Annotated in this window: 189 protein-coding genes, 2 tRNA genes, 3 rRNA genes, 12 pseudogenes and 3 riboswitches (2 of these 209 cut by a window edge); of the genes and pseudogenes, 131 read left to right on the forward strand and 75 right to left on the reverse strand. The window is 65.3% G+C overall.

Going from position 1 to position 230,686, the window contains the following annotated elements; translation table 11 throughout:
* The 5 genes and pseudogenes from ispD to rlmB all read left to right on the forward strand — a co-directional run.
* Positions 1–624: the 3' portion of a 2-C-methyl-D-erythritol 4-phosphate cytidylyltransferase gene (gene ispD, locus FCN77_RS04085; RefSeq protein ID WP_137321231.1), read on the forward strand. The gene continues 198 nt to the left of window position 1, outside the view; 624 of the gene's 822 nt are visible here — the last part of the coding sequence; its start codon lies beyond the left edge, outside the window; the stop codon is at positions 622–624.
* Positions 609–1,120: pseudogene (ispF, locus tag FCN77_RS04090) on the forward strand (2-C-methyl-D-erythritol 2,4-cyclodiphosphate synthase). Before ispD ends, ispF begins: the two are co-directional and overlap by 16 nt.
* Positions 1,121–1,188: 68 nt before the next feature.
* Positions 1,189–1,515 carry a hypothetical protein gene (locus tag FCN77_RS04095; RefSeq protein WP_137321232.1) on the forward strand — a complete coding sequence of 109 codons (327 nt, stop codon included), beginning with the start codon at positions 1,189–1,191 and terminating at the stop codon, positions 1,513–1,515.
* Between the two features lie 91 nt (positions 1,516–1,606).
* Positions 1,607–3,076, forward strand: a complete 1,470-nt coding sequence (gene cysS / locus FCN77_RS04100; RefSeq protein ID WP_137321233.1) for a cysteine--tRNA ligase — start codon at positions 1,607–1,609, stop codon at positions 3,074–3,076.
* A gap of 89 nt (positions 3,077–3,165) precedes the next feature.
* Positions 3,166–4,151 (forward strand): annotated as a pseudogene (gene rlmB, locus FCN77_RS04105) (23S rRNA (guanosine(2251)-2'-O)-methyltransferase RlmB).
* Between the two features lie 145 nt (positions 4,152–4,296).
* On the opposite strand, the gene FCN77_RS04110 reads toward rlmB, so the two are convergent.
* A complete protein-coding gene (locus tag FCN77_RS04110) occupies positions 4,297–5,145 on the reverse strand; it encodes a carbon-nitrogen hydrolase family protein (RefSeq protein WP_137321234.1) in 849 nt (282 codons plus the stop codon).
* 115 nt (positions 5,146–5,260) lie between these two features.
* Between FCN77_RS04110 and glgX the strand changes: the two genes are divergently transcribed.
* The gene (gene glgX / locus FCN77_RS04115; RefSeq protein ID WP_137321235.1) at positions 5,261–7,375 is read left to right on the forward strand and encodes a glycogen debranching protein GlgX; all 2,115 of its coding nucleotides are present in this window, start codon (positions 5,261–5,263) and stop codon (positions 7,373–7,375) included.
* 189 nt (positions 7,376–7,564) lie between these two features.
* Positions 7,565–7,921 carry a barstar family protein gene (locus tag FCN77_RS04120; protein WP_137321236.1) on the forward strand — a complete coding sequence of 119 codons (357 nt, stop codon included), beginning with the start codon at positions 7,565–7,567 and terminating at the stop codon, positions 7,919–7,921.
* 119 nt (positions 7,922–8,040) lie between these two features.
* On the opposite strand, the gene glgP is transcribed toward FCN77_RS04120, so the two are convergent.
* Positions 8,041–10,659, reverse strand: coding sequence for an alpha-glucan family phosphorylase (gene glgP, locus FCN77_RS04125; protein ID WP_175417127.1), 2,619 nt, complete (start codon positions 10,657–10,659; stop codon positions 8,041–8,043).
* Positions 10,660–10,790: 131 nt separating this feature from the next.
* Here glgP and FCN77_RS04130 point away from each other — a divergent pair, with 131 nt between their 5' ends.
* From FCN77_RS04130 to FCN77_RS04165, 8 genes and pseudogenes are all read left to right on the forward strand, one after another.
* On the forward strand, positions 10,791–12,872 hold the full coding sequence (locus FCN77_RS04130) for an alpha-1,4-glucan--maltose-1-phosphate maltosyltransferase (protein WP_175417128.1): 2,082 nt from the start codon (positions 10,791–10,793) through the stop codon (positions 12,870–12,872).
* Positions 12,869–14,665: a maltose alpha-D-glucosyltransferase gene (treS, locus tag FCN77_RS04135; protein WP_137321238.1), complete on the forward strand. Its 1,797-nt coding sequence runs from the start codon at positions 12,869–12,871 to the stop codon at positions 14,663–14,665. Before FCN77_RS04130 ends, treS begins: the two co-directional genes overlap by 4 nt.
* Position 14,666: 1 nt before the next feature.
* Positions 14,667–18,341, forward strand: a complete 3,675-nt coding sequence (locus FCN77_RS04140) for a 1,4-alpha-glucan branching enzyme (RefSeq protein ID WP_137321239.1) — start codon at positions 14,667–14,669, stop codon at positions 18,339–18,341.
* 478 nt (positions 18,342–18,819) lie between these two features.
* Positions 18,820–20,344: ribosomal RNA gene (locus tag FCN77_RS04145) — 16S ribosomal RNA — on the forward strand.
* A gap of 538 nt (positions 20,345–20,882) precedes the next feature.
* Positions 20,883–24,020 (forward strand): 23S ribosomal RNA (locus FCN77_RS04150).
* 232 nt (positions 24,021–24,252) lie between these two features.
* Positions 24,253–24,369: ribosomal RNA gene (rrf, locus tag FCN77_RS04155) — 5S ribosomal RNA — on the forward strand.
* Together the 16S, 23S and 5S rRNA genes form the textbook arrangement of a ribosomal RNA operon.
* A 105-nt stretch (positions 24,370–24,474) precedes the next feature.
* Positions 24,475–24,965: pseudogene (locus tag FCN77_RS04160) on the forward strand (SRPBCC domain-containing protein).
* A gap of 10 nt (positions 24,966–24,975) precedes the next feature.
* Positions 24,976–25,536: an N-acetyltransferase gene (locus FCN77_RS04165; protein WP_254678840.1), complete on the forward strand. Its 561-nt coding sequence runs from the start codon at positions 24,976–24,978 to the stop codon at positions 25,534–25,536.
* Here the strand turns inward: FCN77_RS04165 and FCN77_RS04170 are convergent.
* Together FCN77_RS04170 and FCN77_RS04175 are read right to left on the reverse strand one after the other, a co-directional pair.
* On the reverse strand, positions 25,533–26,561 hold the full coding sequence (locus tag FCN77_RS04170) for a LacI family DNA-binding transcriptional regulator (RefSeq protein WP_137321240.1): 1,029 nt from the start codon (positions 26,559–26,561) through the stop codon (positions 25,533–25,535). The two genes, FCN77_RS04165 and FCN77_RS04170, sit on opposite strands and share 4 nt — an antisense overlap.
* A gap of 46 nt (positions 26,562–26,607) precedes the next feature.
* Positions 26,608–28,361 (reverse strand): annotated as a pseudogene (locus tag FCN77_RS04175) (glycoside hydrolase family 13 protein).
* Between the two features lie 325 nt (positions 28,362–28,686).
* On the opposite strand from FCN77_RS04175, the gene FCN77_RS04180 reads away from it, so the two are divergent.
* A complete protein-coding gene (locus FCN77_RS04180) occupies positions 28,687–30,057 on the forward strand; it encodes an FAD-binding oxidoreductase (RefSeq protein WP_137321241.1) in 1,371 nt (456 codons plus the stop codon).
* Positions 30,058–30,125: 68 nt separating this feature from the next.
* On the opposite strand, the gene FCN77_RS04185 is transcribed toward FCN77_RS04180, so the two are convergent.
* The 4 genes from FCN77_RS04185 to FCN77_RS04200 all read right to left on the reverse strand — a co-directional run bounded on the left by FCN77_RS04185 (position 30,126) and on the right by FCN77_RS04200 (position 35,345).
* Positions 30,126–31,541 (reverse strand): DUF4032 domain-containing protein, encoded by a 1,416-nt coding sequence (locus tag FCN77_RS04185; RefSeq protein ID WP_137321242.1) that lies wholly within the window; start codon positions 31,539–31,541, stop codon positions 30,126–30,128.
* A gap of 172 nt (positions 31,542–31,713) precedes the next feature.
* A complete protein-coding gene (locus FCN77_RS04190; protein WP_137321243.1) occupies positions 31,714–32,796 on the reverse strand; it encodes an ABC transporter ATP-binding protein in 1,083 nt (360 codons plus the stop codon).
* A 247-nt stretch (positions 32,797–33,043) separates the two neighbouring features.
* A complete protein-coding gene (gene otsB / locus FCN77_RS04195) occupies positions 33,044–33,853 on the reverse strand; it encodes a trehalose-phosphatase (protein ID WP_137324634.1) in 810 nt (269 codons plus the stop codon).
* Positions 33,843–35,345 carry a trehalose-6-phosphate synthase gene (locus tag FCN77_RS04200; protein WP_137321244.1) on the reverse strand — a complete coding sequence of 501 codons (1,503 nt, stop codon included), beginning with the start codon at positions 35,343–35,345 and terminating at the stop codon, positions 33,843–33,845. The genes otsB and FCN77_RS04200 overlap by 11 nt, the downstream gene beginning before the upstream one ends.
* A gap of 180 nt (positions 35,346–35,525) precedes the next feature.
* Between FCN77_RS04200 and FCN77_RS04205 the strand changes: the two genes are divergently transcribed.
* Both FCN77_RS04205 and FCN77_RS04210 read left to right on the forward strand, forming a co-directional pair.
* On the forward strand, positions 35,526–36,416 hold the full coding sequence (locus FCN77_RS04205; RefSeq protein WP_137321245.1) for a DsbA family protein: 891 nt from the start codon (positions 35,526–35,528) through the stop codon (positions 36,414–36,416).
* A 162-nt stretch (positions 36,417–36,578) separates the two neighbouring features.
* A tRNA-Thr gene (locus tag FCN77_RS04210) sits at positions 36,579–36,652 on the forward strand.
* 55 nt (positions 36,653–36,707) lie between these two features.
* On the opposite strand, the gene FCN77_RS04215 is transcribed toward FCN77_RS04210, so the two are convergent.
* Together FCN77_RS04215 and FCN77_RS04220 are read right to left on the reverse strand one after the other, a co-directional pair.
* A complete protein-coding gene (locus tag FCN77_RS04215; protein ID WP_137321246.1) occupies positions 36,708–37,943 on the reverse strand; it encodes an IS110 family transposase in 1,236 nt (411 codons plus the stop codon).
* 498 nt (positions 37,944–38,441) lie between these two features.
* On the reverse strand, positions 38,442–38,927 hold the full coding sequence (locus FCN77_RS04220) for a hypothetical protein (protein WP_137321247.1): 486 nt from the start codon (positions 38,925–38,927) through the stop codon (positions 38,442–38,444).
* Between the two features lie 618 nt (positions 38,928–39,545).
* Here FCN77_RS04220 and FCN77_RS04225 point away from each other — a divergent pair.
* Positions 39,546–40,049, forward strand: a complete 504-nt coding sequence (locus tag FCN77_RS04225) for a GNAT family N-acetyltransferase (protein WP_137321248.1) — start codon at positions 39,546–39,548, stop codon at positions 40,047–40,049.
* A gap of 1,013 nt (positions 40,050–41,062) precedes the next feature.
* Here FCN77_RS04225 and FCN77_RS04230 read toward each other — a convergent pair.
* The 4 genes from FCN77_RS04230 to FCN77_RS04245 form a co-directional block, all read right to left on the reverse strand.
* The gene (locus FCN77_RS04230) at positions 41,063–41,656 is read right to left on the reverse strand and encodes a dihydrofolate reductase family protein (RefSeq protein ID WP_368074312.1); all 594 of its coding nucleotides are present in this window, start codon (positions 41,654–41,656) and stop codon (positions 41,063–41,065) included.
* Positions 41,657–42,094: 438 nt separating this feature from the next.
* Complete coding sequence (locus tag FCN77_RS04235) at positions 42,095–42,661, reverse strand: HdeD family acid-resistance protein (RefSeq protein WP_137321250.1); 567 nt, start codon at positions 42,659–42,661, stop codon at positions 42,095–42,097.
* A 315-nt stretch (positions 42,662–42,976) separates the two neighbouring features.
* Positions 42,977–43,315, reverse strand: coding sequence for a hypothetical protein (locus FCN77_RS04240; protein WP_137321251.1), 339 nt, complete (start codon positions 43,313–43,315; stop codon positions 42,977–42,979).
* A 219-nt stretch (positions 43,316–43,534) separates the two neighbouring features.
* Positions 43,535–43,885, reverse strand: a complete 351-nt coding sequence (locus FCN77_RS04245) for a hypothetical protein (RefSeq protein ID WP_137321252.1) — start codon at positions 43,883–43,885, stop codon at positions 43,535–43,537.
* Positions 43,886–44,083: 198 nt separating this feature from the next.
* Here FCN77_RS04245 and FCN77_RS25795 point away from each other — a divergent pair, with 198 nt between their 5' ends.
* The 3 genes from FCN77_RS25795 (at position 44,084) to FCN77_RS04255 (ending at position 45,581) form a co-directional block, all read left to right on the forward strand.
* A complete protein-coding gene (locus tag FCN77_RS25795; protein ID WP_175417129.1) occupies positions 44,084–44,254 on the forward strand; it encodes a hypothetical protein in 171 nt (56 codons plus the stop codon).
* Positions 44,255–44,409: 155 nt separating this feature from the next.
* Positions 44,410–44,712 carry a DUF4193 domain-containing protein gene (locus FCN77_RS04250; RefSeq protein WP_056741192.1) on the forward strand — a complete coding sequence of 101 codons (303 nt, stop codon included), beginning with the start codon at positions 44,410–44,412 and terminating at the stop codon, positions 44,710–44,712.
* 326 nt (positions 44,713–45,038) lie between these two features.
* On the forward strand, positions 45,039–45,581 hold the full coding sequence (locus tag FCN77_RS04255; RefSeq protein ID WP_137321253.1) for a hypothetical protein: 543 nt from the start codon (positions 45,039–45,041) through the stop codon (positions 45,579–45,581).
* A gap of 134 nt (positions 45,582–45,715) precedes the next feature.
* Here the strand turns inward: FCN77_RS04255 and FCN77_RS04260 are convergent, their stop codons facing one another.
* The 3 genes from FCN77_RS04260 to FCN77_RS04270 are packed head-to-tail and all read right to left on the reverse strand — an operon-like array spanning position 45,716 to position 49,370.
* The gene (locus FCN77_RS04260) at positions 45,716–47,284 is read right to left on the reverse strand and encodes an APC family permease (protein ID WP_137321254.1); all 1,569 of its coding nucleotides are present in this window, start codon (positions 47,282–47,284) and stop codon (positions 45,716–45,718) included.
* A gap of 29 nt (positions 47,285–47,313) precedes the next feature.
* The gene (locus FCN77_RS04265; RefSeq protein ID WP_137321255.1) at positions 47,314–48,339 is read right to left on the reverse strand and encodes an agmatine/peptidylarginine deiminase; all 1,026 of its coding nucleotides are present in this window, start codon (positions 48,337–48,339) and stop codon (positions 47,314–47,316) included.
* The gene (locus FCN77_RS04270) at positions 48,336–49,370 is read right to left on the reverse strand and encodes a nitrilase-related carbon-nitrogen hydrolase (RefSeq protein WP_137321256.1); all 1,035 of its coding nucleotides are present in this window, start codon (positions 49,368–49,370) and stop codon (positions 48,336–48,338) included. Before FCN77_RS04270 ends, FCN77_RS04265 begins: the two co-directional genes overlap by 4 nt.
* Before the next feature lie 191 nt (positions 49,371–49,561).
* Between FCN77_RS04270 and FCN77_RS04275 the strand changes: the two genes are divergently transcribed.
* From FCN77_RS04275 to FCN77_RS04285, 3 genes are all read left to right on the forward strand, one after another.
* The gene (locus tag FCN77_RS04275) at positions 49,562–50,041 is read left to right on the forward strand and encodes a Dps family protein (RefSeq protein WP_137321257.1); all 480 of its coding nucleotides are present in this window, start codon (positions 49,562–49,564) and stop codon (positions 50,039–50,041) included.
* A 291-nt stretch (positions 50,042–50,332) separates the two neighbouring features.
* A complete protein-coding gene (locus tag FCN77_RS04280) occupies positions 50,333–50,710 on the forward strand; it encodes a helix-turn-helix transcriptional regulator (protein WP_254678841.1) in 378 nt (125 codons plus the stop codon).
* 41 nt (positions 50,711–50,751) lie between these two features.
* Positions 50,752–51,210: an SRPBCC family protein gene (locus FCN77_RS04285; protein ID WP_137321258.1), complete on the forward strand. Its 459-nt coding sequence runs from the start codon at positions 50,752–50,754 to the stop codon at positions 51,208–51,210.
* A gap of 5 nt (positions 51,211–51,215) precedes the next feature.
* On the opposite strand, the gene FCN77_RS04290 is transcribed toward FCN77_RS04285, so the two are convergent.
* Complete coding sequence (locus tag FCN77_RS04290; protein WP_217496299.1) at positions 51,216–52,706, reverse strand: MFS transporter; 1,491 nt, start codon at positions 52,704–52,706, stop codon at positions 51,216–51,218.
* A gap of 188 nt (positions 52,707–52,894) precedes the next feature.
* On the opposite strand from FCN77_RS04290, the gene FCN77_RS04295 reads away from it, so the two are divergent.
* The 6 genes from FCN77_RS04295 to FCN77_RS04320 all read left to right on the forward strand — a co-directional run bounded on the left by FCN77_RS04295 (position 52,895) and on the right by FCN77_RS04320 (position 61,727).
* The gene (locus FCN77_RS04295; RefSeq protein WP_137321260.1) at positions 52,895–53,488 is read left to right on the forward strand and encodes a TetR/AcrR family transcriptional regulator; all 594 of its coding nucleotides are present in this window, start codon (positions 52,895–52,897) and stop codon (positions 53,486–53,488) included.
* Positions 53,489–53,582: 94 nt separating this feature from the next.
* Positions 53,583–53,681: riboswitch (glycine riboswitch) on the forward strand.
* 204 nt (positions 53,682–53,885) lie between these two features.
* Complete coding sequence (gene gcvP / locus FCN77_RS04300; RefSeq protein ID WP_137321261.1) at positions 53,886–56,759, forward strand: aminomethyl-transferring glycine dehydrogenase; 2,874 nt, start codon at positions 53,886–53,888, stop codon at positions 56,757–56,759.
* A gap of 9 nt (positions 56,760–56,768) precedes the next feature.
* Positions 56,769–57,932 (forward strand): glycine cleavage system aminomethyltransferase GcvT, encoded by a 1,164-nt coding sequence (gcvT, locus tag FCN77_RS04305; protein ID WP_137321262.1) that lies wholly within the window; start codon positions 56,769–56,771, stop codon positions 57,930–57,932.
* 519 nt (positions 57,933–58,451) lie between these two features.
* Entirely contained in the window at positions 58,452–58,835 is a 384-nt protein-coding gene (gene gcvH / locus FCN77_RS04310; RefSeq protein ID WP_137321263.1) for a glycine cleavage system protein GcvH, read from the forward strand.
* Positions 58,836–58,896: 61 nt separating this feature from the next.
* Positions 58,897–60,156, forward strand: a complete 1,260-nt coding sequence (gene glyA / locus FCN77_RS04315; protein WP_302647480.1) for a serine hydroxymethyltransferase — start codon at positions 58,897–58,899, stop codon at positions 60,154–60,156.
* Positions 60,157–60,314: 158 nt separating this feature from the next.
* Entirely contained in the window at positions 60,315–61,727 is a 1,413-nt protein-coding gene (locus FCN77_RS04320) for an L-serine ammonia-lyase (RefSeq protein ID WP_137321264.1), read from the forward strand.
* Between the two features lies 1 nt (position 61,728).
* Here the strand turns inward: FCN77_RS04320 and FCN77_RS04325 are convergent, their stop codons facing one another.
* On the reverse strand, positions 61,729–62,304 hold the full coding sequence (locus FCN77_RS04325) for a TspO/MBR family protein (RefSeq protein ID WP_137321265.1): 576 nt from the start codon (positions 62,302–62,304) through the stop codon (positions 61,729–61,731).
* A gap of 128 nt (positions 62,305–62,432) precedes the next feature.
* Here FCN77_RS04325 and FCN77_RS04330 point away from each other — a divergent pair, with 128 nt between their 5' ends.
* From FCN77_RS04330 to FCN77_RS04340, 3 genes are all read left to right on the forward strand, one after another.
* On the forward strand, positions 62,433–63,254 hold the full coding sequence (locus FCN77_RS04330) for a DNA/RNA non-specific endonuclease (protein WP_137321266.1): 822 nt from the start codon (positions 62,433–62,435) through the stop codon (positions 63,252–63,254).
* Between the two features lie 118 nt (positions 63,255–63,372).
* The gene (locus tag FCN77_RS04335) at positions 63,373–64,446 is read left to right on the forward strand and encodes a peptidoglycan bridge formation glycyltransferase FemA/FemB family protein (RefSeq protein WP_137321267.1); all 1,074 of its coding nucleotides are present in this window, start codon (positions 63,373–63,375) and stop codon (positions 64,444–64,446) included.
* A 31-nt stretch (positions 64,447–64,477) separates the two neighbouring features.
* Positions 64,478–65,974: a threonine/serine exporter ThrE family protein gene (locus FCN77_RS04340; RefSeq protein WP_137321268.1), complete on the forward strand. Its 1,497-nt coding sequence runs from the start codon at positions 64,478–64,480 to the stop codon at positions 65,972–65,974.
* Positions 65,975–66,045: 71 nt separating this feature from the next.
* Here the strand turns inward: FCN77_RS04340 and FCN77_RS04345 are convergent, their stop codons facing one another.
* A complete protein-coding gene (locus FCN77_RS04345; RefSeq protein ID WP_137321269.1) occupies positions 66,046–66,885 on the reverse strand; it encodes a siderophore-interacting protein in 840 nt (279 codons plus the stop codon).
* A 15-nt stretch (positions 66,886–66,900) separates the two neighbouring features.
* Positions 66,901–67,668, reverse strand: a complete 768-nt coding sequence (locus tag FCN77_RS04350; RefSeq protein ID WP_254678842.1) for a uracil-DNA glycosylase — start codon at positions 67,666–67,668, stop codon at positions 66,901–66,903.
* 310 nt (positions 67,669–67,978) lie between these two features.
* Here FCN77_RS04350 and FCN77_RS04355 point away from each other — a divergent pair, with 310 nt between their 5' ends.
* The 6 genes from FCN77_RS04355 (at position 67,979) to FCN77_RS04380 (ending at position 73,793) form a co-directional block, all read left to right on the forward strand.
* A complete protein-coding gene (locus FCN77_RS04355) occupies positions 67,979–68,260 on the forward strand; it encodes a DUF3263 domain-containing protein (RefSeq protein ID WP_254678991.1) in 282 nt (93 codons plus the stop codon).
* A gap of 49 nt (positions 68,261–68,309) precedes the next feature.
* Positions 68,310–68,948, forward strand: a complete 639-nt coding sequence (locus FCN77_RS04360) for a LytR C-terminal domain-containing protein (RefSeq protein ID WP_137321270.1) — start codon at positions 68,310–68,312, stop codon at positions 68,946–68,948.
* Between the two features lie 168 nt (positions 68,949–69,116).
* Positions 69,117–69,320 (forward strand): cold-shock protein, encoded by a 204-nt coding sequence (locus FCN77_RS04365; protein WP_137321271.1) that lies wholly within the window; start codon positions 69,117–69,119, stop codon positions 69,318–69,320.
* A 32-nt stretch (positions 69,321–69,352) separates the two neighbouring features.
* A complete protein-coding gene (locus tag FCN77_RS04370) occupies positions 69,353–70,618 on the forward strand; it encodes an ABC transporter substrate-binding protein (protein WP_137321272.1) in 1,266 nt (421 codons plus the stop codon).
* A gap of 295 nt (positions 70,619–70,913) precedes the next feature.
* Positions 70,914–72,551, forward strand: a complete 1,638-nt coding sequence (gene groL / locus FCN77_RS04375; RefSeq protein WP_137321273.1) for a chaperonin GroEL — start codon at positions 70,914–70,916, stop codon at positions 72,549–72,551.
* A gap of 171 nt (positions 72,552–72,722) precedes the next feature.
* Positions 72,723–73,793 carry a ribonuclease HI family protein gene (locus FCN77_RS04380; protein ID WP_137321274.1) on the forward strand — a complete coding sequence of 357 codons (1,071 nt, stop codon included), beginning with the start codon at positions 72,723–72,725 and terminating at the stop codon, positions 73,791–73,793.
* 78 nt (positions 73,794–73,871) lie between these two features.
* On the opposite strand, the gene FCN77_RS04385 is transcribed toward FCN77_RS04380, so the two are convergent.
* The 6 genes from FCN77_RS04385 to FCN77_RS04410 form a co-directional block, all read right to left on the reverse strand.
* A complete protein-coding gene (locus FCN77_RS04385) occupies positions 73,872–74,159 on the reverse strand; it encodes a WXG100 family type VII secretion target (protein WP_137321275.1) in 288 nt (95 codons plus the stop codon).
* 113 nt (positions 74,160–74,272) lie between these two features.
* Positions 74,273–75,745 carry a cell wall metabolism sensor histidine kinase WalK gene (locus FCN77_RS04390; protein ID WP_175417131.1) on the reverse strand — a complete coding sequence of 491 codons (1,473 nt, stop codon included), beginning with the start codon at positions 75,743–75,745 and terminating at the stop codon, positions 74,273–74,275.
* 2 nt (positions 75,746–75,747) lie between these two features.
* Positions 75,748–76,458 (reverse strand): response regulator transcription factor, encoded by a 711-nt coding sequence (locus FCN77_RS04395; RefSeq protein WP_137321276.1) that lies wholly within the window; start codon positions 76,456–76,458, stop codon positions 75,748–75,750.
* 85 nt (positions 76,459–76,543) lie between these two features.
* Positions 76,544–78,199: a DNA repair helicase XPB gene (locus tag FCN77_RS04400; RefSeq protein WP_137321277.1), complete on the reverse strand. Its 1,656-nt coding sequence runs from the start codon at positions 78,197–78,199 to the stop codon at positions 76,544–76,546.
* A gap of 40 nt (positions 78,200–78,239) precedes the next feature.
* Positions 78,240–80,735 (reverse strand): helicase-associated domain-containing protein, encoded by a 2,496-nt coding sequence (locus FCN77_RS04405; protein WP_137321278.1) that lies wholly within the window; start codon positions 80,733–80,735, stop codon positions 78,240–78,242.
* 10 nt (positions 80,736–80,745) lie between these two features.
* Entirely contained in the window at positions 80,746–80,979 is a 234-nt protein-coding gene (locus FCN77_RS04410; protein ID WP_137321279.1) for a hypothetical protein, read from the reverse strand.
* Between the two features lie 183 nt (positions 80,980–81,162).
* Between FCN77_RS04410 and FCN77_RS04415 the strand changes: the two genes are divergently transcribed.
* From FCN77_RS04415 to FCN77_RS04425, 3 genes are read left to right on the forward strand one after another with little or no spacing between them, the layout of a single operon-like run.
* The gene (locus FCN77_RS04415; protein ID WP_137321280.1) at positions 81,163–81,546 is read left to right on the forward strand and encodes a cold-shock protein; all 384 of its coding nucleotides are present in this window, start codon (positions 81,163–81,165) and stop codon (positions 81,544–81,546) included.
* 7 nt (positions 81,547–81,553) lie between these two features.
* On the forward strand, positions 81,554–82,141 hold the full coding sequence (locus FCN77_RS04420; protein ID WP_137321281.1) for a DUF3027 domain-containing protein: 588 nt from the start codon (positions 81,554–81,556) through the stop codon (positions 82,139–82,141).
* A 42-nt stretch (positions 82,142–82,183) separates the two neighbouring features.
* Entirely contained in the window at positions 82,184–83,542 is a 1,359-nt protein-coding gene (locus FCN77_RS04425; RefSeq protein ID WP_137321282.1) for an MFS transporter, read from the forward strand.
* A gap of 22 nt (positions 83,543–83,564) precedes the next feature.
* On the opposite strand, the gene serC is transcribed toward FCN77_RS04425, so the two are convergent.
* The gene (serC, locus tag FCN77_RS04430) at positions 83,565–84,695 is read right to left on the reverse strand and encodes a phosphoserine transaminase (protein ID WP_137321283.1); all 1,131 of its coding nucleotides are present in this window, start codon (positions 84,693–84,695) and stop codon (positions 83,565–83,567) included.
* Between the two features lie 357 nt (positions 84,696–85,052).
* On the opposite strand from serC, the gene FCN77_RS04435 reads away from it, so the two are divergent.
* From FCN77_RS04435 to FCN77_RS04480, 10 genes and pseudogenes are all read left to right on the forward strand, one after another.
* Positions 85,053–85,748, forward strand: coding sequence for a metal-dependent transcriptional regulator (locus FCN77_RS04435; RefSeq protein WP_137321284.1), 696 nt, complete (start codon positions 85,053–85,055; stop codon positions 85,746–85,748).
* 109 nt (positions 85,749–85,857) lie between these two features.
* Positions 85,858–86,100, forward strand: a riboswitch (cyclic di-AMP (ydaO/yuaA leader).
* A 3-nt stretch (positions 86,101–86,103) separates the two neighbouring features.
* Positions 86,104–86,928, forward strand: coding sequence for a M23 family metallopeptidase (locus FCN77_RS04440; RefSeq protein ID WP_137321285.1), 825 nt, complete (start codon positions 86,104–86,106; stop codon positions 86,926–86,928).
* Positions 86,929–87,042: 114 nt separating this feature from the next.
* Positions 87,043–87,236, forward strand: a riboswitch (cyclic di-AMP (ydaO/yuaA leader).
* Positions 87,237–87,357: 121 nt separating this feature from the next.
* The gene (locus FCN77_RS04445; RefSeq protein ID WP_254678843.1) at positions 87,358–87,978 is read left to right on the forward strand and encodes a C40 family peptidase; all 621 of its coding nucleotides are present in this window, start codon (positions 87,358–87,360) and stop codon (positions 87,976–87,978) included.
* Between the two features lie 156 nt (positions 87,979–88,134).
* The gene (locus FCN77_RS04450; RefSeq protein ID WP_137321286.1) at positions 88,135–88,884 is read left to right on the forward strand and encodes an NlpC/P60 family protein; all 750 of its coding nucleotides are present in this window, start codon (positions 88,135–88,137) and stop codon (positions 88,882–88,884) included.
* A gap of 223 nt (positions 88,885–89,107) precedes the next feature.
* Positions 89,108–89,608 (forward strand): HNH endonuclease, encoded by a 501-nt coding sequence (locus FCN77_RS04455; protein WP_137321287.1) that lies wholly within the window; start codon positions 89,108–89,110, stop codon positions 89,606–89,608.
* 44 nt (positions 89,609–89,652) lie between these two features.
* Positions 89,653–90,267, forward strand: coding sequence for a molybdenum cofactor guanylyltransferase (locus FCN77_RS04460; RefSeq protein WP_137321288.1), 615 nt, complete (start codon positions 89,653–89,655; stop codon positions 90,265–90,267).
* Between the two features lie 60 nt (positions 90,268–90,327).
* On the forward strand, positions 90,328–90,699 hold the full coding sequence (locus tag FCN77_RS04465) for a DUF6457 domain-containing protein (protein ID WP_137321289.1): 372 nt from the start codon (positions 90,328–90,330) through the stop codon (positions 90,697–90,699).
* A complete protein-coding gene (locus FCN77_RS04470) occupies positions 90,696–92,195 on the forward strand; it encodes a molybdopterin molybdotransferase MoeA (RefSeq protein ID WP_137321290.1) in 1,500 nt (499 codons plus the stop codon). The genes FCN77_RS04465 and FCN77_RS04470 overlap by 4 nt, the downstream gene beginning before the upstream one ends.
* A 70-nt stretch (positions 92,196–92,265) precedes the next feature.
* Positions 92,266–93,138 (forward strand): formate dehydrogenase accessory sulfurtransferase FdhD, encoded by an 873-nt coding sequence (gene fdhD, locus FCN77_RS04475; RefSeq protein WP_137321291.1) that lies wholly within the window; start codon positions 92,266–92,268, stop codon positions 93,136–93,138.
* Between the two features lie 174 nt (positions 93,139–93,312).
* Positions 93,313–96,338 (forward strand): annotated as a pseudogene (locus FCN77_RS04480) (alpha-mannosidase).
* 207 nt (positions 96,339–96,545) lie between these two features.
* On the opposite strand, the gene FCN77_RS04485 reads toward FCN77_RS04480, so the two are convergent.
* Positions 96,546–97,280 carry a hypothetical protein gene (locus FCN77_RS04485; RefSeq protein WP_137321292.1) on the reverse strand — a complete coding sequence of 245 codons (735 nt, stop codon included), beginning with the start codon at positions 97,278–97,280 and terminating at the stop codon, positions 96,546–96,548.
* Positions 97,277–98,026 carry a hypothetical protein gene (locus tag FCN77_RS04490; RefSeq protein ID WP_137321293.1) on the reverse strand — a complete coding sequence of 250 codons (750 nt, stop codon included), beginning with the start codon at positions 98,024–98,026 and terminating at the stop codon, positions 97,277–97,279. Before FCN77_RS04490 ends, FCN77_RS04485 begins: the two co-directional genes overlap by 4 nt.
* 198 nt (positions 98,027–98,224) lie before the next feature.
* On the opposite strand from FCN77_RS04490, the gene FCN77_RS04495 reads away from it, so the two are divergent.
* Entirely contained in the window at positions 98,225–99,934 is a 1,710-nt protein-coding gene (locus FCN77_RS04495) for an ABC-F family ATP-binding cassette domain-containing protein (RefSeq protein WP_254678844.1), read from the forward strand.
* A complete protein-coding gene (locus tag FCN77_RS04500) occupies positions 99,931–101,844 on the forward strand; it encodes an ABC transporter ATP-binding protein (protein WP_137321294.1) in 1,914 nt (637 codons plus the stop codon). The genes FCN77_RS04495 and FCN77_RS04500 overlap by 4 nt, the downstream gene beginning before the upstream one ends.
* On the opposite strand, the gene FCN77_RS04505 is transcribed toward FCN77_RS04500, so the two are convergent.
* The 3 genes from FCN77_RS04505 to FCN77_RS04515 form a co-directional block, all read right to left on the reverse strand.
* A complete protein-coding gene (locus tag FCN77_RS04505) occupies positions 101,841–102,245 on the reverse strand; it encodes an NUDIX domain-containing protein (RefSeq protein WP_137321295.1) in 405 nt (134 codons plus the stop codon). The genes FCN77_RS04500 and FCN77_RS04505 overlap by 4 nt on opposite strands.
* Positions 102,242–102,697, reverse strand: coding sequence for a DUF6314 family protein (locus FCN77_RS04510; RefSeq protein ID WP_254678992.1), 456 nt, complete (start codon positions 102,695–102,697; stop codon positions 102,242–102,244). Before FCN77_RS04510 ends, FCN77_RS04505 begins: the two co-directional genes overlap by 4 nt.
* 64 nt (positions 102,698–102,761) lie before the next feature.
* Positions 102,762–102,834, reverse strand: a tRNA-Arg gene (locus FCN77_RS04515).
* An 86-nt stretch (positions 102,835–102,920) separates the two neighbouring features.
* On the opposite strand from FCN77_RS04515, the gene FCN77_RS04520 reads away from it, so the two are divergent.
* Positions 102,921–103,706 (forward strand): hypothetical protein, encoded by a 786-nt coding sequence (locus tag FCN77_RS04520; RefSeq protein WP_137321297.1) that lies wholly within the window; start codon positions 102,921–102,923, stop codon positions 103,704–103,706.
* A gap of 8 nt (positions 103,707–103,714) precedes the next feature.
* On the opposite strand, the gene FCN77_RS04525 is transcribed toward FCN77_RS04520, so the two are convergent.
* Positions 103,715–104,338, reverse strand: coding sequence for a hypothetical protein (locus tag FCN77_RS04525; protein WP_137321298.1), 624 nt, complete (start codon positions 104,336–104,338; stop codon positions 103,715–103,717).
* 79 nt (positions 104,339–104,417) lie between these two features.
* Here FCN77_RS04525 and FCN77_RS04530 point away from each other — a divergent pair, with 79 nt between their 5' ends.
* From FCN77_RS04530 to sucD, 6 genes and pseudogenes are all read left to right on the forward strand, one after another.
* Positions 104,418–105,266 (forward strand): inositol monophosphatase family protein, encoded by an 849-nt coding sequence (locus FCN77_RS04530; protein ID WP_137321299.1) that lies wholly within the window; start codon positions 104,418–104,420, stop codon positions 105,264–105,266.
* 44 nt (positions 105,267–105,310) lie between these two features.
* A pseudogene (pcrA, locus tag FCN77_RS04535) lies at positions 105,311–107,802 on the forward strand (DNA helicase PcrA).
* Positions 107,803–107,903: 101 nt separating this feature from the next.
* Entirely contained in the window at positions 107,904–109,265 is a 1,362-nt protein-coding gene (locus FCN77_RS04540; RefSeq protein WP_137321300.1) for a glycosyltransferase, read from the forward strand.
* Between the two features lie 9 nt (positions 109,266–109,274).
* Positions 109,275–109,982 carry a hypothetical protein gene (locus tag FCN77_RS04545; RefSeq protein WP_137321301.1) on the forward strand — a complete coding sequence of 236 codons (708 nt, stop codon included), beginning with the start codon at positions 109,275–109,277 and terminating at the stop codon, positions 109,980–109,982.
* Positions 109,983–110,206: 224 nt separating this feature from the next.
* Positions 110,207–111,376, forward strand: coding sequence for an ADP-forming succinate--CoA ligase subunit beta (gene sucC, locus FCN77_RS04550; RefSeq protein WP_137321302.1), 1,170 nt, complete (start codon positions 110,207–110,209; stop codon positions 111,374–111,376).
* Between the two features lie 12 nt (positions 111,377–111,388).
* Positions 111,389–112,291, forward strand: coding sequence for a succinate--CoA ligase subunit alpha (gene sucD, locus FCN77_RS04555; RefSeq protein ID WP_137321303.1), 903 nt, complete (start codon positions 111,389–111,391; stop codon positions 112,289–112,291).
* A 127-nt stretch (positions 112,292–112,418) separates the two neighbouring features.
* Here sucD and FCN77_RS04560 read toward each other — a convergent pair whose 3' ends face one another.
* Entirely contained in the window at positions 112,419–112,910 is a 492-nt protein-coding gene (locus tag FCN77_RS04560) for an SRPBCC family protein (protein WP_137321304.1), read from the reverse strand.
* Positions 112,907–113,269, reverse strand: coding sequence for a helix-turn-helix transcriptional regulator (locus FCN77_RS04565; RefSeq protein ID WP_137321305.1), 363 nt, complete (start codon positions 113,267–113,269; stop codon positions 112,907–112,909). Before FCN77_RS04565 ends, FCN77_RS04560 begins: the two co-directional genes overlap by 4 nt.
* Positions 113,270–113,458: 189 nt before the next feature.
* Between FCN77_RS04565 and FCN77_RS04570 the strand changes: the two genes are divergently transcribed.
* From FCN77_RS04570 to FCN77_RS04610, 9 genes and pseudogenes are all read left to right on the forward strand, one after another.
* Positions 113,459–113,863 carry a tautomerase family protein gene (locus FCN77_RS04570; RefSeq protein WP_137321306.1) on the forward strand — a complete coding sequence of 135 codons (405 nt, stop codon included), beginning with the start codon at positions 113,459–113,461 and terminating at the stop codon, positions 113,861–113,863.
* A gap of 207 nt (positions 113,864–114,070) precedes the next feature.
* Positions 114,071–115,087, forward strand: coding sequence for a 5-dehydro-2-deoxygluconokinase (gene iolC, locus FCN77_RS04575; protein WP_137321307.1), 1,017 nt, complete (start codon positions 114,071–114,073; stop codon positions 115,085–115,087).
* Positions 115,084–116,019 (forward strand): deoxyribose-phosphate aldolase, encoded by a 936-nt coding sequence (locus FCN77_RS04580; RefSeq protein ID WP_137321308.1) that lies wholly within the window; start codon positions 115,084–115,086, stop codon positions 116,017–116,019. The genes iolC and FCN77_RS04580 overlap by 4 nt, the downstream gene beginning before the upstream one ends.
* 26 nt (positions 116,020–116,045) lie before the next feature.
* Entirely contained in the window at positions 116,046–117,974 is a 1,929-nt protein-coding gene (gene iolD / locus FCN77_RS04585; RefSeq protein WP_137321309.1) for a 3D-(3,5/4)-trihydroxycyclohexane-1,2-dione acylhydrolase (decyclizing), read from the forward strand.
* A gap of 35 nt (positions 117,975–118,009) precedes the next feature.
* Positions 118,010–119,518: pseudogene (locus FCN77_RS04590) on the forward strand (CoA-acylating methylmalonate-semialdehyde dehydrogenase); the annotation flags it as partial.
* Positions 119,519–119,710: 192 nt separating this feature from the next.
* Entirely contained in the window at positions 119,711–120,628 is a 918-nt protein-coding gene (locus tag FCN77_RS04595) for a sugar phosphate isomerase/epimerase (protein ID WP_137321310.1), read from the forward strand.
* A gap of 35 nt (positions 120,629–120,663) precedes the next feature.
* Entirely contained in the window at positions 120,664–121,677 is a 1,014-nt protein-coding gene (locus FCN77_RS04600; protein ID WP_137321311.1) for a Gfo/Idh/MocA family protein, read from the forward strand.
* 87 nt (positions 121,678–121,764) lie between these two features.
* Entirely contained in the window at positions 121,765–122,637 is an 873-nt protein-coding gene (locus FCN77_RS04605) for a sugar phosphate isomerase/epimerase family protein (protein WP_137321312.1), read from the forward strand.
* A 10-nt stretch (positions 122,638–122,647) separates the two neighbouring features.
* Positions 122,648–124,093: a sugar porter family MFS transporter gene (locus FCN77_RS04610; RefSeq protein ID WP_137321313.1), complete on the forward strand. Its 1,446-nt coding sequence runs from the start codon at positions 122,648–122,650 to the stop codon at positions 124,091–124,093.
* Between the two features lie 82 nt (positions 124,094–124,175).
* Here the strand turns inward: FCN77_RS04610 and FCN77_RS04615 are convergent, their stop codons facing one another.
* Positions 124,176–124,625 carry a MarR family winged helix-turn-helix transcriptional regulator gene (locus FCN77_RS04615; protein WP_137321314.1) on the reverse strand — a complete coding sequence of 150 codons (450 nt, stop codon included), beginning with the start codon at positions 124,623–124,625 and terminating at the stop codon, positions 124,176–124,178.
* 164 nt (positions 124,626–124,789) lie between these two features.
* Here FCN77_RS04615 and FCN77_RS04620 point away from each other — a divergent pair, with 164 nt between their 5' ends.
* From FCN77_RS04620 to FCN77_RS04660, 9 genes are all read left to right on the forward strand, one after another.
* Positions 124,790–126,007 carry an MFS transporter gene (locus tag FCN77_RS04620; RefSeq protein WP_137321315.1) on the forward strand — a complete coding sequence of 406 codons (1,218 nt, stop codon included), beginning with the start codon at positions 124,790–124,792 and terminating at the stop codon, positions 126,005–126,007.
* A gap of 21 nt (positions 126,008–126,028) precedes the next feature.
* Positions 126,029–126,193: a hypothetical protein gene (locus FCN77_RS27540; protein ID WP_217496324.1), complete on the forward strand. Its 165-nt coding sequence runs from the start codon at positions 126,029–126,031 to the stop codon at positions 126,191–126,193.
* Positions 126,194–126,551: 358 nt separating this feature from the next.
* Positions 126,552–127,547 carry a substrate-binding domain-containing protein gene (locus tag FCN77_RS04630; RefSeq protein WP_175417133.1) on the forward strand — a complete coding sequence of 332 codons (996 nt, stop codon included), beginning with the start codon at positions 126,552–126,554 and terminating at the stop codon, positions 127,545–127,547.
* 72 nt (positions 127,548–127,619) lie between these two features.
* Positions 127,620–128,669: an ABC transporter permease gene (locus FCN77_RS04635; protein ID WP_137321317.1), complete on the forward strand. Its 1,050-nt coding sequence runs from the start codon at positions 127,620–127,622 to the stop codon at positions 128,667–128,669.
* A 13-nt stretch (positions 128,670–128,682) separates the two neighbouring features.
* Positions 128,683–129,600: an ATP-binding cassette domain-containing protein gene (locus FCN77_RS04640; protein WP_137321318.1), complete on the forward strand. Its 918-nt coding sequence runs from the start codon at positions 128,683–128,685 to the stop codon at positions 129,598–129,600.
* A 112-nt stretch (positions 129,601–129,712) separates the two neighbouring features.
* Positions 129,713–130,828 carry a Gfo/Idh/MocA family oxidoreductase gene (locus tag FCN77_RS04645; RefSeq protein ID WP_137321319.1) on the forward strand — a complete coding sequence of 372 codons (1,116 nt, stop codon included), beginning with the start codon at positions 129,713–129,715 and terminating at the stop codon, positions 130,826–130,828.
* Positions 130,828–131,613, forward strand: coding sequence for a TIM barrel protein (locus FCN77_RS04650; protein WP_137321320.1), 786 nt, complete (start codon positions 130,828–130,830; stop codon positions 131,611–131,613). The genes FCN77_RS04645 and FCN77_RS04650 overlap by 1 nt, the downstream gene beginning before the upstream one ends.
* Positions 131,610–132,644, forward strand: coding sequence for a Gfo/Idh/MocA family oxidoreductase (locus FCN77_RS04655; protein WP_137321321.1), 1,035 nt, complete (start codon positions 131,610–131,612; stop codon positions 132,642–132,644). The genes FCN77_RS04650 and FCN77_RS04655 overlap by 4 nt, the downstream gene beginning before the upstream one ends.
* 107 nt (positions 132,645–132,751) lie before the next feature.
* Complete coding sequence (locus tag FCN77_RS04660; RefSeq protein WP_137321322.1) at positions 132,752–134,212, forward strand: HNH endonuclease signature motif containing protein; 1,461 nt, start codon at positions 132,752–132,754, stop codon at positions 134,210–134,212.
* A gap of 98 nt (positions 134,213–134,310) precedes the next feature.
* Here FCN77_RS04660 and iolB read toward each other — a convergent pair whose 3' ends face one another.
* The 3 genes from iolB to FCN77_RS04675 form a co-directional block, all read right to left on the reverse strand.
* Complete coding sequence (gene iolB, locus FCN77_RS04665; RefSeq protein ID WP_137321323.1) at positions 134,311–135,204, reverse strand: 5-deoxy-glucuronate isomerase; 894 nt, start codon at positions 135,202–135,204, stop codon at positions 134,311–134,313.
* Between the two features lie 48 nt (positions 135,205–135,252).
* The gene (locus tag FCN77_RS04670) at positions 135,253–135,993 is read right to left on the reverse strand and encodes a GntR family transcriptional regulator (RefSeq protein ID WP_137321324.1); all 741 of its coding nucleotides are present in this window, start codon (positions 135,991–135,993) and stop codon (positions 135,253–135,255) included.
* Positions 135,994–136,185: 192 nt separating this feature from the next.
* The gene (locus FCN77_RS04675; RefSeq protein ID WP_137321325.1) at positions 136,186–136,977 is read right to left on the reverse strand and encodes a gamma-glutamyl-gamma-aminobutyrate hydrolase family protein; all 792 of its coding nucleotides are present in this window, start codon (positions 136,975–136,977) and stop codon (positions 136,186–136,188) included.
* A 40-nt stretch (positions 136,978–137,017) separates the two neighbouring features.
* Here FCN77_RS04675 and FCN77_RS04680 point away from each other — a divergent pair, with 40 nt between their 5' ends.
* The 5 genes from FCN77_RS04680 to FCN77_RS04700 all read left to right on the forward strand — a co-directional run bounded on the left by FCN77_RS04680 (position 137,018) and on the right by FCN77_RS04700 (position 141,935).
* Complete coding sequence (locus FCN77_RS04680; protein WP_137321326.1) at positions 137,018–137,506, forward strand: polyketide cyclase / dehydrase and lipid transport; 489 nt, start codon at positions 137,018–137,020, stop codon at positions 137,504–137,506.
* 48 nt (positions 137,507–137,554) lie between these two features.
* Positions 137,555–138,262, forward strand: a complete 708-nt coding sequence (locus tag FCN77_RS04685) for a FadR/GntR family transcriptional regulator (protein WP_137321327.1) — start codon at positions 137,555–137,557, stop codon at positions 138,260–138,262.
* Positions 138,263–138,502: 240 nt separating this feature from the next.
* Positions 138,503–139,873, forward strand: coding sequence for an MFS transporter (locus FCN77_RS04690; protein ID WP_137324641.1), 1,371 nt, complete (start codon positions 138,503–138,505; stop codon positions 139,871–139,873).
* Between the two features lie 27 nt (positions 139,874–139,900).
* Complete coding sequence (locus FCN77_RS04695; protein ID WP_137321328.1) at positions 139,901–140,674, forward strand: SDR family NAD(P)-dependent oxidoreductase; 774 nt, start codon at positions 139,901–139,903, stop codon at positions 140,672–140,674.
* 127 nt (positions 140,675–140,801) lie between these two features.
* Positions 140,802–141,935: an LOG family protein gene (locus FCN77_RS04700; RefSeq protein ID WP_137321329.1), complete on the forward strand. Its 1,134-nt coding sequence runs from the start codon at positions 140,802–140,804 to the stop codon at positions 141,933–141,935.
* Positions 141,936–141,981: 46 nt separating this feature from the next.
* On the opposite strand, the gene FCN77_RS04705 is transcribed toward FCN77_RS04700, so the two are convergent.
* Complete coding sequence (locus tag FCN77_RS04705) at positions 141,982–142,890, reverse strand: matrixin family metalloprotease (protein ID WP_137321330.1); 909 nt, start codon at positions 142,888–142,890, stop codon at positions 141,982–141,984.
* Positions 142,890–144,101, reverse strand: coding sequence for a VIT1/CCC1 family protein (locus tag FCN77_RS04710; RefSeq protein ID WP_137321331.1), 1,212 nt, complete (start codon positions 144,099–144,101; stop codon positions 142,890–142,892). Before FCN77_RS04710 ends, FCN77_RS04705 begins: the two co-directional genes overlap by 1 nt.
* 257 nt (positions 144,102–144,358) lie before the next feature.
* Between FCN77_RS04710 and FCN77_RS04715 the strand changes: the two genes are divergently transcribed.
* The gene (locus FCN77_RS04715; protein ID WP_137321332.1) at positions 144,359–144,595 is read left to right on the forward strand and encodes a hypothetical protein; all 237 of its coding nucleotides are present in this window, start codon (positions 144,359–144,361) and stop codon (positions 144,593–144,595) included.
* Between the two features lie 95 nt (positions 144,596–144,690).
* Here the strand turns inward: FCN77_RS04715 and FCN77_RS04720 are convergent, their stop codons facing one another.
* Positions 144,691–146,232 carry a sodium:solute symporter gene (locus FCN77_RS04720; protein ID WP_137321333.1) on the reverse strand — a complete coding sequence of 514 codons (1,542 nt, stop codon included), beginning with the start codon at positions 146,230–146,232 and terminating at the stop codon, positions 144,691–144,693.
* A gap of 298 nt (positions 146,233–146,530) precedes the next feature.
* Between FCN77_RS04720 and FCN77_RS04725 the strand changes: the two genes are divergently transcribed.
* Complete coding sequence (locus tag FCN77_RS04725) at positions 146,531–147,106, forward strand: helix-turn-helix domain-containing protein (protein ID WP_137321334.1); 576 nt, start codon at positions 146,531–146,533, stop codon at positions 147,104–147,106.
* A gap of 94 nt (positions 147,107–147,200) precedes the next feature.
* Here FCN77_RS04725 and FCN77_RS04730 read toward each other — a convergent pair whose 3' ends face one another.
* Positions 147,201–149,177, reverse strand: a complete 1,977-nt coding sequence (locus FCN77_RS04730) for an APC family permease (protein WP_137321335.1) — start codon at positions 149,175–149,177, stop codon at positions 147,201–147,203.
* A 428-nt stretch (positions 149,178–149,605) separates the two neighbouring features.
* On the opposite strand from FCN77_RS04730, the gene FCN77_RS04735 reads away from it, so the two are divergent.
* From FCN77_RS04735 to FCN77_RS04760, 6 genes are all read left to right on the forward strand, one after another.
* Entirely contained in the window at positions 149,606–151,048 is a 1,443-nt protein-coding gene (locus FCN77_RS04735) for an ammonium transporter (RefSeq protein ID WP_137321336.1), read from the forward strand.
* Positions 151,045–151,386, forward strand: a complete 342-nt coding sequence (locus tag FCN77_RS04740) for a P-II family nitrogen regulator (RefSeq protein WP_137321337.1) — start codon at positions 151,045–151,047, stop codon at positions 151,384–151,386. The genes FCN77_RS04735 and FCN77_RS04740 overlap by 4 nt, the downstream gene beginning before the upstream one ends.
* A 104-nt stretch (positions 151,387–151,490) precedes the next feature.
* A complete protein-coding gene (speB, locus tag FCN77_RS04745; RefSeq protein ID WP_137321338.1) occupies positions 151,491–152,594 on the forward strand; it encodes an agmatinase in 1,104 nt (367 codons plus the stop codon).
* Positions 152,591–154,297, forward strand: a complete 1,707-nt coding sequence (locus tag FCN77_RS04750) for a thiamine pyrophosphate-binding protein (RefSeq protein ID WP_137321339.1) — start codon at positions 152,591–152,593, stop codon at positions 154,295–154,297. The genes speB and FCN77_RS04750 overlap by 4 nt, the downstream gene beginning before the upstream one ends.
* A 213-nt stretch (positions 154,298–154,510) precedes the next feature.
* Positions 154,511–154,990, forward strand: coding sequence for a MarR family winged helix-turn-helix transcriptional regulator (locus FCN77_RS04755; protein ID WP_137321340.1), 480 nt, complete (start codon positions 154,511–154,513; stop codon positions 154,988–154,990).
* 96 nt (positions 154,991–155,086) lie between these two features.
* Complete coding sequence (locus tag FCN77_RS04760; protein WP_254678993.1) at positions 155,087–157,099, forward strand: MFS transporter; 2,013 nt, start codon at positions 155,087–155,089, stop codon at positions 157,097–157,099.
* Between the two features lie 70 nt (positions 157,100–157,169).
* On the opposite strand, the gene FCN77_RS04765 is transcribed toward FCN77_RS04760, so the two are convergent.
* Positions 157,170–158,015 (reverse strand): class F sortase, encoded by an 846-nt coding sequence (locus tag FCN77_RS04765; RefSeq protein ID WP_254678845.1) that lies wholly within the window; start codon positions 158,013–158,015, stop codon positions 157,170–157,172.
* Positions 158,016–158,180: 165 nt separating this feature from the next.
* Between FCN77_RS04765 and FCN77_RS25800 the strand changes: the two genes are divergently transcribed.
* Entirely contained in the window at positions 158,181–158,459 is a 279-nt protein-coding gene (locus FCN77_RS25800; protein WP_175417135.1) for a hypothetical protein, read from the forward strand.
* Here FCN77_RS25800 and FCN77_RS04770 read toward each other — a convergent pair.
* Positions 158,456–159,238 carry a hypothetical protein gene (locus FCN77_RS04770; RefSeq protein ID WP_137321342.1) on the reverse strand — a complete coding sequence of 261 codons (783 nt, stop codon included), beginning with the start codon at positions 159,236–159,238 and terminating at the stop codon, positions 158,456–158,458. The genes FCN77_RS25800 and FCN77_RS04770 overlap by 4 nt on opposite strands.
* A 422-nt stretch (positions 159,239–159,660) precedes the next feature.
* On the opposite strand from FCN77_RS04770, the gene FCN77_RS04775 reads away from it, so the two are divergent.
* From FCN77_RS04775 to FCN77_RS04790, 4 genes are all read left to right on the forward strand, one after another.
* A complete protein-coding gene (locus tag FCN77_RS04775; RefSeq protein ID WP_137321343.1) occupies positions 159,661–161,394 on the forward strand; it encodes an ABC transporter ATP-binding protein in 1,734 nt (577 codons plus the stop codon).
* A complete protein-coding gene (locus FCN77_RS04780; RefSeq protein ID WP_137321344.1) occupies positions 161,391–163,424 on the forward strand; it encodes an ABC transporter ATP-binding protein in 2,034 nt (677 codons plus the stop codon). The genes FCN77_RS04775 and FCN77_RS04780 overlap by 4 nt, the downstream gene beginning before the upstream one ends.
* A gap of 53 nt (positions 163,425–163,477) precedes the next feature.
* Positions 163,478–163,894: a thioesterase family protein gene (locus tag FCN77_RS04785; RefSeq protein WP_137321345.1), complete on the forward strand. Its 417-nt coding sequence runs from the start codon at positions 163,478–163,480 to the stop codon at positions 163,892–163,894.
* A 174-nt stretch (positions 163,895–164,068) separates the two neighbouring features.
* On the forward strand, positions 164,069–164,311 hold the full coding sequence (locus tag FCN77_RS04790; protein WP_137321346.1) for a PLDc N-terminal domain-containing protein: 243 nt from the start codon (positions 164,069–164,071) through the stop codon (positions 164,309–164,311).
* Positions 164,312–164,388: 77 nt separating this feature from the next.
* Here FCN77_RS04790 and FCN77_RS04795 read toward each other — a convergent pair whose 3' ends face one another.
* Positions 164,389–164,649 (reverse strand): PspC domain-containing protein, encoded by a 261-nt coding sequence (locus FCN77_RS04795; protein ID WP_137321347.1) that lies wholly within the window; start codon positions 164,647–164,649, stop codon positions 164,389–164,391.
* A 225-nt stretch (positions 164,650–164,874) separates the two neighbouring features.
* Here FCN77_RS04795 and FCN77_RS04800 point away from each other — a divergent pair, with 225 nt between their 5' ends.
* From FCN77_RS04800 to FCN77_RS04810, 3 genes and pseudogenes are all read left to right on the forward strand, one after another.
* A complete protein-coding gene (locus tag FCN77_RS04800) occupies positions 164,875–167,106 on the forward strand; it encodes an McrB family protein (RefSeq protein ID WP_137321348.1) in 2,232 nt (743 codons plus the stop codon).
* A gap of 61 nt (positions 167,107–167,167) precedes the next feature.
* On the forward strand, positions 167,168–168,379 hold the full coding sequence (locus FCN77_RS04805; RefSeq protein WP_254678846.1) for an McrC family protein: 1,212 nt from the start codon (positions 167,168–167,170) through the stop codon (positions 168,377–168,379).
* 404 nt (positions 168,380–168,783) lie between these two features.
* Positions 168,784–169,215, forward strand: a pseudogene (locus FCN77_RS04810) (TetR/AcrR family transcriptional regulator); the annotation flags it as partial.
* Positions 169,216–169,262: 47 nt separating this feature from the next.
* On the opposite strand, the gene FCN77_RS04815 reads toward FCN77_RS04810, so the two are convergent.
* The gene (locus FCN77_RS04815) at positions 169,263–170,930 is read right to left on the reverse strand and encodes a cell wall metabolism sensor histidine kinase WalK (RefSeq protein ID WP_137321349.1); all 1,668 of its coding nucleotides are present in this window, start codon (positions 170,928–170,930) and stop codon (positions 169,263–169,265) included.
* A gap of 100 nt (positions 170,931–171,030) precedes the next feature.
* On the opposite strand from FCN77_RS04815, the gene FCN77_RS04820 reads away from it, so the two are divergent.
* Positions 171,031–171,786: a response regulator transcription factor gene (locus FCN77_RS04820; protein ID WP_175417136.1), complete on the forward strand. Its 756-nt coding sequence runs from the start codon at positions 171,031–171,033 to the stop codon at positions 171,784–171,786.
* Positions 171,787–171,842: 56 nt separating this feature from the next.
* Here the strand turns inward: FCN77_RS04820 and FCN77_RS04825 are convergent, their stop codons facing one another.
* The gene (locus FCN77_RS04825) at positions 171,843–172,244 is read right to left on the reverse strand and encodes an Hpt domain-containing protein (protein ID WP_175417137.1); all 402 of its coding nucleotides are present in this window, start codon (positions 172,242–172,244) and stop codon (positions 171,843–171,845) included.
* A gap of 237 nt (positions 172,245–172,481) precedes the next feature.
* Between FCN77_RS04825 and FCN77_RS04830 the strand changes: the two genes are divergently transcribed.
* Positions 172,482–173,696 (forward strand): glycosyl hydrolase, encoded by a 1,215-nt coding sequence (locus tag FCN77_RS04830; RefSeq protein WP_254678847.1) that lies wholly within the window; start codon positions 172,482–172,484, stop codon positions 173,694–173,696.
* 25 nt (positions 173,697–173,721) lie between these two features.
* Here FCN77_RS04830 and FCN77_RS25805 read toward each other — a convergent pair whose 3' ends face one another.
* The 4 genes from FCN77_RS25805 to FCN77_RS04845 form a co-directional block, all read right to left on the reverse strand.
* The gene (locus FCN77_RS25805) at positions 173,722–173,883 is read right to left on the reverse strand and encodes a hypothetical protein (RefSeq protein ID WP_175417138.1); all 162 of its coding nucleotides are present in this window, start codon (positions 173,881–173,883) and stop codon (positions 173,722–173,724) included.
* A gap of 2 nt (positions 173,884–173,885) precedes the next feature.
* A complete protein-coding gene (locus tag FCN77_RS04835) occupies positions 173,886–174,983 on the reverse strand; it encodes a glycosyltransferase family 2 protein (RefSeq protein WP_175417139.1) in 1,098 nt (365 codons plus the stop codon).
* Between the two features lie 191 nt (positions 174,984–175,174).
* Positions 175,175–175,594: a very short patch repair endonuclease gene (locus FCN77_RS04840; protein WP_137321353.1), complete on the reverse strand. Its 420-nt coding sequence runs from the start codon at positions 175,592–175,594 to the stop codon at positions 175,175–175,177.
* 60 nt (positions 175,595–175,654) lie between these two features.
* A complete protein-coding gene (locus tag FCN77_RS04845) occupies positions 175,655–176,089 on the reverse strand; it encodes a pyridoxamine 5'-phosphate oxidase family protein (RefSeq protein WP_137321354.1) in 435 nt (144 codons plus the stop codon).
* A 268-nt stretch (positions 176,090–176,357) separates the two neighbouring features.
* On the opposite strand from FCN77_RS04845, the gene FCN77_RS04850 reads away from it, so the two are divergent.
* Both FCN77_RS04850 and FCN77_RS04855 read left to right on the forward strand, forming a co-directional pair.
* Complete coding sequence (locus FCN77_RS04850) at positions 176,358–177,020, forward strand: DUF6318 family protein (protein ID WP_137321355.1); 663 nt, start codon at positions 176,358–176,360, stop codon at positions 177,018–177,020.
* A 285-nt stretch (positions 177,021–177,305) separates the two neighbouring features.
* Positions 177,306–177,959, forward strand: coding sequence for a PKD domain-containing protein (locus tag FCN77_RS04855; protein ID WP_254678848.1), 654 nt, complete (start codon positions 177,306–177,308; stop codon positions 177,957–177,959).
* Between the two features lie 38 nt (positions 177,960–177,997).
* Here FCN77_RS04855 and FCN77_RS04860 read toward each other — a convergent pair whose 3' ends face one another.
* Positions 177,998–179,308: a GAF domain-containing protein gene (locus tag FCN77_RS04860; RefSeq protein ID WP_137321357.1), complete on the reverse strand. Its 1,311-nt coding sequence runs from the start codon at positions 179,306–179,308 to the stop codon at positions 177,998–178,000.
* A gap of 212 nt (positions 179,309–179,520) precedes the next feature.
* Here FCN77_RS04860 and FCN77_RS04865 point away from each other — a divergent pair, with 212 nt between their 5' ends.
* The 3 genes from FCN77_RS04865 to FCN77_RS04875 all read left to right on the forward strand — a co-directional run bounded on the left by FCN77_RS04865 (position 179,521) and on the right by FCN77_RS04875 (position 183,663).
* Positions 179,521–181,311: an NAD(P)/FAD-dependent oxidoreductase gene (locus FCN77_RS04865; RefSeq protein WP_137321358.1), complete on the forward strand. Its 1,791-nt coding sequence runs from the start codon at positions 179,521–179,523 to the stop codon at positions 181,309–181,311.
* Positions 181,312–181,445: 134 nt separating this feature from the next.
* Positions 181,446–182,501 carry a 2,3-butanediol dehydrogenase gene (locus FCN77_RS04870; RefSeq protein WP_137321359.1) on the forward strand — a complete coding sequence of 352 codons (1,056 nt, stop codon included), beginning with the start codon at positions 181,446–181,448 and terminating at the stop codon, positions 182,499–182,501.
* Between the two features lie 82 nt (positions 182,502–182,583).
* On the forward strand, positions 182,584–183,663 hold the full coding sequence (locus FCN77_RS04875) for an alkene reductase (protein WP_137321360.1): 1,080 nt from the start codon (positions 182,584–182,586) through the stop codon (positions 183,661–183,663).
* A gap of 82 nt (positions 183,664–183,745) precedes the next feature.
* Here the strand turns inward: FCN77_RS04875 and FCN77_RS04880 are convergent, their stop codons facing one another.
* Positions 183,746–184,981: an IS110 family transposase gene (locus FCN77_RS04880; protein WP_137321361.1), complete on the reverse strand. Its 1,236-nt coding sequence runs from the start codon at positions 184,979–184,981 to the stop codon at positions 183,746–183,748.
* A gap of 375 nt (positions 184,982–185,356) precedes the next feature.
* Between FCN77_RS04880 and FCN77_RS04885 the strand changes: the two genes are divergently transcribed.
* From FCN77_RS04885 to FCN77_RS04920, 9 genes are all read left to right on the forward strand, one after another.
* Positions 185,357–186,064: a GntR family transcriptional regulator gene (locus FCN77_RS04885; RefSeq protein WP_137321362.1), complete on the forward strand. Its 708-nt coding sequence runs from the start codon at positions 185,357–185,359 to the stop codon at positions 186,062–186,064.
* Positions 186,065–186,225: 161 nt separating this feature from the next.
* Positions 186,226–187,230, forward strand: coding sequence for a sugar phosphate isomerase/epimerase (locus FCN77_RS04890; protein WP_137321363.1), 1,005 nt, complete (start codon positions 186,226–186,228; stop codon positions 187,228–187,230).
* A gap of 74 nt (positions 187,231–187,304) precedes the next feature.
* Positions 187,305–189,095, forward strand: a complete 1,791-nt coding sequence (gene dhaL / locus FCN77_RS04895) for a dihydroxyacetone kinase subunit DhaL (protein WP_137321364.1) — start codon at positions 187,305–187,307, stop codon at positions 189,093–189,095.
* Positions 189,092–189,586, forward strand: a complete 495-nt coding sequence (locus tag FCN77_RS04900) for a ribose-5-phosphate isomerase (RefSeq protein ID WP_137321365.1) — start codon at positions 189,092–189,094, stop codon at positions 189,584–189,586. The genes dhaL and FCN77_RS04900 overlap by 4 nt, the downstream gene beginning before the upstream one ends.
* Positions 189,587–189,588: 2 nt before the next feature.
* Positions 189,589–190,599 (forward strand): 3-hydroxyacyl-CoA dehydrogenase family protein, encoded by a 1,011-nt coding sequence (locus FCN77_RS04905; protein ID WP_137321366.1) that lies wholly within the window; start codon positions 189,589–189,591, stop codon positions 190,597–190,599.
* Positions 190,600–190,622: 23 nt separating this feature from the next.
* Positions 190,623–191,390, forward strand: a complete 768-nt coding sequence (locus tag FCN77_RS04910) for an SDR family NAD(P)-dependent oxidoreductase (protein WP_137321367.1) — start codon at positions 190,623–190,625, stop codon at positions 191,388–191,390.
* Between the two features lie 12 nt (positions 191,391–191,402).
* A complete protein-coding gene (locus tag FCN77_RS25810) occupies positions 191,403–191,543 on the forward strand; it encodes a hypothetical protein (RefSeq protein WP_175417140.1) in 141 nt (46 codons plus the stop codon).
* Between the two features lie 52 nt (positions 191,544–191,595).
* Positions 191,596–192,945, forward strand: a complete 1,350-nt coding sequence (locus tag FCN77_RS04915) for an MFS transporter (RefSeq protein WP_137321368.1) — start codon at positions 191,596–191,598, stop codon at positions 192,943–192,945.
* Positions 192,946–193,130: 185 nt separating this feature from the next.
* The gene (locus FCN77_RS04920) at positions 193,131–193,931 is read left to right on the forward strand and encodes a triose-phosphate isomerase family protein (protein WP_254678994.1); all 801 of its coding nucleotides are present in this window, start codon (positions 193,131–193,133) and stop codon (positions 193,929–193,931) included.
* Here the strand turns inward: FCN77_RS04920 and FCN77_RS04925 are convergent.
* Entirely contained in the window at positions 193,928–196,894 is a 2,967-nt protein-coding gene (locus FCN77_RS04925) for a TM0106 family RecB-like putative nuclease (protein ID WP_368074313.1), read from the reverse strand. The genes FCN77_RS04920 and FCN77_RS04925 overlap by 4 nt on opposite strands.
* Before the next feature lie 53 nt (positions 196,895–196,947).
* On the reverse strand, positions 196,948–197,613 hold the full coding sequence (locus tag FCN77_RS27545) for a hypothetical protein (RefSeq protein ID WP_368074314.1): 666 nt from the start codon (positions 197,611–197,613) through the stop codon (positions 196,948–196,950).
* A 195-nt stretch (positions 197,614–197,808) separates the two neighbouring features.
* Here FCN77_RS27545 and FCN77_RS04930 point away from each other — a divergent pair.
* Positions 197,809–198,269 (forward strand): annotated as a pseudogene (locus FCN77_RS04930) (nucleoside deaminase).
* Between the two features lie 221 nt (positions 198,270–198,490).
* Positions 198,491–198,928, forward strand: coding sequence for a CBS domain-containing protein (locus FCN77_RS04935; protein WP_137321370.1), 438 nt, complete (start codon positions 198,491–198,493; stop codon positions 198,926–198,928).
* Positions 198,929–199,043: 115 nt separating this feature from the next.
* Here FCN77_RS04935 and FCN77_RS04940 read toward each other — a convergent pair whose 3' ends face one another.
* Positions 199,044–199,340: a hypothetical protein gene (locus tag FCN77_RS04940; RefSeq protein ID WP_137324645.1), complete on the reverse strand. Its 297-nt coding sequence runs from the start codon at positions 199,338–199,340 to the stop codon at positions 199,044–199,046.
* A gap of 177 nt (positions 199,341–199,517) precedes the next feature.
* On the opposite strand from FCN77_RS04940, the gene FCN77_RS04945 reads away from it, so the two are divergent.
* Positions 199,518–202,097, forward strand: coding sequence for a Tex family protein (locus FCN77_RS04945; protein ID WP_137321371.1), 2,580 nt, complete (start codon positions 199,518–199,520; stop codon positions 202,095–202,097).
* A gap of 188 nt (positions 202,098–202,285) precedes the next feature.
* The gene (locus tag FCN77_RS04950; protein ID WP_137321372.1) at positions 202,286–204,121 is read left to right on the forward strand and encodes a gamma-glutamyltransferase family protein; all 1,836 of its coding nucleotides are present in this window, start codon (positions 202,286–202,288) and stop codon (positions 204,119–204,121) included.
* A 30-nt stretch (positions 204,122–204,151) separates the two neighbouring features.
* Here the strand turns inward: FCN77_RS04950 and FCN77_RS04955 are convergent, their stop codons facing one another.
* The 5 genes from FCN77_RS04955 to FCN77_RS04975 all read right to left on the reverse strand — a co-directional run bounded on the left by FCN77_RS04955 (position 204,152) and on the right by FCN77_RS04975 (position 207,707).
* Positions 204,152–204,496 carry a cupin domain-containing protein gene (locus tag FCN77_RS04955; protein ID WP_137321373.1) on the reverse strand — a complete coding sequence of 115 codons (345 nt, stop codon included), beginning with the start codon at positions 204,494–204,496 and terminating at the stop codon, positions 204,152–204,154.
* Between the two features lie 160 nt (positions 204,497–204,656).
* A complete protein-coding gene (locus FCN77_RS04960) occupies positions 204,657–205,334 on the reverse strand; it encodes a DUF2071 domain-containing protein (protein ID WP_137324646.1) in 678 nt (225 codons plus the stop codon).
* 55 nt (positions 205,335–205,389) lie between these two features.
* Positions 205,390–205,797, reverse strand: coding sequence for a DUF1622 domain-containing protein (locus FCN77_RS04965; protein WP_137321374.1), 408 nt, complete (start codon positions 205,795–205,797; stop codon positions 205,390–205,392).
* A 50-nt stretch (positions 205,798–205,847) separates the two neighbouring features.
* Complete coding sequence (locus tag FCN77_RS04970; protein WP_137321375.1) at positions 205,848–206,765, reverse strand: NAD-dependent epimerase/dehydratase family protein; 918 nt, start codon at positions 206,763–206,765, stop codon at positions 205,848–205,850.
* 36 nt (positions 206,766–206,801) lie between these two features.
* The gene (locus tag FCN77_RS04975) at positions 206,802–207,707 is read right to left on the reverse strand and encodes an MSMEG_6728 family protein (RefSeq protein ID WP_137321376.1); all 906 of its coding nucleotides are present in this window, start codon (positions 207,705–207,707) and stop codon (positions 206,802–206,804) included.
* 206 nt (positions 207,708–207,913) lie between these two features.
* Here FCN77_RS04975 and FCN77_RS04980 point away from each other — a divergent pair, with 206 nt between their 5' ends.
* Positions 207,914–208,486 (forward strand): hypothetical protein, encoded by a 573-nt coding sequence (locus tag FCN77_RS04980; protein WP_137321377.1) that lies wholly within the window; start codon positions 207,914–207,916, stop codon positions 208,484–208,486.
* 93 nt (positions 208,487–208,579) lie between these two features.
* Here the strand turns inward: FCN77_RS04980 and FCN77_RS27330 are convergent.
* Together FCN77_RS27330 and FCN77_RS04990 are read right to left on the reverse strand one after the other, a co-directional pair.
* Positions 208,580–209,256 (reverse strand): annotated as a pseudogene (locus tag FCN77_RS27330) (transglycosylase family protein).
* A 258-nt stretch (positions 209,257–209,514) separates the two neighbouring features.
* Positions 209,515–212,123 (reverse strand): annotated as a pseudogene (locus FCN77_RS04990) (ABC transporter).
* 48 nt (positions 212,124–212,171) lie between these two features.
* On the opposite strand from FCN77_RS04990, the gene FCN77_RS04995 reads away from it, so the two are divergent.
* Positions 212,172–213,320 carry an adenosine deaminase gene (locus FCN77_RS04995; RefSeq protein ID WP_254678849.1) on the forward strand — a complete coding sequence of 383 codons (1,149 nt, stop codon included), beginning with the start codon at positions 212,172–212,174 and terminating at the stop codon, positions 213,318–213,320.
* On the opposite strand, the gene FCN77_RS05000 is transcribed toward FCN77_RS04995, so the two are convergent.
* The 3 genes from FCN77_RS05000 to FCN77_RS27550 form a co-directional block, all read right to left on the reverse strand.
* Positions 213,317–213,931: a hypothetical protein gene (locus FCN77_RS05000; RefSeq protein ID WP_137321378.1), complete on the reverse strand. Its 615-nt coding sequence runs from the start codon at positions 213,929–213,931 to the stop codon at positions 213,317–213,319. The genes FCN77_RS04995 and FCN77_RS05000 overlap by 4 nt on opposite strands.
* An 8-nt stretch (positions 213,932–213,939) precedes the next feature.
* Positions 213,940–214,767, reverse strand: coding sequence for a CPBP family intramembrane glutamic endopeptidase (locus FCN77_RS05005; protein ID WP_137321379.1), 828 nt, complete (start codon positions 214,765–214,767; stop codon positions 213,940–213,942).
* Between the two features lie 121 nt (positions 214,768–214,888).
* Positions 214,889–215,134 (reverse strand): pentapeptide repeat-containing protein, encoded by a 246-nt coding sequence (locus FCN77_RS27550; protein ID WP_137321380.1) that lies wholly within the window; start codon positions 215,132–215,134, stop codon positions 214,889–214,891.
* Between FCN77_RS27550 and FCN77_RS05015 the strand changes: the two genes are divergently transcribed.
* Positions 215,036–217,336, forward strand: coding sequence for an FdhF/YdeP family oxidoreductase (locus FCN77_RS05015; RefSeq protein ID WP_137321381.1), 2,301 nt, complete (start codon positions 215,036–215,038; stop codon positions 217,334–217,336). The genes FCN77_RS27550 and FCN77_RS05015 overlap by 99 nt on opposite strands.
* Here the strand turns inward: FCN77_RS05015 and FCN77_RS05020 are convergent, their stop codons facing one another.
* Both FCN77_RS05020 and FCN77_RS05025 read right to left on the reverse strand, forming a co-directional pair.
* Positions 217,337–217,654: a DUF6457 domain-containing protein gene (locus FCN77_RS05020; protein WP_137321382.1), complete on the reverse strand. Its 318-nt coding sequence runs from the start codon at positions 217,652–217,654 to the stop codon at positions 217,337–217,339.
* A 26-nt stretch (positions 217,655–217,680) separates the two neighbouring features.
* Positions 217,681–218,655, reverse strand: a complete 975-nt coding sequence (locus FCN77_RS05025; protein ID WP_137321383.1) for an aldo/keto reductase — start codon at positions 218,653–218,655, stop codon at positions 217,681–217,683.
* A gap of 320 nt (positions 218,656–218,975) precedes the next feature.
* Here FCN77_RS05025 and FCN77_RS05030 point away from each other — a divergent pair, with 320 nt between their 5' ends.
* Both FCN77_RS05030 and FCN77_RS05035 read left to right on the forward strand, forming a co-directional pair.
* A complete protein-coding gene (locus tag FCN77_RS05030; protein WP_137321384.1) occupies positions 218,976–219,881 on the forward strand; it encodes a glycosidase in 906 nt (301 codons plus the stop codon).
* A gap of 110 nt (positions 219,882–219,991) precedes the next feature.
* On the forward strand, positions 219,992–220,786 hold the full coding sequence (locus FCN77_RS05035; protein ID WP_137321385.1) for an alpha/beta fold hydrolase: 795 nt from the start codon (positions 219,992–219,994) through the stop codon (positions 220,784–220,786).
* Between the two features lie 338 nt (positions 220,787–221,124).
* Here FCN77_RS05035 and FCN77_RS05040 read toward each other — a convergent pair whose 3' ends face one another.
* Complete coding sequence (locus FCN77_RS05040) at positions 221,125–222,987, reverse strand: alpha-glucosidase (RefSeq protein ID WP_254678850.1); 1,863 nt, start codon at positions 222,985–222,987, stop codon at positions 221,125–221,127.
* 209 nt (positions 222,988–223,196) lie between these two features.
* Between FCN77_RS05040 and FCN77_RS05045 the strand changes: the two genes are divergently transcribed.
* The 4 genes from FCN77_RS05045 to FCN77_RS05060 all read left to right on the forward strand — a co-directional run bounded on the left by FCN77_RS05045 (position 223,197) and on the right by FCN77_RS05060 (position 226,120).
* A complete protein-coding gene (locus FCN77_RS05045; protein ID WP_137321386.1) occupies positions 223,197–223,934 on the forward strand; it encodes a hypothetical protein in 738 nt (245 codons plus the stop codon).
* Between the two features lie 934 nt (positions 223,935–224,868).
* Positions 224,869–225,018, forward strand: coding sequence for a hypothetical protein (locus FCN77_RS25825; RefSeq protein ID WP_175417144.1), 150 nt, complete (start codon positions 224,869–224,871; stop codon positions 225,016–225,018).
* 40 nt (positions 225,019–225,058) lie between these two features.
* The gene (locus FCN77_RS05055; RefSeq protein WP_137321387.1) at positions 225,059–225,733 is read left to right on the forward strand and encodes a hypothetical protein; all 675 of its coding nucleotides are present in this window, start codon (positions 225,059–225,061) and stop codon (positions 225,731–225,733) included.
* An 81-nt stretch (positions 225,734–225,814) separates the two neighbouring features.
* Positions 225,815–226,120, forward strand: coding sequence for an acylphosphatase (locus FCN77_RS05060; protein ID WP_137321388.1), 306 nt, complete (start codon positions 225,815–225,817; stop codon positions 226,118–226,120).
* Positions 226,121–226,129: 9 nt separating this feature from the next.
* Here FCN77_RS05060 and FCN77_RS05065 read toward each other — a convergent pair whose 3' ends face one another.
* The gene (locus FCN77_RS05065) at positions 226,130–227,326 is read right to left on the reverse strand and encodes a TerC family protein (RefSeq protein ID WP_137321389.1); all 1,197 of its coding nucleotides are present in this window, start codon (positions 227,324–227,326) and stop codon (positions 226,130–226,132) included.
* A gap of 48 nt (positions 227,327–227,374) precedes the next feature.
* Complete coding sequence (locus FCN77_RS05070; protein ID WP_137321390.1) at positions 227,375–227,704, reverse strand: DUF6457 domain-containing protein; 330 nt, start codon at positions 227,702–227,704, stop codon at positions 227,375–227,377.
* 130 nt (positions 227,705–227,834) lie between these two features.
* On the opposite strand from FCN77_RS05070, the gene FCN77_RS05075 reads away from it, so the two are divergent.
* Positions 227,835–228,188 (forward strand): GNAT family N-acetyltransferase, encoded by a 354-nt coding sequence (locus tag FCN77_RS05075; protein ID WP_137321391.1) that lies wholly within the window; start codon positions 227,835–227,837, stop codon positions 228,186–228,188.
* 80 nt (positions 228,189–228,268) lie between these two features.
* Here FCN77_RS05075 and FCN77_RS05080 read toward each other — a convergent pair.
* Together FCN77_RS05080 and FCN77_RS05085 are read right to left on the reverse strand one after the other, a co-directional pair.
* Positions 228,269–229,794, reverse strand: a pseudogene (locus tag FCN77_RS05080) (DUF222 domain-containing protein).
* Positions 229,795–229,928: 134 nt separating this feature from the next.
* Positions 229,929–230,686: the 3' portion of a glycerophosphodiester phosphodiesterase family protein gene (locus FCN77_RS05085; RefSeq protein WP_137321392.1), read on the reverse strand. The gene runs 346 nt beyond the window's last position; the window shows 758 of its 1,104 coding nt (coding positions 347–1,104); the start codon falls outside the window, past its right edge; the stop codon is at positions 229,929–229,931.

The raw sequence follows: 230,686 nt of genomic DNA on the forward strand, positions 1-230,686 counted from the left end.
CAGCAGGTCTGCATCGCCCTGCCCGCAGGTGACGGCGCGCTCCGCCGCATGTGCGATGACTTCCGGAATGAACTTGTCGACGGCGGCCCGCTGCTGACGGTGGTGGATGGGGGCGCAACCCGGTCCGAGTCCGTGCGTTCCGCGCTGGCGGTATTGGAGGAAGGCACCCAGGCCGTGCTGGTCCACGACGCCGCTCGTGCACTGACACCCGAATCAGTCTTTCACCGGGTGGTTGATTCACTCGCTGCCGGCGCGCTGGCCGTAATTCCGGTCATGCCGGTGGTGGACACCGTGAAGACCGTGAAGGCCACGAGCGGAAACGATGCGCGGATCGCTCCGGAACTCGTGGTCGGTACTGCTCCGAGGGAACAGCTCCGCGCTGTGCAGACTCCGCAGGGGTTTGACCTGGACACCCTGTTGAGGGCCCACGGGGCGGTGTCCGGATTCGATGAAGAGCAGGGCGCCGCCATCACGGACGATGCCATGCTCGTGGAGCGCCTGGGCGTCCCCGTCCATGCCGTCCGGGGAGCCAGTCAGTCCCTGAAGATCACTACGCCCTTGGACCTGATCATTGCTGAGGGCCTGCTGGAAGGCCCCCTGGGCGCGCGATGGGTGGAGGGCTGACCATGATCGATCCCGTTATTCCCAGAACCGGAATCGGCATCGACATCCATGCCTTTGCTTCCGGGGACAACCCCGGGCGCTGTGGCTCGGCGGACTGCTGTGGGAGGGCGAACAGGGCCTGGCCGGGCATTCCGATGCGGACCCTGTGGCCCACGCCGCGGCGGACGCCCTCTTTTCGGCCTCGGGGATGGGTGACCTAGGGAGGCATTTCGGCACGGACCGGCCGGAATTCGCCGGCGCCTCGGGCGTTACCCTCCTGGCTGAGGCCGCCCGGATCGTCAGGGCCGAGGGATACGAGATCGGCAATATCGCGGTGCAGTTTGTGGGGAACAGACCCAAATTCGGCCCACGCCGAGAGGAATCGCAGGAGGTTCTCAGCGCTGCGGCGGGCGCCCCTGTCAGCGTCAGCGCCACCACCAGCGACGGCCTCGGCTTCACTGGCCGGGGCGAGGGCATCTCGGCCGTCGCCACCGCACTGGTCTACAGGGCAAACTGAGGCGGCGGCGGTCCTTCGCCTAGGCTTAAGGGAGCAGGACCTTTGCCAACCACACCAGGAGACCCTTCGTGAAAAAGCCGCTTGCCGCCGTCGTACTCGTTGCAGGGATGCTGCTGAGTGGCTGTGGAACTCCGAAGATGAGCGTGGAGGAAAGCTGCAAATTCCTCAACGGCGACACGTTCGTGCCCAGCGGAAACCAGCAGCAGCAGGCAGACCAGATCGCCAAGCACTACCAGGAAGTGGCGGACAAGGTAGCCCCCGAAGTGGCAGAGCCCATCCAGAAGATGGCGGACATCATGAAGAAGGTCGCCGGCACGTCGCTGGGGACCAAAACCGCCGAGCAGACCAGGCAGCTCAGCGAGCAGAACAACAAGATCGGCGAAGTCTGCAAATAGCGGGATCGGCGCCGCCCGGGGCGGCCGGCCCGCCGACTGCCGCTGGGCCGCAGGGACGTGCGCTGCAAAGGCCATCAGCTAATCTGGAGCGGTGACCCTGCGCTTTTACGACACAGCATCCGCCGAAGTCCGCGACTTCGTCCCTCTGACACCGGGCAAAGTGAGCCTGTACTACTGCGGCGCCACGGTGCAGGGCCTGCCGCACGTCGGGCACATCAGGTCCGCCATTGCCTTTGACCAGCTCACCCGCTGGCTGGAATACCGGAAATTCCGCGTGACCGTGGTCCGGAACGTCACTGACATCGACGACAAGATCCTCGCCAAGTCCGCCGCCTCGTTCGAGCCGGACTTCGAGGAAGGCCCGGACGACATCCGCGAAGAGGAATGGTGGGCGCTGGCCTACCGCTACGAACAGGCCTTCCTGAACGCCTACGACACCCTTGGCGTTTCCCGTCCCACCTACGAGCCGCGCGCCACCGGCCACATCCCGGAGATGCACGCGCTCATCCAGCGGCTGATCGACCGCGGCCATGCCTACCCTGCCCTCGATGATTCCGGCGACGTCTATTTCGATGTCCGGTCATGGAACCGGTACGGGTCCCTGACCCGGCAGAAGATCGATGACATGCAGGGAGCCGCCGACGCCGATCCGCGCGGGAAGAAGGACCCCAGGGACTTTGCGCTGTGGAAGGGCCACAAAGAAGGCGAGCCGACGACCGCCAGCTGGGTATCGCCGTGGGGAACGGGCCGACCGGGCTGGCACCTGGAGTGCTCCGCGATGGTCACCAAATACCTGGGCACGGAGTTCGACATCCACGGCGGCGGGCTGGACCTCCGCTTCCCGCACCACGAAAACGAGATGGCCCAGTCCCAGGCGGCAGGCCACGCCTTCGCCAACTTCTGGATGCACAACGGCATGGTGACGTACCAGGGCGACAAGATGTCCAAGTCCATCGGCAACACCGTCAGCCCGACAGAAATGCTGGAGCTCGCCCCGCCCCGCGTGGTGCGCTACTACCTCGGACAGGCACAGTACCGCTCCGTGCTTGACTACCAGCCCACGTCGCTGCAGGAGGCTGCCGCCGCGATGGAACGGATTGACGGGTTCGTCGCACGGGCCGTCCGGACACTGTCCGGTGATGTCTTGTCCGACGGCGGTTCCCTGCCATTCGGAACCCATGGCGAAGTGCCGGATGCCTTCGCCGCGGCCATGGACGATGACCTCAATGTTCCGCAGGCGCTGGCCGTGCTGCACGACACGGTGCGGGCCGGCAACACGGCCCTCACAGCCGGTGACAACGCCGCCGCCCGCGCTGCGCTTCACACCGTCACCGATATGTTGCGCGTCCTCGGGCTGAACGACGTCGCGGCTCCCGCCCGGGACCAGCAGGCGGACGACGCGCTCGGCGTCCTCATCGAGGCCCAGCTCGGGGCCAGGGCGGCGGCACGGGCCACCAAGGACTGGGCGGCCTCCGATGCCATCCGCGACACCCTGGCCGCTGCGGGCGTGGTCGTGGAGGACGGTCCGGACGGCGCCAGCTGGAGTCTCAAGCGCGGCTGAGCCGACTGACCTTGGGCGTTGGCAGGTCGATTTAACTCGAGTCAGTAGACTGGAGGTCAGACTTACACAACAAAGCAAGGGTGAAACTTATGGCCAACAACGGTCGCCGGTCGGTCAAAGCGAAGAAGGGCCCCACCATCGGAACGGGTGGTCACGGCCGCAAGGCCCTCGAGGGCAAGGGACCCACGCCCAAGGCGGAGGACCGCCCGTACCACAAGGCCCACAAGAACAAGCAGCTTGCCGAGCGCTCAGCCGCCAAGCGTCCGGGCGCAGCCCGCGGCGCCGGTGCCCGCTCCGGTCCGAAGGGCCGTGCCACGGAGGAAGTCGTCACCGGACGCAACTCGGTTGTCGAAGCGCTGCGCGCCGGTATCCCGGCAAAGGCACTGCACGTCGCCATCCGCATTGAAATGGATGACCGCGTCAAGGAGTCCCTCAAGCTGGCCGCCGAGCGCGGCATCCCGCTGATGGAAACCGGCAAGCCCGAGCTTGACCGCATGACCGACGACGCCATCCACCAGGGCGTAGTGCTGCAGATCCCCCGTACGAGTACGAGGACGCCTTTGATTTGGCAGAGCAGACCGTGGACAAGTGGAAGAAGGGCCACGTCGCCAACGCGCCGCTCTTCGTCGCCTTGGACGGCATCACGGACCCCCGCAACCTCGGCGCGATCATCCGTTCGGTGTCCGCCTTCAGCGGCCACGGCGTGATCGTCCCCGAGCGCCGCTCAGTGGGCGTCACCGCTTCGGCCTGGAAGACCAGCGCCGGCGCGGCAGTCCGGGTCCCGGTGGCACGCGCCGCGAACCTGAACAACACGCTCAAGGCCTACAAGAACATGGGTATCTACGTGCTGGGACTGGACGGCGACGGCGACGTTTCGCTGCCGGACCTCTCGCTGGCCACCGAACCGGTATGCATCGTGGTGGGTTCCGAAGGCAAGGGCCTGAGCCGCCTGGTCCGCGAAAACTGCGACCAGATCGTCTCCATCCCGATCGACTCCGCCATGGAATCGCTGAACGCCTCCATGGCCGTCGGCATCTCGCTGTACGAAGTCTCCAGGCAGCGCGCCGCGAAGTAGGCTTCCAGCCGGCTTGCGACGCTCTCTCACTTCCTGCGGGTTAAACAGCAAACGCTCTCTCACTTCCTGCGGCTTAAACGGCAACGCTCTCTCATCATGTGAGGGAGCGTTGCCGTTTAGGCTGCGAAAAGTGAGAGAGCGTCGGTTAGTGGAACCTGTGGCGGTTGGCCAGGACCGGGAGCTTTGTGCGGGCTTCCTTGACCACGGCGGGGTCGATGTCCGCAAACAGCAGTCCGATCCCGTCGTCGAGCTCTTCCAGGACCTCACCCAGCGGGGAAACGACGGCGGAGTGCCCCACCCCGGTGGGCGCCGATCCCTTGGCCTCGATGCCTTGGGTGGCGGGATCGCCCTGGCCGCAGGCCAGTACGTAGGTGGTGGTGTCCACGGCGCGGGCACGGGCCAGCAGGCGCCACTGGTCCACTTTCCCCGGCCCTGATCCCCAGGACGCACACACAATGTTGACCTCCGCACCCAGGTCCGCGTTGGCCGTGAAAAGCGCCGGGAACCTTATGTCGTAGCACGTGGCCAGGCCAAAGCTGATGCCGCCGAGCTCAAAGGTGACCGGTCCGCTCCCGGGATCCACGGTGTCCGACTCGGCGAAGCCAAAAGCATCGAAGAGATGGATTTTGTCGTAGCTGGCATCCACCCCGGGACCTGTCACCAGGAGGGTGTTGCGGATCTTCCTGACAGCTTCACGGCGCCCCCCTTCGTCGCCGTCGCGAACACCGTCGCCGCCGGTGTGCCCCGGCGTGAACATGCCTGCCACGATAACGATGCCGAGTTTGTCCGCTATTTGCCGTACCCGCCTTGCCCAGGGACCGTGGAGCGGCTCGGCAATGTCCAGCAGTGAATTGCCGAATGCGCGCATAGTGGCTTCCGGGAAGACCACTAATTCTGCGCCACCGTTTTTCGCCTGGCGGGCGAAGTTTTCCACCAGGTCCAAATTCCCCGAAATATCGCGGCCTGTGACGACCTGAGCAAGTGCAACTCGCACAATTACCTCCAACGTGGCTGTTCCTTCAGTATGCAACGCTGAACAATGCCCGCCCATTTCCCGACACATTGAGGAAAATATCGGCCATTTGTGTGGCCCCGCTAATATTGAAGCAATGGTCATGCCACTCCTAGACACAGCCTCCACCGTGGACGCCTCCCGGCCGTTTCCACTTGGTATCAGCGTTCCGCGCACGGGCTCTCCGGCAACGGACGATCCTCAGAGTGCCTGCGCGAATGTGGCGGTGTACGCTCCCGGGGTCTCCACGCTGGAAATCGCCTTCCGGGCCCCCGGAGGCTCGTGGCAGCTGAAGACCCTCCCGAACATCACCAACGGCGTCCACCATGGCATCGTGGACGGCTTCCCCATCGGATCACGGTACGGTTTGCGCTCCTCGCCGGAGGATGATGCCCTGCCGGTGTCAGTGCCCACCGTGGATTTCGATGATGACGGCGAGCAGCCGCTGCTGCTGGACCCGTACGGCCGGGCCGTGGACGAGCGTGAAGGGTTCCTCACCAACGTGCGGATGGCCAGTGCCTTCGACTGGGGCGACGACCGGAATCCCCATGTGCCGTGGCGCAACACCATCATTTACGAGGCGCACGTGCGCGGCCAGAGCATGCTGCATCCGGATGTACCCGAGGAGCTCCGGGGGACCTACGCCGGGATGGCACATCCGGCAATGATCGAGCACCTCACGGGCCTGGGCATCACTTCGGTCCAGCTCCTGCCGGTCCATTTCCATCTGGACGAACCGCATCTCCAGAATCTGGGAATGACCAATTATTGGGGCTACAACACGGCTGCATTCTTCGCGCCCCATCCCGCCTACGCCACCCGTGCCGCCCAGGAAGCCGGACCGCAGGCCGTCCAGGACGAGTTCAAGGGCATGGTCAAGCTCCTGCACGCTGCGGGCCTCGAAGTCATCCTGGATGTGGTCTACAATCACACAGCCGAGGGCGGACGCGACGGGCAGACGCTGAGCTTCCGCGGGCTGGGGGAGATGCAGTACTACCGCAACGACGGCAACGGCCGGTACGTGGACACCACCGGATGCGGCAACAGCCTCAACTTCGGCCACCCCCGCGTGGTCCAGCTGGTCCTCGACTCACTTAGGTACTGGGTGCACGAGTTCCACATCGACGGCTTCCGGTTCGACCTCGCGGTTACTCTGTGCCGCAACGCCGCGAACGACTTCGACCCGCACCACCCGTTCCTCGTTGCCATCGCCGCTGATCCCGCGTTGTCCTCCGTGAAGCTCATCGCCGAACCATGGGACATCGGCTATGGCGGCTGGCAGACCGGGCGCTTCCCTCCCGGCTGGGTGGACTGGAACGATCATTACCGCGACGCGCTGCGTTCCTTCTGGCTCGCGGACCGCGCCGCGATCGACGCCGGCGGTCGGGGCGGTTCCGTGGGCCGTCTCGCGGACTCCATCTCGGGTTCGGCAAGCCTGTTCGCGGACTCCGGGCGCACACGGATGGCCTCCGTCAACCTCGTCACCGCGCACGACGGCTTCACCCTGGCCGACCTCGTGTCCTACGACCGCAAGCACAACGAAGCCAACGGCGAGCAGAACCGGGACGGGCACGGGGACAACCGCAGCTACAACCACGGTTTCGAAGGCCGCACCGAGGACGAGGAAATCCTGGCGCTTCGGGCGCAGACCAGCCGCAACCTGATGGCCACGCTCATGGTGTCCATGGGCATCCCCATGATTACCGCCGGTGACGAGCTCGGCCGCACGCAGCAAGGCAACAACAACGCCTACTGCCAGGACAACGGCATCACATGGCTGGACTGGACCAACACTGCGGAGTCCCATGCCATGCTCCGGAGCACCAAGCGGGTCATCAGGCTCCGCAAGGAGTTCCTGGCAAGCCAGCCTCACGACTATCCGGCCAAGGACCAGCAGGCCTATCTGCACTGGTTCGACCAGAACGGCAAGCCCATGTCCATGGACCGCTGGAATGATCCCCAGCACCGGGTGGTGCAGCTCCTTCTGGGCTCGGACGACGGCCAGGTCGACGGCCTCGTTGTGGTGAACGGCAGCGCCGATGACATCAAGATCACGTTGCCTGATGTACCCAACGAGGAAGGGACGGGCAAGAGGCTCTTCGAACTCCGCCTGACAACGTCCGAACTCCATGACAGCCGCCAAGGAGTCAGGGTCGCCGCGGGGGAACGGGACATGGTGCAGTCCAACACGATTAACATCTACCGCACCTAGGACCCGGCGAATGGGGAACCCGTGAGGGGGATCGCGAGGCTCCTGGCCGTGGCGGCAGGAACCGACGGCGGCAGGAACCGACGCCGTCGGTCCGGCACCGCTGGCCCCGCCGGCGAGGCCGGAGAGAAACTACACACCGGACCACTACGAATCGTTTCTGTTCATCGTCGAAGGCAAATAAGGGCACGTATGAAGATCTACTCCGCTGACACCTGGACCATCGATGAGCTGCGGGAGCAGGCATCCGACGCCGGCCGCCGCGTCCTGGTGATCCCCGCCGCTGACACGAAGAAAGCGGTGCTGCAGACGTTCGGCGAAGTGCTGGACTTCCCCGAGCACTACGGCGTGAACCTGGATGCGCTCAATGACTCCCTGCACGACTTCGCGGATACTGTCACCGACGACGGCAAGGCACCGCTCACATTCATCTGGCAGGTGCCTGCCGTCTTCCGAGGGGGCCGGTCGTTTGGCATCATCTGTGAGACCCTCCAGGACGCGGAAAGCTACGCAGGTAAGGACCTGGCCGTGGTCGCCGTGTTCCTCTAGCCGGACGCTCTCTCACCTTTCGCAACAAAACGGCGGACGCTCTCCCATCCGGTGAGAGAGCGTCCGCCGTTCATGCGTTGAAAGTGAGAGAGCGTCCGTCGCCGGATCGGCAGGAGCGGTCAGGCGTTGACGATCAGGCCAAGCTCCGCCCTGGAGGCCAGGGCTGAATGCGTGGGGAGCACCCGCACGGTGTAGCCGAAGGACCCGGAACGGTCGATCAGCAGCGAACCGCTAAAGAGGAAACGCCCCTTGCCGAGGTCCTCCTTGGGCACCAGGTCCGCCACCGTGACGTCGGCCAGTTCGTCGCTTTCCTCGGCGCGGCCGAATGCAACTTCCACGGCGACATCGTCCGGATCGAGATCGTGCAGCGCGATGTAGGCGTTCACCTGGAGCGTGTCACCGATCTGCGGGTCCTCGGAAACGCCAACCGAATCAACATGCTCCACCTGGATCTGGGGCCATGCGGCGCGGATGCGTGCCGTCCAGGCCGCCAGTGACTTGGACTGGGTGTAGTTGTCCGCGACGGCCCTGCGCCCCGCGACGGCGGCCGGTCGGTAGAGGACGTTCACATAGTCCTGGAGCATCCGCTCAGCGGACACCGCTGGGCCGAGATGCGCCATAGTGTGTTTGATCATTGACACCCAGTGCGTGGGCACCTTCTGCGGTCCGGGCTCTGACGGGCCGGCAGCTCCGGCCGCGTCGGAAACGGTGAGGCCATAGAAGCGGGGCGCCACCTGGGTTTCCAGCAGTTCGTACAGCGCGGCGGCTTCAATGTCGTCCCGTTCCTCGGGCGAAGCATTGTTGTTGGCCGTGGGAATGGCCCAGCCGTTTTCGCCGTCGTACATTTCGTCCCACCAGCCGTCCAGGACGGAGAGGTTGAGCGAACCGTTGATGGCGGCCTTCATTCCGGACGTGCCGCAGGCCTCCAGCGGGCGCAGCGGGTTGTTCAGCCACACATCGCAGCCGGGGAAGAGTGTGCGGGCCATGGCGATGTCGTAGTTGGGCAGGAAAGCGATCCGGTGCCGCACCTCGGGATCGTCTGTGAACCGGACCAGGTCCTGGATCATTTTCTTGCCCGCGTCATCGGCCGGGTGCGACTTGCCCGCGATGACCAGCTGGATGGGATGGGTCTCGTGAAGCAACAGGGCCTTGAGCCGTGCAGGCTCGCGGAGCATCAGGGTGAGCCGCTTGTAGGTGGGCACGCGCCGGGCAAAACCGATGGTGAGGACGTCAGGGTCCAGAACCGAATCGGTCCAGCCCAGCTCGGCGTCAGCGGCGCCGCGCTTCTTCCAGGCCGCGCGGAGGCGCTTACGGACGTCCTCCACGAGCGACACACGCATCTCGCGGCGCAGGGCCCAGACGTCCTCGTCGCTCACGTTATAGGCGAGGTCCCAGCGGCCCATCGCTGCGGCTTCGGCGCCGAACCTGTCCCGGGCAAGCTTGGAGACGCGGCCGTCCACCCACGTGGGCACATGCACGCCGTTGGTTACGGACGTGATGGGCACTTCCGAATGGTCGAAGCCTGGCCAGAGGGCGGAGAACATTCCGCGGGACACCACGCCGTGGAGCTTGGCCACACCGTTGGCGCGCTGCGCGAGCCGCAGGCCCATCACGGCCATGTTGAAGACCGAGGGATTGCCGTCCGCGAAGCTCTCGCGCCCGAGGTCCAGGATCTTGGCCACCGGGACGTCGGGAGCCAGCCCGCCCTCGAAGAAGTGCTGGATCTGCGAGACTTCGAACCGGTCAATGCCGGCCGGCACCGGCGTGTGCGTTGTGAAGACGGTGGAGGCGCGTCCGGCCGCGAGGGCCTCGTCCCAGCTCAGCGGGTGCTCCGACGACATGAGTTCCTGGATGCGTTCAATCCCCAGGAAACCGGCATGACCCTCGTTGGTGTGGAACACTTCCGGCGCCGCGCAGCCGGTGAGGCGCTGGTAGACGCGCAGTGCCTTCACCCCGCCCATGCCCAGCAGCAGTTCCTGCTGCAGGCGGTGGTCTCCGCCGCCGCCGTACAGCCGGTCAGTGATGCCGCGGGCGGCGTCGTCGTTGCCGGGAACGTTTGAGTCAAGCAGCAGCAACGGGACACGCCCGACGTCGGCACGCCAGATATGGGCCAGCAGCCGGCGCCCTTGGGGGAGCGGCAGCGAGATCTGGATCGGCTTGCCGTTGCCGTCGGGGGACTCCTCCCGGAGAAGTGTGAGCGGGAGGCCGTCCGGGTCAAGGACCGGGTAGGTTTCCTGCTGCCAGGCGTCCCTGGAGAGGGACTGCTTGAAATAGCCGGCCTGATAAAGCAGTCCGACGCCGATGAGCGGCACGCCGAGGTCCGATGCTGCCTTGAGGTGGTCGCCGGCCAGAATTCCCAGGCCGCCGGAATACTGCGGCAAGACTTCCGTGATTCCGAATTCCGGTGAGAAATAGGCGATGCAGGACGGAGCGTCGTCGCCCAGGCCCTGGTACCACCGCGGCTGGTCCAGATAACGGTCCAGGTCTTCGGCGGCTGCGTGGACGCGGCGGACAACGTCCTGGTCGGCGGCGAGCCGCTGCAGCTCCTCCCGGCTCACCAAGCCCAGGAACGTGACTGGGTCGTGTGAGCTTTCGTCCCAAATTGCGGGGTTGAGCCCCTCAAAAAGCTCCCTCGTGGGACGGTGCCATGACCATCGCAAGTTCGTGGCCAACCGGGCCAGCGGCCGGATGGATTCCGGGAGTACGGTTCGGACAGTAAATCTGCGGATAGCCTTCACCTGCGTCACACTAACTGACAAGATGGGCTGCCGGAACATGTTTTGGTTTCTTTTAGGTAAATGACGGATTGCTCTAGGAAGAACGCAAGTCCCCTTAGCAAAACGGGTGATTTCTCGATAACGTCGAGTCCGTGACGACTAATACGCGAACCAGTGCCGGATCCAGCAAGAAGCCCAAGGCTCTGATTACGGAAGGCCTGCGTTTTGGCCGGTTCCCGATCACTGCCGTGCAGCCAGTGGTGGACGGAGGCAAGTTTCCCGCGAAAGCACTCTCAGGGGAAGGGCTGGTTGTCGGCGCGACCGCGTTCCGCGAAGGACACGACCGGCTCGGCGTCAGTGCAGTCCTGTTTGATCCCAAGGGCAAGGAACGCCAGCGCGTCAGGCTGGCCCCGCCCCGCGGCGACCGCGGGAAGGGCACCGACCGTTGGGAAGGCATCATCACCCCCACCGGCACCGGTAACTGGTCGTTCGCGATTGAAGCCTGGCATGACCGCTACGGAACATGGCACCACAACGCCGAGGTCAAGATCGAGGCGGGCATCGACGTCGAACTGATGCTGGCCGAGGGCGCAGCGTTGCTGTCCCAGGCCGCCGAAGACCCGGCCCGCCCCTCCTCCGACCGCCGTACCCTCCGCACGGCGGTGGTTGTGCTGTCCGACACGTCCCGCACCGCCGAAGAGCGCCTCGCCGCCGGCTTCGGACCCGACGTGACCGACGTCGTGGGTCGCCAGCCCATCCGCGAACTCGTTGCCGTCTCAGAGTCCTTCCCCCTGCTGGTGGAGCGTGACCTCGCCGGCCGCGGTGCCTGGTACGAGTTCTTCCCGCGCTCCGAAGGTGCCGTCCGGGACCACCACACGGGCGAATGGCAGTCCGGCACGTTCCAGACCGCCGCCAAGAGGCTCGACGCCGTCGCCGAAATGGGCTTCGACGTCATCTACATGCCGCCCATCCACCCGATCGGCATCCAGCACCGCAAGGGACCGAACAACACGCTGATTGCCGGAGCGCACGATCCCGGTTCGCCGTGGGCCATCGGCGCCAAGGAAGGCGGACACGACGCCATCCACCCTGACCTTGGCACCTTCGAGGACTTCGACGCGTTCGTGGCCCGTGCCCGGGAACTCGGCCTTGAGGTGGCCCTGGACCTGGCGTTGCAGGCGGCACCGGACCATCCCTGGGTCGAATCCCATCCGGAATGGTTCACCACACGCGTGGACGGCAGCATTGCATACGCCGAAAACCCGCCGAAGAAGTACCAGGACATCTTCCCGCTGAACTTCGACAACGATCCGGAGGGACTGTCCAAGGAGATCTTCCGGATCGTGCTGCTCTGGGTGAGCCACGGGGTCAAGATCTTCCGCGTAGACAACCCGCACACCAAGCCCGTCTGGTTCTGGGAATGGCTGATCGCCAAGGTCAACAAGAAGCACCCCGAGGTTGTCTTCCTGGCGGAGGCGTTCACGCGCCCGGCAATGATGCACGCGCTGGGCCGGGCCGGTTTCCAGCAGTCCTACACATACTTCACCTGGCGGAACACCAAGACCGAACTCGAGGAATACTTCACTGAGGTCAGCCACAAGTCGCCGGCGTATTTCCGGCCGAACTTCTTTGTGAACACCCCGGATATCCTCACGGAGTACCTGCAGTTCGGCGGACCGGCCGCATTCAAGATCCGGGCCGCCCTCGCAGCGACTGCCAGTCCGTTGTGGGGTGTCTACGCGGGTTACGAACTCTATGAGCACGTAGCCCGGCCGGGCGCCGAAGAGTACATCGACAACGAGAAGTTCGAATACAAGGCCCGGGACTGGGACGCAGCGGCGGAGTCAGGGCGGACACTAGCCCCTTACCTGACCAAGCTGAACGAAATCCGTCATGCGCACCCCGCGCTCGGGGACCTGCAGAACCTGACCCTGCACCACAGCACGGACGACGCCACCATCGTCTTCTCGAAGCACAAGACGCTTCCGGACGGGACCAAGGACACGCTGATCATCGTGGTAAACGTTGATCCGCACGGCACCCGGGAGAGCACTGTTTCCCTGGACCTGGCGGCACTTGAACTTGACCCTGAAGATCTCACGCACAGCGGCGGCTTTGGAGTGGATGACCTGCTGACCGGCGAGAGCTGGGAGTGGGGAGAATACAACTACGTGAGGCTCGACGCGCATGTTGAACCGGCCCACATTCTGAACATCCGGAGGTCGCATTCGTGAGTTTTAGTCCGCAGAACCCGAGCCAGCACTTTACGCCGAAGGGCACGTTCGAGCTCAACGCCCCCGGCCTCCAGCACGATCCCCTGTGGTACCGCAAGGCGGTGTTCTACGAAGTCCTGGTCCGCGGTTTTGCTGACGGAAACGGTGACGGCTCCGGTGACTTCCATGGGCTGATCGACAAACTGGACTACCTGCAGTGGCTGGGTGTCGACTGCCTCTGGCTGCCGCCGTTCTTCCAGTCCCCGCTCCGTGACGGCGGCTACGATATCTCCGACTACAACTCCGTCCTGGATGAGTTCGGCACCATCAGCGACTTCAAGCGGCTCGTGGCCGAGGCCCATGCCCGGGGCGTCCGTGTGATCATCGACCTGCCGCTGAACCACACCTCGGACCAGCACCCGTGGTTCCAGGAGTCCCGCAAGGACCCCGACGGGCCCTTCGGCGACTTCTACGTCTGGAGCGATACGGACGAGAAGTACCAGGATGCGCGCATCATCTTCGTCGACACCGAGGAATCCAACTGGACGTTCGACCCCATCCGGCGCCAGTTCTTCTGGCACCGGTTCTTCGGCCACCAGCCGGACCTGAACTTCGAGAACCCGAAAGTCATCGAAGCCCTGTTCGACGTTGTCCGTTTCTGGCTGGACCAGGGCATCGACGGGTTCCGCGCCGATGCCATCCCGTACCTCTTCGAGGAGGAGGGCACCAACTGCGAGAACCTGCCCGCAACCCACGATTTCCTGCGCAGACTGCGCAAGATGGTGGACGAAAACTACCCGGGCAGGGTCATCATCGCCGAGGCCAACCAGCCGCCGGTGGAAGTGGTGGAGTACTTCGGTACGGAGGAGGAGCCGGAATGCCACATGGCTTTCCACTTCCCCATCATGCCGCGCCTGTACTACGCGCTGCGTGATCAGAAGGCCGCCCCGATCATCGAGACCATGCACGACACTCCGGAGATCCCCGAGGGCGCCCAATGGGGAACGTTCCTTCGGAACCACGACGAACTAACGCTGGAAATGGTCACCGCGGATGAACGGGCGGCCATGCTCGGCTGGTACGCCCCTGACCCGCGCATGCGGGCCAACATCGGAATCAGGCGCAGGCTGGCGCCGCTGTTGGATAACTCCAGGGCAGAGATCGAGCTCATCAATGCCCTGTTGCTGTCCCTGCCAGGCAGTCCCTTTCTGTATTACGGGGACGAAATCGGCATGGGCGACAACATCTGGCTCGAAGACCGCGACGCCGTCCGCACACCCATGCAGTGGAACCCGGACCGCAACGCGGGATTCTCCAACGCCGACCCCGGCAAGCTGTACCTGCCGGTGATCCAGTCGCTGGTTTACAACTACAGCATGGCGAATGTGGAGGCTGAGGCCGCGCACTCCGGATCCCTGTTGCGCTGGACCCGCCAGATCCTGAGCGTCCGCAAGAACCATCCGGCCTTCGGCCTCGGCGGGTTCAAGCACGTTGAAGCCGACCACGACGTCGTCCTGGCCTACCTCCGCGAATTGCCGGAGGGCAACTCGGCAGGTGAACCGGCCGAGTCCATCCTGTGCGCCTTCAACCTCTCGCAGCATCCCGTGGCTACAACGTTGCGGTTGCCGCAGTTCGCCGGCCGCGGACTCCGGGACGTTTTCGGCGGCCAGCCCTTTCCGGCAATTGGCGACGACGGCCTGCTCACGCTGACGCTCGGCAGCCACGATTTCTTCTGGCTGCGAATCCGGTCCGCCTCCTCCAACCCGGCCTCACCGTTCACCCAGGCCCTCCCGATCCTGTCTATCGAAGGCTGAAATGACCCAATCCACGCTCAACCCCTCCCTGGCCGAACTACTTCGCGCCTGGCTACCGCGCCAGCGCTGGTTCCCCGTCAAGAGCGGCGAATTCACGCTGTCGCCGGTTGGCGGGGTGCGCCTGGACGATGGCAGCGGCGAAGTGGGCCTTGAGGTGTACCTTGCGGCCGTCACCTACGCCACGGCCGACGGCGGCAGCCGGACCGATGTGGTGCAGGTCCCGCTGAGCTACCGGGTTGAGGCCCTGCCCGGCAGAGACTTGGCACTGGTCGGCGAGGGAGGCGACTCTCACCAGGGGCGGCGCTGGATCTACGACGCCGTCCACGACCCTGTGTTTGTTTCAGCCTGGCTGGAACTGATGCGAAGCGGCGGCACTTCACCGGACGGCCAGGCCGTGGGCCACCTTGTACCTTCCGACTACCGGCTTCCCACCGCGACCGGCACAGTGAAGGTGCTCTCAGGTGAGCAGTCAAACAGTTCGGTGATTGTGGACGACGGCGGCTCTGCAGCGATCGTCAAGTTCTTCCGGGTGCTTTCCGAAGGACGGAACCCGGAGGTCGAGATTGGTGCCGCCCTCACCCAGGCCGGGACGTCCGAAGCTCCCGCGACGCTCGGCTGGGTCACGGGGGAGTGGGAAGCACCCGGGGGCGGCGAAGCGGACAAGCCCCGCACGGCACACGGCGAGCTCGCCGTGGCCCATGAGTTCCTGGCTGGCGGCCGCGACGCGTGGCGGCTGGCCGTTGATGCAGCAGCTACCGGAACGGACTTCACAGCCGAGGCCCATGCCCTGGGTGTGGCAACCGCGACGGTGCACCGGCGGCTGGCCGAGGCCTTGGGACTGGGCGCTGAATCCGCGCCGGGGAAGGACATTGCCCCCGGAGTAGCCCAGCGCGTGCGGCAGTCCTGGGCGGAAGCCGGGGCCGCCGTCGGACAGTACGACGACGCACTGGACGGCTTGCTCCGCCAGCTTGAAGGCAGCAACGCGGGTGCGCTGCAGCGCATCCACGGGGATCTCCACCTCGGGCAGATCCTGCAGGTTCCGGGGCAGCCGGGCGAGCCGGAACGGTGGGCCATCCTGGACTTCGAAGGGGAACCCCTGCGGCCCATCGCAGAACGCAACTTCCCGGACGTCCCGCTCCGCGATGTTGTCGGCATGTTGCGCTCATTTGACTACGCCGCCGGTGCCGCCCAGCGCGAGCAGGCCGGCGTCCAGGTGCCCGATTCGTGGGCGGACGACTGCGCCGACGCGTTCCTGGCGGGCTACGGCGAAATAACGCCGGGGACCGTTGACCGCCGCTCGCCCCTGTTTGTGGCATTGTGGCTTGACAAGGCTTTGTATGAAGTTGTCTATGAGTTGCGGAACAGGCCCGGATGGCTCGACATTCCGGTGAATGCCTCACGACGTCTCCTCAGCAGTACAGGTTCCGGCGCTTCAGCCGTAGCCGCAGTGGAAGGTAACAATATGACAGGCTCAGCACGTACAGACCGGCCCGGGGCGCCGCTTCAAGTGGACGCGGGAACGCTCTCGAAGGTGGCGTCAGGCGAATACCACGCCCCGCACTCCGTCCTGGGAGCCCACCTAGACGACCATGGCCATGTCACGGTCCGCACGGTCAAGCACCTGGCTTCGGCTGTGTCAGTGGTAACCGCAGCCGGCTCTGTTCCCATGACGCACGAATCCGACGGCGTGTGGGCAGCCGTTCTCGAGCCCCTGCAGCCCGGGCACGTCCCCGACTACCGCCTGGAAGTCACTTACGAGGGCATGCCCCCGCAGACCAAGGACGATCCTTACCACTATCTCCCGACTGTCGGGGAAGTGGACCTGCACCTGATCGGCGAAGGCCGCCACGAGAAGCTGTGGGAAGTGCTCGGTGCGCGCGTTCAGCACTACAAGTCATCCCTGGGCGACGTGGACGGTGTCTCGTTTGCGGTGTGGGCCCCCAACGCACAGGCCGTCCGCGTCAAGGGCGACTTCAACGCTTGGGACGGCAGGGAGAACTCGATGCGTTCGCTGGGCTCCTCCGGCGTCTGGGAACTCTTCGTCCCGGGTGTTTTAGCAGGGGCGTGCTACAAGTTCGAAATCAAGACCAAGGCCGGTCACTGGGTGGAAAAGGCCGATCCCTTGGCGTTCGGAACCGAAGTCCCGCCGCTGACGGCTTCGCGCGTTGTCGAATCGGCGTATGCCTTCAAGGACGACGAGTGGATGGCTGCGCGGGCGGAACGGGATCCGCACAATTCACCGATGAGTGTCTACGAGGTCCACCTCGGCTCCTGGCGCCTCGGTCTCGGCTACCGCGAGCTGGCCAAGGAACTGGTGGAGTACGTCAAGTGGCTCGGCTTCACCCATGTGGAGTTCATGCCGGTGGCGGAGCACCCCTTCGGCGGTTCCTGGGGCTACCAGGTGACGTCCTACTTCGCACCGACCTCCCGTTTCGGCCACCCGGACGAGTTCAGGTTCCTCGTCGACGCGCTGCACCAGGAAGGCATCGGCGTCCTGCTTGACTGGGTGCCGGCGCACTTCCCCAAGGATGCCTGGGCCCTGGCCCAGTTTGACGGCGAAGCCCTGTACGAGCACGCCGACCCGAACCTCGGCGAGCACCCGGACTGGGGAACGCTGATCTTTGACTTCGGCCGGACCGAAGTCCGCAACTTCCTGGTTTCGAACGCGCTGTACTGGCTCGACGAGTTCCACATCGACGGCCTCCGTGTGGATGCTGTGGCTTCGATGCTCTACCTCGACTACTCACGCGAGGACGGACAATGGCAGCCCAACAGGTATGGCGGCCGCGAGAACCTGGAGGCCATCTCCTTCCTGCAGGAGACCAACGCCACGGTCTACAAGACCCACCCCGGTGCGGTGATGATCGCGGAGGAATCCACTGCGTTCCCCGGAGTCACCGCCCCGACCAGCGTTGGAGGCCTCGGTTTCGGCCTCAAATGGAACATGGGCTGGATGCATGACTCGCTCAAGTACGCCTCCGAGAACCCGGTAAACCGCAAGTGGCACCACGGAACGGTCACCTTCTCGCTGGTATACGCCTTTACCGAGAATTTCCTCCTGCCCATCAGCCACGACGAAGTCGTGCACGGCAAGGGCTCAATGCTGCGGAAGATGCCGGGGGACCGCTGGCAGCAGCTGGCCAACCTCCGCGCGTTCCTCGCCTACCAGTGGGCGCACCCCGGCAAGCAGCTGATCTTCATGGGCACCGAGTTCGGCCAGGAGGCCGAATGGTCCGAGCAGCACGGCCTGGACTGGTACCTGGCTGATATCCCGGCCCACCGTGGAATCCAGCTGCTCACCAAGGACCTGAATGAGCTCTATGCCGCGACGCCCTCACTCTACGAGCGGGACAACGAACCCGGCGGGTTCCAGTGGATCAACGGGGGAGACGCGGACCGCAACGTCCTGTCGTTCATCCGCTGGGACAAAGACGGCAACCCCCTGGTTTGTGCCATCAACTTCTCCGGTGGACCGCACCGGGACTACACCATGGGTGTGCCCACTGTTGGCGCCTGGCAGGAAGTCCTCAACACGGACGATGACGGCTATGGCGGTTCGGGAGTCCTGAATGGGGGCACGCTCACCGCCACCGCAGAGGGACAGGATGGCCAGCCGGCAACGCTGAGCGTCACCTTGCCGCCGCTGGGGGCCGCGTTCTTCAAACCAGCCAGCTGATCTGCTGGCGCATCACCGTCTAACGGGAAGTGCGCCTGAAGGCCCGGGATCCTTGTAATCCCGGGCCTTTTGGCACCCCCGCGGGGGCGCCTTTGTGTCCTCGCCAAAGTGGTGGTAGAGTTTATTTCCGCGCTGCTCCCCGGAGTTGGCCAGCCAAGATATCACGGATCGCCAAAATGCAAAGTGAGTCGGGATGGCCGATTTGACTCGGGTGAAGATAGCGGGTAAGTTTGGGAAGTTGCTCCGGAGCGATCCGCGACCGAATTGTTGGTTGTGGTGGTGCCGGGTGTGTCTGTTGTTTGAGAACTCAATAGTGTGCCAAGTTTGTTGATACCAATTTGTTTATATGGATTGGTTGAATTGACTGGATTATGCCACCCCGTGGTGTGGTCTGGTTTTTACAGCTGGTTTCAAATTTTGTGCATTGTGTGCATCCCGTTTTCCCGGGGGCGCATGGTGTGTCTGTTTTTGTTTTACTTCAACGGAGAGTTTGATCCTGGCTCAGGATGAACGCTGGCGGCGTGCTTAACACATGCAAGTCGAACGATGATGCCCACTTGTGGGTGGATTAGTGGCGAACGGGTGAGTAACACGTGAGTAACCTGCCCTTAACTCTGGGATAAGCCTGGGAAACTGGGTCTAATACCGGATATGACTCCTCATCGCATGGTGGGGGGTGGAAAGCTTTTTTGTGGTTTTGGATGGACTCGCGGCCTATCAGCTTGTTGGTGAGGTAATGGCTCACCAAGGCGACGACGGGTAGCCGGCCTGAGAGGGTGACCGGCCACACTGGGACTGAGACACGGCCCAGACTCCTACGGGAGGCAGCAGTGGGGAATATTGCACAATGGGCGCAAGCCTGATGCAGCGACGCCGCGTGAGGGATGACGGCCTTCGGGTTGTAAACCTCTTTCAGTAGGGAAGAAGCGAAAGTGACGGTACCTGCAGAAGAAGCGCCGGCTAACTACGTGCCAGCAGCCGCGGTAATACGTAGGGCGCAAGCGTTATCCGGAATTATTGGGCGTAAAGAGCTCGTAGGCGGTTTGTCGCGTCTGCCGTGAAAGTCCGGGGCTCAACTCCGGATCTGCGGTGGGTACGGGCAGACTAGAGTGATGTAGGGGAGACTGGAATTCCTGGTGTAGCGGTGAAATGCGCAGATATCAGGAGGAACACCGATGGCGAAGGCAGGTCTCTGGGCATTAACTGACGCTGAGGAGCGAAAGCATGGGGAGCGAACAGGATTAGATACCCTGGTAGTCCATGCCGTAAACGTTGGGCACTAGGTGTGGGGGACATTCCACGTTTTCCGCGCCGTAGCTAACGCATTAAGTGCCCCGCCTGGGGAGTACGGCCGCAAGGCTAAAACTCAAAGGAATTGACGGGGGCCCGCACAAGCGGCGGAGCATGCGGATTAATTCGATGCAACGCGAAGAACCTTACCAAGGCTTGACATGGGCCGGACCGGGCTGGAAACAGTCCTTCCCCTTTGGGGCCGGTTCACAGGTGGTGCATGGTTGTCGTCAGCTCGTGTCGTGAGATGTTGGGTTAAGTCCCGCAACGAGCGCAACCCTCGTTCCATGTTGCCAGCGCGTAATGGCGGGGACTCATGGGAGACTGCCGGGGTCAACTCGGAGGAAGGTGGGGACGACGTCAAATCATCATGCCCCTTATGTCTTGGGCTTCACGCATGCTACAATGGCCGGTACAAAGGGTTGCGATACTGTGAGGTGGAGCTAATCCCAAAAAGCCGGTCTCAGTTCGGATTGGGGTCTGCAACTCGACCCCATGAAGTCGGAGTCGCTAGTAATCGCAGATCAGCAACGCTGCGGTGAATACGTTCCCGGGCCTTGTACACACCGCCCGTCAAGTCACGAAAGTTGGTAACACCCGAAGCCGGTGGCCTAACCCCTTGTGGGAGGGAGCTGTCGAAGGTGGGACTGGCGATTGGGACTAAGTCGTAACAAGGTAGCCGTACCGGAAGGTGCGGCTGGATCACCTCCTTTCTAAGGAGCACCTACAACCACCCTGCCGGGCGTATGCCCGTGTGGTGGGGTTGTCAGGAGTAACGCCCGTTGCGCAGACGTTTGTTCTGCGGCGGGTGCTCACGGGTGGAATATCAGCAGATAGCGGCCGCGGGTTTTGTTCATCCTGCCTAGTACGGATGCCGGTTCTTTGGAGCCTGGTGTCCTGGAACGGTGCGGGTGGGGGGACCGCGGTTTAGTGTTTGGCACACTGTTGGGTCCTGAGGCAACAGGACCGGGGTTAGCCCCGGGATTTGTTTGTTTCTGGTTTCCTGGCTGCAGCGATCATGCGCGGATGGTTTTTCCTTTGGGAGATGCCGGTGTGTGGGGTGTGTGGTTTGGGGTTGTTGTTTGAGAACTACATAGTGGACGCGAGCATCTTTTATAAGAAGCAATTTCCAAGAATATGAACCTGGATCTGGCTGCGCGTGATGATGGCTGGCCCTTTTGGGGGTTGGTGGTTGTTGGGTGTGGTTGGTTTCTGTGGTTCTCTCGAAAATTAGCGTTTTTGATCTTTTGTGGTCAAGTTTTTAAGAGCACACGGTGGATGCCTTGGCATTAGGAGCCGAAGAAGGACGTAGGAATCTGCGATAAGCCTGGGGGAGTCGATAACCGGACTGTGATCCCAGGGTGTCCGAATGGGGAAACCCCGCCAGGGGCGCGAGCTGCCTGGTGACCCGCATCTGAACACATAGGGTGCGTGGAGGGAACGCGGGGAAGTGAAACATCTCAGTACCCGCAGGAAGAGAAAACAATAGTGATTCCGTTAGTAGTGGCGAGCGAACGCGGATCAGGCTAAACCGTTCCATGTGTGATAGCCGGCGGGCGTTGCATGGGCGGGGTTGTGGGACTTTCCGTACTGTCTCTGCCGGGACAGTGGGGTGTGATGTGCAGGCATAGGTGAACGGTCTTGAAAGGCCGGCCAGAGAGGGTGTGAGCCCCGTAACCGTAATGTTGTGTACCGCCTGTGAGAGTATCCCAAGTAGCACGGGGCCCGAGAAATCCCGTGTGAATCTGTCAGGACCACCTGATAAGCCTAAATACTCCCTAATGACCGATAGCGGACCAGTACCGTGAGGGAAAGGTGAAAAGTACCCCGGGAGGGGAGTGAAACAGTACCTGAAACCGTGTGCTTACAATCCGTCGGAGCCAGTCTGATTCTGGTGACGGCGTGCCTTTTGAAGAATGAGCCTGCGAGTTAGTGTTACGTCGCGAGGTTAACCCGTGTGGGGCAGCCGTAGCGAAAGCGAGTCTGAATAGGGCGTTGCAGTGGCGTGATCTAGACCCGAAGCGAAGTGATCTACCCATGGCCAGGTTGAAGCGACGGTAAGACGTCGTGGAGGACCGAACCCACTTCAGTTGAAAATGGAGGGGATGAGCTGTGGGTAGGGGTGAAAGGCCAATCAAACTTCGTGATAGCTGGTTCTCCCCGAAATGCATTTAGGTGCAGCGTTGCGTGTTTCTTACCGGAGGTAGAGCTACTGGATGGCTAATGGGCCCTACAAGGTTACTGACGTCAGCCAAACTCCGAATGCCGGTAAGTGAGAGCGCAGCAGTGAGACTGTGGGGGATAAGCTTCATAGTCGAGAGGGAAACAGCCCAGACCACCAACTAAGGCCCCTAAGCGTGTGCTAAGTGGGAAAGGATGTGGAGTTGCGAAGACAACCAGGAGGTTGGCTTAGAAGCAGCCATCCTTAAAAGAGTGCGTAATAGCTCACTGGTCAAGTGATTCCGCGCCGACAATGTAGCGGGGCTCAAGTACACCGCCGAAGTTGTGGATTTCAGATAGTAGCCAAGCCGCTCCCTTGTGGGGTTGGTTCAGGCGTCTGGAGTGGTAGGGGAGCGTCGTGTGGGCAGTGAAGTCGCGGTGTAAACCAGCGGTGGAGCCTACACGAGTGAGAATGCAGGCATGAGTAGCGAAAGACGGGTGAGAAACCCGTCCGCCGAATGATCAAGGGTTCCAGGGTCAAGCTAATCTGCCCTGGGTAAGTCGGGACCTAAGGCGAGGCCGACAGGCGTAGTCGATGGACAACGGGTTGATATTCCCGTACCGGCGAAAAACCGCCCATGCTGAACAGGGGATACTAACCGCCCGAGACCTGCCCTAGCACCCTTCGGGGTGTGTGGGTTTTGGTGGAGCGCGGGACCTGATCCTGGGAGGTAAGCGTATTAACAGGTGTGACGCAGGAAGGTAGCCGAGCCGGGCGATGGTTGTCCCGGTCTAAGGATGTAGGGCGAACGGTAGGCAAATCCGCCGTTCATGATGCCTGAGATCTGATGGGACCCCCTCACGGGGGATTTGGTGATCCTATGCTGCCGAGAAAAGCATCGACGCGAGGTTTTAGCCGCCCGTACCCCAAACCGACACAGGTGATCAGGTAGAGAATACTAAGGCGATCGAGAGAATTATGGTTAAGGAACTCGGCAAAATGCCCCCGTAACTTCGGGAGAAGGGGGGCCCCAACCTTGAACCACACTTGCTGTGGGGAGGGGATCGGGGCCGCAGAGACCAGGGGGAAGCGACTGTTTACTAAAAACACAGGTCCGTGCGAAGTCGCAAGACGATGTATACGGACTGACTCCTGCCCGGTGCTGGAAGGTTAAGAGGACCGGTTAGCCGCAAGGCGAAGCTGAGAATTTAAGCCCCAGTAAACGGCGGTGGTAACTATAACCATCCTAAGGTAGCGAAATTCCTTGTCGGGTAAGTTCCGACCTGCACGAATGGAGTAACGACTTCCCCGCTGTCTCAACCATAAACTCGGCGAAATTGCAGTACGAGTAAAGATGCTCGTTACGCGCAGCAGGACGGAAAGACCCCGAGACCTTTACTATAGTTTGGTATTGGTGTTCGGAGTGGCTTGTGTAGGATAGGTGGGAGACGTTGAAGCCCGGACGCCAGTTCGGGTGGAGTCATCGTTGAAATACCACTCTGGTCACTTTGGACATCTAACTTCGGCCCGTAATCCGGGTCAGGGACAGTGCCTGATGGGTAGTTTAACTGGGGCGGTTGCCTCCTAAAAAGTAACGGAGGCGCCCAAAGGTTCCCTCAGCCTGGTTGGCAATCAGGTGTCGAGTGTAAGTGCACAAGGGAGCTTGACTGTGAGAGAGACATCTCGAGCAGGGACGAAAGTCGGGACTAGTGATCCGGCGGTACATTGTGGAATGGCCGTCGCTCAACGGATAAAAGGTACCTCGGGGATAACAGGCTGATCTTGCCCAAGAGTCCATATCGACGGCATGGTTTGGCACCTCGATGTCGGCTCGTCGCATCCTGGGGCTGGAGTAGGTCCCAAGGGTTGGGCTGTTCGCCCATTAAAGCGGTACGCGAGCTGGGTTTAGAACGTCGTGAGACAGTTCGGTCCCTATCCGCTGCGCGCGCAGGAAATTTGAGAAGGGCTGTCCTTAGTACGAGAGGACCGGGACGGACGAACCTCTGGTGTGTCAGTTGTACTGCCAAGTGCACCGCTGATTAGCTACGTTCGGATGGGATAACCGCTGAAAGCATCTAAGCGGGAAGCTCGCTTCGAGATGAGATTTCCATACACCTTGTGTGTGAGAGGCCCCCAGCCAGACCACTGGGTTGATAGGCCGGATGTGGAAGCGAGGACTAACGACTCGTGAAGCTGACCGGTACTAATAGGCCGATAACTTACACCACACACCATTGGTGAACCCGTTCAAAAGGGGTTCACACCAACAATGGTAAAAAGAAACAAGACTGCTTGCGTCCACTATGTGGTTCCCAACCAACAAACCCGCACCACGGGCACGTTGCACGGAAACCGATAACTGAATAACAACACCACACCTGCCTTAACCGGCAGGAACATGTTGTAACCACAGATTTCCCACCACCCCGGTCAAAGCCAGGGCGGAACGGGTACAAGGGTTACGGCGGTCATAGCGTGGGGGAAACGCCCGGTCCCATTCCGAACCCGGAAGCTAAGACCCACAGCGCCGATGGTACTGCACCCGGGAGGGTGTGGGAGAGTAGGTCACCGCCGGACATAAATTAGAGCTCAGGCCCCGACAAGAATGTCGGGGCCTGAGTCATTTAAGAGCCGATATTCGCGCCGATGTGCACCCGCAGGCTGGCGGTAAAGTTGTTGATCATGGACAACCTCTTTAGCCACGCATCTCCGGCAGACGAAGCATCCGATCCCGTAGATGCCCTGGGCGCCGTGGTCCACACTGTGGTGGTACCCGGCCCCGTCTCAAAAGCATTTATCGGATTCACTGAACACACCCATCTTTGGTGGCCCTCGAGGACCACAGCGTCTTCGGAGCCGGCTCCTACGTCGAATTCGAAGAGAACCTGGTCCTTGAAACAGCCGACGATGGCCGGACCGCCGTTTGGGGCACAATAGATGACTGGCAGCCTCCGCTGTCCTTCCACACCAGCTGGCACCCTGGTAGTACGGCGCTGTGGTCCACGGAGCTCCGGGTCGCGTTCAGGGCCGTGGAGGGCGACACTGAGCTCCGGCTCGTCCACGATGGCTGGGAGGGTGCCGAAGATCCGGCCCGGGCACGGGCAGAGTACGATGCCGGCTGGCCCGGCGTCCTGGCCCGGTTTGTGCGGTTCATGGGCGGTGAAGTTGGCTAGGGTCCGGCGAATGACCGACGGGGAGTGGGAGCTCCTCCGCGCCGTGCGGCTTGAGATGCTTGCCGACACCCCGACCGCCTATGTGGAGTCGCTGGCGTCCGCGCAGGTGCAGACGGAAGGCCAGTGGCGGAGCCGTGCCCTGGCGATGACCTCGCCCGGTAGCGTAACTTTTGTCGCGGACGACGGATCCGCGGGCAGCTCCTTTTCAGGGCTGATGCGTGTCGTCCTAAAGCATCCGCAGGAGTGCTTCCGGCCGCTGCAGGCCATGCTGATCAGCGTGTACGTGGCCGCTGCGCAGCGCGGGACTGGCCTGGCCGATGAACTCCTGGAGATGTCCATTGCGGCAGCCGAGCACGAGCTGGGGGCAGGGTTGTTGCAGCTCGGAGTCCACGAGGACAACACTCGCGCTCTGGCCCTTTACGTCCGCCACGGGTTCCACGATACCGGCCGCCGGGAGGTTTACCCGCTCGATGCCAGCAAGAAGGAAATCATCATGGAACTCAGGCTTAAGCCAACGGCAGCATCGCTGATCAATGCACAGGCGGCCAGGGCAAAGGCCCAAGGCGGCTAGCTAAGAGGTGCAGCGTCGACGGGTGGTACGGCCGTGCTTTGCCTGATCACGAAGTTGGTGGGGAATTCCGTGTCGGTGGCGCCGCCGTCGGAACCTTCAAGTCCTGCCAGCAGGAGGCGCACCGCCAACGCCCCCTGTCCGCGTGCATCCTGGTCGATCGTGGTTAGCCCGAACACCTCGCCCAGTTCATGGCCGTCGATGCCAATGACGGACAGGTCGTACGGAATCCTGAGGCCGAAGTCGCGTGCGGCCAGGATGGTTCCGATGGCCATTTCGTCGGAAGCGGCGAACACGGCCGTGGGCCGGCCGCCGGTCGCACCCAGCAGCTTCCGGGCACTGGCATACGCCCCCTGGACAGTGAAGTCGGCAGAGACCTGCCATTCCGGGCGGATGGGCAGCCCGGCCGTCTCCATGGCCTTTTGGAACCCGCTTTGGCGCATGCCCGGAAGCCGAAAGTCCTGCTCGAAGAAGGCGTCCCCGGTCATATGCGCGATCTTGGAATGGCCCAAACCGATGAGGTGAGTGGTGGCGGCTTCGGCGATGCCGGCGTCGTCAATCCGGATGGTGGCAGCGCCGGGCAAAGGGCCGCCGATGCCCACAATCGGCCGGTGGATGGCCAACAGTTGCTGTATCTCAGCTTCACTGAGCTCGAGCGACACGGCGATGACGGCATCCACGCGTTTGCGCAGCAGGAAGTCGTTCAGGACGCTGTGCCTGCGGTCAGGCCCTTCGCTGACGTTGTACAGGGTCAGGTCATACCCGGCATCCAGCAGAGAGGCCGAGACCCCTTCCACCACCGCGGAGAAGTACCAACGGTGGACGGAAGGGACCACTACACCCACGTTGTGGTTCCGGCCGGACGCGAGACTGGAAGCGTGGTAGGACAACACGAAGCCGAGCTCTGCCGCGGCCGCCTGCGCTCGTTCACGGCTCCGGGCAGAGACGTTGCCTTTGCCGCTGAGGGCCCGCGACACCGTTGCGATGGAAAGGCCCGCCCGCTCAGCGACGTCCTTGATGCCGGGCATATTCAACTCTCCGTGTCTTCAACAGCACATTTTCAGCACAGCAGGATCACCCAACGAGGTCCATCCAGGCCGTTTCACCTGAGCCTAGCTGATGACCGACGTCGTACGTTGCCGGTGACGACTCATTGCGTTCCCCGGACACGGGCGCGCTGCGCAGCAGCACGCGGCCCGGCGGCAGTTCCAGCGCCTCCTGGCCCAGGTTCATGACCACTATGGTGCTGCCGTTGACGTAAGCGAGGGACGAGTCGGTGCACCAGCTTTCGAGCCACGCCAGCGATCCCTGGCCAAGTCCACGCTCCCTGCGCATCGCCAGCATCCGGCGGTACAGGTTCAGGTGCGACGACGGCGACGCCTCCTGTGCATCCCGCGCCAGTTCGGTGAAGGACGCTGGCTGCGGAAGCCACGGGTCTTGTCCCGCCCCGAACCCGGCATGGATCTTTGCGGCGCGCCACGGCAGGGGAACGCGGCAGCCGTCACGGCCCAGTCGCTCTCCTCCTGTTCGGGCAAATGTGGGGTCCTGGCGCCGGTTGTCCGGGATATCGATGCCATCCGGCAGTCCCAGTTCCTCGCCCTGGTAGAGGTACGCGCCGCCCGGCAGCCCGAGCATGAACATGGAGGCCGCCGCCGCGCGCTTCCGGCCCAAGGCAGCATCCGGCTGCGGATCAAAGGAACCGATTCCGTCTCCGTCACGGGGTGAGTGCCCGTGGTACCCGAAACGGGTGGCGTGGCGGACCACGTCGTGGTTGGACAGCACCCAAGTGCTCGGTGCGCCGACGGCATCGAGGGCTTCGAACGAACCGGTGATGACGCCGCGCAGGCGGTGGACGTCAAGGCCTGCGTGCAGGTACGGAAAGTTGAAGGCCTGGTGCATTTCGTCAGGGCGGACCCAGTCAGCCAAACGCGGCAGCGGGTCCACGTTGGCCTCGGCACACAGGATGCGGTCCGGACCGTACTCTGCGAGGATCCGCCGCCAGGCACGGTAGATGTCGTGCAGGGCCGGCTGGCCGAACATCGGTGCCTCGTGGCCGGGGTAGCCGTCCGAGCTGCCCCCGTCGGGCCGTCCGCCCCACTCCGGCAAACCGGGAGCCTTCACCAAGGCGTGCGCCACGTCCACGCGGAAGCCGGCGACGCCGCGGTCCAGCCAGAAGCGAAGAACACGGGCAAATTCGTCGTGGACTGCCTTGTTGTCCCAGTTGAAGTCGGGCTGGGACGCATCGAAAAGGTGGAGGTACCACTGCCCGGGTGCGCCGTCCGGCTCCGTGATGCGTGTCCACGCCGGGCCGCCAAAATGTGACTGCCAGTTGTTCGGCGGTTCTTCTCCAAAGCTGCCGCGGCCGTCCCGGAAGATGAACATGTCCCGTTCCCGGCTGCCGGCCGGTGCATCGAGGGCGGCCTGGAATGCGGTGTGCTGGTCCGAGCAGTGATTCGGCACGAGGTCCACAATCACCCGGAGGCCCAGGCGGGTTGCTTCCGCCATCATGGCGTCAAAATCGGACAGGGTGCCAAAGAGCGGGTCAACGTCGCAGTAGTCGCTCACGTCATACCCGGCGTCCTTTTGCGGTGACCGGTAAAACGGGGAGAGCCAGACGGCATCGACGTCGAGCCGGGCCAGCTGCGGCAGCTCTGCGGTGATGCCGGCAAGGTCCCCGACGCCGTCCCCGTTCATGTCCCGGAAGGACCTCGGGTAAACCTGATAAATGACAGCCGACCGCCACCACCCGAAGCTTCATCAGCGGCGTGTACCAGGGTCAGCGGCCCGGCCGCCGCGGCGGGGGCTTCGAGCATTGAATCAACGGACATGCCGGTAATCGTAGACCTGTTTTCGGTAAAACTTGAAAACGCTTCCAATTGTGACATACGCCTCAAAGTGAGATGCGGAGCCGACCTCAAGCTGCGGCAATGCCCGGGCGGATACGCCCGGGCCAAGCATGAGCAGGGCGTACTCACTGCCCAGCGGACCGGTTCGCCGGTCACCTGCAGGAAGGCGAAGAGGGAATCAGAGCCGGGACATTTCCGATATTTGGAAGCGCTTGCAGGCGGAGTTGTCCAGACCGTGCTGCCACCGGGCGGTCGTCGCTGTCCGCGGAATAGACTGGAAGCCGGATTCGACGGACCTGGAGGCCGCATGGGCAACATTGTTGACGAGCTCAAAACCATCCTGGAGCCCGGCAAACTGGCCGTGGACGACTTGACCCTGGCCGCCTATGCCATAGATCAGGCCCCGGTCCTGGACTACCATCTGCCGCTGGCCGTGGTGTGGGCCGAAACTGTGGCCGACGTCCAGGCAGTGGTCAGTGCCTGCGCCAAGCACCATGTGCCCGTTGTGGCGCGCGGGGCCGGTACGGGTGTCTCCGGCGGCGCCCATGCCAGCCAGGGCTGTCTCGTGCTGAGCCTCGAACGGATGAACCGCATCCTGGACCTGAACCCGGACGACGAGACCGCCGTCGTCGAACCCGGCCTGATCAACGCTGACCTCAACGACGCCGCGGCCGTCCACGGGCTCATGTACGCGCCGGATCCCGCGAGCTTCCGGATGTCCACCATCGGCGGCAACGTGGCCACCAATGCGGGAGGCCTGCGCTGCGCCAAGTACGGCGTCACGCGCGATTCGGTGCTGGCCCTCGACGTGGTGCTGGCCGACGGTTCGCTGATCCACACCGGGCACCAGACCTTCAAGGGCGTTGCCGGTTATGACCTCACGGGGCTTTTCGTCGGCTCCGAAGGGACGCTCGGCATTGTGGTGGGCGCGACGGTGCGGCTGAAGTACCTGCCCCGGGAGGTGCACACCATCGCAGCGTTCTACCCGGACTTCCGCAGTGCCGCGGCGGGCGTGCTGGCAGTAGGGAGAGCTCGCGTGCAGCCAGCCATCATGGAACTGCTCGACGGCGGCTCGCTGCTCCAGCTCGACGAGGTCCACGGCTCGGACCTGAGCTCGCGGGGCGCCTCGCTTCTGCTGGTCCAGACGGACGGTTTCGGAGCGGCTGCGGAAGCGGACGTGGTCCGCGAAGTTCTTGCCGTCAGCGGAGCCACTGTGACCATGGAAGCCAGTGCCGAGGCTGAACAGCTGGTGGAACTCCGGCGGAACAGTCGCGGCGTTGAGGTGGACGACGAATACCGCGTCGGCGAGGACGTGGCCGTGCCGCGTTCACGGCTGGTGGACTATGTCGGCGAACTCGAAGCCATCGCCGTGGCCCACGGTGTGCAGCTCAAGGTGGTGGCCCACGCCGGTGACGGAAACCTGCACCCCACCTTCTGGGTGGACCGGCTGGACAACCAGGTGGACGCCGAAGCCATGCGGCGGCTGGGCGCTGCCCTGGACAAGTCCATCACCGTGGCCCTGGCGATGGGCGGCACCATCACCGGCGAGCATGGCATCGGGCAGTACAAACTCCGGTGGCTGGGCCTGGAGCAGCCCGAACCCGTGCGGGAGCTGCAGCGCCGGATCAAGGAGCTCTTCGACCCGGCAGGCATCCTGAACCCCGGGAAGGCGATCTAGGCGGCGCCAGGGCGTGCCGGGGACGCACCGCGGCCGGCGGGCAGCTGCCCGCGGCGCGGTGACCCGCCTTAGTCGTCGGCGTCGGGGTATTCGTCGATGTCCTCGTCGCCGTACCGGGACTGCTCGGTTTCCACTTCCAGGATCTTGAGCAACCCGGTGTCCGGGTTGAGCATGATCGCTGCCTCGTCGCGGCGGTGCCGGAGGATGGAGTCGATGTAGGACTGCACGGCTTCGGCCAGCGGGATGTGGCGTTCCTGCTTTTCGGACATGTACCAGCGGTGTTCGAGGACCTCGTGGACGGCTTCGGCAGGTTCGAGCTTGCCGGAGAGGTCGCGCGGAATCGAGCGGACAATGGGCTCGAAGATCTGGCTGACCCACAGGTGGGCGCTGTATTCCTCGTCCATCGTCGGGTTGTTATCCGCGCGGAAGGAGTCCATGTCGTTGAGCAGGCGGCGCGCCTGGTTCTCCTGGGCGTCCAGTCCAGTAAGCCTCAGTAGCCGGCGCTGGTGGTGTCCGGCGTCCACCACCTTGGGCTGGAGCTGGATGGTGGAGCCGTTCTGGGTGGTCTTGATGGCGTATTCCTCAACGTCGAACCCCAGCTCGTTGAGCTTCCGGATCCGGGCGGCCACACGCCAGCGTTCGCCGATCTCGAAGGATTCCTTCTCGGTGAGCTCGGTCCAGAGGCGCCGGTAGCTGTCCATGATGAGTTCGCTGGTGGCCACCGGGTCCACCTTCTCTTCGATCAGGCCGCCGTCCAGCAGGTCCATCAGCTCACCGGCGATGTTGACCCGGGCAATCTCGAGATCGTACTCGCGCTGGCCGGTGGACAGGTCCGGGTACAGCTCGCCGGTCTCGGCATCCACCAGGTACGCGGCGAACGCGCCGGCGTCGCGGCGGAACAGGGTGTTGGAGAGCGAGACGTCGCCCCAGTAGAAACCGATCAGGTGCAGCCGGACCATCAGCAGCGCCTGGGCGTCAATCAGACGGGTGAGCGTGTCCTTGCGCAGCATCTGGGAAAAGAGCGCACGGTAGGGCATGGAGAACTTCAGGTGGCGGGTTACCAGCACCGGGTTCAGCGGCCTGCCGTCCGGGGTGGTGCGGCCGGTGATGACAGCAACAGGCTCAACGCAGGGCACATCAAGGCGCGCCAGTTTGCGGAGCATGTGGTACTCGTGGCGGGCCACGTGTTCCGACGTTTCCTTGATGGCGATCACGGAGCCGCCGAGGTGGGCGAAGCGCACAATGTGGCGGGAAATACCGCGGGGGAGCGCGGCCAGGTATTCAGCCGGCCAGTCCTCCAGGGCGATGTGCCACGGCAGGTCCAGGAGCTCCGGATCAGCCGCGGCGGCCGTGATGCTCAGGTTGCTGGAGACGTTGGAACTCTTGGCGTCGTTGGCGCTGGCCGCTTCAAACCGAGGCAGTTTGCCGATCTGGCCGTAGTCGGTGGGTTCGTCGTGCCATTGGGCGTTACTGTCCTCGGTCATGTGCCAATTCTTCCGTACGTAGGGGCGGGCTGCCTAAACAAAGTGACGAACCCACGCTTAAATCACGACGGCGGCCCGTCCAGTGAGGAGGGCCGCCGTCGGTCAGTGCAGTGTTGGGCCGTCAGGCGGTTGCGGCGTGCGCAACCCCCTGATTCAGCCTCCGCATCCGGTACTAGTCGCCGAGGCGCAGGCCGGTCTTGGTGTCGAACAGGTGTACGTGGCCGGACTGGGGGCGAACGTAGATGGACTCACCCTTCATCGGGGGCCTGCGGCCGTCGACGCGGGCCACGATGTCGTGGCTCTTGCCGTCAAGCGTGGTGTGGCCGTAGACGTAGGCATCGGCGCCGAGTTCTTCGACGACGTCAACCTCAACCTGGAGACCCTCACCTGCGGCGACCTGCTCGAGGTCCTCCGGGCGTGAACCGAGCGTGACAGTGGCGCCGTGAGCCTCTTCGAGGATATTGCGGGGAACCGGGTAGACGGTTCCGCCGAACTGGACGCCGCCGTCGACGACGGGGAGTTCCAGCAGGTTCATGGCGGGGGAGCCGATGAAGCCGGCAACGAAGACGTTCTTGGGCTTGTCGTAGAGGTTGCGCGGGGTGTCAACCTGCATCAGCAGGCCGTCCTTCAGCACAGCCACACGGTCACCCATGGTCATAGCCTCGACCTGGTCGTGGGTCACGTAGACGGTGGTGACGCCCAGGCGGCGGGTCAGGGATGCGATCTGCGTACGGGTCTGCACGCGGAGCTTGGCATCAAGGTTGGACAGCGGCTCGTCCATGAGGAAGACCTGCGGGTTACGCACGATGGCGCGGCCCATGGCAACACGCTGGCGCTGACCGCCGGAGAGTGCCTTCGGCTTGCGGTCCAGGTACGGCTCGAGGTCAAGAAGCTTGGCTGCTTCGCGGACACGCTCGGCGCGCTCTTCCTTGCTGACGCCGGCGATCTTCAGCGCGAAGCCCATGTTGTCCGCAACGGTCATGTGCGGGTACAGGGCGTAGTTCTGGAAGACCATTGCGATATCGCGGTCCTTCGGCGGAACGTCGGTGACATCGCGGTCACCAATGAGGATGCGGCCTGCGTTGACGTCCTCAAGACCTGCAAGCATGCGCAGGGAGGTGGACTTGCCGCAACCGGAGGGTCCAACGAGGACCAGGAATTCGCCATCGGCGATGTCGATGTTGAGCTTATCGACGGCGGGCTTTTCTGTGCCCGGGTACAGACGCGTAGCGTTATCAAAAGTAACTGTAGCCACAGTTATCAATCCCTTCACCGGCAGGTACGTGCCGGACGATCCGTTGTGAATGGTTCATGTTTGTTCAGTTATCCACGGTTTCTCAGCCGTGTACTCCCCGGCCGAAGCCGAGGAGTATCGCGTGACGCCGCACGGTGTCTGTGCGCCACATCACAACCAAGAGTATGTCAGATTTTATTCGCTTGGGTGCAAATGTTACGGAGCTCACATGTGAGATCGGTAACCCGGGGCCGCGAGGGCAGGCAAGTCAGGCCACTGCAATGGTGCGTTCGCGGAGCAGTGCCTCGAGGAGTTCGGCAATGTGAATGGGCGCTTCAACCCGGAACTGCGCCTGGGTAAAGTCCAGCCCGACTTTCACGCCCACATCGCCCGGGTACAGCCGGCCGAGAGCGTCTTCGTCAGTGGTGTCATCCCCGGCGAACACCACCGCCGTAGCCCCAGTGGCCTGGCGGAGGAAGGCCATTCCCTCGCCCTTGGACGCATGGACCACGGACGTCTCGAGCACGCGGTTGCCGTTCTTCAGGTACACATCCGGGCGGTCCTGCAGGACAGCCCTGGCGGCGGCGACCGCGTCCTCTGCGACGTCGTCGGCGGCCAGTCGGGTGTGGAGGACAACGCCGGCAGGCTTGTCCTCAAGCAGCGTGCCCGGGGCCTGCTCCACGATCTCCTCGAGGGTGCGGCGGACGTCAGCCAGCAGGGTCAGCTGGTCAGGGTCCAGGGTCAGCTCGGTTGAACCGGGCCCCAGCCAGGCTTCCGCTCCGTGGCTGCCGATCAGCAGGGTCTCCCGGGGCGGCGAGGCGACCGCCCGTAGGCTCCCCAGCGCGCGGCCGGAGATGAGTGCCGTCGTCGTCCGCGGAAGGGCGGCGAGTGCGGCAAAAGCGGCAGCGGACCGCGGAAGCGGGCGGGCATCGGCAGCGTGGTCAACCAACGGGGATATGGTCCCGTCAAAGTCCATGGCCACAAGGAGATGCTCGGTGGCGGCAACCTTGCGGATGGCTTCCAGGAGTTCGGGCGGGAGGCTCAGGGGCGTCGTTCCCGGGGCGGCGTCACGAGTCATCACGGACCACTTTCTCTTTGAGTGCTGCCAGGAAGTCAGCCGACCAAAGGTCGACGTCGTGGTCGAGGATCTGCTTGCGCATGGACCGCATCCGGCGGGATGCCTCGGCAGGCTGCATGTCGACGGCCCGCATGATGGTGTCCTTAAGGCCGTCGATGTCGTGCGGGTTCATTACGAGTGCCTGCTTGAGCTGGTCGGCGGCGCCGGCGAACTCGCTGAGCACCAAGGCGCCGTCGTTGTTGGTCCGGGCAGTCACGTACTCCTTGGCCACCAGGTTCATGCCGTCGCGCAGCGCGGTGACCAGCATGACGTCGGCGGCCAGGTACAGCGCCACCATCTCCTCGACGGGGTAGCTGTGGTGCAGGTAGCGGACGGCGGTGTTCTGCATGGTGTCGTAGGTGCCGTTGATATGGCCCACGGTGCCCTCGACCTCCTCCCGCAGCAGGCGGTATTGTTCCACGCGCTCGCGGCTGGGGCTCGCCACCTGGATCAGTGCTGCGTCCTCCACCGTGACTTTGCCGTCGGCAAGCAGCTCCTCATAGGCCTTGAGCCGGTGCCGGATGCCCTTGGTGTAGTCCAAGCGGTCGACGCCGAGGAGGATGGTCTTCGGGCTGCCGAGGTCCCTACGGATCTGCTGGGCGCGTTCGATGATCTCGGGTTTGCGGGCCAGTTCGCTGATCTGCTTGACGTCGATGGAGATGGGGAAAGCCTGCGCGCGGGCAATGTGGGTGGTTTCGCCGTTAGCGCCCTTGACGTGCACCTGCTGCTGTTTGACGCTCGCGCCCAGGAAGCGCCGGGCCGAACGCATGAAGTTGCCCGCGTCGCTGCTGCGCTGGAAGCCTACGAGGTCCGCGCCCAGCAGGCCGTCAATGATCGCCCGGCGCCAGGGAAGCTGGGCGAAGATTTCCGGCGGTGGGAACGGGATGTGGTTGAAGAATCCGATCTTCAGGTCGGGGCGTGCCTCACGAAGCATTTTCGGGACCAGCTGCAGCTGATAGTCCTGCACCCAGATTGTGGCCCCGTGGTCGGCGTGCTGAACGACTGCGTCGGCGAACCGCCGGTTGACCTTCCGGTAGGAGTCCCACCATGTCCGGTGGAATTCCGGCGGTGCGATGACGTCGTGGTACAGCGGCCACAGGGTGGCGTTGGAGAAGCCCTCATAGTAGAGCTCGACGTCGTCGTTGCTCAGCTGCACGGGGACGAGGTCCATGCCGCCATGGCTGAACGGCGTGATGGTCTCATCCGGTGCCCCGTGCCAGCCCACCCATGCGCCGTCCGTCTTCGTCATCATTGGTGCCAGCGCAGTAACTAGGCCGCCCGGTGAGCGGCGCCAGCCGTCCTCACATCCGCTGTCCTCCGGCGCGCAGCGGTCAACCGGCAGCCGGTTGGACACCACCATGAAGTCATAGAGTGAGGCTGCCGCGTGGTTGCCTTCCGGCGTGGGCTGCCCCCCAGCCTCTGCGTCGGGTTTTTCACGGTGCGTAGTATGCATTGGTGCCCCCTGCGGTTGCTATTGGCTTGGAGTCAACCCTAGTCGGACGGAATCTTCCGGGCTATTCGTCCGTTGGGCAGGCTGACGGAAACTTGAAGGCGCAAGCTCTCAGGTTTCTCCCCTAAAATGATGAAGTTGCCACTGAGTGGACCGCACCTGGCCGATCGACACGAGGAACTGATGAGCCCCGCAAACGAACCCCGCAAGTCCAAAGCAGAACGCACTGCCGAGGCCCGCGAGAAAGCCCGTGAGATCCGTGAGGTGCAGCTGAAGAAGGACAAACGCAACAAGCTCCTCGTCGGCTGGGGCATTGTGGTGGCCGTGGTGGCCATCCTCGCCATCGTGGCCCTCGTAGTCAGTACAAACCTCAGGAACAACGCTCCGGTGGCTGATCAGGGGCCCACCCCGGCCAACGGCAACGTTCACGGCGGTGTGACCCTGCTGGCCAATTCCGCGGTGGTGAAGTCCGACCCCGCCACCGTCAATGTGGCCGACCTCCCGGCCAAGCCCGCAACGGCCCCGGCCGAGGTCAAGGCTCCCGGCGCTGACGCCGAAGCAGGCAAGCCGGTAAAGGTGGTCGTCTACATCGACTTCATCTGCCCCGTCTGCAAGAAGTTCGAAGCCACGTACAACGAGCAGCTCACCAGCCTGCGCAACGAAGGCAAGATCTCGCTGGAATACCGGCCGCTCGGCTTCCTGGACCAGCAGTCCACCACCAATTACTCCTCGCGGGCAGCGAACGCGGCAGCCTGCGTGGTCAATGAATCGCCGGAGAAGTACTCAGACTTCGTGAACATGCTCTTCGACAAGCAGCCGGCAGAAGGCAGTGCCGGCCTCTCGGACAATGAGCTGAAGAAAATGGCCACGGACGTGGGTGCCAAGAGCATCGACTCCTGTGTGGACGGGAAGACATACCGGCCGTACGTAAAGTACGTCACGCAGGAAACGGCCGCCATTGGAGTGACCGGCACCCCGAGCGCCTTTGTGGACGGCAAGCAGTGGGGCAAGGGCGACTCCGCCAACACTGACCTGATCCCCTTCATCCAGGCTGCGATCGACGCCAAGGGCTAATTCAGTCCCTGTCCCACACCTGAGTGCTGTGGCCCGGATCCGGAACAATCCGGAACCGGGCCGCAGCCGTTTTTACCCGTGGGGCGTCCTTGGGCTAACCTTATCTAGCACTGCATCAAGCACCGCCCGTTGTGCCTGATCCGTCAGGCAAAAAGCAGGCACGCCTCCTTAGCTCAGTTGGCCAGAGCACCGCTCTTGTAAAGCGGGGGTCGTCGGTTCGAATCCGACAGGGGGCTCCGATTGTGGGTCTGACGCGAAGATTCCCTTCCTCGTCAGGGGACCCGCGTTTTGTTACCCCGTCCGATCGAGGGTGACCTGGTAGCCCATGGCCTCGAGTTGGTGGAGTGCGCGGTTCTTGGCGCGTTCGGGGTGGAGACGGGTGAAGAAGTCTGCACCGGGGTCCTCGTAAAGGGTTCCGTAGCGGCCCATGTGCCAGATCGCGATGAGCATGGTGTGTTGGATCGCAACGTTGGCTTTCATGGGTCCTCGCCGCGACGCAATTCGGCGGTAGCGGGCGCCGAGGTAGGTGCCGGGGTTCTGTGCGCACGCCACCGCGGCAGCGCCGAGCGCTCCTTGGAGATAGGGGTTTCCGGGCCGGGTCCTGGTCGACTTGACTCGTCCGGCGGACTCGTTGTGACCCGGCGTGGTCCCGGCCCACGACGCGAGGTGCCCGGCAGTGGCGAACCTGGTCATGTCCGCGCCGGTCTCGGCGACGACGACGTCGGCGACGAGGGGGCCGATGCCGGGGATGGTGGCGATCAGGTCCCGGAATCCCTGAAAGGGTGCGATCACCACCTCGATCCGGGCGGTGATGTCCTCGACCGCCCTCGTGTGCCGGTCGATCAGGTCCAGATGTACCCGCGCCAGGAAACCGTGGTGTTCGGTGAACCGGCCAGTCAGCGCCTCGGTCAACGCCGGGATCTTCGAGCGCAGCCGCCGCTTGGCGAGGTCGGCCAATGCGGCGGGCTCGTCTTGCCCCGCGATCATCGCCTCGAGCATCGCCCGTCCGGAGACGCCAGTGATGTCGGAGGCGACCGAGGACAGTTTGATGCTGGCGTCCTCGAGCAACTTCTCGAGCCGTTGGATCTCCCGGCCACGTTCCCGGGTGATCGCGGTCCGGGCCCGGGTCAGATCGCGCAACTGGCGGATCGGCTCCGGGGGCACGAACGACCCACGCACCAGGCCGTGTGCGCCAAGCTGGGCCAGCCACGTCGCGTCGGCGACATCGCTCTTGCGGCCAGGCAAGTTCTTGACGTGCCTGGCGTTGACCAGCATGACCTCGAACCCGGCGTCCTCAAGGAGGTAGTAGAACGGCTTCCAGTAGTCCCCGGTGGCCTCCATCACCGCACAGGTGACCTGCTCGGCGATTAGATGCTCACGCAGGGCCAGGACCTGGTTCGTGGTCGAGCCCCACGTCGTGACCGTCTCAACAGTCTTGCGACGACCAACACCGGCGACCCGGACGCAGACCTTGGCGTCCCTCTTGGACACGTCCAGACCAGCACACCGGCCATGCACCACTTCCATCACTGCCACCTGCTTCCCGTCGACGGATCATTCGGTGTCCATCGCGGGGAGGGCAGGGAGATTCAGAAGTCTGACGCTCGGGCTCGAAGGCACCAATCCACGGTTCCCGTGGAAGCCCTCCACCCCCATGCTGACCTACAGGCTCCAAGGCACTACAGAGGATTCGGGGTCGACCGCAACGAACACGACCAGTCTCACACCGCGGGTCACCGCGTGACCACAGCAGAACGCGACGCCCCCGAATCTTCGCTCACCATGGTGAGCCGGAGGCGCCGCATTGCTGACCTGCGGTTTTAGCCCCCGCAGGCCTTCGGTGCCCGTTAGCCGATCCCTCACCAGACATTTGAGATGGCAATTATTGTCCACGGGCCGCCACGAGATTGCAGCGACTGTACGGGGTAGTGTCGACTGCGCGTTGTCCACGGAATGCGGCAACACGATGGCGCTTCCTGCCCGTCGGGCTAGTGCCAGCGTGCAACAGGATAGCGGCGCTGTAGGCTAGCGAGGCTCGGGACCTCCGAGCCGGGGGACGGAGAGGTCCCCATAGTTGACGCCGATCGACCGCCCCCGCGCGAAGTGGGCGTTGGCGATTTCACTGAGTTCCCGGCTGCTCTTCTCTGGGCAGGTCAGCCGGATCCACTCGTAGTCCCACTCCTGCATGTCCCGTATGTGGCGGACCTGTTTGGTGGCGCGCATCTGGACCGCGAGATCTTCACTGACGAGGGCCGGGCTGAGCGGGGTCATGACCGGTCGGGGCTTGGGTGGACGGGCCGACTTGGGCGAGCGCGCCCTGGCCGGAGGGGGCGGGGTCCTGGCGAAGCGGACGATTGCCACGGTCAGCGCAACCACACCGAGAGCAATCAGGAGAACCCACCAGTACTGGATGAGGAGCCCGATCGCGCCGAGGGCGAGGAAGATGCCGAAGGGGACACACCCGACGGCGCCAGCGCCCGCGCTACTTGAGCGACGATGGTTGGTTGCCATCCTGCAGGATCCCGCCTGGCGCCGACAATCTGTGAGGGCAGAAGTGCTCGAGGGCCAGCGAGCTTGATTTCACGCTCTGCTTCATCGGTCGCGAGCCCCCGCAATTACAGTTTGGGGGATGGTGAGCATTCTCGGCGCGTTGCGGTCCGACGTGAGGTGAATGGGCAGTCTCTTCACTTGTGGGTTCCTCCCGTGGAGTAATTGAACGTCAACGTCACTTTCGCATCGTGCCCGAGGCATGTCATGCGTATCTACTACTCGACTTGGCGGGGACCCGTGTGGAGACTACGGGATCAGTACTCAGATCGAGCCGGCCTGCCGCGTGATGGTCCAAGGCGTCAGAGAGCCACGGACATGCAGTCATGGCGATTCTTCGCAAGGCTTCAGCTCTCGACTCGAGAGAAAAATCGCGATGCCCGATAGCCGGTGCCTCACCGGACACCCCTGCCTCCACCGCAGCCTGTGTCAGTTTCCGGACTCGTCTGCACAGAATGTCCGAAGCCGCCTGCACAACTCTGAGTGTTGGGGGTTGGGGTCCCGTGTCTTCCGCTCGCGGGCACCAATGCCGGACACTATGTTCAACGGTGTCATCCGCACACCCGGAAAGGCAGCGACAGCATGCCCGCTTTGATCACCCTGGTTGCCTTGACCGGCCACCAAAACACCACGCCGGCACTCACCCCTGTCCGGCCGCTGGAACCCCATGATCTTCCCGAACTGACCACTCTGCACAGGCACGCTTACGCCGGTGGACCGGCGCAGACGCGTGGCGGGGACACCGCTGGGTTCGACGCACCCGTGGACGGGGGGCTCGGGGAGACCATTGAGAGAGCCTCCCTCGTGACTTCCACCCCTGATGGGCAAATCACTGCCGCCATCATCGTCACCGAACGCAACGGTGAAGCAGTCATCGCGGAACTCTTCACACATCCCGATCACCGGCGCCAAGGCCTGGCTGAGGAACTCCTCCGACACTGCATCCACACCCTGCACACCCTGGGCCTGACCACAGTGACGGTCACCGTGGAGGACGACAACGCAGCGGCCCTGGCGCTTTACCTCTCCAGAGACTTCCGCCGCCTCACCGACGATGACACCGATGGCTACACCGACTACGACTGAACAGGCGGCCGAAAACGCCGTTTATTCCCCGGACCCCTCGCCGGTAGTGGCTGGGCCGGAACGGTTTGTATCCGGAAGTGTCCGCTGACGTGCATCAGCAGCAGTTCAACCAATGGTGGAGCGACTACAAAATGAGCCCTGGCATCGTATAGGACGTGGAGTCAGCAGCCGAACAGTGATAATCCGTTCAAGCTCGCATGCTGGATCGACTCGGGAGCATTCGCGGAGGAAATCGACCTTGCGTGGCCCCGCGGAGAGGTTCCTAAGGACCTTTCGGATCTCTGGACCGTCACACGGGAAGCCTGGCTGTTCGAGGACGTCGAGTATGGCCAGTGGGGCCTTCACCTACTGAACGCTCAGGCATGCGCCGATCGCACCGCCGCCGAGCGTGCTGAACGCCCCGATGATTTCGCCTCGTATGACATCGTGATCGGAGAGTTTCTCGGAGACTCCGAGTTGCTCGTCTGTGCCCCGTCGGAGGATGTCGACCGCAGGTACTTGATCGCGCTCCCGCTCGATCCGAGGAATGACTGGTCCGCAGCGGGTTCCTCAGTCTCGGAGGTGCTCGATCGCTATCTCGCGAGCGAGGGTGAGAAGTACTGGGAGTCGGGACAGTCGTAACGCGAATCGACCCCGACGTCACCGGGATTATCTTCAGGGGGTCGATCGAATGACTGCCGATCGTGGCCTCGTCGCGACAGGGCCACCAACCGCGAGCTTATGGACCCAGCGCAACCGGTCAACCCCAGCGGACGAAATCGCTAGGCCAACACCTGTGGCCCACGCTAGAGTGGCGCCCAACGGCGCTTGACATGCACAAACAGGGTCGGTCCAGGCCGAAGCCGCATCGGACCCCGATAGAACCTTGGAAGTGGGCACCGTCGACAAGCCACAGCGTGCTTCCGCCGACGGGCCTTTCTCCCTGGTTGCGTAGTGCTTAGGGCACGGAGTTTGCAACCGTGGTTCGGACGGATGTCCCCAGGCTGCTGCGGCTGAAACAGCAACAGCAGCTGCTAGCCCAATCGATACGTTGGTCCGACGCCCTCGGGGATGCCCCTGTGTACGTGCGGGATGTACACGAGCTTCTGCGTGCGGCCGTCGAGCACGGTCGACTCGACGAGCTCGAGGTCGAACTCTGGCCCGTCGTGGAAGAGGGAGGCGTAGCCTGCCTGTCCCGTAATGGCAGGGAAGAGCATGACCTCGAGCCGGTCGACCAGTCCGGCCGCGAGAAGGGCGCGATTAAGCGAGATACTGCCGTGGGAGCGCATGGGGACATCCGTCTCGCGCTTCAGTCGCTCGACCGCCGTCACCGCGTCCTCGTTGACGAGTGTCGAGTTCTGCCACCCGAGCGGCTCTTCGAGCGTGCTTGAGAACACGATCTTCGGCAACGTGTTCAGGCTGTCGTAGTAGGGCTCGTCGTACTCGACCACGAACTTCCTGAATTCCCTGAACGTCGTGGCACCGAACACGAGCACCTGATCCTGCGCGAAGGTGTGCACCCGGTCCTCGCGGAGCTCAGGGCCCTCCTTGCCCCAATAACCGGGCCAGCCTCTCGCCGACCCGTTACCGTCGAGACTGCTGAAGAAGTCGACCGTAAAGGAAGCCATCACTCCACAGTAACTGAACTAACAGGACTCGGGGATAGTGGATTTGCGGAGGTTGTGGACGTGGAAATTTCCTGCCGTCCGTGAAGATTCACTTGCGCGCTCTGGCTTTGCGGAGCAGCGCAATTTGACTCTTGTCCACGGGCCAGCTGCTGCCCGTGCATCATCCGGGCTCCAGTTGGCCTGCTTTGCCGTGGCACAGAGGGCATGCTTTCGCAGTTGCAGTTGCAGTCGTAGCTGCAGTCGTAGCGAAGGAGTACAGCCTTAGACAATTTGAGGTGATCTCAGCGCAGAAGGCGCCACCGCCTGCACCGCGAACTGTGCCGACGACTTCGGACATTCCGTGCAGTCGACTTCGGACAACGACAGTAGTCATCTGGAGCACCCTATTAGGAGACGCACCCTAGCGCATCCCCTCCTGGCGGATTGCTCGCGCGAGGGCTACCGGGCAGGCATCACGGAAGAGGCGCCGAGCCTGCGGAGCTTGAGGCCAGAGGCGATCAAAAGCAAACCCACGACGACGGTAAACGTCGCCAGGAGCGCCACCACGCTCAGGAATCCGGTGCCGGGATTAACGAGGACAAACAGCCCAAACAAGGTGGTGACAAACCCTGTCATCAACCAGATCCACCAGGCCCTGATCGTCGTTCTGGCATCCATGGCCAAGATGATCTGCGAAATCCCCAGGAGCAGGGCCCATGTTCCAATGAGGAAGGCCAACGCCGCGGCGGTGATGCCCGGCCACGCAACGGCTACCAGGCCAGCCGCTACGGAGATGATGCCGCCAATCATGCTCCAACGGGAGTGGCGCGAAGGGTCGTAGAAGTAATGCGCCACATCGGTGAGTCCATCGGCGATGGCGTACACACCGAACACGTAGACGAGGCCAAATACAGTGGCGACCGGCAAGGAAGCAACCACGAGGCCAAAAAGAATGGCCAACGCTCCCCGGAGCAGGAGTGCCGTTCCGGAATGTTGAAACAATTTGCGTCCTGTGGTGTCGGACATAGGGCCAGTTTAGTGGAATGCGATCCAGTACAACACAGGAACGGCGTGATGATTTGGATTGCAAGACCTATCCCGGTCTGTGTGTAGAGCCAAGACCTCAGCCACGATGCGTTCAACATGGGGGTGCCGCACCCCGATAACCGGGTGGATTGTTTTCTCCCCGGGCTTCCCCACATGACTTGCCATGTTCAGCCCAACCCAGCCCAGGTTGTGACGTCCATTCGTCGTATGTTTCATTTGTCTCGTCCAGGAGGCGCCTGCTGTCGGAGAGGCGGGCCGAATAGGCAACAGCTTCTGGCCGAGCAGCGGCGGAGGCTAGCTTTCTGAGGATTTCGAACACCTGCCACCTGTCCTGGTATGTCTTCTCGCCGATCGAGAGATGCTCCACGAACAGCGGCCGGAGCTGCTTGTGTAGCCTGTGAGACCGCCGGACCGCGAAGCATCTGCGAAGTTCTGGATCTCGCTGAGGAGCCACTGGTCGGCCGTCTCGTTTCCCCAGTACGCGGTGGCAGCCATGGCCGAGGTGAGTGCAGTTGATGCTTCTTCGAGCCTGCTGAGCATGCCCCCATAGGCGCCGTTCTCGGACACTGCCCCGGTGTAGCTGAGCAGCTCCGAGGACGCCTGCACCCTGACGTCCGTCCAGGCGGAGGACATCGATACCGTGCCGCTCGAGGAGATGACTGGTTCGTTTGGCGTGACGTTCGGCGTCGTCCGCGAAAAACTCTCCTGGATTCCGTGTCAAACCAGCTTGTTTCGGCGACTTCTTAAGGACCGGGGCGTAAAGCGGGGGTCGTCGGTTCGAATCCGACAGGAGGCTCCACTCCTTCAGGGCCGCGTGCAGCTGGCGCAGCAACGGCCGCGGCCCGACCGGCATCACGAGTCGGCGTCGATCTTCTCCAGCAGGTCCTTGGCCGCCCTGGCGATTTCATCGTGGTGGTATTGCGCCGCCCGACTTTCCAGGGAAACAACCGCGCACCGGTGGACCTTCTTGAAATCGCCAAAGGGAAAACTCACACGGCCCTTGGTGCCTTCCGACTCGTCAGGGTCCAGCCCCAGGTGCCACTTCGAAAACTCCGAAAAGCCGTGCTTCTTGATGAAGGCGTTTTCCTCCTCCGCCGACGGCGCATGTTCGCTCCAGTCATCCCGGGTGTCGCGGACAACCTTCCCGGCTTTCACGAGGCTGCGGGCGTGGTCCAGGGCTTTCTGGTTGAGCTTTGTGGCCATGTGATACCTCCGGCTCTCGGATCTTCTGGTGCCTCAAGACTAGAACCGCGTTTCTGCGGCCGCTAGAACCCGGCAGTCCTGAAAACGTAACGCCGCGGAGACTGCTCCGAAACGTCCCCACAACATGGGACGCCTAACTTGGGCGCTATGAAAACAATCCTGTTCGCCCGAATCTCCAGGTGGTTCGAGGCCCGACCCATGGCTTCCGCTGCATCCGCTGAGGGTCACAGCGCCTGGGAGCAGGGCAATTGCGCCATCGCCGATGTCACCCGATGGGGCTGGCTCCCCGCGCTCAGCGGAGTGGCCGTTGCGGCCGAGCATGCCGCGCGGGCGCACCGGGAATCGGCCGCCCCGGCGGGCGGGGAATAGCCGCCGAACAGGCTGTTGAGGGCCCGGGCCCGGCCGCCTGGCGACGCAATCTGTCGGGTTGAACACACTATTCTTCGAGAGCGTGCATAATGTCCTAAACTGCTTCACTGAGGTGCCTGAAATGGCGCTGCGCAGCAACGAAAGTGAACCACGCTATGGCTACCGATTACGACGCCCCACGCAAGACAGAAGAAGAGTCTCCCGCAGAATCGCTGGAGGCCCTTCAGGCGTCCCGTGGCGGCGGAGCGCAGACGGCCGTTATCGACGTTGACGAGAACGATACGGCCGAAGGCATTGACCTTCCCGGAGCGGACCTTTCCGGCGAAGAGCTTACGGTCATTGTTGTTCCCGAGCAGTCCGATGAATTCACCTGCTCCTCCTGCTTCCTGGTCCGTCACCGGTCACAGGTGGCCAAGGAAAAGAACGGCCTGAAGTACTGCCGCGACTGCGAAGGCTAAGTCAGCTTTCCAGCGCGTGCCAACTTACTCGCGCCGACTTAACAGCACGGCATGACCAGGCGCCGGCAGCCCGCAAGGGCGGCCGGCGCCTCGCTGCATCCCGGAAAATTACGGACCCCGCCGCCGTCGTTATCCGACATCACGGAACCAGCTTCAAGAGCCGTCCCGACCCCTGCGGAACCCGTCAAAAAGCGATCGCCAAAACACCGTCCCGTAACCTGCGGAGCGGCAGACTAACGGTTGGGCGCCGAACCCGTTCCACCCCTCGTTTTAGTGTCATCTCGCTCCTACGCTTGAGTTATCTCATCACTCCAGAGGTGGCTGAAATGAAGAAGTTCCAAGTATGGTTTGCCGCCATCCTGATGGCAGCAGGATTAGGCCTCGTGGCGCCAGCGCCGGCGTCAGCCTCTTATTGCGGCCTGGTATGGGGATCGCTGGCCAAAGCCGAAGCGGCCCTGAGCAGAGCGCAGCTCACCGACGTGCGGACCGGGCAGCACTACTGCTTCGACCGCCTGGTGGTTGACCTCAACGGGCCGGTGCAGGGGTACACGGTGCGGTACGTCCCCGCCGTGGTGCAGGACGGTTCGGGATTGCCGGTTCCCCTGCGGGGGCGGGCATTCCTGCAGGTCACCGTCAATGCACCCGCGTACGACGACGGCGGCCACGCCACGTACAACCCGGCCGACAGGAACGAACTGACCAACGTTGGTGGCTACCAGACCTTCCGGCAGGTGGCCTGGGCGGGCAGTTTCGAAGGCTATTCAACCCTCGGCCTGGGCGTCCGCGGACGACTTCCCTTCAGGGTCTTCACCCTGGACGGGCCCGGGACCGGATCGCGGCTGGTGGTTGACGTGGCCCACTACTGGTGAGCCGTCGGGGCTGATGCACGGCAAGGCCCGCTAGCAAACAACACTGCGGGCCCCGCTCCGGAGAAACTTCCGGACGGGGCCTGCGGTGTGCGCCGGCTACGGGCTGTCACTCGCCGGGTCCTGCGTGGTTGGTGCTACTCGGGAACCACCAGGGCAGGGGTGTCCTTGCGGATGGTCTCACCGCGGAAGAACCCCGGCCGCAGCCGGGCCATGATGAGCATAAACACGGCGCCGAGCGCCAGGATCCCGATGCCGAGCACAAACACGAGCCCCACACCGAAGATCTCCGAGCCGCTGCCGAACTCGGGAGCCCAACTGTCGACCGCGGTCTGGAAGAACACCACGGTGAGCACCAGGCCGCCCAGGACCGGGAACAGCAGGCGCATCAGGAAGTTGCGGACGCTGGAGAACAAGCTGTGCCGGAAGTACCAAGAACAGGCGAACGCTGTCAGGGCGTAGTAGAAGCAGATCATGAGGCCCAACGCCATAATGGTGTCGTTGAGGACGTTTTCGCTGACAACCTTCATGATTGCGTAGAACCCGCCGGAGATCAGCCCGGCCATGAGCGTGGCATATCCGGGCGATCCGAACCGCTTGCTGACCGTGGCAAAGCGCGCCGGCAGGGCGCCGTAGTGGCCCATGGCCAGCATGCTGCGGGCCGGGGATGCCATGGTGGACTGCAGCGATGATGCGGTGCCGGACAGCACGGCCAGGGACATCAGGATGGCCAGCGGGCCCATTACCGGGGAGGCCAGGGCGGCAAAGACGTTCTGCTGGTTGTCCGGATTGTTCAGCCCGATGCTGTCGGCACCGACGCCGGCCACCATCATGGTTGCCACGATCACCGCGATGTACAGGCCGAGAACGGCGATCGCCGTCGTCGTGCCGGCCTTGCCGGCAGTTCCCTTACCGCCCTTGGTTTCCTCGTTCACGGTCAGGCAGACGTCCCAGCCCCAGTAGACGAAGACCGCCAGGGACATGCCGGCAGTGAACTGTTCAAAACTTTCGATCTTCGCGGGGTTGAACCAGTCCCAGCTGAAGCTGATGGCGGTGGGGGAATCACCGGAGGTGGCGTGGGCGACGGCCATGACGATGAAGACCGCCAGGACGACAATCTGGAACCCGACCATGCTGTACTGCACGAGCTTGGTGGCGTGCAGGCCGCGGTAGCTGACCCAGACGGCGAGTGCAACGAACACCAGGCAGGTAGCGATGTTCAGCGCCTTGTTGGAGGTCAGGTCCGCGAGCTCGGGATTGCCGAACACCTGGGCCAGGAAGAGGTAGAAGAAGTCCACCGCGACGCCCGCCAGGTTGGACAGGACGATGATGTTCGCGGCGAGGAGCCCCCAGCCGCCCATCCAGCCCACGAACGGGCCGAAAGCCTTGGTGGCCCACGTGAACGTGGTGCCGCTGTCCGGGGAATCGGCGTTGAGCTCGCGGTAGGCGAACGCCACGAGGATCATGGGGATGAACGCGATGATGAAGATTGCCGGCAGCTGCACGCCCACGGCGCTCACGGCAGGCCCGAGCGAACTGGTCAGACTGTACGCTGGCGCGACCGAGGAGATGCCAAGCACAACGACGGCGAGGAGGCCCAGCTGGCCGCCCTTTAGTCCTTTTCCGGTGATGCCGTGCCGTGTCCCGGCGGCATCGGTAACGGAGGTGTGGCCTGGCGTGGAGCTTTGGCGGATGGTGTGGGTCATGTCCGGCCCTTTCAGGGAGTGAGCAGGTTCTAGGAGGCAGCAGGCTGCTGCTGGGTGATGCAGTGGATGCCGCCGCCCCTGGCGAAGAGCTCGCGGGCGTCGACGCCCATGATCCGGCGACCGGGGTAGGCATCGGCGAGGATCCGGAGGGCCTTCTCGTCGTTGGGGTCCGAGAAGGTGCAGGCGATCACGCCGCCGTTGACCACCAGATGGTTGATGTAGCTGTAGTCCACAAAGCCCTCGCCGTCGCTGAGCGTGGCGGGCGCGGGGACTTCGATGATGTTCCATTCGCGGCCTGCAGCGTCCCGCGTGGTGGACAGGAAGCTGATGATCTCGCGGCTGACCTCGAAATCGGGATGGGCGGGGTCCTGCTGGGAATGGACCAGAAGCGTGCCGGGGGAGGGGATGGCGGCCACGATGTCCACGTGTCCGCGGGTGCCGAACCGCTCGGAGTCCCTGGTGAGGCCGCGGGGAAGCCAGATCACCCGGGTGGCGCCGATGGTCCGGGCGAGTTCGGCTTCGACGTCTGCCCTGGACAGCCCCGGATTGCGTCCCGGGTCCAGCTGCACGGTTTGGGTCACCAGCACGGTTCCCTCGCCGTCCACTTGGATGCCGCCGCCTTCGTTGACCAGGGCCGAGGCGATGTGGCGGGCACCGGACCGGCCGGAGACTTCCGCCCCGATCAGCGAGTCCTTGTCCCAGCGGGCCCAGTCCTGCGCGCCCCACCCGTTGAAGACCCAGTCGACCGCGCCGAGGCGCCCCTCAGAGTCCAGGACGAACGTCGGGCCGATGTCCCGCATCCATGCGTCGTTGAGGTCCGCGGTGAGCACCTCGACGGCGGGATCCAGGTAGCGCGCGGCGGTGCCGACGTCGTCGGGGGTCACCACTACGGTGACCGGCTCAAACTGGACGGCGGCGTTCGCGACGGCGGCCCAGACGGACCGCGCGGCGTGGGCTTCTTCTTCGGTGTCGCCGAGGGTGTACCCGCCGGTGGGGAACGCCATCCAGACGCGGTCCTGTGGAGCCGTCTCGGACGGCATGCGCCACGCGCTCATGCGGTCACCTCGTGGTACGCGGGTGCTTCGCCGCCGAGCGGTTCGCTGCCGCGGACGGGTTCCGTCAGCCGTCCGTAGGTGTCTGGGCGGCGGGTGGCAAGGAACGGGAACAGCGTGAGCCAGTCCTTGCGCTGGTCCAGGTCCAGGTCTGCCACGAGGACTGCGGATTCGTCGCGGGGCGCCTGGGCCAGGATCCGGCCGTAGGGGTCCGAGATGAAGGAGGAGCCGTAGAAGTCCAGTGTCCCTTCGCTTCCCCAGCGGTTGGGGGCCACCATGAACAGGCCGTTGGCGATGCCGTTGCCGACGATCACCTGCTGCCAGAGCGGCTGGGTGTCGAAGTCCGGGTGGTCCGGTTCGGAGCCGATAGCCGTGGGGTAAACCAGGATTTCCGCCCCGCCCAGGGAATACAGGCGCGCCAGTTCGGGGAACCATTCATCCCAGCAGGTGGGCATGCCCAGCCTGGCGCCGCCCAGTTCGGCGGGGGAGTGGACCTCGTAGGCATCCTCGGCGGCCGGGCCCTGGCGGAAGAACTTGTCCTCGTAATAGCCGGCGGTCACCGGGATGTGGAGTTTGTGGGTGCGCGCCAGCAGTTCACCCTCGGGCGACACCAGAATCGCCGTGTTCAGTCCCAGGCCGTCGTCCGAACCGTCGGGGTTTTCCGTGCGCTGGTACAGGGAGGCGTGGACGCTTACGCCGTGCCGGCGGGCGGCATCGGTGGCGAAACGGAACGTGGGGCCGGTCAGCAGCTCTTCGGCAATGTCTGACGGCCGGGGGCGGGCGGCCCAGGGACGGGACGTGTCGTTGCCGGGGAGCGTATCGGCCGGGTAGCGGGACAGCGTCAGTTCCGGCAGGAAGACAACGGTGGCTCCCAGCCGGGCTGCGCGTCCGATGCCCTCGTCCAGTTCTGCGCGGAGTTTCGCGGCGTCGGCGTGCCAGCGGTGCTGGACCACTCCGATCCGCAGCGCAGGACGGGCGGAGGGCTGGGTCCGCGCCAGGGAGGCGGGCGGTTCAAGGCAGGTGATTTCAATCATGGTGAATACTCCAGTGAGACGACGATCACTAAATGAATGGCGTTCATTTAGTATCCACGTCACACTGCCGCGTGGCAAGGGAAAAATGAATAATCATCATTTTGTTAAGCCGGGCGCGAGAATCGGTGGCGCCGCTGTGGTGGCTGCGATAGTTTCGAATTACCCGAGAAACCCTGACACCAGGAGGATCAATGAAGGCATCACCGACGCTGACCAACAATCTGCAGGCTGTGCTCGCGGACCTGATTGAACTGCACATCCAGGGCAAGCAGGCGCACTGGAACATCGTGGGTACGAACTTCCGCGACCTTCACCTGCAGCTGGACGAAATCATCGACGCCGCACGGAATTTTGCCGATGACATGGCCGAGCGCATGCGTGCACTGCACGCCCTGCCGGATGGCCGCAGTGCCACCGTGGCGAAATCCACCAGCCTTGCCCAGTTCCCGCAGGGGCTGATCAGCACCAAGGACGCCGTTGACCGCATTGTCGCGGCTCTCGAAGCCGCTGTGGGCACCATGCGCAAGGTCCACGACGAGGTTGATGAGGAAGACCCCACCACCGCAGACCTGCTGCATGCATTCATTGCAAAGCTGGAACAGTACGCCTGGATGGTGGGCGCGGAGAACATGAAGGCCTCGGCCAGCGTGACCACTCCCGACAGCAAGTAGCACCGACAGCAAGCAGCGCCGACAGCAAGTAGCACCGACAGCAAGCAGCGCCGACAGCAAGCAGCGCCGACAGCAAGAATCCTCGACAGCAAGTGGCGCCGCGGCAACTTCCGCTGTTGCCCGCAGCCGCTCCAGCAAGCCCGGCACCGGATTGCCCGGTGCCGGGCCTTCCTGTTTGGGCGAACTTTTGGTCGGCTCGCTTCCTGAGGCGGCGCTTCGTCCGGGGCGGTGCCCGCACGGATGCACCCACAACCTCTTGACATCCTGGCGCTTCAGCGAATACTTAAGTATGTGCTTAACAATCAGGGATCGGGAAGTGGCCAGCTGGATGCAATCTTCCAGGCGCTCGCCGATCCAACGCGCAGGGCCATCATCGTTCGGCTCTGCGAAGGGCCGGCGTCCGTCTCGGAGCTTGCGAGGCCATTCACCATGAGCCTGCCCGCGATTGTCCAGCACGTGCAGGTGCTCGAAAACAGCGGCCTGGTCCGAACCGAGAAGACCGGCCGCGTCCGCAGCTGCAGCATCGTTCCGGCCTCGGTCCGGCTGGCGGAAGGCTGGCTGGGCCGGCGCAGGACGGACCAGGAACGCCGCCTCGACCGCCTGGAGTCCTTCCTTTCGGCGGAACGCGGGGAAACCGAGGACCATCCGGACGCCCCCGAGCAGGCATAACTTCCACCCCCCAGAATCAACAGACGAACAAGGAGCACGCCATGACCACCCCCATCACGCACGCAAGCTTCAGCCTCGAACGCCGGCTGAACGCCCCGCCGCCGCGCGTTTTCCGCGCTTTTTCCGACTATGCGAGCAAGAAAAAATGGTTCGCGGGTCCGGCCGAATGGACGCAGGGCGAATCCAGCCTCGATTTCCGTGAGGGCGGTACGGAAACGGACGTCGGCGGGCCCGCGGGCGGCTTCGTTTCCACCATGCATGCCGTCTATCACGACATCGTGGAGGACCAGCGGATCGTGTACAGCTACGAAATGCTCCTCAATGGCCGCCGCATGTCGGTTTCGCTCAGCACCGTGGAACTCGCGCCCGACGGCGACGGCACCCTGCTCACCCTGACCGAGCAGGGTGCCTACTTCACCGAGGAGGACCAGGCGGCGGGCCGGAAGGAAGGAACCGAAGGGCTGCTGGATGCCCTGCAGGCATTCGTCGAGCACGGCTGACGGCGTTACTTCGCCTTGGGTACTCCGCGGAGTACGACGGCGACGAGCACTGCCGCTCCCGCCATTAGAACCAGCCCGATGGACGCAGTCACGTGGACACCCGACTCAAATGCAACCCGGGCGGCGGACGTCAGGGCGTCCGCCAGCGGTCCCGGCAGCGAGTGCGCCAACTCCATGGCCCCGGCCAGCGTCTCCCGGGCCTGCGAAATGCCGTGCTCGGTGCCGGGGCCGTCAGCCGTGATGGCCGCGGGCAGGATCAGGTTCCGCTGGTAGGAGGCCGTGAGGATCGAGCCGAGGATGGCCGTGCCGAGCAGCGAACCAATCTCGTAGCCGGTCTCCGAGATGGCCGCGGCCGCCCCTGATTTCTCCGGCGGTACCGCACCCAGGAGCATGTCGTTGGAGATCGTTTCGGCAGCCCCCACGCCTAAGGCAAGGATCAGGAGGGCGCCCAGCAGTAGGGCCGGGCCGCGGGAATGGTCACCGAAGGCCACTACAAAGTAGCCGGTGGCGCTGAGCGAGAGGCCACCGGCCACCACGAAGCCCGGCCGTATTTTCCGCACCAGCGGCACCACCAGCAACCCTGCAACCACGGTCGCAACCAGGGCAGGGATCATCGCCATCCCGGATTCGGAAGGCCGCTGGCCTTCGAGCAGCTGGAGATGCTGGGCCAGGAAGAGGATGAACCCGTTGAAGGAAAACAGCGCCAGGACATTGGCCGTGATGGCGGTGCTGAAAATCCGGTTTCCGAACAGGCCCACGTCCAGCAGCGGGCTTGGCAGCCTCCGCTGGCGCCGGACGAAGACATAGCCCATCGAGAGTCCGAAGCCGATGACCGCGGCCGGTGCTGCGCCGAAGCCCTCCGTTGCCAGCGACTTGATCCCGTAGACCACGGGAACCATGGTCAGCAGGGACAGGGCGATGCTGACACCGTCCACCGTGCCGGGCCGGGGATCCCTGGACTCGGGAATGAGAATCCGGCCCAGCGCCAGGATGGGAAGCATGATGGGCACGGCCACCAGCAGGATGGCGCCCCACCAGTAGTGCTCAACGAGCCAGCCGCCGAAGATCGGACCCAGGGCAGCGCCGCCCGAGAACCCTGCCGCCCAGATCGCAATGGCCAGCCGCCGCCGGTTCGGGTCCGGAAAGATGTTGCGGATCAGGGACAGCGTGGACGGCATCAGCATCGCACCAAAGAATCCGAGGGCTGCTCGTCCGGCGATGAGCCATTCAGCGCTGGGGGCGAAGGCGGTGGCGGCCGACACCGCCGCGAAGCCCATGCTGCCGATCAGGAGGAGACGGCGGCGGCCGATCCGGTCGCCAAAACTCCCCATGGCCACCAGGAGCCCGGCCAGGACCAGCGGATAGGCATCCACGATCCAGAGGAGCTGCACGCCGGTGGGTTCCAGGCTGCGGGCGATTTGGGGCAGCGCGAACGTCAGGGCCGTGTTGTCGACGGCCACCAGCAGCACCGGAAACATCAGCAGCCCGAGGGCCAGCCAGTCGCGCCCCCGCTCGGGGCGGCAGGCTGGCGGCCGGCGGGCTGGCTGGCCGTGTCGGAAGTGCCGGCAATGCGAGGGTGCGTGACCGGCGTCGGAGTTGAGGAGAAGGTTCCCATAGCCATAACTGTACCGTCTGGACGGTATAGTTAAGAAATGAGCCCGGGCCACCGGGCATGATTGGAACCATGGCCAGAAAACCCGTTGCACGCGAGGCAGTGCTCGACGCCTTTGAATCCCTCCTCATTGAAGTGGGCGAACGTGCCGCCACCTTGGATGCGGTGGCCAGGCGGGCCGGCGTTTCCAAAGGCGGACTGCTGTACCACTTCCCGAACAAGGAGGCCATGATTTCGGCGCTGCTGGAGCGCATGGACCGGCTGGTCGCGGCGGATGTCGAAGTCATGGCCGGCGCTCCGGAGGGGGCGGCTGTTCACTTCATCAAATCCTCGCTCTGGGCTGACACGCCTCTGGACCGGGTGTTTGTTGCGGCCACGCGGCTGGCCGAAGTGGCCCATGAGGAAACGCTGCACCGTTTTGCCGCCGTCCAGGGCGCCTGGCTGGAACTGCTGGCCGGGGACGTCGGCCCTGCGATGGCCAAAGCCGTGCTTTACATGGGCGACGGACTGTATTTCAATGCCATGCTGGCCAGTGGTCCCGGCGCGTCCCCACCCGAAATGAGCGGCGACGTCGAGGGCCTGCTCGCCGCCGTCGAACGCCTGCGCGGCTGGTCGCCGCGCGCCACCGAACCCCCCGTTCAGGCTCGCCGGGCCGGGAGCGCGTAACGCGGCGTCGGCGTGGCCACGGAGTTTGCAGACGCGTCTCCGGCGTAGGACAATAGGGGCTGTGACTGTTGTCACCGCAAACTAAATATGCCTTTGATCTGCGGCGGGAGAGTTCTGCAAGTAGGTACAAGCAGGCGCCGTAGGAGCAAATCCTCCCCAGGAATCTCTCAGGCCCATGTACCGCCGCGGCAAGGCAACTCTGGAAAGCAGCAGGCTGTCCGTCCGGTGTCCCAACCCCCGTTGAGGACACCGAACCCCGACATGCTGTGCTCACCGACGGTGCAAGCGGAGCCATGCGAAAGCACGGCTGCGCGGAAACTCTCAGGTCCAATACAGAGCGGGGAGGAACCCGAATCGATGTGGCGTACCCTGCGCCGCCTTAGTTATGGAGTTCCTTGTGACTGTTAATTCAGCCTCCACTTCCTTCGTTGACCGCCATATCGGCGCGCGCCGCGAGGCCGACGTCGACGCCATGCTCAAGGCGGTCGGCTACGACACCGTTGACTCCCTGGTGGACACGGCCGTTCCGAAGGACATCCGGCAGGATTCGCCGCTGGAGCTCACCGCGGCGCTGAGCGAAGTGGAAACCCTGACCGAGCTGCGCAAGCTTGCCGCCAAAAACAAGACGGCCGTGCAGATGATCGGCCAGGGCTACTACGACACCGTCACCCCGCCGGTGATCCGCCGCAACATCCTCGAAGCCCCGGCCTGGTACACGGCGTACACGCCCTACCAGCCCGAAATCTCCCAGGGCCGGCTCGAGGCACTGCTGAACTTCCAGACCATGGTGCAGGACCTGGTGGGCCTCCCCATCGCCAACGCTTCGCTGCTCGACGAAGCCACCGCCGTTGCCGAGGCCGTGCTGATGATGCGCAGGGCCAATAAGACCGCAGGTCAGAAATCAGGGGCCCACGACGGCAAGACCGTACTGGACGCCGACTGCCTCCCGCAGACCATCGCCATCGTCAAGGGCCGCGCGGAAGCGCTCGGCTTCGAGGTTGAGGTTGCGGACCTGTCCGAGGGACTGCCCGACGGCGTCATCAACGGCGTTGTGCTCCAGCAGCCCGGCGTTTCCGGCCGCGTGTTCGACCACTCCGAGGTCATCGCTGCCGCGAAGGAACGCGGCGCACTGGTGACCGTTGCCGCCGACCTCCTGGCCCTGACCCTCATCACCCCTCCCGGTGAGCAGGGCGCTGACATCGCCGTCGGTTCCGCGCAGCGCTTCGGTGTTCCGCTGTTCTACGGCGGTCCGCACGCCGCCTACATGGCGGTCCAGAAGGGCCTCGAACGCTCCATGCCGGGCCGCCTCGTCGGCGTCTCCAAGGACTCCACCGGCCTGCCCGCATACCGGCTGGCGCTGCAGACCCGCGAGCAGCACATCCGCCGCGAGAAGGCCACGTCCAACATCTGCACCGCGCAGGCGCTGCTGGCCATCGTCGCGTCCATGTACGCCGTCTACCACGGCCCGGAAGGCCTGAAGGCCATCGCGGAGACCGCGCACGGCCACGCCAGGACCCTCGCCACCTCCCTGAAGGCCGCCGGCCTGGCAGTCCGGCACGCCAGCTTCTTCGACACCGTCACAGTGTCCGTCCCGGGCAAGGCGTCGGACTTCCTGGCGGCCGCCGAAGCCAAGGGCATCAACCTCCGCGGGATCGACGCCGACACCATCGGCATCTCCACCGATGAGGCAACCACCGACGCCGTTGTGGCAGACGTGCTGGCTGCCTTCGGTGCGGCTGTCGCAGACGCTGGCTCCGACGCGGGCACCGACTTCCGCCTGGATGCCGCCGTCGAACGCTCCTCCGACTACCTGCAGCACCCGGTCTTCCACACGCACCGCTCCGAGACCCAGCTGCTCCGGTACGTCCGGAAGCTCTCGGACCGCGACCTTGCTTTGGACCGCACCATGATCCCGCTGGGTTCCTGCACCATGAAGCTGAACGCCACGGCCGAGATGGAAGCCATCTCCTGGCCCGAGTTCGCCTCCATCCACCCGTTCGCTCCGGACTCCCAGACCGAGGGCTGGCGGGAACTCATCGCCGACCTCGAAGCCCAGCTGACTGAAATCACCGGCTACGACCAGGTGTCCATCCAGCCCAACGCCGGCTCGCAGGGCGAGCTCGCCGGCTTGCTGGCCATCCGCGGCTACCACCACTCCCGCGGGGAGCAGCAGCGCAACGTCTGCCTGATCCCGGCCTCGGCGCACGGCACCAACGCCGCCTCCGCCGTCCTGGCCGGCATGAAGGTGGTTGTGGTGGCCACGGCCGCCGACGGCACGATCGACCACGCCGACCTCAACGCCAAGATCGAGCTGCACAAGGACGCCCTGTCCGCGATCATGATCACCTACCCGTCCACCCACGGCGTGTACGACGCCGACGTCCGGGAAGTCTGCGACGCCATCCACGCAGCCGGCGGCCAGGTCTACATCGACGGCGCCAACCTCAACGCACTGGTGGGCCTGGCCCAGCCCGGCAAGTTCGGCGGCGACGTCTCGCACCTGAACCTGCACAAGACCTTCTGCATCCCGCACGGCGGCGGCGGTCCCGGCGTGGGCCCGGTGGCTGCGAAGGCGCACCTGGCTCCGTTCATGCCCGGTAACGCGGCTGATCCGGCCAACGGCGCGGACGGCACCCCCATCTCCGCCTCCAAGTACGGCTCCGCCGGCGTGCTGCCCATCTCCTGGGCCTACGTGAAGCTGATGGGCGGCCGGGGCCTCACCGACGCCACCAAGTCCGCGCTGCTCGCTGCCAACTACATTGCGGCCCGGCTCAACGATTTCTTCCCGGTCCTCTACACCGGCGAAGGCGGCCTCGTGGCGCACGAGTGCATCCTGGACCTGCGTGAGCTCACGGCCAAGACCGGCGTCACGGCAGAGGACGTGGCCAAGCGGCTGATCGACTACGGCTTCCACGCACCCACCCTGGCCTTCCCCGTGGCCGGCACCCTGATGGTGGAGCCCACCGAATCCGAGGACCTCGCCGAGATCGACCGCTTCATCACCGCGATGATCTCCATCCGCGCGGAAATCGACCAGGTGGCACACGGAGACTTCACCCTTGCCGACAGCCCGCTGCGCAACGCGCCGCACACCGCCGCGGCCGCGATCAGCACCGACTGGAACCGCGGCTACCCGCGCGAACAGGCCGTGTTCCCGGTGCACTCCCTCAAGCAGGACAAGTACTTCCCGCCCGTAGGCAGGATCGACGGCGCCCTGGGTGACCGCAACCTGATCTGCTCCTGCCCGCCGCTTTCCGAGTTTGAAAACTAAGGACTCCCAATGACTGAGAATTACACGGCACTCCACGAAGAGCACAAGAAGCTCGGTGCCTCCTTCACCGACTTCGGCGGCTGGCAGATGCCGCTGAAGTACAGCTCGGAACTGGCCGAGCACCACGCCGTCCGCAAGGCCGCGGGCATCTTCGACCTCTCCCACATGGGCGAAGTCTGGGTGACCGGCCCGGACGCCGCGGCGTTCCTCGACTATGCCCTCGTCGGCAAGATTTCGGCGATGGCCGCCGGCAAGGCCAAGTACTCGCTGATCTGCAACGAGGACGGCGGCATCATCGATGACCTCATCGTGTACCGCAGGCAGGCAGACGCCGAGGGCCACGACCGGTTCCTGGTGGTGCCCAACGCGGGCAACGCCAAGGTGGTGGCCGATGCCCTGGCTGAGCGCGCCGGTTCCGGCAAAGAGGGGGGCTTCGACGTCGTCGTGGACGACGTTTCCGCCGCCACCTCGCTGATCGCCGTCCAAGGTCCCAAGGCCGAAGGCATCCTGCTCCGCCTGGTTCCGGCCGCCCAGCACGATCTGGTCACCGGCCTGAAGTACTACGCGGCCGTCGAGGTTCCCTTTATGGTGGCCGGCCGCACCACCGACCTCCTGCTGGCCCGCACCGGTTACACCGGCGAGGACGGTTTCGAGATCTTCGTGGCGAACGACGACGCCGCCGCGCTCTGGCAGGCCATCGTCGCCATTGCGGACGAAGGGGAGCTGACGCCTGCCGGCCTGGCCTCCCGCGATTCGCTCCGCCTCGAAGCCGGCATGCCGCTGTACGGCAACGAACTGTCCATCGACGGCGACCCGTTCGCCGCCGGCCTGGGCCCGGTTGTCGCGCTCTCCAAGGAAGGCGACTTCGTCGGCAAGGCAGCCCTGAGCGCACTGAAGGCAGCCGGCGCCGGTTCCACCACCGGCCGCAAGCTCGTCGGGCTCAAAGGCCTGGGACGCAGGGCCGGCCGGGGCCACTACCCGGTCCTCAAGGACGGCAACGTTGTTGGCGAAGTGACGTCTGGCCAGCCGAGCCCCACCCTGGGTTACCCGGTGGCCATGGCATATGTCGACGTCGAGTTCACCGAGCCCGGCACCGCCCTGGACATCGACCTGCGCGGGAAAGCCGAGCCGTTCGAAATCGTCGCACTGCCTTTCTACAAGCGCCAGAAGTAGCCCGCGGGTCCTGGGCTGCCAGTGGTTCCCGGCTTCGGGGCCCTGACCGGCTCCGTTTGGTCCCGTCGGGCTGACATCCTCCGCGTGCTCGGTCGCGTAGACGCCCGCTGGGCGGACGTGATGCTCCCTTAGACGCACGCTTCCGGATGCCAGCCCCGAAGGGGGCCGGCAGCTCACCTTTCGGACAAACGGACAAGGCAAGACCGCTCCGGCTGTCCCGCGCTTTCGCAAGCCAAGGTGCTGGGGGATGGACTGCCTGCCGGAGGTGGGCTTGTCTGAATCGGCGCCTCGCCAAGCTCGATCATTGGGGGTTGAGCTTGTCGAAACGAATGGCCAAGAACTAGGTAGGACCTTGTTTTATCTTTCACTGCCATTGGTTCCCCACCGGAACTGACGGCGGAGACGGCGGGTGAGCGGATTCCGGAAGCGTGCGTCAAAGCGACGAAGGAGCAGCACGCGGAGGAATTCGGTCACCCGCCTCCCCACCCGACAACAGTAGTAACGAGATTAAGGAACATAATGGCAAAAGTTGCCCTTGACCTGCAGTATTCCGACGAGCACGAGTGGGTTGCGCGCGAGGCCGGGAACGTTGTGTCCATTGGGATCTCCGCCGTGGCCACGGACGCCCTCGGCGACATCGTGTACGTTGACCTGCCCGAGGTTGGCTCCCCGGTGACCGCGGGGGAGACCTGCGGCGAGGTGGAGTCCACCAAGTCCGTCTCGGACCTGTACTCCCCGGTGACCGGCGAGGTCACGGAAATCAACCCCGCCGTCGTCGACGATCCCGCCCTGATCAACAGCGATCCGTACGGTGCCGGCTGGTTGTTCAAAGTGGCCGCGGAATCCGATGGCCCGTTGCTCTCCGCGCAGGAGTACGCGTCCAAGAACGGCGGCGAGCTGTGAGCGGGCAGGTGCCGCAACGGCAGCCTTTGAGCAGGTAGTCTCCCCGAGCCTGGATGCGGAGCTGTCCGTGCTGGATCCGGAGATCGCGGCGAAGATCGATGACGAGCTCGCCCGCCAGCGTACGGGCCTGGAGATGATCGCCTCGGAGAACCACACCGCCGCGGCGGTGATGCAGGCGCAGGGTTCGGTGCTGACGAACAAGTATGCCGAGGGTTACCCGGGGAAGCGCTATTACGGCGGCTGCGAGCACGTTGACGTGATCGAGCAGCTCGCGATTGACCGGGTGAAGGCCCTGTTCGGCGCGGAGTTCGCGAACGTCCAGCCGCACTCCGGCGCGCAGGCCAACGCCTCGGTGATGCATGCCCTGATCAGGCCCGGGGACACGATCATGGGCCTGAACCTGGCGCACGGCGGGCACCTGACGCACGGGATGCGGATCAACTTCTCCGGCCGGCTCTACAAGGTCATCCCGTACCAGGTCCGGGAAGAGGACCACCGGATCGACATGGCCGAGGTCGAACGCCTGGCCCTGGAGCACAGGCCGGCGCTGATCGTTGCCGGCTGGTCCGCGTACGCCCGGCAGCTGGACTTCGCCGAGTTCCGCCGGATCGCGGATTCGGTGGGCGCGTACCTGATGGTGGACATGGCGCACTTCGCCGGGCTCGTCGCCGCCGGGCTGCACCCCTCCCCGGTCCCTTACGCGCACGTGACCACCTCCACCACGCACAAGACCCTGGCCGGTCCGCGCGGCGGCATCATCCTGACCAACGACGCCGAGATCGCCAAGAAGATCAACTCGGCGGTGTTCCCGGGCCAGCAGGGCGGGCCGCTGGAGCACGTGATCGCGGGCAAGGCCGTGGCGTTCAAGATCGCCGCCTCGGCCGAGTTCAAGGAACGCCAGGAACGTGTCCTCGCCGGTGCCCGGATCCTCGCCGGGCGCCTGGTCCAGCCGGACGTCACCGCCAAGGGGATCAGCGTGATCTCCGGCGGCACCGACGTGCACCTGGTCCTGGTGGATTTGCGTAACTGCGAGCTCAACGGGCAGGAAGCCGAGGACCGCCTCGCGGAAATCGACATCACGGTCAACCGCAACGCTGTGCCGTTCGACCCGCGCCCGCCGATGGTCACCTCGGGGCTGCGGATCGGCACCCCGGCGCTGGCCACCCGCGGTTTCGGCGAGGCCGCCTTCGCCGAGGTCGCGGACATCATCGCCGAGGCCCTGATCGCCGACGCCGGCGCGGACTTCTCCGGCCTGCGCTCCCGCGTGGAGGCCCTCGCCGAAGCCCACCCGCTCTACCCCTCAGTTGCCAACCTCGCCTAGAGGCCGTAAGACAGAAGTACAGATCACGACGCCGGGCGGCCGCCACAAGCTGCCGCCCAGCGCCGCGCATCCGGCAGTGCGCCCGCCGACCAACGGACGCGCCGCCTTCCGGCAGGACCATCTGCCGGACCACAGTAAGACCTAGTTAGGAACCGACAATGGCTGTTGGAGTCTTTGACCTCTTCTCCATAGGAATAGGCCCGTCCAGTTCGCACACCGTGGGTCCGATGCGGGCTGCAGCGGTGTTCGCCGAAGAGCTCAAGGCGTCCGGCAGGCTGGCGGGCGTCGCGTCGCTGCGGGTGGACCTGTACGGCTCGCTCGCTGCCACCGGTCACGGCCACGGCACCATGACGGCCATCCTCCTCGGCCTGGAGGGCTTCCACCCCGAGAAGATCCTCCCCGACGAGGTGGAGGAGCGGCTGGCCGCGATCGCCGAAACAGGAATGCTGCAGCTGGCCGGTTCCGTCCCGCTGCCGTACGGGGTGAAGGACATGGTCCTGCGCCCGCTGACCATCCTGCCGCGGCACACCAACGGCATGACCTTCACCGTGTCCGACGCCGGAGGGGATGTCCTGCACAGCGCCACCTTCTTCTCGGTGGGCGGCGGCTTCATCGTCCGCGAAGGCGAAGAGGACGCGGCGTTGAAGGAACTCGACGAATCCAAGAAGGAGCTGCCACTGCCGTTCCGCACGGCAGCCGAACTCCTGGGCCGATGCCAGTCCAAGGGACTGTCCATTGGCGAGATCATGTTCGTCAACGAACGTGCCTCCCGCTCGGAAGAGGAAATCCGCGAAGGCCTGCTGCACATCTACTCCGTGATGGAAGGTTGCGTGGAAACCAGCCTCAAGCGCGAAGGCCTGCTGCCCGGCGGGCTGAAGGTCCGCCGTCGTGCTCCCGACTGGCACGAGCGGCTCCTGAAGGAAAGCCGGGACCATGATCCCGACTACCGGGACCCGAAGTACTGGCAGGAATGGGTCAACCTGATCGCCCTTGCGGTCAACGAGGAAAACGCCTCCGGGGGCCGGGTAGTCACCGCCCCGACCAACGGTGCCGCCGGGATCATCCCGGCCGTCCTGTACTACGCCCTGCACTTCGCGCCCGGGATGGAGAACGCAAGCCAGCAGGACCGCGACGACGTCGTGGTGAAGTTCCTGCTGACGGCCGGCGCCATCGGGGTGCTGTACAAGGAACAGGCGTCCATTTCCGGTGCGGAGGTGGGTTGCCAGGGCGAGGTGGGGTCGGCGTCGTCGATGGCCGCCGCGGGCCTGGCCGAAGTGATGGGAGGAACTCCGGCCCAGGTGGAGAACGCCGCGGAGATCGCGATGGAGCACAATCTTGGCCTGACCTGCGATCCCATCGGCGGGCTGGTCCAGGTGCCCTGCATCGAACGCAACGCCATCGCCGCGGCCAAGGCCATCAACGCGGCCAAGATGGCCCTCTGGGGCGACGGCTCGCACCGGGTCTCCCTCGACGAGGTGATCGTAACCATGCGGGAGACCGGACGCGACATGAGTTCCAAGTACAAGGAAACCGCCATGGGCGGGCTGGCCGTCAATGTGGTGGAGTGCTGAATCAGTTGTGCAGGGCCGCCCACCAGTTCAGGCTGGCGGCGAACACCAACCAGGAGACGTAAGGCAACAGCAGGAGGCCGGCAGCCCGGCTGATGGGGCCGAAATACAGGACAGTTACTGTCACCGCGAGTATCAGGGCGATGATGATGGCCAGCCCCAGCCAGAGCGCCGCCGTGCCCATCACGGGATACAGGCCGAAGAACACCGGCGTCCACAGCAGGTTCAGCAGCAGCTGGATTCCGTAGGCAACCAGTGCCGGCGTGGAGCGTTCAGCGCGGCGGCGCCAGACGAGCCACGCGGCCACGGCCATGGCAGCGTAGAGCACCGTCCAGACCGGGCCGAACACCCAGTTGGGCGGTGACCACGGTGCCTTGTCCGCGGCCACGTACCAGCCGTTGACGTTGTTCAGCGTGGCCAGTGCGCCCAACCATGCAACCAGCGCGGACGCCCCCAGGAACACCGCCAGTCCGAGGACCTGAGCACCGATGCTGCGGTCTTTGACGGCGGAACCGGATCGGGAAGTGGCGCCTGGCCTGCCGCCGGGCCTGGCCATGGACTGTTCGTGGTGAGCCTGCATGGTTCAACCCTTGCTACTACGGAACAGCGAGTCAAGAAGGTGAACCGGCTGCCACACCCGGCTCTGTCCGCTGGCCCTGTTCACTGTCCTCTCTATTCACAACCAGTGAACAGTGCCACTATGGACCCATGGCTGGGGGATATGACCGGGATTTCTTGCGGGCGCGCCTTGAGCTGCCCAGCCCGCAGCCAACCACGGTGCTGCTTGACTACGTTCATTTCTCGGTCCGGCTGCGCACCGAGCGGAAGCTGGCCGCCGTCGTCGGCGTGAACATCCACGGGCGGGAACTGGTCGCGCTGGCCCGCGAAGGGACCTGGCACTTCGATCCCCGGATCCCGAAGGAGCAGCAGGCGGGCCCGGACGTGTATAAGAACAATGCCTTTGACCGGGGACACCTTGTCCGGCGGCTGGATCCGGTGTGGGGAGACGAGGCGACGGCCAGGGCCGCGAACCAGGACACCTTCGTCTTCACGAACGCCGCGCCGCAGGTTGACGATTTCAACCAGGGCAAGGAGCTCTGGGTGGGTCTGGAGGATCACGTGCTCAACCACGCCGACCTCAACGATGCCAAACTCAGCGTCTTCACCGGGCCCGTGCTTGCGGAGGACGACCTGCCTTACCGTGGTGTCCAGATTCCCAGGAAGTTCTGGAAGATCGCCGCCTGGACCATGGACGGGAAGCTGGCTGCGGCGGGATTCCTGCTGGACCAGTCACCGCTGTTGGGCAAAGTGGAGCTCAAGAAGGCCATCCGGGAACGGCTCCTGGCAGATGAACCGCCTCCGCTGGGCCCATACCGTACCTTCCAGGTTCCGGTGCAGCAGATCGCTGGGCTGACGGGACTGAGCCTTTCCCGGCTGCAGAATGCGGACCGGCTGGCCAAGAGCCAGCGTGATTTGGGCAAGGAACCCCTGGCCGTTCGGCTTGAGTCCCTGGAGCAGATCCGGCTCTGACGCGATGCCGCAGGCGTAACTCCCCGTCAGCGTCCTCGTAGGCGGGGCCGATAGACTTGTGGCTTGCATGCCCGGCATGCAGCCGAAGCAACGCCCGCAAAGATTGGACACCGCGCACTTGCGAGAATTTACTGCCCGCTTTGCCTCCGCCGAGGAGGTTTCCAACTGGGACGCCCACGTCACCGCGAACCCGAACGGTGGAAACCTGCTTCAATCCGAGGCTTTCGCCGAGGTCAAACAACACTTTGGCTGGAAACCGCTCCACCTCGTCTACGAAACCGCGGACTACACCAGCTATAACCTGGTGCTGGAGAAGTCCTTTCCGGTGCTGGGCAAGCTCTGGTACCTGATCAAGGGACCGGACGTGGCAGTGGTGGAGGACATCCCGGGCATCGTCGCGGCCAACGCCGAGTTCGTGAAACGCGCCAAGCTGGGCGTATTCGCGATCAAGATCGAACCGGACATCATCCTCTCCGAGGATGCGAAGCGGGTGATCGAGAACGCTGGCCTGGTCAAAACGCACAACCTGCAGCCGAACGACTCCACGGCGCTGCTGGATATTGCGCCGGAGGAAAACCAGTTGCTGCGCAACCTGCACTCGCGGGGGCGCAACGCAGTGCGTAGGGCCATCCGGGAAGGGGTGGAGGTGCACAACGTGGAGCCCACCGAGGAGAACTTCCGGGCCATGTACGGGCTGATGACCACCACCGTGGAAGCGAAGTCACAGGTCCGGGTCCGCGAGTACGGGTATTACCGGCAGTTCTGGACCAACTTCATCGACCGCGGCCAAGGCAGGTTGCTGTTCGTCTACGAGAACGGGGTCCCCTCAGTGGGCGCCTTCGTGATCAACTATGGCCGGAAGGGGACGTACAAGGACGGCGGCTCGCTTCAGAAGCGCAGCCAGTACGGGGACTCCCACCTGGTGCAGTGGACTGCCATCAACCAGGTCAAGGAACTCGGCTGCACGGAATACGACTTCTGCGGGACGCCGCCGAGCGACAAACTCAAGGACGCGACCAACCCGTTCCACGGACTTGGGCTGTTCAAGACGAGTTTCAGCAAGACCGTCACCGACTTCGTGGGCTGCTATGACCAGGTGATCAGCCCGCTGAAGTACAAGGCCTGGATGGCCGCCGGCGAACGCGTCGCGCGCCAGCTCTACACCCGGCGAACAGGCCAGCAGTTCTACTAAGAAACCTCGTGATGCCCTTAAGGAGGCCGCAATGACCAAAGCACCGGACGGTCGCCGCAGGCCGCCCACGGGGGCGCTGCCCCCGACCGAACCACTCACCGCGCACCAGGTACGGCAGAACGCCGCGGCCAAACGCATGCTGCGCAGGCTGGTGCAGGGCGAAAATCCGCCCACTGCACCCATGAGCATCGTGGACAGGCTCGCGGGCAGCCCCTACGCCAACCCCATGATCCAGGCGGGCGGCGTGGACACGTCCGCCCGAAAGACGATTGACTTCGCGCTGCACCTGGCCGAGTCCATGTTCAGGTACGGTGCTGGCGCCCTCGAAGTGGAAACCAGCATCATTGCGGTCACAGCCGCCTTGGGACTGAAGAACATCGAAGTGGACATCACCAACCAGTCGGTGGCCCTCAACTACGCCCCCAAGGACCAGACCCCCATTACGCTGCTCCGCGTGGTCCGGTCCTGGACCAACAACTATGCCGGCCTGGCCCAGGTGCACCAACTGGTCACCGACATCGTAGCCGGCGGCGTTGGCCGCGATGAGGCAGTCCGCCGGCTGGAAGAAATCATCCGCAGCTCCAAGCCCTTCCCGCGCTGGATGGTCACCGTGGCCTTCGCGGTGTTCGCCGCGGTCTTCGTGGGCGTGCTGGGCGGCGGACCGGGTGCCTCGGCCGTCGCGTTCGGCTCGAACATCTTGGTCAGCCTGCTCGCCCGGCAACTGGGCCGCTGGCGGGTACCGGACTTCTTTACCACTGCGTCCTGCGCCTTCCTGGTCACCTTTATCGCGCTCCTACTGTGGCGGTTCGGCAGTCCCGTGGGAATCCAGATCGCTCCGGCAATTGTGGTGGTGGGCGGCATCCTCCTGCTCCTGCCCACGGGGCGGCTCGTTTCGTCCGTACAGGACGCCATCAACGGCTTCCCCGTGACGGCGGCGGGCCGGTTCCTGTCCACCATGCTGACCTTCGGCGCGCTGGTGTCGGGTATCTCCGTCGCCTTCGTAGTGGGCGCCAGAATGGGCATGGAAGAAATCGACGTCACGGAGACATTTCCGCCGGCCTATCCTCTGTGGGCCTTGATCATCATGGTCGCTGTCGCCGTGGTGGCCATCGGCATCACAGAGCAGACTGCATGGAACCTGTTGCTGCCCACTGCAGCGGTTGGTGTCGTGGGCCATCTTGTGCTCCTCGGAGCGGACCTGATCGGCATGGGCGCGAGGTTTTCCCCCGCGGTGGCTGCCGTGGTCATTGGCCTCCTGGCGAGGGTCATCGCCCTGAAGATGGGCGCCCCGCAGCTGGTGGTTGCCGTTCCCGCCGCACTGATCCTGTTGCCCGGACTCACCATCTTCCGGTCCATGTATGTACTGACGATTGAAGAGTCGCAGATCTTGCTCGGAGCCGGGGGCATGCTGAATGCGGGGGCGATCGTCCTCGGCGTCGCGGCCGGAATCGTCCTGGGCGACACCCTGGCCCGGCCGCTGACCCGCAGCCTGGCCAGCAACGAACGCCGCCGCGCCCGCCGCCGCTAGCCGGGCGCGAATGCCGCCTCCGGAGCAGTCCTTTTCATCGGTCCGCCAGATCAGGCCGCCAGATCTGGCCGTTAGATCTGGCCGATGGGGAGCTTCTTCTCGGCCTGGAAGTCGTCTTCCACGCGCCCGTAGGCCCAGTACCCGGAAAGTGATACCTGCCCGCGTTCCAGGCCGCGTTCACGGTAGAGGACTTCGCGGAGGGACTTCATGTAGCCGCGCTCGCCGTGGGCGAAGACCTGCACCCGCCCGCCGGGCCACTCCGCGTCACGCATGGCGCTGACCAGCAGTTCACTGTTTCCGGCGGGGACGCCGTTCCGCGGCAGCCACTGGATCCGGAGCCCGGCCGGTGCCTTGATGTCCTGGACCTCGGCGTCGCTGTCCACTTCCAGGTACGCGAGGCCACTTGCTTCCGGCGGCAGCGACTCAATGGCGGCTGCGATGGCAGGCAGGGCGGCCTCGTCGCCAGCGAAGAGGTGCCAGTCGGCAGCGGGGTCGGGGTTGTAGCCGCCACCAGGTCCGGTAAACACCAGGCTGTCGCCGGGCTGGGCTTTTGCCGCCCAGGGCCCGGCCAGGCCTTCGTCGCCATGAATTACGAAGTCGATGGCAAGCTCACGGGCCGCTTCATCCACCCAGCGGACCGTGTAGGTCCGGGTATGCGGCCACTGCTCCCTGGGCATGGATTCACGGATAGCCCAAAGATCCAGCGGTAGCGGGTACTCGACGCCTGGCTGGGGGAACGCGATCTTCACGTAACGGTCCACGTAACCGTTGTTCACATAGCTTGAGAAGCCCTCGCCGCCGGCAACGATCCGGACCATATGCGGCGACAGTTCCTGGCGCCGGAGAACCGTGAGATTCGTTTGCGGGCGGGATTTTCGGTCTGCCGAGGTGGCAGCGGGCAGGGAAGTCATGGAAGTAAGGATAGGCTAAGAAACTGGAGGCAATTCCCAGAGAACCGGGTCCGAACCCTGCGACTGGAGGATTTCGTTGGCCCTGCTGAAGGGCCTGGAGCCGAAGAAACCGCGCGCGGCCGACAAAGGGCTGGGATGGGCGCTGGACAGTACGGCGGCGTCGCCCAAGAGGGGGCGGACGCTCTCGGCATCCTTGCCCCACAGCATGGCCACCAGGGGAACCGCGCCGCCGTCGGCAGCGCGGCGCCGGGCAACCGCGGTGATGGCCGCCGTCGTCACGGCCTCCCAGCCTTTGCCGCGGTGGGACCCCGCCGCTCCGGACCGGACGCTGAGGACACGGTTCAGCAGCAGAATGCCCTGGTCGGCCCAGCGCGTGAGGTCCCCGTGCGTACGGGCCGGAAATCCGAGATCGGCTTCAAGTTCCTTGTAGATGTTCGCGAGGCTTCGCGGAATAGGCCTGGTGTGCCCATCAACTGCGAAGGACAGCCCGACTGCGTGGCCAGGGGTCGGGTAAGGGTCCTGGCCCACGATAAGCACCCTGACATCCGCCAGTGGGCGCCGGAAGGCGCGCAGGATTTTCGACGGCGCCGGCAGCACCTGGTGACCGGCGGCCACTTCAGCGGCAAGAAATTCCAGCACGCCGCGCAGTTCGGCCTCAACGGGAGCAAGCGCCGCAGCCCAGTCGGGCGCCACCAGTTCCTCCAGCGGCATGCGGGCCATCTCAGCGAACCCCACAGCCTCAGCAGCGGGCTCCAGCTCAAACAAAGCATCGGAATCAAACACGCTCCCATTCTCGCAGTGGCTGACGAGCCGACGGCGACGGCGAGCGGCACGGAGGCTCCCGGTGGCAGATTTTCCGTAGGCTCCGATGTTGCGTGAGGGACGAGCGCAGGAGCCGGGAAAATCCGCCATCGGTAGCCGCCACCAGTCACTGGGGAGCCGCGGGCGCGTCACACGGCGTAAATGACACGCGTGTTATTCCCCCGTACCATGGAGAGAGACTTTGACCGGAACAGCGAAGGAGTTTGTCGTGGCCGAACCAGTGCGCGATCACTTGTCCGCTCCGGACGGCGGCGCCCGTGCCGGTGAGCTCCTGGACCTGGCTGCCGCCGCGCTGCCTGGTTCAAGGTTGAGCGAACGGGACCAGCAGATGCTGGCACTCGAGCGGCAGTGGTGGAAGTACGCCGGGGCCAAGGAACAGGCCATTCGTGAGCTGTTCGACCTCTCGGCCACGCACTACTACCAGATCCTCAACACGCTGATTGACACTGAGGACGCCCTGGCCCATGACCCCATGCTGGTGAAGAGATTGCGTAGACTACGTACGTCACGCCAACGGGCACGCACGGCGCGCCGTTTGGGCTCGGACGCGTAAGTGTCAGCGCTGAGCAATCAGCAAAAACCACCAAGGACAACGTTTTACCATGACCAAATACGCTCGGGATGAATTCGACAGGGTCCCGGAGGCCTCTTCGCGACAAGGTGTCCACCGGGTCGCTTCGGAGGCTCCCCGTCGCCGTCTTGGACCCATTCTGGCGGTCGGCATTGCGGCCCTTGCCATTGGACTGGTGGCCTTCTTTTTCCTGCCCAAGCTGGGTCTCGCACCCACCGGCAGCCCGCTAATGGCGGCAGGATCCGCGCTGGAAAGCCCGTCAGCCACACCCACCGCCGAGGCGCCCCAAAGCAGCGCACCCGCCAGCGCAGAGCCAAGCACGGAACCCTCGGCCAGCGAGGCTCCCTCGGCTGGCGACTCTCCGTCCGCGTTGCCGGAAATTGAAGCGCAGTCTGTCGACAAAACCCAGCCTGTTGCCGTCTACAACGGAACCACGACGGCCGGCCTCGCCGGCCGGGTGAGCAGCAGCGTTACTGCCGCCGGCTGGAAGCTGGGGCCGGTTGGCAACTGGGGCGGAATGCCGCAGCAGTCCTCCGTCATCTACTACAACGGGGCTGCCCAGAAAGCCAACGCCGAAGCCTTGGGTGACCTCCTCAACATCACCTCGCTGGTGGACTCACCGGAGTTCCAACAGCCGGTTGTTGTAGTCCTCGGGCCCGGGTTCCAGTAGGAATTCGGTTACGCCTGAATAACTATTGGGGGCAGGCAGGCTAGAGCCCTGCACCCGGCAAAGAGCACTGGCTAGAGTGATTCCGGACGCCGCCCCGTATTTCACGGACGGTCCAAACGGCGCACAGCGACGTGTGCCGAACAGAAGCAACCGGAAAGTGTGGGCAACATGGCATTGGGAACCGTCAAATGGTTCAACGCCGAAAAAGGCTATGGCTTCATCACCGTTGACTCCTCCGGTGACGATGTCTTCGTCCACTGGTCCGCCATCGAGGGTGAGGGCTACAGGGCCCTGGATGAAGGGCAGCGCGTGCAGCTCGAAATCGGCGAAGGCGAGAAGGGTCCGCAGGCAGAGAACGTCCGGCCCGCCTGATGGTCTACTCCGCGGCAGCGCATCGCAGCCGGATGCCTGAGCGCCCCCGGCAGGCAGGGCTGTACCGCCCAGGCGCCGTGATTCTTGCCGCAGCCGCGGCGCTGTCGTTGGCTGCATGCTCCGGCCAGGCGGGGAACGCACGCCTGGGCACGGTGGACGCCAGCGGAGACGGCACGCTGCGCATCGGCCTGATCCTGGACAACACCGGCCAGCAGGCGTTCCTCAATGCTTCGCAGCTCGCCGCCGCCAAGCTGGCGGTTCGGGAAATCAATGCCGCCGGGGGCCACAAGGGGCGGCCTGTCGAACTTCTTCCCGAGAAAATCAGCGACGACACGGCCGCGCAGGCCAAGGAACTCGTGGCAGCCAAGGCGGATGTTGTCATCGGCCCCACGGATTCCAGCCGCGCCCCGGGGGCCATCGACGTGCTCGCCAACGCCAAGGTGGCCATTATTTCTCCGGCGAACGCAGCGCAGGGCCTCAGCCATTACCGAAGCGGCGGATACTACTTCCGGACGTCCGCGGCAGATGTGGCCCAGGCGTCAGTTCTGGTCAAACTTGCCAAAGACGGCGGAGCACGGACGATCGCTGTTGTGCACGAAGAAGGCAGCTACGGCAAGGACGTCTCCGTTGCCGTGGCCGGTGCGGCCAAGGCCGCCGGCCTGGGCGTCGTGTCAGACGCTGCATTCACTCCGGGTCAGGCACAACAGGCCGCAGCGGCTGCCAGAGCGGCCGGACCCGACGCCGTCGTGCTCGTTGCGCGCGAAGGCGCTCAGGGCGCCATGGCCGAACTCAACAACGCCGGCCTGGCGGGCGGGAAGCTCGTCCTCAGCGACGGCGCCATCAAGCAATACGGCTCAGCACTTGGATCCAAGGCGCTGGACGGCGCCCGAGGTGTCCTGCCCGGAGTCTTCCCGTCGGCACATTTCCAAGGTGAACTGGTGGCCGTCGACCCCGACCTCAAGGACATGACTTTTGCGGCGGAGACCTACGATGCCGTGAACCTTGCGGCCATCGCCGCGGCCTCTGCGGCCGACGACGCCGGATCCTCCATCGCTGCGCAGCTGATGGCGGTCTCCGGGCAGCAGGGAACGGGCGCGGCGGAAGTATGCCGGAGCTACAAGGAATGCGCTGACGCGATCAGGGCCGGAAAGCCAGCGGACTACGACGGCGAGTCCGGGCGGATCGGCTTCGACGCCAACGGGGACGTGACGTCCGCGAACTACATGGTGTTCACCTACGCGGCAGACAACAGGGCAAAGATGAGCGGAAGCGAAATGGCAGCCCGCACCGGCAGCTGATCGCTCCTAGCGTATTGCCGGCGCCCTGAGGCCATTGTCCGCGGCTTCTGCTTGCACTCTCCCCGGGGGAGTGCTAATTATTGATTTAGCACTCCCACGGACTGACTGCTAAATCGACGCCCGGTTCCGGCCGGTCGCGGAGTGAGCGGGCAGGCCAAGGAGCGAAAGAAATACCTGGCTGGGGTGAGATCCCATCCGTGCGGCGTACAGAGGCCGCCGGTGAAGGATCGTCCGTCGCGGGCACCGCAGTGCAAGGTTCATTCTTAACGACTGTCCCGAAAGGACTACTGCCGTTATGGCCAAGATCATTGCATTTGATGAAGAGGCACGCCGCGGCCTTGAGCGGGGCCTGAATATCCTCGCCGACGCCGTCAAGGTCACCCTCGGCCCGCGTGGACGCAACGTCGTCCTCGAAAAGAAGTGGGGCGCGCCCACGATCACCAACGATGGTGTTTCCATCGCCAAGGAGATCGAGCTGGACGATCCCTACGAGAAGATCGGCGCCGAGCTGGTCAAGGAAGTTGCCAAGAAGACGGATGACGTCGCTGGCGACGGCACCACCACCGCAACCGTCCTGGCACAGGCCCTGGTCAAGGAAGGCCTGCGCAACGTCGCAGCCGGCGCTGACCCGCTGTCCCTGAAGCGCGGCATCGAGAAGGCTGTCGAAGCCGTCACCCAGGAACTCCTGGCCTCCGCCAAGGAAATCGAAACCAAGGAAGAGATCGCCGCCACGGCATCCATCTCCGCCGGTGACGAAGAAATCGGTGCCCTCATTGCTGAAGCCCTGGACAAGGTCGGCAAGGAAGGTGTCATCACCGTCGAGGAGTCCAACACCTTCGGCCTGGAGCTTGAGCTCACCGAGGGCATGCGCTTCGACAAGGGTTACATCTCCGCTTACTTCGTCACCGACGCAGAGCGCCAGGAAACGGTCCTCGAAGACCCGTACATCCTGATCGTTAACTCCAAGATCTCGAACGTCAAGGAACTGGTTGCCGTCCTTGAGAAGGTCATGCAGTCCAGCAAGCCGCTGCTGATCATCGCCGAAGACATCGAAGGCGAAGCCCTGGCCACCCTGATCGTCAACAAGATCCGTGGCACCTTCAAGTCCGTCGCCGTCAAGGCTCCGGGCTTCGGCGACCGCCGCAAGGCCCAGCTCGCAGACATCGCCATCCTCACCGGTGGCCAGGTCATCTCCGAGGAAGTCGGCCTCAAGCTGGAGAACGCAGGCCTGGAACTCCTGGGCCGCGCCCGCAAGGTCACCGTGACCAAGGACGAGACCACCATCGTCGAGGGCGCAGGCGACGCCGACCAGATCGCCGGCCGCGTGTCCCAGATCCGTGCCGAGATCGAGAACTCCGATTCGGACTACGACCGCGAGAAGCTGCAGGAACGCCTGGCCAAGCTGGCCGGCGGCGTTGCAGTCATCAAAGCCGGTGCCGCAACCGAAGTTGAGCTCAAGGAACGCAAGCACCGCATTGAGGACGCTGTCCGCAACGCCAAGGCTGCTGTTGAAGAAGGCATCGTTGCCGGCGGTGGCGTTGCCCTGATCCAGGCCGGTGCCAAGGCATTCGCCAACCTGCAGCTCGAAGGCGACGAAGCAACGGGTGCTAACATCGTCCGCGTTGCCATCGACGCCCCGCTGAAGCAGATTGCCTACAACGCCGGCCTCGAGCCGGGCGTTGTTGTGGACAAGGTCCGCGGATTGCCTGCCGGTCACGGCCTGAACGCCGCAACCGGACAGTACGTCGACCTGCTGGCTGCCGGCATCAACGACCCCGTAAAGGTAACGCGCTCTGCACTCCAGAACGCAGCATCCATCGCGGGTCTGTTCCTCACCACCGAGGCTGTAGTGGCCGACAAGCCGGAGAAGAACTCCCCGGCCATGGGCGGCGGCGACGACATGGGCGGCATGGGCGGCATGGGCGGTTTCTAGCCCGTCCAACCGCGCCTAAGCGCAAAAAAGTGCGGCTCCCTCGAATCGAGGGGGCCGCACTTTGCGTTGGCAGGGCAGACGCGAACGATTCCGGCATCTTAGCTTCGCTTTTCAGCGCTGTCCTCAACCGGAGAAAAACACAATGTCGGAGTGGTCTGGCAGGATGGTTCGGTGACGATTACTGCAGCAGCCGATGGTTCGGCATTAGGAAATCCCGGTCCGGCAGGCTGGGCCTGGTATGTGAACGATGATTGTTGGCGCGCGGGCGGCTGGCCGCACGGAACCAACAACCAGGGCGAACTCATGGCCGTGCTGGATCTGTTCCGTGCCACGGCGCACCTCCCTGGGGAGGAACTGCATATTCTTTGCGACAGCCAATATGTGATCAACTCGGTTACTAAGTGGATGCCGGGATGGAAACGCAAGGGCTGGCGCAAGGCCGACGGCAAGCCTGTGCTGAACGTGGAGATACTGCGGGACATTGATCAGGCACTGACCGGCCGCAAGTACCGCTTTGAATGGGTCCGGGGCCATGCGGGACACGATCTGAACGAGGCGGCCGACGACCGCGCCCGGGCAGCAGCGACCTCCTATCAGCAGGGCATTGCCGTGCGATCCGGACCGGGGTTCGTGCGCGGCGACGACACAGACGGTAAGGCCCATGCGACGCGTTCGGCGGGGCCCTCCGGAACCCCGGATACACAACACCAGCAGGGTGTTCCCCGGCAGGGCACCTCACCGCTTGGCGGCACAACGGGGCACGCCGCCACGGCCACGCTTTCCGGGCAGCAGGATCTCTTCGCGCTGCCGGGCCGAGACAATCAGCCGGACCTTTTCAGTGAGCCCGATCTGTTCAGCGAACTGGGCGCGGATGCCTTCACGGCCGCGGACGGTCAGGAAGCAGCCCCCGAGGCTGTGGTGGAGGCGCTGGAGCGGGAGCTGCTCCGTCCGGACACACGTGCTGACATTGGACGCACCGGGGTGCTGCTGCACCCGGACTTTACCGAAATCGGCAGCTCGGGGCGGCTCTGGACACGGGACGCAATGATGATGGCCCTTGAAGAGAACCCCGCCGCCGAAACCGAACTGGAGATCATCGGCGCTGACCGGGTCGGCCCGGAGGCCGTCCTGCTGACGTACCGCAGCCACGGCCGCGCGGGATCGTCACTGAGCAGTTCGCTCTGGGTCCTCGACGGAACGAAGTGGCGCCTGCGTTTCCATCAGGGAACACCGGAAGCCTAGCCAGGCGGTTCAGGGGCCCCGAGGCGTTGCCGAAGGGTCTTGCTGCGACGTTCCCCCCGAAGCGTGCTGCCGAGGCGCTCAGCTGAAGCGCTGCGTATTGCCCTGTTCCGCCTGCGCATACGTTGCTGCCGCGGAATTGAGGGCCAAATTGATGGAGGCAAGGGAGGCCTCCACCTTGCCCTGGGTGAGGGTCCACTCCGTGATCAGCGCCTGGAAGTTGGTGGCCGCCGATCCCCGCCACGTACCCTGCAGCTCGTCCAGCCCGCGCTTCATGGCCTGGACGTCCGCGCTGATGCGGTCCACGGTGGCTTTGACGTTGGCTGATTTGAGTTGGAGCAGTTCAGTATCAACAGAAATGATGCTCATTTGATTGCCTCTCGACGCTGTACGGAAGCCTGATCAGGTTTCCGGACGGCCCGGAGTTGCCCGGACCGCTACGTCGAGCCTAGGAAGCGGCGGCCCGGTCATGCCACGGCTGGTCACCGTATGTGGACAACTTCGCCGTCGTCCGTCTTGTCTGCCGTCTCGTCCTGGAACGGGAGGCTGACAACCATGGTGGCGCCGCCGCCGTCGGTCTGCTGCGTCCGGACGGTGCCGGAGTGCGAACCAACTATGGCTGCCACAATGGCCAGCCCCAGGCCACTGCCGCCCGTTTCGCGGGTCCGCGAGGTGTCTGCCCGGTAGAAGCGCTCAAAGATCCTGGGCGCTTCATCCTCAGGGATTCCCGCGCCATGGTCACGCACCTCGATGATGGAGAACCTGCCTCCGTCGGTCCCCGTCCGGACGCCGACAGCGAGTTCGATGGGCGTCCCGGCCGGCGTATAACGAAGGGCGTTGCCCACCAGGTTTCCCACCACCTGGCGCAGTTTGGCTTCGTCACCGAGCACTGGCGCAGGGGAGGGTGCGCGGCCGTCGATCCCGGCCAGCGTAATCTGCCGGCTCCTGTCGCTGGCCTGGGTGTCCACCACCGCGTCGTTGGCCAGCAGTAGCAGGTCCACGGGCTTCTGCTGCAAGGGGCGCTGCTCGTCCAGCCTCGCCAGGAGCAGGAGGTCCTCCACCATGGAGCCCATCCGTTTGGCTTCGCTCTCAATCCGGCCCATGGCGGTGGCCACGTCCTCTTCCTTGCTGAGCGCGCCCTGACGGTAGAGCTCGGAGAACCCGCGGATGGTCACAAGGGGGGTTCGAAGCTCATGGGAGGCATCGGCGGCAAAGCGGCGCATCCGCTCCTCGGACGCCATCCGGGAGGCGAACGCCGACTCAATATGGCTCAGCATGGCGTTGAGCGACCCACCCAGCCTGCCCACTTCCGTGGCGGGATTCTCGACATCCACGCGCCGCGACAGGTCGCCGGCCGCAATGGCCGCGGCGGTCTTCTCCACGCGCGCCAGCGGGCGGAAGGACCGCGAGACTGTCCAGGTTGCAATGAAGAACGCCAGCACCAGCGTCAGGAATCCGACTCCGATCACCACCAGCGCGGCATGTTCCACGACGGAGTCCACAGGGGCCAGCGGAAGGCCGATAATCACCACTGCACTGCGCTGGTTGCCGTCCACGACGTTCAGCGCCACGACGCGCCAGTTGCGCCCGTCCGTGCCGCGGACCTGGAATGGCTGCTGATCGCGGTCCGTGGCCTCGGCGGGGGAGAGGCTGTCGATGTCCGGGCGCCATTCCTTGCTGCCGCCGAACGGGACGGCTGGCTGGCCCTGGCGCAGGAGCATCAGCGAATAGTCCGTGGGGATGTTGGGGTTCTGTTCCTGCAGTTGGGTGAAGGACTGCTGTTGCCGGACGGAATTGACGGCGACCTTGAGCTTGTCGTCCACCTGGCCCTGCAGATAGCTATGCAGGAGCGTCAGCGTGCCAGACCCGGTCACGGCCAGGGCCACCAGCATGAGCCCCATCATGATGGCCACCAGCTGGGACCGCAGCGAGGCGGACTTCCAACGGTGCAGCAAGGTCAGCGCTTCTCTGCCGTCCGCAGGACGTACCCCACGCCCCGCTTGGTCTGGATGAGTGCGGGCGCATCGGGGTCGATGTCAACCTTGCGCCGCAGGTAGGAGATGTAGGACTCCACAATGGAGGCGTCGCCATTGAAATCGTACTCCCAGACGTGGTCCAGGATCTGGGATTTGGACAGGACCCGGTTCGGGTTCAGCATCAGGTAGCGCAGGAGCTTGAATTCGGTGGGGGAGAGCTCGATGACGGTTCCTCCGCGGCGCACCTCGTGGGCGTCGTCGTCGAGCTCCAGGTCGTCCACCCGGATCACAGCGTCGTCGTCGACCATGGGCTGGGTGCGACGCAGCACGGCACGGATACGGGCCACCACTTCGTCCAGGCTGAAAGGCTTGGTGACGTAGTCGTCGCCGCCGACGGTGAGGCCGGTGACCTTGTCCTCGGTGTCGTCCTTGGCTGTCAGGAACAGGACCGGGAAGTGCTTTCCGGACGCCCGCAGCCGCCGGGTCACGGTGAAGCCGTCCATGTCCGGCAGCATGACGTCAAGGACCGCAAGGTCCGGTGTGTGGAGCTCGGCGGCGGCGAGGGCGTCACGGCCGTTGCCGGCGGAGACAACCTCGAACCCGGCGAACCTCAGTGAGGTGGAGAGCAGCTCGCGGATGTTGGGTTCATCATCGACGACGAGCAGCTTGGCTTCGGGACCGTTCTTTTTCATACTTCCCATGATGCTCCCAGAATCTGGGAGTTTTCTGGATGAAAGTTGTGTGTCCCATGGACAGGTCCGGCCTGTGGCTGTCCGCTCAGGTGGCCGTGGGGTTCCGCCCCACGTCCTTGGCGTCCATGATCCGGTAGGCGTAGCCCTGCTCGGCCAGGAACCGTTGGCGCTTCGCGGCGAAGTCCTGGTCCAGGGTGTCCCGTGCCACGAGCGAATAGAACCGGGCCGCGCGGCCGTCCTGCTTTGGGCGCAGGAGCCGGCCCAGGCGCTGCGCTTCCTCTTGCCGGGACCCGAAGGAGCCGGACACCTGGATGGCCACCGAGGCTTCGGGCAGGTCGATGGAGAAGTTGGCCACCTTGGACACCACGAGGGTCTTCACGTCGCCGGCGCGGAACGCATCAAACAGCTTCTGGCGTTCCTTCACCGATGTGTCGCCCTTGATGACCGGAGCCTGCAGCCGTTCGCCCAGTTCGTCCAGCTGGTCAATGTACTGTCCGATGACCAGGAGCTGCTCGCCCCGGTGCTGTTCCACCAGCTGCTCCACCACGGTGGACTTGGTCTCGGACGTGGAACACAGCCGGTATTTGTCGGCGTCCTCGGCCATGGCGTAAGCGACCCGTTCGTCGTGCGGGAGGTCCACGCGGACTTCCACACAGTCAGCGGGGGCAATGTAGCCCTGGGCCTCGATGTCCTTCCACGGGGCGTCGTAGCGCTTGGGACCGATCAGGCTGAACACTTCTCCCTCGCGGCCGTCTTCCCGCACCAGGGTTGCCGTCAGCCCGAGCCGGCGCCGGGCCTGGAGGTCTGCCGTCATCCGGAAGATGGGCGCCGGCAGGAGGTGGACCTCGTCATAGATGATCAGGCCCCAGTCGTGCCCGTCCACCAGCTCCAGGTGGGGGTAGATCCCGCCGCGCTTCGTGGTGAGGACCTGGTACGTGGCGATGGTGACCGGGCGGACTTCCTTGACCGAGCCGGAGTACTCGCCGATCTCGTCGGCTGTGAGGGAGGTCCGCTTGATCAGTTCGTCCTTCCACTGCCGGGCGGAAACGGTGTTGGTCACCAGGATCAGGACCGTGGTGGAACTGATGGCCATCGCGGCCGCACCCACCAGGGTCTTGCCGGCACCGCACGGGAGCACGACGACGCCGCTGCCGCCGGCCCAGAAGTTCTCCGTGGCCAGTTTCTGGTACGGACGGAGCTTCCAGCCGGATTCATTGAGCATGATGGGGTGCGGCGTGCCGTCAACGTAGCCGGCCAGGTCCTCTGCGGGCCGGCCGATCTTGAGCAGCAGTTGCTTCAGCTGCCCGCGCTGGGAGGAATGGACCACCACTGTCTCGCCGTCGATCCGCGGCCCCAGCAGGGGCTGGATTTTCTTGGCGCGGCAGACTTCCTCGAGCACGGGGTAGTCATTGGTCCGCATCACCAGCCCGTGCTGCGGATCCTTTTCGAGCCGCAGCCGGCCGTACCGGGACATCGTTTCCTCGATGTCGATCAGCAGGGAATGCGGCACGGGGAAGCGCGAATACTTCAACAGGGTATCCAGCACGCGTTCGGCATCCAGCCCGGCGGCGCGGGCGTTCCAAAGCCCCAGGGGCGTAAGGCGGTAGCTGTGCACGTGCTCCGGTGCGCGCTCCAGCTCGGCGAAGGCGGCGATGGCATGCCGGGCCTCCGTTGCCTGCTCATGGTCCACTTCGAGCAGGATGGTTTTGTCGCTCTGGACGATCAGGGGGCCGTCGGTCACGGCACTGACGTCCGGGTGCCGGCGGGGCGGTGGGTGCTGGTCACTGCTGGAATTCCTCTTCCGCTTCTATGTCGATGATCCGGTGGATGGAGAGCACGCGTTCGGTTTCGCGCGCGGGGTCGAATACCCTGACCCGTCCGCCGGTCACAGAAACCGGAACAACCGTTTCCCTGCTGGCATTCCCCTGGCTGTCCACGACGTTCATGGTGACAGCTTGCCTGAGCCGGATGGCCTTCTGCAGCGTTTCCAGTCCCAGCTGGGTTACTTCCTCCCCAGTGGGCGCCTGCGCGCGGTGGCTTCCGTTGCTGCTGGCGCCGTGCAGCGACTTTTGGCTCCGGAGAATCGCGAGTTGGGCATCGACGTCGGCCTCCGGCGGCGCCGTCCGCGGGGCACTGTACACCGGGCGCCCGCTGCCTGGAACGGCTGTGGTGCGGCGCAGCCGGACCAGCGCGGACTCCGGTTCCTCGACGGCAGGCGACAGTCCCAGGGTGCGTAGCACCTGCGCGGTTTCCTTGGGGCCCGCGTGGGAAATCAGGACCGTCGGCGCGATCCGGACCAGGCCCAACCCTGAGGCGCTTGATTCCTGGACCAGTTCCAGCAAGGCGTCTTCGTCGTCGCTCTGGATGAAGCTGGAGGCCACGCCCACGCGCAGCCGTCCGTGCCTGGCAGCCGTGTCCTCCACGAGGTATTCGAGCGGCTGCGGAACGGCAGTGGCGGAATGCTCGCGCAGGAAACCCAACAGGCTGGCGGCGTCGTGGCCGGCGTCGAGGGCGCGCCTGACGGAAGCCACGGAGAACCGGTAGATCGTGGCCGGCCCCTGGCCCTCGGCGTCTGCGATCATGAGGAGCTTTTCGCTCAGCTCAGGTGCCAGGTAGCCCGGTGCCACGGCCGTGAGGTCGGCCTGCAGCAGCACATGGTTCAGGGCCGCCGGCAGATGCTCGCCCAGGATGTCCAGCGCTTCATCAGGACGCTCCGCCGCGATGGCCGATCCCAGCTGGCTGAGCGCGCCCGAACCGACCAGGCCCAGCATTTCGGCCTCGGCGAGGACACCCCTGATCAGTGAGCTGAAGCGCCTGGCCATACGGGGCTGCGTCCACTCGGCCCGCTGCAGCACCGCTGCCGCGTCCAGCACGGGCGCTTTGCCATCAGCCCCGGCGGCCTCCAGCGTAAGTTCGTTGAGGATCTCCAGGATCCGCTTCCGGACGACGGGTGCGTCCGGCCGCTGGGCCTCCGCGGACAGTGCATTGATGGTAGTTCCCGCCGCTGCGCGGTGGGGGGCGGCGCCGGGGCCGGTGATGGGCTGGCCAACCAGCGACGGTGCGCGCTCGCTGGCCATCCAGGCATTGACCAGCCACAGCCATTGTTCCTGGCGCGGCAAGGTCAGCCATTCCAGTTGCTCCGGCTGAACCCAGGCGGAACTGTCCACGTCCAGCCGGATGAGTCCCGCCAGGGCGCACAGCTCCACCAGCAGTCCGGCGCGGTTCAGCTCGATCCGGAGTGAATCGGCGAGCCGCTTCATCTCGCGGACCCCGACGCCGCCGCTCCTCAACGTGACGAGCGGTTGCTCCCGCACGCTGTGGAGCACTTCGCCGGTGAGGCGAAGCGTTTCCGCGATGGCCCCCAGGGCCGCGTTGCGCCGCAGCGCCGCCGTGGTCTGCCCCAGCCGAGGCGCCGGCGGCGTGAGTGTGAAGTCCTCGATCACCGCGCCTCCGCGGAGGGCGATGCCCACGCTGTGCGGCAGTTCCACGTGGGCGGCGTCCAGCGGCACCAGCAGGCCACGGGCCAGGAGCCAGTCAACGGGGCCGACGTCGGGCCCTTCGTTCAGGACCGACGCCCGCCGTTGCGCCTGGGGAACCGCCCCCATTGCCCAGTTGCCGAACCGGGCCAGGAGCGCCGTGGTCCGTTCCGGGGCGGTGGCCAGGATCTGGCCCAGCGCCTCGGGGGTGGCAGTCCAGTGTTGGAGGGCCAACGCCGCTTCCATGGGTGTGGTGGCGGGATGGATGGCGGCGCCGCTGTGATGCAGTTCGCCCACCAGTTGCACTACGCGCTGGGCAAAGGCCGGCTGCAGCCGGACCAGTTCCGTGTAGCTCCGTCCCAGCCCGGCCGGGTAGATTCCCACGACGTCCCGCAGGCTTCCCACCGGGAGGTAGAACCGCTGGCGGACACCCGCCGGCAGGGCCACCCCGTGAGGGGGCTCCGCGCGGTGCACCAGGGCAAGTTCCTCAAGGGAGTGCAGGATCCGTTCAATGGCGGAAAGGGCGGCGCCATGGATGAGTTTCTTCAGCCCGGCAGCCGAAGTGCTGTGGGCGGTGTCCGTATTGGTACACAGATGGAGCGTTTCCAGCACCTGCATTTGTGGCCGGTTCAGCCGCTCCAGTGCCCGCTGCACGCTGACACGGGCGCTCGCCCTGGCCGCCAGCGCCGCGAAGTCGGGAACGTTGGGGGAGATAAGGTCCGGCCGCGCGGCGAACAAAGCCCGCAACGAGTCGTCGCTGCGTGCCTCCAGTTCCTTGCTGAGCGCGCGAATAAGGGACATCAGTCCAACGTTACCGCCCGCCGGACTTTCCTGCCCGGCGGCGGGCTGCGACACTGTCGATCACCAGGGCAATCATGAGGAGGAAGGCCACCGGCAGTCCGTACAGGGCAAGAGACGTCACCCACACCGGGGCCGTGCCGCCGGCAAATGCAACGGCCATGACGGCGCCCACGGCGGCCAGGGAAACGACTGCAATAACCGCCGCAACTATCATCAGTGGCCGCAGGTAGCGGGAGGGTGTCATGGAAGTAACGCTAACAGCCCGGCTGCGCCGTGCCGCAAAGCGGGAAACCGGGTCCCGGCAGGATAACCTTGAAGATACAGACCAACATGGTCCAGGCGGCCATACCCTGAACCCGCATATCAGTGCGGATGCGGTGGCCGCCGGCTGTGTCTCAGGAAGTTCAGAACGAAGAAGGTTGATTACGTGCCTACCGGCAAGGTCAAGTGGTATGACAAGGAAAAAGGCTTCGGATTCCTCGCGGGCGAGGACGGCCAGGAAGTATTCCTGCCGAAGTCCGCGCTGCCCGAGGGCATCACCGAGCTGAAAGCCGGCACCCGGGTGGAATTTGGCGTAGCTGACGGCCGCAAGGGCGCACAGGCGCTCGGCCTGCGCGTCCTGGACAAGACGCCGTCCATCGCCAAGGCGAAGCGGCCCAGCGCCAAGGACCTGGCTCCTCTCGTGCAGGACCTGGTGACTGTGCTGGACAACCTGTCCGGAACGCTGTCGGCCGGTAAGTACCCTGAAGGCAACAAGGCCAAGGCGATTGCCGCCGCCCTGCGTAAGGTTGCCGACGAGCTGGACGCTTAGGCATCGCATGAATCCCGAACCTGATCAGAGAGCTTCCAAAGCGGCTTCAAGGCCCCGTGCCGGGGTCCCGGTCTGGCGTACCGGCAAGCCGGATGCGGTGCTCGCTGCTGCCGTTGACTTTGCCCGGAATGCGATTGAGGGCATCGCCCCGGCCACGCAAATCGGACAGCACATGGGCGCAAAGACCGAGGGGGACCGTGTGGTCACCCACCTCTTTGAGTCCAAACTGGCTGGATACCAGGGGTGGCAGTGGTACGCGGTGCTCACGCGCAATTCCCGGTCCAAGGTGATTACGGTGAATGAGCTCGGACTGCTGCCTTCCGAGGATTCCATCCTGGCACCCGAGTGGGTGCCGTGGGCCGAGCGTGTCCGCCCCGAAGACGCCCAGGACGATGACACTGTGGACTCCGTCGTGGCGGAGAATGAAGCAGCGGCGATCGGTGCAACCGGCGACGGGACCACGGATGACGTGGTGGACGCCGGCGCCCAGGACTGGATCGACGGCGACGATTCCGACGGCGATGATGCGCCGGAGGCGGAATCCGACGCCGGTGAGCCGGATGCGGACGAGTACCTGGTGCGGGAGACTGACTAACCGGTTGGAATGGTCAGGGACTGAGCACCACGGAGGCCGACGATGACGTCCACCTTCAAGTCCCTCCACATCCCCAGCTACCGTCTCTGGTTCGTTGGTGCCCTGGTTTCGAACATCGGGACCTGGATGCAGCGGACCGCCCAGGACTGGCTGGTCTTCGACCACCTCACCGACCACGATGCGGGTGCCATGGGCATCACCATGGCCCTGCAGCTCGGTCCGCAACTGTTCCTCGCCCCGGTGGCAGGACTGGTGGCAGACCGCTTCAACCGCCGCCGGCTCCTGGTGATGACGCAGTCCGCCATGGCCCTGCTGAGCACCGGCCTTGGCCTGCTGGTGGTCCTCGGCGCCGGGCAGCTCTGGCACGTCTACGCTTTCGCCCTCCTGCTGGGCCTCGTCTCCGCCCTGGACGCCCCTGTCCGCCAGACCTTCGTCTCCGAGTTGGTGCGGGACGATTACCTGCCCAACGCAGTGGCCCTGAACAGCGCCTCCTTCAATGTGGCCCGAATGATCGGACCGGCAGTGGCCGGGGTGCTCACTGTCGCCGTCGGGCCCGGCTGGGTGTTCCTGATCAACACCGTCACGTTCGTGGCCCTGCTGCTGAGCCTGTGGCGGATTCCGGTTTCATCGCTGCGGGTTCTTCCCCGCGCGGCTCCCGGCAAGGGGCGGATCCGTGAAGGGCTGAGGTACGTGAGGTTCCGCCCGGACATCATTGTGGTGCTCGTGGCCGTATTCATCGTGGGCACCCTCGGACTGAACTTCGTACTGTTCATCGCGGCCATGGTCGGCACTGAATTCGGACTGGACGCCGGCGCCTTCGGGCTGATGAACTCCATCATGGCCATCGGTTCCGTGGCCGGAGCGCTGCTGTCGGCCGGACGAAGCAAACCCCGGCTGCGGATAATTTTCGGGGCCGCCGGAGCGTTTGGCGTCACTTCCGGGTTGGCAGCCCTGGCGCCCAGCTACTTCTGGTTCGGCGTGGCCCTTGTTCCGGTAGGCCTGTTTGCCATCACCATGATGACCAGCGCCAACGGGTACGTCCAGACCACTACGGATCCCGTGATGCGCGGGCGCGTGATGGCTCTGTACATGGCCATCTTCATGGGCGGAACCCCCATCGGGGCGCCGCTGGTGGGCTGGGTGGCCAATGTTGCCGGGCCCCGCTGGTCCATGGCCGTGGCGGCGGTGTCCGGGCTTCTGGCCGCGCTGATCGGCATGGTATGGATCATCCGGGCCAAGCAGCTAAGGCTGGGCTTCAACCGCCGTGCCCGGGGTCTGCGCTATTTCCGCCTGGTGTCCGGCTGGACCGGCCACGACGGTACAGCGGGCAAAGACGCTGCAGCAGGCAAAAAGGACGGCGCCGTCCGGGATCCAAGCCCGGACGACGCCGTCGAACGCTAACGCGTTATGTCCAGCTGACTGCCTACTTCCGCAGTTCGCCCACTACGTAGTCGATGCAGGCCAGTAGGGCCGAGACGTCGTCCGGTTCGATCGCCACGAAGGTGGCGATGCGCAGCTGGTTGCGTCCCAGCTTGCGGTACGGCTCCGTGTCCACAATCCCGTTGGCGCGGAGGACCTTGGCGATGGCGGCGGCATCAATCGAGTCATCGAAGTCAATGGTGGCGATCACGTTGGAACGGTCTTCGGCCTTGGCCACGAACGGCGTGGCGTAATCGGAGGCCTCTGCCCAGGAGTAGATGCGTCCTGCGGAATCGGCCGTGCGGGCCGCTGCAAAGTCGAGGCCGCCGTTGGCGTTCAGCCACTGCACCTGGGCGTCCAGGGTCACCAAGGTAGCCAGCGCCGGGGTGTTGTACGTCTGGTTCAACCGGGAGTTGTCGATGGCAGTCTGCAGGTCCAGGAAGTCCGGGATCCACCGGCCGCTTTCCTTGATCCGGGCAGCACGCTCCAGGGCGGCAGGGGAGAACAGGCCCAGCCAGAGGCCGCCGTCGGACGCGAAGTTCTTCTGCGGCGCAAAGTAGTAAACGTCTGCTTCTGAGACATCCACATCCAGGCCGCCGGCGGCGGACGTGGCATCCACCAGGACCAGCGATCCGTCATCAGCCCCGGCAACACGCTTGACCGGGGCGGCCACGCCGGTGGAGGTTTCGTTCTGCGGCCAGGCGTAGACGTCCACGCCCGCTTCCGCCTGGGCGGCGGGCCGGGTGCCGGGCTCGGACTTGATGATGGAGGACGCGTCCAGGAACGGTGCCTTGTTGGTCGCGGACGCGAACTTGGAGCCGAACTCGCCGAAGGAGAGGTGCTGCGCCTTCTTCTCCACCAGGCCAAAGCTGGCCACATCCCAGAACGCCGTGGAGCCGCCCACACCAAGGATGACTTCGTAGCCCTCCGGGGCGCGGAAGAACTCGCTGAGGCCGTTGCGGACGGATCCCACCAGGTTCTTGACCGGGGCCTGGCGGTGGGAAGTGCCGAGCAGCGTGGCCGACGCTGCGGACAGGGCTTCGATCTGCTCGGGGCGGACCTTCGAGGGCCCGGCGCCGAACCGTCCGTCCTTGGGCAGGAGGTTGGCGGGGATAGTGATGCTGGTGTCGCTCACAATGGCTCCAATTTTTCGGCGTGGACGTCGGAGGCCCGGCAGTTCACGGGGTGCCTGCAGGGAATCCCCTATATTCTGCCTGACGCGCCCGCGGGGGAGGGAACGGCCGCCGTCATAGTCCAGTCATTGAGACACCTGGCGGCAGCTCAGGACAGCCGCCGGAGATTATCCGGAGTAATTCAAAATAGGCTAAGCTGGTTCGACCTACAGCGGGCCGCGATGGCGGCCGGACTGATGCCGGAGGCTGTTCCCGGTCTGTTTCGGGGATTCGGCTCCACTTCGCGTGGAGCAGTGGGGAACGCCTCCGCGCGGTACGGTGGGACTGACGCAAGGACTGTGCTCGAGGAGCTGAGCTGGATGACGGATCTGATCGACACCACGGAGATGTATCTTCGGACAATCTTGGAGCTTGAGGAAGAGAACATCGTGGCTCTCCGCGCCCGGATAGCCGAACGGCTGCGCCACTCCGGGCCCACCGTTTCGCAGACCATCGGCCGGATGGAACGTGACGGCCTGGTGGTTGTTTCCGGCGACCGGCACCTTGAGCTCACTGAAACGGGCCGGAAACGGGCCACCGAGGTTATGCGCAAGCACCGGCTCGCCGAGCGCCTGTTGGCTGACGTCATTGGCCTCGACTGGGCCTATGTCCACGATGAAGCGTGCCGCTGGGAGCACGTGATGAGCGAGCGCGTGGAACGGCGCATTTTCGAACTGCTGGACCACCCCACGGTATCCCCGTACGGCAACCCCATTCCGGGACTCGCCGCGCTTGGCGGCCAGCCGGCTCCCCTGCTCACGGACGGGGTAGTGAACCTCCTGGACGCCATGGCCGGATACGGAGCCGATTCGCGCGTCACGGTCAGCCGCCTGGCCGAACCGATCCAGGTTGAACCGGAGCTTCTGGTCCAGCTCGATGAAGGCGGGATCAGGCCCGGCGCCTCGCTCGCACTGGAACGGGTCGGGGAGTACATCTCGGTCCGCGTGCCCGAGATCGAAGGCGCCCTGGAGCTGCCGCCGGAAGTTGCGGCCCACGTATTTGTTACGGTCCGCTAACCGGCACCTTATAGGACCACCTATAAGTCACTGAGACGCAGATAACGGAATTATTACCGCGCTGATTAATCACCTATAGTTGAGAACTAGCGCCGATACTAAAGCGTTACCTGATCCGAAGCCGAGCTCTGCCAGCGGATCAGCGTACGAAACACCTCCTGGCAGGGGCGGGGAACCACAACCGGCCGTTGAAAGACGGCCTTGGGGTGAAGTCCGTCAGCGGCAAGGCATCTCCGACGAAGGATTCCCAAGGGATACCCCTGTGCCGGATGCCTTGCAATGGCGGACCGGGTCTTTGAACTCTCTGACCCGAATCCGACAGCTAACTCCGCAGGCTCTTCAGAGAGGATATTTCTTGACCACGCAGACCGTCAGGGGCCGCCGCAGGGCGTCAGGTCCCGCTTCGGAGTACCCAGTGGCCGAAGCCGTCATGACGGTCAGGCCCCGCGACGCACACCGTGATGCGCGCCGGCGCAAGAGCCTCTTCAACCAGGTCACGGACTTCGCGTCCGCGAGTGGCGTTGGTCAGAAGGCCGGCATTGCCTTGGCCGCCACCGGGCTGGTCCTCACTGTGACCGTCCCGTCCACCGGGCCCATGATGAGCACGGCCGACACCGGTAAGAACGCCGCTGCCGCCTCTTTCGCGGCTCAGCCTGAGGTTTCCGCTGCTGCCGGCGCCAAAATCGACTTCAACCGGACGTCCGTTGCCACCAAAGGCGATCCCGACGGCAAACTCAAGCAGCTGCTCAGTGCGCAGTCCGTTGGCACCATTACCCGGGCAGCATCGGCCGGCAGCCTCGGGGCTCCGCTGGAGCACCTGGTAACGGCCTCGCCCTTCGGGTTCCGGGTCAGCCCGATCACCGGCGGTGCCGGTGAATTCCACCGCGGCCAGGACTATGCGGCCCAGTGCGGGACAAGCGTCATGGCTGCCGCCAGCGGCACTGTAACCTTCTCCGGCTGGCACGCCTACGGCGGCGGCAACCGTGTGGTGATTGACCACGGCAACGGCCTGGAAACCACGTACAACCACCTCTCGTCGTCAAGCGTCCAGGTCGGCCAGAAGGTCAGCCGCGGCGACGTCATAGCCCTCAGTGGGACGACGGGCGCCTCCACCGGCTGCCACCTTCACTTTGAGGTGATGGTCAACGGCGACGTCGTTGATCCCCTCGGCTGGCTCTGATCCAAACCGATGGAACACTCTCGCATTCCTGTGACATGCCGTGACCTGAATGTGACATTCGCGCTGAATTCCTGTACCGTCTAAAGCACGCCAACTTTTCCGAAGTTGGCGCTCTTGAGTGGATTGCCTAACTCTGCCACCGCTCAAGGTCCGTTCGCATGACATCGTCTGGCAGAGGCGGGGGAACCAATTTTGGTCTTCGCAAGAAGACCTTGGGGTTAAGTCGCAAAGCTTCCCAGGAAGCCGAGCGGCCGGGTGACTCCCATCCGAATCCGACAGCTCACCTCGTAGGCATTGGGAGAGGCTACCTTCGTGTCTACACGCCACAACTCTGCGCGCCACCGCGCGCAAACGGTTCGAACGAACCCGTTGAACTCCGTGTCCAGGGCCGTTACTGCTAACGCCGGGACCGTAGGTCGCCAGGCGGCTGTGATTGCAGCTGCGTCCGGACTGATCCTCAGTGTTGGGCTGCCGGCAAATGCCGCGGACACCAACCTGGGTGTCTCCGCTTCCACGGAGTCCGGTTCACAGTCAGCCCAGCTGGCCGTTACTGCGGAACCGACAGCGACTGTTTCCTTCGAGCGTCCGGCAGTGACCACGAAGGCTGCGCCCAAGGTTGAACTGCGGGCACAGTCCACCGGTTCAGATGCCAGCCAGACCGCCACTGAAGCTGACGGGGAATCCAAGGCCGGCAAGCTTGCCGACGCGGTTTCTTCCGCTGCAGCCTCAGGTCTCGCTGCCATCGCCTACACCGGCATCGGCAGCCCCTACGTCTGGGGCGGCACCACTCCCAGCGGCTGGGACTGCTCCGGCTTCACGCAGTGGGTTTACGCCCAGGCCGGCATCAGCATCCCCCGCACCAATGCATGGACCGCCATGAAGCCCACCGCCACCCCGGCGCCGGGCGATCTGGTCATGCAAAACGGCGGCGCCCACGTTGGCATCTACGTCGGCAACGGCATGATGATCAGCGCGCTGAACCCGTCGCAGGGCACCCTCCTGCACGCTGTGTCCGCCACGGGCACGTCCGCGTTCTACACGCTTCGCTAAAACACGCCCTTACCGCTCAACAGCGCGTGTTTTCAGTGCTGCACGCGCACTTCGCTAAATCACCCGTTCGGGCCGTTCCGGCTTACCCCCAAGATGCCGGAGCGTCCAAAAACCGCGGCCTGCCACGCAGTCTGAGGAAAACGAAAGAGAGAAATAATGACTACACGTGCGATCGCACGGCACCGCGCCGAGGTTACAAAAACCAACTCGCTTGCTGTCATTGCCAAGGCTGTCGGCGACAACGCCGGTGGCATGGGTCGTCAGGCTGCGGTTATCGCTGCTGCTTCCGGCCTGGTCCTGACGAGCGGTATCGCAGCCAACGCTGCCGACACCAACGTTCAGCGCGAAGCTACGTCCGCCTCCACCTTGGAAGTCCAGTCTTCCGCTCCGGCCAACATCTCGGCCGCCTCCAGCATCGCCATCTCTTACGAGAAGCCGGCTGTTTCCACCTCCCCGGCCCCGGCCGTCGAGGCCCCGAAGCCGGTTGTCGAGGTTCAGGAAGCTGCCCCGGCAGCCGCTCCTGTTGCCGCGGTGTCCGCTACCGTAGACGCTCCGGCAGCGCCCGCTGCTGCCAGCGGAAACGGTGCCGCGATCGCCGCAGCCGCTTACGCCCAGCTGGGTGTTTCCCAGGACTGCACCGCCCTGGCCACGAACGCCCTTGCGGCAGTTGGCATCAACTACCACGGCTGGCCGGCAGGCTACCTCTCCCTGGGCCGCACCGTGAGCGCCGCCGAGGCACAGCCGGGTGACCTCGCTTACTACGAGAACGGCGGCATGGGCATGGCCCACATCGCTGTTTACGTAGGCAACGGCCAGGCAGTCCACGGTGGCTGGAACGGCGGAACCACCGCCCTGTTCAGCGTCAACGTCGGCTCCGGCCCGGTCTTCATCCGCGTCGGCGGCTAAAGCTTCCGGCTAACGCTTGCATGAGGAACCCCTGCCCTTCGGCAGGGGTTCTTCTGCGTTTCGAGGACATGAATTCTTGCCGACACGTGGCATATGGCAGCGGCCGGATTCGGCGAACGGGCACTTGAGTGTTTACTCTTGTGTTGTCGATCCATAGCCCGGACAAGCAGAGGGCAGCCGGCCCTCGAGCCCCTGACGGGTGCGGCCGTGAAGAGGTATGTGCATGCGCACTCTCGTTCTGAATGCTGGATATGAACCGCTGGCGGTTGTGACCTTCCGCCGGGCGCTGGTTCTTGTGCTGACCGGAAAAGCTAGCGTGGTGGCCGAAGGCGACGATCCTGTCGTTGGGCCGCAGGAGATTCTGGGCCGACCGTCCGTGATTCTTCTCAACCGCTACATCCGGCCACGGTACAACACAACCACTGCAGTGAGCCGCCGGGGCGTACTCCGCCGGGACGGCCACCGCTGCGCCTATTGCGGCAAAGCAGCGCACACCATTGACCACGTCCACCCGAAATCGCGGGGCGGCGGCGACTCATGGGAAAACCTCGTGGCCGCCTGCCTGCGCTGCAACAACGTCAAGGGTGACCACACGCCGGCGGAGATGGGCTGGAAGCTTCGGTTTGTGCCGGCGCCTCCCCACGGCACCATCTGGCAGATCAAGGAGCTCGAAAAGCCCACCCCCGCGTGGGATCCCTTCCTCCTGCCTGAATCGGCCGCCTGACAGTTATCAGGGATGTGCAACTGCACAGGGGCTAGGCTTGCCATGTGCAGTTTGATGCCTTGATCCTCGCCGGCGGGCGGTCCTCGCGTTTGGGCGGCGTGCCCAAGTCCCAGCTGATGTACGACGGCGCCACCCTCCTGGCGCGTTCGTTGGCGGCATCCGCTGGTGCGGACGCCGCCGTGGTTGTGGGGCCCGATCCGGGCACGCTTCCGCCCGGCGTACTGACGTGCCGTGAGGAACCCGCGTTCGCGGGTCCCGCGGCGGCCATAGCTGCCGGGGTGGCGGCACTTGACCGGCACCGCGGCCCACTCCGGGCACCCGTGACCCTGGTCCTCGCCTGTGACATGCCAAAAGCCCTTGAGGCTGTTGCCGCGCTGCAGCTTGTCCTTTCCGGCGGCGGCCCCGAGGCGGCCGCCGACGGAGTCATGGCTGTATCGCCCGACGGCCGCAAACAGCCGCTCGCCGGCTTTTATGGCACAGCTGCGCTACAACGGGCCGTGGACGAATTGGAGAACAGCGGGGGACTTACGGGGGCCTCAGTCTTCGCCCTCCTTGCTAGGCTTGACGTGCGGGCTGTTACCGTCCCCGCCGGTGCCACGGACGACGTGGACACGTGGGACGATGCCACCGCGCTAGGGGTGTCCCGCCAGGGTTCATGATCCACCATCAGTGGGAGCCGTGCAGTGGCACCGCAACTGAGTTTGAGTTTGGAGGCAACAGTGAAAAGCCAGGATGAGACGCTGGAGGACTGGTGCCGGGCGCTGCTGCAGGCCTTTGAGCTGGAGGATGTCGAAGTGGACGTCAATGAAGTGCTTGCTCTGGCCGGCGTCGCGGCCCATTCCGTCGTGCGTCCGGCGGCCCCGCTGACCACGTTCATCGCAGGTTTCGCCGCAGGCCTGGCCTCCGGATCGGGCCAGGCACCGGACGCCGTCTCCATGCAGGCAGCCATGGGCGTGGCCAGGGCGCTGGCCCAGGACTACGCGGCAGCCGACTCGCCGGCGGATCCTGCCCTGCAGGCGGAAGGAGCCGGTGCCGCACGCACCGATGCCGTGCCCGGACCTTCCCTTAGCAGCGGGAACCCCGGCGCATGACGGCTGCGCCGCCGGACGGCGGTGGCGCCGCCAGCGACGTGCCTGAACACACCGGAACCGACGAAGCCGCCTATCCCGAACCGGGAGGTGGCCCGGAAGAAGGTCCGGGCGTTGCAGCGGAGCCCGTTCCCGACGCCGAATCCGGGCACACCCACTTGGCGCACACCTGGGACGAGGCCCGGCGGGTGTCATTCGACTGCGCCACCCCCATCCCGCCGGGCCAGGTGCCGCTCCGGCGCGCACTCGGCCGGACGCTCGCTGCGGACGTCACAGCGCTCCAGGAAATGCCGCACTATGCGTCGTCCGCGATGGACGGATGGGCCGTCAACGGAGCAGGACCATGGATCCTGGCCGAGCCGGGCCACCGGCTGGCGCCCCACCAGGCGAGCCCCATTGTTACCGGCGGCCTCATCCCGCCCGGCGCCAAGGCCGTTCTCCGCAGCGAGAGCGGCATGATCACCACCGATGACGACGGGCTTCCGATCCTTGCCCTCGGCGGCGGCGCCCGGCCCGGAGAACCCAAGAATGGCCAGCACATACGTAAAGCCGGAGAGGAAGCCGCAGCCGGCGACATCCTGGTCAAAAGGGGAGTCACACTGAACCCGGCCCACCTGGCGCTCTCCGCGCTGGCCGGATACGACACCCTCCAGGTCCGGGGCAAACCCGTGGTGCGGCTCCTGCTGACCGGATCCGAGGTTGTCACCGCCGGGGTGCCGGCGCCCGGCAAAGTCCGCGACACCTTCGGCCCCCAACTGGGGGCCGTGGTGGAAATGCTCGGCGGAATCTGCGCAGCGCAGGAGAAGATCGGCGATGAGTACGAGGAATGGCTCGCTGCCCTGGAGGACGTCGCGCCCGCAGAAGGCAGCGGCCGGGCGGACGACGCCGGCGAGCCGCCGGCGGAGGAGGCACCGGCCGACGTCGTCATCACCACCGGCGGCACCGGCAGGTCCGGCACCGATCACCTGCGCCGGGCTGTCGCGGACCTGGGCGGACGCCTGCTGATCGACGGCATCGCCATGCGGCCCGGCCACCCGGCGGTCCTGGCCGAACTGCCGGACGGCCGCTTCATCCTGGGGCTGCCCGGAAATCCGCTTGCTGCGATGATGGCGCTCTGCACCGTGGGGGCGCCGCTGCTTGCCGCCCTGGGACACGGAACTCTCCCGCCGGTCGGTGAAGTGCCCTGCGGAACCATGATCGACCCTGATCCCGGTCGGACGCGGCTGATGCCCTTCCGGCTCCTGTACGGCATGGCATCGCCGGCGCAGCACGCGGGGCCGGGCATGATGCGCGGCCTTGCGGCGGCCGACGGCGTCCTTGTGGTGCCGCCGCACGGGGTCCAGTTGGGGGAGGCCGTTCCAGCGTTTTCCTTGCCCTGGGGAGCCCCGATTCCGCAGCCGGAAACGGCTGCGTCGAAAGCCAAGACGGCTCCCCGGAAGACCGTCCGGAAGCCGACGTCCGCGGACGGACCGGTGGACTGGAGCGCGCTCCTGGGCTAAGACGGACCCCGCTGGCGCAGCCGGTGGGGGCTTGCAATGATGGAACCATCCGCACGATTAGGAGCACAACGTGGCCCGCATGACGCAACGCCGCAAAATCCACAGGTTTGTCCTGGACGGTTCACCCCAGTCCGCCGAGTTCCCGGTGCGCCACCGGGAGGACGTGCTGGCTGTAGAGGAACCGCTGGAAATACGGCTGGGCTCCCTTCCCTTCACCGTAACCATGCGGACCCCCGGCGACGATTTTGACCTCGTGGCCGGATTCCTGGTGTCCGAGGGCATCATCTGGGCGCCTGAGCAGCTGGTGTCCCTGCGGTTTTGCGCAGGCGAGGACGAAAACGGCGTCCAGACCTTCAACGTTGTCGAAGCGCAGCTGAGGCCCGACGTGGCGCTGCCGGAAAGAGGCCGCAACATCTTCACCTCGAGCTCATGCGGGATCTGCGGTACCGATTCCATTGACGCCGTCCGCAAGTCCTCGCATTTCAGCCCTGCGGCGGATGCGGTGACCCTCCCGGTGGAAACTCTGGCCGGGTTGCCCGACAAACTCCGCGCAGCGCAGGCCGTCTTCGACGCCACCGGAGGTGTCCACGCCGCCGGGCTCTTCCGCATCAACGACGACGGCGGCGCGGAGTTGCTTTGCCTCCGCGAGGATGTGGGTCGGCACAATGCAGTGGACAAGGTAGTGGGCTGGGCGCTGCGGGAACGCCTCCTGCCGCTGGCCGGCACGGTGCTCCAGGTGTCCGGACGTGCCTCCTTCGAACTGGTGCAGAAAGCCGCGTTGGCCGGCATTCCGGTGCTTGCCGCGGTCAGCGCGCCGTCCAGCCTTGCGGTCGAACTCGCAGACGCCAGCGGTATGACGCTCGCCGGCTTCAGCAGGGGGAAAACCCTCAATGTCTATGCCGGACACCGCCGGATCGCGGCTCCAGCGCCCGTGCCCGGATAGGGGGGGTGCTTGGCTTTACGCGCCCGGGGAAGTAGATTTTATCCATCGAATGGACGCGCCGGTCCGCTCCTTCGGCCGACTTTCGGGGCATGCGCATAAGCTGAAGACAGCGGCTGGGCACGTACCGCGAACCAGCCGCCAGCTTCCAGGCCACAGGCACTAAAGAGGACTACATTGCACGACGACCGCCGCATCACGGAAGTCCGTCTCGACCGCTTCATGCGCGAACGCGTTGACGCGGCGGTCTACACCCGCAGCGTCCCGCTGAACATCAGCAGTTGGGACGTCCCGGACGAGCCTGTTCCCGTCATGGAAGCCCTGCGCCACGACTTCACGCCCCTTGACCACGGGTCCGCATGGGGCAAACCCTGGAGCACCAAGTGGCTGCGGCTGCAGGGGGAAGTCCCCGACTCATGGGGTACGGCACCGGACACCGGCGTGGAGATCGTGGTGGACCTCGGATTCACCCGGGAGCTTCCCGGCTTCCAATGCGAGGGCATCGCATGGCGGCCGGACGGAACCATCATCAAGGCCATCTCGCCACGGAACCAGTACATTCCGCTGAAGCTCCTGGGCAGCGGAATGGCGGTGGACTTCTACGTCGAAGCCGCTGCCAACCCGGACGTTGCGCAGGGCTGGACGTTCGCCGCCATGCCGTACGGCGACAAAGCCACGGCGGGACACGAACCCAAGTACCGGCTCGGCACCATCGCCATCGCCGAACTCAACCAGACGGTCTGGGAACTCCAGCAGGATGTCTGGACCCTTGGCGGCCTCATGCACGAACTTCCCATGGAGCTCCCGCGCCGCCATGAGATCCTCCGCGCTCTGGAACGGATGCTGGACATTATGGATCCGGATGACGTTGCGGGAACCGCGGCCGCCGGCCGTGGGGCCCTGGCTGACGTTCTGTCCCGGCCGGCCTACGCCTCGGCGCACGGGCTGGTTGCCACGGGACATGCGCACATCGACTCGGCGTGGCTGTGGCCTGTTAGGGAGACCATCCGCAAGTGCGCCCGGACGTTTTCCAACGTGGTGGCCCTCATGGACGAGTCTCCGGACTTTGTTTTCTCCTGTTCGTCCGCCCAGCAGCTCGCCTGGATGAAGGAGTTCTACCCGGAACTGTTCGGCCGGATCCGAGAGAAGGTCAAGGCCGGGCAATTCGTGCCCGTCGGCGGCATGTGGGTGGAATCCGACACCAATATGCCTGGCGGTGAGGCCATGGCCCGGCAGTTTGTTGAAGGCAAGAAGTTCTTCCTTGATGAGTTCGGGGTGGACTGCCAGGAGGCGTGGCTTCCGGATTCTTTCGGCTACTCCGCCGCGCTGCCGCAGATCGTCAAGGCCGCGGGCAGCAAGTGGTTCCTTACCCAGAAGATCTCCTGGAACCAGGTGAACCGGATGCCGCACCACACGTTCAACTGGGAGGGCATCGACGGCACGCGGCTGTTCACCCACTTCCCGCCGGTGGACACGTACAACTCGGAACTGAGCGGGCGGGAACTGGCGCACGCGGAACGGAATTACCGGGACCACGGCCGCGGCACCGTCTCCCTTGTCCCGTTCGGCTATGGCGACGGCGGCGGCGGACCCACCAGGGAGATGATTGCCGCCGCCCATCGCACCGCCGACCTTGAAGGTTCGCCCAAAGTGCGGATCGGGACAGCCGCGGACTTCTTCACCCAGGCCCAGTCCGAATACACGTCGCTGCCCGTCTGGGTGGGGGAAATGTACCTGGAACTGCACCGCGGGACCTACACCAGCCAGGCCAGGACCAAGCTGGGCAACAGGCGAAGCGAACACCTGCTCCGGGAAGCGGAGCTGTGGTGCGCCACGGCAGCAGTGCGAACGGCAGGGGAATTCGCCTATCCGGCGGCCGAGTTGAAGCGCTTGTGGCGGCTGGTCCTACTTCAGCAGTTCCACGACATCCTGCCCGGCAGCTCCATTGCCTGGGTCCATCAGGATGCGGAGCGGAACTATGCCGCAATTTCAGAATCCCTTGAGGCGATCATTGCCGGCGCGGCGCGTGCCTTGCTCGGAGAGGGCAACACCGAGTTCCTGCTCAATGCCGCCCCGCACGAACGCAGCGGTGTCCCCGCCCTGGCTGCGGCCGAGCCGGTCCGCAGCGACCACCCGGTCACAGCGACGGAAGCCGGCGGGGGCTACGTGCTGGACAATGGCGTGATCAGGGCCGTGATCGATTCCAACGGGCTCCTGACCTCGCTGCTGGATCATGCCAGCGGCCGCGAAGCGATTGCGCCGGGCCAGTTCGGAAACCATCTGGAACTCCACCGCGATACGCCCAATGAGTGGGACGCCTGGGATATCGACGAGTTCTACCGCCGGAACGTCACCTCGCTGACCGACGCGCAGTCGGTGACCCTTGAGCGGGGCGGCTGGGGCGCCGTGGTGGTGGTGCAGCGGCAGGCCGGATCGTCCGCCATAACCCAGCGGATTTCCCTGGAGGCCGGGGCCGGATCGTTGAGCATCCTGACGGCCGTGGACTGGCAGGAGCGCGAGAAGCTGCTCAAGATCGGTTTCCCCCTTGACCTGCGGGCGGACCGTTCGGCGTCGGAAACGCAGTTCGGGCATGTGTTCCGGCCGACGCACACCAACACCTCGTGGGAGGCAGCCAAGTTTGAGATCTGCGCGCACCGCTGGATCCATGTCGCGGAGCCGGGCTACGGGTGGCCGTGTCCAATTCCTCCAGTTACGGACACGATGTCACCCGCAGTGTCAGGAACGACGGCGGCACCACCACCACTGTTCGCACGTCGCTGCTGCGCGCTCCCAAGTATCCGGATCCCGACGCGGACCGCGGCCGGCACGAACTCCTGGTGACCATCAGGCCCGGGGCGGCCATCGCCGATGCCGTGGAAGAGGGGTACCGGACCAACCTTGCCCCGCGCGTGGTGAAGGGCGCCAGGGCAGCCGGCCCGCTGTTAACGGTGTTCAACCAGGGGATCGTGGTCGAGTCAGTGAAGCTGGCGGAGGACGGGTCCGGAGATGTTGTTGTGCGACTCTACGAATCCCTGGGGGAGCGGTCCGCGGGAATGGTGACGGCCAACTTCGCCGCCAAGGCCGTGCAGGCAGTGGATCTGCTGGAGCGCCCCATAGAGGGGCAGGGTGTTGTGACAGGACTGGACTCCGCGAAGCTGACACTCCGCCCGTTCCAGCTGGTGACCCTGCGCTTCGCCCGCTAGGACTGCCAGCGCCGGGCCCGGTAGCCCGGCCCTTAAACAGGCTGAGTGGGGGCGGTCCCCAACGGCCCGCCACCACTCATCCCCCCAATCGCGCTCAGTGGCTTCCCGGCATCGAACGGATTGTCCCCATTCGCGACGCCCGACGGAAGTCACTTTCACACATTCATGATTCTCTCATGCTCTAATGATTTTGTGAAAGTCATAAGTCTACTTTGCAGTAGATGACTTCTGCGGGGCGGGTTGTGTCGCCCGGACCCGTGCGAACCAGAAGGCTGCAAGGCCCACGACGAAGCACAGTGCGGCCCCGTAGTTGATGATGAACTTCAGGGGAGACCACTGTGTTGGGAAGAAGGGGAACAGCAGGCTCACGGTCAGGCAGACACCGCCGATGGCCAGCAGGAGGGCGCCCGCCCGCACCAGAACCGGGAGCCGGCTACCGACCGCTTTCAGCATGGCGGGGAGGAGGACCATGGAAATGTAGGCCGGGTACGCGCGCCCGGCGGCACCGTAGTACTCCACCAAGTGGGCATTACGGGTGCTGCGCTCATTGACCCCGGCGAGCCCGGCCGACGACCCGGATGAATCCATCATGGTGAAGAAGACGACCATGACGGCAGCAATGAGGCCAAACACCAGCATTCCCGGCCTCCCGAGCAGCCAGCGCCTTTGTTGAACGGCGCCGAAGGCATTGACGCAACGCAGCCCGATGAAAAAGATGACGGCGAAGATGACGAAGCGCAGGATGAGGTTGGTGACGTTACTGCCGCCGAGCAGGCCGTCGATGGCAACGTACGGGCCGTCAATGCTCAGGAGGATAGCGAGCGTAGCCAACACGAAGATGTAGAAGAGCGACCTGTTCTCACCCCTGACGGTGCTCGGAATTCGGGCCACCGCAGCGGCGCAGCAGACGGCCAGGGTGGACCATTGCAGGATCTCGATCATCCGAGGTTCTCCCAGATCGTTTTGGTTTGTTGCTGGTCTTGTTCCTGGCGCTTGAGGGTCTTCCCCAGCGCCTGCAGCCGGTCGCCGGCCAGCGTGGTGAGCTCGCCATCGGACAGGCCGTCGAGGGCTTCCTGCCGGGCGCCGGGCGGCCAGCCTGCCTCGGCCTCCGTGATCATTCCCGTGGCCACCAGGCCGCCTGTCAGTCCCACTCCGGCAGCCCTGGAAGTGGCGATGGCCAGTTCCGGAGTGAGCCGGTTGGCCGAGAGCTGCGCCGAATAGTTCTGCGGCGCGATGCCGGTGGCAGCGGAGACCCGGTGCCGGAGCTCGCCGTCGTCGATCGCGTCAACCCAGTTCCTCACCGAGGTGGCATGCGGGGCCGGGCCGAGGGCCGGGGCCGGCGGCGGCCTGTCCACGCTTTCGCCCCGTTCAGCCGCCCGGGCGGAGCGTGCAATGACGGCGCCAAGGAGATCCATGGTGGCGATCTGGCTGACAAGCTCCGCCGCGGTAGGCGGCAACGGGCTGCCGGCAAGTTCGCTGTACGTTTCAAAGGCGGCCAGCGCCGCCACGGGATTGATATTGAAGGCGCGGCTGATGCTGACAACGGTGGTTTCGGCCACCTTGCCGCGGACCAGCTGCTGGGCCAGGGTTGTCCGCTTCACTCCGGAGATCCTGCAGATGTCCGCGGTACTCGCCTGGGGCGCAATTCCGTGAAGCCAGCGTTGGAACGCCTTGGCGGGGAGTGGCATGGATGGCTTCCTGCGGGGTGGGGCCGTTTTTAGGGGCGCTCATTCAGGGGCGCTGGCGGATTTTACGTGGGTGTCTGCTTGAACTATGCTAGATGGTCGAACCCGTTGGTCCGTACACCCCCCAAGTCCGGACCAACGGGTTCTTCCATGCCCGGCGGGATTTCAGGCCGTTTTGGGCCGCAGTGAGAGGATGGACTAATGACTGCAACCCTTGTTGCCAAAGACCTTTCGGGCGGTCACGACCACCGCACACTCTTCTCGAATCTCTCCCTCACTGTGGCGCCCGGCGACGTTGTGGGCGTTGTTGGGGCCAATGGCGCGGGCAAGTCCACCCTGCTCCGGCTGCTGGCCGGCGTGGACCAGCCACTGAGCGGATCGGTGAGCCTGGCCCCGGCCGACGCCTTTGTGGGCTGGCTGCCGCAGGAACACGAACGCGTTGCCGGCGAGACGGTGGCGGATTATGTTGCCCGCCGGACCGGCTGTGCACAGGCCACCGCGGAGATGGAATCGTCGGCCGAGGCACTGGGCTCCGGTGCGCCAGGGGCGGACGACGCGTACTCCTTGGCCTTCGACCGCTGGATGGCCTCCGGCGCGGCGGACCTGGACGAACGGATCGCGCCGGTCCTGGCCGACCTGGGGCTGGACGTGGGCCCGGAGGCGCTCATGACCGGACTGTCCGGCGGGCAGGCAGCCCGGGTGGCTTTGGCCGCCCTGCTGCTGAGCCGCTTCGACGTGGTGCTGCTCGATGAGCCCACCAACGACCTTGACCTCCACGGGCTGGCCAAGCTGGAGGCATTCGTGCAGGGGCTCCGCGGCGGAGTGGTCCTGGTATCCCACGACCGCGAGTTCCTGGCCCGCTGTGTCACCACCATCGTTGAACTGGACCTGGCCCAGAATTCCGTGGCGGTCTACGACGGCGGCTATGAGGCGTTCCTGGAGGAACGCGCCGTGGCCCGCCGCCACGCCCGGGAACGGTACGAGGAGTTCGCCTCCACGAAGGCGGACCTCGTCTCCCGCGCCCGGACCCAGCGTGAGTGGAGTTCCCAAGGCGTGCGCAACGCCATGAAGAAAAGCCCCGACAATGACAAGATCCGCCGGGCGGCGTCGACCGAGTCATCCGAGAAGCAGGCGCAAAAGGTTCGCCAGATGGAATCCCGGATCGCCCGGCTCGACGAAGTTGAGGAGCCGCGCAAGGAGTGGCAGCTGCAGTTCAGCATCGGCCAGGCCCCGCGTTCCAGCGCCGTGGTGGCAACGTTGCGGGACGCCGTCGTGCGCCAGGGGGACTTCACCCTCGGACCGGTGAACCTGCAGCTCAACGCCGGGGAACGGATTGGCATCACCGGCCCCAACGGGGCCGGCAAGTCCACGCTCCTCCGGCTCCTGCTCGGTGTCCGGCAACCTGACTCCGGCAATGCCGCCATGGGCGCCTCCGTGGCCATCGGCGAAATCGACCAGGCCCGGGGCCTGCTGGCCGGTCACCTCAAACTCGGTGACGCCGTCGAGGCCGTCCTGACAGAGCTGACCCCGGCGGAAGTCCGGACCCTGTTGGCCAAATTCGGGCTCAAGGCTGACCACACCTCACGCCCTGTCGACTCGCTCTCCCCGGGCGAACGGACCCGCGGGGCCCTGGCGCTGCTGCAGGCGCGCGGCGTGAACCTGCTGGTCCTGGACGAGCCCACCAACCACCTGGACCTGCCCGCCATCGAGCAGCTCGAAGAGGCACTCGAAAGCTACGACGGCGCGCTGCTCCTGGTGACGCATGACCGCCGACTGTTGGAGAACGTGCGCCTTGACGTCCGCTGGAACGTGGAAGACGGCGTGGTAACCGAACTGCCCGCCGGTGCGTCCGCACCGGCCACGGCATCACCGGGCGCCAGGAACGGCGCCATGAAAGGCCAGTCACGATGAGCATGGACCGGGTAGCGTGGAGCTCCCTCTACAACATCACACGGGCCTCCAGCGGCTCCAAGCCGTTCTCCAAGGCGACGCTGAAGCGCGTGTTCGGCTTTGCCCGGCCGCACCGCCGCAAGCTGATCGCCTTCGTGCTGCTCTCGATCGCCATGGCCGTCCTTGCCGTGGCCACCCCGGTCCTTGCCGGCCAGGTGGTGGACGCCATCATCGCCGGCGTAGGCACCGACGTCGTGATCCGTCTTGCCGTGCTCATCGCCGTGGTGGCCGTGGCAGAGGCCGGACTGGGGCTTGTGACCCGGTGGCTGTCCTCCACCATCGGTGAGGGCGTGATTGTGGACCTGCGCACCAAGGTGTTCGACCACGTCCAGAAGATGCCCATCGCCTTCTTCACCCGCACCCGGACGGGGGCGCTGGTAAGCCGTCTCAACAACGACGTGATCGGTGCCCAGTCCGCTTTTGCCGGCACCCTGTCCGGCGTGGTCAGCAACGTGGTGGCCCTGGCGCTCACGCTTGTGGTCATGCTGGGCAAGTCCTGGCTCGTGACCGTGCTGGCCATGATCCTGCTGCCGATCTTCCTCATTCCGGCCCGCCGGATGGGGTCCAAGCTGGCCGACCTCCGGCGCGAGGCGGCCGAAAACAACGCCGCCATGGGCACCCAGATGACCGAGCGCTTCTCCGCCCCCGGCGCCACCCTGGTCAAGCTCTTCGGACGTCCGGACGAGGAATCCCGTGAGTTCGCCGTCCGCGCCGGGCGGGTCCGGGACATCGGCGTCCGGACCGCGATGCTGCAGTTCACGTTCGTCACAGCGCTGACGCTGGTCTCGGCGCTGGCCCTGGCCCTGGTGTACGGGCTGGGCGGCTGGCTTGCGCTGGCAGGGCAGCTGGCCGCGGGCGACGTCGTGGTGCTGGCACTGCTGCTCACCCGCCTCTACGCGCCGCTCACCGCCCTCTCCAACGCCCGGGTGGAAATCATGAGCGCCCTGGTCAGTTTTGAACGGGTCTTCGAGATCCTCGACCTCAAGCCCCTCATCCAGCAAAAGCCCGACGCCGTCGAGGTGCCGCCGGGCCCTGTCTCGGTGGAGTTCGACGACGTCCGCTTCGCCTACCCCTCGGCGGACAAGGTGTCCCTGGCGTCGCTGGAGGACGTCTCCACCCTGGACACCCGCGGCGGCGAGGAAGTGCTGCACGGCATCAGTTTCCGGGTGGAACCGGGACAGACCGTGGCCCTGGTCGGGTCCTCTGGCGCCGGCAAGTCCACCATCGCCCAGCTGCTGTCACGGCTGTACGACGTCGATTCCGGCGCCGTGCGCCTCGGCGGGACAACGCCGGGGACCGGCCTGGACGTCCGCGACGCCACCTTTGATTCGATGCGGGCGACGCTGGGCATGGTGACCCAGGACGGCCACCTGTTCCACGAATCCATCGCGTCCAACCTGCGGCTGGCCCGCCCGGACGCCACCGAAGAGGACATGTGGGACGTGCTGAGGCAGGCCCGGCTCGAGTACATGATCCGGTCCCTGCCTGACGGCCTTGACACGGTGGTGGGGGAGCGCGGCTACCGGCTTTCCGGCGGTGAACGCCAGCGCCTCACGATTGCGCGGTTGCTGATTTCCCAGCCCCGCGTCGTCATCCTGGACGAGGCCACGGCAGCCCTGGACTCCACCAACGAAGCGGCCGTGCAGGCTGCGCTGGGGGCGGCGCTCGAGGGCCGCACCGCCGTCGTGATCGCCCACCGGCTGTCCACCATCCGAGCCGCGGACAAGATCCTGGTGGTGGAGGACGGCACCATAGTTGAGCGCGGAACGCACACGGAGCTGCTCGCGGCCGAAGGCCGGTACGCGGAGCTCTACCGCACGCAGTTCGCCGAAGCGGCCGCGGTGGTGGAAGAGACCGTTCCGGAGTTCTAGTCCTGGCCTGCAGCCAGCGCGGGCAGGATGTGGTCCGTCAGCAGCGGAGCGAGATCGGCGGGCATTTCAGCGGCCAGGTCCAGCCAGCGGATTTCGGCGATCTCCGCCGAGGGGTGTGCGCTCCACGTGCCCGGAGCGGTGAACACCGTTGCCTCGATGTCCGTGGCGGCCTCGTTGGCGGCGTCCGCAAGCCACACGCCCATGTGCCGTAGGTCTTCCGGCGCCACCTCGATGCCTACCTCTTCGAGCAACTCACGCGAGGCGGCCTGGGCGGCGCTTTCGCCGGGTTCGGGTTTGCCGCCAGGGTGCATGAACTTGTCCGTGCCGCGCTTGCGGACGGTCAGCAGACGTCCGGCGTCGTCGTAGACGCAGACGGCGGACACAACTATGCGGTCTTTCACGGCTTCGACCCTAGCCCACCCGGGCCCAGCCGGTGCAGCACGGATGCCAGGAGCTGGTTCTTCCGGGGTCCCTGGACGTCCCACGAGTAGCTGAATTGGTCCGGCCCCCGGAAGGAATACTTGACGCGGTAGGTGTCCGGATCGCACCAATGCCTGTCCTGGCTGGCTTCGTCCCGGAAGCTCATCCGGTGGAACGGCCTGCCGTCAGGAAATGTCATGTCCATCGCATCGGGAGCGTCCGTGGGCCGAAGGATGTAGTCCCGGCTCGCCGGCCCGGTGAAGGTGCCGCCGGCCGGAGTAGGCCAGCGCATGGTGCCCTCTTCGTGGAAGGCAAGGGCGCCGTCGTCGTTCGGGGAAAAACGCACGACGCCGGTGAAGGTTCCACGGGCGTCGGAGCTGCGGTCCCACAGCGTGCGCTCCACGGACCAGCCGCCCAGCAGATAGGTGCGCAGATCGAAATCCTGCGCCTTATTCTGCGTTGCATTCTTAGATGCATCCTGCCGCTGGAAGTTCAAGTGCCCTCGATTGGAATCGAACCAACGACACCGGCTTTAGGAGAGCCGTGCTCTATCCACTGAGCTACGAGGGCGTGCGTCCGAAGCGGTGGGCACCAGGCCGTCCTGTTCGGGCACGGATACAAGCATACAAGGTACGGGCGCGTACTACGCTCTTGGCATGACTGCAGTAACACCGGCAACTTCCTACCGGGCAGGGTTCCTCCCGGACATCGCCTCCACCCGGGAGTATTTCGGGGCCTGGGCCAAGCTGAGCGTGCTGCAGTATTTCGTAGCCGAGTCGGCGGTGATCGCGGCGTGGGCGGGGCCCGAACCGTACCACCGCCGAAGCGGCTACATCAGCGACCTCGGGGCCATCCACTGCGGCATCCATGAGGGCCGGGACGTGTGCTCGCCCCTGCACGCGGTGATGAATGCCTCGTTCGTGGTGCAGGGCCTGGGCATGCTGGTGGGGGCGCTGCTCCTCAGCTCGGCACTCCTGTGCGTCGCAGCCCGGCCCGGTGTCCGGCTCGCCTTCGGTCCCGGCCACCGCGTTCCGTGGTTCACGGCCCTCGGGGCCAAGGTCCTTACCTTCACCGCAGGAACCGGGACAATCATCGTGGGGCTGGTGCCCGAGGACGCCGGATGGTTTGGCGTGCACCTGACCGGCGCCCTGATGTACTTCATCGGGGGAGCGCTGGCGTTGCTGCTGTTGGGGGTGCTGTGGCTGAGGCAGTCGCCGCTGGGATGGTTCATCCTCGCCTGCGGAGCGGTGTCCTTCGGGGCGCTGGTGACCGGCGGGGCCACCAGGATGGCCGTTCCGGAGCCGGGCACGCTGGAGCGGTTCATGGGCTATCCGGTGACAATCGGCCTTGCCACGGTTGGACTGGTGATCGCGCAGCGCGTGCAACAGGAACTGAAAGCGCGGAAGGCTCGGGCAGCTGCCCAAGCAACCAGTACCTTTTGAGGTCCGGGCTAGCGGCCCTTCGGCTTCCGCCCCAGGAACACCGCCACGCCGCCGGCCAGCAGGCTCAGGACGAGCAGTACCCAGCCGGCAACGGTGAGCGCAGATGCGAGGGCCACCTGGCCGCCGTCGGCCGTTGACGCGGACATCATGGAATCGATGGCGGCATTTCCCCAGAGCCGGACGGCGGCGAAAAGCAGCGGGAGCGCCCAGAGTGCCCAGCGGAGCGGTTTCCGCGCAATGTTGGTTCCGATCAGCAGCAGCCAGGTGAAGCCGAAAATCAGCGGAAACAAGGTGCCGGCCGTTTTGTGGAGGTAGTTGAGCTGGCCGCGGGCGTCCTCGTTCATGGCCGCCTTCAGCTGGTCCACGTATCCCTGGTCATAGCCGACGATCAGCGAATCCGGCATTGGCAGGCCGCCGGAGAGCTGCGTGAGCTGGTTCAGTGTCAGCAGATGCAGGTACCAGAACAGAAAAAGGCTGGCCACCACGCCGGCAATGAGGATCAGGCTGCTGTTGTTCTGCGCCTTCTCCGGCGTGCGCCGGGTGGTGGGGTTGATCACCGGCGGCAGATGGTGCTGGGGAACGGACGCGTTCGCGCCGTGTTTCTTGATCCGCTGTGCTGGTGTCTTGGCCATGGCTTCATTATCGCTGGTCCTGTCACTGGTCCTGTTCCCGGCCTGTTCTCTGCCTGCGGCCGCGGATAGGCTGGGACCCGTGACGGAACTTGGAAGACACAAACTTGGCAGGCACAGCGCGGCGGAACTCAACCCGGCACTGGATGATTACCAGCTGGCCGAGGCGCTGGTCCGCGAAGCCGGGAACCTGGCCCTCATGATGCGCCAGGGCGGCCTGGAAGGACAGCAGAAGACGTCGGTATCCGACGTCGTCACGGCCGCCGACCACGCCGCGGAAGCCTATGTGCTCGAACAGCTGCGGCGCTGCCGCCCGGACGACGGCGTCCTCGGGGAAGAAGGTGCCTCCGTGGAGGGGACCAGCGGCCGGACCTGGGTGATCGACCCCGTGGACGGCACCTACAACTTCCTGCACGGCTCCACCTACTGGTGCTCCGCGCTCGCCCTGAAGGACCACTCCGGCGCTGTTCTCGGCGCCATTTTCCAGCCCGAAGAGGACAAGCTCTGGCTCGGCGGAACCACCCGTCCCGCAACAGTGAACGGTGACCGGCTCACCTCCTTCCAGGCCGAGGGCGGAGCCCGGACCCTGAAGCCGCTGGCCGAACAGGGCGCCGCAACGTATATCCACCCGTCCTGGCTCGCGGACCCGCTGTGCGCCATGCCCTGGCATGCCGCCGCCACGGCCGCCGCGTCCCTACGGATGTTCGGATCGGGGTCCTGCGACCTGGGCCGCGTGGCCGCCGGCGAGCTTGACTGCTGGTTCCAGCACAGCTGCCCCGAATGGGACTGGCTGCCCGGCAAGGCAATCGTGCTCGCTGCCGGCGGCGCCACCGACGTCGTCCGGGTCAACGGACTCGAGTGGTTCGTCGCAGGAGGCACGACGGCGGTCCGGCAGCTCCGCGCAGCGCTTGAGTCCGGCTCGGTGGAGTAGGCACGGAAGTGAGTGTCGGCCCCACCGCCTAGACTTATAGCACCATGGATATGTTGTTTGACCCGTATGCTGACGGACCGTTCAAGGCTGCCCCGAAAGCGGCAGCGCTCACCAAGTCGCGCCCCGGGACCGGGGAAGATCCGGCGCGCTACGGGAGCGGCAGGCCGGAATCGGAGGGGGAACACCCACGTCCGAAGCTGCCCGGCGCGGACGAGCTCCTGCAGGGCCTCAACCCCCAGCAGGAAGAAGCGGTCAAGCACTCCGGCGGCGCGCTGCTCATCGTGGCAGGCGCCGGATCCGGTAAGACACGCGTGCTCAGCAACCGGATCGCATACCTGATCGCCACCCGGAGGGCGCATCACGGTGAGATCCTGGCCATCACCTTCACCAACAAGGCCGCGGCGGAAATGCGGGAACGCATCGAAGCGCTGGTGGGCGGCCGGGCCAAGATCATGTGGATTTCCACCTTCCACTCGTCCTGCGTGCGCATCCTCCGGCAGGAAGCGGCCAACGTCGGGCTCAAGTCCAATTTTTCCATCTATGACTCCGCGGACTCCCTGCGGCTCGTTACACAGGTATCCAAAACTCTGGACCTGGACCCCAAGAAGTTCGCACCCAAGGCCATCCAGCACAAGATCTCGGCGCTGAAGAACGAGCTGATCGACGCGGATTCCTACGCCTCCTCCGCCAATTACAACGACCCCTTCGAACAGGCTGTGGCCGACGTCTTCAAGGGCTACACCCAGCGGCTCCGGCAGGCCAACGCCATGGACTTTGACGACCTCATCGCCGAGACCGTCTACATGTTCCGCGCCTTCCCGGCGCTCGCCGAATCGTACCGGCGGCGCTTCCGGCATGTACTGGTGGACGAATACCAGGACACCAACCACGCCCAGTACGCGCTGGTCCGCGAAATTGTGGGCGAGGGTCCAGGGGCCTCCGAACTCACCGTGGTGGGCGATTCGGACCAATCCATCTACGCGTTCCGCGGGGCGGACATCCGCAACATCGTGGAATTCGAAAAGGACTATCCGAACGCGCGCACCATCAAGCTCGAGCAGAACTACCGTTCCACCCAGAACATCCTCTCGGCCGCCAACTCGGTGATTTCCCGGAACCCCAATCGTCCCGAAAAGCGGCTCTGGACCGCTGAGGGCGAAGGCCACAAGATCATCGGCTACGTGGGCGAAAACGAACACGACGAAGCCCGGTTCATCGCCAAGGAAATCGACAGGCTGCAGGACGAGGACAACCTGCGCCCCGGCGACGTCGCCATCTTCTACCGCACCAACGCGCAGTCCCGTTCCATCGAAGATGTCCTGGTGCGTGTTGGCCTGCCGTACAAGGTGGTGGGCGGCACGCGCTTCTACGAGCGCAAGGAGATCAAGGACGCCCTCGCGTACCTGCGCGTCCTGGTGAACCCCGACGACGACGTCAACCTGCGCCGGGTACTCAACGAACCCAAGCGTGGCATCGGCGACCGCGCGGAGGGCGCCGTGGCGGCACTGGCCGAACGCGAACGGACGTCGTTCATGGCCGCCGCGCGCCGTGCGGAGCATGCCCCGGCATGGCTACCCGATCGGTCAACGCCGTGCTCGGCTTCGTGAAGCTCCTGGATGACCTCGCCGAGGTAGCAACCGGCTCCGGCGCGGCCGCCGCGCTGGAAGCCGTCTTGGAGCAGACCGGGTACTTGGTCGGGCTGCGGTCAAGCACCGATCCCCAGGACGAGTCCCGGGTGGAGAACCTCGCGGAACTCGTCGCCGTCGTGCGCGAATACGAACAGGAGAATCCCGAAGGTTCCCTGGGCGCCTTCCTGGAACAGGTGTCACTCGTGGCGGACGCCGACCAGATCCCGGATGCCCCGGGCGCGGACATCGATGCCGCTGTGGCGGAAGCCAAGCGGCTGGGCGTGGTGACCCTCATGACCCTGCACACTGCCAAGGGGCTGGAGTTCCCGGTGGTGTTCCTCACCGGCATGGAGCACGGGCTGTTCCCGCACCAGCGTTCGGCCACGGACCCCAAGGAACTCGCGGAGGAACGCCGGCTGGCCTATGTGGGCCTCACCCGGGCCCGGAAGCGCCTCTATGTGACGCGCTCGGAAGTCCGCAGCATGTGGGGCCAGAGCCAGTACAACCCGGCCAGCCAGTTCCTCGAGGAAATCCCGGCTGAGCTGGTGGAATGGCGCCGTGAAGGCACCAGCAGGCAGGTCAGCGGATGGGGGAGCGGGGCCCCCATCGGGTCCAGCCGGTACGGCGGATCGTTCTGGGGTGCGGGTACGGCCCGCGGCAACGCGGCGAGCCCTTCCGCCGGGTTCAATGCCGACGTTCCGGCCGCCGTGGCCAAGAACCGTGTCCAGCCGCAAAAGGAAGTCGTGGCCGTCGGTGTCGGGGACAAGGTAAACCACACGAGCTTCGGCAACGGTACCGTCCTGGCAGTCGAAGGCGCGGGGGACAAGACCGTGGCCAAGGTGAAGTTCAGCGTCGGTGAAAAGCGCCTGCTGCTGAGGTACGCACCGCTGACCAAGCTGGACGCCTAGCGCCAACTGTTTTCCCGCCGTCACGGGATGTCCGGGACGCCGTCCCGGACCCCTTGCCGGTACCCACCCGCGGGGCTAAGGTTCTAGAACCCAGGGGGACCATGAAGATTCTTTTCGCCAGCCAGGCCATTGACGGCCATTTCAATCCGATGACGGGCGTTGCGGTGCGCCTCAGGGAGCGCGGCCACGACGTCGGCTGGTACACCGGTCCTGTATTCGCGGACAAGCTGCGGAAGTTCGAAATTCGGCATTTCCCGTTCCGCCGGGCCATCGAGCACCGGGGCGACAACCTGAACGAGCTGTATCCGGAACGCGCCCGGTTCAAAGGCCCGAGGGCCATCGGGTTCGACGGCGAAAAGATCTTTGCCAGCAACATCAGCAACTTCTTCGAGGACATCCGGGAGCTGCACCGGGACTTCCCGTTCGACGTCGTAGTGGTGGACAGCTCCATGTTCATCCAGCGGCTGGTGTCCCGGTTGATGCGCACGCCCGTGGTGACCTTCGTGGCGATCCCCAATATGGAAAGTGACCCACTGGTGCCACCGCTTTTCTTCGGTTTCAAACCGCCGCGGAACCTGGCAGGGAAGGCGGTCCAGGCCGCAGCGGGGCTGCTGTCAGACAAGGTCATCCTCAGGCCGGCCAGCCAAAGCTACAGGCGGCAGCACGCGGCGTACGGCCAGTCGGTCCCCCGCCGGGGACGGCTGACCGACGAACCGTACCGCTGCGCCGAAGCCGTCATCCAGACGGGCCCGGAGTCGCTGGACTTCCCGCGCCGGAACGTGAATCCGAAGGTCCACTACGTCGGTGCACTGCTGCCGCACCGGACTCCGGAGCCAGCTGATCCGGGGGTCGACGGCACCCGCGCAGCGGAAGCGGCGCCGGAGGCAGACGGCCAATGGCCGCGGACGTACCCGGCCACCCTCGTGGTGACGCAGGGAACCGTGGACAACATAGACCAGAACAAGCTGATCGTCCCTGCGCTCGAAGCCGTGAAGGACATGGACGCGCTGGTGATCGTCGCCACCGGCGGCCGGGGCACCGAGGAACTGAAGGCCCGGTATCCGCAGCCCAACGTCATCGTGCGAGACTATGTGGACTTCGCCAAGGTCTTCGAATTCACCGATGTGTTTATCAGCAACGGCGGCTTTGGCGGCGTGCAGCTAAGCCTGTCCAAGGGCGTTCCGCTGGTGGTGTCCGGCATCAACGAGGGCAAGAGCGACGTCAATGCCCGGGTGGAATACGCCGGCGTGGGCATCAGCCTCAGGACGGAGGCACCCAGGTCCGGCGACATCGCCCGGGCGGTGGCCGACGTCCTGGGCAATCCTGCCTGGAAAAAACGGGCGGCGCAGATGCGTGAGCAGTTTGACCTGGCGGACCCCGCCGAGGCGGCTGCCGCCGTCGTCGAAAGCACCGGGCCCGCAGCCGGCCCCCAGCCCATAGCGGGGCATAACCCTGGCCCATAGCGGGGCATAATGGGAGCCATGCGTCGGACTGTATTGGGGATCCTGGCCGCCCTCATCCTGGTGGCCTGCACGGCATGCACCATCACCCGGGAAGACCCGCACTACGTACCCCCGCCGCCGCTGCCGGCATTGGAGCAGCTCAAACAGGCCCCCCTCACAGACACCGCCCGGTTCTCCGCCGGGGAGGGAATGCTCAGCTTCGTCACTGCGGATCACAGCGCCGTCTGCTCGCTGACGTCCGCCCGCGGCGAGCACCTCAACCTGCCCTACGAGCAGAACGCCTACGGCGACACCGCCAACAACAAACTCGCCATCGTGCCGGTGGCACACTGCGAGCTGGCCGCGTATCCCAAACCTCAACCGGCAGACGTTACGGATGACTGTGCCGGCACCGGCCTGGGCTATCTGGGCGGCGCCGCCCTGCTTACCCCGGACAAGGCCAGCTACGGCGAATGCCGCTCCGGAGTGACCCAAATGGAGGCCGAATTCGGCCCGGAGGGCACCAAGTCCGGTCCCATCTCCCGGCTGCCCGTCCTCGAGGACGGCCAGAACCTCGAGCGGAACGGACTGCGCTGCTCGGCCTATAACGGCGGGGTGGCCTGCGGAAACCTCTCCGCCGGCGTTGGTTTCTTCATTTCGCGGGACCGTTACGAACTGGTTTCCGGCGGCGGCGAAAAGGCCTCAGCGACGCCGTCGGAGGCACCAAAAAGCCCGTAATCTAGGGATTTTTCTACGCTCCATAGAATAGTGTCCTTACTCACATAACAGGTACTCTGGAACGGGCCGGTCCGCAGAAAGGACTAGAGTTCCCAGAGGAGCATTGCGCCGTGTGGCTCGTTTTCCAACCTGTCGCAGGGTGCGTTTATTCCGCAGCCCGGTAACTACGATTACGTGGGGTCCGGCTGTACAGAAACTACTTCGACGTAGAAGGACACTAAACCGTGGACCTGTTTGAATATCAGGCGCGCGATATGTTCGAGGCGCACGGTGTACCCGTGCTTGCTGGCATCGTGGCGCACACCCCTGAAGAAGCAAAGGCAGCTGCCGAGAAGATCGGCGGCGTAACTGTCGTCAAGGCACAGGTTAAGGTCGGTGGCCGCGGAAAGGCCGGCGGCGTTAAGGTCGCCAAGACCGCCGATGAGGCGCTGGAGCACTCCACCAACATCCTGGGCATGGACATCAAGGGCCACACGGTCAACAAGGTCATGATCGCCCAGGGCGCGGACATCGCCGAAGAATACTACTTCTCCGTCCTGCTGGACCGGGCCAACCGCAACTACCTGGCCATGTGCTCGGTTGAAGGCGGCATGGAAATCGAACAGCTCGCCGTCGAACGCCCCGACGCCCTGGCCAAGGTCGCCATCGACCCCGCCGTGGGCATTGACCAGGCCAAAGCCGACGAAATCGTTGCCGCTGCAGGCTTCGCTGAGGAACTGCGCGGCAAAGTCGCCGACGTCATCCTGAAGCTCTGGGACGTTTTCAAGAAGGAAGACGCCACCCTGGTGGAGGTCAACCCGCTCGTCAAGACCGGCGCAGGCGACATCGTCGCCCTCGACGGCAAGGTGACGCTGGACGAGAACGCCGACTTCCGGCACGCAAAGCATGCCCTCCTGGAAGACAAGGACGCTGCTGACCCGCTCGAGGCCAAGGCCAAGGCCCAGGACCTCAACTACGTCAAGCTGGACGGCGAAGTTGGCATCATCGGCAACGGCGCCGGCCTGGTCATGTCCACGCTGGACGTCGTCGCCTACGCCGGCGAAAACCACGGCAACGTGAAGCCGGCAAACTTCCTGGACATCGGCGGCGGAGCTTCTGCCGAGGTCATGGCTGCCGGCCTGGACGTCATCCTGGGCGACGAGCAGGTCAAGGCCGTGTTCGTGAACGTCTTCGGCGGCATCACCGCATGTGACGCCGTGGCCAAGGGCATCGTGGGTGCACTGGCCGAGCTGGGTCACTCTGCCAACAAGCCGCTGGTTGTCCGCCTCGACGGCAACAACGTCGAAGAAGGCCGCCGCATCCTGGCCGAGGCCAACCACCCGTTGGTTACCCTGGCCGCCACCATGGACGAGGGCGCCGACAAGGCCGCCGAGCTCGCCAACGCAGCGAAGTAAAGGGACCGCACCATGTCTATCTATCTGAACAAGGACTCCAAGGTCATCGTCCAGGGCATCACCGGCGGCGAAGGCACCAAGCACACCGCCCTGATGCTGAAGGCCGGCACCAACATTGTGGGCGGCGTCAACGCCCGCAAGGCTGGCACCACGGTCCTGCACGGTGACAACGAGATCACCGTCTTCGGCACCGTCAAGGAAGCCATGGCCGAGACCGGCGCCGACGTCTCCATCGTCTTCGTGCCGCCGGCATTCACCAAGGACGCCGTCGTTGAAGCCATCGAGGCTGGCATCGGCCTGGTCGTCGTCATCACCGAAGGCGTGCCGGTCCAGGACTCCGCTGAGTTCTGGGCGCTGGCACAGTCCAAGGTGGACGCCAACGGCACGCAGGTCACCCGCATCATCGGGCCGAACTGCCCCGGCATCATCACCCCGGGCGAGGCCCTGGTTGGCATCACCCCGGCAAACATCACGGGCAAGGGCCCCATCGGCCTGGTTTCCAAGTCGGGCACCCTGACCTACCAGATGATGTACGAACTGCGCGACCTGGGCTTCTCCACCGCCATCGGCATCGGCGGCGACCCGGTCATCGGCACCACGCACATCGATGCACTGGAAGCGTTCGAAGCCGACCCGGAGACGAAGGCGATCGTGATGATCGGCGAGATCGGCGGCGACGCTGAAGAGCGCGCGGCCGACTACATCAAGGCGAACGTCACCAAGCCGGTTGTCGGCTACGTGGCAGGCTTCACCGCTCCGGAAGGCAAGACCATGGGCCACGCCGGCGCCATTGTCTCCGGTTCCGCGGGCACCGCACAGGCCAAGAAGGAAGCCCTCGAGGCTGCAGGCGTGAAGGTCGGCAAGACGCCGTCCGAGACCGCCAAGCTGCTGCGCGAGGTTTTCGCAACGCTCTAGGTCCTGCCTCACAGCAAGAACTTTGCAAAGTACGACGGCGTCCGGCCGCCCTCCCCACGGGAGGTGACCGGACGCCGTCGTACTTTCTCTTTAAGTGGCACCTGCTTTGCCGGGTGGCAGTCGACCGCTACCGGTTGCCCGTGAGGGCCCCGCTGAGGAGTTCGTCGAGCCGCTCATAACCCTCCGTCATGCCGCCTTCCATGCCGGATTGGGCCATGCCGTCACGGGCCTCCAGACTGGGATAGACAGAGTGGGCCGTCAGCCTGGTGCGCCCGCCGCCGAGATCCAGGAAGGTCAGGAACTCGATGCTGACCACGTCCGGGTAGCCGTCGAATTCGAAGGTCTGGATGGCGAAGTCGTTTTCGCGGACGGTGTGGAAGGTGCCGTTGAAGCCGTATTTTGAGCCGTCGGGCGCGGTGTGGGTGTAGCGGTAGCTGCCTCCGGTGCGGAAGTCGTAGTGGTCCACGTCCATCTTCAGCCGCCGCGGGCCAAGCCACTGGGCGACCAGTTCGGGCTCCTTGTGGGCGCGAAATACCTCCGCTACCGGGAAATCGAACTCCCGCTCGAAGTCGATGAAGGGCAGTCCCTCCGGAACGGAGACTTTCAGGGCGTTGGTCATGATGAGTCCTTTGCCTGTGTGCCGCCTGACGCGGCGTTTGATCGGAGCGCGGCGTCAAGGCTGCGGAACTGCCCCTCGCGGACCAGCCGGTACTGGTCGATCCATGCGGTGAGTGCCTCCAGCCGTGCAGGGTTCAGGTGGACGGGCCGGCGCTGGGCGTCACGCGTGCGGGTGACCAGCTGTGCCTGCTCGAGGACCTGGATGTGCTTCGAGACCGCCTGTTTGGTGATCGCGAAGGGTTCCGCCAGTTCGTTTACGGTGGCCGGGCCCCGGCTGAGCCGGGAGATGATGCGGCGCCGGACCGGATCGGCGAGGGCCAGGAAGGCCGCGTCAAGCAGTTCGTCGTCGCCGATGTCCATGGCCTGCCAATCACCCCGCCCGCAATAAAATGTTGCGCCCTTAGTCAATCAATTACTTTATCAACCTCTTGGTTGTTTAAGGCTACTCCTCACGGCGGGCCTGCGGCAAGGGGTGATTCAGGGAAGTCCTTGTTGTCCGGAGGAATAATTTGTTAGTATGTCAGGACAAATTACTTCAGGGAGTCAAAAGTGCCGCTCGTGCGAATTGATATCAACCAAGGGCGCAGTCCTGAGGATCTGCGCCGCCTCAGCCGGGGGATCCACGATGCGATCCTCGCCGAGTACGGGATTCCGGAGCGCGACTACTTTCACATCCTCACCGAACACCCCCGCGGTCAGATCTTTGCCCAGGATGCGGGGCTTGGATTTGAACGCACCCCCGATGTGGTCATGATTCAGATCTTCACCCAGGGCGGCCGGAGCCAGGAGGCCAAGCAATCCCTCTTTGCATCGATCGCGGGCAGGCTGGCCGAGCTGGGGGTGGCGGGCGAGGACGTGTTCATCGGATACGTGGAGAACACTGCCGGCGACTGGTCCTTCGGCTTCGGGCTGGCCCAGTATGTCACGGGCGAGCTGGCTGTTCCCCGCAAGTAGCCGGGATATTTGGCGCCGTCCAGCGGTCCCGCGGACGCCATTTCGACACGCTATGCCAAGTTGTAAATATGTCAGTACAAACCTTTGACAGGACATTAATTCTAGGGCAAAGTAGTGGTTGTGGCCCCGCTCACGGGGGTCCGCCAGGAACCGGAGCTCTACCTGTTCAGAGGTACGGAGTTCAAACCAGAAAGGTCCGCGATTACCGTGACCCACGAACTGCTCACGATCGGGCGCATCAGCGTTGATATCTACCCGAACGACATCGGGGTGGATCTGGAGGACGTGACGTCCTTCGGAAAGTACCTCGGTGGATCACCTTCCAACGTGGCTGTGGCAGGCGCCCGGCATGGCCGCCGGACAGGTGTAATCACCCGCACCGGCGATGACGCCTTCGGAACGTACCTGCACCGTGAACTGCGCAAGTTCAACGTGGACGACACATTCGTTACGCCGGTGAAGGAATGGCCCACCGCGGTCACGTTCTGCGCGATCAAACCGCCGGAAGACTTCCCGCTCTACTTCTACGGACGTTTCCCCACAGCCCCGGACCTGCAGATCAAGGCAGAAGAACTGGACCTGGACGCCATCCGGGACGCACGGATCTTCTGGTCCACCGTCACCGGCCTGTGCCAGGAGCCCAGCCGCGAAGCGCACATCAAGGCCCATGAGGCCCGGGACCGGGGCAAGCTGAGGATCGGCCAGTACACCATCCTGGATCTGGACTACCGCCCCATGTTCTGGGCGTCGGAAGAGGAAGCCCGGGCCCAGGTCGCCAGGATCCTGCCGCATGTCACCGTGGCCATCGGCAACGACAAGGAATGTGCCGTGGCAGTGGGAGAGGGTACCCCGGACGAGCAGGCAGACCGGCTCCTGGCCGCCGGCGTCGAAATCGCCGTCGTCAAGCTCGGCCCCGAAGGAGTGATGGCCAAGACCCGCACCGAACGCGTGGTGTCCGCACCCGTCCCCGTGGAGACCGTCAACGGCCTGGGCGCCGGAGATTCCTTCGGCGGGGCCTTCTGCCACGGGCTCCTGTCCGGCTGGCCCCTCGCGGGGGTCCTGGATTACGCGAACGCCGCCGGCGCGATCGTCGCCTCCCGCCTGTCCTGCGCAGACGCGATGCCGACGCCGGATGAGGTCACCTCGCTGCTGGCCGAACGCGGCCGTCTGGTTCCGGGCAATCTGATCCCTAACGGGCTTGCCACCGAAGGAGCAGCACTGTGACCCTCACGCCCATCGCCTCGAACAATGCCCTGGGTGATGATCCGCGCCGCTACGCGCATCTGAGCACCATCCGCCTGGAAGATCCGGACGCCGTTGCCCGCGCAGCCAAGGCGCGGCGCCGCCACCCCGGCCTCAAGTACGGCCGGCAGAACTTCATCGTCGCCGCCGACCACCCGGCCCGCGGCGCCCTAGCCGTCGGCAACGATCCGGTGGCCATGGCGGACCGCCGGCAACTGCTGGACCGCCTGCAGATTGCGCTGGCCAACCCGGACGTGGACGGCGTGCTCGCCTCGCCGGACATTATGGATGACCTGCTGTTGCTCGGTGCGCTCGAAGGCAAGCTGATTTTCGGTTCGATGAACCGCGGCGGGCTTTCCGGTCTGGTGAACGAATTCGATGACCGCTTCACCGGCCACACAGCCGCAGCCCTGGAAGCGTTTGGGGCCGACGGCGGCAAGATGCTCACACGCATCTGCCTGGCGGACCCGGACACCGTGTCCATGCTGGAGGCGACGGCGAAGGCCATCGATTCCCTCGCCGAGCGCAAGCTGATAGCGATGGTGGAGCCCTTCCTGTCCGTCCGCGAGAACGGCAAGGTCCGCAACGACCTCTCCACCAACGCCGTCATCAAGTCCGTCGCCATCGCTGAAGGCCTGGGTTCCACCAGCGCGTACACGTGGATGAAACTTCCCGTGGTGGCCGAGATGGAGCGCGTGATGGCCGCCACGACCATGCCCACGGTGCTGCTGGGCGGAGACCCGGAAGGTACCCAGGACGAAGTCTTCGCCACCTGGGAAGCCGCCCTGGCCCTCCCCGGCGTACAGGGCCTCACGGTGGGCCGGACCCTCCTGTACCCGCAGGACGGCGATGTTGCCGGCGCCGTTGCCACCGCGGCCTCCCTCCTTAACCACACCGCAGAAGTATCGGAGTAGCCCTCATGGGAACAGGAACCCGCCGAATGACCGTGGCCCAGGCCGTGGTGGAATACCTTTCCAAGCAGTACACCGTTGATTCCGTCGGTGGGCTGGATTACCGGGAACGCCTGATCCCCGGAACGTTCGGCATCTTCGGGCACGGCAACGTTGCCGGCGTCGGCCAGGCCCTCAAGCAGTACCAGGCCGCCGACCCCACGATCATGCCCTACTACCAGGGCCGCAACGAACAGGCGCAGGCGCATCAGGCCGTGGGCTACGCACGGCACACCCGGCGCCGCCAGACGTTCGCCATCAGTACCTCGATCGGGCCCGGTTCCTCCAACCTCCTGACGGGCGCTGCGCTGGCCACGACGAACCGGCTGCCGGTGCTGCTGCTGCCGAGTGACACCTTTGCCACCCGGGCCGCGGATCCCGTGCTGCAGCAGCTTGAGCAGCCCTACGCCTACGACATCACGGTCAACGACGCCTTCCGGCCGCTGTCGAAGTTCTTCGACCGGGTCTCCCGGCCCGAGCAGCTGTTCTCCGCGTTCCACCACGGCCTGCGGGTCCTGACGGATCCGGCCGAAACCGGTGCTGTCACGATCTCCCTTCCGCAGGATGTCCAGGCCGAGGCCTTCGACGTGCCCGAGGAATTCCTGGCCGAGCGCGAGTGGCGCATCCGCCGCCCCGACGCCGACGACGAGGATATCCGCCGTGCCGCCGACGCCATCCGCGCCGCGAAGCGCCCGCTGATCATCGCCGGCGGCGGCGTCCTCTACGCCTACGCCAACGACGAACTCGCGAAGTTCGTCGAGCTGACCGGCATTCCGGTGGGCAACACCCAGGCCGGCGTCGGCGTCCTGCCCTGGGACCACAAGTTCTCGCTCGGTGCCATTGGTTCCACGGGCACGACGGCGGCCAACGCCATCGCAGCCGAGGCGGACCTGATCATCGGGATCGGCACCCGCTACGAGGACTTCACCACGGCCTCGCGGACCGCGTTCCAGAACCCGGCGGTGAAGTTCATCAACATCAACGTCGCACCCATCGACGCGTACAAGCACGGCACCACGCTGCCGATCGTGGCCGACGCCCGCAAGGCCCTGATCAAGCTGAACCAGGCCCTCGGCGGCTACCGCGTGGGCGCGGACCTGGAACAGCAGGTCGCGGCGGAGAAGAAGCGCTGGGACGCCACCGTCGACGAAGCGTTCGACACCCGGTTCACGCCGCTGCCGGCCCAGAACGAGATCATCGGCGCCACCAGCCGGGCCATGGATGCCCAGGACGTCGTCATCTGCGCCGCAGGCTCGCTCCCGGGTGACCTGCACAAGATGTGGCGCGTCCGTGACGCCTTCGGCTACCACGTCGAATACGCCTACTCCTGCATGGGCTACGAGATCCCCGGCGGACTCGGCGTCAAGCGCGCTGCCCTGGCCGAAGCCGCCCGGGGAGGCGAGCAGCGCGACGTCGTGGTCATGGTGGGGGACGGCTCCTACCTGATGATGCACACCGAACTGGTCACCGCCGTCGCCGAACGGATCAAACTGATCGTGGTCCTGATCCAGAACCACGGCTACGCTTCCATCGGATCCCTCTCCGAATCCCTCGGTTCGCAGCGTTTCGGAACGCAGTACCGTGCCCTGAACGAGGAACAGCACAGCTTCGACGAAGGCGAGACCCTGCCGGTGGACCTGGCCCTGAACGCCGAAAGCCTCGGCGTGAAGGTGATCCGGATCGAACCGGGGGAGAAGGTCATCGCCGAACTCGAACAGGCCATCCGGGACGCCAAGGCTGCCCCGGAGCGCAGCGGCCCGATCCTGATCCACGTCGAGTCAGACCCTCTCCTGGACGCTCCGAGCTCCGAGTCCTGGTGGGACGTTCCCGTCTCCGCCGTCTCCGAACTCGAGTCCACCCAACAGGCGTTCAAGACCTACACCGACCACAAGAACCGCCAGCGCAAGCTGCTCGGCTGAACCCCTTCCCCCACAGACCAAGGAAGTCCATCACCATGTCAACGACGACCGTCACCACCACCATCAACCACTTCATCAACGGGGCCGAAACCGCCGGCGAAGGCACACGCACCCAGCCCGTCTACAACCCGGCCACCGGCGCGGTGTCCGCAGAGCTGCGGCTGGCCAACCGGGCGGACCTGGACACAACCGTCGCCGCCGCCCGCAAGGCTGCTGACAGCTGGGGCGACATCTCGCTGGCCAAGCGCACGGCGGTGCTGTTCAAGTTCCGTGAACTCGTCGCGTCCCACGTGGGCGAACTCGCCGAACTGATCACCGCCGAGCACGGCAAGGTCCTCTCCGACGCGAAGGGCGAGATCGGCCGCGGCCTGGAGGTCATCGAGTTCGCCTGCGGCATCCCTCAGCTGCTCAAGGGCGACTACTCGGACCAGGTCTCCACCGGCATCGACGTCTTCTCCTTCCGCGAGCCGCTCGGCGTCGTCGCCGGCATCACCCCGTTCAACTTCCCCGTGATGGTGCCGCTGTGGATGGCCCCGATGGCCATCGCCACCGGCAACGCCTTCATCCTCAAGCCCTCCGAGCGCGACCCCTCCGCCTCAATGCTGCTGGCCAAGCTGTGGAAGCAGGCCGGCCTGCCCGACGGCGTCTTCCAGGTCCTGCACGGCGACAAGGAAACCGTCGAAGGCCTCCTCACCCACCCGGACGTGGACGGCATCTCGTTCGTCGGCTCCACCCCGATCGCCCAGTATGTCCACGAGACCGCCACCGCGCACGGCAAGCGGGTCCAGGCTCTGGGCGGGGCGAAGAATCACGCCATCGTGATGCCCGACGCCGACCTGGACAACGCCGCGGACCACCTCGCTGCGGCCGCCTTCGGCTCCGCGGGCGAACGCTGCATGGCCATCTCCGTTGCCGTCGCCGTCGGAGACGCCGCAGAGCTGCTGGTCAAAAAGGTCGAAGAACGCGCCCTCGCCGTCAAGGTCGACAACGGCACCGCCCCCGGTGCCGAAATGGGCCCGGTCATCACCCCGGCGTCCAAGGACCGCATCGTCAGGATCGTCACCGAAGCCGAGACCGCTGGCGCCGCAATGGTGGTGGACGGCCGCGACCTGGTAGTTTCCGGCCACGAGGACGGCTTCTGGGTTGGCCCCACCGTCCTGGACCACGTCAAAACCGAAATGACCGCCTACACCGAGGAAATCTTCGGCCCTGTCCTCGTTGTGGTCCGGGTTGACGATCTCGACGCCGGCATCAAGCTCATCAACTCCAACCCCTACGGCAACGGCACCGCCATCTTCACCTCCTCCGGCGCCAACGCCCGCAAATTCCAGCGTTCCGTCACCGTCGGCATGATCGGCATCAACGTGCCGCTGCCCGTACCGGTTGCCTACCACTCCTTCGGCGGCTGGAAGGCTTCACTGTTCGGCGACAAGCACATCTACGGCCCGGAAGGCGTGTCCTTCTACACCCGTGGCAAAGTGGTCACGTCACGCTGGCCGGAACCCACCCACGCCTCCGGCGCCTCCTACAACTTCCCCTCCCACGCCGACGACTCCCACACCGTGCGCCACGACGGCATCGCAGAGGGCCTGCCAGACGAAGTCCTGGAAGGACAGGACACCGTTCCCGGGCGCGCCGACGACGACACAGAAGGCCGCGGGCGGCGGGACTGAGCCCCGTTCCCACGGACTCGAATATCAGCCAGTGCAAGTCGACAAGAGAAAGACAACGCTGTCATGACTGAAGTAGAAAACAAGCTCATCATCGGAACAGCCCCGGACTCCTGGGGCGTCTGGTTCGCGGACGATCCCAAGCAGACCCCGTGGGAGCGGTTCCTCGACGAAGTGGCCGAGTCCGGCTACAAGTGGATCGAACTCGGCCCCTACGGCTACCTGCCGAACGACCCCACTCGGCTGGCCGAGGAGCTCAAGCAGCGCGACCTGAAAGTAACCGCAGGAACGGTCTTCACGGCGTTCCACCGCGGACTGGACCAGTGGGAGACCGCCTGGGAACCTGCCCGCAAGGTCGCGGAGCTCACGGCGGCCATGGGCGGCGAACACATCGTGGTCATCCCGGCCATGTGGCGCGACGACGTCACCGGCGAAGCAGTGGAAAGCGGCCAGCTCACCGAGAAGGCCTGGAGCGACCTGTTCACCGGCCACAACCGCCTCGGCAAGACCCTGCTGGAGGACTTCGGCCTGAAGCAGCAGTTCCACTCCCACGCCGATTCCCACGTCGGAGCCCAGGAGGACATCGAAACCCTGCTGGCCGCAACGGACTCCAAGTACTTGAACCTGTGCCTGGACACCGGCCACGCCGAATACTGCGGCGCCTCCAGCCTCGAGCTCATCAAGAACTACCCGGACCGCATCGGCTACCTGCACCTGAAGCAGATCAACCCGGACATCCTCAAGAAGGTCAACGAGGAAAACATGACCTGGGCCGCGGCAAACCTCGCCGGGGTCATGACCGAGCCGCCGAACGGGCTGCCCGACCTGCGCGCCGTCATCGAAGCAGTGGAGGCACTGAACCGCCCCATCTTCGGCATTGTGGAACAGGACATGTACCCGGTGGCCTTCGACGTCCCCATGCCGATCGCCAAGCGCACCCGCAACTACCTGCTGTCCTGCGGCTCCCGCACGGCAGTTAACTAACGGCCGCCCAGGCACCCGAAACGTAAGGAAGAACAATGACTGAAACCCTTCGCGTCGCCGTCATCGGCGCCGGCCGCATGGGCGCGGACCACATCCAGCGCCTCAGTAAGCGCATCCACGGCGCTGAAGTCGCCGCCGTCGTCGACGTCGACCTCGCCCGTGCCCAGGCGGCCATCGCAGGCATCCCAGGCGCAGTGGCCCTGGCCGATGCCGAGGAGGCGCTCAACAACGGCGACGTCAACGCCGTACTGATCGCCACCCCCGGCTTCCTGCACGAGGACATCCTGCTCAAGGCGATCGAAAAGGACATCCCCATCCTGTGCGAGAAGCCGCTCACCCCGGACGCCGACTCCTCCTGGCGGATCGTCCAGGCCGAGGAAAAACTGGGCCGCAAACGCATCCAGGTGGGCTTCATGCGCCGCTTCGACGCCGAATACGCCGCCCTGGGCCAGGTCATCCGCGACGGCGAGCTCGGCGAACTGCTGATGCTCCACCACCAGCACCGCAACCCCACCACCCCGGCGGGCTTCACCAATGAGATGCTGATCAACGACTCGGTGGTGCACGAGTTCGACGCCATCCGCTTCTTCACCGGCGAGGAAATCACCAGCGTCCAGGTCCGGCTGGGCAAGGCCACCAGGAACGCCCCGGCCGGGCAGCACGATCCCCAGCACGTCCTGATCGAAACCGAGTCCGGCGTCCTGGCCGACGTCGAAATCTACGTCAACGCCAAGTTCGGCTATGAAGTGGCCACCCAGGCCTCCTTCGAGGACGGCATTGTGAACATCGGCGGCGACAAGGGCCCGTACACCCGCAGCGCCGGCCGCTGGGGCGGCAACGTCACCCCCGGTTTCGAGGAGCGTTTTGGTGCGGCGTACGACGTCGAAATCCAGTCCTGGGTGGACGCTGCGGTCCGCGGCGAAATCGGCGGTCCCACCGCCTGGGACGGCTACGCCACCGCAGCATGCTGCGAAGCCGGCGTCGAAGCGCAGAAGAACGGCGAAAAGGTCGCTGTGAAGCTCAACGCCAAGCCCGCGCTTTACAGCTAGGAACGACGGGGAGGGGGCCGCGGCCCCCTCCCCGTTTCTTTTCGCTCCCCATGCACAACCTGACTGATCCACAATGGAGTGTTCCACGTGAAAATCGCACTTGATCCCACCCCGTTCCACCACTCGCACAGCCTGCTCGAATTCCCCCGGGTGGTGGCGGACCTCGGCTACAAGTACATGCAGATGACCCCGCACGCCGACTTGATCCCGTTCTACAACCACCCGAAGGCGGACGACGAACTGGTGGGCCAGCTGAACAAGGCCTGCAGGGACGCCGGGATTCAGATCGCCTCGATCCTCCCGGTGCTCCGCTGGTCCGGGCCGGACGAGGACGCGCGCGAGGCAGCCGTCCGATACTGGAAGCGCGCCATCCAGATCACCGTGGACCTCGGCGTCAGCACCATGAACACCGAATTCAGCGGCCGCCCGGAGAAAGCCGAAGAATCGGAGCGCGCCTTCTACCGCTCCATGGAAGAGCTGCTGCCCATCATCGAACGCGAGGGGATCGACCTCCTGATCGATCCGCACCCGGACGATTTCGTGGAAGAAGGCCTCGCCGCGATCCGCGTCATCCGCGGCCTGAACTCCAAGTACGTTGGCCTCGTCTACGTCGCCTCACACAGCTTCCACATGAAGAACGCGCCCCTGGACATCATGCGCGCGGCAGGGGACAAGCTGCGCCTGGTCCACGTCGCCGACACCATGGACCACCATGCCTCGCATGGCCTGCGCTACATCACCAACCCGCCGGGCAACCCCGTGCGCGTGCACCAGCACCTGAAGATCGGCGACGGCGACGTCAACTGGGAAGAATTCTTCGGCGGCCTGCAGGAAATCGGCTTCCTGGACCGTGACAACACCGTCATGGTGTCCAGCGTCTTCGCCGAAGACGACAACGCCGCGGACGTTTCCCGCTACCAGCTGGACACGATGAACAACTACATCGCCAAAGCACGGTAGCGGTCGCCCTGTGAAGCAAACAGAAAATACACACACCGATACTTCGACCCGATCCCTGGACGGACGCGGCGGTCCGTCCGGCGGCGTCGCCAGTCCCAAGGGATTCATGCGGCGGGTTGCCCTGTTCTCGACCTTCGGCGGCCTGCTTTTCGGCTACGACACAGGCGTTATCAACGGTGCCCTGCCGTTCATGCAGCGCGACCTCGGGCTGACGCCGCTGACGGAAGGCCTGGTCACGTCCACCCTGCTGCTCGGCGCGGCGTTCGGCGCCATCACCGCCGGCCGGCTGTCGGACCGTTTCGGCCGGCGCAAGACCATCATGGCGCTCGCCCTGATCTTCGCCGTGGCCACCATCGCCTGTTCCATCGCTCCCAGCACGGAACTGCTTGTCGCCGCCCGCACACTGCTTGGCCTGGCCGTGGGCGGAGCCTCGGTGATCGTGCCCGTGTACCTCGCAGAGATGTCACCGGCAGCCCAACGCGGACGGATCGTCACGCAGAACGAACTCATGATCGTCACGGGACAGTTCCTCGCGTTCACCTTCAATGCCTTCCTGGGCAACGCCTTCCCCGAGGCCTCCCATGTGTGGCGGTGGATGCTCGTCATCGCAACACTGCCCGCCGTGGTGCTCTGGTTCGGCATGCTGGTCCTGCCCGAGAGTCCGCGCTGGCTGGCCTCAGCCGGACGCTTCGGCGAGGTGCTGGAGGTACTGCGCAGGACCCGGGCGTCGGCCGATGTCTCCGCGGAATTTGATGAAGTGCGGCAGGCCGCCCGGGAAGACTACCAATCCAAGTTGGGAACCTTCCGGGACCTCACCGTGCCCTGGATCCGCCGGATCTTTGTTGTCGGACTGGGCATGGCGGTCATCAACCAGATCAGCGGCGTCAACGCCATCATGTACTACGGCACCTCCATCCTCTCCAGCTCCGGATTCGGGGACCAGGGCGCCCTGCTGGCCAACGTCGTCAACGGCATCACGTCCGTGGTGGCCGTCATCATCGGCATGTCCCTGATGACAAGGGTGCGCCGGAAGTCCATGCTGATGGTGGGCCTGGGCGGTACCGCATCCTCGCTGCTGGCCATTGGCCTGATCTCGATGCTGCTCCCGGAAAGCACCCTGCGCGGCTATCTGGTGCTGCTGTTCATGGTGACGTTCCTGGCGTCCATGCAGTCCTGCATCGGCACGGTGACCTGGCTGACGATGTCCGAGATCTTCCCCCTGCATGTGCGCGGCATCGGCATGGGCATCTGCGTCTTCGTGCTGTGGATGATCAACTTCCTGATCGGCTTCTTCTTCCCGCAGATGGTCGCCTGGATCGGCGTTTCAACAACGTTCTCCATCTTCGTGGCCATCCAGCTGGTTGCCATCGTCTGGGTGAAGCGCGTGATGCCGGAAACCAAGGACAAGAGCCTCGAGGACCTGGAGCACTACTTCAAGACCGTGGCCGCAACGTAGGGCCAGCACAGCAGAAAGCCCCGCGGGCGCGCTTCGGCGCGACGCGGGGCTTTCTGCTGTGCGGGTCTGTCCTTTGCGGGTGCTACGCGTGCGCGTGCAGCCTTGGCAGGGCGTCGACCAGGGTGGCGAGCTCGGGGATCTCGTGGGCTTCGGCGAGGGCGCGTTCCAGGGTGGCGTCGTGGGCGGGCCGGGCTTCTTCCAGCAGCGTGATGCCGCTGGGCGTGAGTTCGGTGTAGATGCCGCGGCGGTCATCCGCGCACAGGATGCGTGTGAGCAGGCCGCGGTCCTCGAGCCTGTTCACCAGCCGTGTGGTGGCGCTGGCGCTGAGCGCGGTGGCCCGGGCCAGCTGCTGCATGCGCATATGCCAGCCGTCCTGCCGGCTGAGGGCGTCCAGCACGGTGTATTCGACCACGGAGAGCTGGGCTTCGGCCTGGAGTGAGCGCTCCAGCTCGGACTCGATCAGGCCGTGCAAAGCCGCGAGGGTCCGCCAGCCCTGCGCCCGGACTTCAACGGCGTCGTCCTTGATGCCCATCTGGTACTTCCCTTCGGATCGTGTACCCCGCGGATGTGAAACGGGGCACTACAAATAATAGTTGCTTGCGCGTGGTATCTGCTTGTGCAACAATAAATAACGCGTCTGCAACTACTAGCTTACGCGCCCTACCCCATTCCGTACAGTTTCGAAGGAGCATTCCCATGCCAATTGGCCTGATAGCCCTCGCCCTCGGCGGGTTCGGGATCGGACTCACCGAGTTCGTGATCATGGGCCTGCTGCCCGAGGTGGCCGCAGACTTCAGCGTCAGCGAGGCCACCGCCGGCTGGCTGATTTCCGGCTACGCCCTCGCCGTCGTCGTCGGCGCCCTGCTGCTCACCGCGGCCGTGACGCGCTTCGAACGCAAGCCCGTCCTCGCGGTCCTGCTCGTGCTCTTCATCGCCGGCAACCTGGTCTCGGCCCTCGCCCCGGACTACTCCATGATGATGATCGGCCGGATCATCGCCGCCCTGGCCCACGGCGCATTCTTCGGCATCGGAGCGGTGGTGGCCGCAGACATGGTGGCTCCCACCAAGAAAGCCGGCGCCATCGCCATCATGTTCACCGGGCTCACCGCCGCCAACGTCCTCGGTGTCCCGTTCGGCACCATGCTCGGCCAGGCGGCCGGCTGGCGCTCCACGTTCTGGGCCATCACCGGAATCGGCGTCCTGGCCCTGATCGGCATCCTGACGCTCGTGCCCAAAACCGGCCACGGCGACACCTCTCCCGGAAGCCTCCGCAGCGAACTCACGGCCTTCCGCTCCGGCCAGGTCTGGCTCTCCATCCTGGTCACCATCCTCGGCTTCGGCGGCATGTTCGGCGCCTTCACCTACATCGCCTTCACCCTCACCGAAGTGACCGGCTTCGCGGCATCCACCGTGCCCTGGCTCCTGATCCTCTTCGGCGTGGGCCTCTTCATCGGCAACACCGTGGGCGGCAAGGCCGCGGACCGCAACGTGGACCGCACGCTGCTGATAGTCCTCTCCGTGCTGGCAGTCGTCCTGGCAGCCTTCGCCCTGACCGCCACCAACCAGCCCCTCACCATCGCCTCCATCGTCCTGATGGGCGGCTTCGGCTTCGCCACCGTCCCGGGACTGCAGATGCGCGTCATGAAATACGCCAACAACGCCCCCACCCTGGCCTCCGGCGCCAACATCGGCGCCTTCAACGTCGGCAACGCCCTCGGCGCCTGGCTCGGCGGCGTGACCATCACCGCAGGCCTCGGCTACACCTCACCCATCTGGGCCGGCGCCGCCATCACCCTCCTCGGACTCGCCGTCATGGCCATCGCCGCCGCCAACGCCAAGCGGCGCGGCGCAGCCGGGACGACGGCGGAAATGACCGCTCCCGCCGCAGCCGAGCCGGTGGCCGCGGCCCGCTGACACGCACACGACAACGACTGCATGTCAACCACTGGAGAAACCAAGGCCTCACTGCCAACCGTCACCCTCAATAACGGCGTGGAAATACCCCAGCTCGGGTTCGGCGTCTTCCAGGTCCCCGAAGACGAACCACTTGTGCTCCGCTGGCACCTGCAGCAGGGAGGGTTGTCATTCCCAAGTCCGTGACTCCGGCCGGGATCAGGGAGCACCCTGATGTCTTCGTGTTCGCCCTCTCGGACGAGGAACTTGCTGCGGTGGACGCGCTTGATGCGGGACGGGCGAACCGGCCCGCATCCGGCCGGCTTCCACGGCCAGGCAGGGGCGGGTCCGGCCCTTTGGAGGCCCCCCAATGAGCACCGGGGATGAAGGCATCGGCCGTCATCCCCGGTGCTTTTCCATGTCATTCAAGGCCGATTCAGGTTAAAACATCCTAATGTCAGGACAAACTATTGACATTGGTAAGGCGAATCACCATGATCGAGATAGACAGTGCTCCGGTGGCTGCAGAGTGGCAGCCCGGAACCTGCGATCAAAGGAGATTAAGGTGGCTAGTTTTTCTTGGCGCAAGGCGGCTCTGGTAGCGGTGGTGGTGCCGATGATGGCGCTGAGCGCATGTTCAAGTACCGGAGGTAAGCCGGCCGACTCAGGCAACGCGGCTGGCGGAGGACAGGCCGCTTCGACGCCCCGGATCAAGATTGCCCTCATCACCCACGCAGCGGCCGGTGACACGTTCTGGGACATTGTCCGCAAGGGTGCCGAAGAAGCGGCCGCGAAGGACAACGTGGAACTGCTCTATACATCGGACCCTGAAGGCGGCCGCCAGGCCCAGCTCATCCAACAGGCGGTGGACCAGAAAGTGGACGGCATTGCCGTGACCCTGGCGAAGCCGGATGCGCTCAAGGACGCCCTGAAAAAAGCAACCGCCGCCGGCATTCCCGTGGTCAGCCTCAACGCCGGCGAAGACGTTTCCAAGCAGCTCGGTGCCTTCACGCACTTCGGCTCGAATGAAAAGCTTGCCGGGCAGGCTGTCGGCGAAAAGCTGGCCTCGCTGAACTATAAGCACCCGATCTGCATCATCCAGGAGCAGGGCCACGTTGGCCTTGAAGCACGGTGCGCGGGCGTCAAGGCCAAGGTTGCCGGCACTGAGATCCTGTACGTGAATGGAAAGGACATGACGGAAGTCTCCTCTACCATCACGGCCAAGCTGCAGGCCACCAAGGACGCCGACGCCGTCATCGGCCTGGGCGCCCCCATCACCCTGACGGCGCTGAAGTCCATCGCCGACTCCGGCAGCTCAGCCAAAGCCGCGTCGTTCGACATGAATGCCGAACTGGCCCAGAAGATCGTGGACGGTGCCATCCTATTCACCGTGGACCAGCAGCCATGGCTCCAGGGCTATGAGTCAGTCGACGCCCTCTGGCAGTCCAAGCGGGGCGGCTTCGAGCTGGGCGGCGGCCAGCCGGTCCTGACCGGACCCACCATTGTGGACAAGGAGTCCGCCGCCAATGTCCTCAAATTCGCCCAGCAGGGCGTCCGCTAAGTCGCAGGTATCCCCGGCTGCGGGAGGACCGGTCCCCGGTGTTCCCGCAGCCGGACCAACAAGGAGTTTTCCATGACACAGACGTTAGCCAAGCCGGCACCGCTGGCCGCGGATGAGCGGGTTGGTCGCCGCAGTCCGTTCCAAAAGCTGCTGGGCCGCCCGGAAGTCGGTGCCCTGGTGGGTGCCATTGTCCTGTTCGTTTTCTTCTCAGTCGTTTCCTCCACCTTTATCCAGCCGACCTCGTTCGCCACCGTGCTTTACGGGTCCTCCACCATCGGGATCATGGCTGTAGGTGTGTCCCTGCTCATGATCGGTGGCGAGTTCGACCTCTCCACCGGTGTTGCGGTCATCAGCTCGGCACTCACTGCGTCCATGTTTGCCTGGTATTTCTCGCTGAATGTCTGGGTCGGCGTTGCCCTGGCACTCGTTGTCTCGCTGGGCATCGGGTTCATCAATGGCTGGATCCTGGTGAAGACCAAGCTGCCGAGCTTTATCGTCACCCTGGCCACGTTCCTCATGCTGACCGGCCTGAACCTCGCGCTGACCCGCATGATCTCCAACGGCGTGTCCTCGCCGTCAATCGCCCAGATGGACGGCTTTGCCTCAGCCCGCGCCATCTTCGCCTCCTCAGTGAGCATTGCCGGCGTCGAAGTCAAGATCACCATCTTCTTCTGGATCGTCCTGGTGGCCGTCGCCTCCTGGGTGCTGCTGCGCACGAAAGTGGGCAACTGGATCTTCGCCTCAGGCGGCGACGCGAACGCTGCCCGGGCTGTGGGCGTTCCTGTCACCAAGACCAAGATCGGCCTGTTCATGGCGGTTGGTTTCTGCGGCTGGGTGCTTGGTATGCACAACCTCTTCGCCTTCGACTCCGTGCAGTCCGGCGAGGGAGTGGGCAACGAGTTCCTTTACATCATTGCCGCGGTGATCGGCGGCTGCCTGCTCACCGGCGGCTACGGCTCGGCCGTGGGCGGCGCGATCGGCGCCTTCATCTTCGGCATGGCGAACAAGGGCATCGTCTACGCGCAGTGGAACCCGGACTGGTTCAAGTTCTTCCTGGGCCTGATGCTGCTGCTGGCCACCATCGTCAACCTGATCGTCAAGCGCCGAGCAGAGCTCAAGTAAAGGGGCCGGAGACATGAATGCCAAAGAGATCGACCAGAAGACCCTGCTCCAGAATGAAACGGATCCGCTGACCCACACGCCCGTGCACCTGCTCTCGCTGGACAAGATCGGGAAGAACTACGGCAACATCCTCGCGCTCAGCGATGTGACCATGGCCGTGGACAACGGACGGGTCACCTGCGTCCTGGGCGACAACGGCGCCGGAAAGTCCACCCTGATCAAAATCATCGCCGGCCTGCACCAGCACGATCACGGTGTCCTGAAGATCATGGGGGAGGAACGGAAATTCGGTTCACCCCGCGATGCACTCGACGTGGGCATCGCCACGGTATACCAGGACCTGGCCGTTGTCCCGCTGATGCCGATCTGGCGGAACTTCTTCCTGGGCTCGGAGCTGACTTCCGGCTTCGGCCCATTCAAGAGCCTTGATGTGCAGAAGATGAAGGACATCACCAAGACGGAACTCGCCGCGATGGGGATCGACCTCCGCGACGTGGAGCAGCCCATCGGCCAGCTCTCCGGCGGTGAACGCCAGTGTGTGGCGATCGCCCGTGCGGTGTATTTCGGTGCGAAGGTCCTGATCCTGGACGAGCCCACGGCGGCCCTGGGCGTGAAGCAGTCCGGTGTGGTGCTGCGCTACATCCTGCAGGCCCGCGACCGCGGTCTGGGGGTCATCTTCATCACGCACAACCCGCACCACGCCTTCCCCGTGGGCGACCGGTTCCTGCTGCTCAAGCGCGGCAAGTCGATCGGCTACTACGAGAAGAAGGACATCACCATCGACGAACTCACCGCCCAGATGGCCGGCGGCGCGGAACTCGCCGAACTTGCCCACGAACTCGAACAGCTCGGCGGCCACGGCGACGTCGTTAAAGAAGTCCAAGGCGAAGTGGCCGAGGTGTCACAGACCACGGGCAAGGCGTACACGTAGCAGCTGCGGCGGGACGGGGCCGGGCCGTTTGCCCAGCCCCGTTCAGCCGTGCCGCAGCCAGGTCCCTGCGGGGGCCGGTCAGCAGCTTTGACTCATTGAAAGGACCAGCCCATTGGCTTACATCACCCAAAACCCCACCGGAGTCCCGGCTCCCGTGCGGATCGGACTCATCGGCTCCGGCTGGATGGGGGCGTTCCACGCTGAAAGCATCGCCCGCCGCGTCCCGGGGGCCGTCCTCGCGGCCATCGCCGATCCCAACGTTGAATCCGCGGAGGCATTGGCGCGGTCCTTGGGCACGGCCAAGGTTACGGCCAACGCCGAAGATATCCTGGCTGACCCGGAGATCGACGCCGTGGTCATCGCGAGCCCGGCGCGCTTTCATTCATCCCTCATCGCCCAGGCCGCCGCATCCGGGAAACACGTGTTCTGCGAGAAGCCCGCCGGACAGGGGCTCGATGAGCTCGATGCCGCCATGGCCGCGGTGGAGGCGGCCGGTGTGCACTTCCAGATCGGCTTCAACCGCCGGTATGCCGAAGATTTCCAGGCTGCCAAGAAAGACCTGGCGGCTGGCATAGCCGGGACACCGCAGCTCCTGCGTTCGCTCACCAGGGACCCCGGCAATGGCAGCATCCCGAACGCCGCCAGGGTCCCCGCATGGACCATCTTCCTGGAGACGCTCATCCACGATTTCGATACCCTCAACTGGTTCAACGAAGGCGCCGAACCCGTGGAGGTCTACGCCGTTGCGGATGCCCTTGTGGAGCCCGGCCTGCGTGACCAGGGCTTCCTGGACACTGCAGTGGTGACCATCCGATACAGCAACGGGGCCATTGCCGTGGCGGAGGCGAACTTCAGCTCACTCTACGGTTACGACATCCGCGGTGAGGTCTTCGGTTCCAAGGGAATGGTGCAGGCCGGCCGGGCCACGGAAACAGCCGCCCGCCGCTATACCGCGGACGGGCTGTCAGCCGAGACTCCCAGGCTCAACGTTGAACTTTTCCGGCAGGCCTACACGGACGAACTCGCCGACTTCGCCGATGCGGTGCGCGCACAGCGTGACGGCGTGCCGCCGTCGTCGGCCGGTTTCACCCTTACACCGGGAGCCGCAGATGCCAGGCGGGCGCTGGCCACAGCGCTTGCCTGCATCGAGTCGGTTAAGCAAGGCGCACCGGTGGCCGTGCCCGGGCTGGCGGCATCCGCCGGACGCGGCGACAGGGCAGGAGCCTGATGCGGCTGGCTGTTTGTGCGGAAATGGTCTTCACGGACCTGCCGTTCGCTGAACGGGTGCGCAGGATCCATGAGTCCGGGTTCGACGTCGAGCTGTGGGACTCGCGCAGCAAGGATATCCGCGCGCTCAAGGCTACCGGGGCAGTATTCTCGTCCATGACGGGGTACACTGCCGGCAGCCTCGTGGACCCCGACACTGCCGACGACCTTGTCCGGACGGCCGAGGCGCTGATCCCCACGGCACTGGACCTCGGCGTGAGCCGGCTGGTGGTGCATCCTGCCGAACTCATCGACGGCCATGCCGCCCGTCCCGTCTACCGGTCGAGCGGGCGGATGTGGAGCACCGGGGCCCGGACCCTGGAACGCCTCGGCAGGCTGGGCGAAAAGTACGGCGTGACGTTCTGCCTGGAGAACCTCAACACCATCCTCGACCATCCCGGCATTCCGCTGGCACGCGCGAAGGACACGCTGGCGCTGGTGGAGGCCGCCGGGCACCCCAACGCCAAGATGATGCTGGATCTGTATCATGCGCAGCTGGGGGAGGGTAACCTCATTGAGCTGGTGCGGACGGCACTGCCCTACATCGGCGAGATCCAGGTTGCGGACGTCCCGGGCCGCTGCGAACCCGGAACCGGGGAGATCAACTACGCGGCCGTCGCAAGGGCGCTCGCGGACGCAGGCTACGGCGGGACGGTGGGCATGGAAGCCTGGGCGAAGGGCGACAGCGAAGCGGCACTGGATGCTTTCCGGACCGCATTCACGGTTTATGCAGAGGAGAAATCATGAGGGACGTGGTCCTTGGCCTGGTTGGGGTGGGGCGGATCGGCGTTATGCACGCCAACAACATCGCCGCGTTGAACGGGGTCCTGAACCCGGAGGGCATCAACGTCCGCCTCCGGCTCACTGACGTGGCCGCAGACCACGCCCGGTCCGTCGCGGCCGGACTTGGCGCCGAGTTCCTGCCCTCCGTGCAGGCCCTGATCGCGTCCGGGATCGACGGCCTGGTGGTCGCGACGGGAACCGGAACCCACCCCGAACTGATCAAGGCAGGGGTCGACGCCGGGATCCCGGTCTTCTGCGAAAAGCCCGTGGCCATGAATGTGGCGGACGCCCTGCCCGTTCTGGACTACATCCGGAACAGGCAGGGCGTTGTGCAGATCGGCCACCAGCGCCGCTTCGATGCCGGCTACCTGGAAGCCCGGCGGGCCTATCAGGCGGGGGAGCTGGGCTGGATCCATTCTCTGCGGGCCGTCACCTGCGATATGACGCCTCCGCCCGTGGAGTTCCTGGCCAGCTCCGGCGGACTCTTCCGGGACTGCTCCGTCCATGATTTCGACATTCTTCGCTGGCTGACCGGCCGCGAAATCGTCGAGGTCTATGCCAAAGGCTCCAACAACGGCGACCCCGCCATCGGCGAGGTTGGGGACGTGGACACGGCCCTTGCGCTGGTGACGTTCGACGACGGGACCGTCGGTACCGTCTCCGCCACCCGTTACAACGGGGCCGGCCACGACGTCCGCCTGGAAATCCAGGGGTCGCGCAGCTCGCTGATGGTGGGCCTGGACGACAAAACGGCAATGGCCTCGGCCGAAGCCGGCGTAGGCTTCCCCTCGGGCGAGCCCCACAAGACTTTTGCGGAACGGTTCGACCAGGCCTACCGCTCCGAGATGGAAGCCTTCGTGGAGCTGATCCTGGGCCGTCGCGAAAACCCCTGCACGCCGGAAGACGCCGTGGCCGCGTCCCGGGTGGCCGACGCCGCCCAGGACTCGCTGGCGACGGGGGTTCCGGTCCGCGTGGCCCAGAAGGTGGCCCGGTAACCTTATCCACCCATTGCTGATGCCACTCTCCGCGTGCGGTGAGGGGCCTCAGCCGTCTTCGCAACGTCGTGGCCTTAAATGTCAGAGCCCGGCGTCATGCTGTAGGTATGGAAAGCAACGCAGCTCCCGACCGCTTGGCGGTACCGGACGCCGTGGTTCGGGAGGTTCCGGACTGGCTTGAAGCGATCGCCGCGTCCGTTGCTGTTCTTGCGCGGCTTTGCGCTTCCGCCGAGTCCGCGGATGGTCCCGATGCCAACCTTCTGCAGCTCGCGGCCGATACATCTCTTCAGGCCCTCGAGGAAGTCGCGCGTCTGGAAGGACGGACTGCCGAATTCAAGGTCCGGATGGCCTCGGTTTATACGGAAGCCTCGCGGTGCATCGCATCCCCAGCAGTGAGCCGGGGCGACGAGGCTGCCTTGGAAATGGGGGTGGTCGCGGAAGTTGCCTGCGCTCTGACTGTCAGCGAAGGAACCGCAGCAGCTTTTCTGGCGGAGTCCCGCACGCTGACCACCACCTTGCCGCTGACGCTTGCTGCGTTGCGGGCGGGGACACTGTCCTGGCAGCACGCGCGGATCATGTGCGACGAAACAGCCAGTTTGGAGCCCGCCGCCGCGGCGGGCCTGGAGGCGCATTTTCTGGACCCGGAGGCTCCCCAGGCTGCGCGGGGCTGCCCGGCCGGGGAGTTGGTGCCGGGCAGGTTCCGGGCCAAGGCGCGCAGCTGGCGCGAGCGCCATCATCCTGTCAGTATCGAAATTCGCCACCGCAAGAGCGCTCGGGAGCGGCGCTTGGAATACACCCCTGATCGGGATGGCATGGCGTGGCTGTCGGCGTATTTGCCGGCGGATGCGGCGGCGGGTGTCTGGTCGCGTGCCACGGAGGCGGCACGTGCTCTGCAGGGTCCGTCGGAGTCCCGGACTCTGACGCAGCTTCGTGCGGACGTCGCGGCCGCCTGGCTGCTCGAAGGCGTCGCGGAAGGAACCCCGTCGCCCACAGCGCAGGTCCTCGTGACTGTTCCGGTGCTGTCGCTGTTGGGCTCCGGGACGGAACCGGCTGAACTGGATAGCTACGGACCCATTCCTGCGTCCATGGCGCGAAGGCTTGTCGGGGAGGGAGCGGGGTCGTTCCTGCGGGTGCTGACTGATCCGCGTGACGGGGCACCGCTGGAGATCGGACGCACCAGCTACCGGGTTCCGAAGTCGATGCGTCAATGGTTGCGGCTGCGGGATGGCCGGTGTCCTTTTCCGGGGTGCAACAACCAGTCCCTGGATAACGAGGCTGATCACCTGTTGGCCTGGTCTGAGGGAGGCGGCACAGGGATCACGAACCTTGGCCAGCCATGCCGCAGGCACCATCGCCTCAAACACAGCACACGCTGGAAACCGGTTGACGCCACCCTTGATAAACCGCCCGGGTGGATCTCGCCCTCAGGACGCTACTACCGCAGCGAACAACAGGACTGGGCACCACCCGACTGGGAACCAACACAGTGGCCGGACGATCCCCAAGGCCTTGACTCACAACCGCCGGATGGCGCGTTGCCGGACAGGGCGATAGTCCCGGCTGCCTAGAGTTGCGCGCGAACTGGGCGGCGCTCTGAAACTCCGCGAGAACTGCGGCCCGGGGTGTGCCCGGCGCTCCGCGACGCCCGCAGCCAGCGTGAACGCAACTACGCGGTGAACGGCAGCCGCGGGTCCACGTCCTGGCCCTCCCAGGTCTGGCGGATCCAGCCGTGGTGCGGGTCGTCGCTGATGAGCCAGTCGCGGACACGGCCGGGACCGGCCATGACGTTCAGGTAATACAGGTCGTAACCCGGCGCGGCCATTGCGGGTCCGTGCCAGCCGTAGGGCACCAGGACTACGTCGCCGGTGCGGACCTCGGCCCCGACATCGATCGGTCGCTCGTCCGAGGCGTAGACCCGGGCGTAGCCGACCGCGTCCGCGTCCTGCGGAGAGCCCGAATCCGGAGCAACCCGGGTCTCGAAGTAGTAGATCTCCTCGAGGCTGGTTTCGCCGTCTTTTTCTTCGTCATGCTTGTGCGGGGGATAGGAGGACCAGTTGCCGGCCGGGGTTATGACTTCGCAGACGATGAAGCGGTCTGCCTCGAGCGCGGCCGGGGTGCCGAAATTGTGCACCTGCCGGGAGCAATTGCCGGCCCCGCGGAGCTCCACGGGGGTTTCGGCTGCGGTCACAAGCCGCGTCGGGTACGACGCCTTGGCGGGAGCCGTGGCAACGGCCACCCTGCCGCCGTCGGCCGAGCTGATGGTGACTGATTTCCCGATGCCCGTGTAGAGCACATCGCTGGGGCCGCTGAACACGCTGGCCCTGCCGGCCAGCGTGAAGTCCTGGCCGTCGACGGCGGCAGTAAAGGATCCGCTGAGCGGAACCACAATGCGTTCCTCGCCGGCAGCAGGAAGTCCGACGGCGGCACCGGCCGCCAGCGTCGCGACCTTGAGTCCCGTATGGGCCCAGCCGTCCACGTGCAGTGCCGAGTCCGACGTTCCCAGCGAGATGTCCCAGCCGCCGTCAGCGGCGGAACCCAGCGGATATACCCAGTTGGCCATAGATATTGCTCTTTCGTTTTAGGGCGTGCTGCGGGCAGGCGCAGGCGCCTAGCGCTGGACGAGCGTCATTTCGAAGCTGTAGGAGTCGCCGCGGTAGACGTGGTGGCCGGTTTCCACCATGCGGCCCGTGTCGTCCACGGCCGTGCGTTCCATGGTCACCAGCGCAGACCCGGGCTCCGTCTCCAGCAGCGGCGCCTGGTAGTCGTTGGCCACCATGGCCCCGATGCGCTGCGAGGCCAGCCGGAAGTTCACGCCGCCGTTGCGCAGGATCGCGTACAGGCCCTGGGCGCCCAGCTGGGCTTCATCGATGGGAGTGATGTCGTCCCGGACCCAGTTTTCCATCAGGGCCAGCGGCTTGCCGCCCACCTTGCGCAGCCTGGTGAAGTGGTAGACCTTGGCGCCGGCGGGAAGCTGGAGGGCCTCACGCGTGGGGGCGTCGGCCTCGATATGGGAGAAGCTGAGCACATCGGTGGTCGGCTTGCTCCCGTTGTTGGTGAGGTCATCGTAGAGGCTGGAGAGCTCCAGCGGCCTCCGGACCTGGCTGGAAACAACCTGCGTTCCCACCCCGCGCTTGCGTACCAGGAGTCCGGAACGCACCAGCTCATCCATGGCCTTGCGCATGGTGGGCCGGGACAGGTTGAGCTGCGCCGCCAGGTCGATCTCGTTGTCCAGCCGGCTGCCCTGCGGGAGCAGGCCGGTGTGGATGGCGGACTCGATGCCCTGGACTACCTGGTGGTAGAGGGGCACCGGTGAAGAGCGGTCGATGCTGAGATTAAGTTGATTCGCCACTGAGCGCTCCCTTGTGCTCCGCGCATGCCCGTGGCTCCGGTTCATCCGCGTATGTCAGGCATATGTTCGCTTGATAGGACATACTGCCTTTTTGACGATAATAGCAGGCTGATTTGGGCCCGCCAAGGATAAGCCGTGCCCATTTGCCCGTTGCGGGCAGGGTCCGGGCACGGTCCGGCAGTCCGGCAAGGCCTAAGGTCTGTTGCGGCAAACCTCCACGAATGCCCGGAAGGGAGCCAGTCGTCCCTCGGCGGGCAGCTCACGGGCCTCAGGGTGCCACTGGACCGATGCGGCCCAGCGCAGCGGATCCTCCAGGGCTTCAACTGTGCCGTCTGCGGCCTGCGCCGTGACAACAAGCCCCGAGGCAACCCGGGCTATGGCTTGGTGATGGCCGGAGGCGATCTTCAAGGTCACGCCCGCCGGCGTTCCTTCCTGGCCATAGAGGCCGGCCACCCTGGAGCCCGGGACAACATCAACATCGTGCCAGGCCCAGGGACCGCTCCTGCCTGGCTCCGCCCCGGCTGCCGGAGCAGGCTCGTGGTGCGTCACCGCGCCGGCGGGCATGTCCTGGACCAGGGTTCCACCGTAAAGGACGTTCAGCAGCTGGTGTCCGCGGCAGATCCCCAGCATCGGCAACCCTGCATCAAGGGTGGTGCGGGCAACGGCCAGGTCCAGGCCGTCCTGCGCCGGGTTCACGTCATAGCACTCCTGGCCCTGCTCTTCGCCGTAGAGCCCCGGGTCCAGGTCGCCTCCGCCGGGAAGTATGACGCCGTCCAGCCCCATGAGCGTTTCGGCCAGCCGCCCGTCGCCGGGTTCGGCGGTGAGGAAGACCGGCTCCCCGCCGCCGTCGCGAACCAGGTCCACAATGAAGTCGAACAGTTCGTTGGCCTCCCCGACCCGCGGATCGGGGTCCAGCGAGCTGCTGAGGCGGACCGGGATTCCAATCCGGGGGCGGCCGTGTGAGCGCGGGGGCGAAGTGTGCATGACCCATTCTGCAACAGCTCGAAACGGTTACGCTTGCCGGATGAACAACAGATACCTCGTGTCCCGCCAGCGCTTCATTGCAGCCGCTCCGGAGGTGATTTTCGAGGTGCTGGCGTCGCCCGCCCTCCATAGTGAGATCGACGGTTCGGGCACGGTGAAGGCGGCCCAGCCTCGCGGGCCGCAGCGGCTGGCTCCCGGAGCGAAGTTCGGCATGGAGATGAACGTGCTGGTCGACTACAAAATCCTCAACACGGTGTGTGAGTTCGAGGAAGGCAGACGCATCGCCTGGCGGCATTTCTACGGCCACGTGTGGCGCTACGTGCTGGAGCCGTCCACCGACGCCGCGGGCATTCCGGGAACCCTCGTAACCGAGCAGTGGGACGCCCGGCAGGTGCGCGGGAAGGTCTTCCTCCGCCTGGCCGGCTACCTTCGCCGCCACCCGGCAAACCTGGAGGCCACCCTGGCGAAGCTGGACAAGTATGTTTCCGGCTCGGGCCATGATGCTGGTCCGGGCCGCGTTCGACAGTAATGTGGAAGGCGCCCGGAACAAAGGGCAACACCGAACGTAGGAGCCAGGATGGGCCGCAGGACACTCGTTGACGACCTCGTCGACGGCCTGCTCGATGACATCCTCGAAGGCAAGCTGAAGCCGCACGATGCCATCCCGCCCGAAGCTGACATCGCCAAGGACTACGAGGTCAGCAGGCTCACCGTCCGCGAGGCACTCAAGGCCTTGCGCGCCCAGAATATCCTCTACGTCAAGGCCGGCCGCGGAACCTTCGTCAACCCCACGGACAGCTGGACGGGGCTGGACGCGATCTTCAAGGCGGCCTCGCATGGAAGCGGCGCAGACCGGGTTTCCGTGGGCCTGATCGAAATGCGGCGCATGGTGGAAACCGGGGCCGCCGCCCTGGCTGCCAAACGGTACACGCCCGAGCATGCCGAACAGATGCGCGAGTGCATCGCGGACATGAAACGATTCCACGCGTCCGGGGACCTGGACCGCTTCGTCCAGGCGGACATCGGGTTTCACGACGCTGTGCTGAAGGCGTCGGGCAACCCCTTTGTGCGCGCCCTGTTCGCCCAGCTCGGCCAGCTGCTTTACCTGACCCGGCGGGAAACGTCTGCCGTCCCCGAGATCCAGCGGCACGCCATTGAGTATCACCAGAGGGTGCTGGACGGCATCCTGAGCGGTGACGCCGAGCTGTCCCGGCGAGCCATGGACGAGCACATGGAGCAGACGTACCGCGACTACGAAGAGTACGTGCACCACCCCCACTCCTGACGCTGTACCGGCTCCGGGCGCCGCCAAGCCAAGCCCTGACGCCGCCCTACGGGCTGCCCGGGTGCCCCCATCCGCTCAAGGCTTGACGTAACCCAGATCACTCTTCTATGCTCTTTCTCATATTCTTTCGTCAGATGTCTGACATCAGACTCAACGTAGTAGTCGAACGACGGAACCCCCAATATTCCCCTCGGATCGCGCACCGACCGGGTGCCGCGTCCGTCAGATAGAAGGTCGATGATGACTTCACTCTCCATGCAGTCCGCAGGACTCGGCGAACTCGGCGAGCGTACGCTTCGCAAGGTCCGCCGCCGCGTAATGCCACTGATCGTCCTGCTGTACTTCGTTGCCTACCTGGACCGCAACAACGTAGGCTTCGCCAAACTCACCATGAGCGAGGACATCGGCCTCAGCGCCGCCGCCTATGGGCTGGGTGCCGGCATCTTCTTTCTCGGCTACGCCCTCCTCGAGGTGCCGAGCAACGCCGGAATGTACCGTTTCGGCGCCCGTAAATGGCTCGCCCGGATCCTCATCACGTGGGGCATCTTCGCCACCGCCATGTGCCTGGTCAACGGCGAAAGCACCTACTACATCGTCCGCTTCCTGCTGGGTGCGGCCGAGGCCGGGTTCTTTCCCGCAATCCTCTTCTACCTGACGCTGTGGTTCCCCGCCGCGCAGCGCGTCACCGTTTTGGGCATCTTCATCCTGGCCCAGCCCGTATCCAACGCCCTCGGCGCTCCGGTGTCCGGCCTGCTGCTGCAGCTGGACGGCGTCATGGGCCTGCAGGGCTGGCAGTGGCTGTATATCATCGAGGGCATTCCCGCGATCCTGCTCGGCCTGCTTACTCCGATCCTGATGACCGACCGCCCGCGGGACGCCAAATGGCTCAGCACGGACGAGCGTGAATGGCTCGCCACCACAATGGATGCCGAACTGGCGGCCAAGTCCAAATCAGGAAGCCACAACTTCCTGGCCGGACTGAAGGACAAGCGCACGCTCGTGTACTCCGCCCTCTACTTCGGCCTGGTCTGCGGCATTTACGGCCTCGGCCTGTGGATGCCCACCATCGTGGCCGCGCTTGGCAAGTTCTCCACCGCGGAGGTCGGCTTCATCGTCTTCGTTCCCTACGCCATCGCCGCGGTCTTCGTGTACTTCTGGAGCAAGCGGGCAGATCGGACAGGCAAGCGCGCCTGGCACACCGCCGTCAGCATGGTGCTGGCCGGAATGGGACTGCTGGCTGCCGGCTACCTTCTGCCGGTCAATCCCGTCCTGGCCCTGGTCGCCCTGACCGCATCGGCCATGGGCATCTACGGTGCAATTGCCCCGTTCCTTTCCATGCCTTCCGCCGCGCTCACCGGGGCAGCAGCTGCCTCCGGCCTCGCCCTGGTCAATTCCCTAGGCAACCTCGGCGGTTTCGTGGCACCGTACGCGGTGGGCCTGCTCAAGGACGCCACGGGCAACAACCAGAGCGGCCTCCTGTTCCTGTCCTTCTGCCTGTGCGTCACTGCCGTGGCCACCTACTTCTACGCACGGAAGCGCCCCGAAGGCGACGCCGCACTGGAACCGGCAGTTGCCGCCGCGGCCGCCGTGAACGCCACCAAAGCCTCCTGACCCCTAGCTACCGACGAAAGAAACGCCATGACTACCACCTCATTGCCCGCAGAACGCACCGTAGTACTGACCGGAGCGGCATCCGCCCGTGGCATTGGCCGTGCAGCCGCTGACCGGATGGCCAGCGAAGGCTGGTCCATCGCCATCCTGGACATCAACGCCGAGGACGCCAAAGCAGCAGCAGCCGAGATCGGCTCCAACCGCGCCGTGAAAGCCATCGGTGTGGGTGCCGACGTTTCCGACGCCGCCTCCGTGGACCGGGCCATTACCGAGATCGAAGAATCCCTGCCGCCCATCGTGGCCCTGGCAAACCTCGCCGGCATCAGCTCCCCGACCACGTTCATGGAGACCACCGTGGAGGAGTGGGACAAGGTATTCGCCATCAACATGCGCGGAACCTTCATCGTCTCCCAGCGGGTCCTCAAGGGAATGATTGAGCGCAAGCTCGGACGGATCGTCAGCATCTCGTCGATTTCCGCCCAGCGCGGCGGCGGCACCTACTCCAAGGTTGCCTACAGCGCATCGAAGGCCGGAATCATTGGCTTCACCCGGGCACTGGCCCGCGAAGTGGGCGAATTCGGCGTCACCGTGAATGCGATCGCGCCGGGCCCCATCGACACCGACATCATGGGCGGCACCCTGACGGAGGAGCGCAAGGCACAGATGTCCGAGGGCATCATGATGGGACGGGTTGGCACCCGCGAGGAAGTCGCAGCACTGATTTCCTTCCTGCTCGGCGCAGACTCCGGCTATATCACTGCGGCCACCTATGACATCAACGGCGGGCTCCAGGTCTCCTGAACCCCTGATCCGGAGCGTCTTAATCCTCAACAGCCTGAGCCGCAGCTGATAACTCCACACGCAGGTGCCCCCGGCGGAATTCCGCCGGGGGCACCTGCGTGTGATCACTGCCGACTAGGCTGGCAGCATGAACGCTCCCAGGAGCCTGACCCCGAGTCCCAGAACGCTGGAAGTTGAAAGCCTGGAGGGCTTTGACAGGTTAGTCAGCGCCGGCGTCCGCACCATGCACGGCTGGCACGCCCAGTCGCTGGACCTGCGTGGCCGCGCCGCCCCGCTGGAATCAATGGACGCGCAGGGCGCCGTATTCTTGGGCTGCACGTTCGACGGCGGCGTGGAGGAGTCGCTTCGCGGCCGGGGCGCGCTGATCTTCCCCAAGCTGGACGGCGTCCCCTTCAATCCTTACCGTAGCCAGCTCTACTCTCCCCAGGAGCTCTACGCCGGCCCGCCGGGCTCACCCTACGAGGACACCCTGGACGCCAGGGTGTACCAGTGGAGCATCCGGCCCGGCCAGCGGCACCGGCTGGACGCCACGCTTGCCGCAGCCCTGCATGACCATTCGATCGGCGACGCACTGGATGAACTGACCCGCTCCGGGGTCTGCCGCGGCCGTTCCATGGTGGGGGTGATGGGCGGCCATACCGCCAGGCGCGGAACGCCGGCCTTCCAGGAGGCCGCGGTGGCCGGGCGGCTCCTCGCCAGGAGCGGACGGGTGGTGGCCACCGGCGGCGGGCCCGGGGCCATGGAAGCCGCCAACATGGGTGCGTACCTCAGCGGGCTGCCGAACCCGGAGTTCCATTCGGCGCTCGCGGAACTGGCGGCCGTACCCGGGTTCCGCCCGTCAGTCTCAGCATGGGCACGGATGGCGGCCGCCGTCGTCGAGCGCCATCCGGACGGCACGCCGTCCCTGGGGATTCCCACCTGGTTCTACGGCCACGAGCCGCCCAACTACTTCGCCACCCACATCGCGAAATACTTCACCAACGCCATTCGGGAGGCGATCCTGTTGGAGCTGTGCGACGGCGGCGTGATCTTCCTGCCAGGGTCTGCAGGCACACTGCAGGAAATCTTCCAGGATGCCTGCGAAAACTACTACGGCGCGTCTCAGACCATCCGGCCCATGGTGCTAGTGGGCACGGAACACTGGCAGCGCCGCTACCCGGCATGGCCGCTGCTGCAGAGCCTGGTGGCAGGCCAGACCATGGCGGACCGGATCTTCCTGGTGGACACCGTCGAGGAGGCCCTTGAAGTGCTGGCTGCCTGACCGGCCGTGAACTTCCGGGGAAGTCCGGCCGGGGACTTCTGCGGTTCTAGAGGTCCTTGCGGCAGGCGGCCCGGCCCAGCTGGTACAGGCCGTTAAGGTCACCCGCGGCGAGCCCCTCCGGCGTACCGATCTCCGGGTACATCAGCTGGGTGGGATCATCCACGTGTTCGAGCCCCATCACGTGGGACAGCTCGTGCAGGATCACCGCGGTGGCGTAGGCGGAGCCCTCGGCGCGCCCGAGCTCGCCGGCTATCTGCGGCGCATCGAGGTCGAGGCTGCCGGAGACGAACGTCTTCGGTCCGCCGTCGAAACTGTAGTGCGTGCTGCCGCCGGTGCCGATCACCTGACCTTTGAGCTTGGGTGCTGACTCCGGGGTGGTCCACGCGATCAGGAGCGGCGCCCAGCGCTCACCGTAGGTCTCGGGCTGGTAGGGGTCGCGGTCCTCAGAGGGCTCTTCTGCGGTCGGCCCGTCATTGATGAAGCGGATACCGGTGGCGCGGGAAATGGTGCCGATGGCGTCCTCCACCAGGCTTTCCGCGCCCGCCGGAGCCAGGCGGGCATTGACCACGTAATGCAGCGGCCGGCAGGGCGAATAGCCGACGGGAGTGCCGTCGTCGTTTGTGGCCAGGAACTTGTACGAGCCACTGGTGAACGGCGGCTCTTCCGGTGCCCCCAGCGGGGAATCCTCTTCCTCCAGACCGGGCGGCGGTGCGTCGGAACCGACGTTTTCAGCAGCCGTGCCGGGCTGCTGCGGGGCAGCCTTACCGTCGGGGACCGTGCTGTTCCGGAACTCGAAGAGACCCACAACACGGGGGTCGCCGTAGAACAGCCCGGCAGCCGTAAATGCGGCGACGGCAATCAGGCCTGTCAGGGCCACATTGCGCAGGATCCGGGCAGTGGTTCCGGCCGGGCCTGAATGCCGCGGCCGGCGTTGGTCCGGCGGCGGACTCTCCACTAGGCGACCACCGCGCCAAACGCCATCCCAAGGAGATAGGTGACGCCGGCGGCGCCCACGCCGATGGCCAGCTGCCGGAAACCCCTCGTCGTCGGAGACGTTCCGGACAACAGGCCCACGACGCCGCCGGTCAGCAGGAGCGCCAGGCCCACCAAAGCGGCGGAAACCGCCAGTGCGGCAACGCCCGTCATGCCCAGCACGAACGGGATGATGGGAATGATGGCGCCGGAGGCGAAGAAGCAGAAGCTCGACGCCGCGGCGCTCCACGCGGTGCCCACGGCCTCGTGCTGGTCTTCAGTTTCGGGAAGCTCGGGCTGGAGCGACAGGCTCGGATCGCAGTCGCAGCCCAGCAGGCCCATCCGTTCGGCCACCCGGTGTTCGGCCGCTTCACGCGACATGCCGCGGGCCAGGTAGACCAGCAGCAGTTCGTTGTGTTCAATGTCCAGCAGCGGGGCGGCGGAGAGGGTGATCTGGGTGGGGCGGGTCGCGTCCAGGAGTTCCCGCTGGGAACGGACGGAGATGAATTCCCCGGCGCCCATGGACAGGGCTCCTGCGAGCAGCCCGGCCACGCCGCTGAGCAGCACCACCTGGCTGCCGACACCTGATGCGGCCATGCCCATCACCAGCGAGAGGTTGCTGACCAGGCCGTCATTGGCACCGAAAACTGCCGCCCGGAAGGATCCCGCCAGCCTGTTCCGGCCGCGCGTCGCGAGCCCGCGGACAACCTCCTCGTGGATCTGCTCGTCGGCAACCATGGCAGGCGTGGCTGACGGGTCCGAGGAATAGGGGGAGCGGCCTTCGGCGCGCTGGGCCAGAGCAAGGACAAAAACGGAACCGAAGTGGCGGGCCAGGAAGCCCAGCAGCTGGCTGCGGAGGGACGCCGGCCGGGGTTTCCCGGCGTGATCGCCCAGGAGCCGGAGCCAGTGGGCTTCGTGGCGGCCTTCGGCCTCGGCAAGGGCCAGCAGGATGTCCCGTTCCTCACCGCGGCGGTTTTGTGCCAGATCCCGGTAGACGGCGGCCTCGGCACGTTCATCGGCGAGGTACTGGCGCCACCGCTTGATGTCCGCCGGGCCGGGCGTGGCGACGGGGCCGGAGACAGAGGTGGCTGCGTCCTGGCCGGCTGCGCCCCGTCCGGCTGAGTCCTGGCCGGCTGCGTCCCGGACGACGGCGGGATGGGCGCGGTTCCGGTCAGATTTAGCGTGCTGAGACACGAACACTCCTGGGCTTGATAGGGCATGGTTCGGCCCCATTGCAGCTCCAGCCTACCCCGGTTTCCCGCCGATTTTCGGCCGGTGTTCCTCATCCGGAACTTTAGGCAGGCCTCAAAAACGGCACGTCCGGGCGGGCAATTGCGGGCTGCGCAGCACGCGCTATTGACCGCATGGAATGCCGGTGCTGTCATGAAGATCAGAGGCTGGCACGGGGACGACCGGCCGCCGGCCGCTCAACCAGACACGGAGGCTGCATCATGGACACCACCGGATCACACCACGGCCTGCCGGAACGAAGCACCGTCGAATCCGATCCTGCCTACGACTTCGCGGAGGACGCACGTGTAGGTGTCGCCTCGGAGTCCGAAGATGAGGAGTTGCTCGAGGAAGCGGATCGGCTGGTTCCCCTGGATGAGGAGGATTTCCTGGGCGACGAGAAGCCGGTGGTGCCCCTGGACGGGGAGGAATTCGTGCAACCGGAGGAGTTTGAGTAATTCAATGCCTTCTTAAACGTCCGACGGCGGTGCCTCCCCGCGCAGGGGAGGCACCGCCGTCGTGGCTAACTCAGCTTCGCGGCTGACTCAGTTTGCTAGTGCGCCGCGTGGCTGGCCACCGGGTGCGATTCCACGGGGAGCTCCTCGGAGACGGCTCCGGCGATGCGCTTGTCCCAAGCTTCGCGGACCTTGGGATCCGTGGGAGGCGTGAGGAGGGACACCACCACGTAGACCGCCAGCGAAGCGCCGAGGCCCCAGTAGATGGGATCGTTGGCGTAGATGCCGTCCTCGCTCGGGATGATTCCTGTGGCGAATGCGATCAGCAGGGCAAGGGTCAGGACCGAGCCGACAGCCATGCACCAGGCGGCCGCGATGCCGGTGCCGCGCTTCCAGGCCAGGCCGCCGAGGATGGCCACCAGCAGGCCGCCCACCAGGATGTCGTAGGCGATGGTCAGGGCCACCACTACGTCCTGGGCTGCCATGGAGATCAGGACGGCCACGACGCCCAGGCCCAGGACCCAGTAGCGGTTGGCTTTGACATCGTGTTCGGGGTTTTCGCTGTCGTCGGTGTTGACCGTCCTGCCGAACCAGCTGGCGACGAACGGAACAACGTCGGCCCGGGCCACAGTTGCCGCGGCGATGAGGGCGCCGGAGGCGGTGGACATCATGGCGGCGACGGCCGCGGCCATGACCAGGCCGCCGATGCCGATCGGCAGGATGTGGGTGGCAACCTCGGCGTAGACCACGTCCTTGCCAAGATTGGCGACGTCGATGTCGGGCAGGGCCACGCGGGCGGCGAGACCGATCAAGGCTCCGGCGACGCCGTAGAGGATGCAGTAGACGCCGGCGGTGGCGCCGCCCCAACGGGCAACGGTGGGAGTCTTGGCGGTGAAGACGCGCTGCCAGATGTCCTGACCGATCAGCAGGCCTAGGGTGTACACCACGAAGTACGTGATGATGGTCTGCGCGCCGATGCCGTCGAGCTGGAAGAAGCTCGCGTCGACGCGGGCGCGGATGCCGTCCAGGCCGCCCGCAGCGTTGAGGACGAACGGGAGCATAAGGAAGAAGATGCCCACGGTCTTGATGATGAACTGCACCTGGTCGGCCAGCGTAATGGACCACATGCCGCCAATGGTGGAGTAGACCAGCACGATGGCGCCGCCGACGGCGATGGCGAGCCACCGCTCCCAGCCGAACAGGACCACGAAGATGGTGGCGTAGGCGCCCGTGGAGGTGGCGCAAAGCATCAGGGTGTAGGCCAGCATGACGATGCCGGAAGTCTGGGTGGCGCGCTCGCCGTAGCGCAGGCTTAGCATCTGGGAGACCGTGTAAATCTTCAGGCGCTGGATGGTGCCGGCAAAGAGCAGGCTCAGCAGGAGCACGCCCGCACCGATGGCGACCACAAGCCACATGCCGGAGATGCCGAACTTGTAGCCCAGGCCCACACCGCCCACCGTTGAGGCGCCGCCCAGCACGACGGCGGCCATGGTTCCGGTGTATAGGAGCGGACCCAGCCTGCGGCCGGCCACCAGGAAGTCACTGTTGTTCTTGGTGCGGGATTTGCCCCACCAGCCGAAGGCCAGCATGGCGGCGAGGTACACCACCACAATGGCGATGTTGACGAAATTTGCGTCCATGAAAGGCTCCTTGGAGCTGATTGGCAGCAGGGCGGAAATTCGCGGAAACGTCAGCGCAATGCCGGAAGTCCGCTGCCATGTTGCGGTTGATGCAGGGGGAGATCCCTGATGTACTCGGGCGGTATTGCCTAATAGGCAACACTTGTTGACTAAAAGGGTATGTTGTGACGGCGGTAACAGTCAAGGAGCGTCGAAACGAGTGGCCCGTTCCCGCGTTACTTCCCGCGTCACAAGGTAGGTATCCGGCTAGGATGGCTCCAGCAATGAGGCCAAGCGGCCGGCTGCGAAAGGTTCGTTAATGAAGGCTCTACCAGTTGAACCGAGCAACATTCCAGTTGCAATCGGTTCGCGCATTCGTGCTGCCCGGCAATCCCAGCGGCTCACCATCGAACAGGTGGCAGACGCCACGGGCCTCACCAAGGGATTCCTGAGCCGGGTGGAACGCGACCTGACCTCGCCGTCGGTGGCATCCCTCGTGACGCTGTGCCAGGTGCTGTCCATCTCCATCGGGGACCTTTTTGCCGCGCCGGAAACGCACCTCACCAAGAAGGATGAGGGTCCCCGGATTTCCCTGGGCGGCGAAGGCATTATCGAGCGGCTGCTGACCGCCCGCTCGGAACGGCGGGTCCAGATCATCCAGGCCGTCATCGAGCCTCGCGGACGCGGCGAATCTGAACTCTACGCAGTGGACTGCGACGTTGATGTCCTGCACGTGATCAAGGGCAGCATCCGGCTGATCCTGACCAACGAAGAGTATGAGCTCACCACCGGGGACACTGTGACATTCCCCGGCCGGGAGCCGCACACCTGGATCAACCCCACGGACAAGCCCGTCGAAGTGCTCTGGGTGCTGGTCCCGGCCGCCAGCCGCTAGGTTTCCGCCAGCCGCTGGATAGCCGGCAACTGGATAACCAGCCGCCGGCTGCTTAGCAGCCGCCGGCTGCTAAGCAGCCGCCAGCCGCCGGGCGTCAGCCCACGTGGACCCAGGGCCGGCGCGTGACGTCCGGTTCGGCCTCGCGGAGCACTTCCCGTGTCACGGGGGCGATCTCGCCCTCGCCGAACAGCAGGAACCGGGTCAGGTTGGTCAGGGGATTGCCCTCGGTCCAGCGGAAGTAGATGTGCGGCATGAGCCCGGTGACATCGCGGAGGTGCAGCAGCACTGCAGCCAGGGTATTGGGCACATTGTTGCTGTGGATCTCCAGGATGCGGAAGCCATGCCGGACCTTGCCGGTCACCAGGAGCTCCTGCTCGAAATCGGAGCTGTCATCCACCAGGATTTCGATGAAGATGGCGTCACTGTCCGCGGGCAGGTGGTTGGCCAGTTCGGCATGTTCCAGCTTGGCCCGGTAGCGCTCCGCGCTCAGGCGCTTGGGCTCGTGCGCGATGATCCGGATGGGCCCGTCCTCGCTGGCCGCCATGAACTCCAGCGCCTTTTCGTCAAGCCGGATGTGGGTGGCCCGCAGCTCAAAGGAACGGCGTACACGGGACGCGAAGCTCACCACCACGATGCCGAGAATGAACAGGGCAGCGATTTTCAGGCCGTCGGGCCGCTCCACTACGTTGGCAACCGTCGTATAGAGGAAGACGACGGCGATCACCCCGAACGCGACCGTCCGGCACCGCTGCTGCTTGCGCCGGGCTGACAGTGTGACCGCGATGGACGCCGACGTCATCAGCACCAGCACGCCGGTGGCGTAGGCGCCGCCCTGGGCTTCTACGTCGGCCTCGAAGACAACGGTGATGAGGAACGCGACGGCGGTGAACACCATGACCAGCGGCCGTACGGCCCGGGTCCAGGCGGGCGCCATGCCAAAGCGCGGGAGGTATCGCGGCACCAGGTTGAGGAGTCCCGCCATGGCAGATGCCCCCGCGAACCACAGGATGGCAATGGTGCTTAGGTCGTAGACCGTCCCGAAGCCGTCGCCCAGGTACTGGTGGGCGAGGAAGGCCAGGGCCCGGCCGTTGGCTTTGCCGCCCGGCTGGAATTCAGCGGCCGGGATCAGGAAGGTGGTGATGAAGCTGGAGGCGATAAGGAACGCGCTCATGACCAGGGCGGCGGTGGTCAGGAGCCGGTGTGCGCCCCGGATCCGGCCGGCAGGATTGGCCTCGGTGTCGTCGGGGGAGCCCTTGATTTGCGGCATCACGGCCACGCCGGTTTCAAAACCGGAGAGCCCCAGTGCGAGTTTGGGGAAGACCAGGAGGGCGATCCCGATCATCACCAATGGGTTGCCGTGCTGCTGGTTCAATGCTGCCCACCAGTCGGTCACCACGTGGGCTTCGCTGAACACGTGGGCCAACCCCACGCCTACCACCACGGCGTTCAGGAGCAGGAACACCGCCACCAGGACAACAGCAACATTGATGGCTTCCTTGAAGCCGCGGAGGAAGACGACGCCGAGGCCGGCGATCAATGCCAGTGTGATGGCCACCTCCTGGCCGTGCAGGAATTCCGGCGCGAAGGGGTTCTCGATGGCGTGCGCGCTGGCGTCCGCGGCCGAAAGCGTAATGGTGATCATGAAGTCCGTGGCTGCGAAACCCAGGAGTGCCAGGACGAACAGCTTGCCGCCCCAGCGAGGCAGCAGCCGCTCCAGCATGGCGATCGATCCTTCGCCGCGGGGGCTCTCCGAGGCCACCCGCCGGTACACCGGAAGCGCCCCCAGGAGCGTGACGACCACGAGCACCACGGTGGCCAGCGGCGAGACGATCCCGGCGGCAAGGGCGGCGATGGCCGGCTGGTAGCCCAAGGTGGAGAAGTAGTCCACGCCGGTCAGGCACATAACCTTCCACCAGGGCTGCGGCGTGTGGTCGGCCTGCGGCTGGCCGTGCGGCCCCTGCCGTTTGCCGGACCCTTCGGGCATGCCCTCCAGCAGCCAGGTCTTCAGCTTTGCCGGCTGGGGATTGAATCGGTCCGAGGGATCGGCCGGGGGCCTGGTCAGCGTGGTCACGGTATCCTTTCGCGCAGCTTGCAAGCAGCCGTGGGCGGCCGCGGGCGTGCTGCTTCTCATGGGAGCCTAGGGCCGGGTGGGGGTGCCAAAGGCTGGCCTTAACGAAACCTTTACGCCTTACGTGACCGCCATCACTTTGCTGGCCGGGGGCGCCAAATGTTGCCGTGGGGCGTTGCGTGTGAGTGGCGGAGCCGATGGTGAGGTTTACGTCACATGTTGGAAACCTGTCGGAAATCCAGCATTCATCCCCGGCCCTCGTGTTTAACCTCCCGGAAAAACTTCGTGGCTATGGCGGAAACACGTCGGTTGTAGCGTCGGACTCGGGGAACACATCTCGGTTTCATGGTTTTGATTCGGTTTCGTCGTTGTGAATGGTCTCGCCGTAGTTGGCGCCCAGGAGCGCCAACCTCTTGAGGAAGGCTCCCGAAATGAACATCTCTCTAGTCAATGTGGGAATGGCCGTGGATCCCGCTGTGCTGGATCCGGGCGCGACAGCCTGGATGCTGGCAGCCTCCGCCCTCGTCCTATTGATGACCCCAGGCCTGGCGTTCTTCTACGGCGGCCTTGTCCGGATGAAATCCGTCCTGAACATCATGATGATGAGTTTTGGCGCCATGGGTGTTGTCGCCGTGGTCTGGGCGCTTTGGGGCTATGGCCTGGCGTTCGGACCCGACACCATGTCCGGGCTCGTCGGCGATCCGTTCGCCAATTTGGGCCTCAGCGGCCTGACCAGCAGCATCGGCGGGAAGGCACCCGGGCTCCCGGACATGGTCTTCATCGGATTCCAGGCCACGTTCGCCATCATCACCGTCGCGCTGATCAGCGGGGCGGTGGCGGAGCGGGTCAGATTCGGCCCCTGGCTTCTGTTCGCCGCCCTGTGGGTGACGCTGGTCTACGCGCCGATCGCCCACTGGGTCTGGGGCGGCGGCCTCTTCGGCGCCACTGGCATCGTGGGCAGCAAGATCTCCGCGCTCGACTTCGCCGGCGGAACCGTGGTGCACATGAACGCCGGCATTGCGGGGCTGATGCTCGCCGTCGTGCTGGGAAAGCGCCTCGGTTTCATGAAGGACCCCAATATCCGCCCGCACAACCTGCCGTTCGTGATGCTAGGCGCGGGGCTGCTGTGGTTCGGCTGGTTCGGCTTCAACGCCGGTTCTGAACTCGCCGCCGATGCCACCGCCGGGCTGGCCTGGACCAACACCCTGCTGGCCACCAGTGCGGCGCTGCTCGGCTGGCTGCTGATCGAAAGGATCCGGGACGGCCATGCCACCTCCCTTGGCGCCGCATCGGGCGCCGTGGCTGGCCTGGTTGCCGTCACGCCCGCCTGTGGGTTCGTGGACCCGATTGGCGCCATCCTGATCGGGGCCGTTGCCGGAGCAATCTGCGCACTCGCCGTCGGACTCAAATTCAAGATCGGCCTCGACGACTCACTGGACGTGGTGGCCGTGCACTTTGTCGGTGGCCTGTGGGGAACGCTCTCGCTGGGATTCTTCGCCCTCCCGTCCGCCAAGACCGAGGGCGGACTCTTCTACGGCGGAGGCCTGACCCAGTTCTGGCCGCAGTTCCTCACCGCACTGATCGTCACCGCCTGGAGCGCCATCATGACCACGTTGATCGGATACGCGATCCACAAGACCATGGGTATGAGGGTGTCCGAAGCCAATGAGCGTTCCGGCATCGACGTCACCGAACACGCCGAAACCGCGTACGAGCTGTTGATGGTGGGCGGCGCGTTCCATCCCGGTGAACACCACGGCAGGGCCGTCACTTCTGAAGCCGCAGAGGACGCCCCGGATGCTGCCTCCGCGGGAACAACCTCCGAACCGGCAGCTGCGGAGCGCGAGTCCGACAGGGGCAGGGTGCGAACGTGAAACTCGTAACGGCGATTGTCCGGCCGGAAAAGGTTGAGACAGTCCGGGCGGCACTGGAGGGGTGCGGAGTCAACGGTATGACTGTGAGCCAGGCAAGCGGCTACGGTCAGCAGCGCGGGCACATGGAGGTTTACCGTGGCACTGAATACAACTCTGATCTTCTGCCCAAGATGCGGGTGGAAGTGCTGGTGACCGAGGACGCCATGGACGGAGTCGTGGCGGCCATCGAAGCCGGTGCCAGCACCGGACGCTTCGGTGACGGCAAGATCTGGACCATTTCTGTTTCCGACGCCGTCCGGGTGCGGACGGGGGAGAGGGGTCCTGCCGCCATCGACTGACGCAGCATGAGGATTTGATTGGTAAACACTTGATGCACAACGGGAAACTTGAGTGTATGATGGGTGTCACACTACCGATCCATCCTCGAAGGAGAGGCGTTCCTTTGGAAGAGCTGCGCATCGAGGCCAACGGCAACCTTGGCCCCATCGATTCATCCCGCATTCCCCGCTACGCCGGGGCCGCGACCTACGCCCGCCTGCCCAGGCTGGACCAGGTGGCCAAAGCGGACATCACGGTGGTGGGAGTGCCTTTCGACTCCGGCGTCTCCTACCGCCCGGGTGCCCGCTTTGGCGCCAACCACGTCCGTGAAGCCAGCCGGCTGCTGCGCCCGTACAACCCTGCCTGGGACGTCAGCCCCTTCGAAAACGTCCAGGTTGCTGACGCCGGCGACATGGCCGTGAACCCGTTCAACATCAACGAGGCCATCGAGACCATCCAGCAGAACGCCCTGGACCTCACGGCCGGCGGCAGCAAGCTTGTGACCCTGGGCGGAGACCACACCATTGCCCTGCCGCTCCTTCGTGCGGCCGCCGAGCGTGCCGGCGAGCCCGTGGCCATGCTGCATTTCGACGCCCACCTGGACACCTGGGACACCTATTTCGGCGCCGAATACACGCATGGCACGCCGTTCCGCCGGGCAGTCGAGGAGGGCATCCTGGACACCGAGGCCATCAGCCACATCGGCACCCGCGGCCCGCTGTACGGCAAGAAGGACCTCGACGACGACCACCGCTTCGGCTTCGGTATCGTCACCTCCGCCGACGTCTACTACCAGGGCGTCCTGGAAACTGTGGCCAAGGTTCGTGACCGCATCGGCAAGCGCCCGTTGTACATCTCAGTCGACATCGACGTCCTGGACCCCGCGCACGCGCCGGGTACCGGAACGCCGGAGGCAGGCGGCATCACCAGTCGCGAACTCCTCGAGATCATCCGCGGCTTCCGCGGCATGAACCTCGTGGGCGCGGACATCGTTGAGGTTGCCCCGGCCTACGACCACGCTGAAATCACGGGCGTCGCGGCCAGCCATGTCGCCTACGAGCTGGTCACCCTCATGGCGGACTCCGCCGTCGAAGGCGACAGGTTTGGCAGCGCCAACGGCTACGCCGCGCAGGCGCTCGGGCAGGAGAAGAGGCACCAAGCGGGCTTCGCCGCCGCTGCCCAGCCCGCGGGCGTCGTCCGGCCCGCCGTTCAGGAGTTCTCCAAGTGATCGACTTCGATCCGGGCGCGGCTGCTGCTCCCGCAGGAGTAAACGCCGGTACCGGCGTGCGTAACGGCGGGGACCTTGTCGTCGAGACCCTTGAAGCGCTGGGCGCTAAGACGGTCTTCGGCATCCCGGGCCAGCATGCTCTGGGCCTGTTCGATGCGATGGGCCGGGGAAACCTGCATTTCGTGTCCTCCCGGGTGGAGAACAATTCCGCGTTCGCGGCCGACGGATACTCGCGGGCCACGGGCGAGGTGGGCGTGCTGTTCCTGTCCACCGGCCCGGGCGCGCTGACGTCCCTGGCCGGGCTCCAGGAAGCGTACGCCACGGGTGTGCCCATGGTGGTGGTGGCCAGCCAGATTCCGCTGGACGGGCTGGGTGCGCGCCGGAAGGGCATGCTGCACCAGCTTGATGACCAGAAGGCCTCGGCGGCGAATGTCACCAAGAGCCAGCGGCTGATCCAGCACGCCTCCGGCATCCCTTCGGCCATCCAGGATGCCTGGACCGAGGCGATTTCCTCCCCGCAGGGACCTGTCTGGCTGGAAGTCCCGCAGAACGTGCTGCTGGATCCCATCATGGTCCCGCCGGTGGAGGACGCCCTGGCCGAAGCGGCGGACAACCCGCCCCGGGTGGAGCTGGTCCGTGAAGCAGTGAAGTGGCTGTCGACGGCGGAACGGCCGGCGATCATCGCCGGCGGCGGCACGCGACGCGGCCGGGGCGAGAAGTCCCTGCTGTCTATCGCGGAAAAGCTGCGCGCACCGGTCATCTGCACCCCGGGCGGCAATGGCGCCTTCCCGTGGAACCACGAGCTCTCGCTGCAGTCCTGGATCGAGGACCGGCACATGACGGACGTGCTCGAGGACGCGGACGTGCTGATCGTTATCGGCTCCTCCCTCGGCGAAGTGACGTCCAACTACTTCACCTTCGAGCCGCGCGGCCGGATCATCCAGATCGACGCCGAACCAAGGGTCCTGGAGTCCAACCGGCCCGGGCTTGGCATCAGGGCCGACGCCGGCCAGGCCCTCGCCGCGCTGGACGCGGCGCTCACAGAACCGCACGGGGAACGGGCCGACTGGCACGGCACCCCGCCGGAAACGCTGGTCAAGGAATCCCTGGCCAAGGTCAAGGACCGGCTGGAGTCCCAGGACCTCGGCAAGGAACTGAAGTTCATGGCGGACATTCGCGAAGCCGTGCCCGCGGACATGCAGACCTTCTGGGACATGACCATCTCCGCTTACTGGGGCTGGAGCTGCTGGGACGCCCGCGGGGGCCAGTTCCACTCCGCCCAGGGCGCCGGCGGGCTGGGCTTCGGCTTCCCCTCGGCCATCGGCGGGTCGGTGGGGCTGGAAACTACGGGCAAGCCCGGACGTGTCCTTGCCGTCTCCGGTGACGGTTCGGCGATGTATTCGATCTCCGAGCTGGCCACTGCCAGACAGCACAATGTCCCGGTCACCTGGCTGATCGTGGACGACGGCGGCTACGGCATCCTGCGCGAATACATGGTGGGCGCGTTCGGCAAGGCCACCGCCACCGAACTTGCGCGTCCCGACTTCGTCAAACTCGCCGAAGCTTTCGGCGTCCCCGCTGTCCGGGTGGCCCCGGAGAATGTGGGGGACGCGCTCAAGGCGGGCTTCGCCGCGGACGGACCGAACGTCGTCGTCGTCGAAACCCTGCTCAAGATGTTCGGCCCCACGCACTTGGGCGTCTGAGCAACAAGAACCCCGCAACCTCCGCACCAACAGCGGCACCACCCACGCGCGAACTGGCAGCTAATGCCCCCCTCAATGCAACTTCGAGGGCATTAGCTGCCAGTTCGCGCGTGGCGTTTAAGGGAAATGTTGGCCCACCTCCTACTCCTTAGTTTCCCAAAGCAACCATTTGTGCGTATAGTTGCCTAGGGCAAGCAAAGGGGTTGATCCAGCATGGCAGTTGCACCACAAACAGCAGCCGATCTCGTCTATCAGATCTTCGATCTCCAGCGCGCAGTCCGCTGCGTCGCCGTCGGGAGCCTGCGAGGGCAGGAAACCGGGATTGCTCTCCAGGGCGTCCTGCGGTTTGTGGGGGAGGGCGAGTCCCGGGCCACACACCTCGCCGCACGGCTCGGAGTCAGCGCTCCCGTCCTCAGCCGGCACATCGCCGATCTGGAAGAGCATGGCCTGGTAGTTCGGCGGCCCGATCCGGAAGACGGGCGTGCCCAGCTGGTGGCGCTGTCGGAGGCCGGAGCGGCCAAGCTGCGCGAGATAGAACAGCAGCGCGCGGCGACGCTCCAGGGCTACCTGCAGGACTGGAGCCAAAACGACGCGGAAGAGACCGCGAAAACCCTGAAAAAACTTGCTGAATCCCTCAGGGACTCAGCCCGGGCAAAGACGGCCGGATCCACCGAAACCATCCCAACAGTTTAGGAGCTGCACATGGCGAGCCACGCTACTGCCACCGGTCCGTCCCGGGCCCTGTCAACCGCATCACCGCAGTCATCCGCCGGCGCACCCCAGGCTGCGATGACCCACCGCCAGATCATGGAGGCCCTCACCGGGCTGCTGGCCGCGTTCTTCACCGCTATTATCAGCAGCACCATCGTGGCCAACGCGCTGCCGACGATCATGTCCGAGCTCAAGGGCACCCAGACCGACTTCGCCTGGGTCATCACCGCGGCATTGCTCGCCAACGCCGCAACCACGCCCATCTGGGGCAAGCTGGCGGACCTTTTCAACAAGAAGCTCCTGGTCCAGCTGAGCATCGTGATCTTCGTGGCCGGGTCGGTCATGGCGGGCCTGTCCGAGACCATCCCGCTGCTGCTCACTGCCCGCGTCATCCAGGGCATTGCCATGGGCGGGCTGACGGCCCTTGCCCAGGCCATCATCGGCTCGATCATTCCGCCGCGTGACCGCGGAAAATACTCCGGCTACATGGGCGGCGTTATGGCCGTCGGAACCGCCGGAGGCCCGCTGCTCGGCGGATTCATCGTGGACAGCCCGCTCGGCTGGCGCTGGACCTTCTTCGTCTGTGTGCCACTCGCCATCGTTGCCCTGATCCTGCTTCAGATCACGCTCAAACTTCCGCACGTCAAACGCCCCGCCAAAATCGACTGGCTCGGTTCCATCCTGCTCACTTCCGGCGTCAGCCTCCTGTTGATCTGGGTCTCCTTCGCCGGCAACCCGGACTACTACGATTGGTTGTCCTGGCAGACCGCCGCCATGGTGGGCGGCGGCGTACTGCTCCTGGCCCTGTTGGTCGTAGTGGAATCCAGGGTGGAGCAGCCCATCATCCCGCTCAAGATCATCTCGGAGCGGACTACGGCACTGGCCATCCTTGCCTCCGTTGCGGTGGGAGTCGGTATGTTCGGATCCTCGGCCTTCCTGGGCCAGTACTTCCAGGTGGCCCGCGGCGCCACCCCCACCGAAGCCGGGCTCCTGACCCTGCCCATGATCGCCGGCAACCTCATCGGCTCGGTCCTGTCCGGCCAGCTGATCAGCCGGACCGGCAAGTGGAAGCGCTACCTGGTCGCCGGTTCCATCCTCCTCATCGGCGGACTGGGACTGGCCGGAACCATTGACCACACCACCGAGCTCTGGCTGACAGGCGTCTACACGGCCGTCCTTGGGCTGGGCCTGGGCCTGCTGATGCAGAACCTCGTCCTCGCGGTGCAGAACACCGTGCGGGCAACGGACATCGGCACCGCCAGCGCCTCCGTGGCTTTCTTCCGGTCCGTGGGCGGCGCGATCGGCGTGTCCGTGCTGGGCGCTGTCCTGGCCAACCGCGTCAAGGAACTGGCCGCCGAAGGACTCGCCGCAGCCGGAATTCCCGTAACAGGCGGATCCACAGGTGCCAGGATGGACCTCCAGGACATGCCGGCCCCGATCCGGGACATTATGCGCGCCGCCTACGGCGACGCCACGGCGGAAATCTTCCTGATCTCGGCGGTCATCGGCATCATTGCACTCGTGGCTGTCCTCTGCATCAAGGAAAAGCCTCTCCGGCGCACCGTGGACATTGTCCCCGAGCCGGCTGCAGCGAACGACGCCGGCCCGGCCACCGCTGACGGCAGTGCGGTCCCGGCGGCGGGATCCGGCGTCGTGGACCTTGACCGGGAGTTCATCGAGGTCCTCAGCAGGCAGCGTGCCCATGAGTCCCGGTTCCCAGAGGCCGCCCGTGAGGATCGCCGCGCTGTCCGCGAGGAACACTGGAACGGCGACGGCGACACCCGCGCCGCCGGGCGTGAAGGGACCCGCGCGCGGAGCCGCACACTGGTGGCGGACTCACGCCCGGAAGCGGCCGACGTCGTGCCCCTCCTGCTGCAGACCCAGCAGTTGCTGGCCGAGCAGCAGCTGCAGCTCGCGGAGGCGCTCCGCGCCGTCCACGAACAGTCGGCGGAGCAGCGCGAGATCGCGGCCGGGCAGGGCCGCATCAGTGAAGAGCTCGCCACGCTACGCCGGCAGCTCGCCAAGGAGAGGAAGCTCCAGCGCGCCGCTGCAGACTACATCGCCACGCACGGGCGGCACACGAGCGAATAAGCCGCGGCGCTGCCATCCGACGGCGGCTCCGGACTTTCGGGGCCGGGCTTTAGGGCTTCTCGCTCAGGGCTCAGGGTTCAAGAACCGGGGACGCGACCACAACCACGTTCTTTCCCCAGAGATCTTGCGCGTAGCAGCTGATCAGGACAAGGCGGTTGGGTACGGCATTCCAGATGGGACTGTCTTTGAGGGCTGACTTCCCGTAGGTGTCGACGGAGTCCACCCGGTAGCGGATGGTGCCCGCCGCCGTCGTGGCTTCGAAGATGTCGCCCGGGGTGCTCCGGGAGCTTAGCCGGTTGAATGGAGCCTCGCGGTCCTCCCAGCTGTGCCCGAGGATGTACGTCGTATTGGTGGAGCCGGTGCCGGGCGTGCCGAAGTTCGTCACCCAGTACCCGTCCATGGTGATCGGGGGCACGATTGCCTGGGAATTGAGCTCGTCCTGGCTCGGGCTCAGGGGATGAACGACCACGTCCAGTCCGGCCGCCGGGTACACAATCCGGGTCGGGGCCGCTGCCGGCGGGAAGCTGGCCGGAAGGCTCGGACGCGGTGGCTGTGCGGCGGGGGAGGCGGACGCCTTGCTGCCCTTGACCGCAGCACCCGCGCCGTTCCACGGAAACGTATCCGGCGGCGCCGTCTCGCTCGGCGAGGCAAAGCTGGGGGAGCTGAACTGCGCGACTGCGGCCGGCCGGCCGCCGGCGCTGCTCCCGGGAGCCACAACACCGGGCAGGAACGTCAGCACGAAAAAGGCCACGACGCCGGCCGCCAGCAGCAGCAGGTCCCCGCGGTTCAGGGGCCGGTTCTTGAAGGCAACGTTCTTGAGGGAAAGGTTCTTGAAGGAGAGGTTCTTGAAGGGCAGGCCTTTGGGGGACAGGCGTCGCCGGGACAGGACTTGGAGTGCAGATCTTGCCTGGGGCAAGATTCTCAGCGACGGGTGCCGGATGGGCAACCGGTCGAAAGATAAGCGCTCCCAATGCAACAGTTGTCCGCGCCAATTTTCCAGCCGCAACCAGTCTTGTTGCCATTTTCCGAAGCCGCGTGGTCCCGCCGTCGCGGAATCTGGGGCCATGGGATTTGCAGCCCCGTGGGCAGTTGCCTTAGCGTCAGCAGCCCCATCGTCAGCGGCCCCATCGTCAGCGGCCCCATCGTCAGCGGCCCCATCGTCAGCGGCCCCATCGTCAGCGGCCCCATCGCCAGCAGGCGCGTGGTCAGCACGCGCGGCGTGCGCGGCCTCCGCGTAGCGCGACGCGTGGTCGCGAACAGTGCGGCCTGGGAAGAACATGTGGGCTCCTTCGGGTTCCCTGTGCGTCCACGGGCACCCACCGTGCGGTGGGTGCCCGTGCCGGCCTCAGGCTCGGCCTAGTCCGCCGAGGAGATATCCTGCCGGCGTCCCCCGCGCCTAAGGGCAACTGCCGCCACAGCCGTGAGCAATGCCGCAAGACCGCCAAACCAGGCCGGAATTCCGGCCTGCGGCTGGCTGCCAGCCGCCGTCTGGGCGTTGAACCCGCGGTTCACCACCGGGGCCGGTGCCGCTGCTGCTCCCGCCGGTACAACAACCGGAGGGACAACAGCCGGAGGGACAACAGCTGGAGGGACAACAGCCGGCGGTGTCACAACGGGAGGGGTCACGGCCGGTGGGGTTTCGGCCGGTGGGGTTTCGGCTGGTGGCGTCTCGACCGGTGGTTTCTCGGCCGGCGGCTTTTCGGCCGGCGGCTTCTCATGGTCCTTTTCCTCGCAGCCGCCGGCGGGGACCGGATAGATGTCCGCCCGGCCGTTGTGCCCGTCCTTGTGTCCGTTGAACCACGCCTTTTCCGGAATCGTGATCTCGACAAACGGGTTCTTCTCAGATCCCGTCGCATGGCAGATTGTCATTTTCTTCGAGTGGTCTTCCTTCGGCTCATCATCACCTTTTGAGCCTCCAGGGCAGCCGGCTGCTGGCGCCGGAATAATGTCGCCCGTGTGCGATGCGTGGCCGCCATTTCCTTTCACTGCGTTTTCGCTGACTGAGATCTGCACAAAAGGGTTGCTTTCAGAGCCCGTCGCGTGGCAGATGCTGATCTTGTCGCCGCCGGCATTTGCCGGGGCGGTGGCGCCAATTAACGCAAGGCCAGCAATTCCGGCCGTTGCGAGGATTCTCTTCATGGGATTCTCCATCTGGATCATTGGGGACTGACCAGACTGCGGGAGGGGAAGCCCCATGGAGGAGCCGACCGTTGTCCGTAGGTGCCCAGATCGCCTGCGGCTCTCCTGCAGAGTTGTCAATTAACTGACGATTTCACGCTAAGCCTCAGGCACGGTGGTAGTCGCGAGTGGCCAATACTGGACTGGGCACTCGCTTTTCACTGCCGTCCCCCTCGGAGCGCGGGATAACACCCGTTTCATGCGTAACAACCCGCACCTTTGCGCGGTTTAGCGCCGGCAGGGATACTCCGTTCGGATGATATTTGCGGGGTTATGTTTCGCATAGGCAACGGATTTCGTAGAGTGGGAAGGCTAAGAGTGTCAGCCCCTGCTGGTATTACTTCTCTCATCCACTTCGCGCGCTTCCCTAAGGACACCCGGGCATGCTTGTCACCCTCATACGGCGCTATTCCAAGCCGTATTTGCCGTATATCGCGGCTGTCATTGTTTTCCAGTTGGCATCCACCATCGCGGCCCTCTACCTTCCCAGCTTGAATGCACAGATCATCGACGAGGGCGTCTCCCGCGGGGACACCGACTACATCTGGCGGACCGGCGGCATCATGCTCGGGGTCGCGCTCATCCAGGTGGCCACTGCCATTGCAGGTGTGTACTTCGGTTCGAAGGCGGCCATGGCCTTCGGCCGTGACCTGCGGCGTGGAGTGTTCCGCAAGGTCACAAGCTTTTCGGCCAAGGATGTCAACGTCTTTGGCGCACCCACCCTGATTACGCGCGGCACAAACGACGTCCAGCAAGTCCAGATGCTCGTCCTGATGGGGCTGAACTTCATGGTGGCCACGCCCATCATGTGCATCGGCGGCATTTTCATGGCATTGCGCGAGGACCTCAGCCTGTCCTGGCTCGTCTGGGTTTCCGTTCCGGTCCTGATCGCTGTCGTGGGTTACCTGGTGGTGCGCCTCATGCCGCTCTTTCGCTCCATGCAGACCAAGATCGACCGCATCAACGGCATCCTTCGCGAGCAGATCATCGGCATCCGTGTGGTTCGTGCGTTCGTCCGGGAACCCCACGAGACAGTGCGGTTTGGCGAGGCCAACAGGGAACTAACCGATGTCTCACTGAAAATCGGTTCCCTTTTCGTCCTCATGTTCCCGGCCATCGGCATGATCCTGCACGTCTCCACCGCTGCCGTGCTGTGGTTCGGCGGCCAGCGCGTGGACGCGGGCGAGATGCAGGTCGGTTCCCTCACTGCCTTCCTGCAATACCTCCTCCAGATCCTCATGGCGGTCATGATGGGCACTTTCATGGCCATGATGATTCCGAGGGCTTCCGTCTGTGCCGACCGCATCGGCGAGGTGCTCGACGTCGAGCCGTCCATCCATGAACCGGTTGTTCCGGTGGCGCCCACGAACAGGACAGGACGCGTGGAGTACCGCAACGTCTCGTTCGCCTACCCAGGTGCCGAGGAACCCGTCCTCAGCAACATCAGTTTCACCGCCGAGCCGGGCCAGACGGTGGCCATCGTGGGTTCCACCGGCGCCGGCAAGACCAGCCTGCTGTCCCTGCTGCCGCGGCTCTACGACGTCGCATCCGGCGAAGTACTGCTCGACGGCGTGCCCGTCACGAACCTCGATCGCTCCGAAATCACCGGCAGGGTGGCCATGGTGCCCCAGCGGCCGTACCTTTTCTCCGGGACCATCGAACACAACCTGCGCTTTGGCAAGACGGAGGCCACGGACCAGGAACTGTGGGATGCACTCACGGTGGCACAGGCCGCGGATTTCGTCCGCGAAAAGAAAAACGGCCTCGGGTCAAGGATCGCCCAGGGAGGCACCAATGTCTCCGGCGGACAGCGCCAGCGGCTCTGCATCGCACGTGCCCTGGTGACCCAGCCCAAGGTCTACCTGTTCGACGACTCCTTTTCAGCCCTCGACGTCGCGACAGACGCCAGGCTCCGCCGCGCACTCAGAGCTAAGACCGCTGACGCCACCGTGATCATCGTGGGCCAGCGCATATCCACCATTGCCGACGCAGACCAGATCCTTGTCCTGGACAACGGCCGGATCGCGGACCGCGGCACGCACGAGGAACTGCTGCAAAGTTCCACCACCTACCAGGAAATCGTCGAGTCCCAGCTCACAGCGGAGGAAGTGGCATGAGCACCAACGAGAAACTCCCCGCAGGCCAGGAAAGCCTTCCCGTGGAAGACGATGACTTCTACGAAGAGGAATACAAGCCCACCGAGGCCGACGGCGACATGTTCGGCGGGGCTCCGGCCAAGAAAGCCGAACATTTCTGGCCGTCCGCCAAACGCCTGATGGGACTGCTCAAACCAGAGTCGGCGGGCATCGCCCTGGTGCTCGCCATGGTGACCGTCGCCGTCGTCCTCAATGTGGTTGCCCCTAAGATCCTCGGGCAGGCAATGGACGTGATCTTCGGGGGAGTGGTTGGAAAGCAGCTGCCGGCCGGAGTCAGCATAGACCGGTTCGTGGAGGGCCTGCGCTCCCAGGGCGATACCAACTTCGCGGACATGATCGCCAAGATGGAACTCGTTCCGGGCGTGGGGATCGACTTCCAGAAGCTTTCGTTCCTGATCAGCGTCGTGCTGGTGATGTACTTCGTGGCGAACATATTCACCTGGCTGCAGGGGTATGTCCTGAACGTCCTGGTGATGCGAGTGGTCCGCAAACTGCGCGACGATACCGAGAAAAAGCTCAACGGGCTCCCGCTGAACTACTTTGACACCCGCCAGCGCGGCGACACCCTCTCCCGCGTCACCAACGACGTCGATAACATCCAGCAGGCGCTGCAGCAAGCCTTCGCCCAACTGGTCAGCTCTGCCCTGACGGTCATCGGCATCGTCATCATGATGTTCATCGTCTCCTGGCAACTGGCGCTCATCGCCCTGGTGGCCCTCCCGCTCTCAGGTGTGGCCGCCGGCATCATCGGCTCGCGAAGCCAAAAGCTGTTTGCCGCGCAGTGGAAGAACACGGGCCAGCTCAACGGCCAGATCGAGGAATCGTTCTCCGGACACGACCTCGTGCGCGTCTTCGGCCGCGAGGCGGACATCCTGGAGCGCTTCGACGAACGGAACGAGGTCCTCTACAAGGCCAGCTTCGGAGCCCAGTTCGTCTCCGGCATGATCATGCCGGTCATGCAGTTCGTGTCCTACCTCAGCTACGTCGGCATCGCAGTGGTGGGCGGGCTGCGGGTTGCCTCCGGCGGCATGAGCCTGGGTGACGCCACCGCTTTCATCCAATACTCCCGGGAGTTCACCCAGCCCCTGGGACAGATGGCCGGCATGGCCAACATGCTGCAGTCCGGCGTTGCCTCGGCTGAGCGCGTCTTCGAATTCCTCGACGCCGGCGAGCAGGACGCCGAAACCGCCACCGAGCACCTCCCGGCCAAGACCGACGGCCACGTCGAATTCCGGCACGTCACGTTCAGCTACTCGACTGACAAGCCCCTCATCGAGGACCTGTCCTTCAACGCGGAACCGGGACATACCGTGGCAATTGTGGGCCCCACCGGCGCCGGCAAGACCACGCTTGTCAACCTCGTGATGCGCTTCTACGAGCTCAACTCGGGAAGCATCACCCTGGACGGGGTGGACATTACGCACCTGAGCCGGTCCGAACTGCGGGCCAAGGTGGGGATGGTGCTGCAGGACGCCTGGCTGTTCGGCGGCAGCATCTACGACAACATCAAATACGGCAACCTGAACGCCACCGAAGACCAGGTTATGGAAGCGGCCCGGGCCACGTTCGTGGACCGGTTCGTCCGGGCCCTGCCGGATGGCTACAACACGGTCATCGACGAGGAGGGCAACAACGTCAGCGCGGGTGAGAAGCAGCTCATCACCATCGCGCGGGCCTTCGTGGCCAACCCGTCCCTGCTCATCCTCGATGAGGCAACAAGCTCGGTGGACACGCGCACGGAAGTCCTGGTCCAGAAGGCCATGGCAGCCCTGCGCACAGACCGCACCAGCTTCGTCATCGCCCACCGGCTGTCCACGATCCGCGACGCCGACACCATCCTGGTCATGGAGGCCGGACGGATCGTTGAGCAGGGCAATCACCAGGACCTGCTGGAACTGAAGGGCGCCTACTACCGCCTCTACGTGTCCCAGTTCGCCGGCGAGGACGCTGAGGAAACGTTCGCGGACGACCCGACGGCGGTGCACAGCTGAGCGCCGCCGGCCCGGCTGTTCCAGGTACAGGGCGCATCGAGGTTCTGGTCCCCATGCGCTGGAGCGACATGGACGCGTACGGACATATCAACAATGTGCAGATCGTCCGGATGCTGGAGGAAGCCCGCATCGCGGCTTTCGGGCCGCCCCGCGGTGCCGGACTGCCCGGAGTCGAGCCCAAGGTGTCCCTCTTCAACGACGTGGAGGAGGGCACCATGGCCTTGGTAGTGGAGCACAAAGTCCGCTACGTAAGGACGCTCGAGTATCGGAATGTTCCGGCCGTGGTCCAGTTGTGGATCGGTGCCGTGAAGGGCGCCAGCTTCGACATCCACTACTTGGTGCAGGATCCCGTGACCCGCGAGGACTGCGTCAAGGCCACCACGCACCTGGCATTCGTGGACGAGGGCACCGGCCGGGTGCTGCGCCTGACACCCGAACAGAAGGAACGGCTCACGCCGTTCGTGGCCTGAGCCGAAAGCCCCTACCTTTGGGCGGGGCTGCTCCCTATGATCGTCACAACTGATCCTCACGACTGATCCTCACAACTGATCCTCACGACTGATCCTCACGACTGATCGTCCCATCAGTGAACCGCCCGGACAGGCGACGTGCCCGGCAACCATCCCAACCTAGGAGCAACGGCCATGGCCCCCAAGAAAAAGAAGAAGACCTGGAAAGAAATGCCCCCGCTGGCGCGGGCGGGGACCATCGTGGCGGCCGCCGTGCAGCTGTCGCTCCTGATCGCGGCCCAGCGGGACATTTCCCGGCGGCCTGCGGAGCAGATCCGTGGCAGCAAGGCGATGTGGCGGATGGTCACCCTGATCAATTTCGTCGGTCCGGGAAGCTACTTCGCGTTCGGACGCAAGAACTTACCCGCCGCACGTTAGGCGCCCCACGGCATCGCCGGGCAGTAATCGCAGCAATCCGGGGGCTTGCCGCGGCAGCAATCAGGCCGGGGCAGTAATCAGGCGCTGAGCCATGATTCGAGATGGATGTGGTTCGTGGTGCTGTCCGGCAGAAGGATCCAGGCGCAGACATAGAAAGTCACCGCTGGTCCCGGCAGGAGGGCCAGGACCAGGAAAACGATCCGGGCCAGGGTGGGGTCGACGCCGAGCTTGGCCGCCAGGCCGCCGCATACTCCGCCGATCCACCGGTCCGGTCCACGGCTGAGCCCGGTGCCGCGGATGGCGGTGAACATCCTCTGGGTCAGGTCCTGAAACGTCATGGCGTCCTCCCTGTTTTCAGCCAGCCTATTGTCGGTACCCCGTGTGTTCATAGGGCCGAAAGCCACGGCCGGCTCACAACGGGCGTGACGGCAACGGGCGGCCGGACCCACGCAGGGAACCCGCCCGGATCAAGAAACCATACGTAATGGCACGGTGTCTACCCGCAAGTAGCCAGCAGGGGCTTTTGGTGCTGGCGCTCAGGTTAAGCCTGTAAATTTGAAGGCATGACCCCCACCGCGAAGCCTGCCATGACCCGCGCCCCCGGTATCTCCAAGGAGATCGAGGACGCAGCGTGGTTTGTTCTCGGGGCCGGTCTGCAGGGCAAATCGTCGGCGCTGGACGGGCGGACACCCACCTGGACCACGGCCGCTGCCTCGGAGCTGCTCGAACGCCTGGAACGCGGTGTCGCGGACTCCAAGGCGCCTATGATGACCAACCTTCGGCAGAACCTGGCCGACGCCTCCCGCGGAGCCAAACAGCTGGCGGTTGAGTTGCTTTTCCTCCAGTCGCTTCCCCTGGCGCACGAGGTCAAATCGTTGAAGGTGAAACGGGCCCGCGTGGCAGAGGCCGCCTCCTGGCTGGAGCCGCCGCTCGAATTGCCCGAAGAGCTTTATGAAGGCATGACGGACCACGGTGTCATCCGGGACCGCACCGCCGAGTTCAACTGGACCATCTGGGACCACCTGAAGTGGCTCTGCCGTTTCGTGCAGCACGTTGACCAGCAGTCCACGAATGCCATGACCAAGGCTTTGAAGGATCCCCTGGCCTTCCACCAGCTCACGGCAGGGACTCCGGATGACCAGCCGGCGATTCGCCGCAGCATTGAGTACCTTGCGTGGCCCAGCTATTTCGAGCCCGTGGTGGCGGATGTCGAACGGCAGGAAATTCGGGATGCCTTTGCGTCCCTGGTGGGCGGCGCCAAGGGCGACAGCGAAGAGGAGGTCACCGCCGACATCCACCGCATCCGCCGGTACCTGGACAAGCAGGCAGGCCAGCGGATCGACTGGTATGCGCGCCAGCTGGTGAGCCAGTGGCGGAAGGTGGGGGATCCGGGCCGGCGTGCCTGGCTGCTGCGTACCCACCACGACGTCAAGGACCTCTTGGCGGAATGGCACCAGCACGAGAAGGTGACCCTCGACGTCGAGCACCTGCGCCTGCTCGCCCCCGGTGTCACCGCTGGACTGGTGCAGCACGCCGTCGACGAGGACTACAAGCACCTTGGCTATGTGGAGCGCGAGGACAACAAGACCGCTGTCTTTGCCTTCCTGACGGTCATGAAGCCCGGCGACCTCGTCCTGTACCAGCACGCCGGTGCTGTTCGGCTGGGCGGAGTCCTGGGCGAACCGGAGCACAACGACGACAACCGCCGCATGCGCCGCAAGGTCCGCTGGTTCGACGAGGCACACAGCATGGCGGACCTTCCTCGCCACGTCCAGCGCCAGCTGGCCACGCCAGGGATCATCGTGGACGTCACCCGCGTAGTGCAGGCGCTGCAGGCGCTGTTGCCCGCCGAAGCGGAGGCAGAGCCCGACGACGCCGCCGCGCCTGCCGCCGTCGTCGAACCCGTTCCGGAGGGGTTCCGCCCGCTGACGGAAGAATTCGCGGCGTCCCTGCACATGGACCTGGAACCGCTGCAGGAAATCGCCGAACTCCTGGAGGAGAACCGGCAGCTGGTTCTCTACGGCCCGCCGGGAACCGGCAAGACGTACCTCGCCAAGCACCTCGCGGCCGAGCTTGCCGGGGACAGCACCGACGAGCGGGTCAAGCTGGTGCAGTTCCACCCGTCGTACGCCTACGAGGACTTCTTCGAAGGTTTCCGCCCGGACAAGACCGACGAAGGGCAGGTTTCGTTCAAGCTGGTGGCCGGTCCGCTGCGCCGCCTGGCGGAGGAAGCTGCCAAGCCCGGCAACGAAAACAAGCCCTACTTCCTGATCATCGATGAGATGAACCGCGCCAACCTGGCCAAGGTGTTCGGCGAGCTGTACTTCCTGCTGGAATACCGCGACGACCGCATCTACCTGCAGTACAGCCCCAACGAGCCGTTCACCCTCCCGGACAACCTGTACATCATCGGCACCATGAATACGGCGGACCGTTCCATCGCCATGATGGACGCCGCCATCCGCCGTCGCTTTTCCTTCATTGAGCTTCATCCCAAGACCGAACCGGTGAAGGGCTCGCTGCTGCGCTTCCTGCAGGCGCGGGACCTGGACACCACGCCGGCATTACTTCTGGATGCGCTCAATGACGCGATCGACGAGTGGGACCGCGACCTGATGATCGGACCGTCGTACTTCATGAAGAAGGCTGCCCAGACGCCCTCGGGCCTTCGCCGGATCTGGAAGTACGAGCTCATGCCGCTGCTGGAAGAGCACTACCACGGGCAGCTGAACCGGGCCCAGCTGCAGGAGCGCTTCGGGCTTGAGCAGCTGCTGGGCCGCCTTGCGGCCCGCTAGCGGATTGCAGGTCGCTGTTCCGCCGCGGCCTGCGCCGCAGCCATCCAGCTCCTCAAAGGCGGTGCGCCACATCGTTCTGGACGAGCTGTCCGGCGGCGTTGTGGACAAGCTCGACGCCGCCAGCGCCGCCTTCGTCAATGCCAGCGGCCTGGCGAAGGCCTCTCCCATGGGCATGGGCCTCTTCCGGATCGAACCCGTGGGGATGGTGGGGTCCGTCCGGACGCCCTCGGTGCAGCTGGAAGTCCGGCCCAAGGACCGGCTGGGCCTCAGCCGGCTGCTGTTCCTCCTCAGCTACGCAGGGAACCAGGGCTTCCGCGAGGACCCGGTGGCCGCCGTCGAGGATTCGGACCTGTGGAGTGCACTGGCCGAATCGCTGGCACAACTGGCTGACCGCGCGCTGGGCCGTGGAGTCCTGCAGGGATACCTCACGGTGGACGAATCGCTGCGGACGGTGAAAGGCCGGATCCGGATCTCAGACCAGATTTCGCGCCGGCCCGGCATGCTGGTGCCGCTGGAAGTCTCCTACGACGAATTCACCGAGGACATCGCGGAGAACCGCATCCTGCGGGCCGCCCTGGAACGCATGGCCCAGGTTCCGCGCGTGCGGCCTGATGTCCAGAGCCGCCTGCGGCAGCTGAAGGGAAAGCTCGACGGCGTCACTCGCCTGCAGTCCGGAGCGCCACTTCCGCCGTGGCAGGCCACCAGGATGAACAGCCGGTACCATTCCGTGCTTCGGCTGTCCGAAGTGATCCTGCGCAATGCCTCAGCAGAAGCTGGTGACGGAAAACAGCAGACGGCTTCGTTCGTTGTGGACATGGGGCAGGTTTTCGAGGATTTTGTGGGGACGGCGCTCCGCGAAGCCATGGCGGCTCATCCGGGCGAGATGCGGCTGCAGTACAACGCCCTGCTGAACGAGGCGGTCCGCGACTCGGACCGGCTCACGGTGAACCCCGACGCGGTGCACCTCCTTGGTGGGCGCCCTGTGGTTGTCTACGACACCAAGTACCGGGCGGCCACCGATCAGGGCGCTTCGCTGTCTGCCGATCATTTCCAGATGCTGGCGTTTTGCACTGCGCTACAGGTTCCTACCGCCTGGCTGGTGTACGCAGGCGCGGGGGAAATGAAGCTCCGCCGAATCCTCAACACTGATATCGACGTGGTGGAGTACCCGCTTGATTTGTCCCTGCCGCCGTCGGACATCCTGGCAGCTGTTGCCGACCTTGCACAGCAGTCCTGGGGCGAAGTGGTGCGGCAGGCAGGACTTAATCAATGACCGCGGCCGCGGAGCGGCCCGGCATTGACATGAGGTGCATAAGCAAGGCCCTCTCGGGGTTGCCTCCGGTCTTGCTGAGGCAACGGCGAAGCTGACTGCGGATTTCGGACCCTTCGGGATCCGTCTCCAGCAGGATTGCTTTGATGATGTCCCACGACTGGTGGCGAATCGGCTCAAGATTCACGCGCCCGCTGACGGGCCCCCCAACGGCATGGATCCCGGACCGCGTCTGCCGGGAGTGGCCCTGATGGGCTCCCGGCGCTGACGGCATTTTTTTCGGCATCTCTTACCCTCCTGTGGCAGAAGCGCTCTGGCTTAAAAGCCGGGAATGCAACCGACCGGAATGTAGGGATCATATCGCAGACAGACAAGTCTGTCTGCCCATCGGGATTAGAATGTCCTCCATGGAAGTCGCGGGGAAACGCAACGTACTACGGCCTGCCCCTGAGGGTAAGGCCGCAGTCACTGCTGCCGATGCCAGGGAAAAAATCGTTGACACAGCCTATGAGCTGTTCGCCCGCCGGGGATCCGTGACGTGGGCGTCAATGAGCTGATCAGCCGGGCAGGAGTGGCCAAAGCAACGTCCTACCGCTACTTTGCCTCCAAGGACGAGCTGGTGCTCGCCTTCCTGGAACGGCGCGACAGGGATTTTCGATGTCTCCCACGATTAGTTCCGGCGGGACGATTTCGAGGCCAGCTCCTTCATTAGCATCCTGCTGGAAATGGGTGCCGGCCATCCCCTGGGACGCGCAAGCTTCGGCTATCTGGCCAAGGCCCGTGGCCATATCAAGCGGCTCGCTGACGAGGCCGGGCTCAGGGACGCCGAGGATTACACGCCCTAGGCCCGCCGCATCCCTGGCCGGGCCGTGTTCCCCGGAGTCCCCTAGACCGGGACCCGAACGGTGAAGGTGGTTCCGTGTCCCAGGGCGCTCCGCAGCTGGATGGTGCCGCCGTGTGCTTCAACAATGGCCTTGCTGATGGACAGGCCCAGCCCCACTCCCGGGATCGAGGTGTTCCGCACGTTGCCGGTCCGGAAGAACTTGGTAAACACTTCCCCCTGGTCCTTTTCGCTCATGCCCATTCCCGTGTCGCTCACCCGGCACACGAGGTGGTTTCCTTCCGATCCGAGAGACACCACCACGTCGCCGCCGTTGGGTGAATACTTGATCGCGTTGGAAACCAGGTTGTCCAGCACCTGGGACATACGGGCGGAATCCACGTGCGCATCCAGGCGCGCCGGGGTGTCCGCGCGGAGGTCCACGTTGGCTTCGGCGGCGCGGGGGAGTGCGGCGCTGACGCTGGCCCGTACCAGTTCGGCCACATCAACGGCCTGCGGGCTCACAATGAGCTGGCCGTTCCGGCTGGCCAGCAGATCCGATACCAGGCCCAGCAGCCGCTCCGCGTTCCGGCGAATGATCTGCAGCGGTTCTACATTCGATTCCGGCAACTCGTCCCCTTCATCCAGCAGCAGTTCCACGTAGCCCAGGATCGAGGTCAGCGGCGTCCGGAATTCGTGCGAAACGTTGGCGACAAAGTCATCCTTCGCCGCCAGGGCATTGACCAGGTCGGTGACGTCGCTGAACACAATGACAGAGCCGGCGAACGTACCGTCGTGGTCCTTCATGGCGCGTGCGCTGGTGGTGATGGCGCGCTGTTCACTGCCGCTGCCCAGCCACACTAGGTTGTCCGTAAAGTTCTCGCCGTTCACCGCGCGCCGGACAGGCCGCGACTCCACCGGAACCTCCGTGGTCCGGTCCGGCTGGAAAACCAGGAGCTGGGATTCGTTGGGATCGGAGTTTCCCGCCGGTGCGGCGAGTCTGTGGTTCGCGCGCTGTTTCCGGTTCATCAGGATGTCATTCCCGTCCGCGTCCACAGCCAGGACGCCCAGGTGAACGGTTTCCAGCACCGAATTCAGCAGCCCCTCCTGCCGTTTGCTGTCCTTCAAGGCGATCCGCAGCTGCGCATCCTTTTCCTCCAGGTCGCGCTGCTGGCGGACCATGCTGAGCGTCAGCACGCTCACTGACACGCCGATGCCCAGCGTCATCACCGGCAACAGCAGGGACTTCGCCAAGTCCTGGCCGGTGACGTCGCCGCGAATGAACAGGGGCACCCAGATGATGCCCAACGGCGCGAGGAACGACATGAGGAGGGCCGTGCGGGGATACACCCCCGACGCGCACAGCCAGATGACCGGAAATACGGACAGCAGGCTGATGCCAGTCAGGCTCTCTTGTCCGCCTTCACGCCCCAGTGCGATGGAAACGAAATCCAGTAGCGGAATCACCAGAAAGGTTTCGAAGGGCAACCGCTCCCAGGGAACGGCGAAGCAAAGTATCAGAAGCAGGGCCTGCGTGGCCAGGAATGTCAGGAAGAGGGGATTCCCCAAAGTTTCCGGGAAAAACAACAGCACTAACGCTGCGGTGAGCCCTGCGGTGATGGACAGCGGCATCTGGCTCAGTGCCACCCGCCCCCGCAGCGAGTACTCGTGGAAGGCCCGGCGGAAGAACAGTATCCGGCCGGATGCAATGTCCCACGTGAGGTTGCCGCTCATGGTCGGCTGGAAAAGGACGTGCGGATTACTGGACGCATACAGTCAGGATATCCGGCGAGCGCTATACTCTGACGGTATCGAGCGGACTGAGGGGGCTGCGATGAGTGAATCACGTGTGGGTCTGGTAATCGAGGATGACCACGACATCCGTGAGCTGGTTCGGGTGGTACTGGTCCAGGCCGGATTCGATGTGCAGGTGGCCAGTAGCGGTTCGGCCGGAGTTTTGGCGGCCAAGGAGCTCAATCCCGCTGTCATTACCCTGGACCTTGGCCTGCCGGACATCGATGGTTTCGAGGTGGCCCGCCAGATCAGGCAGTTCTCGGATGCCTACATCGTTATGCTGACCGCCCGCGCCGAGGAACTGGATACCCTCATCGGCCTGGAGTCCGGGGCCGACGACTATCTGACCAAACCGTTCCGTCCCCGGGAACTGCGCGCCCGGGTTGCCGCCATGATGCGGCGTCCGCGTGCGACGTCGGACTCTCCTGCCGAAGGCAAGGAACCTGCCGGTGCCGGAAACGCCGGACTGATGCTCACACATAACGGCCTCGAATTCAGCTACGAGGCGCGGACCGTTAGCGTGGACGGGCGTGAACTTCACCTGACACGCACCGAGTTCGATCTGTTGCACGCCCTGCTCGAGGCCGGCCGGATGGTGCGCACCAAGTCGGAACTTGTGCGGCGGTTGAGGGATGAGCCGTACGACGTCGGCGGCTATATTTCCGAGGCCGACGAACGGGCCGTGGAAGTGCACATGGGGAATCTCCGCAAGAAACTGGGCGACAGCCCGCAGAATCCGCGCTGGCTCCAGACTGTCCGCGGTGTGGGCTACCGTCTGGCGCCGGCGGAACGCTGACCTAAGGGAGCCCGGGTCCGGGCGCCTACTCCTGGACCCGGGCTCCGGTACGGGGCCTAGGCCGCTGCTGCGGCCGAGAGGCCGGCCACGGTCTGATCGGTGCACGCGTCCATGCTTTCCAGGAGCGCCAACTGATGCCGGTGCGGCCGCTCTGCCTGGGATTCCGGATGAGTCTCCAGGTGCCTCAGGATGGTCTCGAGCTCGTCAGCGAGCGTACTGAGATACGCGGCGCCCACCATCATGCTGGAAGTCTTCACGCTGAGGACGGCGTCCATGGCGGCATCCATATCCATGGTTTCTACAGCGAGGCGGAGCCGGTCGAGCCTACGCGGCAGTTGCTGGATGTAGCTGTTGACGAACACGGTGCAGTATTCGGCGTCGGGCTCAAGTTCGCAGCGGAGTGTTTGCAACACGGAGGGGTCAACGTACGTCCGGCTGACGCCATCCTGTCCATCCATTGGACACCCCTTCCCTTGGCCCCGCATAACCGGGATAACGGGTGCGGACATGAACCTTGCCTCTTTTACAGTAGGGCTCCCGCAGCTGCGGAATGCGTTTTCCAAAAAAATTTGCGCAAATCTTGATCAGACTCAGCAGTCTGCGTTTAGGATCGGGACAAGTGCCTGCCGGCACCGAACTGACCTCGTGGTCTTCCAGGCCACCAGCCGATTGCGGGGACCGCTGTGTTCAGTGCCGTGAAGACTCTCATTACTGCCTTGGTTGTTGGATTCGGACTGACGCTGGCGGCCGTCCAACCCGTGCAGGCAGCACCCGCGGCAGCCCAGATTGCCCTCAGCCCGGCGACAGGGCCGGCGGGTTCCGCCGTCACCGTCACCGGAACGGGGTTCAAGGTCTCCACCACTGGAACGGTGACAGTCGGCGCCTCGACTTTTTCGTTCCAAACGGCGGCCACCGGGGCGTTCAGTACAGCCATCACCATTCCGCCGGCGGCCACCGGTTCGCTGACCATCACCGCCAAGACCTCCTCCGTCAAGGCATCGTCGGTGTTCCAGGTTGCTGCGCCTGCCCCCACGCTCCCGCCGGTCAGTACCGCAGCGCTTCGCTTCGGTGTAGCCACTGCCGGCGGTCCGCTGGCCGGCGGCGAACTGGATGAAGTGGCCCAACTGGCCGGGGAAAGCCCGTCCAGTGTGCTCTTCTACGAGGACTTCGTTCAGGCGCCGCCCATCACCGAAATGAACGCTGTGCGGGCACGGGGCGCTGTTCCGCTGGTCACCTGGGAACCCTGGGCCTGGGGCGGCGGCCTGGAACAGCCGGCCTACTCCCTGGACCGGATTGCCGCCGGCGACTTTGACGCCCACATCACGCAGTGGGGCCAGGCGCTGGCGGCCTGGGGCCAGCCGGTCCAGCTGAGGTTCGCCCACGAGATGAACGGCAACTGGTACCCGTGGGCGGAAGGCGTGAACGGCAACCAAGCCGGTGACTACGTACAGGCTTGGCGGCATGTTCACGACGTGGTTGCGGCCACCGGGGCCGGCAACGTTTCCTGGGTATGGAGCCCTAATGTTCCGTACTACGGTTCCACCGATCTCGCCGGCCTGTTCCCTGGTGCTGGATACGTGAATGTCGTGGCTCTCGATGGATACAACTGGGGCACTTCTGCGTCGTGGAGCGGCTGGATTTCGCCGCAGGACCTGTTTGCCCCCGGGATAGCCCAGTTGCGTGCCCTGGCCCCGGGAGTTCCCATCCTGATCGCCGAGACGGCTTCCAGCGAGGCAGGCGGCTCCAAAGCGGCTTGGAATACGGATCTGGTCAGCTATCTCGCGGCCCAGCCGGATGTCATGGGATTCGTCTGGTTCCATCTTCAAAAGGAAACCGACTGGCGTATCAACAGCACCGACGCCTCGGCGGCCGCCTTTAAGAGTGCGTTGGCGGCGCGCCGGGCGTCGTAGCATCGTAGTAGTGGGCGGGAGCCGCTTACGGACGTACCTTTCCGCCGGGGCGTGCAAGGGCCAGGAATGCGACTCCGATCAGCATGATGCCAAGGGCGGTCAGCAGGCCTGCTCCCACATTTAGCCCGGTGTAGGCCAGGGCAGCGCCGGTGCCCGACGCGGGAAGTGCTGCGTTCATTCCGTACATGTCTAGTTGATTTCCTCTGCTGTGTATTGCGCTTCCCAGCGGTCGATTCGCCGCCGGGTGATCTTGCCTGTGAGTACGGCCCACCAGGAGGCGAGAAACCACCCGGACCGGAGCCACATGAAGATTTCCTGAGGGAAGAAGGAAGCCGCAAGCACTATGTCCTTCCAGTCGTGGTGCGGAATCCGGCGGGCACGCTTGATGTCCAGTGCCACGAACAGAACTGGCACAAACCACCAGAACAGGACGAACCGGAAGACTCCCAGCACCAGCGACGTGATGATGACGGCGAGCCACAGGAGCTTGAGGAAGACTCCCAGCAGGCCCATGGCCTGCTGGCCCCAGTCCCGCAGGGTCAGCCGGTTGACGCCCAGCTCGAGCAGGTCCTCAACGGTTCCCACCTGCCATTTCATCCGCTGGCCCCAGAGCGCTTTGACTGACTTCATGGAGTCTGTGTAGGCGCGGACATCCGGGGAGACCTGGCAGATGTAGCCGAGTTCGCGGATGCGGTAGGTCAGTTCGAAGTCTTCAACCTGGGACGTGTAGACCCAGGGGCCTTCGCGGTCGGCCCGGGCAGCGATCTGCCGAAGGACGCTGTTGTTGATGGCGCAGCCCGTTCCGGCGAGGACACTGGTTCTTCCGCGCTGCAGCGCGACGTCGGTCCAGGTGGCGAATTCGGCTTTCTGCAGCCGGCTCAGCACCCCGGGATCCTGCATGGTAAATTTCGACGACGATCCGCCCAACGGCTTTCCGGCAGGGGTGCCGGTCGCGGCAAATTCCTGGGCCCAGGCTGCCAGCGCATTAGGCGGGAGCACGGTGTCCGCGTCCAGGCAGATCAGCACGTCGGCGTCCTGTGCGTACTCGTTCCATGCCCGGTTCAGTGCCTCGGATTTGCGGTGTTCCAGACGGGGAAGTTCCATGACGGTGACGGGGTACTTTCGTGCCTCCCAGGCCGTCGTATCCGAGCAGCCGTTGGGAATCACCACAATCCGGTCCGCCGGTCGGGACTGCACCATGAGGCCGTCAAGGGTGGCTCCGATGGAGCTGGCCTCGTTGTAGGCGGGGACGAGAACTACCACCCGCAGCTGCCAGGCTGCATCCACGGAGTTTGACTCAGGCGCTGGCGGTAATGCTGACTGCAAGAAGGCCTCTTCGAAGGAATGACGGCCCTCACTGTGAAGGCAACGGGATCCATCCTTCCGGGCCGGCCTCAACAAAGGTCCCCGGATACCCTCAAGCTTGCATCAAGGTCTGCCCAGGTTTGCCGCCGCGGATCATTGCCCGGTGACCGGGCTCACGCCAGGAATTGCTCCAGCTGTGTTTCCAAAGCGGAGATGTCCTTGAGTTCACATTCCCAGACGGTGAGCACCTGCCAACCGGAAGCTTCAAGCAGGCGGCGCTGTTCGGCGTCGCGGTTCCTTGTGCGCGTCCGTTTGGCCGCCCAGAACTCCGCGTTCGCCGCGGGGGCGTGCCGGCCTGCTTTGCAGTCGTGGAAGTGCCAGAAGCATCCGTTGACGAAGATGACTTTGTGTCGTCCGGCGAACACCAGGTCCGGGTTGCCGGGAAGCTTGCCGCCGTGCGCACTGCCATGCAGGCGGTAGCGGTAGCCTTTCGCGTGCAGGAGGCTGCGGACCAGCAGTTCCGGTTTGGTGTTCTTGCCACGGATCCTGGACATGTTCCAGCTGCGCTGTTCTGGAGTCAGCCGGTCCGCCATAGTTCAAGTTTAGGCGGCCCGCAGCCGGCGAGGCCGGCTGCACGTGACCGTGCTGAGACTCTAGATTTCCCGCTCCGGATGTTCGCCGAACTGGAAGTGCCGGCCGCTGAGCGAGACCGGCTCGATCTCCACGTAGAAGTCCTTCAACGTTGGCACCCAAGGCTTCAGGCCGAGAGACTCCGCCGCTGCGATGTCCGCGGAATGGTCCAGGACCCGTGCGGTGCCGCGAAGGACCACGGACCATGCCTCGTCGGACATGATTCCGTCCGTTTCAAAGAGGACCTTGGCGTTGATGGTCAGCTCCGCGAGCTTGTTTCCCGGAGCTGTCCGGAGGTAGAGCTTCCGGCCACTCACGGCGTAGTTAACCGGGAAAATGTCCGGCTCGCCAGCCACGGTCACTACCAATCGGCCGTGTTTTGTGCCCTCCAGGAGCTTCCACGACTGGTCATCGTCCAGGTTCAGGATGGGTTTGCTGTCTTCGTGTGTGAACATCATGGGCTTATTCTTCAGCCGGGACGTGGCTGTTGGCCAGTGCCTTTTGGGAACAATCTTTGAAACTGTCCATCCGTGCGGCAGGCGGAACGGACTGCTTTCTGCGGTGGCGGTATGACTTCCTATCCATGGTCCTGGGCGGTAAAACCGGAAGCGGTTCCTGTGGATAACTTTGGCCCTTAAAGTGTGACCTCGGTTACCCTTTAACCATCGTCCGGATTTATTGCCGGCCGGCTCGGACGTCTTGAAACTATCGGGGGAATAGCTGCCCATGACATCTAGCACTTGGCATTCCGCACGGTTGCGCTATTCCACCGCTGCACTGCTCACCGCTTCCGTTCTGGTCCTGACGGCCTGCAATGAAGGCAACAATCCGCCAGGCAGCGACCCGACGTCCGCGTCGGCTTCAGCGTCTACGTCGGCATCAGTAACGCCGAGCCCGACGCCCACTCCGTCCGCGGCGTACAAACCGGCCGACGCCAAGGGCAAGGCACAGAACGTGCCGGTTCCGGTGTTGCCCGAAGCGGCGAAGGCGGAGACGAAGGAAGGGGCTATGGCATTTGCCGGCTATTGGTTTAATCTCCTCAGTTACGGATACGAGACTGGTGATCTGGCGCCGCTGAACGGTGTTACATCGTCATCCTGTGGACCCTGCGACAAGGCCAAGCAAGTCATCCATGCTTGGCACTCTGAAGGCCGTTGGCTCGTGGGTGGCAAAGTCGCCGCCGTAGCTACGAGCACCACATTCAACAAGTCGGCGGATGCAACGTATCAAGTTGCTGTTCAGGCACGTCAAACATCGCTCACTTATATGCGTCAGGATGGAAGCGTGGCTAGAAGCGATCCGCAGCCTGATGACACCGGCAACCTTCTCTTTGTTGCGTATGAAAACGGGACCTGGAGACTGTCGGATATCGGCAAAATAGTCGGTTGAGCCATGACTGTAGTGGGGAAATCTAGATGCCTTCTGGCGCTGCTCGTCGCCCTATCTGTGGGCTTTATTGGTGTGTCCCCAGCCATGGCAGGTGACCCGGACATATTTAGTGACTGGAAGCCTGACAATGTCACTTTGGGCGGGTGGACTTGGGACAGTGCGAAGGGCGGGTTTGTCGAAGAAGAGCCTGGTGCGCCGCCCAGTACGGACCCCTATCAGTACAAGTACGAACTTCAGTGCCACCTTGGCGGGGGTGACTTCGACACGCCTTGTTTGGGGCGACGGGTGGAGTGCAAGAACGGACCCGACGGGACAGACGGCATCCCGGTTGTGTGGTTGAAAGCACCCAAGGGCATCCCGAACCCGGTGTGGACCTTCCACTCCGGCCCGACGTGTCTGTTCGACCCGAAGCCGGAAGACCTGCTTCCCCGCATCGCGGCCCTGATCCAGTCTGAATTCCAGAAACTCCCCGTGGCCGCAGGAACCGTGACCGCCCAGCCGAGTCCTCACACCCTGCGGGGAGCGGAGACCAACTTTTACGCTGACTCAGCAGAGCAGCAGTTCGACATCACCATCCTGGCCCAGAAGGTTCATGTAGTGGCCACTCCTGCGCAATACACATGGAACTACGGCGACGGTACAACGCAGGGGCCCCAGCCCTCGGCCGGTGGCCCGCTCCCGCAGGACCGCTGGGGCGAGAAGACCCGCACCAGCCATGTCTATACCCAGACCGGCGATTACCAAGTGGTGCTCACCACGCATTTCCAGGGAACCTACTCCGTCAATAACGGCCCGCCCCTGCCCATCCCCGGGCAAGGCCAGTTCAACGCCCCACCGCAGACCATCAGCGTCTGGCGTTCCGTCACACGTAACTACGCCGACGACTGCATCAGGAATCCTCGGGGCCAGGGCTGTCCCGGCGTCGCACCGCCGCCATAGGGAGGGGCTCTCCACCGGCGCTACAAGGGGAGGCTCAGCTACGCCCGCAACTCCCGGTCCATGCGTTCCATCCGCGCCCGCACCAGCTGATAGCGCGGGTCGTCCGGTCCGCTGAGGCTGGCCATGGCTGCGGCGGCTGCGGTATCGGCCGCGCCCATATCGCTCGCACACCACTGCAACATGAGTGAGGCATCCCCGCTGGAACGTACGGACGCGCCAACTGCTTCGTTGAGCTCGTCCCGCATCAGCTCCACGGACAGGTTGACCGAACGATTCAGCAGCTTCGCCGGGTACGCGGCCAGTGCCTCGGTCACGCGGCCCTCGCGCAAGTGGCCAGCCACAACCGATGCGTCCGTTACTACGCGGACAGCCGACGAGAAACGATACGGGTTCGGCTCCACCACGTTGCCTAGAATGCTGCGGATCCTGTGCATTTCCGTCCGGACGGCCGCAGCGGCACCGTCCTCGCCGTGAAGCCGGTACGCGAGTTCGTCGGCGCTCCACCCCTGGGTGCGGGAGGCCAGCAGCGCCAGAACCTCAGCCCGCCGCAGTGTCAACGGAAGCCGGGCTCCGCCGTCGAGCTCGGCGCTGGGACTATCACCCAGCAATCTCAGCATCAGCGTTGAACGCAGGCCGCCGGCGTGCTCAGGCAGCGTGAGGTGGCCCGCCGACGTAGCGCCTGCGGACTTCAGCAGCTCCTCCGCCAGCCGCACCCCGCAGCGCACCATCCGAAGGCTGTCCGGCGTCACCGATTCGAACGGCCCGGACACGTCGAGGACTCCCACGACTTCACCCGAGAACGGATCTCGAATAGGGGCTGCCGTGCAGGCCCAGTCGTGATGCGTGCGCACGAGGTGTTCCGCAGAGAACAACTGTGCCGGCGAACCAGTCACCAGGGCCTCGCTGATGGCGTTGGTTCCCACCCCCGCTTCGGACCAGTCGGCGCCCTCAACAAACTCCAGGGAATCGGCTAGCCTCAGGGCCTGCCGGCTGCCGACCCGCCACAGCACTTCGCCCTGCCTGTCCGTAACGATCAAAAGGTGGCGCCCCGCGGAAGACTCGTCGGCCAGTAACTGGGACAGCGCCGGCATCACGGCAGCCAGACGATGCCCGGCACTCATCGAGCGCGCTTCCGACACTTCGTGCCGGTGAACCGGACGGTGCTGGTCGGGGTCGATGCCCAGCGCCAGCGATCGCTGCCAGGACTCGATGATGCCGGGAGAAATGTACGGATCCGGGTTGCCGGAGATAGTGGCTTCGTGGGCTTTCCTGAGCGTGAGGGCGTACTCCGCCGGAGCGGTAAACCTGAGGTCGCGGAGCTGGGTGAGCGCGCCGGGGCCAATCCGCATCCGCAATCTCCCAACTCGTCATCGAATCGATCCGGCCACAAGCCGGAGACCACTCTCCGGCTGTTCCTTGGGCGGATAGCTCGAAGGAGCAGGGACGGGGGCCGTGTAACTCGATTGTAACCCCCGGGAGCTTTTACTTGTGATGCGGGTCACGGGGCGGACAAGGCGGGTCGGACCTGAGTGGCTCACTGTAAGCAACGGAAAGAGGAATCATGCCTGAGACACCAAACGGCATCGTGCAGGCCTGGCTGGCGCAGTTCGACGAGGCGCTGCGCAGCCGGAACACCGATGCCGCACTACAACTTTTCGACGACGATCCGTACTGGCGCGACTTCGTATCGTTCACCTGGAACCTCAAGACGCTCGAGGGCAAGGCGGACATCAAACGCATGCTGGACGCGACGCTCGAGGATGTCCGGCCCGGCGACTGGGCGCTCGCCGAGGATGCCACCGGAGACGCCGCCAGCACGGAGGCATGGGTGAATTTTGAAACAGCACAGGCGCGCGGCCATGCCCACCTGCGGCTACGCAACGGCAAATGCTGGACCCTGCTCACCACCATGCAGGGGCTCAAGGGTTTCGAGGAGAAGAAGGGCCCCAACCGGGAGAAAGGGGTGGCACACCAGATCAGCAAAGGCCGCAAGTCCTGGCTGGAACTCAAGGAGGAGCAGGAAGCCCGGCTCGGGTACGAGGACCAGCCTTACACAGTGATCATCGGCGGCGGCCAGGGCGGCATCGGACTGGGCGCACGGCTGCGCAGGCTCGGCGTCCCCACCATCATCGTGGAGAAAAACGAGAATCCCGGAGACTCGTGGCGGAACCGCTACAAGTCACTCCACCTGCACGATCCCGTCTGGTACGACCACCTGCCGTACATGAAGTTCCCGGACGACTGGCCCGTCTTCGCGGCAAAGGACAAAATCGGTGACTGGCTGGAGCACTACACCCGGATCATGGAGCTGAATTACTGGTCCAAGACGGAGTGCACCAACGCCCGTTTCGATGAAGCGCGCCAGGAATGGATCGTCCAGGTAACGCGCGACGGCGAACCGGTCACCTTGCGGCCCAAGCAGCTCGTATTCGCCCTGGGCGTCTCCGGTTACCCGAACATCCCAACGTTCGACGGCGCCGAGTCCTTCCTGGGGCAGCAGTACCACTCGTCCAAGCACCCCGGCGGCGGAGACTGGACGGGCAAGAAAGCCGTGGTGATCGGGTCCAACAACTCAGCGCACGATATCTGCGCCGATCTGTGGGAGCACGGCGCGGACGTCACTATGGTCCAGCGGTCTTCCACTCACATCGCCCGCAGCGAGTCGCTGATGGACCTTGCCCTCGGCGACCTGTACTCAGAGAAGGCGCTCGCCAACGGCGTCACCACCGAGAAAGCGGACCTCCTGTTCGCGTCCCTGCCGTACCGGATCCTGCCGGAAGCCCAGATCCCGGTCTACCAGGAGATGGCCAAGCGCGACGCCGGGTTCTACTCACAGCTTGAGGCCGCCGGTTTCGACCTGGACTTCGGCGTGGACGGTTCCGGTCTGTTCCTCAAATACCTGAGGCGCGGCTCCGGTTATTACATCGACGTTGGCGCGTCCCAGCTGATCATCGACGGACGCGTCAAGCTCGCGAACGGCCAGGTCAGCAAGATCACCGGCAACGCCGTGGTCATGGACAGCGGAGCGGAGCTGGAGGCCGACGTCATCATCTACGCCACCGGCTACGGATCCATGAACGGCTGGCTTGCCGACCTCGTGTCGCCCGAGGTGGCGGACGCCGTCGGCAAATGCTGGGGATACGGATCGGACACCCCGAAGGATCCTGGCCCGTGGGAGGGCGAGCTGCGCAACATGTGGAAGCCCACCAATGTTGAGAACCTCTGGATCCATGGCGGCAACCTGCACCAGAGCCGCCACTACTCCAACTACCTGGCGCTGCAGCTCAAGGCCCGGATGGAGGGACTGCCCACACCGGTCTACGAACTCCAGCCCACGCACCACGCGCGCTGACCCGGACGGGCCGTGACAATCACCATCCCGGGAACCACACTGGGGGTGACGGCCACCTGCTGTGACAATCCAACGACATGCCGTGGATGCGCCCGACGGGTGCATCCACGGCCCGTATTACGAAGGAAGACATCATGAAAGCAGCACGATTCCACGCCCGCGAGGACCTCCGGATCGAAGACATTCCGGAGCCGGGTCTGCGCCCCGGAGCCGTGAAGATCGCGGTCGCCTGGTGCGGGATCTGCGGCACGGACCTCCATGAATTCCTGGAAGGGCCCATTTTCACCCCGCCGCCCGGGCACCCCCACGGGCTGTCACACGAGGAGGCGCCGGTCACCCTGGGACATGAGTTCTCCGGCACTGTTGAGGAACTGGGCGAGGGCGTCACCGGGTTGTCCGTCGGCGACAGCGTGGTGGTGGAGCCGTACTTCGTCTGTGACGAATGCGGTCCGTGTCGGGAGGGCAACTACAACCTGTGCACCAAGTTGGGCTTCATCGGGCTGGCCGGCGGCGGCGGGGGACTCAGCGAAAAGATCGTGGTCGACTCACGCTGGGTCCACCCCGTCGGTGACATTCCACTCGACGAAGCCGCACTCATCGAACCCCTCGCGGTGGCCTATCACGCCGTCGGCCGGAGCGACGTGAAAGCCGGGGACGTCGCCGTCGTCGGCGGTGCGGGTCCCATCGGACTGCTCACGGCGGCAGTCCTGAAAGGGCTGGGTGTCACCACCGTGGTGACCGAGCTGTCCGCCGCGCGCAAAGAGAAAGCCACGTCATCCGGCGTCGCGGATCATGTACTCGACCCCAGCGCTGTCGACGTCAAATCCAGCGTCCTGGAACTCACCGGGGGAGCGGGCGCCGACGCAGCCTTCGAGTGCGCGGGGGTGAATGCCGTTCTGGACACCATGCTCGACGTCGTGAAGCCCGCCGGCGTGGTGGTCAACGTGTCCATCTGGGGGCGGCCGGCAACCGTGGACATGCAGAAGATCGTCCTCAAGGAAATCGACCTGCGCGGCACCATCGCCTACCGGGGCGACCACGCGGCCGCGATCAGGCTGGTCCAGGAAGGGAAGGTGGACCTGAAACCCTTCATCACCGGAAGAATTGCCCTGGACGACCTGGTGGACAAGGGCTTCGACACCCTCATCAACCACAACGACACGGCCGTAAAGATCATCGTGCACCCTTAGTGATCCCCGTCTCACGCGGAATAGTTGCACGCGCGCTCCAGTTGCGCTTAGTGGACCCCATCCGCTTCGAAAGGAACCGCGCATGTTGTTTTCTCCCATGACTCTCGGCGAGCTCGAACTGCCCAACCGCCTGGTGATGGCGCCGCTCACCCGTCTCCGCTCCGGCGAGGAGGGCGTGCCCGGTGCGCTCGTTGTGGAGCACTACCGCCAGCGCGCTTCCCTTGGCCTGATCGTCAGCGAGGGCACCTACCCCAGCCCCGCCGGCCGGTCCTACCCGGGGCAGCCCGGCATTGTCACCGCCGAACAGATTGCAGGCTGGAAGAAGGTCACGGACGCTGTCCATGCCGAGGGCGGCCGGATCTTTGCGCAGATCATGCACGGCGGCCGGGTCTCCCACGAGGACATCAACGGCGGCCACCAGGTCGTTGCACCGAGCGCCATCGCCCTCGAGGCTGAAACCCGTACGTACAAGGGCAAGCAGGCGCACCCGGTGCCGCACGAGCTCACCGCCGATGAAGTGCCCGTGGTGATCCAGGAGATCGTGACGGCGTCACGGAACGCCATCGAGGCAGGGTTCGACGGCGTTGAGCTGCACTCGGCCAACGGCTACCTGCTGCACGAATTCCTTGCGCCGGACACCAACGTGCGGACGGACAGCTATGGCGGGTCTCCCGGGAACCGGGCACGGTTCGTCATTGAAACCGTCAACGCCGTCGTCGAAGCGCTCGGCGGAAACCGGGTGGGGATCCGCATCTCCCCGGCACACGGCGTCCAGGGGATCGAGGAGAGTGACCCCGCCGATGTCCGCGCAACCTATGAAGTCCTCGTTGACTCGATCGCGCCGCTCAACCTGGCCTACCTGAGCATCCTGCACAAGGAACCGGCCGGCGAACTGGTACAGGACCTGAAGACCCGCTTCAACGGCCCATTCCTCATCAACACCGGGTTCGGTGTCGTAACGTCCCGCGACGAAGCAATCTCGCTGGTTGCCGACGGCCATGCCGACGCAGTGGTCGTGGGCCGTCCGGCCATCGCCAACCCCGACCTCGTCCGCCGCTGGCGCGAAGGCCTGCCGGTCAACGAACCGGACCAGGCCACGTTCTACGGCGATGGCGCGGCTGGTTACACGGACTACCCCTTCTACGAGGAGTCCCAGAACTAGCCTGTTAGCTCGCAGCAGCGCGGGGTCACATCGAGTCCACTGACGCGAAGATTCCCTTCCTCGTCAGGGGACCCGCGTTTTGTTAACCCGTCCGATCGAGGGTGACCTGGTAGCCCATGGCCTCGAGTTGGTGGAGTGCGCGGTTCTTGGCGCGTTCGGGGTGGAGACGGGTGAAGAAGTCTGCACCGGGGTCCTCGTAAAGGGTTCCGTAGCGGCCCATGTGCCAGATCGCGATGAGCATGGTGTGTTGGATCGCAACGTTGGCTTTCATGGGGCCTCGCCGCGACGCAATTCGGCGGTAGCGGGCGCCGAGGTAGGTGCCGGGGTTCTGTGCGCACGCCATCGCGGCAGCGCCGAGCGCTCCTTGGAGATAGGGGTTTCCGGGCCGGGTCCTGGTCGACTTGACTCGTCCGGCGGACTCGTTGTGACCCGGCGTGGTCCCGGCCCACGAAGCGAGGTTCCCGGCGGTGGCGAACCTGGTCATGTCCGCGCCGGTCTCGGCGACGACGACGTCGGCGACGAGGGGGCCGATGCCGGGGATGGTGGCGATCAGGTCCCGGAATCCCTGAAAGGGTGCGATCACCACCTCGATCCGGGCGGTGATGTCCTCGACCGCCCTCGTGTGCCGGTCGATCAGGTCCAGATGTACCCGCGCCAGGAAACCGTGGTGTTCGGTGAACCGGCCGCTCAGCGCCTCGGTCAACGCCGGGATCTTCGAGCGCAGCCGCCGCTTGGCGAGGTCGGCCAATGCGGCGGGGTCGTCTTGGCCCGCGATCATCGCCTCGAGCATCGCCCGTCCGGAGACGCCAGTGATGTCGGAGGCGACCGAGGACAGTTTGATGCTGGCGTCCTCGAGCAGCTTCTCGAGCCGTTGGATCTCCCGGCCACGTTCCCGGGTGATCGCGGTCCGGGCCCGGGTCAGATCGCGCAACTGGCGGATCGGCTCCGGGGGCACGAACGACCCGCGGACCAGGCCGTGTGCGCCGAGCTGGGCCAGCCACGTCGCGTCGGCGACATCGCTCTTGCGGCCAGGCAAGTTCTTGACGTGCCTGGCGTTGACCAGCATGACCTCGAACCCGGCGTCCTCAAGGAGGTAGTAGAACGGCTTCCAGTAGTCCCCGGTGGCCTCCATCACCGCACAGGTGACCTGCTCGGCGATTAGATGCTCACGCAGGGCCAGGACCTGGTTCGTGGTCGAGCCCCACGTCGTGACCGTCTCAACAGTCTTGCGACGACCAACACCGGCGACCCGGACGCAGACCTTGGCGTCCTTCTTGGACACGTCCAGACCAGCACACCGGCCATGCACCACTTCCATCACTGCCACCTGCTTCCCGTCGACGGATCATTCGGTGTCCGTCGCGGGGAGGGCAGGGAGATTCAGAAGTCTGACGCTCGGGCTCGAAGGCACCAATCCACGGTTCCCGTGGAAGCCCTCCACCCCCATGCTGACCTACAGGCTCCAAGGCACTACAGAGGATTCGGGGTCGACCGCAACGAACACGACCAGTCTCACACCGCGGGTCACCGCGTGACCACAGCAGAACGCGACGCCCCCGAATCTTCGCTCACCATGGTGAGCCGGAGGCGCCGCATTGCTGACCTGAGGTTAATGGGCGGCATGTGACCCCGCTTTGTCGTTCCTGGCGACGTTCATGCCAACTGCTTAGCGCCAGCCCTATAGGATCTGAGCATGCAGCGTCCGTCCCAGACCAACAGCCCCGGCACCCGCAAAAGCAGGCCCGTGAGCCGCCAAGTGCTCGCCGACCACGTCTACGAGGAGCTGCTGGAATCGCTGATGGATGGCCGGCTGGAACCGGGTGCCACCGTCAGCATCGACGGAACCGCGCGGGATCTGGACGTTTCTCCCACCCCGGTCCGTGAAGCCCTGGCCCGGCTGGAGCACACCGGTATGGTCCGCCGCGTGGCCCTCAAAGGCTACCGTGTGGCGCCGGTCTTCACCCGGGAGGACTTCGCCGAACTTATGGAGGCCCGGCTCGCCATCGAACCGGTGAACGCCCGGCTCGCCTGTGCCCGGCTGACCGCGGAACGGCTCGCCCAGCTGGAACAGGCCGTGACGGACCTGAAGACCGCGCCCCGTGGACCGTCGTTCGCTGAATACCGTGACTACCTCGAAGCCGACGAGCGGTTCCACCGGCTCATCGCCGAACAGACGGGCAACCAGTTCATGGTGGCCGCCTACGCCGCACTCGGCGGGCAAGTGCAGCGGTTCCGGCTGTTCGGCGGCGTCGGCATTACGGATGCTGAAAATGCCATTGCCGAGCACCAGGCCGTATTGGACGCGCTGTCCACAGCGGACCCGGAGAAGGCCGCCTCCGCCATGGCCGACCACGTCCGCAAAGTCCGCGGCCGCGCCATCGCCGACGCCCCGGAAGGCTGATCCCGCCCTCCCAACTGAGTAGCAGCAGGTGTCGTTTTGGAGCCCGAAAACGACACCTGCTGCTACCCAGTTGGGTGACACCACCCGAAGTGTGACCTTGACAACTCCTTGTTGATAGTAAATCCTATAGGAAACAGGATTCGTACGAAGGAGTGAACATCATGGCTTACACAGCTGAGAACTGGCCCATTACCGCGGCCCTGCTGCAGTTCCCGGGCATCGACGCCGAGGGAACCCCCATCAACGACGCTGACGCCTCGGCCTGGGCTGAGGTCCTCACCGAGGTCAAGGAAGCCGGTTTCGCCCACGCGGACCTGACGGACAGCTGGGTGCGCCCCGGGGACCTGAGCAAGGGGCGCCTCGCCGAGTTCAAGCAGACGGCGGACGCCGTCGGGATCGGTGTTCCGGTGATCTCCGCTATCCGCCGGAGCGTCATCGAAGAAGGCAACTGGGAAGCCAACCTGGCCTACAGCCATCGCACCATCGACGCCGCCGCCGAACTTGGTTGCGAAGTTGTCTCCTTCGGGCTCCACCAGGCCATTACGCCCGAGCAGCAGAAGCAGCTCTGGTTCTGGACGGTTGAAGGACACAAGGACCCGGCGGGGAACAAGGAAGCCTGGGGCAACGCCGTCACCCGCCTCCGCGAACTCGGCCGGCACGCCGCCGAAGTGGGCGTCCTGCTCTCGCTCGAAATGTACGAGGACACCTACCTGGGCACTGCGGACTCGTCCGTGCAGCTGGTCCAGGACATCGGCCTCGCAAACGTTGGCCTCAACCCGGACCTCGGCAACCTGATCCGGCTTCACCGGCCCATCGAGGACTGGCGCGAGATGGTGGCCAAGACCCTGCCGTACTCCAACTACTGGCACATGAAGAACTACATCCGGGACGAGGACGCCGCCCGTGACATGTACGTCACCATGCCTGCCCCGATGGAAAGCGGCCTCATCAACTACCGCGAGGCCTTCAAGCTGGCATTGTCCGTAGGCTTCCAGGGCATCCTCTGCACCGAGCACTACGGCGGAGACGGCCTGAGCGTCACGGCCAGCAACCAGGATTACCTGCGCCGCCACGTCCTCCCGAAGAACGACGGTTACGCGCTCGGCCAGAGCCAGGTGGCCCAGGGGCGGCAGCAGCCGTCCGCCGTCGAACTCGCCGGCGTCTAAGCGGAGCCGGCGCATGACTGAAGCCGGACTCCAAACCCAACCGCACTTTTCCAACACGGATTCAATGAGGAACCATGACCCAGATCTTCGACAACCCCGCTGACTTCGCGGATGAGGCACTGGACGGCTTTGTGGCGGCCAACCGCGGGTACGTTGCCCGGGTGGACGGCGGAGTGGTCCGCTCCACCGAGGTTCCCGCCGGCCAGGTAGCCCTGGTGGTGGGCGGCGGCTCCGGCCACTACCCGGCCTTCGCCGGCCTGGTGGGACCGGGCCTCGCCACCGGCTCCGCCTGCGGCAACATGTTCGCGTCCCCGGCCGTCGGCCAGGTCTACCGGGTAGCCAAGGCCGCCAACGCCGGCGGCGGCGTGCTGCTCAGCTACGGCAACTACGCCGGCGATGTGCTCCATTTCGGCCAGGCCCAGCTGCGGCTCAACGCGGAAGGCATCGAAACCCGCACCGTCCTGGTCACGGACGACATCGCCAGCGCACCGCTGGACCAGATCGAAAAGCGCCGCGGCATCGCCGGAGACCTGACCGTCTTCAAGATCGCCGGCGCCGCGGCCGAGGCTGGACTTGACCTCGACTCCGTCGAACGGCTCGCTATCAGGACCAACTACCGAACCCGTTCGCTCGGCGTGGCGTTTGACGGCTGCACCCTCCCGGGCGCCGCCGAGCCCCTGTTCCACGTTCCGGCCGGTCAGATGTCCCTCGGGCTTGGCATCCACGGCGAACCGGGAATCTCTGAACACCCCATGCCCACGGCTTCCGAGCTCGCCGAACTGCTCGTCTCCCGGCTCCTCGCGGACAAGCCCGACGACGCCGGGAACCGCGTGGTGGCCATCGTCAACGGCCTGGGCACGGTCAAATACGACGAATTGTTCCTGCTGTTCGGCAAGATCGAAAAGCTCCTCACCGAGGCCGGACTGACCGTGGTGGAACCGGAATGCGGCGAGCTGGTCACCAGCCTGGACATGTCCGGACTTTCCCTGACCCTGCTTTGGCTGGACGACGAACTGGAGCAGTTCTGGGCAGCCCCGGCCGACACCCCGGCGTTCCGCAAGGGCAACCTCGCCCCGCGGGCCCGCCGCGAGCTGGCCGGACCGGAGGAAGCGGTGGCCGCCGAATCGGAAGAAACGACGGCGGAAGCAGCGGACCTGGGCCGGCTGGCAGCCGCCGTGCTCGCCCAGGTGCAGGGCGTCGTCGTCGAACATGAAGAGGAACTGGGCAACCTGGACGCGATCGCGGGCGACGGCGACCACGGCATCGGCATGCGCCGCGGCGTGGACGCGGCAGCCGCAGCGGCAGAGGAATCCTCGGCGGCCGGCGCGTCGGTGGAACGCGTGCTCACCGCGGCAGGGGAAGCCTGGAGCGAACGCGCCGGCGGAACCTCCGGGGCCCTGTGGGGATCGGCGGTGATCGCCGCCGGAATCGCGCTGGGTAACAGGGACGCGTACCGGGGCGAGGACGCGGCGGCCGCCGTCACCGCCTTCGTGGACGCAATCACCGCCCTCGGCAAGGCCGAAGCGGGGGACAAGACGATGGTGGACGCGCTGCTTCCATTCAAGGACACCTTCCTGACCGCGTTCGACGCCGGCACTCCCGTCGCGTCCGCCCTCGCCGCCGCAGCGGCTGCTGCGCAGGAGGCCGCGGACGCTACCGCTTCGCTCCGGCCGCTGAAGGGCAGGGCGCGGCCGCTGGCCGAAAAGAGCGTAGGCCATCCCGATCCCGGCGCTGTTTCGTTCGGGCTGATCGCGGCCCGGATTTCGAACTACCTCGATTCTGAACTGTCTGATTTCCGACTGTCAGATTCGCAACTGTCTGATTCCCAACTGGCCGCTGCGGCCGGAAATGGAGCACGCTCATGAGCACCAACCCGAACGTTGCGCCAGGATGGCGCATCGTCATCGGCAACGATGAAGCCGGTGTCGAATACAAGGTAGCGCTGAAGGCGCTGCTCGAAGCGGACAGCCGCGTCGCATCCGTTGTGGACGTGGGCGTCGGGGCGAACGACTCGACCGCGTACCCGCACGTCGCCGTCGACGCCGCCCGCAAAGTGGCCGACGGCGAGGCGGACCGCGCGCTGCTGATCTGCGGCACGGGCCTGGGAGTGGCTATCGCGGCCAACAAGGTACCCGGGATCCGGGCCGTCACCGCCCACGACGGCTACTCCGTGGAACGCTCCGTGCTGAGCAACAACGCACAGGTCCTCAGCATGGGCCAGCGCGTCATCGGCCTGGAACTGGCCAAGAAGCTGGTGGGCGAATGGCTCGACTACCGTTTCGATGAGACCTCATCCTCCGCCGCCAAGGTGGACGCTATCTGCTCCTACGAGCCCGACTACACGAAGGCAGTCTGATCATGACCGAAACAGCAAGTACCCCGGCAAACGCAGCAAGCACAGCCTCGACAGCAGCAAACAGCGCCCGGAAGATCGCCGTCGTCGGCTCCGGCTACATGGGCGGCGGGATCGCCCAGGTCCTGGCGCTCGGCGGAGCCCGCGTGGCACTCGCCGACGTGTCCGCCGAAGTGGCACAACGCAACTACGACAGGCTCCTGGCAGAGTCTGACCAGTTCGTGGCGGACGGCCTGTTCCCCGCGGGTTCCACCGCAATCCTGAAGCAGAACCTGTGGGCCGCAAAGGACATCGAGGAAGCCGTGGCGGACGCGGACTTCATCGAGGAAGCCGTTCCCGAGGTCATCGCCATCAAGCACCAGACGCTGGCCCGCATCAGCGCAGCCGCCCGGCCGGACGCCATCATCGGCTCCAACACCTCCACCATCTCCATCGCCGAACTGTCCGGGCCGGTCACCAACCCGGAACGTTTCCTGGGCGTGCACTTCTCCAACCCGTCGCCGTTCATCCCCGGCGTCGAGATCATCCCCCACGCCGGCACCTCGGCCGGTACCGTCGGCGCCGTCCGCGACCTGGTTCACGCCGCCGGCAAGCAGACCGCCGTCGTCAAGGACGTCACCGGCTTCGTACTCAACCGCCTGCAGTACGCACTGTTCCACGAAGCCGCGCAGCTGGTGGAGCAGGGTATCGCGACGGCGGACGACGTGGACACCCTGGTCCGCACCACCTTCGGCTTCCGGCTGCCGTTCTTCGGGCCGTTCGCCATCGCGGACATGGCTGGCCTGGACGTGTACAACTTCTGCTACAAGTCCCTCCAGACCGACTTCCCGGAGCGGTTCGCCACCCCCAAGATCCTTAGCGACCTGGTGGAGGCCGGGAAGCTCGGCACCAAGACCGGCGCAGGCTTCCTCAACGTTCCGGCCGAGCGCACACCCGAACTGATCGCCTACCGCAACAAGGCCTATGTGGCCATGCAGAAGCTGATCGAAGACCTCGGCCCCGCGCCCATCAACTAACTCAGCACCCCAGGAGCACTCGCATGAGCATTTTCCCCGCAGAACGCACCGTAATCGTCACCGGCGCCGTCTCGGAGCGCGGCATCGGCCGCGCCACCGTCAACTACCTGGCCGCCCAGGGCTGGAACATCGGCATCATCGACCTGGATGACGCCCTGTGCCAGGCCACGGCCAAGGAACTCGCAGCCCAGTACGGCGTGAAGGCCCACGGTGTCGGCGCCAACGTCGGCGACGAAGCCTCGGTCCGTGCAGCCATCGACTCGATCGAAGCGGAGCTGCCGCAGATCGTCGCCCTCGCCAACGTGGCCGGCGTCAGCTCGCCGGTCCCGTACCTGGAGCTGGACGCGGCCGAATGGGACCGCGTGCTGAACATCAACCTCAACGGCGTCCACTACGCCACCCGGCGGGTCGCCGAATCCATGGTGAAGAACCGGATCGGCCGCATCGTGAACATCTCCTCCGTTTCCGCGCAGCGCGGCGGCGGCACCTTCTCCAAGACGCCTTACTCGGTGGCCAAGGCAGGGGTGATCGGGCTGACGCGTTCCACCGCCCGTGAACTGGGGGAGTACGACATTACGGTCAACGCCATCTCCCCTGGCCCCATCGATACCGACATCATGGGCGGCACCCTCAGCCAGGAACGCAAGGATGAACTCACCAAGGACCTCGTGGTCAACCGGGTCGGGTCCACCCGCGACATCGCAGCAGCCATCGCCTTCCTCATCAGCGAGGACGCCGGGTACATCTCCGGCCAGACGCTGAATGTGGATGGCGGACTCTACATGCACTAGGAACGGACAGCCATGGCACAGCCCGGCAAGCCCATTGCACCTGCTACAGCCGCCACGGGGCCCAGGTCCTGGAGCCGCGAACGGAAGATCTACCTTGCCGTCGGAATCCTGGCCTGCCTTGCCGGCGTCATGATCATCGCGTTCTCCCGCTAGGACCCGAAGGGTCCATCTTCGTTCGCAACGAATTACTCAAAGAGGAGTTTTGATGTCCGTAACAGCAACATCCACCAAGGAGCTCCTGGATTCTCCGATCCTCAAATCGGCGATTTCCAAGGCCTCGTTCCGGCTTATGCCTATGCTCGTCATCCTGTACGTCGTCGCTTTCATGGACCGCACCAACGTGGGCTTCGCTGAAGCCGCACTGGGCGTGGACAAGGGCATCACCGCCGGTGCGTACGCCCTGGGTGCGGGCATCTTCTTCATCGGCTACGCACTGTTCGAAATCCCCAGCAACCTGCTCCTGACCAAGTTCGGGGCCAAGGTGTGGCTGGCACGCATCGCCATCACCTGGGGCATCGTGTCCGCGTGCTTCGCCTTCGTCCAGGGCGAGACCTCCTTCATCATCCTGCGCTTCCTGCTGGGTGTGACTGAGGCCGGGCTGTTCCCGGGCGTCATCATGTTCCTGGCGGCCTGGTTCCCGAACAAGGTCCGCGTGAAAATGTTCGCCATCTTCTACCTGGCCCAGCCGTTCTCCCAGATGATGGGCGCACCGCTGTCCGGCTGGCTGATCAACATCGGCGACCAGGTTCCGGGTGTGGCCGGCTGGCAGGTCATGTTCTTTGTCGAAGGCGTGCTGGCAGTCCTTGCAGGCGTCGCGGCGTACTTCTTCCTGATCAACAGCCCGCAGGACGCGAAGTTCCTGAACCCGGGCGAAAAGAAGGCGCTGCTGGATGTCATGGCGCTGGAGGACACCGTCAAGGAAGAAACCGGACCCCGCGGTGTTCTTGCCGCCATGAAGAACCGCAAGGTCTGGTACTTCACGGTGATCTACTTCTGCCTCCAGATTGCGGTCTACGGCGTAACGTTCTACCTGCCGCAGCAGGTGTCTCAGCTGACCGGCCAGAAGGTGGGCATCATGGTGGGCCTGCTGGCAGCCATCCCGTGGTTCTTCGGCATCTTCGCCTGCTACTTCATCGGCAAAGCCGCCAACACTATTGTCCGCCGTCGCGTCTGGGGCACCGGCCTGTTCATTTCCACCGGCCTGTGCATCTTCGGCTCGGCCTGGGCCGGAGCCAACCACATTCCGGCGCTCGGCATCATCTTCATCACCCTGGCAGTCTGCAGCTTCCTGTCAATCGGACCCATCGCCTGGTCCTACCCGACGGCGTTCCTCACCGGCACAGCAGCCGCGGCAGGCATCGGCCTGATCAACTCGCTGGGCAACCTGGGCGGCTTCGTGGCCCCGATCCTGCGCACCACGGTCAACCAGGTCACGGCGTCCGACACCGGAACCATGGGCGTCTACGCCCTTGGTGTCCTGCCATTCGTCGCCGCGATCATGATGTACGCCACCAAGCGGTTCCAGAACAAGGCGGACGAACTGCTGGAGAAGTAGGTTCCGGAAGTAGGTCCCGGACGCAGCCACCGGCGGAGCGGTGACCAGCATCCGCCCACCAGCAAGAAAGCAGCAAAATGCAGCACGTGTCAGCCAGCCAGGCCGCGGGTCCCGTTGCCCACGCCCCCGTCGCCCCAGGCCCCGATGCCAACAGCCCCGTCACCTACGTGGGCGTGAGTACCAAGATGTACCTGGGGTACCGGGACAGCCTGAACTGGCTGGCGCAGCTGAAGCATGAAGTGGACTCCCGCCCGGCCCTCGCAGCCGGGCGGGTTGTCCCGTTTGTCATCCCGTCCTTCCCGGTGCTCCCGGCCGCGGCTGCCTTGGTGGGGGATTCACCTCTGGTCCTCGGCGCGCAGAACTGCGGCTGGGCCGACGGCCCGTGGACCGGGGAGGTGGCACCCTCCATGCTTGCCGAACTGGGCGTCCGCCTGGTGGAGATCGGCCACGCCGAGCGCCGTGCGCACTTCGGCGAAAACGACGCCGTGGTGGCGCTCAAGGTCAGGGCCGCGGATGACGCCGGGCTGACGCCGCTGCTCTGTGTCGGCGAAGACTGCGTCGGCGAAGACTCGGTCGGCGAAGACTCAATTGGTGAAGCGGCAGCCGACGAAGACACTGCCGGTGAAGCCGCGGCTGGTGGCGCCGCTGCCGCCGCGGACTTCGTGTACCGGCAGATCGAGGCTGCTGTTAGCGGTGACTGGACGCTCGCTTCCCGCCTGATCATTGCGTACGAGCCAGTGTGGGCCATCGGCGCCGCCGAGCCGGCGGACGCGGTCTACGTGTCCGACGTCGTGAATCACCTCCGTGCCCGACTCGCCGCGCACGGGCTGCAGGAGCTTCCGGTCATCTACGGCGGTTCGGCCAAGCCCGGACTGCTGCCCAAACTTGGCGGGGTTTCGGGTTTGTTCCTGGGCCGCTTCGCACACGATGCGGCGAACTTCGGCAAGGTGCTGGATGAGGCGCTGCTGATCGCCTTTAGCCTTTAGCCTGGTGCCGACCGCTGGCACAGTCCGATGAAACCGCCCAGCTGTTCAAGGCCCTCCGGATGGGTGGGCAGGTAGTTGGTCAGTTCGGGCGCCCGCACAATTACGGCGCGCCACTTTCCGCGGGACACGGCCACATTGATCCGGTTCCGGGAAAGCAGGAACTCCATGCCGCGCGGAGCCTCGGCCACCGCTGAACACGCCATGGACACAATCACCACGGCCGCCTCCTGGCCCTGGAACTTGTCCACGGTGCCCACGCGGACGGCAGTATGGCCGGCGGCGTCCACGGCGTCCCTGATCAGGTTCACCTGGGCGTTATAGGCGGCCACCACCAGGATGTCGGCGGCTCCCAGCGGTCGGCTGCCGGCGTCATCGTGCCACATCAACCCCAGATGCCTGCCGACCTGGTGCACCACTTCGGCAGCTTCCTCCGCCGAGGACGTGATGTTGCCCGTATGGGGCACCATAACGGTTTCGATTCCGGCAGGAACCCCCTCCAGGGAACGCAGGTCTGCGGCCGCCGCCGACCGCAGCCTGCCCTCGTATGAGAGTTCCGAAACGGCAGCGCACAGCGGCGACGCCATGCGCCAGGTGTCCGCCAGGAAGTAGCCCAGTTCCGGCGGCAGCGTGGCATGGCCGGCCGAGATCCAGCCCAGTGCTGATTCGTTGACCGGTTCAGGGTGGGTGCCCTGGCTGACCTGCGGGAGTTGCTGCGGGTCGCCGAGCAGCAGCAGCCGCGGGCTTGCCTGGGCAACAGCCAGCGTGTTTGCGAGTGAGAACTGCCCGGCTTCATCGATCACGAGGAGATCCAACGACCCCGCGGGCACCGTTGCGCCGGTCATCGTCCAGGCGGTGCCGCCCACCAGGGCGCCGCCCGGGGAACTGAGGAGCCTGTCCACATCCGCGGCGTCCCGGTGATCCCACGGCAGGGAATCGTCGTGTTTGACGTCCTTGGCTACCCTGCGCGGGTCCACTCCGGCCTTCCGCACGGCAGTGCAGAGCAGGTTCTCCACCACCGCGTGGGACTGGGCTACGACGCCCACTTTCCAGCCGCGTGCCACCAGCCGCGCAATGACGTGCGAGCCGACGTGGGTCTTCCCGGTCCCGGGCGGTCCCTGGACGGCCAGGTAGGAATGGTCGAGGGCCTCCACTGCCGCGGTGATGGCGTCAATGAACCGGTCCGGGCCGCCCGCCGGAACGGGGAGGGGACCGCCGGTCACCAGACGCGGAGGAATCCGACGTACCAGGTCCAGGGCCGGATGCTTCCGGAACACCGGCTTCCCCGGTGCCGCTGCTGAGCCGTCCGGAAGCCCGGCCGCGACCTGGTCAGCCAGCAGCGCCAGCGCCTCCTCAAGGCTCTTGGTGCGAACGGGCTGGTCCTCGGTGAGCGCGATGGGCAGGCTGTTGTGCGGTTCGATCTTCCGGGGCAGCCTGTCGCGGATCACAACGGTATCCCTGCCGTCCTCGTGGCCGAGTTCCAGGACCTCCGTCCCGAACCATCCGCCCCGTCCGGAGCCGTCCTTGCCCGTACCTTCCAGCCCGGCGGGGAGCGGACGGTCATACATCCGGAACCATTTGCTGCCCTCGCGGAGGTCCGAGCCGGCGCTCACCGTGCCGGTCAGCTGAACCCTGCGCTCCGGGAGACGGGTTCCGACCTTTTGCCAGTCATCCAGGATGCGGGCCTCCTCCACGAGAAAGACGTTGCGGTCCTGCTGGTGGGTGTCGGGACCGTTTTCGCAGCGATCAAAGTGTGCCCACCAGAATGCCTTGCGCTCGCGGCGGTGGTAGCTCACGGCCGCGTCCACCATGGCAACGGCCTGAACGTCCGGATCGGGGGCGGACTGCGCTCCGGTGCCCGGGGCCGACACAGCCAAGACTTCAGCCGCAGCTGCGGAGCGGAACTCGGCGGCCAGGTCCAGGAAAGACCTGATGGCCAGTTCAGAAGGCCGGACCGCGGCACCGTCTTCAGGGGCAGGTGCCGCGCGTCCTAAATTTCCTGGAGCTCCTGTACTTCCGGCCGGTGCGGGCGCAATCCCGCGCTCGCCAGCCAGCCGCAGCAGCCAGTTGCGGAGCTTAAGGGTGGAAAGGCAGTCGTATTCGTTGTAGTCGGAGATGCCGGCCAGGATGGCTGCGGCGTCTCCGGCCAGACCGGCGTCGCGGGCTTCGCAGTAATCGGCGTACGCGACCACCGAGGCCCCGGCGTCTTTCACATCCCCGGAGCGGAGATTGCTGCCCATGTAGAGCGGCTCGAGTTTCTTGATGCTGTAGGAGTTCTCGGAGATACGGATGCTGTTCCGGACGGTCTGGTAAAGGTCCACGAGGAGACCGTCCCGCAGCCAGGCGTCCACAGTGTCCTCGCCCGCCACATGCATGACGGACAGTTTCCGGAGTGCAGTCTTTTCGTAGGCGGCGTAGTGGTACACATGCATGTCCGGATACTTGTGCCGGCGGTCCTCCACGTAGTCCAGGAAGTCGAGGAAGGCCTGCTTCTCCGCAGCACGGCCGTGTGCCCAAAAAGGCTTGAACACGTACTGGCCACCGGACTCCGCCGGCGTCTCGACGACGCCGAACAGGTACTCAAGCCCCCAGGCTCCGGTGGCGCTGTCCTGCCACAGCGGGTCCCCTTCGAAGTCGAAGAAGATGTCTCCGGGGCTGGGCGGGGGAAGTTCCGCCAAGGTGTTCCCGGGGACCACCCGGTAGCCGATGCTGTGCTGTTCGCCGTCCTTGACGTAGCTGACGGACCCCTCCGCCGTGCCGGCGTTGCTTTGCATCCTGGCCTGGTCCTGCATCCGCAATAGCGACGCGTTCGCGCCGGGCAGCGTGGCGTCGGCCAGTTCCTTGACGGTGTAGATGCCCTGCGCGTGCAGCTTCTTGCGCTGGGCCGAGTTCATCCGGGCCACCAGGAGGAGATCGTCCGTGGCTTTGACCCGCTCCTGGCAGTAGTCGCACCGGCCGCAGGCCACGATTCCCGGCGCCCCCCAGCTGACGGCCTCCGGCTGGTCGCGGTGCCCGGCCGTCAGCGCAAGAAACCTGCCCCGCCGCTCGCGGAAGACCGGCAGGATGTCCGCCAGCCTATGGCTGCTCCGGACGTAGTCGAATCCGCCCCGGGAGTTGCCACCGTAGCGCCCAGGATCAGCGTTACGGCGGGGTCCGGGGTAATGCCTGCGTGCAGCAGCTGGTCGCCGTAGGCGGCAAGCTGCAGCAGCGCCGTCACCTTGGCATGGCGCGCCAGTTTGGTGTCGTAGACGGCGTAACTTCCGTCGTCCTGTTTGACCAGGAAATCGGACCGCCCGTGGAACCTGCCGTCGAAGAAGGCCGCCTGGAACACGACGTCCGCGCCTGCGCGCAGCGCATTGATGGATTCGGCATGCTTGGCCTGCAGGCTGGTGCGGTCCATCGCGGTGGCGGCCGCGACGTCGTACACGCCGCGTCCGGTGGCCGGATCCCACGTGCCGAACCGGTCCAGGAACTTGGCGAGGACCTTGTGCTCGTGGACGTCACCTAGTTTCGCGGTGCGGGCAAGCATCTCGTCGGGCTCGAACTCCGCTTTGGGCGACCGGCCCAGTTTTTCGTCCAGCTTGCGCAGCAACTGGTACTCGCACGTGGCCGCGATAACGAGGTCGCTCGCAGAGAAGACCAGATCCTGTGCAAGATCCGGAGCTTCCGATTCAAGTAGAAACACTGCGCCCCCGTTGCCGTTGATGTCTTATTCTCAAGCTACCAAAGCCCTCTGACAGTATTGATGGAATTGGCTGCAAGCGGAGGCCTGGCCCGGGCCCGCACCGCCAGCGTAGGGTCTGAGGAACGCGTCTGAACTGAAGACTCGAGCGTCCCGGGACGGCGACGCATCCGAACACCAACTACCGGACTGGGGAACATGACCGAGCAAAATGCCACTGCTTCTTACGACGAGGCCGCTTTCGAGGCCGCTGTCCGGGCCGCGCAGCAGAGCCTCAGCCAAGGCGGCATCCCCATCGGAGCGGCCCTGGCGAGGGGGAGCGCGGTGATCGCGAGCGGCCACAACGAGCGGGTGCAGCACGGCGATCCGATCGCACACGGGAGATGTCGGCATTGCGGGCAGCTGGCCGGCAGAAGAGCTACCGGGACACCACGCTCTACACCACCCTTGCCCCGTGCGCGATGTGCACCGGGACCATCATCCAGTTCAAAATTCCGAAGGTGGTGGTGGGCGAGGCCAGGACGTTCCCGGGCGAATTCGATCTCCTGCGCTCCCGCGGTGTGGAAGTGGTGGTGCTGGACGACCAACGCTGCGTGGACATGATGCTCAGCTTCCAGCACGACTACCCGGATCTATGGGCGGAAGACATCGCCGAGTAGGCGGACGTCATCTGAGGCAAGACGGCATTGAAACGAGCTGGAGCACGCCCCTTTTTGAACTCCAGACGGAGCCCAAACCGGCCCCGCGCGCGCCGTCCGGTTCCGCCGTCCGGCGAACCATGATTCAGCCTAGTCAGGGCGTTTGCCCGGGCGTAGGCTGACAGCATCGGCGCCGGAGCCGAAGGTCCCTGCGTCGAACCCCAACCGATGAAGGAGGACTGATGAGCGTCGTACGTGAATTCATGACTACTAGCGCCCAGTGCGTCAAGGAAGACCAGACACTGCAGGAAGCCGCCGTAATGATGCGCGACCTTGACTGTGGTTCGCTGCCGATCTGCGGCAGCGACGGCAAACTCAAGGGACTCATCACGGACCGCGACATCGTACTCAGGTGCGTTGCCGAGGGCCTGGACGCCAGGGAGGCCAGGGCCATCGACCTGGCCCAGGGCACTCCCCGCTGGATCGATGCTGACGCCAACATCGACGAAGCCATCGCAGTGATGGAGCAGTACCAGGTCAGGCGCCTGCCTGTCATTTCCGATCACAAGCTGGTGGGCATCATCAGCCAGGGCGACATTGCACGCAACTACTCGGAAGCGCGCGTCGGCGAACTGGTGGAACACGTTTCGGCCAGGACCCGCATGGAGAACATGGCCTAGTGCCGCACGTATGCAACTGACCCAAGCGAACTGACCCAAGCGCCGCGAACCGGTCGCGGCGCTTGTCCCTTGCCTGCCGTCACTTCCTTGCACAGGGTCTCCGTTGACCGCAAAGCTACAGGAAGGCCTCGCGTCCGGTTCCCTCCTGAATCACCAGTTTGCCGTCCTCGATGGACACGAGGACGCTCTTCGGCCTGCCGCTGAGTTTCACGCCGCCGGCGAGGCCCCGGCTGGTGACTTCGACGCCGATGGTGGCCCCGCGCGCCGGAAGCTCGATCGCGACTTCCTCCGCTATGCCCAACAACGGATTGGTGGAGAGATCGGTGTCGCGACGGGCCTGCTTGCCGTTGACGTAGACCGTGACATTGTCCTCCTCAAAGCCGCCCTGAAGGATGATGAGCAACTCCTGCATGGTGGACCGCCTCCGTTGGTTGCTGGCCTGCTTATCTGCCACTACATCACTTATGCCCCGGGCCCGGTAGACCCAATCTTCCGTTCCGCGGGCCATAATGTCGGTCCGGTAAGGCAAAATGTTCTGGGTGAACCACATCCCGCAGCGCCAGTCCCGTCCCCTGCAACTCCGGATGCCATGTCGGCCGGCCAAACCGCCGGCGAGAGAGCCGGAACGCCTGGGGGCAAGCCCGTTGGAAAGACCGCCGACGCCGTTGCGGAACAGATTGCGGCCCAGATTGCCGGCGAACTGGGCGTGAAGGCCTGGCAGGTGCGGGCCGCGGTGGACCTGCTCGACGGCGGGTCAACGGTCCCCTTCATCGCCCGGTACCGCAAGGAGGCCACCGGGACGCTGGACGACACGCAGCTCCGCGAGCTCGAGGAGCGCCTGCGCTACCTCCGCGACCTGGAGGACCGCCGTCGGACTGTCCTGGAGGCGATCGCCTCGCAGGGCAAACTGACCCCGGAACTGCGGGCCGCCGTCGTCGGCGCCGACACAAAATCCCGGCTGGAAGACATCTACCTTCCGTTCAAGACCAAGCGGCGCACCAAGGCGCAGATCGCCCGTGAGGCGGGGCTCGAGCCGCTCGCCGACGCCCTGCTCAAGCGGCCGGAACTGGACCCGGAGCGGGAGGCGGCCAAGTACCTGAACGCTGAACATTCCATCGACGACGCCGCGGCGGCACTTGCGGGCGCCCGGTCCATCCTGGTGGAGCGCGTGGCGCAGGACCCTGACCTTGCCGCGACCCTCCGTGAACGGCTCTGGACCCAGGGCCGGATGGTGTCCCGGGTGAAGAAGGGGCAGGAAGCCGAGGGGCAGAAGTTCAAGGATTACTTCGAGTTTTCGCAGTCGCCTGCCGGAATGCCGTCGCACCGGGTCCTGGCGCTGCTCCGCGGGGAAAAGGACGGAGTGCTGGAGCTGGATCTCGCCGAGGCGGAACCGTCCGACGACGCCGCCCTGGCCGCCGCCCGCGGCCAGTACGAATCAGCCGTGGCCAGGTTCCTCGGGGTCGCGGACCGCGGCCGGCCCGCCGACGAATGGCTCCTGCAGACCGCGCAGGTGGCGTGGCGCTCGCGGGTGCTGGCCAGGCTGACGGCTGACCTCCGGGGGCGGATGTTCTCCGCCGCCGAGGACGAAGCGGTGCGGGTTTTCGCCGCCAACCTCCGCGACGTGCTGCTGGCTGCACCCGCGGGCAACCGGGCAACCCTCGGACTCGACCCGGGACTCCGGACAGGCGTGAAGGTGGCCGTAGTGGACGGAACGGGCAAGGTGGTGGCCACGGACACCGTCTACCCGCACGCCCCGGCGCGGAAGTGGGACGAAGCCTTGGCCGCGCTGGTCAAGCTGGCGCGTCAGCATACCGTCGAACTCGTGGCGATCGGCAACGGGACCGCGTCGCGGGAGACCGACAAACTCGCCCTTGAACTGATCAAGAAGCTTTCCGCCGAGTCCGGGTCCGCGGCGGGGCAGGCGGGCACCGGGGCTGCCGGAACCCGGCTGCCGGAAAAGCTCGTGGTGTCCGAGGCCGGAGCATCCGTGTACTCGGCATCGGCGCTGGCTGCAGCCGAGCTGCCCGGCATGGATGTTTCCCTGCGCGGCGCGGTGTCCATCGCCCGGCGCCTGCAGGACCCGCTGGCCGAGCTGGTGAAGATCGAGCCGAAGTCGATCGGCGTCGGGCAGTACCAGCACGACGTCACGGCCGCGAAACTGGACCGCAGCCTGGATGCCGTGGTGGAGGACTGCGTGAACGCCGTGGGCGTGGACGTCAACACGGCGTCGCCCGCGCTGCTGAGCCGCGTGGCCGGCGTCGGGCCGCTGCTGAGCGAGAACATCGTGGCGTACCGCAACGAGCACGGCCCGTTCGCCAAGCGCAGTGAGCTGAAGAAGGTGCCGCGGTTGGGTGCCAAGGCGTTCGAGCAGTGCGCCGGCTTCCTTCGGATCACCGGCGGGGCGGAGCCGCTGGACGCATCCAGCGTGCACCCTGAGGCGTACCCGGTGGCGCGGAAGATCCTCGCCGCCGCAGGCGGCAAAGCAACTGCCGGCAAGGCAGCTTTTGGCGGGCCGGGTGCAGGCAGCCTCGCTTCGCTCAACGCGCAGGACTTCGTTGAGGGCGCCTTTGGGCTGCCCACGGTGCAGGACATCATTGCCGAGCTCGAGAAACCCGGCAGGGATCCGCGGCCGGCCTTTGCGGCGGCCAAGTTCTCGGAAGGGATCGAGAAGATCTCCGACCTCCGGCCCGGGATGATCCTGGAGGGAACCGTGACGAACGTGGCTGCGTTCGGCGCGTTTGTCGACGTCGGGGTGCACCAGGACGGACTGGTCCACGTGTCCGCGCTGGCCAACCGCTTTGTGTCCGATCCGCGCGAGGTGGTCAAGTCCGGGCAGGTGGTGCGCGTCAAGGTGCTGGAGGCAGACCCCGAGCGGAAGCGCATCTCGCTCACGTTGAGGCTCGACGACGAACCGGCACCTTCCGGCGGCAGGCAAAGTTCCGGCGGCCGCGACGCGTCCGGTGGGCGGCAGGGGAGCGGCGCGCAGCGGCAGGGTTCCGGCGGTCAGCCCGCCCGGAACGACAGCCGGCCAGCGCGGAACGACAGCCGGCCCCGGAACGATAAAGCCGAAACAAAGCGGACGCTGCCGCCCAAGACTGCCCCAACGAAGGCCGCACCGGTGAACACTGCCATGGCCGAAGCGCTCCGCAAGGCGGGTCTCGGCAAGTAGTCGGCACTGAACTCCCAGGGGCTCAGCCCGCCCGGAACGCCGGCAGCTCGGATCAGCGCTGGTTCGCGGACCTCGGGGTAGGCGTGCCCGCGAAATAGCTTGTGCTTTGTAAGCAGCCCGGTGCGGAGGGTTTTCCGGTCTGGCGAGTAAGCGTGGTCCGGCTGCAGGCCGTGGCTACAGTGGTCTTCATGACTTTCACGCGTCCCGGAAGCTTCACCACCCGCCCAACGCTGCAAGGCACCTTTGGCATGAGTGCCTCCACGCACTGGATCGCGACGGCCACCGCCCAGTCCGTGTTGGAACGCGGCGGGAACGCGTTCGACGCCGCTACTGCGGCCGCGTTTGTGCTGCACGTTGTCGAGCCGCATCTGAACGGCCCGGGCGGGGACATGGCCGGTGTGTTCGTCACCGCCGCGGAGCCCGGCAAACCTGTGGTGCTCATGGGGCAGGGACCCGCGCCGGCGGGTGCGACGCCCGAGCACTACAGATCCGAAGGCCTGGAACTCGTCCCGGGGTCAGGGGCCCTGGCCGCGGCGGTGCCCGCCTCCGTCGACGCCTGGCTCCTGCTGCTGCGGGACCACGGTACGTGGGAGTTGCAGGCGGTGCTGGAGTTTGCGATCGGGTATGCCCGGGATGGCCATCCGGTGCTGGGGCGCGTTGGCGCCACCATCGCGGCAGTTTCCGAGCTGTTCCGGGAGCACTGGCCCACGTCAGCTGCGCTGTGGATGCCGGGGGGGAAGATTCCGGCCGCAGGGGAACTGGTGCGGAACCCGGCCTACGCAAAGACCCTTCGCAGGCTGGTGGAGGCGGGAGCCGCTGAGTCCACGCGGGAAGCGCGCATCGACGGCGCACGCCGGGAATGGCGCGAAGGATTCGTGGCGAAGGCCATGGTGCAGTCCGTGCAGGCCCCGCACAGGCATTCCTCCGGCACGGACCATCAGGGGGTGCTGGCCATGAGTGATCTGGCAGCCTTCGAGGCGGGTTACGAGGACGCCGCCACCTTCGAATTCCGTGGCCACACGATAGCGAAGACGGGCCCGTGGGGGCAGGGTCCGGCACTGCTGCAGACCCTCGCGATCCTGGACGGGTTCCCCGACGAATGCCTGGACCCTTCCAGCGAACTCGGCGCGCACACCATCCTCGAGGCGCAAAAGCTGGCGCTCGCCGACCGGGAGGCCTACTACGGCGATACGGACGTTCCGCTGGATTACCTGCTGTCCGCCGAGTACACCGAGACGCGCCGCGCCCTGATCACGGAGCGGGCCTCGCCCGAGTTCCGGCCCGGCCGGGTTCCGGGACGGGAGCCCTTCCGCCCGCCGCTGCGGACGGAATATGTGCCGCCGGCGCTCGCGAACGACGACGGCGGGCCGGGGCTTCGCGGGGCTGGCGCCAGCGCCGGCGTGGGGGAGCCGACGGTGCTGGCCACCGGCGAAACGCGCGGCGACACGTGCCATCTCGACGTTGTGGACCGCTGGGGAAACATGATCTCGGCGACTCCTTCAGGCGGCTGGCTGCAGTCGTCCCCGGCGATTCCCGAGCTGGGATTCTGCCTGGGCACGCGGCTGCAGATGACCTGGCTCGAGCCCGGAACGCCGTCCACGCTGACGCCGGGGAAGCGTCCCCGGACCACGCTGACGCCGACGCTGGTGCTGAGGAACGGCGAAGCTGTGACTGCGCTGGGCTCACCCGGTGGCGACCAGCAGGACCAGTGGCAGCTGCCCTATCTCCTGCGGACCATTGTGGGCGGCTATTCGCCGCAGCAGGCCATCGATGCGCCGGCCTTCCATACGACGTCGGTGCCCGGGTCGTTCTGGCCACGCATCTGGGAGCCGGGCGGCGCGGTGGTGGAGGACCGTCTGGGCGATGCTGTCATAGCCGGGCTGGAGCGCCGCGGCCACCGGATCACACGCGCTGGCGACTGGACGCTGGGACGGTTGTCCGCCGTCGTGCGTGATCCCCGGACGGGAGTCCTGCAGGGCGCAGCGAACCCGCGCGGTGCGCAGGGCTACGCAGTGGGGAGGTAGCGGTTTACAGTGGCCGAAGTGCTACTGGATTCACTCTTGCGTGACGATATCGACCGAGATCTCCACCGCCGGAATCGTTCCCCTGTTCTCGAGCCAGTGGGTCGTGTTCCGATCCTCGGGCCATCCCACTCCCGGCCCATAGTCCGTGGCGACGCCGTTTCGATGGTCAGTGATCGTTCCCTGCAAAATGTAAACGGTGCCAGGCCGGCCTTTGTGGTCGTGAATCGGGCCGAAGACGCCTCCGGGCTCGATGGTCACCATCCGCATTCGAAGTTGGCGCCGTTCCATGCCCTCGATCTCGCGGGCAAGGTCAACCGTTGCAAGTACCTCCACCGTGACACCTCTCGTCTCAGGTGCCACCTGTTCGTTGCTCATTGTGCTCTCTTCTCTGCAAGTCCAGGCCTATTGCTGATGGTCCACGCCCAGCCGGCCCTTGCCTCTGATTCTTGCAGGGCGGGCGCCCGACTTCACCTGCTATGCGGTGCCGAGCTGGCGCCAACGGACACTTGCGGCCCGCCCGGCTATTCCCGCCCGCTCACGCCCTGAGCACGCGCGGACGTCCAAACTGGGTCCGGACGCCGGGGGAGAACAGCACGGACTCGGGCGGACCCGCCACATCGAGTCCGGCGGCGCCGATCAACCCGTCCTCAAGCACCGTCAGTTCAGCCTGGTAGAGCGGCCACGGCGAATGGGTGTTCGGGATGTACAGCGTGCGGTCACGGAAGCGGGAGTGCAGGCCGAACCTGGCCGTGAGGTGGACGGACAGCGGATCCGCCGCGACGTCGTCCAGCGCCGGGACAACCGCGAAGTCGCTTCCGGCCCCGCGCCGGAACCGCCGCACTGAATAGCCGGTAGACGGGCTGCCGGCGTGGGCTGGACGGAAGCGGGCATGCGACCACACATACGGAATTCCGGCCGCGCGTGCGGCCAGCACCACGGCCAACCGGTCAGCGTCCAGGCTCAGGAAGACCACGCCCCTGGTGCCGTCGGACTCCCGCGAATACAGCCGGACGTTGACCTCATTGAAATCCCCGAAGAACGGCACTCCGGGGCCACGGCCGATCCCCGCTTTCTGCATGCGGAAGCCGATCAGCCCCACCCATGCCGAGCCGTCGAAAACGTCCGGCACCACCCCGGGCGGCATGAACGCCGCCGCCGCCGCTTCGGGAATGCGCCAATGCAGGAACACTGCATCGGTCCACCGCTGGTCCATGATCACGGGGGAGGGCAGCCCGGGCGGATCCGGCCACGGGTCACGGAAATCCACTTCAGCCCGCAGGTGAGGGGCTCGGCGAGCCGGCTGGGGCCGTGGCGCCGGCGGGCTGCTTTTGCCAGGGCCAGCGGCCGGTGATTTCCAGCTCCAGCGAGAAGCTCAGGAAGGTCCGGATGAGCACGATGATCGCCAGCACCCCCACACTTTCGAACGTGGGCGTGACCGCAACCGTCCGGATAATGTCCGCCGCCACCAGTAGCTCAAGGCCCAGCAGGATGGACCGGCCCAGCAGCTGCCGGTAGGAGCGGTAGACGGACAGCGGTTCGGAGCCTTCCGGCCGGCGTCGGGGCTGGAAACCGCGCAGGGCCATGGGGATGGAGACGAGCGCACCGGCCACCATGACGGCGACGCCGGCAAAGTCCATGAACCTGCCGACCGTCTCGATAATGTGCTGAAAATCCACTGTTCCCCTTTACAGGCCTTCGGCTACAACTTTGGACACAAAGATCAACATCACGGGTGCCGGACGCCTTCACCGGCCAGGATGGCGCGGTACCCCTCACGGAAAGTGGGGTAGGCGAACTCGAACCCGGTGCTGCGGAGCAGTTTGTTGCTGCAGCGCTTGTTCCCGCCGCGGGCCGGCTCGCCGCTACCTGCTCCCGCGACTCCGGAGTTACCTGCAGCGGCCGACGGCGGCTGGGGGAGTCCCAGCTCGGAGGCCAGGAACCGCTGGACCTCGCCGAGCTCAGCCGGGTCGTCGTCCACGCCGAGATACACAGGATCCGGATCTGCGGCCATGGTGCAGAGGTGCACGATGGCCGCCGCGGCGTCGTCGCGGTGGATGCGGTTCGTGTAGCGGGGCTCCGCCGGAGTCACCGCCGATCCGCCGCGCACCTGGTCGATGAGGCGTGTCCGGCCGGGGCCGTAGATGCCGCCCAGCCGCAGCACCGTAGGAGTGATCCCGGTTCCGCGCAGCCGCTCCAGCAACAGCTCCTCGGCCTCGCGGATGATGCGGCCGGAGAATCCGCCGGGTTCCGGCGTCGTGGTTTCATCCACCCAGCCGCCCGCCGCGTCGCCGTACACGGCGGTGGAGGAGACGAACAACACGCGCCGGACCAGCGAAGGCAGCGCCACGCCGTCGTGCCCGCGGGTGCGCTCCAGCGCGTCGAGCACGTTCGCCAGCCCGTCCACGTAGGCGGCCCGGTAGGCAGCCTCGGAGGGGGAGTCGGCCGCAACGGCGACGACGACGGCGGTGGTGTCCGCCGGAACGGGCGGCAGCGGAAGCGTGGTCAGGTCAGCCGTGACGCCTTCGATGACGGCCGGAAGCTTCGCGGGCGACCGCCGCCAGCCCACTACGCGGTGGCCGGCGGCCGCGAACCGCAGCCCGGCCTCGGTGCCAAGATCGCCGCAGCCGGCCATGAGAACAGTCATAGGGGCCAGTCTGCCAGAGCGGCACCGAAGGCTTCGCTAGGGCGCAGGAATCGGGAAGAACAGCCGCGGGTCCTGCAGCAGGGCCGGGTAGTCGAACGACGCACGGTCCACGACCTCCGTCACCTGGAAATTCCGGGCGAAGTGGCCGTCCACGGTGATGGGGCGCCCCTGGACCTTGCCCACGGCGAAGGTGGCGCCGCCGTCGAACGGGACGGCGACTGCCGAATTGCCGGGCAGCGTGCGGAAGGCCTCCTCCTGCTGCTGGCGCTTCCGGGTGGGCTTCTTCACGAGCTGCTTGGGCGGCCGTTTCTTGGGGTTCTTGGCCGGGCGCCGGGCACCGGAGTCCGCGTAGACAAACTCGTATTCCTCGGACTGGGCAGCGGCCTTCGCGGCGCGGCCAACTTCCGGCAGGCTGATGGTGTCCAGCTTTTCCGGGCTGGTGTCTCCCACGTTGGCGCGCAGGATCCAGAGCCGGTCGCCTACCGGATCCTCGGGGAGGAACTCGTGCCTGGGCTCCGGCCAGACGTACTCCAGGTCCGCGGGCGTTCCGGGGAACAGCTCACTATAGAAGCGCGGCTCCTTCTGCAGCAGCCGGGAGCGGTGGCTGAGGTGGAGGTCCGGCTCGCCGAGCCATGGCGGCATGGGGATCTTGGCTGCGTAGGCGGCGTGGTCCGCCTGCGGCGCGAATTCGATGATCTTGGCGCGGGTGGTGTCTTCGCCGCCGCGGGCGATCCATTCATCCACCACAGCCAGGCCGTACATGGTTAGGGCGGGGACGTGGCCCATCCACATGCGGATGGCCGGGTGCGACTGCCAGCCGTATTCCGGGATCACCAGCGCACGCAGTGTCTGCAGCGCCTCGACACGCTGCTTGCCGAGCCGGACGCGGTCCAGGACCGCGGCGCTCTGCTGGAAATCTGGATAGGGAAGGAAAGTCTGCATTCTTCAAGTGTGGAGGTGCCGGGGTCCCAGACCAAATGCCGGCGGCGGCGGCGCAGCGGCAAACGCTGCTATGCTGTCAGCGGCTGGCAAGGGGTGCGGCGTAGTCTACTGGACCGTATGGTGAGACGGTGGCGACAACACGGTTACAATTTCACTAAGATGACCGCAAGCAAATCCCGCCTCAGCCACCCTCCGGAAGATACGACATGACACTTACGCAAGCAGTTCCGTTCACTCCGAAGTTCGGACAAATGCTGAGCCCGGAAGCCAACGGCATCCTGGTGCTTGATGAGTTCACCCTGGACCCGGAAGCGGCCCGCAAGGAGCAGCACGGCTTCCTCGCCGCCATGGGTTCTGTCGCCCTCACGCTTCGGCGCATCGTTGCCCTCCGCCTGTTCATCGCAGTGGTGGCCATCGCCAACCTTCCCCTGTTCCTCCTGTCCACCGGCTGGTGGATCTACGCCGTATCCCTGGCCGTTGTGGTCGGTGTGCATGCAGGCGTTTCGTGGCTGAACAAGCATGAGCCCAAGGTCCGCCAGCGCCACTCCCTGGAGCTGCACCTGCACCGCGAGCGCAGCGACAACTACCGCAAGGTGCGCGACGCCGTGAAGTTCGTGATCGATTCGCCGGCGCGCATGAACGAGCACCTTTACTTGGAACTGCTCGCAGCCAAGCGCGTGGCCCTGCATCTGCACATCGGCACCGTGGCCCTCCTGGACACCAGCGACGATTCCGCCTGGACGGTGCGGATCGTCCGGGAACTCCCCAAAGCTGCCTGAACCTGACTGGAAACAACAACGACGCCGGAGCTCCCCGAGAAGGGGACGCTCCGGCGTCGTGGTTAACGCTGTACCGCTGAAATACTGAGCGCCTTAGGCAGGCAGCTGCAGGACCTGTCCTTCGAACACCAGGTCGGGATCAACGATGCTGTCCGTGTTGGCGTCCGCGAGGGTCTGCCAGCCGCCGTCGATATTCAGTTTTTCGGCGATGGTGCTCAGGGTGTCGCCGGACTCCACGGTGTAGGTCTCGCCACTCAGCGGAACCTCGGCTGCGTGGCGCGGTGCAGCCTGGACCGGTGCCGCCGCGGGTGCCGTAGCAGCGGAAGCGGCCTGCACGGGAGCCTGGGCGGCCTGCACCGAAACTTCAGTGGGGCCGGAGCGACCGGAACGCTCGGGGCAGGCGCGCCGCCCCCGCCGCTCAGGCCCAGCTTGGCCGCACACGCGGGCCAGGCTCCCCAGCCCTGGCTTGCCTGGACGTTCTCGGCGACGGCGATCTGCTGCTCGCGGGTGGCGTCAGTCGGTGATCCGGCACCGCCGTAGGCGGCCCACGTGCCGGTGGTGAACTGCAGTCCGCCGCTGAAGCCGTTGCCGGTGTTGGTGTTCCAGTTGCCGCCGCTCTCGCACTGGGCGAGGGCGTCCCAGGTGCTGGCGCTCGTGGCGGTGGGAGTGGCCGCGGTGGCGGCGGTGGCGGAGAGTGCGAGGCCAGCGGCCGAAACGGCAGCCAATGTGACTCCGCGGCGTGCAACGGTTCCCAGTTTGGATTTGTTCATGCGAGTGGAAGTGTTCATGTGGGTGGATGCTCCGAAGGGCCACCTGCGCTCGGTCCGTCCCCGGACGTTGTCGCGCCACTGCCCGCCCCTGACAAACTAGAGGTCATATACGGTGTCTGCCGGCCGGGCAGTAACTGGTGGAGGCAGCACCGGGCATTCGTGTCCCGCTTGGCGGGACTTCGTTCCACGCTAGGACAGCGCCGGCGCGTTATCAAATCGAAATAGATATCGGGCGAGGCGTGGGCCGGCCCAGGCCGGTCAGCTGCCCAGCGCCGTCGCCAGGTACGGCGCCGTCCGGCTCTTCCTGGAACGCGCGACGGCGGCGGGCGTTCCGGCGGCCACGATCTCACCGCCGGCGTCGCCACCGGCCGGGCCGAGATCGATTACCCAGTCGGCCGCGGCCACCACGTCCATCTCGTGTTCCACCACGATGACCGTGTTGCCGGCATCCACCAGGCCGTGCAGCTGGGCCATCAGCAGCTGGACGTCCGCGGGGTGCAGGCCGGTGGTGGGCTCGTCCAGCAGATAGAGCGTGTGTCCCCTGCTGGCGCGCTGGAGTTCGGTGGCAAGCTTGATCCGCTGCGCCTCGCCGCCGGACAGTTCAGTGGCGGGCTGTCCCAGCCGTAGATAGCCCAGGCCGACGTCCCGCAGCGTTTGGAGGCTGCGGGCGGCAGCCGGAACGTCCTTCAGGAACTCCGCGGCTGCGTCCACGGTCATGGCCAGCACCCCTGCCACGTTCTTGCCGTTGTAGGTGACCTCGAGGGTTTCCGGGTTGTAGCGCGACCCCTGGCACTCGGGGCAGGGGCCGTAGCTGCCGGGAAGGAACAGGAGCTCCACAGCCACGAAACCTTCGCCAAGGCATGTCTCACAGCGGCCGCCGGCCACGTTGAAGGAAAACCGTCCGGCGCCGAAGCCCCGGGCCCGCGCCTGCTCCGTGGCGGCGAATTCCTTGCGCACGGCGTCGAAAAGCCCCGTGTACGTGGCCAGGTTGGACCGCGGCGTGCGGCCGATCGGTTTCTGGTCCACCCGCACCAGCCGGTCAATTCTGTCCAGCCCGCTGGTTTCGCCCAGCGTTTCGCCCACCGTATCGCCCACCTTCAGCGGCCCGCCGGCGCCCCCTGCATCGGACGCGTCCGTCGCGTCCTGCGCTGCAGCCGTCTCCGCTCCCTGTCCCGGGTGCAGCCGCGCGCCCACCACATCGGCCAGGACCTGGCTCACCAGCGTGGACTTGCCCGAGCCCGAAACGCCGGTGACAGCGGTCAGGATGCCCAGCGGGAACTCCGCGTCGAGGTCCCGGAGGTTGTGCCGGCTGATGCCCTTCAGCCCCAGCCAGCCGTCGGCTTCCCTGACCCCCGCTTTGCCGGCAGAGGCGTTCTGGCGGCGAGTACCGCCGTCGTTCTTCCCGTGGTTCCCGTCCGGGAACAGGAAGGGGCGCGTGACGGAAGCGTCCACCCCCGCGAGCCCGGCCACCGGGCCGCTGTACAGGATCTCGCCGCCGCCCTCACCGGCTCGCGGGCCAACGTCCACCAGCCAGTCGGCGCGGCGGACCACGTCCATGTTGTGCTCCACCACGAACACCGAATTCCCGGAGGATTTGAGCGCTTCGAGCACGGCCTGGAGCGGCTCGGCATCGGCGGGATGGAGCCCGGCGGACGGTTCGTCCAGCACGTAGACCACCCCGAAAAGACCGGAGCGCAGCTGGGTGGCGATCCGCAGCCGCTGCATTTCGCCGGGGAGAGCGTGGGGGTTGCCCGGCCCAGGGCGAGGTAGCCCAGGCCCAGCTCCAGCAGGACGGTGATCCGCAGCAGGAGGTCGCGGGTGATGGCGACGGCAACTTCGTTGGTCTCGCCCGAAGCCGCGGCCCGGCTGGCGGTCCCGGCGGCCGTGAGCTTGGTGGTGGGCCGGATGACCTCGGCCAGTTCGGCCATGGGCACGGCGTTGAGCTCAGCGATCGTGCGGCCCGCGAATGTCACTGACAGGGCTTCGGGCGTCAGTCCGCTTCCGCCGCAGCGCCCGCACGGTCCCGTTTCCATGAAGCGGAGTACGCGCTGGCGCATCGTGTCGCTCTTGGAGTCGGCCAGGGTGTGCAGCACGTAGCTCTTGGCGCTCCAGAAGCGGCCCTTGTACGGCTTCGCCACGCGGTCACGCTTCGGGGTCACCTCCACCACGGGCTGTTCTTCGGTGAAAAGAATCCAGTCGCGGTGCTTCTTCGGCAGCTTCCGCCAGAGTGTATGGACGTCGTAGCCGAGGTGGCTGAGGATGTCGCGGAGGTTCTTGCCCTGCCACGCGCCCGGCCAGGCTGCGATGGCGCCGTCGGCGATGCTCAGCGACGTGTCCGGAACCAGGGAGGCCTCGCTGACGGTGTGGGCAATGCCCAGGCCGTGGCAGACAGGGCAGGCGCCGGCGGCGGTATTGGGTGAGAAGGCGTCCGAATCCAGCTGCGCCATTCCCTGCGGGTAGGAGCCGGCGCGGGAGAACAGCATCCGCAGAGAGTTCGAGAGGGTGGTCACCGTACCCACGGTGGAGCGGCTGCTCGGCGTGCCGCGCCGCTGCTGAAGGGCGACGGCGGGAGGCAGCCCGGTGATCATCTCCACCTTGGGGTTGTGCCCCTGTTGGATGAGCCGGCGCGCGTACGGGGCCACGGACTCGAAGTAGCGGCGCTGGGCCTCGGCATAGATGGTGCCGAAGGCGAGGGATGACTTGCCTGAACCCGAAACACCGGTGAACGCCACGATGGCGTCCCGGGGCACGTCCACATTCACGCTGCGGAGATTGTTCTCACGGGCCCCGCGCACCCGGACAAAACCATCCGTGGTGTGGTCCGGAACCAGGAAAGGCAAATCGGAAGCATGCTGTTCAGTTCGCATTCATCCGACTCTATCGGTGCCGGAGGGATGCGGGCATATCCTTACCGGATGGAAACTTACGACGGCGCGCCTGCACTTAGCGATGCTCCTGAATCTCATGCAGAACAATCCGACACCGAACAGCCCGACGCCGAGCGCTCCGAAGCCGAACAGCCCGACGCCGAGCGCTCCGAAGCCGAACAGCCCGACACCGAGCGCTCCGACGCCGAAGAACCGAGCAAGCTGTTGCCGGTGGCCGAGCTGCACCTCCACATCGAGGGGACGCTGGAGCCGGAGCTGATCTTCGCCCTGGCCGGACGCAACGGCATTCAGTTGCCGTACGCGGACCTGGACGAGCTGCGCGCCCGCTACGAGTTCACCGACCTGCAGTCCTTCCTGGACCTGTACTACGCCAACATGGCCGTGCTGCAGACGGAACAGGACTTCGCGGACATGACCCGCGCCTACCTTGCCAGGGCGGCAACTGCCGGGGTGCGGCACGCGGAGATCATGATGGACCCGCAGGCCCATGTGTCCCGCGGCGTTTCCCTGGAGACGTGCGTCAACGGGGTGGCCTCGGTGCTGGCCACCTCCGAGGAGGAGTTCGGGGTGTCCACCCTGCTCATCGCCGCGTTCCTGCGCGACCTGTCCGAGCAATCCGCTCTTGAGGTGCTGGAGCAGCTGCTGGCCATGAACGCGCCGATCGCGGGCATCGGCCTGGATTCGGCCGAGGTGGGCAACCCGCCGGCGAAGTTCGAGCGGCTGTTTGCCAGGGCGAAGGAGGCGGGACTGCACCGGATCGCGCACGCCGGCGAGGAGGGACCGCCGTCGTACATTATCGATGCCCTGGAACTGTTGGACGTGGAGCGGATTGACCATGGCATCCGCTGTATGGAGGACCCCGAACTGGTGGAACGGCTAGTGGAGGACCGGGTGCCGCTGACCGTCTGCCCGCTGTCCAATGTGCGGCTACGGGCCGTGGACACCCTCGCGGACCATCCGTTGCCGGCCATGCTGGCTGCGGGCCTGAACGTCAGCGTCAACTCGGACGACCCGGCGTACTTCGGCGGCTACGTGGACGACAACTTCGGCCAGCTGGAGACCGTGCTGGAACTCTCCGAGTTCGACCGGGTCCGGCTGGCCTCCAACTCCATCCGGTCCTCGTTCGCGGCGGACGAACGCAAGGCCGAGCTGCTGGCGGAACTGGGCTACTCCTAGGCTGCCGCTTCGTCGCGGCGGGCAACGCTGCGGGCGCTCTGGGTGCCGCTGGTGATCCACCACCCCAGCGCCGCCATGGCCAGGCCGATCGGGATCCCGTACGGCGGCAGGCCCGCGTTGTAGCCCAGGACGCCTGCCACGAGGAATGCCGCGCCCAGCCATGCCGGGAACACGCGTGCCCGCCATCCGGCGATCCCGAAAACCATCCAGCCGAGGGCAAACAGGACATAGCTGGAGAACCCGCCGACCACCAGCATTCCCGAGCCGCCCGCCAGGATGGCTTCGGGTGCGACGTCGGCGATCCAGGGGCCAGCGAAGCCGTCGAACCACATGTTTCCGGCCATGTCCATGGTGCCCACCAGGGCGAAACAGAAGGCGACGGCGCCCAGCGCCCCGGCGTCGGCATGGAACCTCAGGTAGACGCAGACCAGCAACCCGATGAAGACCACGAAATACAGCGCGTTGGCCATCTGGAACGGCGTTTCGCGCATCATCGCGATCCGTTCCTTGCTGGTGTCGGCAGCGAGCAGCCGTGAAATGTCGACGGCGGCAAAGGTGAGGCCTGCCGCGAGTGCTATCGGGCCGGCATTGGAAGCGAGCGGTGAGGACACGATTCCTCCTAGGATGAGGCGCGGTCGGAGCGCACAGCCAGGGGGCCGACGTCGGTCGCTTCCTTGGGTGCCGTGCGCCAGGCCGGGCGGTCGAACAGGAATGTTCCGAGGACCGCGGCGGCGACCACCACAAAGTAGATCAACTCAGCACGCTGGGCGTCAGGACCGGCGAAGCCGTAGGAACCCACCGTGAAGGTGCCTTGGCTGTTGTGGCAGAGCAGTGTCAGCAGGACGCTGCCGCCGGTGCGGTTGAACAGCCACACGTACAGGAACGTGATGACGAAGGTTGTGGGCAGGCCGATCAGGCTGAGCCCTCCGAAAACGATCAGCGGCAGGTGCCAGAAGGCCACGACAAACCCGAGGAGCGCCGCTGCCTGCAGCGGCAGCCTGCTGGCCTGGAGCAGCGGTACGGCGTAGCCGCGGAAGCCCGGTTCTTCTCCGAGCGGCCCGTCCATGGGGTTGACCAGGCGCACCGCGAACACCACCAGCAGCCCGGACCCGGTCAGCTGGGACAACCCCGGTGCCGCGGCGCCGAGCAGCATGTTGACCGAGCCCGTGACCAGCACCAGCACCGCCGGCAGCAGCAGGGCGACGGCGTACCAGGCCCAGCCCACCCGCCAGCGCAGGATCCGCCGGCTCCATGCCCGGTATCCCGTACGCCCTTCTGCGAGGCCGATCATAATGAGCGCCGCCGCCAGCGGACCGATCGGCAGGAACTCCATCCTGGGCATTATTCCCAGCGCAAACACGGGCCAGGACAGCCACGAAATCGCATAGGACAGGACGAAGAAGGCCGGGAGGCGGTGGTGCTGAAGCCAGTTGTGGAAGCGCGGCATGACGGCTCCGGACAAGCAGGGCGGGTGCGTTCCATTGTCCGCCCATTTGCCCCGGAACAACACCCCCGGGATCTGCAGGGAAACGCCTGAATCAAGTCCTTGCGGGGGACCTCCATAACTGCTAATCCTGATGAAACAGCACTGAACTGGACAGCACTGAACCGGACAGCACCGAACCGGACAGCACCGAACCGGACAGCACTGAACCAGACAGCACCGAACCGGACAGCACTGAACCGGACAGCACCGAACCGAGGAGGGCGCAGCAATGCCCCGCAAGAACCCGCGTGTGGAAGAAGCTGACGAAAACAACCTTGAGGTGGGCAAACCGAAGGACTGGGCCGCGGGTTTTCCCGGCGTCTACCACTCCATGAAGCCTGCCATTGAGAAGATGGGCCTGGACCGGTCCCGCAAGACGCTGCTGGCGTTGAACCAGAAGGACGGCTTCGACTGCATGAGCTGCGCGTGGCCCGACCCCGGCCACCGCAAGGCGTTCGAGTTCTGCGAGAACGGCGCCAAAGCCGTGACGTGGGAAGCCACCCCGGTGCTTGTCCCCTCGGAATTCTGGGCGGAGCACCCGGTCTCCGAACTGCGCGGAATGTCCGAGTACTGGCTCGGCATGCAGGGGCGGCTGACTGAACCGGTGTACAAGCCTGCGGGGGAGGACCACTACCGTCCGGTCAGCTGGGACGAGGCCTTCTCCATCCTGGGCGGCAAGCTGAAGAGCCTGGCGAGCCCCGACGAGGCCGCGTTCTACACCAGCGGCCGCACGTCCAATGAGGCAGCGTTCCTGTACCAGTTGTTCGCCCGGGCCTACGGGACCAACAACCTGCCGGACTGTTCCAACATGTGCCACGAGTCTTCCGGCTGGGGGATGGGCCAGACCATCGGCATCGGCAAAGCCACCATCTCCTACGACGACTTCGCGCAGGCGGACCTGATCATCATCATGGGCCAGAACCCCGGCACCAACCACCCGCGGATGCTCACCGCCCTGGAAGAAGCCAAGGAAGCCGGCGGCCGGATCGTCGCCGTGAACCCGCTGCCGGAGGCCGGACTGCGAAGGTACAAGAACCCGCAAAAGGTCAAAGGCATCGTTGGGCACGGCACGCAGATCGCCGACCAGTTCCTGCAGATCCGCCTGGGCGGGGACATGGCGCTTTTGCAGGCCGTGTCCAAGCGGGTGCTCGACGCCGAAGCCAGGAACCCCGGCAGCGTGCTGGACCACCGGTTCCTCCAGGAGCACTGCCAGGGGCTGGAGGAGCTCAAAGAGCACCTCGCGGAGCTGGACGAGGCCGCCGTGCTTGCGGCCACCGGCCTGCGCAGCCAGGAAATCGACGAACTGGCCGCCCGCTATCTCAGGGCCGAGAAGGTCATCATCACCTGGGCCATGGGCATCACGCAGCACAAGAAGGGCGTGGCCACCATCAAGGAGATCATTAATCTCCTGCTGCTACGCGGAAACATAGGCAAACCCGGTGCCGGAGCCTCCCCGATCCGCGGCCACAGCAACGTGCAGGGCGACCGCACCATGGGCATCTGGGAGCAGATGCCGCCGGCCTTCCTGGATGCCCTGGGTAAGGAGTTCAACTTCGAGCCGCCCCGGGAGCACGGTGCAGACGCCGTGGAAACAATCCGGAGGATGCGCGACGGCGACATCAAGGTCTTCGTGGGCCTCGGCGGCAACCTGGTGGGGGCCATCTCCGATTCCCGCGCTGCCGAAGCCGCCATGGCAAACACTGAGATGTCGGTCCAGATCTCCACGAAGCTCAACCGCTCCCATACCGTGACCGGCGAGGAAGCCCTGATCCTGCCCACGATGGGACGCACCGAGATCGACCTGCAGGCATCCGGCCCGCAGTTCGTGTCCGTGGAGGACACCGTCTGCGCCGTCCACGCCTCGCATGGCACAGTCAAACCGGTGGCGCCGAACCTGCTTTCGGAAGTGGCCATCATCAGCAGGCTTGCCCGCGCCACCCTGGATGGGAAGAAGACGGACGCCGACTGGGCCGGATTCGAGCGCAACTACGACCTCATCCGGGACCACATCTCCCACGTGGTGGCGGGCTGTGAGGACTATAACCGGAAGATCCGCCAGGAGGGCGGCTTTGTGCTCCCCAACGGGCCCCGGGATTCGCGGACCTTTCCCACACCCACGGGCAAGGCCATGCTGACCGTCAACCACCTTGAGCACGTGCAGCGCCCCGCCGGCACGTTGATCCTGCAGTCCATGAGGTCGCACGACCAGTTCAACACCACCATTTACGGCCATGACGACCGCTACCGCGGCATCAAGAAAGGGCGCGAAGTGGTCTTTGTCAGCCCCGAGGACATCGCGGAGCTGGGCCTCTCCGACGGTCAGCACGTGGACATCCACGGGGTTTACGAGGACAACGCGGAACGGGTGCTGCGGAAGTTCCGTGTGGTCTCATATCCCACGGCCCGGGGCTGTGCCGCGGCGTACTATCCGGAAGCCAACGTGCTTGTACCTTTGGAGAGCGTGGCCGAGGGGAGCAACACTCCGGTGTCCAAGGCCGTGATTGTGCGGTTGGAGCCAAGCGCCGCGTAGCTACTGCGCGGTGCCACCCCACCCTTCGCTGTCCGGGCCGCCGTCGGCTCCGTGTTCGCATAACGCCAAGGCCACTTCCGTAGCGGACTCGATGGCCTCGCTGGGGCTGGCTTTCCCCTTAGCGGCGGACAACCCCGCCGCAAAGCCCACCACCACAGCGCTGATCGGACCCGCGCCGTCGTTGACTGCCGCGGAGGATTCCTTGGCAAGCCGGCGAATCAGCGCGTGGTCCAGCTCCAGATCCAGGATCTGCAGTGCATGGGTGAGCCGCCGGCTCCATTGGGCCAGGGCCAGATCTTCCTCATTGAGTTCGGTCACTGGGTCTCCTTCATTGATGTTGCGGGTCAGACATCGATCGAACCCATATGCGGATAGCGTGCGCCGGCGGCCGCCCCTGCAGGGGCAAGCTCGTCCAGCCGAGTGAGGTCCTGGGGAGAAAGTTCGACGTCGAGTGCGCCCAGGTTCTCGCGAAGGCGCTCGCGCTTCTTGGTACCGGGGATGGGGACGATATGGTCGCCCTGGGCCAGCAGCCAGGCCAGAGCCAGCTGCGCCGGCGTGCATTTCTTTTGGTCGGCCAGCTCCTTCACGCGGTCCACCAGCTCGAGGTTGCGCGTGAAGTTCTCCCCTTGGAACCGTGGTGAGTGGCGTCGGAAATCGTCCGGTGCGAAGTCCTCGGCGGTGCGCAGTGCGCCGGTCAGGAAGCCCCGGCCCAGCGGGCTGTAGGGCACGAAGCCGATGCCCAGTTCCGCCAGCACCGGGAAGACTTTCACCTCCGGTTCCCGCTCCCATAGGGAGTACTCCGTCTGCAGTGCAGATATCGGGTGCACAGCGTGGGCGCGGCGGATGGTGTCGGCGCTGGCCTCGGAGAGGCCCAGGTGGCGGACTTTCCCGGCCTGGACCAGTTCGGCCATGGCACCCACCGTGTCCTCGATCGGCACGGCCTTGTCCACCCGGTGCTGGTAGTAGAGGTCGATGTGGTCCACCCCAAGGCGCTGGAGGCTCGCGTCGCAGGCCGAACGCACGTACTCGGGCCTGCCGTTGATGCCTACCCAGGAGCCATCCTCCCGGCGCTCATTTCCGAACTTCGTGGCGAGGACAACCTCGGACCGACGCCCGGCGATGGCCCGGCCCACCAGCTGCTCATTGGTAAACGGTCCGTACACGTCCGCCGTGTCCAGGAGTGTTCCGCCGGCGTCGAGGAACGCGTGGATGGTGGCCCCCGATTCGTTGTCGTCGCCCGTGCCGTAGAACTCACTCATGCCCATGCAGCCGAGGCCAAGGGCAGAGACGGTCAAAGAGCCAAGTGTGCGGGTTTCCATGGTTGTCTCCTCATCGAGGGAATGCCGGAATCCCGGACGGGCCGTGTGGGTCATGGGAAGGGTGCTTGGACATCGGCAGGCCGCTACTATAAGCAGGTCGGTTCCTTGCCCACAACGGTTGGCCTGGAAAATGAGGCCCCTCCCGCCTGTCAACGGGCCGAAAGTCCTGATGTTCCCGCCCCGTAGCTGAGACTCTTAGTTCACTTGCGCCGCATTCGGCGTCATAGTCGGTCACGACACACGTTGTTAACGCCCATAGTCGCCTCAATTAACAGTTCACTGGCAAAATGCTGAGTGATCACATGCTCGAAAGGACAAACATGCCCACGGCTATTGCAGACACCACCACGGTTCGACTCAAGTCAGTGCTCGACATCCTCGCTGAAAGCGTTCTGTCACGCGAGACCCTCGGCGCCGGCGCCGTCCTGGCCCAGGCCACGGTTCGCGTCCCGCTGAACGAGAAGGAAAGTGAGCTGCTCAGCGGAGGCATTCCCCGGGGACACAAGGCACTGACCAGCGCCACCAGCAAGCTCGTGAAGGCAGGCTGGCTGGTCAAGGGACGCAGCGGCTGGACCATCACCGAGGACGGCCTCCGGGCCACTGTTGCATTCCCGGATCCGGACACCTTTGCAACGGCCCTTGCCGACGGCACTCCGGTACCGGCTGACGTACCGGTTCCCACGGAGCTCCCCGCGAAGGCTGCTCCCGCAGCCGCTCCGAAGGCCGCCGCGAAAGCTCCCAAGGCTGCTCCCAGGAAGAAGGCGCCGTCGAAGGCCGCCAAGGTGGTCGAGAAGGCTGCCGAGCTGATCGAGGACGCAGTGGCCCCGGTGGCCAAGGCAGTGCGCACGCGCAAAACTGCCGCGAAGTCGGCCAAGGTCAGTGAAACCGCTCCTTCCGGGGAAACGACCGCCAGCGTTGAGACGATCGACCAGCCGGAAGCTGTGGCAATCGCCGGCGACTTCAACATCCTGCTGGGCGCTCCGGCGAACTGGGCGCCCCAGTACGACGAGTCCCAGATGAAGCTGGATGCCGTGGACCAGCTCTGGAAGCTTACGACCGACCTTCCGGCCGGGCACTACAGCTTCAAGATTGCCCTCAACCGTTCGTGGGACGAGAACTACGGTGCGTTTGGCGCGTTCGACGGCGCCAACCACGAACTCCACCACCCCGGCGGCCGGATCACCTTCAACTACGATCACCGCTCGCGCGACATCACCCTGATCTAAACCCGGGGCGCACTTTGACGCCCGCAGCCCGGTGGCTGCGGTAGGCAGCTGACCCTGATCGGCCTAGAATCAGTCCAATCAGGGTCAGCTCCACAAAGGACCGGTGTGCCATGGGAACGGTCGAAGTTTCAGGGATGCGCATCGCCTACCAGCGCGCGGGCCAAGGGCCTCCGCTCGTCCTGATCCACGGCGCCTATGAGGACAGCCGCATCTGGCGTCCGCAGTTGGACGGCCTCTCCGACGAGTTCACTGTCATCGCCTGGGACGCCCCGGGGTGCGGCCAATCCGATGATCCGCCACCGGAATTCTCCGCCGAGGACCTCGGTAACGTCATCGCGGGCTTCCTCCGGGCGGTGGCGCCGCGGAAACCGCATGTCCTTGGGCTGTCGTGGGGTTCCGGTGCGGCCCTGGAACTGTACAGGGGCCATCCGAACATGGCGGCCTCGCTGGTGCTGGCCTCCGCCTACGCCGGGTGGGCGGGTTCGCTGCCGCCGGAGGAGGTGGAACGTCGGAACGCCCAGGTCCTCGCCGAGCTCGACCAGCCACCCGGGCAGTTCATTCCCGTGTGGCTGCCCACCCTGTTCACCACGCGTGCCGATCCTGCCGTCGTCGACGAAACCAGTGCCATCATGGCCGATTTCCGTCCCGCCGGAATGCGCGCCATGCTGAGCGCGAGTGGCCATGCCGACTATCGTGACGTGCTGCCCACCATCACGGTTCCGACGCTGCTGCTGTACGGCGCGGAAGACGTGCGGGCACCGTTGACAGTCGCATCGGAGATGCACCGCCAGATTCCCGGTTCAGAGCTGGTGGTGATTCCCGACGTCGGACATATGGTCGCTGCCGAAACGCCGGAGGCGTTCAACGCGGAGGTCCGTCGGTTCCTGCACAGCATCGGTGATTGAGCTTGTTGGAGCCCGTAATCAGAGCCGGAATCAGAACCGTGTGGGATCCGGGTTTGGCGGTGGACCCGGCGGCGGGACAGGGCCGGGGTCCGGAATCGGCAGCGGCCCCGGCCCTGGCGACGGTTCGGGCGCGGGTCCGGGCGGGCGCGGCTCCGTGGGGTCCGGCCTGTTGGGCGGAAACGGATTGTCCGGGTCCGGCGGCCCGGTGGGTCCCGGGTCCGGAGGGAACGGATCCGGCTCGGGTAGCGGTGGAATTGTCATGATTAACTCCTTGCCTAGTGGTCGATTGATTCAGTGGTCAGATAGCTTCAGTGGTCAGATTGCGCTGGTGTGTTGGCTCAAGTGTTGTGTTGCCGGCGAAAAACCTTCAGTTCCCAAGGGCGCAGCGTGATTTCGGCGTGTGTCCCGGTGGCTTCGAGCGGGTAGTTTCCCAGGACCAGCTCTGCCGGGTAGTGCCCCAGTTCCGGCTCAGCGGCACCGGCCTCGTCATCACCCCAGCCCCCGCCGTCGAGCGCCACAGTCCGGTCCTGTCCGGAGAAGTTGCCCAGCACCAGAAGCTGTACGCCGGGCGCCGCAGCCGAACTGGCCGCGGTGGCGGCAGCGGACAGTGACCGCCGGAACGCATACACGTGTTCGTCGTCGGGCAGCAGCATGGTGAAGTCGCCTTCCGCCACGACCGGCTCGGAATGCCGCAGGGCGATGACCTGGCGGTAGAAGCTGAACACCGAATCCGGGTTGTCCTCCTGCTCTGCCGCATTGATGTGGCTGGTGTTGGGGTTGACGGCAATCCACGGTGATCCCGTGGTGAAACCTCCGTGCCGGCTGGCGTCCCACTGGACCGGCGTGCGGGCGTTGTCCCGGTTCAGGGGCGCCAGTGCCGCCAGGACTTCGGCGTCGGTGTGGCCCAGATGTGTGGTGGCTTCGCGGTGGTGGTTAAGCACTTCGATGTCGCGGTAGTCGCTGATGGCCCCGAAGCTCATGTTGGTCATGCCCAGCTCTTCGCCCTGGTAGACGTACGGCGTGCCCCGGTGCAGGTGCAGGATCCCGGCCAGCATCTTGGCGGACAGCTCGCGGTAGTGCCCGTCGTCGCCGAAGCGGGACACGGCACGGGCCTGGTCGTGGTTGCCCCAGTAAAGGCTGTTCCAGCCACGCTCAGCCAGCGCGTCCTGCCAGCGGCCCAGGGACCGCTTCAGGTCCGTGAGCCGCAGTTTCCTGGGCCGCCACTTGTTGCCGTCCTCCTGGTCCAGCGCCACGTGCTCGAACTGGAACACCATGTCCACTTCGCGCCGCGCGGGGTCGGTGAACAGGACGGCGTCATCCACGGTGACGCCGGGCATCTCGCCCACGGTGAGCAGTGGCTTGTCCCGGCCGGCGAAGACTTCCAGGTGCATCTCGTGCAGGAACTCATGGATCCGCGGCCCGGACATGAAGTGCAGGCTGCCGTCGCCGAATAGCTTTCCGTCAGCCCGCGGCCCGTCCGGCAGTGCGGTGTCCTTGGAGATGAAGTTGATGACGTCCATGCGGAAACCGTCCACGCCGCGGTCCAGCCACCAGTTCATCATCTCGTAGACGGCCGCGCGGACCTCCGGGCTTTCCCAGTTCAGGTCCGGCTGCTTCCGGGAGAACAGGTGAAGGTAGTACTCGCCCGTGGCCTGGTCGAATTCCCAGGCCGGCCCGGAGAATGCGGAGCCCCAGTTGTTCGGCTCTGCGGGGGTGTCGGTTTCCGGATGTTCCCTGGGTGTCCGCCACCAGTACCAGTCGCGCTTGGGATTGTCCTTGGAGGAGCGCGATTCGACGAACCACGGATGCTCGTCCGAGGTGTGGTTGACCACGAGGTCCATCACGAGTTTCATGCCCCGCGAGTGGAGCCCGTCCGTCAGTTTCTGCAGGTCGGCGAGGGTGCCGAAGATGGGGTCGACGTCGCGGTAGTTGCTGATGTCGTAACCGTTGTCGTCCTGCGGGGACGTGTAGATGGGGGAGAGCCAGACGACGTCGACCCCCAGTTTCTTGAGGTAATCCAGCTTGCTGATGATCCCGGGCAGGTCCCCGATGCCATCGTCGTCGGAGTCCGCGAAGCTGCGCGGATAGATCTGGTAGACCACCGCTTTCCGGAACCAGCCGGGATCTGTGGTCACCTCGTCGTCGGCGTCCGCGTCAACACTGACAGGGGGTTCCGTTACGGGGTCCACGTGGGTGGTCATGGCCTGGTCTCCTCAGTTGCTTGCGGCTGGTCTGATGGTGGGGCTCGCTTCGATTATTGTTCAGATCCGCCGGACACGAAAGGCCTTCCACAAGGCCTTCGGCGCGCCCATAACATTTAGACATCGTTTGGATTTATTGCTGGAGCGGGAGTTGGCGCAGGTCCACAATTGAGGGACTATTCGCGGTCTCATGAATTTCAGGAGAACAGATGAACCGCTCAGCACCCACGGCCATCGCAGTCCCGGGCGCCCTGTGCCTCGCATTCCTGCTGGTAGCCTGCGGTCCGCCGGCGTCGTCACCGCCGACGACCTCCCCGGCAGCCCCCTCCACGGCCACCGCTACGGCAACCCCCACCTCCACTGCTACGGCAACCACAACCGCCTCCGCGACGGACTCCCCGGAACCCGAAGCCGGCTGGAAGTCCTACACCACGGCGGACGGCCTGATGTTTGATCATCCGGCCGACTGGAAGATCACGGATCCCGCCGGTGAAGCTGCCCCCGGAGGAGTGTTCGTGAACATCACCAACGCCAACGGGAAGAACCTGGCCACCCTGAGGACGAACATGGTCACGGGTTCCGAATGCACGGAGAAGCAGCCGTTCGGTGTCTATGAATCCGAACCTCTTCCGGCGCTGGAACAGAGCGGTACCGTGCCGCGGTACACCTTCGAGACCAGGACGGATACCACCGCAACGGATCCGAAGCTAATGACCCTGTTCGCCTACGGGATCACCTCGGCGCCGGAACCGAGCGGGGCCGAAGCCTGCCCGATCTTCCATTTCTTCACCTGGCCGCCCAGCGGGGCGATGTTCGGCGGCGTTTACGATCCCTTCGACACCACACCCGGCAACGAGATGCACGTGGATACCCCGGAGGCCTACATGGGGACGCAGGAGTACAAGAACATCAAGAAGATGATCACGTCGCTGAAGCCTGCTTCGTAGACCAGCCGGAAGCGTTGCGCGCCGCGGGGCAACCCCGCGGTGCGCAACAGTTTGGCGGCAATTTTGCCCGCCCCGCGCCAGCCTCGACCGGCGGCGCCACAATTAATCCCTCAGCTGTATGAGGAGGATTGCATGCGCCGATCAACGAAGCCCGGCTATGAATCACTTGGATCAGCACATTCGGGCGCCGCAGCAACTGCCGCAGCCTGCCTTGCTGTACTTTTGGCAGCCTGCGGACCGCCAACAGCCCCTCCCGGCGGGCGGTCGGCAACCGCCACATCGTCCGGCACGACGGCGAGCGGCACCCCAAGGGGGCGGCGAACGGAACGGAGGCACCTCCCACCGCGACGGCGGGAGCAACGGCGTCGGGCACGCCCACAGGGACGCCGAGCGGATCTGCCACGTCCGGGACGTCGCCGAGTGAACTGCCGTCCCCGACGGCGTCCGGCTGGAAGACGTTCACGACGGCGGACGGTGACCTGACGTTCGACTACCCGGGCGACTGGACCATCGAGGAGACAGGCACCCTGGCATGTCCTATTTTCCTGCTGTTCAGGTGGCCGCCCAGCGGGGCGATGTTCGGGGCGGGCTACGACCCCGCGATCAATGCGACCCCCGGGGATGCTTCGCTGCCCTATCTGGAGAAGGCAAAGCTGTACGCCGAAACAGGTGAGTACCGGAATATCCGCCGGATGATCACTTCCCTGCGGCCTGCGAAGTAACCGGCCGGCAGGGCAGGGTGCCGGTCTGGTGCCTTTCGAGGCCATGCGGACGTTCCTTGACTGGCCGTGTGCGCCCGCGCAGACTCGAATCAGGACGCAGTCCGATCTGTCGGGGTTCTGATGTACGCACTGGGGAAGCAGCGGCTCGTAAGCGGTGCGAAGGCAATGGCATCCGCGCTGTTAGCCCTTTGTGTGGCGGCGGGTCGGGGCGCATGCACGCCGGTGCCGAACGGCGGGCCATCGCCGTCGGCCACCGTGTCGGCGTCGGTGTCGGTACGGCCGACGCCCGGCGACGGCGGCCCTGGCAGCACGCCGGGCGCGGGCCCGGTGCCCTCGACGCGCCCCACGTCAACACCCACTGAGCCGGGCGGCGGTCCCGAGCCTTCGCCGACGACGTACTACGTGACCGAAACCGAGCCGTTCCCCGAAGAAAGCTCCCCTCCGCCGGGTCCCACGTCCACCGCCTTTCCTACGTCCACTCCTACGTCCACCGCCTTCGAGCGGGCAAAGCGTGCGAAGGAAATCCTCGAAACCTGTCTCAAAGGCGAACTGACGTTCCGGCCGCCGTCGCCGATGCGCCAGGGCGAGACCCGGGAATTCGTCCTGCACGTCACCATGGGCGATCCCGGCGCGGGCCACGAAGAGAAGATCCCGGGCAGCAATCCGGTGGAAACCAGGGCACCCATAGTGTGCGAGGAGATGCGGGCGGACCTGTCAGGGCCTGGCATGGACATCGAGCGCGCCGGAAATGCGAGCGGGGAGATGCTGGTGCCGGAGCACGGCGTTGCGGAGTGGAGCTGGTGGATCACGCCCAGGGAGGCGGGCCGGAAAACCCTGACCCTGCACCTTTTCGCCACCGCGGAGAACGGCCCTGACCTCAGCCTGGAGACGTTCCGGGAAGACATCCAGGTGGAGATCGAGATTGGCTACGTGCTGAATGCGATCGTGAGGGACTGGGCGCAGCCACTTGGCGTGACCATTCCCGTGCTCGTTGGGGCGATCGGGGCGATCCTGGTGTGGTCGCGCTCAAGGAAGCGCAAGGCCAGGCCTGCCGCCAACACGGCGTCCGAAGATTGAGCTGTTGGGCTGGGACTGTGGGGTTGAGCCTGTCGGATCACCGCCTGTCGGAACACCGGCGGGCGGCGCTAGATTGGAACCATGGCTGATACTGCAGACCGGGGCGCGGGCACGGACGTCCGCTTGCAGGCGCGCGTTGAGGGCGTGGTCCAGGCCGTCGGGTTCCGCTATCGGACGGTCCGCAAGGCGGAGGAACTCGCCCTGACCGGAACGGTGCGGAACGACGACGACGGGACGGTCGCCGTCGTCGTCGAAGGTCCCCAGGCGGTGGTGCTGGAGTTCCGCCGCTGGCTGCGCTCCGACGACGCGCCGGGGCGCGTGGACCACGTGGATGAGTCGGTGTCGCCGGCCACGGGGGAGTTCAGCGGCTTCGACGTGGTGTATTAGGTTCCCGACCTACTTGCGGCCTTCGCGCTGCAGGGCTTCGTCGTGCTCGGTATGGGCCTGCTTCAGCAGGTCCATGAACGCGGTTTCGTTGCGGATGAGCTGCTTGTACTTTTCCGGAAGCTTCCTGAGTTCGGCTTCTTCGCGGACCATCTTGTTGAAGATCGCCTCGCGCTCGGCGATGTCCGTTTCGTAGTTCAGGTCCACGTATTCGGTGGCGTGACGCTTGGCGCCGGAGACCATGTTCTTTGCCTTGCCCTTGGGGCTGAGGATCGACGCGAGCACCGTGACCACCAGGACGCCGATTATCACGGTCAGCGACAGTTCGGTGCTGATCTCGAGGACGTTGACGTGTTCGCCGTCGTTGATGAAGGGCAGGTTGTTCTCGTGCAGCGCGTGCAGGATGAGCTTGACGCCGATGAAACCGAGGATCGCGGCGAGGCCGTAGGAGAGGTAGATGAGGCGGTCCAGCAGTTCGTCGATGAGGAAGAACAGTTGCCGCAGCCCCATCAGCGAGAAGGCCGTGGCGGTGAAGACGACGAAAACGTTCTGGGTTAGGCCGAAGATGGCCGGGATGGAGTCCAGCGCGAAGAGGACGTCCGTGCCGCCGATGGCCACCATGACCAGCAGCATGGGGGTGAGGACGCGTTTGCCGTTCTCCACGGTGAAGAGCTTGTCGCCGTCGTAGTGCTCCGACGCCGGGAGGAACTTCCTGGCGAGCCGGACCACAAAACCCTCACTGTCGTCGTCGTGGGAATCGGGCTTGAGGAGGTTGCCGGCCGTGATGAGCAGGATGAGGCCGAAAATGTAGAACACCCAGGCGAAGCTGTTGATCAGGGCCGCGCCGAGGAAGATGAAGCCGGTGCGGGCGACCAGCGAAAACACGATGCCGAACAGGAGCACCTTCTGCTGGTCCGCCCGCGGGACCTTGAAGCTGGCCATGATGATCAGGAAGACGAAAAGGTTGTCCACGGACAGCGCCTTTTCGGTGACGTAGCCGGCGAAATACTCGGTGCCCATGGTGGGCCCGCCGAACACCAGGACGCCGACGCCGAAGACCAGGGCCAGGCCCACGTAGATGGCGGACCACTTGGCCGATTCCTTGAGCTTGGGGGAGTGCGCCTTGCGGACGTGGAAGAAGAAGTCGAAGGCCAGCAGGCCCAGAATGCCGACGATGGTCAGAATCCATACGTAAAGCGGGACCTGCATGCTGCGCGCCTTCCTGCCGGTGAGGTGCTCCCACCCTATCGGCTGTTGTTACTGGGCGGTGTCGGCCCAGCCTTTGCTGGCCGGGCCTCCGTGGGCCCCGTCCGCGCACAGCTGGATGGCCACACCGGCGGCTTGCTCTACCGCTGCGGCGGACGACGCCTTGGACACGGCGCTTCCACTTCCGGCAGCGATCCCGGCGGCATAGCCCACCATCAGCGTGGTGATCGGGGCAGCTGCGTGGGTTACCGAGCGCGCGGCTTCGCCGGCCAGGTCCAGGATTAGTTCCCGGTCAAAGTCGAGGTCCAGGATCTGCAGGGCATGGGCCAGCCGGTGGCTCCATTGGTCCAGGATCTGTGCTTCGTCGTCGTTGACCGCCATGGTCGCTCCTAAGTCAGAAATGCTAAGAGTCAGAAATGAAATGCTAAGAGTCAGAAATAACGTGTCAGAAATAACCGCAGATGCCTCGAGGTTAGGCTGTAACAGAAGCCGCTATCAAGGAGATCCTGCGATGACTGATGTCACTATCCGCCATAACCCGGACCGCGAGCGCTTTGAAGTGCTTGTGGCGGGCAACGTGATCGGCAAGGCCGCGTACAAGGCGTACGACGGCGGCGACGCGCCGCAGCGGATTTTCTACCACACGGTGATCAACGAGGAATACGGCGGCCAGGGGCTGGCCGGCCAACTCGCCACCGTGGCACTGGACGAGACGACCTCGGACGGGATCAGCATTGTGCCGGTGTGCCCGTACATTAAGAAGTTCCTCACGAAGCACCCCGAGTACGCCGACAGCACCACAGCCACCACGCCGGCGCACCTGGAGTTCCTCAGTGGCGCCCTGGCGGCGCGTGCCGGGGCGTAGCCTGCGCGCAGGTCTGTTCGGGGCGTAGCTAGGCGCCGGCGCAGTTCAACTGGCAGCAGGCTCCCGCGGACCAGGCGCGGTCAGGCTGCGAGCCACATTTCCCAATCCGGCAAAGGGTCGGCGGGCAGGCTGGCAGGTAGCTCTGCGTCGCGGACGTGTTCCGTTATGTCGGGGGTGTGTTCTGGCGCGTCGCGGACGTGGTCCGTCATGTCAGAGGGCTGGTCCGTCCTTCCGCCAGCGTGAGGCATGTCCGCGTCCGGCGGCCACGGGATGCCGTGGGGCCTCCAGGGTGGTTCCCAGTCGTATCCTTCGCTGCGATAGCGGCGTCCGGATGGCGCTACCAACCGGGCGGAGCATCGCGGCCGGCGTCGACGGGTTTCCAGCCGGTGGTGTGCCTGAGGCGGTGATGCTTCCGGCAGGGCTGGCCGAGGTTGGAGATCCCGGTAACGCCCCCTTCGTCCCAGGCCAGGACGTGATCGGCCTCGGTATCGAGGGATTGGTTGTTGCATCCCGGGAACGGACATTTACCGTCCCGCAGGCGCAGCCATTGGCGCATGGCCGCCGGGATCCGGTAGCTGGTGCGTCCGATCTCCAGCGGCGCGCCGGAGCCGGGGTCAGTCAGGACACGGTGGAACGAGGTAGCCCCGTCTGCGACGAGCCGGCGGGCCATGCCGGGCGGGATGGGCCCGTAACCATCCAGGATGGCGGGTTCTTCGGTGGCGCCCAGGAGCGAAAACACAGGCACGGTGACCAGTACTTGCGCCTTGGGCGAAGGAGCACCGTCAGCGACGCCCTCGAGTAGCCAGGATGCGGCGGTGTCGGCCCTGAGTTGGGACAGGTTCCGCTGCTCGGCCGGGCCTTGGAGGGCCCTGGCCGCGGCAGTGGAGCGGTGCCAGATGGAAGAGGCGGTGTCGGCGGGCAGGTAGGCGGAGAGCCATGCCATGCCGTCGCGGTCAGGGGTGTATTCCAGTCTTCGGTCCTGAACGCTGGCCTGGTGGCGTTTTTCGATGCTGACAGGGTGGTGGCGCTCCCGCCAACTGCGTGCTTTGGCGCGGAAACGGGAGGGCACCAGGTCCCCGGCCGGACAGCCCCGCGCAGCGTTCACGGCGTCAGGGTCCAGGAAGTGCTCTTCCAGGGCGGCGGCCGCGGCAGGGTGGACGCCAATGGTTTCGTCGACCAGGATCCGGGCGTGCTGCCACGAGATGGTCCCGGCCTGCAGTGCATCAAGCGTCAGCGGCAGTACCGTGCTGAGCTGCCGGGATTCCTGCAGGAAGGCTCCCGCGGTTCTTTCGCTGACGGTCAGGACACACGCCAGTTCGGCCACCAGGCCCATCTCCATGGCGCTCTGTTCCTGGGGCGACGCCGCCGGGGATGCCAAGGCCCTGGTGGCGTCGGCAAACGTCCCGGTCAGCCGGACCTTGAGCGCCGCGGTCCGGGCCTCCATGCGGGCCACCTCAGTGAGCCCGTCCAGGCAGCGGTCGGCCAGCTGCCGCAAAGGATTTGGGTCCGACACCCCGTTGACTGGTTCGCCGGCGCACAGGCGATACAACGCGGCAACGGACGCGGCCACGGCGTTCAGTGCGTCAGATGCTGCGGTGCTTTCCATACTCACAGCTTGGCAGGAGGGTCAGACAAATAACGCTGCCCGAGGCGGCAGGTGGGGCTTAGCCGCCGGTCCGCCCGCCGTCGTGCATTCCGCCCGCCGTCGCCTGAACCGCCGGCGCCTGAACCGCCGGCTCCCTACACTGCCGGTGCGTAAGACGTCGGCAGCTTCATCCCGCGTTGTTCCATGAGCGTGCGCAGGCGGGCGGGGTAGTCGGTGATGATGCCGTCCACGCCGAGGTCCATGAGGCGTGTCATGTCTTCGGGGGTATTGACGGTCCACGGGATCACGGGCAGGCCCAGTTGGTGGGCATCGGCGATCATCTCGGGGGTGACGGAGCTGAACGTGGGGGAGACGGCGTCGTACCCCTGGGCTGCCGCGGCGCTGGCGAGCGATCCGCCGTAGGTGTCGATGTCAATGCCGCCCAGGTTCGGGCTGGCGCCGGGCTGGCCCACCTGCGTCCAGGCGTCGCCGCTGGAGAGGGCCACGAGGGGCAGCTGCGGGGCGATCTTCCTCGTCAGGTTCAGCGAGGACCAGTCGAAGGACTGCACGCTGGTGCGCTCGGACATGCCGGCCTTGTAGATCTCGATGACCGCGGCCTTGGTCAGGGCGGCCATGCCCTCGCCGCCGGGCACGCCGTCCTCCACCTTGGTTTCCACGTTGAAGCGGACCTTCCTGGCGTCGTAGTCGTGGGCCAGCTGGAATACGTCCTTGAGCTCGGCGATCCGGTTGCCCTCAATGACGTCCTGCTCCGGGTAGCCGGGCAACTGCGCGAAGCCGCAATCGAGCGTCTTAACCTGTGCCAGGGTCAGCTCAGCCACGCGGTCACCGACGTAGGGGTACTCGGCGTCGCCCGGGGTTGCCGGCGCGGTGTCCTGGCACTTGGTGGCCTGGA

Origin of the sequence: Arthrobacter sp. 24S4-2 (assembly GCF_005280255.1) — a bacterium.
Classification (GTDB): Bacteria; Actinomycetota; Actinomycetes; order Actinomycetales; family Micrococcaceae; genus Arthrobacter.

Coding starts and splice junctions, on each gene's coding strand:
- FCN77_RS04795 (WP_137321347.1), bottom strand. CDS start 164,649: ATGACGTTTCAGGACCTGACCCAGAGGATGTTCACCGCCATCCGCGGC.
- FCN77_RS04360 (WP_137321270.1), top strand. CDS start 68,310: ATGACCAAATACGCTCGGGATGAATTCGACAGGGTCCCGGAGGCCTCT.
- FCN77_RS04595 (WP_137321310.1), top strand. CDS start 119,711: ATGACTGAAGTAGAAAACAAGCTCATCATCGGAACAGCCCCGGACTCC.
- FCN77_RS04165 (WP_254678840.1), top strand. CDS start 24,976: ATGACCGACGGGGAGTGGGAGCTCCTCCGCGCCGTGCGGCTTGAGATG.
- FCN77_RS04940 (WP_137324645.1), bottom strand. CDS start 199,340: ATGCAGGAGTTGCTCATCATCCTTCAGGGCGGCTTTGAGGAGGACAAT.
- FCN77_RS04675 (WP_137321325.1), bottom strand. CDS start 136,977: ATGCACACTTCGCCCCCGCGCTCACACGGCCGCCCCCGGATTGGAATC.
- FCN77_RS04950 (WP_137321372.1), top strand. CDS start 202,286: ATGACTTTCACGCGTCCCGGAAGCTTCACCACCCGCCCAACGCTGCAA.
- FCN77_RS04980 (WP_137321377.1), top strand. CDS start 207,914: ATGACACTTACGCAAGCAGTTCCGTTCACTCCGAAGTTCGGACAAATG.
- FCN77_RS04680 (WP_137321326.1), top strand. CDS start 137,018: ATGAACAACAGATACCTCGTGTCCCGCCAGCGCTTCATTGCAGCCGCT.
- glgX (WP_137321235.1), top strand. CDS start 5,261: ATGGTCATGCCACTCCTAGACACAGCCTCCACCGTGGACGCCTCCCGG.
- FCN77_RS04235 (WP_137321250.1), bottom strand. CDS start 42,661: ATGTCCGACACCACAGGACGCAAATTGTTTCAACATTCCGGAACGGCA.
- FCN77_RS04285 (WP_137321258.1), top strand. CDS start 50,752: ATGACCACCCCCATCACGCACGCAAGCTTCAGCCTCGAACGCCGGCTG.
- iolB (WP_137321323.1), bottom strand. CDS start 135,204: ATGGCCAACTGGGTATATCCGCTGGGTTCCGCCGCTGACGGCGGCTGG.
- FCN77_RS04890 (WP_137321363.1), top strand. CDS start 186,226: ATGGCTTACACAGCTGAGAACTGGCCCATTACCGCGGCCCTGCTGCAG.
- FCN77_RS04240 (WP_137321251.1), bottom strand. CDS start 43,315: ATGTCCTCCGCCTGGACGGACGTCAGGGTGCAGGCGTCCTCGGAGCTG.
- FCN77_RS04780 (WP_137321344.1), top strand. CDS start 161,391: ATGAGCACCAACGAGAAACTCCCCGCAGGCCAGGAAAGCCTTCCCGTG.
- FCN77_RS05030 (WP_137321384.1), top strand. CDS start 218,976: ATGCCCACGGCTATTGCAGACACCACCACGGTTCGACTCAAGTCAGTG.
- FCN77_RS04200 (WP_137321244.1), bottom strand. CDS start 35,345: ATGCATACTACGCACCGTGAAAAACCCGACGCAGAGGCTGGGGGGCAG.
- FCN77_RS04910 (WP_137321367.1), top strand. CDS start 190,623: ATGAGCATTTTCCCCGCAGAACGCACCGTAATCGTCACCGGCGCCGTC.
- FCN77_RS04870 (WP_137321359.1), top strand. CDS start 181,446: ATGAAAGCAGCACGATTCCACGCCCGCGAGGACCTCCGGATCGAAGAC.
- FCN77_RS04295 (WP_137321260.1), top strand. CDS start 52,895: ATGGCCAGAAAACCCGTTGCACGCGAGGCAGTGCTCGACGCCTTTGAA.
- FCN77_RS05015 (WP_137321381.1), top strand. CDS start 215,036: ATGCCCCGCAAGAACCCGCGTGTGGAAGAAGCTGACGAAAACAACCTT.
- FCN77_RS04850 (WP_137321355.1), top strand. CDS start 176,358: ATGACATCTAGCACTTGGCATTCCGCACGGTTGCGCTATTCCACCGCT.
- FCN77_RS04540 (WP_137321300.1), top strand. CDS start 107,904: ATGAAGATTCTTTTCGCCAGCCAGGCCATTGACGGCCATTTCAATCCG.
- FCN77_RS04640 (WP_137321318.1), top strand. CDS start 128,683: ATGAATGCCAAAGAGATCGACCAGAAGACCCTGCTCCAGAATGAAACG.
- FCN77_RS04975 (WP_137321376.1), bottom strand. CDS start 207,707: ATGCAGACTTTCCTTCCCTATCCAGATTTCCAGCAGAGCGCCGCGGTC.
- FCN77_RS05070 (WP_137321390.1), bottom strand. CDS start 227,704: ATGGCGGTCAACGACGACGAAGCACAGATCCTGGACCAATGGAGCCAC.
- FCN77_RS04935 (WP_137321370.1), top strand. CDS start 198,491: ATGAGCGTCGTACGTGAATTCATGACTACTAGCGCCCAGTGCGTCAAG.
- FCN77_RS04915 (WP_137321368.1), top strand. CDS start 191,596: ATGTCCGTAACAGCAACATCCACCAAGGAGCTCCTGGATTCTCCGATC.
- FCN77_RS04385 (WP_137321275.1), bottom strand. CDS start 74,159: ATGAGCATCATTTCTGTTGATACTGAACTGCTCCAACTCAAATCAGCC.
- FCN77_RS04470 (WP_137321290.1), top strand. CDS start 90,696: ATGACGGCTGCGCCGCCGGACGGCGGTGGCGCCGCCAGCGACGTGCCT.
- gcvT (WP_137321262.1), top strand. CDS start 56,769: ATGACTGAGAATTACACGGCACTCCACGAAGAGCACAAGAAGCTCGGT.
- otsB (WP_137324634.1), bottom strand. CDS start 33,853: ATGACTCGTGACGCCGCCCCGGGAACGACGCCCCTGAGCCTCCCGCCC.
- FCN77_RS04345 (WP_137321269.1), bottom strand. CDS start 66,885: ATGACTTCCCTGCCCGCTGCCACCTCGGCAGACCGAAAATCCCGCCCG.
- FCN77_RS04660 (WP_137321322.1), top strand. CDS start 132,752: ATGGAAAGCAACGCAGCTCCCGACCGCTTGGCGGTACCGGACGCCGTG.
- FCN77_RS04185 (WP_137321242.1), bottom strand. CDS start 31,541: ATGACCGAGGACAGTAACGCCCAATGGCACGACGAACCCACCGACTAC.
- FCN77_RS04485 (WP_137321292.1), bottom strand. CDS start 97,280: ATGATCGAGATCCTGCAATGGTCCACCCTGGCCGTCTGCTGCGCCGCT.
- FCN77_RS04255 (WP_137321253.1), top strand. CDS start 45,039: ATGAAGAAGTTCCAAGTATGGTTTGCCGCCATCCTGATGGCAGCAGGA.
- FCN77_RS27540 (WP_217496324.1), top strand. CDS start 126,029: ATGTCAACCACTGGAGAAACCAAGGCCTCACTGCCAACCGTCACCCTC.
- FCN77_RS04955 (WP_137321373.1), bottom strand. CDS start 204,496: ATGAGCAACGAACAGGTGGCACCTGAGACGAGAGGTGTCACGGTGGAG.
- FCN77_RS25795 (WP_175417129.1), top strand. CDS start 44,084: ATGGCTTCCGCTGCATCCGCTGAGGGTCACAGCGCCTGGGAGCAGGGC.
- FCN77_RS04755 (WP_137321340.1), top strand. CDS start 154,511: ATGGCAGTTGCACCACAAACAGCAGCCGATCTCGTCTATCAGATCTTC.
- FCN77_RS04140 (WP_137321239.1), top strand. CDS start 14,667: ATGACCCAATCCACGCTCAACCCCTCCCTGGCCGAACTACTTCGCGCC.
- FCN77_RS04395 (WP_137321276.1), bottom strand. CDS start 76,458: ATGAAAAAGAACGGTCCCGAAGCCAAGCTGCTCGTCGTCGATGATGAA.
- FCN77_RS04420 (WP_137321281.1), top strand. CDS start 81,554: ATGAATCCCGAACCTGATCAGAGAGCTTCCAAAGCGGCTTCAAGGCCC.
- FCN77_RS04525 (WP_137321298.1), bottom strand. CDS start 104,338: ATGGCCAAGACACCAGCACAGCGGATCAAGAAACACGGCGCGAACGCG.
- sucD (WP_137321303.1), top strand. CDS start 111,389: ATGTCTATCTATCTGAACAAGGACTCCAAGGTCATCGTCCAGGGCATC.
- FCN77_RS04860 (WP_137321357.1), bottom strand. CDS start 179,308: ATGCGGATTGGCCCCGGCGCGCTCACCCAGCTCCGCGACCTCAGGTTT.
- FCN77_RS04270 (WP_137321256.1), bottom strand. CDS start 49,370: ATGATTGAAATCACCTGCCTTGAACCGCCCGCCTCCCTGGCGCGGACC.
- FCN77_RS04845 (WP_137321354.1), bottom strand. CDS start 176,089: ATGATGTTCACACACGAAGACAGCAAACCCATCCTGAACCTGGACGAT.
- FCN77_RS04720 (WP_137321333.1), bottom strand. CDS start 146,232: ATGGACGCAAATTTCGTCAACATCGCCATTGTGGTGGTGTACCTCGCC.
- FCN77_RS04875 (WP_137321360.1), top strand. CDS start 182,584: ATGTTGTTTTCTCCCATGACTCTCGGCGAGCTCGAACTGCCCAACCGC.
- FCN77_RS04735 (WP_137321336.1), top strand. CDS start 149,606: ATGAACATCTCTCTAGTCAATGTGGGAATGGCCGTGGATCCCGCTGTG.
- FCN77_RS04495 (WP_254678844.1), top strand. CDS start 98,225: ATGACTGCAACCCTTGTTGCCAAAGACCTTTCGGGCGGTCACGACCAC.
- gcvH (WP_137321263.1), top strand. CDS start 58,452: ATGGCAAAAGTTGCCCTTGACCTGCAGTATTCCGACGAGCACGAGTGG.
- FCN77_RS04620 (WP_137321315.1), top strand. CDS start 124,790: ATGCCAATTGGCCTGATAGCCCTCGCCCTCGGCGGGTTCGGGATCGGA.
- FCN77_RS04905 (WP_137321366.1), top strand. CDS start 189,589: ATGACCGAAACAGCAAGTACCCCGGCAAACGCAGCAAGCACAGCCTCG.
- FCN77_RS04615 (WP_137321314.1), bottom strand. CDS start 124,625: ATGGGCATCAAGGACGACGCCGTTGAAGTCCGGGCGCAGGGCTGGCGG.
- FCN77_RS04250 (WP_056741192.1), top strand. CDS start 44,410: ATGGCTACCGATTACGACGCCCCACGCAAGACAGAAGAAGAGTCTCCC.
- FCN77_RS04775 (WP_137321343.1), top strand. CDS start 159,661: ATGCTTGTCACCCTCATACGGCGCTATTCCAAGCCGTATTTGCCGTAT.
- FCN77_RS04685 (WP_137321327.1), top strand. CDS start 137,555: ATGGGCCGCAGGACACTCGTTGACGACCTCGTCGACGGCCTGCTCGAT.
- FCN77_RS04655 (WP_137321321.1), top strand. CDS start 131,610: ATGAGGGACGTGGTCCTTGGCCTGGTTGGGGTGGGGCGGATCGGCGTT.
- FCN77_RS04340 (WP_137321268.1), top strand. CDS start 64,478: ATGACCAAAGCACCGGACGGTCGCCGCAGGCCGCCCACGGGGGCGCTG.
- FCN77_RS04545 (WP_137321301.1), top strand. CDS start 109,275: ATGGGAGCCATGCGTCGGACTGTATTGGGGATCCTGGCCGCCCTCATC.
- FCN77_RS04370 (WP_137321272.1), top strand. CDS start 69,353: ATGCCTGAGCGCCCCCGGCAGGCAGGGCTGTACCGCCCAGGCGCCGTG.
- FCN77_RS25805 (WP_175417138.1), bottom strand. CDS start 173,883: ATGTACGGAATGAACGCAGCACTTCCCGCGTCGGGCACCGGCGCTGCC.
- FCN77_RS04330 (WP_137321266.1), top strand. CDS start 62,433: ATGGCTGGGGGATATGACCGGGATTTCTTGCGGGCGCGCCTTGAGCTG.
- FCN77_RS04760 (WP_254678993.1), top strand. CDS start 155,087: ATGACCCACCGCCAGATCATGGAGGCCCTCACCGGGCTGCTGGCCGCG.
- FCN77_RS04690 (WP_137324641.1), top strand. CDS start 138,503: ATGACTTCACTCTCCATGCAGTCCGCAGGACTCGGCGAACTCGGCGAG.
- FCN77_RS04320 (WP_137321264.1), top strand. CDS start 60,315: ATGGCTGTTGGAGTCTTTGACCTCTTCTCCATAGGAATAGGCCCGTCC.
- FCN77_RS04960 (WP_137324646.1), bottom strand. CDS start 205,334: ATGGACCAGCGGTGGACCGATGCAGTGTTCCTGCATTGGCGCATTCCC.
- FCN77_RS04410 (WP_137321279.1), bottom strand. CDS start 80,979: ATGACACCCTCCCGCTACCTGCGGCCACTGATGATAGTTGCGGCGGTT.
- FCN77_RS05065 (WP_137321389.1), bottom strand. CDS start 227,326: ATGCAGGTCCCGCTTTACGTATGGATTCTGACCATCGTCGGCATTCTG.
- FCN77_RS05040 (WP_254678850.1), bottom strand. CDS start 222,987: ATGACCACCCACGTGGACCCCGTAACGGAACCCCCTGTCAGTGTTGAC.
- FCN77_RS04435 (WP_137321284.1), top strand. CDS start 85,053: ATGACGGATCTGATCGACACCACGGAGATGTATCTTCGGACAATCTTG.
- FCN77_RS04600 (WP_137321311.1), top strand. CDS start 120,664: ATGACTGAAACCCTTCGCGTCGCCGTCATCGGCGCCGGCCGCATGGGC.
- FCN77_RS04245 (WP_137321252.1), bottom strand. CDS start 43,885: ATGGCCACAAAGCTCAACCAGAAAGCCCTGGACCACGCCCGCAGCCTC.
- FCN77_RS04565 (WP_137321305.1), bottom strand. CDS start 113,269: ATGGACATCGGCGACGACGAACTGCTTGACGCGGCCTTCCTGGCCCTC.
- FCN77_RS04820 (WP_175417136.1), top strand. CDS start 171,031: ATGAGTGAATCACGTGTGGGTCTGGTAATCGAGGATGACCACGACATC.
- FCN77_RS04635 (WP_137321317.1), top strand. CDS start 127,620: ATGACACAGACGTTAGCCAAGCCGGCACCGCTGGCCGCGGATGAGCGG.
- FCN77_RS04945 (WP_137321371.1), top strand. CDS start 199,518: ATGTCGGCCGGCCAAACCGCCGGCGAGAGAGCCGGAACGCCTGGGGGC.
- FCN77_RS04220 (WP_137321247.1), bottom strand. CDS start 38,927: ATGGCAACCAACCATCGTCGCTCAAGTAGCGCGGGCGCTGGCGCCGTC.
- FCN77_RS04170 (WP_137321240.1), bottom strand. CDS start 26,561: ATGCCCGGCATCAAGGACGTCGCTGAGCGGGCGGGCCTTTCCATCGCA.
- FCN77_RS04920 (WP_254678994.1), top strand. CDS start 193,131: ATGTACCTGGGGTACCGGGACAGCCTGAACTGGCTGGCGCAGCTGAAG.
- iolD (WP_137321309.1), top strand. CDS start 116,046: ATGACCGTGGCCCAGGCCGTGGTGGAATACCTTTCCAAGCAGTACACC.
- FCN77_RS04725 (WP_137321334.1), top strand. CDS start 146,531: ATGAAGGCTCTACCAGTTGAACCGAGCAACATTCCAGTTGCAATCGGT.
- FCN77_RS04825 (WP_175417137.1), bottom strand. CDS start 172,244: ATGGATGGACAGGATGGCGTCAGCCGGACGTACGTTGACCCCTCCGTG.
- FCN77_RS04880 (WP_137321361.1), bottom strand. CDS start 184,981: ATGGAAGTGGTGCATGGCCGGTGTGCTGGTCTGGACGTGTCCAAGAAG.
- groL (WP_137321273.1), top strand. CDS start 70,914: ATGGCCAAGATCATTGCATTTGATGAAGAGGCACGCCGCGGCCTTGAG.
- FCN77_RS04815 (WP_137321349.1), bottom strand. CDS start 170,930: ATGAGCGGCAACCTCACGTGGGACATTGCATCCGGCCGGATACTGTTC.
- FCN77_RS04520 (WP_137321297.1), top strand. CDS start 102,921: ATGACTGCAGTAACACCGGCAACTTCCTACCGGGCAGGGTTCCTCCCG.
- FCN77_RS04230 (WP_368074312.1), bottom strand. CDS start 41,656: ATGGCTTCCTTTACGGTCGACTTCTTCAGCAGTCTCGACGGTAACGGG.
- FCN77_RS04120 (WP_137321236.1), top strand. CDS start 7,565: ATGAAGATCTACTCCGCTGACACCTGGACCATCGATGAGCTGCGGGAG.
- FCN77_RS04695 (WP_137321328.1), top strand. CDS start 139,901: ATGACTACCACCTCATTGCCCGCAGAACGCACCGTAGTACTGACCGGA.
- FCN77_RS05025 (WP_137321383.1), bottom strand. CDS start 218,655: ATGGAAACCCGCACACTTGGCTCTTTGACCGTCTCTGCCCTTGGCCTC.
- FCN77_RS05075 (WP_137321391.1), top strand. CDS start 227,835: ATGACTGATGTCACTATCCGCCATAACCCGGACCGCGAGCGCTTTGAA.
- FCN77_RS04785 (WP_137321345.1), top strand. CDS start 163,478: ATGCGCTGGAGCGACATGGACGCGTACGGACATATCAACAATGTGCAG.
- FCN77_RS04500 (WP_137321294.1), top strand. CDS start 99,931: ATGAGCATGGACCGGGTAGCGTGGAGCTCCCTCTACAACATCACACGG.
- FCN77_RS04205 (WP_137321245.1), top strand. CDS start 35,526: ATGAGCCCCGCAAACGAACCCCGCAAGTCCAAAGCAGAACGCACTGCC.
- FCN77_RS04450 (WP_137321286.1), top strand. CDS start 88,135: ATGACTACACGTGCGATCGCACGGCACCGCGCCGAGGTTACAAAAACC.
- FCN77_RS04275 (WP_137321257.1), top strand. CDS start 49,562: ATGAAGGCATCACCGACGCTGACCAACAATCTGCAGGCTGTGCTCGCG.
- FCN77_RS04490 (WP_137321293.1), bottom strand. CDS start 98,026: ATGCCACTCCCCGCCAAGGCGTTCCAACGCTGGCTTCACGGAATTGCG.
- FCN77_RS04215 (WP_137321246.1), bottom strand. CDS start 37,943: ATGGAAGTGGTGCATGGCCGGTGTGCTGGTCTGGACGTGTCCAAGAGG.
- FCN77_RS04995 (WP_254678849.1), top strand. CDS start 212,172: ATGGAAACTTACGACGGCGCGCCTGCACTTAGCGATGCTCCTGAATCT.
- FCN77_RS04700 (WP_137321329.1), top strand. CDS start 140,802: ATGAACGCTCCCAGGAGCCTGACCCCGAGTCCCAGAACGCTGGAAGTT.
- FCN77_RS05060 (WP_137321388.1), top strand. CDS start 225,815: ATGGCTGATACTGCAGACCGGGGCGCGGGCACGGACGTCCGCTTGCAG.
- FCN77_RS04865 (WP_137321358.1), top strand. CDS start 179,521: ATGCCTGAGACACCAAACGGCATCGTGCAGGCCTGGCTGGCGCAGTTC.
- FCN77_RS04900 (WP_137321365.1), top strand. CDS start 189,092: ATGAGCACCAACCCGAACGTTGCGCCAGGATGGCGCATCGTCATCGGC.
- FCN77_RS04225 (WP_137321248.1), top strand. CDS start 39,546: ATGCCCGCTTTGATCACCCTGGTTGCCTTGACCGGCCACCAAAACACC.
- FCN77_RS04650 (WP_137321320.1), top strand. CDS start 130,828: ATGCGGCTGGCTGTTTGTGCGGAAATGGTCTTCACGGACCTGCCGTTC.
- FCN77_RS04325 (WP_137321265.1), bottom strand. CDS start 62,304: ATGCAGGCTCACCACGAACAGTCCATGGCCAGGCCCGGCGGCAGGCCA.
- FCN77_RS05045 (WP_137321386.1), top strand. CDS start 223,197: ATGAACCGCTCAGCACCCACGGCCATCGCAGTCCCGGGCGCCCTGTGC.
- FCN77_RS04885 (WP_137321362.1), top strand. CDS start 185,357: ATGCAGCGTCCGTCCCAGACCAACAGCCCCGGCACCCGCAAAAGCAGG.
- FCN77_RS04455 (WP_137321287.1), top strand. CDS start 89,108: ATGCGCACTCTCGTTCTGAATGCTGGATATGAACCGCTGGCGGTTGTG.
- FCN77_RS04260 (WP_137321254.1), bottom strand. CDS start 47,284: ATGACCCACACCATCCGCCAAAGCTCCACGCCAGGCCACACCTCCGTT.
- FCN77_RS25825 (WP_175417144.1), top strand. CDS start 224,869: ATGCACGCCGGTGCCGAACGGCGGGCCATCGCCGTCGGCCACCGTGTC.
- FCN77_RS04800 (WP_137321348.1), top strand. CDS start 164,875: ATGACCCCCACCGCGAAGCCTGCCATGACCCGCGCCCCCGGTATCTCC.
- FCN77_RS04560 (WP_137321304.1), bottom strand. CDS start 112,910: ATGACCAACGCCCTGAAAGTCTCCGTTCCGGAGGGACTGCCCTTCATC.
- FCN77_RS04790 (WP_137321346.1), top strand. CDS start 164,069: ATGGCCCCCAAGAAAAAGAAGAAGACCTGGAAAGAAATGCCCCCGCTG.
- FCN77_RS04365 (WP_137321271.1), top strand. CDS start 69,117: ATGGCATTGGGAACCGTCAAATGGTTCAACGCCGAAAAAGGCTATGGC.
- FCN77_RS05035 (WP_137321385.1), top strand. CDS start 219,992: ATGGGAACGGTCGAAGTTTCAGGGATGCGCATCGCCTACCAGCGCGCG.
- dhaL (WP_137321364.1), top strand. CDS start 187,305: ATGACCCAGATCTTCGACAACCCCGCTGACTTCGCGGATGAGGCACTG.
- FCN77_RS04405 (WP_137321278.1), bottom strand. CDS start 80,735: ATGTCCCTTATTCGCGCGCTCAGCAAGGAACTGGAGGCACGCAGCGAC.
- FCN77_RS04770 (WP_137321342.1), bottom strand. CDS start 159,238: ATGAAGAGAATCCTCGCAACGGCCGGAATTGCTGGCCTTGCGTTAATT.
- FCN77_RS05005 (WP_137321379.1), bottom strand. CDS start 214,767: ATGCCGCGCTTCCACAACTGGCTTCAGCACCACCGCCTCCCGGCCTTC.
- FCN77_RS04425 (WP_137321282.1), top strand. CDS start 82,184: ATGACGTCCACCTTCAAGTCCCTCCACATCCCCAGCTACCGTCTCTGG.
- FCN77_RS04180 (WP_137321241.1), top strand. CDS start 28,687: ATGGGCAACATTGTTGACGAGCTCAAAACCATCCTGGAGCCCGGCAAA.
- FCN77_RS04970 (WP_137321375.1), bottom strand. CDS start 206,765: ATGACTGTTCTCATGGCCGGCTGCGGCGATCTTGGCACCGAGGCCGGG.
- FCN77_RS04840 (WP_137321353.1), bottom strand. CDS start 175,594: ATGGCGGACCGGCTGACTCCAGAACAGCGCAGCTGGAACATGTCCAGG.
- FCN77_RS04265 (WP_137321255.1), bottom strand. CDS start 48,339: ATGAGCGCGTGGCGCATGCCGTCCGAGACGGCTCCACAGGACCGCGTC.
- FCN77_RS04715 (WP_137321332.1), top strand. CDS start 144,359: ATGGACACCACCGGATCACACCACGGCCTGCCGGAACGAAGCACCGTC.
- FCN77_RS25810 (WP_175417140.1), top strand. CDS start 191,403: ATGGCACAGCCCGGCAAGCCCATTGCACCTGCTACAGCCGCCACGGGG.